This is a genomic window from Oceanidesulfovibrio marinus (assembly GCF_013085545.1).
Lineage (GTDB): Bacteria > Desulfobacterota > Desulfovibrionia > Desulfovibrionales > Desulfovibrionaceae > Oceanidesulfovibrio > Oceanidesulfovibrio marinus.
The window spans coordinates 457,643-688,328 of the sequence record NZ_CP039543.1 but is presented as its reverse complement, the minus strand read 5'-3'; the positions used below and the strand labels follow the sequence as shown (position 1 = coordinate 688,328).

At 62.6% G+C, this 230,686-nt stretch carries 205 protein-coding genes and 2 tRNA genes (2 of these 207 cut by a window edge); 117 read left to right on the top strand and 90 right to left on the bottom strand.

What is annotated here, in order from left to right:
- Both xrtA and E8L03_RS03095 read left to right on the top strand, forming a co-directional pair.
- Positions 1–721, top strand: partial view of an exosortase A gene (gene xrtA, locus E8L03_RS03100; protein WP_171266540.1) — the 3' portion only. 188 nt of this gene lie to the left of the window's left edge; the window shows 721 of its 909 coding nt (coding positions 189–909); its start codon lies beyond the left edge, outside the window; it ends in the stop codon at positions 719–721.
- On the top strand, positions 718–1,347 hold the full coding sequence (locus E8L03_RS03095) for an exosortase C-terminal domain/associated protein EpsI (protein WP_144307247.1): 630 nt from the start codon (positions 718–720) through the stop codon (positions 1,345–1,347). Before xrtA ends, E8L03_RS03095 begins: the two co-directional genes overlap by 4 nt.
- Before the next feature lie 9 nt (positions 1,348–1,356).
- On the opposite strand, the gene E8L03_RS03090 is transcribed toward E8L03_RS03095, so the two are convergent.
- On the bottom strand, positions 1,357–2,826 hold the full coding sequence (locus tag E8L03_RS03090; protein ID WP_171266539.1) for an ArnT family glycosyltransferase: 1,470 nt from the start codon (positions 2,824–2,826) through the stop codon (positions 1,357–1,359).
- A 105-nt stretch (positions 2,827–2,931) separates the two neighbouring features.
- Positions 2,932–3,630, bottom strand: coding sequence for a choice-of-anchor C family PEP-CTERM protein (locus E8L03_RS03085; RefSeq protein ID WP_171268423.1), 699 nt, complete (start codon positions 3,628–3,630; stop codon positions 2,932–2,934).
- A 225-nt stretch (positions 3,631–3,855) separates the two neighbouring features.
- Between E8L03_RS03085 and E8L03_RS03080 the strand changes: the two genes are divergently transcribed.
- Positions 3,856–5,421: an FAD-binding oxidoreductase gene (locus tag E8L03_RS03080; RefSeq protein WP_171266538.1), complete on the top strand. Its 1,566-nt coding sequence runs from the start codon at positions 3,856–3,858 to the stop codon at positions 5,419–5,421.
- Here E8L03_RS03080 and E8L03_RS03075 read toward each other — a convergent pair.
- Positions 5,418–6,281: an N-acyl amino acid synthase FeeM domain-containing protein gene (locus E8L03_RS03075; protein WP_171266537.1), complete on the bottom strand. Its 864-nt coding sequence runs from the start codon at positions 6,279–6,281 to the stop codon at positions 5,418–5,420. The genes E8L03_RS03080 and E8L03_RS03075 overlap by 4 nt on opposite strands.
- Before the next feature lie 131 nt (positions 6,282–6,412).
- On the opposite strand from E8L03_RS03075, the gene E8L03_RS03070 reads away from it, so the two are divergent.
- The 19 genes from E8L03_RS03070 to E8L03_RS02980 all read left to right on the top strand — a co-directional run bounded on the left by E8L03_RS03070 (position 6,413) and on the right by E8L03_RS02980 (position 29,976).
- Complete coding sequence (locus tag E8L03_RS03070) at positions 6,413–6,865, top strand: hypothetical protein (RefSeq protein WP_171266536.1); 453 nt, start codon at positions 6,413–6,415, stop codon at positions 6,863–6,865.
- Between the two features lie 85 nt (positions 6,866–6,950).
- Positions 6,951–7,715 (top strand): VPLPA-CTERM sorting domain-containing protein, encoded by a 765-nt coding sequence (locus E8L03_RS03065; protein ID WP_216367935.1) that lies wholly within the window; start codon positions 6,951–6,953, stop codon positions 7,713–7,715.
- A 291-nt stretch (positions 7,716–8,006) separates the two neighbouring features.
- The gene (prsT, locus tag E8L03_RS03060; protein WP_171266535.1) at positions 8,007–10,739 is read left to right on the top strand and encodes an XrtA/PEP-CTERM system TPR-repeat protein PrsT; all 2,733 of its coding nucleotides are present in this window, start codon (positions 8,007–8,009) and stop codon (positions 10,737–10,739) included.
- A 17-nt stretch (positions 10,740–10,756) separates the two neighbouring features.
- Positions 10,757–12,097, top strand: a complete 1,341-nt coding sequence (locus E8L03_RS03055; protein WP_171266534.1) for a TIGR03013 family XrtA/PEP-CTERM system glycosyltransferase — start codon at positions 10,757–10,759, stop codon at positions 12,095–12,097.
- A gap of 11 nt (positions 12,098–12,108) precedes the next feature.
- Positions 12,109–13,662, top strand: coding sequence for an XrtA system polysaccharide chain length determinant (locus tag E8L03_RS03050; protein WP_171266533.1), 1,554 nt, complete (start codon positions 12,109–12,111; stop codon positions 13,660–13,662).
- Between the two features lie 49 nt (positions 13,663–13,711).
- Positions 13,712–14,548 carry an XrtA-associated tyrosine autokinase gene (locus E8L03_RS03045; RefSeq protein WP_144305683.1) on the top strand — a complete coding sequence of 279 codons (837 nt, stop codon included), beginning with the start codon at positions 13,712–13,714 and terminating at the stop codon, positions 14,546–14,548.
- Entirely contained in the window at positions 14,545–15,678 is a 1,134-nt protein-coding gene (locus E8L03_RS03040) for an XrtA/PEP-CTERM system-associated ATPase (protein WP_171266532.1), read from the top strand. Before E8L03_RS03045 ends, E8L03_RS03040 begins: the two co-directional genes overlap by 4 nt.
- 15 nt (positions 15,679–15,693) lie before the next feature.
- A complete protein-coding gene (locus E8L03_RS03035; protein ID WP_144305681.1) occupies positions 15,694–16,560 on the top strand; it encodes an XrtA system polysaccharide deacetylase in 867 nt (288 codons plus the stop codon).
- 9 nt (positions 16,561–16,569) lie between these two features.
- Positions 16,570–17,949: a phenylacetate--CoA ligase family protein gene (locus E8L03_RS03030; RefSeq protein WP_171266531.1), complete on the top strand. Its 1,380-nt coding sequence runs from the start codon at positions 16,570–16,572 to the stop codon at positions 17,947–17,949.
- Positions 17,946–19,202 (top strand): glycosyltransferase family 4 protein, encoded by a 1,257-nt coding sequence (locus E8L03_RS03025; protein ID WP_171266530.1) that lies wholly within the window; start codon positions 17,946–17,948, stop codon positions 19,200–19,202. Before E8L03_RS03030 ends, E8L03_RS03025 begins: the two co-directional genes overlap by 4 nt.
- A complete protein-coding gene (locus E8L03_RS03020; RefSeq protein ID WP_171266529.1) occupies positions 19,189–20,331 on the top strand; it encodes a glycosyltransferase in 1,143 nt (380 codons plus the stop codon). The genes E8L03_RS03025 and E8L03_RS03020 overlap by 14 nt, the downstream gene beginning before the upstream one ends.
- Positions 20,332–20,357: 26 nt before the next feature.
- Positions 20,358–20,930, top strand: a complete 573-nt coding sequence (locus tag E8L03_RS03015) for an acyltransferase (protein WP_144305677.1) — start codon at positions 20,358–20,360, stop codon at positions 20,928–20,930.
- On the top strand, positions 20,927–21,988 hold the full coding sequence (locus E8L03_RS03010) for a glycosyltransferase family 2 protein (RefSeq protein WP_171266528.1): 1,062 nt from the start codon (positions 20,927–20,929) through the stop codon (positions 21,986–21,988). Before E8L03_RS03015 ends, E8L03_RS03010 begins: the two co-directional genes overlap by 4 nt.
- Positions 21,985–23,109, top strand: coding sequence for a glycosyltransferase (locus E8L03_RS03005; RefSeq protein WP_171266527.1), 1,125 nt, complete (start codon positions 21,985–21,987; stop codon positions 23,107–23,109). The genes E8L03_RS03010 and E8L03_RS03005 overlap by 4 nt, the downstream gene beginning before the upstream one ends.
- On the top strand, positions 23,106–24,668 hold the full coding sequence (locus E8L03_RS03000; RefSeq protein WP_171266526.1) for a lipopolysaccharide biosynthesis protein: 1,563 nt from the start codon (positions 23,106–23,108) through the stop codon (positions 24,666–24,668). The genes E8L03_RS03005 and E8L03_RS03000 overlap by 4 nt, the downstream gene beginning before the upstream one ends.
- Positions 24,665–25,984, top strand: a complete 1,320-nt coding sequence (locus tag E8L03_RS02995) for an O-antigen ligase family protein (RefSeq protein WP_171266525.1) — start codon at positions 24,665–24,667, stop codon at positions 25,982–25,984. The genes E8L03_RS03000 and E8L03_RS02995 overlap by 4 nt, the downstream gene beginning before the upstream one ends.
- Before the next feature lie 36 nt (positions 25,985–26,020).
- Complete coding sequence (locus E8L03_RS02990) at positions 26,021–27,175, top strand: glycosyltransferase family 4 protein (RefSeq protein ID WP_171266524.1); 1,155 nt, start codon at positions 26,021–26,023, stop codon at positions 27,173–27,175.
- A complete protein-coding gene (locus E8L03_RS02985) occupies positions 27,172–28,989 on the top strand; it encodes a right-handed parallel beta-helix repeat-containing protein (RefSeq protein WP_171266523.1) in 1,818 nt (605 codons plus the stop codon). Before E8L03_RS02990 ends, E8L03_RS02985 begins: the two co-directional genes overlap by 4 nt.
- A 42-nt stretch (positions 28,990–29,031) precedes the next feature.
- Positions 29,032–29,976, top strand: a complete 945-nt coding sequence (locus tag E8L03_RS02980) for a glycosyltransferase family 2 protein (protein ID WP_171266522.1) — start codon at positions 29,032–29,034, stop codon at positions 29,974–29,976.
- Positions 29,977–30,007: 31 nt separating this feature from the next.
- Here the strand turns inward: E8L03_RS02980 and E8L03_RS02975 are convergent, their stop codons facing one another.
- Positions 30,008–32,662, bottom strand: a complete 2,655-nt coding sequence (locus E8L03_RS02975; RefSeq protein ID WP_171266521.1) for a PAS domain S-box protein — start codon at positions 32,660–32,662, stop codon at positions 30,008–30,010.
- A 98-nt stretch (positions 32,663–32,760) separates the two neighbouring features.
- A complete protein-coding gene (locus tag E8L03_RS02970) occupies positions 32,761–34,188 on the bottom strand; it encodes a sigma-54-dependent transcriptional regulator (RefSeq protein WP_171266520.1) in 1,428 nt (475 codons plus the stop codon).
- Positions 34,189–35,202: 1,014 nt separating this feature from the next.
- Between E8L03_RS02970 and E8L03_RS02965 the strand changes: the two genes are divergently transcribed.
- On the top strand, positions 35,203–36,342 hold the full coding sequence (locus E8L03_RS02965; protein ID WP_171266519.1) for an alpha-D-ribose 1-methylphosphonate 5-triphosphate diphosphatase: 1,140 nt from the start codon (positions 35,203–35,205) through the stop codon (positions 36,340–36,342).
- A complete protein-coding gene (locus E8L03_RS02960; RefSeq protein ID WP_171266518.1) occupies positions 36,342–37,037 on the top strand; it encodes a DUF1045 domain-containing protein in 696 nt (231 codons plus the stop codon). Before E8L03_RS02965 ends, E8L03_RS02960 begins: the two co-directional genes overlap by 1 nt.
- Positions 37,038–37,118: 81 nt before the next feature.
- On the opposite strand, the gene E8L03_RS02955 is transcribed toward E8L03_RS02960, so the two are convergent.
- The 7 genes from E8L03_RS02955 to phnF all read right to left on the bottom strand — a co-directional run bounded on the left by E8L03_RS02955 (position 37,119) and on the right by phnF (position 43,983).
- Positions 37,119–37,727: a DapH/DapD/GlmU-related protein gene (locus tag E8L03_RS02955; RefSeq protein WP_171266517.1), complete on the bottom strand. Its 609-nt coding sequence runs from the start codon at positions 37,725–37,727 to the stop codon at positions 37,119–37,121.
- Between the two features lie 16 nt (positions 37,728–37,743).
- Complete coding sequence (gene phnE, locus E8L03_RS02950) at positions 37,744–38,568, bottom strand: phosphonate ABC transporter, permease protein PhnE (RefSeq protein WP_144305665.1); 825 nt, start codon at positions 38,566–38,568, stop codon at positions 37,744–37,746.
- A 4-nt stretch (positions 38,569–38,572) separates the two neighbouring features.
- Positions 38,573–39,439, bottom strand: a complete 867-nt coding sequence (phnE, locus tag E8L03_RS02945) for a phosphonate ABC transporter, permease protein PhnE (protein ID WP_171266516.1) — start codon at positions 39,437–39,439, stop codon at positions 38,573–38,575.
- Positions 39,440–39,531: 92 nt separating this feature from the next.
- Positions 39,532–40,392: a phosphonate ABC transporter substrate-binding protein gene (phnD, locus tag E8L03_RS02940; RefSeq protein WP_167512482.1), complete on the bottom strand. Its 861-nt coding sequence runs from the start codon at positions 40,390–40,392 to the stop codon at positions 39,532–39,534.
- A gap of 107 nt (positions 40,393–40,499) precedes the next feature.
- Positions 40,500–41,333 (bottom strand): phosphonate ABC transporter ATP-binding protein, encoded by an 834-nt coding sequence (phnC, locus tag E8L03_RS02935; protein ID WP_171266515.1) that lies wholly within the window; start codon positions 41,331–41,333, stop codon positions 40,500–40,502.
- A gap of 223 nt (positions 41,334–41,556) precedes the next feature.
- A complete protein-coding gene (locus tag E8L03_RS02930; protein WP_171266514.1) occupies positions 41,557–42,765 on the bottom strand; it encodes an alpha-D-ribose 1-methylphosphonate 5-triphosphate diphosphatase in 1,209 nt (402 codons plus the stop codon).
- Between the two features lie 495 nt (positions 42,766–43,260).
- On the bottom strand, positions 43,261–43,983 hold the full coding sequence (gene phnF / locus E8L03_RS02925; RefSeq protein ID WP_144305660.1) for a phosphonate metabolism transcriptional regulator PhnF: 723 nt from the start codon (positions 43,981–43,983) through the stop codon (positions 43,261–43,263).
- A gap of 246 nt (positions 43,984–44,229) precedes the next feature.
- Here phnF and phnG point away from each other — a divergent pair, with 246 nt between their 5' ends.
- The 7 genes from phnG (at position 44,230) to phnN (ending at position 49,780) form a co-directional block, all read left to right on the top strand.
- Positions 44,230–44,757, top strand: coding sequence for a phosphonate C-P lyase system protein PhnG (gene phnG / locus E8L03_RS02920; RefSeq protein ID WP_216367934.1), 528 nt, complete (start codon positions 44,230–44,232; stop codon positions 44,755–44,757).
- 2 nt (positions 44,758–44,759) lie between these two features.
- Entirely contained in the window at positions 44,760–45,362 is a 603-nt protein-coding gene (gene phnH / locus E8L03_RS02915) for a phosphonate C-P lyase system protein PhnH (RefSeq protein WP_216367933.1), read from the top strand.
- Positions 45,362–46,528 carry a carbon-phosphorus lyase complex subunit gene (locus tag E8L03_RS02910; protein WP_171266513.1) on the top strand — a complete coding sequence of 389 codons (1,167 nt, stop codon included), beginning with the start codon at positions 45,362–45,364 and terminating at the stop codon, positions 46,526–46,528. Before phnH ends, E8L03_RS02910 begins: the two co-directional genes overlap by 1 nt.
- On the top strand, positions 46,518–47,441 hold the full coding sequence (locus E8L03_RS02905; RefSeq protein ID WP_171266512.1) for an alpha-D-ribose 1-methylphosphonate 5-phosphate C-P-lyase PhnJ: 924 nt from the start codon (positions 46,518–46,520) through the stop codon (positions 47,439–47,441). Before E8L03_RS02910 ends, E8L03_RS02905 begins: the two co-directional genes overlap by 11 nt.
- A gap of 27 nt (positions 47,442–47,468) precedes the next feature.
- Positions 47,469–48,314: a phosphonate C-P lyase system protein PhnK gene (gene phnK / locus E8L03_RS02900; RefSeq protein ID WP_171266511.1), complete on the top strand. Its 846-nt coding sequence runs from the start codon at positions 47,469–47,471 to the stop codon at positions 48,312–48,314.
- Between the two features lie 189 nt (positions 48,315–48,503).
- Positions 48,504–49,232, top strand: coding sequence for a phosphonate C-P lyase system protein PhnL (gene phnL / locus E8L03_RS02895; RefSeq protein WP_171266510.1), 729 nt, complete (start codon positions 48,504–48,506; stop codon positions 49,230–49,232).
- Positions 49,229–49,780, top strand: a complete 552-nt coding sequence (gene phnN / locus E8L03_RS02890) for a phosphonate metabolism protein/1,5-bisphosphokinase (PRPP-forming) PhnN (protein ID WP_171266509.1) — start codon at positions 49,229–49,231, stop codon at positions 49,778–49,780. Before phnL ends, phnN begins: the two co-directional genes overlap by 4 nt.
- A gap of 150 nt (positions 49,781–49,930) precedes the next feature.
- Here the strand turns inward: phnN and E8L03_RS02885 are convergent, their stop codons facing one another.
- Both E8L03_RS02885 and E8L03_RS02880 read right to left on the bottom strand, forming a co-directional pair.
- Positions 49,931–50,548, bottom strand: coding sequence for a PEP-CTERM sorting domain-containing protein (locus E8L03_RS02885; RefSeq protein WP_167512481.1), 618 nt, complete (start codon positions 50,546–50,548; stop codon positions 49,931–49,933).
- Positions 50,549–51,082: 534 nt separating this feature from the next.
- The gene (locus E8L03_RS02880; RefSeq protein ID WP_171266508.1) at positions 51,083–52,504 is read right to left on the bottom strand and encodes a sigma-54-dependent transcriptional regulator; all 1,422 of its coding nucleotides are present in this window, start codon (positions 52,502–52,504) and stop codon (positions 51,083–51,085) included.
- Between the two features lie 621 nt (positions 52,505–53,125).
- Between E8L03_RS02880 and E8L03_RS02875 the strand changes: the two genes are divergently transcribed.
- The 11 genes from E8L03_RS02875 to mscL all read left to right on the top strand — a co-directional run bounded on the left by E8L03_RS02875 (position 53,126) and on the right by mscL (position 66,470).
- Positions 53,126–53,386 (top strand): transposase, encoded by a 261-nt coding sequence (locus E8L03_RS02875; protein ID WP_171266507.1) that lies wholly within the window; start codon positions 53,126–53,128, stop codon positions 53,384–53,386.
- A 27-nt stretch (positions 53,387–53,413) separates the two neighbouring features.
- Complete coding sequence (locus E8L03_RS02870; protein ID WP_171266506.1) at positions 53,414–55,498, top strand: CoB--CoM heterodisulfide reductase iron-sulfur subunit A family protein; 2,085 nt, start codon at positions 53,414–53,416, stop codon at positions 55,496–55,498.
- Positions 55,499–55,561: 63 nt separating this feature from the next.
- On the top strand, positions 55,562–56,029 hold the full coding sequence (locus E8L03_RS02865; protein ID WP_144305705.1) for a hydrogenase iron-sulfur subunit: 468 nt from the start codon (positions 55,562–55,564) through the stop codon (positions 56,027–56,029).
- Between the two features lie 27 nt (positions 56,030–56,056).
- A complete protein-coding gene (locus E8L03_RS02860) occupies positions 56,057–57,202 on the top strand; it encodes a Coenzyme F420 hydrogenase/dehydrogenase, beta subunit C-terminal domain (RefSeq protein ID WP_171266505.1) in 1,146 nt (381 codons plus the stop codon).
- Between the two features lie 32 nt (positions 57,203–57,234).
- Positions 57,235–60,660 carry an FAD-dependent oxidoreductase gene (locus E8L03_RS02855; protein ID WP_171266504.1) on the top strand — a complete coding sequence of 1,142 codons (3,426 nt, stop codon included), beginning with the start codon at positions 57,235–57,237 and terminating at the stop codon, positions 60,658–60,660.
- A gap of 19 nt (positions 60,661–60,679) precedes the next feature.
- A complete protein-coding gene (locus E8L03_RS02850) occupies positions 60,680–61,249 on the top strand; it encodes a 4Fe-4S dicluster domain-containing protein (protein ID WP_235896605.1) in 570 nt (189 codons plus the stop codon).
- Positions 61,246–62,169: a CoB--CoM heterodisulfide reductase iron-sulfur subunit B family protein gene (locus E8L03_RS02845; protein WP_171266503.1), complete on the top strand. Its 924-nt coding sequence runs from the start codon at positions 61,246–61,248 to the stop codon at positions 62,167–62,169. Before E8L03_RS02850 ends, E8L03_RS02845 begins: the two co-directional genes overlap by 4 nt.
- A 38-nt stretch (positions 62,170–62,207) precedes the next feature.
- Positions 62,208–63,158 carry a universal stress protein gene (locus E8L03_RS02840; RefSeq protein ID WP_144305646.1) on the top strand — a complete coding sequence of 317 codons (951 nt, stop codon included), beginning with the start codon at positions 62,208–62,210 and terminating at the stop codon, positions 63,156–63,158.
- A 64-nt stretch (positions 63,159–63,222) separates the two neighbouring features.
- A complete protein-coding gene (locus tag E8L03_RS02835) occupies positions 63,223–64,527 on the top strand; it encodes a (Fe-S)-binding protein (protein WP_216367932.1) in 1,305 nt (434 codons plus the stop codon).
- Positions 64,528–64,565: 38 nt separating this feature from the next.
- Positions 64,566–65,861, top strand: a complete 1,296-nt coding sequence (locus E8L03_RS02830) for a (Fe-S)-binding protein (protein ID WP_171266501.1) — start codon at positions 64,566–64,568, stop codon at positions 65,859–65,861.
- A gap of 201 nt (positions 65,862–66,062) precedes the next feature.
- Positions 66,063–66,470, top strand: a complete 408-nt coding sequence (mscL, locus tag E8L03_RS02825; protein WP_144305643.1) for a large-conductance mechanosensitive channel protein MscL — start codon at positions 66,063–66,065, stop codon at positions 66,468–66,470.
- Positions 66,471–66,566: 96 nt separating this feature from the next.
- Here mscL and E8L03_RS02820 read toward each other — a convergent pair whose 3' ends face one another.
- Both E8L03_RS02820 and E8L03_RS02815 read right to left on the bottom strand, forming a co-directional pair.
- Positions 66,567–67,964 carry a sigma-54-dependent transcriptional regulator gene (locus E8L03_RS02820; RefSeq protein WP_144305642.1) on the bottom strand — a complete coding sequence of 466 codons (1,398 nt, stop codon included), beginning with the start codon at positions 67,962–67,964 and terminating at the stop codon, positions 66,567–66,569.
- Between the two features lie 27 nt (positions 67,965–67,991).
- Positions 67,992–69,881: a hybrid sensor histidine kinase/response regulator gene (locus E8L03_RS02815; RefSeq protein ID WP_144305641.1), complete on the bottom strand. Its 1,890-nt coding sequence runs from the start codon at positions 69,879–69,881 to the stop codon at positions 67,992–67,994.
- Positions 69,882–70,260: 379 nt separating this feature from the next.
- Here E8L03_RS02815 and E8L03_RS02810 point away from each other — a divergent pair, with 379 nt between their 5' ends.
- From E8L03_RS02810 to E8L03_RS02770, 9 genes are all read left to right on the top strand, one after another.
- Positions 70,261–71,643, top strand: a complete 1,383-nt coding sequence (locus tag E8L03_RS02810; RefSeq protein WP_144305640.1) for a glutamine synthetase family protein — start codon at positions 70,261–70,263, stop codon at positions 71,641–71,643.
- Positions 71,644–71,665: 22 nt separating this feature from the next.
- Complete coding sequence (locus E8L03_RS02805; RefSeq protein WP_171266500.1) at positions 71,666–72,766, top strand: C45 family autoproteolytic acyltransferase/hydrolase; 1,101 nt, start codon at positions 71,666–71,668, stop codon at positions 72,764–72,766.
- 86 nt (positions 72,767–72,852) lie between these two features.
- Positions 72,853–74,418, top strand: coding sequence for an ABC transporter substrate-binding protein (locus E8L03_RS02800; RefSeq protein WP_171266499.1), 1,566 nt, complete (start codon positions 72,853–72,855; stop codon positions 74,416–74,418).
- 151 nt (positions 74,419–74,569) lie between these two features.
- On the top strand, positions 74,570–75,544 hold the full coding sequence (locus E8L03_RS02795; RefSeq protein WP_235896604.1) for a carbohydrate ABC transporter permease: 975 nt from the start codon (positions 74,570–74,572) through the stop codon (positions 75,542–75,544).
- Positions 75,544–76,404: a carbohydrate ABC transporter permease gene (locus E8L03_RS02790; RefSeq protein ID WP_171266498.1), complete on the top strand. Its 861-nt coding sequence runs from the start codon at positions 75,544–75,546 to the stop codon at positions 76,402–76,404. Before E8L03_RS02795 ends, E8L03_RS02790 begins: the two co-directional genes overlap by 1 nt.
- Positions 76,401–77,501 (top strand): ABC transporter ATP-binding protein, encoded by a 1,101-nt coding sequence (locus E8L03_RS02785; RefSeq protein ID WP_171266497.1) that lies wholly within the window; start codon positions 76,401–76,403, stop codon positions 77,499–77,501. The genes E8L03_RS02790 and E8L03_RS02785 overlap by 4 nt, the downstream gene beginning before the upstream one ends.
- Before the next feature lie 11 nt (positions 77,502–77,512).
- The gene (locus E8L03_RS02780) at positions 77,513–78,652 is read left to right on the top strand and encodes an ABC transporter ATP-binding protein (protein ID WP_171266496.1); all 1,140 of its coding nucleotides are present in this window, start codon (positions 77,513–77,515) and stop codon (positions 78,650–78,652) included.
- Positions 78,653–78,698: 46 nt separating this feature from the next.
- A complete protein-coding gene (locus tag E8L03_RS02775) occupies positions 78,699–79,673 on the top strand; it encodes a radical SAM protein (protein ID WP_171266495.1) in 975 nt (324 codons plus the stop codon).
- On the top strand, positions 79,670–82,375 hold the full coding sequence (locus E8L03_RS02770; RefSeq protein WP_171266494.1) for a molybdopterin-dependent oxidoreductase: 2,706 nt from the start codon (positions 79,670–79,672) through the stop codon (positions 82,373–82,375). The genes E8L03_RS02775 and E8L03_RS02770 overlap by 4 nt, the downstream gene beginning before the upstream one ends.
- A gap of 36 nt (positions 82,376–82,411) precedes the next feature.
- Here E8L03_RS02770 and hgcB read toward each other — a convergent pair whose 3' ends face one another.
- Together hgcB and hgcA are read right to left on the bottom strand one after the other, a co-directional pair.
- Entirely contained in the window at positions 82,412–82,696 is a 285-nt protein-coding gene (gene hgcB / locus E8L03_RS02765; protein WP_171266493.1) for a mercury methylation ferredoxin HgcB, read from the bottom strand.
- Positions 82,696–83,877: a mercury methylation corrinoid protein HgcA gene (hgcA, locus tag E8L03_RS02760; protein ID WP_252989034.1), complete on the bottom strand. Its 1,182-nt coding sequence runs from the start codon at positions 83,875–83,877 to the stop codon at positions 82,696–82,698. The genes hgcB and hgcA overlap by 1 nt, the downstream gene beginning before the upstream one ends.
- A gap of 142 nt (positions 83,878–84,019) precedes the next feature.
- Between hgcA and E8L03_RS02755 the strand changes: the two genes are divergently transcribed.
- The 5 genes from E8L03_RS02755 to E8L03_RS02735 all read left to right on the top strand — a co-directional run bounded on the left by E8L03_RS02755 (position 84,020) and on the right by E8L03_RS02735 (position 88,041).
- Entirely contained in the window at positions 84,020–84,337 is a 318-nt protein-coding gene (locus E8L03_RS02755; RefSeq protein WP_144305630.1) for an ArsR/SmtB family transcription factor, read from the top strand.
- A gap of 55 nt (positions 84,338–84,392) precedes the next feature.
- Positions 84,393–85,484, top strand: coding sequence for a permease (locus E8L03_RS02750; protein ID WP_171266492.1), 1,092 nt, complete (start codon positions 84,393–84,395; stop codon positions 85,482–85,484).
- 18 nt (positions 85,485–85,502) lie between these two features.
- Positions 85,503–85,826, top strand: coding sequence for a carboxymuconolactone decarboxylase family protein (locus E8L03_RS02745; protein WP_144305628.1), 324 nt, complete (start codon positions 85,503–85,505; stop codon positions 85,824–85,826).
- Positions 85,827–85,840: 14 nt separating this feature from the next.
- Positions 85,841–86,074: an MTH895/ArsE family thioredoxin-like protein gene (locus E8L03_RS02740; RefSeq protein WP_144305627.1), complete on the top strand. Its 234-nt coding sequence runs from the start codon at positions 85,841–85,843 to the stop codon at positions 86,072–86,074.
- A 599-nt stretch (positions 86,075–86,673) separates the two neighbouring features.
- The gene (locus E8L03_RS02735) at positions 86,674–88,041 is read left to right on the top strand and encodes a methyl-accepting chemotaxis protein (protein ID WP_208738243.1); all 1,368 of its coding nucleotides are present in this window, start codon (positions 86,674–86,676) and stop codon (positions 88,039–88,041) included.
- A gap of 169 nt (positions 88,042–88,210) precedes the next feature.
- Here the strand turns inward: E8L03_RS02735 and E8L03_RS02730 are convergent, their stop codons facing one another.
- Entirely contained in the window at positions 88,211–88,441 is a 231-nt protein-coding gene (locus tag E8L03_RS02730) for a hypothetical protein (protein WP_171266491.1), read from the bottom strand.
- A gap of 33 nt (positions 88,442–88,474) precedes the next feature.
- Entirely contained in the window at positions 88,475–89,932 is a 1,458-nt protein-coding gene (locus E8L03_RS02725; protein WP_171266490.1) for an outer membrane homotrimeric porin, read from the bottom strand.
- A 355-nt stretch (positions 89,933–90,287) separates the two neighbouring features.
- Between E8L03_RS02725 and E8L03_RS02720 the strand changes: the two genes are divergently transcribed.
- Positions 90,288–91,574: an HDOD domain-containing protein gene (locus tag E8L03_RS02720; RefSeq protein ID WP_144305623.1), complete on the top strand. Its 1,287-nt coding sequence runs from the start codon at positions 90,288–90,290 to the stop codon at positions 91,572–91,574.
- The gene (locus E8L03_RS02715; RefSeq protein ID WP_171266489.1) at positions 91,564–94,149 is read left to right on the top strand and encodes a response regulator; all 2,586 of its coding nucleotides are present in this window, start codon (positions 91,564–91,566) and stop codon (positions 94,147–94,149) included. The genes E8L03_RS02720 and E8L03_RS02715 overlap by 11 nt, the downstream gene beginning before the upstream one ends.
- A gap of 1 nt (position 94,150) precedes the next feature.
- On the opposite strand, the gene E8L03_RS02710 is transcribed toward E8L03_RS02715, so the two are convergent.
- Positions 94,151–94,960: a response regulator gene (locus E8L03_RS02710; RefSeq protein ID WP_144305621.1), complete on the bottom strand. Its 810-nt coding sequence runs from the start codon at positions 94,958–94,960 to the stop codon at positions 94,151–94,153.
- 367 nt (positions 94,961–95,327) lie between these two features.
- On the opposite strand from E8L03_RS02710, the gene E8L03_RS02705 reads away from it, so the two are divergent.
- The 6 genes from E8L03_RS02705 to E8L03_RS02680 all read left to right on the top strand — a co-directional run bounded on the left by E8L03_RS02705 (position 95,328) and on the right by E8L03_RS02680 (position 104,086).
- A complete protein-coding gene (locus tag E8L03_RS02705; protein ID WP_171266488.1) occupies positions 95,328–97,526 on the top strand; it encodes a methyl-accepting chemotaxis protein in 2,199 nt (732 codons plus the stop codon).
- A 177-nt stretch (positions 97,527–97,703) separates the two neighbouring features.
- Positions 97,704–99,389: a gamma-glutamyltransferase family protein gene (locus E8L03_RS02700; RefSeq protein WP_244963637.1), complete on the top strand. Its 1,686-nt coding sequence runs from the start codon at positions 97,704–97,706 to the stop codon at positions 99,387–99,389.
- Between the two features lie 526 nt (positions 99,390–99,915).
- Positions 99,916–100,905, top strand: coding sequence for a TAXI family TRAP transporter solute-binding subunit (locus tag E8L03_RS02695; protein ID WP_144305619.1), 990 nt, complete (start codon positions 99,916–99,918; stop codon positions 100,903–100,905).
- 108 nt (positions 100,906–101,013) lie between these two features.
- Positions 101,014–102,972 carry a TRAP transporter permease gene (locus E8L03_RS02690; RefSeq protein ID WP_171266487.1) on the top strand — a complete coding sequence of 653 codons (1,959 nt, stop codon included), beginning with the start codon at positions 101,014–101,016 and terminating at the stop codon, positions 102,970–102,972.
- 76 nt (positions 102,973–103,048) lie between these two features.
- Positions 103,049–103,651 (top strand): hypothetical protein, encoded by a 603-nt coding sequence (locus E8L03_RS02685; protein ID WP_144305617.1) that lies wholly within the window; start codon positions 103,049–103,051, stop codon positions 103,649–103,651.
- A gap of 18 nt (positions 103,652–103,669) precedes the next feature.
- Positions 103,670–104,086: an SH3 domain-containing protein gene (locus E8L03_RS02680; RefSeq protein ID WP_167512479.1), complete on the top strand. Its 417-nt coding sequence runs from the start codon at positions 103,670–103,672 to the stop codon at positions 104,084–104,086.
- Positions 104,087–104,232: 146 nt separating this feature from the next.
- Here E8L03_RS02680 and E8L03_RS02675 read toward each other — a convergent pair whose 3' ends face one another.
- The 12 genes from E8L03_RS02675 to E8L03_RS02620 form a co-directional block, all read right to left on the bottom strand.
- Positions 104,233–104,631, bottom strand: a complete 399-nt coding sequence (locus tag E8L03_RS02675; protein WP_171266486.1) for an FHA domain-containing protein — start codon at positions 104,629–104,631, stop codon at positions 104,233–104,235.
- Positions 104,632–104,735: 104 nt separating this feature from the next.
- Positions 104,736–105,170 carry a hypothetical protein gene (locus E8L03_RS02670; protein ID WP_144305614.1) on the bottom strand — a complete coding sequence of 145 codons (435 nt, stop codon included), beginning with the start codon at positions 105,168–105,170 and terminating at the stop codon, positions 104,736–104,738.
- Positions 105,171–105,283: 113 nt separating this feature from the next.
- Entirely contained in the window at positions 105,284–106,291 is a 1,008-nt protein-coding gene (locus E8L03_RS02665; protein ID WP_171266485.1) for a DUF3089 domain-containing protein, read from the bottom strand.
- A gap of 188 nt (positions 106,292–106,479) precedes the next feature.
- Entirely contained in the window at positions 106,480–107,466 is a 987-nt protein-coding gene (gene ilvC, locus E8L03_RS02660; RefSeq protein WP_144305612.1) for a ketol-acid reductoisomerase, read from the bottom strand.
- A gap of 120 nt (positions 107,467–107,586) precedes the next feature.
- On the bottom strand, positions 107,587–108,072 hold the full coding sequence (ilvN, locus tag E8L03_RS02655; protein ID WP_144305611.1) for an acetolactate synthase small subunit: 486 nt from the start codon (positions 108,070–108,072) through the stop codon (positions 107,587–107,589).
- A gap of 12 nt (positions 108,073–108,084) precedes the next feature.
- Positions 108,085–109,800, bottom strand: coding sequence for a biosynthetic-type acetolactate synthase large subunit (gene ilvB, locus E8L03_RS02650; RefSeq protein ID WP_144305610.1), 1,716 nt, complete (start codon positions 109,798–109,800; stop codon positions 108,085–108,087).
- Between the two features lies 1 nt (position 109,801).
- Positions 109,802–110,032, bottom strand: a complete 231-nt coding sequence (locus tag E8L03_RS02645) for a DUF465 domain-containing protein (protein WP_144305609.1) — start codon at positions 110,030–110,032, stop codon at positions 109,802–109,804.
- A 25-nt stretch (positions 110,033–110,057) separates the two neighbouring features.
- Positions 110,058–110,411, bottom strand: a complete 354-nt coding sequence (locus E8L03_RS02640) for a DUF167 domain-containing protein (protein WP_235896601.1) — start codon at positions 110,409–110,411, stop codon at positions 110,058–110,060.
- A gap of 20 nt (positions 110,412–110,431) precedes the next feature.
- The gene (locus E8L03_RS02635) at positions 110,432–110,731 is read right to left on the bottom strand and encodes a YggT family protein (RefSeq protein ID WP_144305608.1); all 300 of its coding nucleotides are present in this window, start codon (positions 110,729–110,731) and stop codon (positions 110,432–110,434) included.
- 103 nt (positions 110,732–110,834) lie between these two features.
- The gene (locus tag E8L03_RS02630) at positions 110,835–111,536 is read right to left on the bottom strand and encodes an HAD family hydrolase (protein WP_144305607.1); all 702 of its coding nucleotides are present in this window, start codon (positions 111,534–111,536) and stop codon (positions 110,835–110,837) included.
- A gap of 32 nt (positions 111,537–111,568) precedes the next feature.
- The gene (locus E8L03_RS02625) at positions 111,569–112,432 is read right to left on the bottom strand and encodes a hypothetical protein (RefSeq protein ID WP_171266484.1); all 864 of its coding nucleotides are present in this window, start codon (positions 112,430–112,432) and stop codon (positions 111,569–111,571) included.
- 11 nt (positions 112,433–112,443) lie between these two features.
- Entirely contained in the window at positions 112,444–112,884 is a 441-nt protein-coding gene (locus tag E8L03_RS02620; RefSeq protein WP_144305605.1) for a hypothetical protein, read from the bottom strand.
- Positions 112,885–113,071: 187 nt separating this feature from the next.
- Here E8L03_RS02620 and E8L03_RS02615 point away from each other — a divergent pair, with 187 nt between their 5' ends.
- The gene (locus tag E8L03_RS02615) at positions 113,072–113,293 is read left to right on the top strand and encodes a twin-arginine translocase TatA/TatE family subunit (RefSeq protein WP_144305604.1); all 222 of its coding nucleotides are present in this window, start codon (positions 113,072–113,074) and stop codon (positions 113,291–113,293) included.
- A gap of 228 nt (positions 113,294–113,521) precedes the next feature.
- On the opposite strand, the gene lepB is transcribed toward E8L03_RS02615, so the two are convergent.
- The 6 genes from lepB to E8L03_RS02585 all read right to left on the bottom strand — a co-directional run bounded on the left by lepB (position 113,522) and on the right by E8L03_RS02585 (position 120,335).
- Positions 113,522–114,367 carry a signal peptidase I gene (gene lepB / locus E8L03_RS02610; RefSeq protein WP_171266483.1) on the bottom strand — a complete coding sequence of 282 codons (846 nt, stop codon included), beginning with the start codon at positions 114,365–114,367 and terminating at the stop codon, positions 113,522–113,524.
- A 119-nt stretch (positions 114,368–114,486) separates the two neighbouring features.
- Positions 114,487–115,827 (bottom strand): hypothetical protein, encoded by a 1,341-nt coding sequence (locus tag E8L03_RS02605; protein WP_144305602.1) that lies wholly within the window; start codon positions 115,825–115,827, stop codon positions 114,487–114,489.
- Positions 115,828–115,848: 21 nt separating this feature from the next.
- Entirely contained in the window at positions 115,849–117,027 is a 1,179-nt protein-coding gene (locus E8L03_RS02600; protein ID WP_144305601.1) for an S-layer homology domain-containing protein, read from the bottom strand.
- A gap of 160 nt (positions 117,028–117,187) precedes the next feature.
- Positions 117,188–118,093, bottom strand: coding sequence for a hypothetical protein (locus tag E8L03_RS02595; protein WP_144305600.1), 906 nt, complete (start codon positions 118,091–118,093; stop codon positions 117,188–117,190).
- Positions 118,094–118,224: 131 nt separating this feature from the next.
- Positions 118,225–119,115 carry a tetratricopeptide repeat protein gene (locus E8L03_RS02590; RefSeq protein WP_171266482.1) on the bottom strand — a complete coding sequence of 297 codons (891 nt, stop codon included), beginning with the start codon at positions 119,113–119,115 and terminating at the stop codon, positions 118,225–118,227.
- Positions 119,112–120,335, bottom strand: a complete 1,224-nt coding sequence (locus tag E8L03_RS02585) for an N-acetylmuramoyl-L-alanine amidase (protein WP_171266481.1) — start codon at positions 120,333–120,335, stop codon at positions 119,112–119,114. The genes E8L03_RS02590 and E8L03_RS02585 overlap by 4 nt, the downstream gene beginning before the upstream one ends.
- A 239-nt stretch (positions 120,336–120,574) precedes the next feature.
- Here E8L03_RS02585 and E8L03_RS02580 point away from each other — a divergent pair, with 239 nt between their 5' ends.
- Positions 120,575–121,096, top strand: coding sequence for a SixA phosphatase family protein (locus tag E8L03_RS02580; RefSeq protein ID WP_167512473.1), 522 nt, complete (start codon positions 120,575–120,577; stop codon positions 121,094–121,096).
- 7 nt (positions 121,097–121,103) lie between these two features.
- Positions 121,104–121,847, top strand: a complete 744-nt coding sequence (locus E8L03_RS02575; RefSeq protein ID WP_171266480.1) for a DUF429 domain-containing protein — start codon at positions 121,104–121,106, stop codon at positions 121,845–121,847.
- A gap of 159 nt (positions 121,848–122,006) precedes the next feature.
- Here E8L03_RS02575 and E8L03_RS02570 read toward each other — a convergent pair whose 3' ends face one another.
- Genes E8L03_RS02570 through E8L03_RS02555 form a run of 4 tightly spaced genes read right to left on the bottom strand, consistent with a single transcriptional unit; the run spans position 122,007 to position 124,887 of the window.
- On the bottom strand, positions 122,007–122,249 hold the full coding sequence (locus E8L03_RS02570; RefSeq protein WP_144305595.1) for a hypothetical protein: 243 nt from the start codon (positions 122,247–122,249) through the stop codon (positions 122,007–122,009).
- Complete coding sequence (gene gpmI, locus E8L03_RS02565; RefSeq protein WP_171266479.1) at positions 122,246–123,814, bottom strand: 2,3-bisphosphoglycerate-independent phosphoglycerate mutase; 1,569 nt, start codon at positions 123,812–123,814, stop codon at positions 122,246–122,248. Before gpmI ends, E8L03_RS02570 begins: the two co-directional genes overlap by 4 nt.
- The gene (gene rsfS, locus E8L03_RS02560) at positions 123,814–124,245 is read right to left on the bottom strand and encodes a ribosome silencing factor (protein ID WP_235896600.1); all 432 of its coding nucleotides are present in this window, start codon (positions 124,243–124,245) and stop codon (positions 123,814–123,816) included. The genes gpmI and rsfS overlap by 1 nt, the downstream gene beginning before the upstream one ends.
- A 33-nt stretch (positions 124,246–124,278) precedes the next feature.
- Positions 124,279–124,887 carry a nitroreductase family protein gene (locus tag E8L03_RS02555; protein WP_144305593.1) on the bottom strand — a complete coding sequence of 203 codons (609 nt, stop codon included), beginning with the start codon at positions 124,885–124,887 and terminating at the stop codon, positions 124,279–124,281.
- 144 nt (positions 124,888–125,031) lie between these two features.
- Between E8L03_RS02555 and E8L03_RS02550 the strand changes: the two genes are divergently transcribed.
- Both E8L03_RS02550 and E8L03_RS02545 read left to right on the top strand, forming a co-directional pair.
- Entirely contained in the window at positions 125,032–126,783 is a 1,752-nt protein-coding gene (locus tag E8L03_RS02550; RefSeq protein WP_171266478.1) for a dynamin family protein, read from the top strand.
- Positions 126,784–126,899: 116 nt separating this feature from the next.
- A complete protein-coding gene (locus tag E8L03_RS02545) occupies positions 126,900–128,201 on the top strand; it encodes a phenylacetate--CoA ligase family protein (RefSeq protein ID WP_171266477.1) in 1,302 nt (433 codons plus the stop codon).
- 180 nt (positions 128,202–128,381) lie between these two features.
- On the opposite strand, the gene E8L03_RS02540 is transcribed toward E8L03_RS02545, so the two are convergent.
- Positions 128,382–129,095: a glycerophosphodiester phosphodiesterase family protein gene (locus tag E8L03_RS02540; protein WP_171266476.1), complete on the bottom strand. Its 714-nt coding sequence runs from the start codon at positions 129,093–129,095 to the stop codon at positions 128,382–128,384.
- A 95-nt stretch (positions 129,096–129,190) separates the two neighbouring features.
- On the opposite strand from E8L03_RS02540, the gene E8L03_RS02535 reads away from it, so the two are divergent.
- Positions 129,191–130,864 carry a long-chain-fatty-acid--CoA ligase gene (locus tag E8L03_RS02535; RefSeq protein WP_171266475.1) on the top strand — a complete coding sequence of 558 codons (1,674 nt, stop codon included), beginning with the start codon at positions 129,191–129,193 and terminating at the stop codon, positions 130,862–130,864.
- 83 nt (positions 130,865–130,947) lie between these two features.
- Here the strand turns inward: E8L03_RS02535 and dxs are convergent, their stop codons facing one another.
- From dxs to ispG, 7 genes are all read right to left on the bottom strand, one after another.
- The gene (dxs, locus tag E8L03_RS02530) at positions 130,948–132,849 is read right to left on the bottom strand and encodes a 1-deoxy-D-xylulose-5-phosphate synthase (protein ID WP_171268417.1); all 1,902 of its coding nucleotides are present in this window, start codon (positions 132,847–132,849) and stop codon (positions 130,948–130,950) included.
- 140 nt (positions 132,850–132,989) lie between these two features.
- Positions 132,990–133,916: a polyprenyl synthetase family protein gene (locus tag E8L03_RS02525; protein ID WP_144305586.1), complete on the bottom strand. Its 927-nt coding sequence runs from the start codon at positions 133,914–133,916 to the stop codon at positions 132,990–132,992.
- Positions 133,913–134,203, bottom strand: a complete 291-nt coding sequence (xseB, locus tag E8L03_RS02520; RefSeq protein WP_144305585.1) for an exodeoxyribonuclease VII small subunit — start codon at positions 134,201–134,203, stop codon at positions 133,913–133,915. The genes E8L03_RS02525 and xseB overlap by 4 nt, the downstream gene beginning before the upstream one ends.
- Positions 134,200–135,165: a M23 family metallopeptidase gene (locus E8L03_RS02515; protein WP_144305584.1), complete on the bottom strand. Its 966-nt coding sequence runs from the start codon at positions 135,163–135,165 to the stop codon at positions 134,200–134,202. Before E8L03_RS02515 ends, xseB begins: the two co-directional genes overlap by 4 nt.
- Positions 135,162–136,607 carry an exodeoxyribonuclease VII large subunit gene (gene xseA / locus E8L03_RS02510; RefSeq protein WP_171266474.1) on the bottom strand — a complete coding sequence of 482 codons (1,446 nt, stop codon included), beginning with the start codon at positions 136,605–136,607 and terminating at the stop codon, positions 135,162–135,164. The genes E8L03_RS02515 and xseA overlap by 4 nt, the downstream gene beginning before the upstream one ends.
- Before the next feature lie 276 nt (positions 136,608–136,883).
- Entirely contained in the window at positions 136,884–138,614 is a 1,731-nt protein-coding gene (locus tag E8L03_RS02505) for a proline--tRNA ligase (RefSeq protein ID WP_144305582.1), read from the bottom strand.
- Positions 138,614–139,738 (bottom strand): flavodoxin-dependent (E)-4-hydroxy-3-methylbut-2-enyl-diphosphate synthase, encoded by a 1,125-nt coding sequence (ispG, locus tag E8L03_RS02500; RefSeq protein WP_235896599.1) that lies wholly within the window; start codon positions 139,736–139,738, stop codon positions 138,614–138,616. The genes E8L03_RS02505 and ispG overlap by 1 nt, the downstream gene beginning before the upstream one ends.
- A gap of 210 nt (positions 139,739–139,948) precedes the next feature.
- On the opposite strand from ispG, the gene E8L03_RS02495 reads away from it, so the two are divergent.
- The 4 genes from E8L03_RS02495 (at position 139,949) to E8L03_RS02480 (ending at position 142,543) form a co-directional block, all read left to right on the top strand.
- Positions 139,949–140,887 (top strand): FlgO family outer membrane protein, encoded by a 939-nt coding sequence (locus tag E8L03_RS02495; protein ID WP_144305581.1) that lies wholly within the window; start codon positions 139,949–139,951, stop codon positions 140,885–140,887.
- Between the two features lie 8 nt (positions 140,888–140,895).
- Positions 140,896–141,192: a hypothetical protein gene (locus E8L03_RS02490; protein WP_144305580.1), complete on the top strand. Its 297-nt coding sequence runs from the start codon at positions 140,896–140,898 to the stop codon at positions 141,190–141,192.
- Positions 141,193–141,219: 27 nt separating this feature from the next.
- Complete coding sequence (locus E8L03_RS02485; RefSeq protein ID WP_167512469.1) at positions 141,220–141,834, top strand: FlgO family outer membrane protein; 615 nt, start codon at positions 141,220–141,222, stop codon at positions 141,832–141,834.
- 259 nt (positions 141,835–142,093) lie between these two features.
- Positions 142,094–142,543, top strand: coding sequence for a GNAT family acetyltransferase (locus E8L03_RS02480; protein ID WP_144305579.1), 450 nt, complete (start codon positions 142,094–142,096; stop codon positions 142,541–142,543).
- A gap of 27 nt (positions 142,544–142,570) precedes the next feature.
- On the opposite strand, the gene E8L03_RS02475 is transcribed toward E8L03_RS02480, so the two are convergent.
- A complete protein-coding gene (locus E8L03_RS02475) occupies positions 142,571–143,269 on the bottom strand; it encodes a hypothetical protein (RefSeq protein WP_171266473.1) in 699 nt (232 codons plus the stop codon).
- 480 nt (positions 143,270–143,749) lie between these two features.
- On the opposite strand from E8L03_RS02475, the gene E8L03_RS02470 reads away from it, so the two are divergent.
- Positions 143,750–144,298 (top strand): hypothetical protein, encoded by a 549-nt coding sequence (locus tag E8L03_RS02470; RefSeq protein WP_171266472.1) that lies wholly within the window; start codon positions 143,750–143,752, stop codon positions 144,296–144,298.
- Between the two features lie 436 nt (positions 144,299–144,734).
- On the opposite strand, the gene E8L03_RS02465 is transcribed toward E8L03_RS02470, so the two are convergent.
- The 6 genes from E8L03_RS02465 to E8L03_RS02440 form a co-directional block, all read right to left on the bottom strand.
- Positions 144,735–145,778: an IS481 family transposase gene (locus E8L03_RS02465; protein WP_171266471.1), complete on the bottom strand. Its 1,044-nt coding sequence runs from the start codon at positions 145,776–145,778 to the stop codon at positions 144,735–144,737.
- Positions 145,779–146,021: 243 nt separating this feature from the next.
- Positions 146,022–148,490 carry an endopeptidase La gene (gene lon / locus E8L03_RS02460; RefSeq protein WP_171266470.1) on the bottom strand — a complete coding sequence of 823 codons (2,469 nt, stop codon included), beginning with the start codon at positions 148,488–148,490 and terminating at the stop codon, positions 146,022–146,024.
- A 294-nt stretch (positions 148,491–148,784) separates the two neighbouring features.
- Complete coding sequence (clpX, locus tag E8L03_RS02455) at positions 148,785–150,050, bottom strand: ATP-dependent Clp protease ATP-binding subunit ClpX (protein WP_144305575.1); 1,266 nt, start codon at positions 150,048–150,050, stop codon at positions 148,785–148,787.
- Positions 150,051–150,089: 39 nt separating this feature from the next.
- The gene (gene clpP / locus E8L03_RS02450; protein ID WP_144305574.1) at positions 150,090–150,692 is read right to left on the bottom strand and encodes an ATP-dependent Clp endopeptidase proteolytic subunit ClpP; all 603 of its coding nucleotides are present in this window, start codon (positions 150,690–150,692) and stop codon (positions 150,090–150,092) included.
- 228 nt (positions 150,693–150,920) lie between these two features.
- Positions 150,921–152,276, bottom strand: coding sequence for a trigger factor (tig, locus tag E8L03_RS02445; protein ID WP_144305573.1), 1,356 nt, complete (start codon positions 152,274–152,276; stop codon positions 150,921–150,923).
- 139 nt (positions 152,277–152,415) lie between these two features.
- Positions 152,416–152,500 (bottom strand) — tRNA-Leu (locus tag E8L03_RS02440).
- 362 nt (positions 152,501–152,862) lie between these two features.
- On the opposite strand from E8L03_RS02440, the gene E8L03_RS02435 reads away from it, so the two are divergent.
- Positions 152,863–154,578, top strand: coding sequence for a carboxypeptidase regulatory-like domain-containing protein (locus E8L03_RS02435; protein ID WP_171266469.1), 1,716 nt, complete (start codon positions 152,863–152,865; stop codon positions 154,576–154,578).
- 109 nt (positions 154,579–154,687) lie between these two features.
- On the opposite strand, the gene E8L03_RS02430 is transcribed toward E8L03_RS02435, so the two are convergent.
- The 3 genes from E8L03_RS02430 to E8L03_RS02420 all read right to left on the bottom strand — a co-directional run bounded on the left by E8L03_RS02430 (position 154,688) and on the right by E8L03_RS02420 (position 158,486).
- Entirely contained in the window at positions 154,688–155,572 is an 885-nt protein-coding gene (locus tag E8L03_RS02430; protein WP_171266468.1) for a copper resistance protein B, read from the bottom strand.
- Positions 155,573–155,589: 17 nt separating this feature from the next.
- Positions 155,590–157,359 carry a copper resistance system multicopper oxidase gene (locus E8L03_RS02425; RefSeq protein WP_171266467.1) on the bottom strand — a complete coding sequence of 590 codons (1,770 nt, stop codon included), beginning with the start codon at positions 157,357–157,359 and terminating at the stop codon, positions 155,590–155,592.
- Between the two features lie 515 nt (positions 157,360–157,874).
- Positions 157,875–158,486: a C40 family peptidase gene (locus tag E8L03_RS02420; protein WP_144305571.1), complete on the bottom strand. Its 612-nt coding sequence runs from the start codon at positions 158,484–158,486 to the stop codon at positions 157,875–157,877.
- Positions 158,487–158,931: 445 nt separating this feature from the next.
- Between E8L03_RS02420 and E8L03_RS02415 the strand changes: the two genes are divergently transcribed.
- From E8L03_RS02415 to E8L03_RS02400, 4 genes are all read left to right on the top strand, one after another.
- Positions 158,932–160,209 carry a cation:proton antiporter gene (locus E8L03_RS02415; protein ID WP_144305570.1) on the top strand — a complete coding sequence of 426 codons (1,278 nt, stop codon included), beginning with the start codon at positions 158,932–158,934 and terminating at the stop codon, positions 160,207–160,209.
- 451 nt (positions 160,210–160,660) lie between these two features.
- Entirely contained in the window at positions 160,661–161,548 is an 888-nt protein-coding gene (locus E8L03_RS02410) for a flagellin N-terminal helical domain-containing protein (protein WP_144305569.1), read from the top strand.
- 127 nt (positions 161,549–161,675) lie between these two features.
- Entirely contained in the window at positions 161,676–162,410 is a 735-nt protein-coding gene (locus E8L03_RS02405) for a tetratricopeptide repeat protein (RefSeq protein ID WP_171266466.1), read from the top strand.
- 68 nt (positions 162,411–162,478) lie between these two features.
- Positions 162,479–163,039, top strand: a complete 561-nt coding sequence (locus E8L03_RS02400; RefSeq protein WP_171266465.1) for a tetratricopeptide repeat protein — start codon at positions 162,479–162,481, stop codon at positions 163,037–163,039.
- 150 nt (positions 163,040–163,189) lie between these two features.
- Here E8L03_RS02400 and greA read toward each other — a convergent pair whose 3' ends face one another.
- The gene (gene greA / locus E8L03_RS02395) at positions 163,190–163,675 is read right to left on the bottom strand and encodes a transcription elongation factor GreA (protein ID WP_144305566.1); all 486 of its coding nucleotides are present in this window, start codon (positions 163,673–163,675) and stop codon (positions 163,190–163,192) included.
- A gap of 287 nt (positions 163,676–163,962) precedes the next feature.
- Here greA and E8L03_RS02390 point away from each other — a divergent pair, with 287 nt between their 5' ends.
- The 4 genes from E8L03_RS02390 (at position 163,963) to E8L03_RS02375 (ending at position 167,264) form a co-directional block, all read left to right on the top strand.
- Positions 163,963–164,301 (top strand): TraR/DksA family transcriptional regulator, encoded by a 339-nt coding sequence (locus tag E8L03_RS02390; protein WP_144305565.1) that lies wholly within the window; start codon positions 163,963–163,965, stop codon positions 164,299–164,301.
- Positions 164,302–164,400: 99 nt separating this feature from the next.
- The gene (locus E8L03_RS02385) at positions 164,401–165,174 is read left to right on the top strand and encodes a cysteine hydrolase family protein (protein ID WP_244963634.1); all 774 of its coding nucleotides are present in this window, start codon (positions 164,401–164,403) and stop codon (positions 165,172–165,174) included.
- Positions 165,175–165,406: 232 nt separating this feature from the next.
- On the top strand, positions 165,407–166,339 hold the full coding sequence (gene rarD / locus E8L03_RS02380; protein ID WP_244963632.1) for an EamA family transporter RarD: 933 nt from the start codon (positions 165,407–165,409) through the stop codon (positions 166,337–166,339).
- Positions 166,340–166,397: 58 nt separating this feature from the next.
- Positions 166,398–167,264: an EamA family transporter gene (locus E8L03_RS02375; protein ID WP_171266464.1), complete on the top strand. Its 867-nt coding sequence runs from the start codon at positions 166,398–166,400 to the stop codon at positions 167,262–167,264.
- Positions 167,265–167,273: 9 nt separating this feature from the next.
- Here the strand turns inward: E8L03_RS02375 and E8L03_RS02370 are convergent, their stop codons facing one another.
- Both E8L03_RS02370 and E8L03_RS02365 read right to left on the bottom strand, forming a co-directional pair.
- Complete coding sequence (locus tag E8L03_RS02370) at positions 167,274–168,119, bottom strand: metallophosphoesterase (RefSeq protein WP_171266463.1); 846 nt, start codon at positions 168,117–168,119, stop codon at positions 167,274–167,276.
- Between the two features lie 141 nt (positions 168,120–168,260).
- The gene (locus E8L03_RS02365) at positions 168,261–169,097 is read right to left on the bottom strand and encodes a hypothetical protein (RefSeq protein WP_171266462.1); all 837 of its coding nucleotides are present in this window, start codon (positions 169,095–169,097) and stop codon (positions 168,261–168,263) included.
- A gap of 310 nt (positions 169,098–169,407) precedes the next feature.
- Between E8L03_RS02365 and E8L03_RS02360 the strand changes: the two genes are divergently transcribed.
- The 4 genes from E8L03_RS02360 (at position 169,408) to E8L03_RS02345 (ending at position 172,815) form a co-directional block, all read left to right on the top strand.
- A complete protein-coding gene (locus E8L03_RS02360; protein ID WP_144305561.1) occupies positions 169,408–170,166 on the top strand; it encodes an ABC transporter ATP-binding protein in 759 nt (252 codons plus the stop codon).
- 30 nt (positions 170,167–170,196) lie between these two features.
- Entirely contained in the window at positions 170,197–171,363 is a 1,167-nt protein-coding gene (locus tag E8L03_RS02355; RefSeq protein ID WP_144305560.1) for a SufB/SufD family protein, read from the top strand.
- Positions 171,364–171,501: 138 nt separating this feature from the next.
- Positions 171,502–172,203, top strand: coding sequence for a class I SAM-dependent methyltransferase (locus E8L03_RS02350; protein WP_171266461.1), 702 nt, complete (start codon positions 171,502–171,504; stop codon positions 172,201–172,203).
- Between the two features lie 162 nt (positions 172,204–172,365).
- On the top strand, positions 172,366–172,815 hold the full coding sequence (locus tag E8L03_RS02345; RefSeq protein ID WP_144305558.1) for a metal-dependent hydrolase: 450 nt from the start codon (positions 172,366–172,368) through the stop codon (positions 172,813–172,815).
- A 120-nt stretch (positions 172,816–172,935) separates the two neighbouring features.
- Here the strand turns inward: E8L03_RS02345 and E8L03_RS02340 are convergent, their stop codons facing one another.
- From E8L03_RS02340 to E8L03_RS02320, 5 genes are all read right to left on the bottom strand, one after another.
- The gene (locus E8L03_RS02340; RefSeq protein WP_171266460.1) at positions 172,936–174,132 is read right to left on the bottom strand and encodes a PQQ-dependent sugar dehydrogenase; all 1,197 of its coding nucleotides are present in this window, start codon (positions 174,130–174,132) and stop codon (positions 172,936–172,938) included.
- A gap of 240 nt (positions 174,133–174,372) precedes the next feature.
- On the bottom strand, positions 174,373–175,497 hold the full coding sequence (locus E8L03_RS02335; RefSeq protein ID WP_171266459.1) for a heterodisulfide reductase-related iron-sulfur binding cluster: 1,125 nt from the start codon (positions 175,495–175,497) through the stop codon (positions 174,373–174,375).
- Positions 175,498–175,503: 6 nt separating this feature from the next.
- Positions 175,504–176,328, bottom strand: coding sequence for a DnaJ domain-containing protein (locus E8L03_RS02330; RefSeq protein ID WP_144305555.1), 825 nt, complete (start codon positions 176,326–176,328; stop codon positions 175,504–175,506).
- Between the two features lie 3 nt (positions 176,329–176,331).
- Entirely contained in the window at positions 176,332–176,799 is a 468-nt protein-coding gene (locus tag E8L03_RS02325) for a YkgJ family cysteine cluster protein (protein ID WP_171266458.1), read from the bottom strand.
- Positions 176,796–177,206, bottom strand: coding sequence for a CoA-binding protein (locus E8L03_RS02320; RefSeq protein WP_171266457.1), 411 nt, complete (start codon positions 177,204–177,206; stop codon positions 176,796–176,798). The genes E8L03_RS02325 and E8L03_RS02320 overlap by 4 nt, the downstream gene beginning before the upstream one ends.
- A gap of 194 nt (positions 177,207–177,400) precedes the next feature.
- Here E8L03_RS02320 and E8L03_RS02315 point away from each other — a divergent pair, with 194 nt between their 5' ends.
- On the top strand, positions 177,401–178,621 hold the full coding sequence (locus tag E8L03_RS02315; protein WP_171266456.1) for a M24 family metallopeptidase: 1,221 nt from the start codon (positions 177,401–177,403) through the stop codon (positions 178,619–178,621).
- A gap of 124 nt (positions 178,622–178,745) precedes the next feature.
- Positions 178,746–179,765, top strand: coding sequence for a GGDEF domain-containing response regulator (locus E8L03_RS02310; RefSeq protein WP_144305551.1), 1,020 nt, complete (start codon positions 178,746–178,748; stop codon positions 179,763–179,765).
- A gap of 174 nt (positions 179,766–179,939) precedes the next feature.
- On the opposite strand, the gene E8L03_RS02305 is transcribed toward E8L03_RS02310, so the two are convergent.
- The gene (locus E8L03_RS02305) at positions 179,940–181,805 is read right to left on the bottom strand and encodes a protein-disulfide reductase DsbD family protein (RefSeq protein ID WP_171266455.1); all 1,866 of its coding nucleotides are present in this window, start codon (positions 181,803–181,805) and stop codon (positions 179,940–179,942) included.
- A gap of 53 nt (positions 181,806–181,858) precedes the next feature.
- On the opposite strand from E8L03_RS02305, the gene E8L03_RS02300 reads away from it, so the two are divergent.
- Positions 181,859–181,934: transfer RNA gene (locus E8L03_RS02300), tRNA-Lys, on the top strand.
- A 381-nt stretch (positions 181,935–182,315) separates the two neighbouring features.
- Positions 182,316–182,915, top strand: coding sequence for a short chain dehydrogenase (locus E8L03_RS02295; RefSeq protein ID WP_171266454.1), 600 nt, complete (start codon positions 182,316–182,318; stop codon positions 182,913–182,915).
- Between the two features lie 81 nt (positions 182,916–182,996).
- Here the strand turns inward: E8L03_RS02295 and E8L03_RS02290 are convergent, their stop codons facing one another.
- Positions 182,997–183,236 (bottom strand): hypothetical protein, encoded by a 240-nt coding sequence (locus E8L03_RS02290; protein WP_235896596.1) that lies wholly within the window; start codon positions 183,234–183,236, stop codon positions 182,997–182,999.
- A 471-nt stretch (positions 183,237–183,707) separates the two neighbouring features.
- Between E8L03_RS02290 and E8L03_RS02285 the strand changes: the two genes are divergently transcribed.
- From E8L03_RS02285 to E8L03_RS02275, 3 genes are all read left to right on the top strand, one after another.
- Complete coding sequence (locus E8L03_RS02285) at positions 183,708–185,054, top strand: FAD-dependent oxidoreductase (protein WP_171266453.1); 1,347 nt, start codon at positions 183,708–183,710, stop codon at positions 185,052–185,054.
- A 97-nt stretch (positions 185,055–185,151) separates the two neighbouring features.
- Positions 185,152–185,640 carry a rhodanese-like domain-containing protein gene (locus E8L03_RS02280; protein ID WP_171266452.1) on the top strand — a complete coding sequence of 163 codons (489 nt, stop codon included), beginning with the start codon at positions 185,152–185,154 and terminating at the stop codon, positions 185,638–185,640.
- A 17-nt stretch (positions 185,641–185,657) separates the two neighbouring features.
- On the top strand, positions 185,658–186,077 hold the full coding sequence (locus E8L03_RS02275) for a MauE/DoxX family redox-associated membrane protein (RefSeq protein ID WP_144305545.1): 420 nt from the start codon (positions 185,658–185,660) through the stop codon (positions 186,075–186,077).
- Between the two features lie 214 nt (positions 186,078–186,291).
- On the opposite strand, the gene E8L03_RS02270 is transcribed toward E8L03_RS02275, so the two are convergent.
- Both E8L03_RS02270 and E8L03_RS02265 read right to left on the bottom strand, forming a co-directional pair.
- Positions 186,292–186,681 (bottom strand): hypothetical protein, encoded by a 390-nt coding sequence (locus E8L03_RS02270; RefSeq protein ID WP_171266451.1) that lies wholly within the window; start codon positions 186,679–186,681, stop codon positions 186,292–186,294.
- A gap of 36 nt (positions 186,682–186,717) precedes the next feature.
- Entirely contained in the window at positions 186,718–187,158 is a 441-nt protein-coding gene (locus tag E8L03_RS02265; RefSeq protein WP_171266450.1) for a hypothetical protein, read from the bottom strand.
- A 169-nt stretch (positions 187,159–187,327) separates the two neighbouring features.
- Between E8L03_RS02265 and E8L03_RS02260 the strand changes: the two genes are divergently transcribed.
- The 5 genes from E8L03_RS02260 (at position 187,328) to E8L03_RS02240 (ending at position 193,627) form a co-directional block, all read left to right on the top strand.
- A complete protein-coding gene (locus tag E8L03_RS02260; RefSeq protein ID WP_171266449.1) occupies positions 187,328–188,479 on the top strand; it encodes a PAS domain-containing sensor histidine kinase in 1,152 nt (383 codons plus the stop codon).
- 229 nt (positions 188,480–188,708) lie between these two features.
- Positions 188,709–189,755: a metal-dependent hydrolase gene (locus E8L03_RS02255; protein WP_171266448.1), complete on the top strand. Its 1,047-nt coding sequence runs from the start codon at positions 188,709–188,711 to the stop codon at positions 189,753–189,755.
- Positions 189,756–189,947: 192 nt separating this feature from the next.
- Positions 189,948–190,625, top strand: coding sequence for a response regulator transcription factor (locus E8L03_RS02250; protein WP_144305540.1), 678 nt, complete (start codon positions 189,948–189,950; stop codon positions 190,623–190,625).
- On the top strand, positions 190,612–192,018 hold the full coding sequence (locus tag E8L03_RS02245; protein ID WP_171266447.1) for a sensor histidine kinase: 1,407 nt from the start codon (positions 190,612–190,614) through the stop codon (positions 192,016–192,018). The genes E8L03_RS02250 and E8L03_RS02245 overlap by 14 nt, the downstream gene beginning before the upstream one ends.
- A 187-nt stretch (positions 192,019–192,205) precedes the next feature.
- Positions 192,206–193,627, top strand: a complete 1,422-nt coding sequence (locus E8L03_RS02240) for a DegQ family serine endoprotease (RefSeq protein WP_412973806.1) — start codon at positions 192,206–192,208, stop codon at positions 193,625–193,627.
- Between the two features lie 101 nt (positions 193,628–193,728).
- On the opposite strand, the gene E8L03_RS02235 is transcribed toward E8L03_RS02240, so the two are convergent.
- From E8L03_RS02235 to E8L03_RS02225, 3 genes are all read right to left on the bottom strand, one after another.
- Positions 193,729–194,487 carry a class I SAM-dependent methyltransferase gene (locus E8L03_RS02235; RefSeq protein ID WP_171266446.1) on the bottom strand — a complete coding sequence of 253 codons (759 nt, stop codon included), beginning with the start codon at positions 194,485–194,487 and terminating at the stop codon, positions 193,729–193,731.
- Positions 194,488–194,610: 123 nt separating this feature from the next.
- Positions 194,611–195,012 (bottom strand): cytochrome c3 family protein, encoded by a 402-nt coding sequence (locus tag E8L03_RS02230; RefSeq protein ID WP_144305536.1) that lies wholly within the window; start codon positions 195,010–195,012, stop codon positions 194,611–194,613.
- A 23-nt stretch (positions 195,013–195,035) separates the two neighbouring features.
- Entirely contained in the window at positions 195,036–195,434 is a 399-nt protein-coding gene (locus tag E8L03_RS02225; protein WP_144305535.1) for a cytochrome c3 family protein, read from the bottom strand.
- A gap of 132 nt (positions 195,435–195,566) precedes the next feature.
- Here E8L03_RS02225 and E8L03_RS02220 point away from each other — a divergent pair, with 132 nt between their 5' ends.
- A complete protein-coding gene (locus E8L03_RS02220; protein WP_144305534.1) occupies positions 195,567–196,844 on the top strand; it encodes a histidine phosphatase family protein in 1,278 nt (425 codons plus the stop codon).
- Positions 196,845–197,010: 166 nt separating this feature from the next.
- Here E8L03_RS02220 and E8L03_RS02215 read toward each other — a convergent pair whose 3' ends face one another.
- Positions 197,011–197,802 (bottom strand): nitroreductase family protein, encoded by a 792-nt coding sequence (locus E8L03_RS02215; protein ID WP_171266445.1) that lies wholly within the window; start codon positions 197,800–197,802, stop codon positions 197,011–197,013.
- Between the two features lie 320 nt (positions 197,803–198,122).
- Here E8L03_RS02215 and bioA point away from each other — a divergent pair, with 320 nt between their 5' ends.
- Positions 198,123–200,123: an adenosylmethionine--8-amino-7-oxononanoate transaminase gene (gene bioA, locus E8L03_RS02210; RefSeq protein ID WP_171266444.1), complete on the top strand. Its 2,001-nt coding sequence runs from the start codon at positions 198,123–198,125 to the stop codon at positions 200,121–200,123.
- 7 nt (positions 200,124–200,130) lie between these two features.
- Positions 200,131–201,477: a sodium:solute symporter family protein gene (locus tag E8L03_RS02205; protein WP_171266443.1), complete on the top strand. Its 1,347-nt coding sequence runs from the start codon at positions 200,131–200,133 to the stop codon at positions 201,475–201,477.
- Between the two features lie 194 nt (positions 201,478–201,671).
- Here the strand turns inward: E8L03_RS02205 and E8L03_RS02200 are convergent, their stop codons facing one another.
- From E8L03_RS02200 to cbiM, 5 genes are all read right to left on the bottom strand, one after another.
- Positions 201,672–202,172 (bottom strand): GNAT family N-acetyltransferase, encoded by a 501-nt coding sequence (locus E8L03_RS02200; RefSeq protein ID WP_216367931.1) that lies wholly within the window; start codon positions 202,170–202,172, stop codon positions 201,672–201,674.
- Positions 202,173–202,203: 31 nt separating this feature from the next.
- Entirely contained in the window at positions 202,204–203,997 is a 1,794-nt protein-coding gene (locus tag E8L03_RS02195; protein ID WP_216367930.1) for a chloride channel protein, read from the bottom strand.
- Between the two features lie 467 nt (positions 203,998–204,464).
- A complete protein-coding gene (locus tag E8L03_RS02190; protein ID WP_144305529.1) occupies positions 204,465–205,232 on the bottom strand; it encodes a DUF4198 domain-containing protein in 768 nt (255 codons plus the stop codon).
- Between the two features lie 105 nt (positions 205,233–205,337).
- Positions 205,338–206,000 carry a hypothetical protein gene (locus tag E8L03_RS02185; protein WP_171266441.1) on the bottom strand — a complete coding sequence of 221 codons (663 nt, stop codon included), beginning with the start codon at positions 205,998–206,000 and terminating at the stop codon, positions 205,338–205,340.
- 2 nt (positions 206,001–206,002) lie between these two features.
- Positions 206,003–206,617: a cobalt transporter CbiM gene (gene cbiM / locus E8L03_RS02180; RefSeq protein ID WP_171266440.1), complete on the bottom strand. Its 615-nt coding sequence runs from the start codon at positions 206,615–206,617 to the stop codon at positions 206,003–206,005.
- A gap of 307 nt (positions 206,618–206,924) precedes the next feature.
- Between cbiM and E8L03_RS02175 the strand changes: the two genes are divergently transcribed.
- The 6 genes from E8L03_RS02175 (at position 206,925) to E8L03_RS02150 (ending at position 212,608) form a co-directional block, all read left to right on the top strand.
- Positions 206,925–207,566 carry an OmpA family protein gene (locus E8L03_RS02175; protein ID WP_171266439.1) on the top strand — a complete coding sequence of 214 codons (642 nt, stop codon included), beginning with the start codon at positions 206,925–206,927 and terminating at the stop codon, positions 207,564–207,566.
- 96 nt (positions 207,567–207,662) lie between these two features.
- Positions 207,663–208,634, top strand: coding sequence for an ABC transporter ATP-binding protein (locus E8L03_RS02170; protein ID WP_171266438.1), 972 nt, complete (start codon positions 207,663–207,665; stop codon positions 208,632–208,634).
- Between the two features lie 2 nt (positions 208,635–208,636).
- The gene (locus tag E8L03_RS02165; protein ID WP_171266437.1) at positions 208,637–209,998 is read left to right on the top strand and encodes an ABC transporter substrate-binding protein; all 1,362 of its coding nucleotides are present in this window, start codon (positions 208,637–208,639) and stop codon (positions 209,996–209,998) included.
- 12 nt (positions 209,999–210,010) lie between these two features.
- On the top strand, positions 210,011–210,898 hold the full coding sequence (locus tag E8L03_RS02160) for an ABC transporter permease (RefSeq protein ID WP_144305523.1): 888 nt from the start codon (positions 210,011–210,013) through the stop codon (positions 210,896–210,898).
- A 94-nt stretch (positions 210,899–210,992) separates the two neighbouring features.
- A complete protein-coding gene (locus E8L03_RS02155; protein ID WP_171266436.1) occupies positions 210,993–211,778 on the top strand; it encodes an ABC transporter permease in 786 nt (261 codons plus the stop codon).
- 74 nt (positions 211,779–211,852) lie between these two features.
- Positions 211,853–212,608 (top strand): ion channel, encoded by a 756-nt coding sequence (locus E8L03_RS02150; RefSeq protein ID WP_144305521.1) that lies wholly within the window; start codon positions 211,853–211,855, stop codon positions 212,606–212,608.
- Positions 212,609–212,825: 217 nt separating this feature from the next.
- Here E8L03_RS02150 and E8L03_RS02145 read toward each other — a convergent pair whose 3' ends face one another.
- The gene (locus E8L03_RS02145) at positions 212,826–213,167 is read right to left on the bottom strand and encodes a hypothetical protein (protein ID WP_171266435.1); all 342 of its coding nucleotides are present in this window, start codon (positions 213,165–213,167) and stop codon (positions 212,826–212,828) included.
- Positions 213,168–213,499: 332 nt separating this feature from the next.
- Here E8L03_RS02145 and E8L03_RS02140 point away from each other — a divergent pair, with 332 nt between their 5' ends.
- Entirely contained in the window at positions 213,500–214,492 is a 993-nt protein-coding gene (locus E8L03_RS02140; RefSeq protein WP_171266434.1) for a methyltransferase, read from the top strand.
- Between the two features lie 141 nt (positions 214,493–214,633).
- Here E8L03_RS02140 and E8L03_RS02135 read toward each other — a convergent pair whose 3' ends face one another.
- The 5 genes from E8L03_RS02135 to E8L03_RS02115 form a co-directional block, all read right to left on the bottom strand.
- Positions 214,634–216,589: a methyl-accepting chemotaxis protein gene (locus E8L03_RS02135; RefSeq protein WP_171266433.1), complete on the bottom strand. Its 1,956-nt coding sequence runs from the start codon at positions 216,587–216,589 to the stop codon at positions 214,634–214,636.
- A 395-nt stretch (positions 216,590–216,984) separates the two neighbouring features.
- Entirely contained in the window at positions 216,985–217,404 is a 420-nt protein-coding gene (locus tag E8L03_RS02130) for a hypothetical protein (protein WP_171266432.1), read from the bottom strand.
- A gap of 296 nt (positions 217,405–217,700) precedes the next feature.
- Positions 217,701–219,242 carry a multiheme c-type cytochrome gene (locus E8L03_RS02125; protein ID WP_171266431.1) on the bottom strand — a complete coding sequence of 514 codons (1,542 nt, stop codon included), beginning with the start codon at positions 219,240–219,242 and terminating at the stop codon, positions 217,701–217,703.
- Positions 219,243–219,266: 24 nt separating this feature from the next.
- The gene (locus tag E8L03_RS02120; RefSeq protein ID WP_171266430.1) at positions 219,267–219,908 is read right to left on the bottom strand and encodes an NUDIX hydrolase; all 642 of its coding nucleotides are present in this window, start codon (positions 219,906–219,908) and stop codon (positions 219,267–219,269) included.
- A gap of 627 nt (positions 219,909–220,535) precedes the next feature.
- A complete protein-coding gene (locus tag E8L03_RS02115) occupies positions 220,536–221,519 on the bottom strand; it encodes a YbgA family protein (RefSeq protein WP_144305694.1) in 984 nt (327 codons plus the stop codon).
- A gap of 154 nt (positions 221,520–221,673) precedes the next feature.
- Between E8L03_RS02115 and E8L03_RS02110 the strand changes: the two genes are divergently transcribed.
- The 6 genes from E8L03_RS02110 to E8L03_RS02085 all read left to right on the top strand — a co-directional run bounded on the left by E8L03_RS02110 (position 221,674) and on the right by E8L03_RS02085 (position 227,393).
- Positions 221,674–222,228 (top strand): HD family phosphohydrolase, encoded by a 555-nt coding sequence (locus tag E8L03_RS02110; protein WP_144305514.1) that lies wholly within the window; start codon positions 221,674–221,676, stop codon positions 222,226–222,228.
- A gap of 63 nt (positions 222,229–222,291) precedes the next feature.
- Positions 222,292–224,127, top strand: coding sequence for a sugar transferase (locus E8L03_RS02105; protein WP_171266429.1), 1,836 nt, complete (start codon positions 222,292–222,294; stop codon positions 224,125–224,127).
- A gap of 189 nt (positions 224,128–224,316) precedes the next feature.
- Entirely contained in the window at positions 224,317–224,916 is a 600-nt protein-coding gene (locus tag E8L03_RS02100; protein WP_144305693.1) for an imidazoleglycerol-phosphate dehydratase, read from the top strand.
- Positions 224,916–225,587: a hypothetical protein gene (locus E8L03_RS02095; RefSeq protein WP_171266428.1), complete on the top strand. Its 672-nt coding sequence runs from the start codon at positions 224,916–224,918 to the stop codon at positions 225,585–225,587. The genes E8L03_RS02100 and E8L03_RS02095 overlap by 1 nt, the downstream gene beginning before the upstream one ends.
- Positions 225,584–226,327 (top strand): 1-(5-phosphoribosyl)-5-[(5-phosphoribosylamino)methylideneamino]imidazole-4-carboxamide isomerase, encoded by a 744-nt coding sequence (gene hisA, locus E8L03_RS02090; RefSeq protein WP_144305511.1) that lies wholly within the window; start codon positions 225,584–225,586, stop codon positions 226,325–226,327. Before E8L03_RS02095 ends, hisA begins: the two co-directional genes overlap by 4 nt.
- Positions 226,328–226,517: 190 nt before the next feature.
- The gene (locus E8L03_RS02085; RefSeq protein ID WP_171266427.1) at positions 226,518–227,393 is read left to right on the top strand and encodes a hypothetical protein; all 876 of its coding nucleotides are present in this window, start codon (positions 226,518–226,520) and stop codon (positions 227,391–227,393) included.
- Between the two features lie 154 nt (positions 227,394–227,547).
- On the opposite strand, the gene E8L03_RS02080 is transcribed toward E8L03_RS02085, so the two are convergent.
- Both E8L03_RS02080 and upp read right to left on the bottom strand, forming a co-directional pair.
- A complete protein-coding gene (locus E8L03_RS02080) occupies positions 227,548–228,804 on the bottom strand; it encodes a uracil-xanthine permease family protein (RefSeq protein ID WP_144305692.1) in 1,257 nt (418 codons plus the stop codon).
- Positions 228,805–228,843: 39 nt separating this feature from the next.
- Entirely contained in the window at positions 228,844–229,467 is a 624-nt protein-coding gene (gene upp, locus E8L03_RS02075; RefSeq protein ID WP_144305509.1) for a uracil phosphoribosyltransferase, read from the bottom strand.
- A 427-nt stretch (positions 229,468–229,894) separates the two neighbouring features.
- Between upp and coaE the strand changes: the two genes are divergently transcribed.
- Positions 229,895–230,686, top strand: the 5' end (the start) of a protein-coding gene (gene coaE, locus E8L03_RS02070; protein ID WP_171266426.1) for a dephospho-CoA kinase. The gene runs 888 nt beyond the window's last position; only the first 792 of its 1,680 coding nucleotides appear in the window; the start codon lies at positions 229,895–229,897; its stop codon lies beyond the right edge, outside the window.

Sequence of the window (230,686 nt, the reverse complement as noted above, 5' to 3'; positions counted from 1 at the left end):
CATTCCGCTGATCGCGGCCTACTTCCTGTGGCAACGGCGAGGCCGCCTGCTCGACGCCCCAGTGGCGCCCAACGCCGCCGGGCTGCTCGTTCTCGTCCTCGGCGGGCTGATGCTGAGCCTCGGCTACCTCGCCACCGAGTACTTCACCATGCGCGCCTCCCTTATCGTCATCCTGGCCGGGCTCACCCTGGCTCTGTTCGGTACGCAGACGTTCAGGGTGGTCGCGTTCCCTCTTTTCTTCCTCGTCTTCATGATCCCCATCCCCATGGTGATCTACAACGCCGTGGCGTTCCCGCTGAAGCTGCTGGTCTCCAACGTCTCTGTCTGGGTGCTCAAGGCCGTGGGCGTGGTGGTGTTGCGGGAGGGCAACATCATCATGCTGCCCGACATGGTGCTGGAGGTGGCCGACGCGTGCAGTGGAATCCGCTCCCTGGTATCGCTCCTGGCCCTGGGCGTGGCCTACGCCGCCGTGCTGCCGCTACGCGCCGGACACCGCATCGCTTTGGTGCTATCCGCCATCCCCATCGCCATTGTCGCCAACATCATCCGGGTCATCGTGACCGGACTGCTTGTGGAGTACGTCAGCCCGGATGCGGCGCGGGGGTTCTTCCACGAGTTCGCCGGCATGGCCGTGTTCGCCTTTGCCCTGGCTCTGCTGCTGGCCGCCGGCGCCCTGCTCTGCAAAACGCGCGGTCATTCGATACCGGAGGGGACGCAATGACAGCGTTTTCCAGAAGGCCCTATCTGCTCTCGGTTTTGGTGCTGCTGCCGGTAGTTCTGTTTATCCATCTGCATGAGAACGTGGCGGTGCCCCAGGTTCGATCCTTCGACGAGTTCCCGGCCAGCCTTGGGGATTGGCGCCAGGCCGGCAGCGAGACCTTTTCCGCGGAGACGCTGGATATCCTGCATCCCACCGCCTACCTCTCCCGTTTCTATGTAGGCCCCAACGGCGAACGCGTTCATCTGTACCTCGGTTATCATGGAAAAGGCGGCATCCACTCGCCCCGCAACTGCCTGCTGGGTAGCGGCTGGTTCCAGGAAAGCCGAACTGAAAAAACCGTGAACAACATCGACGGTTCGCCGATCCACCTCGTCGAGACGGTGCTCTCCAAAGGCAACGTGCGCATGCTGATGCTCTACTGGTTCCAGATGCGCGATAAAACCATGCAGAGCGAGTATGCCCTGAAGATCCAGGAAATCATCAACTCGGCGCTCTACAGCCGCCGTGACGAAAGCTTCGTGCGCATCAGCGTGGAATTCCTGGATGACGCGGAAGGCGCACAAAAAGCCGCCTATGGTTTCCTGAAGGCGTTTCAGCCTGTGACCAAGATGTTTGTTCCGAGGTAGAGCTTTCCCTCAATTGATGGAATACAAGTCCACATAGTCGCCATCAACCACGTGTACGGCTTCGCGCGGTACTTCGCAGTCTCGTTGCGAAGACCATTTCATGCTACTCAAGACCAAAGAATCTTCAGACGCAAAACAGAGCAACAATCCATGCTCGCTCGAACCATTCCCACTCAATAGTTGCTTATCTGGTCGAGCTCGTTTCCCAACCAGATAATATCCAGCCTGTATCTTATTCGTATACACAACGCCATTATCATTCAAAATGATATTTACTATTTTGGTATTTATATACTTCCTAGAAACATCACCGCGCCCATTATCATAAAAATAATACATAAATCCCGCATAATGTATGACAAAAACCAACACCAAAAACATGGCAATACTTTTGAATAATTTTTTACCAACATACTTTTTGCTCAGGTAAAACAGAACAACATATAATGAAATAATACTGACAGAAAGCAACCGCATATCGAGAACAAGCGTACTGTCCATGGTTGCCATCAGAATAATCAACAACAAAGGATAGACAAAAACGACAAGAAAATATGGAAGAAGTCCGCTTTCGGCCTGTCTAGAAAGAGTCAGTTCTTTTCTGCGACTGACGAATAGTGCGAGCAGCACCATGATGATTGCGAATAAAACTACGTATTCCTGTCCCGTAAACACACGAAAACGATCTGAGCCGGGTACGAATGAACCATCCAACGTATACACCAACTGCATCAACTTCTCCGCGCCTATGGCTTTGAAGTCGAACGGCCGAGTGCTTGCCGGATTCTTGCCGTGCACGTGCCAGATAAAATACATGGCCAACGGCAGGAACGACAACGCTAAAAATACAACAGCATTCTTAATTCTACGTCCAATGGTTGTTTTTCCTGCCAATAATATCGATGGCGTCACAGACAATGCGACTATCGCTCCGGCATATCGTGTCATAAGGGCAAGTCCCATGAAAGCACCTGACCATATCAAGTTACGATACTTCCCTTTAGAACAATATTTAGACAATCCATATATCGACAGAAATACAGCTGGCAGAAATACCACTTCACTCTGAATCCACGAAAACGCATCGAGAACTGGAGGTGAGATGCAAGCAGCAAATAATGCAATTACTAGATACGTATCTTTGCCATTAGAAAATTGCTTTATTGTAAAATACGAAGTAATAAAAAATATACAGAAAAATAATGAGTTTACGACTGCATACTTTAAATTTCCGAGATTTTCAAAAATGCTCAGAACATATGATGTAAGAGGAGGAAATGTGGTGATTGTCTTTGCGTGTTCGCCTGCAAATGACGCTGTATAACCTTTACCAGCTGAAATATTGTCTGCACCATTCATATAATAAATTGAATCGTAGTGTACACCAGGTCCCCATTGTAGCGAACAAACAAATAAAACAACTGACAGCACAATGCCACCGGCTACCAGTGCAGATATTTTTATTGCTCGTGTACTCATATCTTTCTATCCGGACGCCTGTGCTGGAGCTTTTCCCTACCAGACTGAATAATACAAAAAAAGGGGAGCCGTACGACTCCCCTGCTGAATCTATCCTTTTATCATCTACACACGGCGGCGGCGTCGGATGAGACCCAGGCCGAACAGCCCGCTGCCGAGCAGGAACAGGGTGGCCGGTTCCGGAGTCGCGGCGACGCTCACATTATCCAGGGCCGGTCCGTAGGCGCCACTCTCCAGAGACCTGAAGACAAGTGTGGTCGAATCCCCGGTTGCTGTGAAGAAGAAGTTGAACTCGGTCCACCCCATGTCGCCCAGGGTGTAGCCTGACGTATCGAAGCTGTAGAGCAATTGATTATACGGTGAGTACAACTCAACCGCGAGGTTCTTCAAACTGTCCCCGCCCGCAGGGTTCCCGGCGAGCCAGAAGTTCACTCCATAGGTAAAACCGGCCTCGGTCTGAAGATCCTGCAAAAGCGTGCCGCCGTTGCTGCCATTGATGTCGATGCTCTTGATCGGTTCCTGCGGCGTCCAGTAGCCTTCGATCCAATCGACGGAACCGCTGGTGATCGTCCAGTTGTCCAGATACGAGGTGCCGGCACCCAGCTCCATGAACCCTCTACCATTATCGATATAATCACCCGATTCGAAACCGCCGTTGAGCACGATGTTCTGGCCATATATCGGCGCTGCCATGGCGAGAGCCGGTGACAGGAGCATACAGACGAAAATGGAGAGGGCTATCCGTTTCTGGAACAGATATCTCAACGAGACCGCGACAATGGAACTGCTGAACTTCCTGATCATGTGCCCTCCTGAATTGGGGATTGATATCGATGGATGCCAGGAGTTAGCAAGGACAATGCCAGCTTGTTTTTACAACAATATCAATAAATTATAAGTTTAAAATTCTTAGAATCCGTGATTTTGTAAAGACTGCCGACAGGGTGATCGCCCATTCTTTACATCGCAGCTGCATCTACCGTCCCCATCCACTCGTGATCTGGCGGAGTTCCTGCTATTGGATATCTTATGCAGATCGAACCTTTCCTCTCGGAACTCCGCGACCGGATCAGACACCAGCACGTATCGCACGATGACGCCGTGCTCCGCGAGCTCTCCACCAACACGTTGGGACTGGAGCGCCGGATCCTCGCCCGCATCCGGCCCCAAAGCACGCAGGACGTGGTTCTCGCCGTGGCCGCCGCCGGAAGGCATGGTGTGCCGCTCTACCCCATCAGCCGCGGCTGGAACATTGGCTACGGCTCCAAAACGCCTGTGCTGGACGACTGCGCCGTGCTCGACCTCTCGGGCATGAACGCCATCCGAGAGTACGATCCTGTGCTCGGCGCGGTGGTGGTGGAGCCCGGCGTCTCCCAGCGCCAGCTCCATCAATTCCTGGTGGATCGCAACGCGCCCCACATGATGGACGCCACTGGCGCCGGCCTGGAAGCGAGCATCATAGGCAACGTCCTGGAGGGCGGGTTCGGTCACACCCCGTACGGCAACCACCGCGAGCACTTCAGCGACGCCGAGGTGGTCCTGGGCAACGGCACTGTCCTAAGAACCGGCCGCTTCCCGGATCTGGGCCCAGACCTCAAGGGCATCTTCGTACAGTCCAACTTCGGTGTGGTCACGGCGCTGCGCCTGCCGCTCCTGCCAAGGCCTGCGCACTACGAGTCCTTCATCATCAGGATAGACGCCGACGCCGGGCTGGAAGCGCTCACGGACCGCCTGCGCCAGCTGCGGCAGGAGGGCGTGGTCACAAGCTGCGTGCACATGGCCAACGCCACGCGCTACCTCGTCTCCTCCCGCCCCTGCCCGCCGGAGTTCGCAAACACGATCATCACCAGCCCGGACGCGGTGCGGATCATGAGCACCCGGCTGTTGAAGGTTGGCTTCTGGAACGCGGCCGGCGGTCTGTATGGGCTGAAAGGATCGGTCAGCGCGGCCAAACGGCGCATGCGCGAGGTGTTCAAAGGCATCGGCGAGGTCCGCTTCTTCTCAAACGCCAAGCTCCGCCGCCTGATGCAGGTGACAGGCAAGCTGGACGCCATGGGCTTTTCGACAGGAAGGCAGCTCCAGCAGAGCCTCGAATCATTCAAGCACATCCACGAGCTCATGCAGGGCGTGCCCACGGACGAGCCGTACCGAAACATCCGCTGGCGCGTGGCCGAGCACGGCGACCTGGGGTTGATCTGGTTCTCGCCAGTCCTGGACGCCACCGGCGAAATGGCGCGCGCCGCCGTGGAGCTGGCGCGGCCGCTGTTCCGCACGCACGGGTTCGAGATGCCGTTGACCATGACCCTGGTCACGCCGGACCGGATTGTCGGTATTTTTAACATCGCCTTCGACCTGCACGACGAGACCCAGCGCGGCCAGGCCCACGAACTGTATTACGCACTGAAAACGCGTTTCTCGGAGCAGGGAATCCGCACCTACCGCTCCGCACTCCTGGGAATGACGGACCTGGAGTATGATGAAGCAAAACGGCAGGTCCTCTCGGACATCAAGAGCGCGCTCGACCCGCACGGCGTCATCGCTCCCGGCCGGTACGCCATTGATGGCCGGAGGGGCCGGGGCCGGAACCAGGATTAATCGAAGAAGCACACTCCGGGATATAGGGACTCCAGAAGCGCGCCCTGCTCGTCGCTCAGCTGGCAGCGCAGGCTGTCCGAGTCGCCCAGCAGGCGGCGGACCATGCCCGTGGGCAGGGCGGCGTTCTTCCTGCCTGGAGCGCATCCTTTGACAATCGCATCCGAGGGCGCGTGCATCCGGCAGAAGAAGGTGTGCAGGTCGGTTTCAAACGCGAAGCCCGAGTATTTTTCCTCCAGCCTGGCATCGATGTCGTGCATGTCGATTCGCAAAGCCACTGCCGGCGCATTCACCTGCTCGTAGTGCCGCTCCGGTCCGAAATCATCGAACAGAAAAATTCGTTTGTAAAAGGGGACATGCCTGGGATTTACCATGATGCAGAGGTCGTCCACGCCCACCTGTTTCGAGTACACGAACATGGCCTTGCAGAGATACGTCATAAGGTTGCGCCAGCGCAGATCGCGCGATGTGACAAAGCAGGTGAGCTCCGAGACGCTTCGCCCGCGATTCCGCAACGCATCCAGCTCCTCGCCGTACAGCGAGTCCATGGGCAGCCCGAACTCCGGCGAATCGAACACCTGGGTCAGGCTGGCGATCACCGTGTCATAAGACTTGAAGACGTAAACGCATGTCTCGGGCAAAAGGTTGTATACACTGAAGTGGTACGTACCGTTGCCCTGGATGTAGCCCATTCTCCCATACTCCTGCCGCACCAGACGAAAAGCCTGCAACAGGTCCTCGCCCTTGGTAGCGATTGTGATGCTGGGGCGGTCGATGCCCTCCAGCCTGAGCGTGGTGAGTGTGGAACGACGAAGACGGATGGAACGACGGCGGTCTTCATCGGAAGGGGGAGGCAAAGGCATGTGATCACTCCTCCTGCGCTCGCGCAATACAAAAACGTCGAGTTACACCGTGAGGCTTGGACAACGTGAACGAACCGGGACGCCCTTGCCCGCGGAAGCGAACAGCGAGCCCTGCGCCGAGAGGCGACGGCGTGCGTCAGAGCGTAAGCGCCCGGGTTCGTTGCGGCAATGGCGATCCGAACGCGTCACTCCCGCGAGCCACACCGGCCTGCGTAAATGAAGTTGCCAAAAGCCCAGGAGCAACAGAACGCCGCGAAAAACCAGCAGCACACGAGCATGAATACGGACATGCCACCTCCTGTTTTGTTTCCTCGGGGGCAAGGAGGAACGGCAATGCATCCAGACACCCCATGCAAAAAACGTATTGGTTTCAACCAACAACCATCGGAAAAATGAACATTCCTTACCCATCGGGCAACAAAGGCACTCGGACGCACATGCCGCAACCCCGATGTCCTCTGACATATGTAAGGAAGTTCGACAACATTATTCGGATTTCGTTACACTCTAATGCCATGTTCTATCAACAGGCAGGGCTGATTTTAGAGGACGATTTTCAGGCGCGCATGCACATCATCCTGTAATATTGTGCAATCCTGCATCCACTCCTTTCGCGTGGCATGGTTCGTGCTGAAGGTTGGCAACCTAACCCGACCCGGAGTGAACCTGATGCGCAAGATACTCTCGACGACCCTGCTCCTGCTGCTGATGTGCGCCAACGTCTCCTATGCCGACACCATCGCCTTTTCCGATACCCGCACAGTCTGGGAAGGCTACGAGGGCACTGCCAGTGTTCCCAACCAGGACGTCTACGGCGTTCCCGACTTCACTGACGGCGCCCTGGAGCTCGTCAACCACGAGCTTCGGTCCATCACCCTCAACTACATGACCACCGAGACCTCCACGGCATATCAAAGGCTCTGGAACAACATGCTGCTGGGCGATTGGTTCATCGATACGGCCGACAGCGACAACGATTGGAACTATGTGATTCACAACACCAATCCATACGGCAACACCGCCGGCAACTGGGCACTTTACGAGTTCGCCGACGACGCGCAGATTCCGGTGTACACGACGGATTGGGAGGCCCTTTATACAACCTCGTTCGCCGTCGACGGCCTTCCCCGGGAAGACCACCCCGTGACGCTTCTGGAAACCATGCTCGCCTCGGGCACGCTGCTCGGCGATGTCGGCTTCGACGGCTGGGACCCCTACAACTCTTCCCACAGCGGCAGCTCCACCTGGACTCTGGACGAAGCTCTCAACATCGAGCTCATGGGCGACGTGACCATTGCATTCCAGGCCGCCTGCGCCAACGACGTCATCTTCGAAACGGTGACCGCGCCCACGCCCGAGCCTGCGACCCTGCTGCTCCTCGGGGCCGGGCTCGGGGTCCTCGGGCTGGTCCGGCGCCGGCGCCAGGCGATCTAGCTCCTCTTTTCGTCCCACCCCACCATGTGAGGGATCCGGTGCGATTGTGCATCCGGGTCCCTCCTTCTTTCTGTCTAGCGGCGCTAGACGGATCAGTTTTCTTTGACAAGCAATCACTGGAAAATGGCCTCTTATTCATACTCCATTTCAGGCCTTTCTATATCCATCTTGCCAATATTCCTCCTCTTCCTGGTCTTGGCACGACATGTGTTTTCCAGAGGTCGCAAAAGGGACGACTACGGTCCCTGCCGCACGCGACCAATGAACACGATGCCATGGGGGGCGCCGGTAGTGACTGCACCACACAAGTTCGCATCCGCCGAATCGTTTTTCGAGATCCGCACCATCCTCCTCATTCTGCTCTGCGCAATCGGGCTGACTTTTGCCGTTGCTCTGCCTGGTTGCTCATCCGAGTCGGCCCAGAGCCTGTACGATCAGGGCATGGAGCGCCTGGCCGCCGGAAACCCAAAAGGCGCCATCGTTTACCTCAAGAATGCGCTGGAAAAGAAGCCGTCCCTGGGCGCGGCGCACCTGGGCCTGGGCGACGCCTACATGCAGCTGGGCAAGCTGAACTCGGCCGAGTCGGAGTACAAAGCTGCGGTAGAGCAAAACGCGGCGGGCAAGGAAAAGGTTCTGCTCAACCTGGCGCGGATCGCCCTGATGCAGCAACAGCCGGACAAGGCGGCCGAGCATGCCCAGGCACTCATCGAAGCAAATCCGGACAGCAACGCCACGGCCGCCGCGTACGAAGTTCTCGGCTCCGTTGCCTTGTTCAACAAGGACTTCAACGCCTCGCAAGGCAACTACACCAGATCTCTGGAGCTGAAGCCGGAATCTGAGGCCGCCGCATACGGCCTCGCCGCCGTGGCATTCCAGCAGGGTGACGAAAGCAAGACCAGGACCCTGCTCGGTGAGGTTCTGGCCATGAAACCGAGCCATCGCAAGGCGTTGCAGCTTCAGGCCGCCCTGGCCACCCAGGAGCGGAACTCCGAGACAGCCCTTGCCGCCAACCAGGCGCTCTGCAACCTGAACCCGCCGGACACACGGGGCTGCTTCGTGGCCGGCCTGCTGCTCATGGACAATGGCGAGTTCGACGAGGCCAGACAAATCGCCGACTCCCTGCTGAAGAACAGCTCTGGCAAAGCCGAAGGCCAACGTCTCCAGGGCATTCTGCTGTACAGGAAAAAGGACTATGAGGCCGCCGCCGTTGCGCTGGAGCGCTCCTACAAGCTCGCGCCTACGCCCGAGACCTCGTTTTACCTGGGGCTGACCTACTTCGCGAACCAGAAGCTCGACACTTCAGTGAGCCATTTCCAGCGTGTGCTGGATGCGGCTCCCGCATTCGTCACCGCGCGCATCTACAAGGCCGTGGCTTTCCTGCGGCAGCTCAGGCTCGACGAGGCCCAGGCCGAAGCCGAGCGTGCCGTGCAGGAAGCGCCGGACAACGCCCACGCCCACCTCGTGCTGGGCAGCGCCTACATGGCCAACGGAAAGCTCGACAAGGGCATGGAGGAAATGGAGCACGCCCTGGAAATACAGCCCGGCATGGTGGACGCGCAGATCAAGCGCGGCATCATCCTCGCCAACCAGGGAATGCTCGACGAGGCCGAGCAATCCCTTGAAGAGGCCGTGCGCAACGACAAGGACAACCTGCCCACCCGGCTCATGCTCTTCTCCTTCCTCATCAAGCGCGGCGAGCACCAGCGCGCCTACGACCTCATGAGCGATGCCCTCACAGGCACGGAGGACGACGCCAAGGTCTACAATGCCCAGGCCATCGCCCGGCTTTCCCAGGAGCAGCGAGACGAAGCCATGGAGCTGCTGGCCCGAGCCAAAGAGGCCGCTCCCGGCGATACCTCGGCGTATATGACCCGCGCGCGCATCTTCCTGGCCGAGGGAAACAAGGAGGACGCCAAAAAGGAATATGAAGAGCTCCTGCAGAAAACCCCCGACCACTTGCCGGCCATCCTGCAGTACGCTTCCCTGCTTTCGCTGACCGGCGAGACCGACGCGGCCACCGGAATGCTCGAAAAGGCCAAAAGCTCGGGCGAACCGGCCGTATTCCGGATGCTGGCCGCGGCCCTGTACGAGCAGGGCTCCAAGGATGAGGCCCTGGCAGTGCTCGAAGAGGGATTGTCCCACCGGCCAAGCCACGAGGCCCTGCTCATTCAGGCCGGTCGCTATCGCCTGGCCCAGGGCGATCTGGACGGCGCCCTCACCAATTTCAGCCGTCTCGAAGCCGTGAACTATCTCCAGGGCATCTCCATGAAGGCGGCAGCCTATCTGGCCGCCGGCAACAGGGAAAAAGCCCTGGAGGAAGCGCGCCGTGCGCCCCTGCTCGATCCGGACTCGGCCGACGGCTACGCCGTGCTTGCCTCCACACAGGCGCGGCTGGGACAGGTGGACGAGGCGCTGCAGACCCTGCGCGAAGGATGGGCCAAGGACCCGGGCAAGCTCGGCATGCTCGTCAAGATTGGCGACCTGGAGCTGAGCGCTGGCCGGGCGGAGGAAGCCGCGGCGTCATACCAGAAGGCCATCACCATTGACGACGGGTTTGTGCCCGCGCTGGTCTCCATGGGCATGCTGCATGAGCAGAATCAGGAGTTCGAGCCCGCCATGGAGTTCTACCGCAAGGCGCTGCAAAAGGACCCCGGCAATGTGCCGGCTCTGAACAACCTCGCCTATATCTGCGCATCCGGGCACGGCGACGCCGCCGAGTCGCTGCAACTTGCCCTGCGCGCCTATCAGCAGGACCCCTCGGCGCCGCTCATACTCGACACCCTGGGCATCTCCCTGCTGGCCAACGACAGGACAGGCCAGGCCGTGACCGTGCTGGAAAAGGCTGCGGCGCAGCTCGGCGACAACCCGACCATCCAGTACCACCTGGCCCGGGCCTACCATGACAACGGGGATATCCAGGCGGCCAAGGACCGTATCACCAGGGCTCTGGAGCTCGGCGAGTTTCCGGAACAGGCCAAAGCAGAAGACCTTGCCGCGTCCATCGCGGCCAAGGACCGGGGGTAGCGATGTACAACCGGATCATGACGCTCTTCGCAGGCGACGTTCTCAGCCTCTTCGTGGCGCTCTACGTCACCTTCACCCTGGGCGTGAAGCTCATGTCGCTTCCGGAGGGCCTCCTCAGCACGGCCAACATCGCCGTCATCGCCTTCACCGTGTTCCTCTCGTCAACCATTTTCGAGATTTACAGCCAGCGGCGGATCATCTTTACCAAGGAGCTCCTGACCAAGTCGGTCTTCGCCGCCCTCTTGTCCATCGGGCTGCTCTCCTTCGCGTTCTATCTGCTCGAAACCCCGGCCTTCGAGCGCCCCTTCGTTGTCCCCGCCGCCCTGGTGGCCTTCTTCCTGCTGCAGTTCACCTGGCAGGCGATCTACCGCAGCATGGAGCTCCACCCGCGCATCAAGCAGCGCATCCTGGTATTCGGCAGCGGCGAGATCGCCCAGCGCATCCGCAACCTGCTGACCGACGGGCCGCAACGCTACGAGCTGCTGGGATTCGTGCCGTCCGAGGACTCGGGCATCAACGAGTGCGACCCGCTCTTCCGCGGCGTGGCCGCCGACCTGCCGCTCCTTGCCAGGGAGCTTCGGGCCCAGTCTATCGTCGTGGGCCTGGAGGACCGCCGGGGCAAGCTGCCGCTCAAGCAGCTCATGGCCTGCAAGTTCGCCGGCATCGACATCGTCGAGGCGCCCATATTTTTCGAAAGCTTCATGAACAAGGTCCTGGTGGAGAACATCTCGCCCAGCTGGTTCATTTACGGCAGCGGGTTCAGGGTCACCGCGCTCAAGCGCGCCTGCAAGCGCTGCTTCGACCTCCTGCTCGTGGCACCGTCGTTGCTGCTCATCCTGCCGGTCTTCCCGATCCTCGCCCTGCTCATCAAGCTCGATTCGGCCGGACCGGCGTTCTACACGCAGATCCGCGTGGGCGAGAACAACAAGGCCTTTCGTCTGATCAAGTTCCGCTCCATGCGCCAGGACGCCGAGGCCATGGGCGCCAAATGGTCCGAGGAAAACGACCCGCGCATCACCAGGATGGGCCGTTTCATGCGCAAGACGAGGCTGGACGAGGTGCCGCAGCTCTTCAATGTGCTGCTAGGCCACATGAGCCTGGTGGGCCCCAGGCCGGAGCGGCCGGTGTTTATCGATGAGCTGAAGGCCTCCATCCCCTTCTACGACGAACGCCACATCATCAAACCCGGCATCACTGGCTGGGCCCAGGTCTGCTACCCCTACGGCAGCTCGGTGGAGGACGCCCTGGAAAAGCTCCGCTACGACCTCTTCTACATCAAGCATCTCTCCCTGCTCTTCGACATCAGGATCATCCTCAAGACCATCAACGTCGTTATCATGGGCAAGGGCGCGCGCTGAGGTCGCCTTCCATGTCCCAAAACCATCAGGAACCAGACCGCACCATGCTCGACAGCTATCAGGAATCGAACATCGACATCCAGCGCTATCTGGGATTGATCCGCGCGAAGCTGCCGCTGTTCTGCGGCATTGCCCTGTGCGTGATGACCTGCGCGGTCGTCGCCAGCTACGTGCTGCCCAAGAAGTACGAGGCCAAGAGCACCGTCTTCATCGAGCAGAACGTGATCAACGACTTGGTCAAGGGTATCGCCGTAACGCCGTCCATGGAGGCGAAGATCAAGGTACTCAAGGTGGCCATGCTCAGCCGGACCATGCTCCTGGAGGTCATCAGAGAGCTGGACATGGACCTCTCCGTGAAGACCGACTCCGAGCTGGAGGAGTTGATCGACACTCTGCAGAAGCAGACGCGCATCTCGCTGGACGAGGAGCGCGGCGTGTTCACCATCTCCTACACCAACACGGACCCCAGGCTGGCCAGCAACTTCGTAAACACGCTGGTGCGCCGCTACATCGAGGAAAACACTTCCTCCAAGCGCGAAGAATCCCTGGAGGCGACGCGCTTCCTGGCCGAGCAGATCGACACCTTCAAGCAGCGCATCGACAAGGCCGACGCCAACATCAACGCCTTCAAGCAGGAAAAGGGCATGGTCCTGGCCCTGGACGAAGCCATTGTCCGCAAGGAAATCGACGATGTCCAGAACGAGCTGGAAGCCCTGAACATTCGCGAACATGAGCTGCAGGCTACACGAAACCTGCTCTCCGCGAAAACGCATGTGGTGGTCCAGACCGATACGGAACGGCTCCAGCTGGAGAAGCAGCTCGCCGAGCTCCGGACCCAGTACTCGGAAAGCCATCCGGACGTCCGGCGCGCGGTCAAGGCGCTGGAGGCCCTTCCTTCCGGGTCTGCAAAGCGTGTAACGCGCAGCTCCCTCTCGGATAAGGACCAGCGCGAGCTGGAACTGGCCGGCATCGAGCTCTCAGCCGTGAAGAAGAACAAGGACCTGCTGCACAATTCGCTCGAAGAAAAAAAGCAGATCCTGCGCGAGATTCCCGTGGTCCAGACCGAGCTCGCCGAGCTCAAGCGCACCAAGGAAAACGAAACCCTCATCTACCAGCAGCTCGTGGCTCGCTATGGCCAGTCCGAGGTTTCCAAGCAGATGGAGCTCCAGGACAAGGCCGTGAGCTTCCGAGTCATCGACCCGGCCGTCATGCCGACCAGCCATGTCAGTCCCAAGCGCCCGCTGATCATCGGGGGCGGCATCGCGGCCGGGTTCGGGCTCGCCCTGGGCGTGCTCATACTCCTGGACATGTTCAACCAGTCGATCCACTCGCAGGACCAGCTCCGGTCGATACACATCCCGGTGCTGGCCTCCATACCGCGCATCGGCCGTCCCGACCATGTTTCCGCCCGCACCATAGGGCTGTTCGCCGTATGCGGCGTCTACTTCCTGTGTATTCTCACCGTCCTGTCCATCGAGGTCCTTGGCCTGCCCTACATTGAAAATGCCATCCCGCACATTGGAATCGAAGCGCTGAAGACAAAGCTCATGACCATGATCCTCTAGACGGGAACCAACCCCTGAACGCTACGCCACGAGATACCGGAAACAGCCCATGAGCAGAATCGAAGAGTCCATCGCCAAAGCGCTCAAGATGCGCAACGGGACAACGCCGCCTCCTGCCCGGCCCGAGGTCGAACCAGCCGAGGACCGCCGCCGGAAGACGTTCGCTCCGCAGACGACGCCGCTCCAGGTGCGTAGCGAGCTGATCGTGATGGCGCAGCAGCCCCATTCCCCCATTGCGGAAGAGTACCGCAAGCTCAAGGAAGCGATCATCAAGCAGACGCGCCGCGACAACGAGTTCCGCAACACCATCATGGTGACCAGCGCCCTGGCCGGCGAGGGCAAGACCCTCACGGCCATCAACCTCGCCATGAGCCTGGCGCAGGAGTACGACAACACGGTGCTCCTGGTGGACGGCGATCTGCGCCGGCCCTCCATCGGCGGCCACTTCGACCTCGACGTGAAGACCGGGCTCGCCCAGTGCCTTACCGGCGAGGCCGACATTGGAGACGTCCTGGTCCGCACCGGCCACGGCAAGCTGGCTGTCCTGCCGTCGGGTCCGCCGTCCTACAACGCCCTGGAACTCTTCTCCTCCAGGTGGATGGCCGACCTCGTCCTGGAGCTGAAGCACCGCTACGACGACCGCTACATCATTTTCGACACGCCGCCGGTGCTGCCTTTTGCCGAGGCGCGGCTCCTGAGCAAGCTGGTGGACAGCGTGCTCCTGGTGGTCCGCGAAGGCGTGCCCACGCCCGACCATATCGCGGACACGCTGCAGGCCCTTGGTGGGGCGACCATTCTGGGGGCCGTCTACAACGACTCCAAAACAGCGCCTGCCGAAAGCTACGGCTACGCCTACGGCAAAAGCGCGAAGGAATCGAGGGTATGACGGCCATGTACAACGAATACTTCGGCTTTTCGGTCAAGCCTTTCGACCTGCTGCCCAACCCGGACTTCCTGTTCCGAAGCCGGTCGCACCGCAAGGCCATCACCTACCTGGAGTACGGCATCCAGTCCCACGCCGGCTTCATCTGCCTGACAGGCGAGATCGGCTCCGGCAAGACCACGCTGATCCGCAACCTGGTGCGCGAGCACGGCAACTCCCTCGCGCTGTCCAAAATTTTCAACACAAGCCTCGACGGCCACCAGCTTTTGTCCATGATCAACAGCGACTTCGAGCTCCCGGTTGCCGACAAATCCAAGACCGAGCTCCTGAGCGATCTGTACGCCTACCTCATCCGGCAGTTCTCGCGGAAAAAACCCTGCGTGCTGATCATCGACGAGGCCCAGAACCTTTCCGGCGAGGCGCTGGAGGAAGTTCGCCAGCTCTCCAACCTGGAAACCGACCACTACAAGCTGCTGCAGATCATCCTGGTGGGCCAGCCCGAGCTCCGGCGGACGCTCAGCGCGCCCCAGCTCCAACAGGTGCGCCAGCGCATCAGCGTACAGTGCCACCTCTCCCCGCTGAGCGACGACGAGACAAAAGCGTACATCCTGCACAGGCTCCGCGTGGCCGGCAACCCGGACGCCATCAAACTGCACGACGATGTGGTCCAGACCATACACCGCTTCTCCGGCGGCACGCCGCGACTCATCAACATCCTCATGGATTACGTGCTCCTCACTGCCTACACGAACGACGAACGGAGCATCGACATGCAGACACTGGAAGAAATCATCGCCGATCTCGACATCCACACGCCTGCGCCTCCAACACCCAGGCAGTCCGGCCCGAGTCAGACTGTCGAACCAAGCCGCGCGGAGTTCTCGCGCAACTCGCTCAAATCGTTCCTGGCCAAGATCCAGGCGCATATCGAATGCATGGAGCAGGAGGAGCAGCAGAAGTCATCGCGCCAGATGCAGAAGCTCCAGGAAACCCTGGACGATCTCGGCGGCAGACTCCGGGCCGTGGAGCAGAAGCTCGACACCATGCTGCCCTCCCGGCCGGATGAGCCGGCGGAAACACGAAGCAAGTTCGACCGCAGACCCACTGTGGTCCGCATGGCAAAGGACTCTTAAGAAGGCGGTATGGTGATGAACGGCAGCCTTCTCAACGCCATGACGATCGACGTCGAGGATTACTACCACGTCACGGCCTTTTCGCAGTGCATCGACCGCTGCGAGTGGGACTCGTACACGCCTCGCGTGGCGGACAACACCCTGCGGTTGCTGGACCTGCTCGACCAGAACGAGGTGTCGGCCACCTTCTTCGTGCTCGGCTGGGTTGCGGAGAGGAACCCGGAGCTGGTGCGGGAGATCGTGCAGCGCGGCCACGAGCTGGCCTGCCACGGTTACAGCCACGAGCTGATCTACAAGCAGACGGCAGGCGAGTTCCGCGAAGACCTCCACCGGGCGAAGTCCCTGCTGGAGGACATGGCCGGCGCCGCCGTGCACGGCTACCGCGCCCCGAGCTACTCGATCACGGCGCGCTCGCTCTGGGCCCTGGACATCCTGATCGAGGAAGGCTTCGAGTACGACTCCAGTATCTTCCCGGTTCATCACGACACCTACGGCATTCCGGACGCGAAACGCTTCCCGCATGTGATCGAACGCAGGTGCGGCACCATCCTTGAGTTCCCGCCCACCACGTTCAGGTTGTCCCTACCCGGCAAATGCCTACACGTGCCCATCTCCGGCGGCGGGTACCTCCGGCTTTTCCCGCTCCAGCTCATACGCAAGGCCCTGCGCCACGTGAACGGCAAGGAAGGCCAGCCTGTCTCGGTCTACGTCCACCCCTGGGAAATCGACCCGGAGCAGCCACGGGTCAAGGGTGCGCCGGCCAAGTCCCGTTTCCGGCATTACGTCAACCTGGACACCACGGAATCCAAAGTCTGCCGCCTGCTCTCGGAGTTCCGCTTCGCACGAATGTGCGACGTCCTGGCGGCCATGGACGCCAACTGAGATATGCCAATGCAATCAGCGCAAAATCGCCCCGACCTGTACTCCTACGTGGCCCGGAACATCGTCGCACCAGCCTGGGCGCTCTGGGAGCGCAGCCCGTATCTGAACCATCTGAGATACCTGGAAGAGTCGCAGTACCGCAGCCTGAACGAGGTGCAGGCCGACCAGTGGACGCGGCTGAAGGCCGTTCTCAAGCATGCGTACGAGACAACCGCCTTTTATAGAGAACGGTTCGACAGCATCGGCATCCGACCGGATGACATCCGGACCTGGCAAGACTTCAACGCCCTGCCCGTCCTCAGCAAGGATGATATCCGCAACAACATCGACACCATGCTCTCCAGCGCCGTCCCTCGCGAGCAGCTCATCCAACGCAAGACCTCCGGTTCCACAGGCGTTTCCCTGGCCGTTTATGTGGACGATGCGAGCCGCCAGCTGAAGCGCGCCTGCACCATCCGCCACGACCGCTGGGCCGACTGGAACCTCGGCGAGGTCGTCGCCTGCATCTGGGGAAACCCGGAGTACAAGAAGAGCTGGCGCGGCCACCTGCGCAACGCGTTTCTGGAACGGGCCGTCTACCTGGACACCCTGCGCATGGACGAACAGGCCATGCTCGAATTCCATCGGACGGTGCTGCGCCGCAAGCCCACCCTCTTTTTCGGCCACGCCCATTCCCTTTACCTGTTCGCCAGGTTCGTGGAACGCAAAGGGCTCGAACCCCCGCGCCCGCGCGGCGTCATCAGCACGGCCATGGTGCTGCACGACTTCGAGCGTGCGATGATCGAATCAGTCTTCGGCTGCCCCGTAACCAACCGCTACGGCTGCGAGGAAGCCAGCCTGCTGGCCTGCGAGTGCGAGGTCCACGACGGCCTGCACATCAACTGCGACACCATCGTGCTCGAATGCCTGAACGGTGGCGGTCCGGTCGCGCCCGGCGAGGTCGGCGCCCTGGTAGTAACGGATCTCACCAACTACGGCATGCCGCTCATCCGCTACAAGGTCGGCGACACCGGCCGCATGGCCATGGGCCCCTGCTCCTGCGGGCGGAGCTATCCGCGCCTAGCCTCGCTGGAAGGACGCATCGCGGATTATGTCCGCACGCCGGAGGGCGAGTACATCTCCGGCATCTCCCTCACAGAGAACTTCGCCATGGATCTCGCCGGCATCCGGCAGCTCCAGATCGTGCAGCGCAAGATAGACTACCTCCTGTTTCGCGTCGTGCCCGGCCAGGGCTGGTCGGAAACAGACAGAAAGGCGCTGGCCCGGCTCGTGGAGAAGCGTTTCGGAACCGCCATGCGCCACGACGTCGAATATGTGGATGGCATTCAGAACGAAAGCTCCGGCAAGTACAGATTCTGCATTTCCGAGCTTGGAGGAGACCAGCTGTGACGCGCGACTCCGCAGCATTGCCCCTGGCGCTGGACGTTCTGCTCGTCGACGAGGAGCTGCCATGGCCCGCCAACACCGGCAAGCGGTTGCGGACATGGAACCTGGTGCGCCGCCTTCAGGCCCGGCATAGCATCGTATTCCTCTGCCATGGCGAGGATGGCCAGAAGCAGCCCGAGGGATGGGACAACGTGGAGATCGTACACGTGCCCAGCCCACTGACTCCGTTATCCGGACCATCCCTGTACTTTTCGCTCTTCAGGAACCTGCGTTCCAGCCAGCCTTTCGTCGTCGATCGCCACGACTCCATCGCCATGCGCACAGCCATTGACCGACTCCTCGCCGATCGCACATTCGACATCGTGCATTGTGAGTGGACGCCCTACGCTGCGAATATCGCCCACGCCATGGGCGCAATCCCCTGCGTGCTCGCCGCGCACAATGTGGAGCATCAGATCTGGCGCCGATATAGCGAAGCAACCCGCAACCCTTTGAAGAAGGCGTTTCTCCGCACCCAGTGGAAGCGGATGGCCGCATTTGAAAGCACCATGTGCCCGGCTTTCGACGTCGCAACCTGCGTTTCCCCGGAAGATGCGCTCCAGCTCGAAGCGATGGGCTGCGCAAACGCCGTGGTCGTGCCCAACGGCGTGGACCTGGACTACTTCCATCCTGGCCATTCGCTCCTGCCGGAGCAGGATGCATCGTCCATCGTCTTCACCGGATCCATGGATTGGCGACCCAACCAGGACGCAGTGCAGTTCTTCGTGGACCAAATTTTCCCACGCGTTCGCAAAACGCTTCCCCATGCGGTGTTCCGCGTTGTCGGACGCAAACCGCCCGAAGCCCTGGCGCGACAGTGGTCCGCATGCCCAGGTGTCGATGTGACGGGGACTGTGGACGATGTGCGCCCCTATCTGGCCGAGGCCGCCGTGGTGGTCGTGCCTCTTCGTATCGGCGGCGGCTCCCGCCTCAAGATTCTCGAAGCCCTGGCCATGCGCAAGGTCGTGCTCTCCACGACCCTCGGCGCCGAGGGGCTGGACCTGACCCACGGCCGCCATCTGCAGATAGAGGACGACCCTGGCGCGTTTGCTGCGGCGTGCATCGACATCCTCCGTTACCCGGACCACTACACGGCAATGGCCGCTGCTGGCCGCGACGCCGTGATGAACCGCTACGGCTGGGACGGGATAGCCGCCATTCAGGATGAAGCATGGCGACACGCCGCGGCCAAAGGAGTGCCCGTTGCAGCAGCCTAGCATCCTGCATCTGCGCGCCTCCAACTTCATCGGAGGCCCGGAGCGCCAGATACTGGAGCATTTCCGCCATGCCTCCGGCAATGGCTTCCGCCTGATCCTGGGAACGTTTCCCGGCAATGGCGGGCCTTGCCCCCTGGCTTCGCGGGCTGCGGACTCCGGCTATGCCATGCAGACGATCCATTCGAAATTCGCTTTTGATCCCTCCGTGTTGCCCAGGATTCGAACAATCATTCGACAGGAAAACGTCAAGCTGCTGGTAACGCACGGCTACAAGCCGAACGTGCTGGGCCGGATTGCCGGCTGGCTGACCGGCACTCCCACGATAGCCGTCTCGCGGGGCTGGACCTGGGAGTCGCGGCGCATCCGCCTCTATGAGTCCGTCGACAAGCTCTTCCTGCGGTTCGCGGACCACGTGGTGGCGGTATCGGACGGCCAGCGCAGCAAGCTCCTCGACCTGGGCGTCAGGAAGGACAAGATCACCACCATCCGCAACGGCATCGCTCTGGACACTATCCCGGCGCCGTCGACGGAATCGTTGCATACGCTGCTGGAGCTGCCGGAAGAGGCGGTCATCATTGCCAGCGCTGGGCGTCTGTCGCCGGAAAAGAACCACATCGGGCTGATGGAGGCGGCCAGACATGTGTGCAGCGCCAACCCCGACGCCTACTTCGTGGTGTTCGGCGAAGGAGCGCTGCGGCCGGCCCTCGAAAAACGAATCCAAGACGTGGGGTTGCAAGACCGCTTCCTTCTGCCGGGGTTCAGACCGGACCTACTGGCCATGCTGCATCACATCGACATCTTCGCCCTACCCTCGCACACGGAAGGGCTGCCCAACGTGGTGCTGGAGGCGTTTGCCTGCCGCAAACCTGCTGTGGTGACGCGTGTGGGCGGCTGCCCCGAGGTCGTCTGCCACAAAGAAAACGGCTTCGTTGTGGAACCGAACGACATGGAGGGGCTGGCCAAGCATATTCTCGAGCTGGCGAACGATCCTGAGCTCCGCGAGCGAATGGGCGCTCACGGCTATGCCCGCGTGCAACGCGACTTCAGCTTCGACGGGCAGACGAGACAGTGGATGAACCTGCTGCATGCGCTGTTTTCCTCGCGGACAGCAGAAAAAGCTCGACCATAACACCTGTTCTCCATGAAGGACCTCACATGAAAAGAGCTTTGAAAATATTCGCCCGCATCATCTCATCAATTGCGACTTTCCCATTAGTTATAGCGTATACTACAACAAGGAAAGAGTCTGTATTCATCACGTTCGCTCAATTATTATCGTTTATTCCAAGCACTATTGGGAGCTATCTTCGATCTGCATATTACAAGAGAACGTTATCTAGCTATGGAGATATGATACACATTGATTTCGGAAGTTACTTTTCTCATCCAGAAGCTTCAGTTGGTGATCATGTTTACATCGGAGCATACACGATTATCGGGATGTCAAAAATCGGAAGGCTCACAACTATTGGAAGTCAAGTTTCCATTCTTAGTGGAAAAAACCAACATCATATAGAGCTTGGCATGCCCATCCAGAATATCAAGGGGCAATTTACCGAAACTATTATCGGAGAAAACTGCTGGCTTGGTAATCATTCAATCGTCATGGCCGATCTTGGGCAGCAATGTATAGTAGGAGCTGGAGCAGTCATCACCAAGCCCTTTGGGGATTATGATGTCATTGCGGGGAACCCTGCACGAACCATTAGAAATCTTCAGTCGACATGATGTTTCCACTTCCATTCATCACCATAGTCATGCCAGTGCGCAATGAAGCAACATTCATTGCGTTCACCCTGCGCAGCCTCCTGAGCCAGGACTATCCGCATGAACAGTTCGAGATCCTCGTGGTCGATGGCGGCAGTGATGACGGCACGCAGACGATCGTCCAGCGCATCGCCTCGGCGGATGGCCGTGTACAGCTTCTCAACAATCCGCGCGGGCTCTCCGCAGCCGGACGAAATATCGGGTTCAGACAGGGCAAGGGCGACGTCTTCCTGGTTATCGATGGCCACTGCCACATCCCAAGTGCGGACCTTCTCTCGGAAACCGCCCGCTGCTTTTCCGAAAGCGGCGCCCACTGCCTGGGCCGGCCGCAACCGCTCGATCCTCCCGGCCTCACACCATTTCAGCACGCTGTGGCCCTGGCGCGAGCCTCCCGCATTGGCCACGCCGGCAACTCTCTCATCTACGGCCAGCATGAAGGCTTTGCCAGCCCACAAAGCAACGGCGCCGCCTATCGCCGCGAAGTATTCGACCACGTCGGATTCGTGGATGAATCCTTTGATGCCTGTGAGGATGTGGAGTTCAATTACCGGGTCGAGCGCGCCGGGCTCACCTGCTACACCAGCCCGCGACTCACTGTTCGCTACTACCCTCGCGAGTCTCTTCTCGACCTGCTGCGCCAGATGCGACGCTACGGCTACGGACGCTGGCGGCTTTTCTGCAAGCATCCCCGGACGCTGGGCGTACAGACTCTCGTGCCGCCGGCGTTTTTCCTGGAAGTATGCCTGCTGCTCGCTTCCCTGCTGGTCTCAATTGCCGGCGGACCGATCGCTCCGGCCGTTCTCCTCGCCATGCTCATGGCGGCCTACATAGCACTGGTGCTGGGGCAGTCCACAGCCATCGCTTGTGTGCATGGTTGGCGACACCTGCTGTGGTTGCCCACCATCCTGTTCACCATCCATTTCGGGCTCGGCATGGGATTCGTCACGGGCATGGTCCGCACGGCCCTGGCCCGGCTCCGCGCGTTATACCCGGTGCACCCGGCGGAGGCAAACCAGTGATCCACATCGCCTTTGTCATCGACACCATCGAGTCGGCCACTGCCGGCACGGAGCGCCAGCTTCTGCACCTGCTGGAGCGACTCGACCGCACCCGTTTTGCGCCGGTGCTCTGCGTGCTTCGCCCATCTGACTGGATCGAGCAGAGCGTGTTGCCCTGCCCTGTCTACAACGTGAGCATACGAGGTTTCAAACACCCTGCCAGTATCGCCGGCATTGGCAAGTTCTCCGGGTTTCTGCGCGGTAGAAGAATAGACGTGGTTCAAACCCACTTCCGCGACTCCACCATCGCCAGTGTGTGCGCTTCTCGCCTGGCCGGCAAAGTGCCTGTCATCGCAACGCGCCGAAACCAAGGGTATTGGCAAACCGGCTTGGATAAACGGCTTCAGCCCATCCTCAACCGCTTGACCACGGCATTCATCGCCAACTCGCGGAGCACCATGGACAAGATGGTGCGCGACGAGGGGATTGCCCCGGAACGCATTCGGATCATCCCCAACGGTCTCGACCTCTCGAAGTTTCCCTGGCCAATGAATGGCGACAGGGAGAGCACGCGACAGGCCCTGGGCATGTCACGCGACGAAATCAGCGTCGGAATCGTCGCCAATCTAAGACCGATAAAACGCCACGACCTGCTGATCGAGGCAGCGGCCATCGTCCGGGGCCGCCACCCTAATGCCCGCTTCCATCTGTTCGGCGACGGCGACGAGCGGGAGAAGCTGGAAGCTCTGGTGCGGGAACGCGCGCTGGATGGCGTGATCCGGTTCCACGGACGGTGCGAGAACGTCCCGGCAATGCTGCCGGGCCTCGATATTGGCGTGCTCTGCTCCGACTCGGAGAGCATGTCCAACGCCGTGATCGAGTACATGGCGGCCGGCCTGCCCGTGGTGGCCACCAATGTAGGCGGCGTGGGGGAGACCATTGTCGACGGCGTTACCGGCAGCCTTGTTCCGGCCGGGGATTACAGCGGATTGGCAAATGCCATTGCGCGGTTTGCGGCCGATGCGTCCCTGCGCAACACCACTGGCCAATCCGGCAGGAGAAAGGCGGAAGGCTACTCACTCGATCAGTGCGTGGCCGCACATGAATCACTCTACGCGGCGATTGCCGGGAGCGCACAATGACGCCTACATCCCTGCACTCGCTGATCGGGCGCAACACGATCTGGAACCTGCTGCGCTTCCTGGTGAACTTCGGCGTGGTCTTCATTCTGACGCCGATGATCATCAGGGTTGTCGGTGATTCACAGTACGGTTTGTGGGCCATCGTTCTATCGGTTTTCGGCTATGCCGGAATACTGGACATGGGCGTACAACAGGCGACCATGAAGCTGGTCGCGCACTACAAGGGCAGAGAAGACACCGACAGGCTCAACTCCATTGCATCAACCGCTGTTGTGTTCTTCGTTCTTCTCGGTATCGGGACCTTCATGTGCTGCTGGTTCGTTCTGCCACACTTCATGCATTACATCGTGAGTAAACCAGAGGAGATGAACGTCGCGATTCCATTGCTCCGGCTGATCGGGGTCAATGCAATCTTCGTATTCTGCAGCAATGTCTTCATCGGCATTACGCTCGGTCTGCAACAATACCACCTGCGGGGCAAGCTCGATATCTGCATTGGGCTGACGAGGCTTGTCGCCACGTGGGTACTGCTCAAGGCCGGGTTCGGGCTTCTTGGCCTGGCCTGGCTCAAACTCGGGCTCGATGCATCAGTAGCATTGGCCCTCGCTTTAACCTGCCATGCAGTCCACTCCGGATTTCGAGTCTCACCGATGCTCATTGGACGAGAAAGCATCCATGAAATCAGCAGATTCGGCTTTGGAATATTCACGGCCTCGACCGCCACTCGCCTCAATGAAACAGCCATGCCACTGGCTGTCTCCATGCTGCTTACGACAACCTGGACAGCATATTTCACCGTGGCAAAAAGACTGTCTGCCTATGCGCAAGAGCTGATCTACGCTTTGAGCTCAAGCTTCATGCCCCTGTTTAGCGAGCTGGCCGCGCGCGGCGAAAAGGACGCCATCAAGGAAGTGTATCTTCAGTACTCTCGCTACCTTCTTTTGGTGACTGGTCCAATATACATTATGCTTCTCTTTCTTGGGCCAATGTTTTTGAAGCTATGGATCGATCCAACGTATGCCGAGCTCGCAGGCCCGGTGGTGATGATTCTGGCGCTTCAAATGGCTGTAAACGGCGTGCAACCACTCTTTGGCAGAATCATTCTCGGCAGCGGCTCACTCGCCTTTTTTGTTCGCACCAACGCATGCACCTCCATCGCTGCGCTCATGCTTGGAGTCGCGCTGATCCCCGCGCTCGGCATTGTCGGCCCTGCGTTGGCCGGCTTGGTGTCGGCCATCTGCCAGCAGGGCTTGTACCTCTACCGGCTCGAATCGCAAGTCGATATCCCACTGCGCAGACTGATAACAAGCTGCCACCTCCGGGTGCTTTTCCCCCTGACCGTGTTCGCGGCAGTATTGTGGTGGCTGTCCCAAGTACCCTCCGTTCCAAGCTATACCACTCTATTCGCAGCAACGGCCGGCGCTTTTGCCCTGTATGCCCCTCTTGCTTGGGCGCTTTCGCTGAATCGGCATGAGCGCGCGTTTGCATCCCAACTGATTCGAAAACGGCTCAGATTAAAACCCGCTGCTCCGGAGCCAGCCATGGAGGTGCGCCGATGAGCCCCATGGCAATGGCCAACATAGTTTCCGGCTATCTGTTCCTCTACATCTTCAGACCATACGAATTCTGGTCGGCCCTGGGAAGCTTTCATCTTGAGCGCATCTACATGATTATCCTTGTCCTTTGCGCTCTAGTATACAATCGCAAACGGTTTACAATGACCGCCGCTCACATGTGGCTTCTCTTCTTTTTCCTGGTGCTCATCTTTTCCAGCGCTCTCTCTTCCCACTCGCAAGTCGCCTTTGAATCAACATGGAAGTACAGCAAGTCACTCATATTCTATGTCGTGTTGGTATCCACTATTCACGAGCCGCGGCAGATACGGCGGATCGCCTTGGCCTTTTTGGGAACCATGCTGTTATACGTGGGCAAATCGGCCAATGAATACTTTTTCCATGGCCGATACATGTACCGCATGGGCATTGCACGAATGTATGGCATCGACTCAACCAACGGGGACCCCAATTCCTTTGCTGCTTCAATCTGCTACTCGCTGCCATTTGTCTGGGCTTTTGCAGGCAGGCAACGGCTCGCTTTTCGTTGGCAGCGCCTCGCACTACTGGGTTATGCCCTGCTCGCGCCCATCGCCATTCTTTTTACAGGCTCGCGCAGCGGCCTCGTCACCGGCTTATTGTTTCTGGTCATGATTTCCCTCAAGGCCAAGCGCAAGTTCGCCATGGTCCTGCTGGCCGTGATTGTAGTCATCGGCGGTTGGCAGTTCACTCCTCACAAGCACCGGCTCCGTTTTCTCTCCATCATAGATCCTTCCGTGGCGCCGGCTGCCGAGTCCGCCGAAAGTTCGGCAGAAGGACGCATCAAAGGCCTCTTGCATGGCATCGACCTCTTTACATCCCACCCACTTTTCGGAGTCGGACCAAACAACACTACGTTCACCTTGAACGGTTTTCAGGCGCACAACTTATATGGGCAGATCCTCGGCGAGCTGGGCGGGTTGGGCGCTTTCGCATATTTCGCCTTTGTAACCTGCACATGGCTGACCTTACGCCGCAACACCAGAAAGCTCCGCGCGCTTCAAACGTACAACACAGCATCAGGAACAAGCCCTCCGGATTTCGACATGCTCTCGCGGCTCTGCAAGGCATCAAGCATGGCGCTTATCATGCTCCTTTTCAACGGGAACTTTGGCCACAACATGTTTCGCTTCAACTGGCTGTTCTCGTCATTTTTCGCCGTGAGCATTGCACAACTGCTGGTCTATGCCAAAGCATCATTGCGGAGACATATCATCAATGAAGAACAGAAACGACTCCCATCAACTGTTGCGTCTCTTGGCATGTCCATCCACCAGTTCTGACATCGTGCACTGTAGTAACGGACCATGACACGAGACATGAACATATTGATCGTTGCCCGCTGGCCCCTCGGCGGAATTCGTACCTACATCCGGTACACATATGGCCACGTCTCAGAAACGTGCCGGATTACGATCGTCGCACCGGAAACACACGAACTTCAAGCCCTGCGCCAGGATGCCGCCAGGCTCGGCGCCAGACTCGTCACATGCGGCGATGGTTGCGCGCGGATCGCCAAAGCTGTCCATACAGAGCTGCGCCGAACATCGTACAGTATCGTGCACAGCCAGGGATTCATTTCCGCCGCCACGTCTTACCCGGCGTGCCGACTGGCCGGCGTGCCGAATGTGCTCACCCTGCATGGCATTCTTGAAGAACGGCTCCTTTCGGGATGGAAAGGCAGTATGAAGAGAGCTGCGCTTTCCTCAATCGTTCGACGCCTGGACGGCATACACGCTGTCAGCAACGACATTTTGAAAAATGTGGAAAATGATATCCCGGGCCTGAGACAAAACCACCCCCCGAGAACCGTCATCGAAAACGGCATCGATACCGCATGGTTTGCCGGATGCCGTCTTACGCATGCCGGTTTGCGCCATGAGCTCGGCATTGCGGACCACGAATTTGTCTTCGGATTTCTGGGCAGGATGATGCCGCAGAAGGGTTTTGACATACTGGTGGACGCGGCCGGCATGCTTGCTGCCGAAAACCGCCGGTTCCGAATACTTGCGGCGGCTTCCGGGGATTATGTGCGTGAGTCCTGCGAGGAAATCCGTTGCCGAGAACTGTACGACCTGTTCACCATAATACCGTTTCAGGCCGATCCGCGACGCGTATACGCCGCCGTGGATACACTCGTCATGCCGTCGCGCTGGGAAGCATGGGGGCTTGTCGCCGTAGAGGCGCTGTGCAGCGGCACGCCGCTGATCGCCTCCAGTTGCCTGGGCCTGCGTGAGAGCCTGGCAAATACCCCGGCAATGATGGTGCCGCCAGAAAATCCACAGGCCCTGGCCGACGCCATGCGCGCGGCTATGGACACACGGCGGGACACGTCTGCGCGGTCTCAGGCATTCGCAGCTGAGGCATGTGCTCGATTTGATTCAAGAAAAAGCACCAACCGACTCCTGGAGTTCATGAACACAGTCATCGCCAACCAGCGCAACGCATCGCGCCCAAAGAGGACTGCTGCATGAAATACCACACTGTACGAACCATCACTTTCCTTCGTGGCCACATCCCCAGTTGTGATAGATGCTGGTTGATTCTTGCCCTCGTCTTCATCCTTCTCCTGGCGACTCCGCCCGCCCGTGCCGCCACGCTGGAGGAGGTACTGGCCATGACGCCTCCGGATGCGCCCGGCCCCATTGCACGCAGGGACATGGACATCGGCGCAGGCCGCCAGGATATGGACATTATTCCGCGCAAACACACCGTAATGCTGCAAGGCCCTTCCCTGCTGGACCAGCCGGACACTCATTACATCCTGCAGAATGACATCGTTGCGCCGGCTACCGCTTTCCGGATAGCCGCTTCGCGTGTGACGCTCGACCTCAACGGCCACTCGGTGGTCTACAATGAATCGGAGGAAGGCTGCGGCGTCCACCTGGAGAAGTGGTGGCTCGAAGATGTACAGGTCGCCAACGGCTTCATCCGCCAAGGCAGCAACCAGTGCGCCGGCGAAGTGCACGGCATGGGCTGCAACCCGGTTTTCAGCCTTTCCGCAAAGAAGCTGCGCCTGGGGGGGCTGTCACTGACCTACTCAGGCCGCGATGTTGCGGGGATTTTCGTCCGCGGCAGCCTGGGCGCGGATATCGGTCATTGCGAGCTGATAGACAACGGCCGCGAGGTGACCAACCGCCATCAGGGCATAGACGCCATCAGAGTCACTGCGGTGGATGATATCGGCCTGGACACCGTTCGCATCCACCATAACGTGATCAACAATGCGCGTCAGATGGGCATTCGTGTTCACGGAAAGACTGCCGACATCAACAACAACGAGATTCACATCAACAGCGTCGTCACGAACTCGTTCGGGGTCAGTATTTCCGACGGCGTCATCCACCAGAACAAGATCTTCGGCGCGGGAGCGCATCCCATCGGCATCTGGCCGGGACCTGGAGTCAAGGTTCACACCAACTATGTGGAGACGCAAAACACGGCGGCGAGCGGGGAGTACGGATCGGCCGGGTCAGCGGGCCTGCGCATGACCTGGGGCAAGAACGACGGGGTGGAGGCATGGTGCAACACCTTTCTGGTTCTGGGGAAGGAGGACGGCCTGCCCAACGGCATGGACAGCTGGGGCCGCGCGCTCTTCGTAGGGTTGCCCGATGCAAAGCAATCCGCACTCTTTCACCACAACATCATCGCCGCCACGGCTCAGGGCACGGACGCCAAGACCGTCGCCGTGGGCGTGGTCTGCCTCAACACCAGCCCGGACCTGGTTTTCAGGGAAAATATCATCGCCAGCGACTGGTGTCCCATCCTGCTGGGGGACGACTACGGGCACAGCGGCGGCTATCCGTTGTTCGAGAACAACGACATCATACGCATCGGCGACAATTCGGACTTCCACACAATCAAGAACCTGTATCGTTATCGGCCGGCCACCGGGCGATTTTTGAATAATAGATATGTCGACGCAGAACAGGACGATATTGCTTTCCCCTCGCGCGCTGAAGATGTCCAGGACGTAATCATGGAAAAGACCATTACACTACATCTGTTGAACCCTGATGGTTCTCCCGTGCGGGAGACCCATGTCGCCATGACTCTAAGCAATGAAGCCACCACCCAGGAAAGAGCCACAGATGGCCATGGGGAAGTTATTCTTCATGTTCCAGTGCAAGCGTACACAAACAGGAACAACAATGGCGGTCATTTTTTTAGACCACGCTGGGTCAAATATACGAAAGTCCCTATCCAGATTCATGCCGGTGGATATGTTTCTGGTGCTGTTTTGAATCCACAACGAATTGACGACGTGTTCACAATACAAATGCGCTGATGGTGACTGCATGTCTCGACTGTGAACAGAGGGGAAGCGAAAGTGACCAGAAAACCAGCACCAGCAATCACCAAGCAAGGCATGCGCCAGGAGACACCTGCCGTATCCATTATCATAACCTGTTACAACTACGGACAATACGTTGGCGAAGCCTTGGATTCTGTCCTTAACCAGACCTTCACGGACTGGGAGGCCTTCGTTGTCGACGACGGCTCGACCGACAACACGGCGGATGTGGTCTCTCGATATCTTGATGATCCGCGGGTGCGGTACGTGTACCAACAGAACGCCGGGCAGGCGTCCGCAAAAAACACGGGAATACGAGAAGCAAAAGGCGAGTTTGTTGCATTTCTGGATGCGGACGACATTTGGCAGTCAGAAAAGCTGGCAATGCAACTTCCATTATTTTCCAACCCCAACGTAGGCGTCGTGTATTCCAAGCGCAGAATACTAGACACTAATGGTGTCATACGGACATTCTATCACCCACCGCTGCACAGAGGTAATGTTCTCGACCATATGTTCATCGACAACTTTGTGTGCTTCTCTTCATCAATCGCACGAAGATCAATCCTGAACGATGCTCGCGGCTTCGATGAATCATTGGATATGGGTATCGACTACGACCTGTGGATACGGCTTGCGGCAAGATATGAATTTGACTTTGTCGATGCTCCACTCGTCACATATCGCGTTGGCCACACAGGACAAATGTCCAACAAGCTTTTATGCAGGCTGGATCACGCGTGGGAGATCATGCACAAGAATCTTCTTAATGAAAAAATTGCAACACAGATTAGCAAAAAAGCAAAGAAGCGCGCCTTTGCAATGACTCATTGCACAACTGGGCGTGCCCAATTAAGCAGTGGAAACCGATACAATGCTTATCGTCATTTTTTCTTGTCAGCATGTAATGACCTAACATACATGACACTCTGGAAGGAATTGGTAAAAATTATTATTCGGCGAGAAAGAAATATGTACTAATCTGAATGGTATGTTTTGTTCTTCACAAACGTTACTCCCAAGCCATCTTCCCAATCTCCTCACACATCTTCTGTATCACACCATTTGTCTTATGAATCTTGTTTTCCGCAGCACTCCAGTCACAGCTCTTGGCCGCCTTCATCACATCGTGGCAAACCTCCACCGCGGTTGCACTGCCAAAAACCTTGGCCACGGAAGAAAACGAATGCGACACGCGGTACAGCCGTTCGCCGTCCCATTCCGCCAAGGCTTCTTCCATCTCCTCTATGTATCGGGGAGCGTTCTGCACAAAGCTGTTACAGACGGATCGTATGCGTTGCTCCTTGCCATCGAACTGCTCCTGCAGTCGAGAAAAGTCCACGATGCGTTCACCCGTCACACACTCGTCTTTCGCCGCCTCGCCGACTGATTCCCCGGACGAGTGCGCATCGATCGTCTGCAGCAAATCCTGCATTGTCACAGGCTTGGGAATGTAGCCGTCGATGCCGTGCACGGCGCATTCGCCCACGATCCGGTGCTCGGGCAATGCCGACATGACCAGGATCGGCGTGCGCTTCTGCCGGATCGGCTCCAGTGAACGGATGCGCTTGGCCGCACCATAGCCATCGCACACGGGCATGTTCACATCGAGCAGGATGAGATCGTAATCCGCGCGCATAAACGATTCAACGGCCTGCTGACCGTCCAGCACGCAATCCACTGTATGCCCGCCCTCCTCCAGTATTTCGGAGTACATCTTGAGGTTGATGCAGTCGTCCTCGGCCAGAAGGATGCGCAACGGCCGCCTGGAGACGAACGGGACGGAACCTGTCGCCGCCGCCGGCATCTCTTCCACCCGTCGCACCGGCACCATCACAGAGAACGTGGAGCCCACGCCCAGCTCGCTACGCACGGAGATGCTGCCGCCCATGAGATCCACCAGCCGCTTGCACACGGCCAGGCCGATGCCGCTGCCTCGTATTCGCTTGGCCCCCTCCTGGGACAGCCGCCTGAACCGCTCGAAGACGAACTCAATCTGATCCGCCGCGATGCCAATGCCGGTATCGCTCACCTCCACGACGATAGGCACAAGGCCTTCGCCCTGCGCCAGCGCAGAGGAACGCGCAGGCCTGACGCTGACGGCGACCTGACCTTCGTTCGTGTACTTCAAGGCGTTTGCAGTCAGGTTGAGCAGCACCTGCCGCAGCCTGGGCGCATCGCCCTGGTAGAAGCCCACGAGATCCGGGTCCACTTCGGCCGACAACTGGATGCCCGCCTGATCCGCCTGGTACTGCAGGGTATCGATAACCGTCCCGACGATTTCGTCGAAATGGAAGGTCTCGTCTTCCAGCGCGAGCTTGCCGGCCTCAAGCACCGAAAGGTCGAGGATGCTGTTCACCAGCTGCAGCAGCTGATCCGAGACGGCGTGAATTTTTTTCAGATACGTCTTGGGGTCGCTGGCCTCGTTTTTGAGCAGCCCCAACTCCGACAGACCCAGGATCGAGGACATGGGCGTGCGCAGTTCGTGGGTCACGTTTGCCAGAAACTCATCCTTCAGGCGGAGGTTCTCCTCGGCCGCCCGCTTGGCCTCGTACAGCTTGCGCTCCACGTCTTTGCGCCTGGACACATCCCGGCCAACGCACAGAATGCACCGCCGGCCGTGATAATCCACCGGCCGCGCCGTCAGCTCCAGGCAGACCCGCCGCTTGCTGCTGGTGACACACACCACCTCGAACGCCTGTTGCAGTGGCGCACGACTGTAGTCCTCGTTCAAGTGAGACTGGATGGACGTGCCCTTTTCCAGAAATGTTGAAAGATTTTCATTAATAAGGGTTTCGCGCGACGATTCCAAAAGCAACGCCGCCGCTGGGTTCACATCCAGAATCCGGCCCTGGTAGTCGTGGATGAAGATGGCGTCTCCGGCCTGGGAAAACAGTGAGTTGTAGCGCGTTTCACTCTCTTGCAGCGCCTCGCGCAGGGCGCGGTGCTTGCTCAGGTCGTAGCGTTTGACTACCAGGTGCCTGAGCATGCCGTCACCGTTGAACACCGGGCGGATGTCCGTGGAAAAGGCCTCGCCGCCCGAGGTTTCCAGCACGTTCGCTTCCATGCCGCTGCACAGAACGTTCTCGATGCCTTCGAGAAGCTCCGATCCAAGTCGGACAACGGTATCCGTGTGAAAAATGTTGGCACCGACCACCTGATGAAAGGAAAGGTTCAGCCAGGAGGCAAAGGCCTTGTTGACCGCGAGGACCGTGCCCCCCTCGTGCAGCATTATGGAGTGGCTCTCCATGGAATCGAGCAGGTTGCGAACCGTGTCGCGGCTCGATTGTATGACTTCCTGCATGGAGTGCTTGGCCGTGATGTCCAGCAGGAATCCTTCCACCACGGCGTCGCCGTCGTGCGCTCCGGAAACCGCCGAGGCGTGGACAGCGGCCCAGAAAACGCTGCCGTTCTTGCGGCGCATGGGGATCTCGAAGCCGTCCACCTGCCCATGGCTGCGAAGCTTCTGGAACAGCAGATCGCGCAGCCCGGGCCTTGGGTAGCACTGCTCCAGGTACCCGTTGCTCATGGCGAGATACAGCTCCTCGGGTGCGTCGTATCCCAGGAGCCGTACGAGGTTTGTATTGGCGCAGACGATGCGACCGTCGAAAGTCGCGCGGAAGGCCTGTACCGGAAAGCGTACCGAGAAATCATTGGTGCTCAGCATGGCGCGCCCCACATTCGCGCACACACTGTTACCTCAGTTCCATGCATTGTTCGTCCCCCCCAATGGAACAACGGCGCATGAAAAACGTCTCTTAGCCGCTATAGTTTCATGTCATGCTGCTTGAGCAACTGATACAAACGCGCACGTGAAAAGTCCGCGTAGCTGCACACAGTCCTTGCATCGCCGTTTGCCTTGACGATGACGTGCTTCAGATAATGCCGCTCCGCTTTTCTCAATGCATTATCCCTGTACTCCTTGAAGCTTGGAAAAGAACCATTTTCACCGATGGCGAGCGCTGTCTCCTCCTGCATCAGAGGGCACACACATGCATTGTCCGCCATGTTGTCGTGCAGATTGTTCCTGGCTGAGGCTATCCGTATTTCAGTCGGTAGATGATGTGGATACAAGGAAGCTTCATCATTGGCCGCAGATATGGACGCATACATCGTGTTCACCAGCTCGCGCACATTGCCTGGCCAATGGTACGCCTCCACGTCCTTCAAGAACGATCGCGATATGTCCTTCTTGGGAACGCCCAGCTCCCGGCATATCTTTTCCACATAGTGGCGCATGAGCAGAATGATGTCGTCATCGCGCTCCCGCAGAGGCGGCAGCTCGATGGTCAGGCCCGAGAGTCGGTAGTACAGGTCCTCGCGGAATACGTCTTCCTGGACCTTTTGCTTCAGGTTCACGTTGGTGGCCGCGATCAGACGGAAGTCCGACGACTCCTCCACCTGCGAGCCGATGGGCCGGAAGCGGCGCTCCTGGAGCACGCGCAGCAGGGAACGCTGCACAGTCAGGCTGAGATCGCCTATCTCATCGAGAAAAATGGTGCCTTTATCGGCCTGCTTGAACAGACCGGTATGACTCTCCCGCGCATCCGTGAAAGACCCTTTCCGGTGGCCGAAAAGGAGCGATTCGGCGAGGTTCGACGGAATATTGGTGCAGTCCATGACGATAAACGGGCCATCCCTGCGCGAAGACTGCCGGTGGATGGCCTGGGCAAAGAGCTCCTTGCCCGTGCCCGTCTCGCCGCATATCAGCACGTTGGCGTTCGACTGACCTGCCTTGACAACATTACTGAAACATTCCTGAACCTTGAAGCTCGTTCCGATGATCGGGTGCTCCGCAGCGAATCCGTCGCTGGCATACTGCTTCTTGTTGCGGCGGTACTCCAGCACCCGCCGGACAACGGAACGGATGCTATCGCCGCTCGAAGGCTTTTCAAGATAGTACAGTGCGCCGTGCTTGAGCGCGTGCTCGGCGCCAATCGGGTCGCCCTGCCCGGTGAGAACGATTATTTCGGGAAAGGAGGAAGCGTTTTTGAAGACATGGAGCCGATCGAGACTGTTGCCTTCCGGCATGTGCACGTCCAGCAACACCAGATCGTACGGCGCATGATCGAGCGCCTTGAACGCGGCGTTCAAAGTGCAGACGACGTCGAGTTGCGCTTCTTCGTCGGCCAGCAGCTCTTTGAGGATGTCGCAAAAAATCGGATCGTCATCGACGACCAGAATTGTCTCCATGCCCCACCTGCACTACGTAATGTGGGGGGGATTGATCAGCCAAGTATTCGTCCCGCCCCCCGGATGAACGAACCAAACCAACCTCTATTTTTTGTATATATGCTTTGCTACATCACAGAAAGCGCAAAGGCAAGAGACTATCGTCATACGCATACACATATGGCCCTCCCCGCCCTTGAATCCGGCTCGTTTGTTTTCCAGAGTGCTGCTCGATGATGCTGATTGTCAAAGAATAGTAGACAGAACATTCGTCTTTATTGCACCCGGACTCCATGGTTATATGAATTTGGTCTTGCTGCCGTATAATTTTATTTGACAAATCACGACCATTCCATTCGGGAACAGTATTTTTCCCATCTATCATGCTTCCAGTGATTGAAAATGCACTAATTTATTTTATCTATCATGACGCATCAGAACTCCTTTTTCCGATGGTCATAAACGACGTTTCATTCCTGTTTCTGGTGACTTACGTCCGATTGCCCGAAAACCTACAAAAAACAGAGCTACAGACAAACATCAATATTGCAGCACATTACACTACTCACTGTCGCGCCGCGCGGGTGGCAAATTCTATTCGAACCAAAGGTGAAGGCCGTCCCACAGAGTTGTCGTCAGGCGCCCGGAACTTCCTCCAGCAACGCCTCGAACTCCTGCTCGTCATGACACTGCTGCCGTAGAGGGTGCGTAGCCAGGGGTGCTGCGGGCGTCGAAGAGCCCCATTGCCGCATGGGATCTCATACAGGGCCCTCGCCGGTGGACAGGCTGTGTCTTTTGAATCGCCCACGAAACGCGTGTCTGCACGCCAACCTCTGCATGTTTGATGTAGACGAATCCGTTATTTGTGCAGCAGTGCATCCATATAATGTTTCATTACAGTGAAAATAGCGTGACACCGCTTTGCAACCGCCCCTTTTGTGCTATATGCCTGTGACTGATTGGCGGCCACGGCATCGCGTCTCAACGTCCGATGCACACCAGGCGCCGCCTGCACGGAACCAAACGAGGAATTCAATGAACACGTCGATAATTTTCAATAATGCCAAGATGGTACTACGCGATGGGGTGCTTGACGGCTCCCTGGCCGTCCAGGACGGCATGATCGCGGACATTTCAAGCACAGCTACGGCGCAGCCGGCCGTGGACATGGAAGGGGACTACCTGCTGCCAGGCCTTATCGAGATGCACACGGACAACCTGGAGAAGCATCTCATCCCCAGGCCCGGAGTGGAGTGGCCGTCGGCCCTTTCCGCGCTCATTGCACACGATGTGCAGATGATGGGCTCGGGCATAACCACGGTCTACGACTCCATCTTTGTCGGCGAGTACATGCGCGGCAACGGCCGCAAGGCCCTGCTCAAACGCTCTATCCAGGCAAACCACGAAGGCCGGGATCAGGGCTTTCTGCGCGCCGAGCACTTTCTGCACCTGCGCTGCGAGCTGGCCGACGAGCACACCCTGTCGCTGTTCTCGGAACATGCGGACGACCCGCTGCTCAAGCTCGTCTCCGTCATGGACCACACGCCGGGCCAGCGCCAGTGGTCCGACCTCTCCAAGTGGCGGCTCTACCACTCGGACAAGAAGTGGACCGACGAGGACGCAGCGCGGGTCATCGCCGAACGGACAGAAGCGCAGCGGCTCTATGCCGAGCCCAACCGCCAGGCCATCGTCGCCATGGCCCACGAGCGGAACATCCCTCTGGCCAGCCACGACGACACCACCCTGGAGCACGTGGAGGAGTCCATCGAGTCCGGCGTGTCCATCTGCGAGTTTCCCACGACAATGGAGGCTGCACGGGCCATCAAGGAGCGCGGGCTGACCGTGGCCATGGGCGCGCCCAACGTGGTTCGCGGCGGCTCGCACTCTGGCAATGTCTCGGCCCTGGACCTGGCGGCCGAGGGGCTGCTGGACGCCTTGTCCTCGGACTACGCGCCCAAAAGCCTCATCCACGGGGCGTTTCTGCTGCATCAGAAGGTTGGCCTGCCGCTGCCTGAAGCCATTGCCACCGTTTCCACGAACCTGGCCGATGTCCTCGGGCTCGACGACAGGGGCGAGCTCTCTGTGGGCAAGCGCGCCGATCTGGTGCAGGTCCGGATCTTCCAGGACGTGCCGGTGGTCCGGGGCGTCTGGCGTGAAGGCCGCAGGGTGATCTGATGACCGCACGCTACGGTTTGTACTTCGCGCCGGAGCCCGGCAGCGCACTCGCCGTGCTGGCCGCCACCTGGCTTGGCAGGGACGCAGCCACGGGAGACACGTGCGCACAGCCTCAGCTCCCCGGCATTCCGGCTGATATTCTAATGGAGCGGACGGCGTCGCCGCGGCACTACGGCTTCCACGCCACGCTCAAACCGCCCTTTGCCCTGGCACCCTCGCGGACTGAGGACGAGCTGCGCGCCTCTGTCGCCGAGTTCGCACAACAGCAACAGCCCTTTGGCTTGCATCTAGCGCCCGGTGTGCTGGGAGGGTTCGTGGCCCTGCAGGAAACCACACCCAGCGAGGAGCTGCGCGCCCTGGCCGCCGCCTGCGTGATCGAGTTCGACGGCTTCCGCGCCCCGCCTGCCGCAAAGGAGCTGGAAAAGCGCAGAGCCGCGGGTCTGACGCCGCGGCAGGACGCCCTGTTGATCCGCTGGGGCTACCCGTACGTGCTGGACGAGTTCCGGTTCCACATGACCCTGACCTCCCGTGTGCAGGAAAACGAGCTGCGCCGCGCCATGCTCGACGCCGCCGGGCTCTACTTCGCCGATGCGCTGGCCGAGCCAATCACGGTGGACGCCGTCACACTCTTCCATCAGCCCTCGCGGGAAGAGCCTTTCACCATCATCGATCGCTTTCCCTTCTGTTCTTCCTGATCTCACCCCCAACTCGTGCCAGAAAAACGAAAGGCCGCCGGGCAATTGCCGGGCGGCCTTGAAGCATGAATCCAGAATTCATCAGCCGTACTTTTCCACAAAGCCGGCTGCGTCCAGAGTGCGGAAGTCGTGCAGCCGCTCCCGCAGGGTTTCGTGATCCCAATCCCACCAGGCCATTTCAAGCAACGCGTCCTGCAGCGCCTTCGGGTGCCGCTCCCGGATCGGTTTGGCCGGCACCCCGCCCACGATCGTATACGGCGGAACATCCTTGCTGACCACAGCGCCGGCGCCGATCACCGCGCCTGTACCGATGGTCACGCCGGGAAGGATGGTTACGCCGTGGCCGATCCAGACATCGTGACCGATATGCACGGGATGTCCGCGACGCCAGTCGAAAAACGAATCGTCGTCCTGGCCCAGATCATACTGCGCGCTGCGGTACATGAAGTGGTGCTGGCTGGCGCGCCACATGGGGTGGTTGCCCGGATTAATGCGCACGAAGGCCGCAATGGAGCAGAACTTGCCGACGGTGGTGTAGATCACGCTGCCGTCATTGACGATGTAGCTGTAGTCCCCCATGGAGGACTCCACCACCTTGGTGCGTTCGCCCACTTCCACAAACGCGCCGAATGTCGAGTCTGTGACCGTGGCCGTGGAGGCTATCAAGGGATGCGTACCGAGCTGTTTCATGTGTTCCGATGCCCTGTCAGGGTCGATAGTCGGGGTTGTTGATGATGCGCATGCGGATGGTCCTGGACAGCATGTCGATGAGCGAGACGGTGACAAGAATCATGAGGATGATGAAGCAGGCCTCGTCCCAGTTGTTCACGCGGATGCGGTCCGAGAGCTGCAGGCCGATGCCGCCCGCGCCCACAATGCCCAGGATGGTGGCGGATCTGGTGTTGGACTCGAAGTAGTACAGGGAGTTGGAGAGCATCACAGGCAGCACCTGGGGCAGGATGCCGAAACGCATGACCTGCACCCGGTTCGCTCCGCTGGCGCGTACGCCCTCCACTTGCTTGCGGTCCACATTCTCGATGGCCTCGGCAAAGAGCTTGGCCAGCACGCCAGTGTCGGACACGGCAATGGCCAGGATGCCTGCGAACGGCCCCAACCCGACCACGTTGATGAAGATCAGCGCCCAGATCAGCACATCCACGCCGCGCACAGTGTCGAACCCCCGGCGCAGCCCGAAGTGGAAGGCCCACTGCGGTATCACGTTCTTCGCGCCGAGAAAGCCGAGCGGCACCGCGGCAAGGCTGGCCAGCAGCGTGCCCAGAAAGGCCATACCGAGTGTCTGGGCGATTGCCAGTGCGAACTCGCCAAAGTATCCGTGCGCCGCAGGCGGGAGCATGAAGGCGAGCACGTTGCCCAGCTTGCCGAGCCCTGTGGCAATCATCGAGAAATCAAAAAATCCAGTGCGCCAGAGCCCCAGGATGAAGGCAAGCCCCAATGCGCCCCACGCGCCGTACGACAGGGCCCGCTGCCGGAGATCAGGCCCGTTGACCAGGCGTTCGCGTACTGCGTCCATGGATCTACTGCCCTCCTGTCATATGAATGATTCGGTGGCGCAGATGCTCGCAGGAGATGTCGATGAGCGAGACCATGAAGATGATAAGCAGCACGATGGCGCTGATGTCGGTGTAGACGAACTGGCGGATGACGAACATCAGCTCCTGGCCGATGCCGCCGGCACCCACGAACCCGATGACCGACGCAGCGCGGACGTTCACCTCGAAGCGCAGCAGCGTGTAGGAAAGAAAGTTCGGCAATACCTGAGGGACCACGGCGTAGCGGATCATCTGATACCAGTTGCCGCCCGAGGCCTTGACTCCTTCGAGGCTCTTCATGTCCACATTCTCGTTGACCTCGGAAAAGAGCTTGCCCAGGGCGCCGGCCGTATGGATGGCCAACGCGAGCACACCCGCGAATGGCCCGATGCCGAAGGAGAAGACGAAGAGCATGGCCCAGACCAGCTCGGGCACGCTGCGGCAGAACTCGGTCAGACGGCGGAATCCGAAGTAGAGCCAGTGGGTGTTCATCAGGTTGCGCGATGCCGGAAAGCAGAACACGAACGCGCCGATGGCGCCCAGGGCTGTGCCCGTGAAGGCGATGACCACGGTGTCCAGGAGCATCATGAGCCACTTGTCCAGGGCCCAGTACCACTCCTGGAGGTCGCTCCCCAGCGAGCGGGCATGCATGACCGGCGCGATGTCGTTGATGTAGTTGAAAAATCCGGGGATGCCTTCGATGAAGGAGCCTATCCGCACTTCGCCAACCCAGGCGGATGCAAAGAGCACGGCGATGAAGACGCCCGCGAAAAGCATGGTCCTGCCGCGTTTGGCCTGCGCATGCTCGATGCGTGCGCGTTCCACAACCTCGGGCCAACTCTGACCGGGCATGGGAGAAAGAAGCGTATCCTGCATGGCGTCCCATGGAAGCCGCGCCGCCCCTGCGGAGGCAATGGCAGAGACGGCGCGGGCGGAGGCTCGGGTTAGCTTTTGCGATTCTTCAGGTTGGCCTGAATCATGCGAACGATGGGCTCGTAATCCTCGTGGGTAACCTCGGCAAAGCCGGAGATCTTCTCACCTTTGATGAAGCTGGCCCAGGCTTCGGGGTCCTTGGTGGGCAACTCAAGGAGCGCCTTCTGGATGTCCTTGCGCATGTCCTCCGGCAGGTCGGTGGGCACGGCCCAGGGGCTGGAGGGCAGCAGCGGCGACTTCCAGATGATGCGCCACTGGCCGGGCTCGATCATGCCCTTGCTTTCCATGCGCTTGGGGTTGTTGCTGGAATCGGAGCGCCACCAGGTGGCCACGGCGTCGTAGGTGCCGGAGACCAGCCCCATCACGCTGTTCTCGTGGCTGCCGGAAAAGGTGGCCGAGCTGAAAAACTCGTCGACCTTGATGCCTTCCTCGTCCAGAAAGTATCGGGGAGCCTGGTGGCCGGAGGTGGAGTTTGGATCGGCAAAGGCGAACTTCGTGCCCTTGAGGTCCTGGACCGTCTTGTACGGGCTGTCGGTCTTGACGATGATCACGGAGTGGTAGCCGAGGTTGCCGTCCTTATCCAATGCGCCGACCAGAGGCTCCACTTTGCCGTTGGTGACGATGTAGCACTTGGCATAGGACGCGGGGCCGAAGCGCGCGACCTGGATCTTGCCGGCCTTCACGCCCTCGATGACGCCGGCGTAGTCCGTGGCCGTGCGCCATTTGATTTTCACGCCCAGGGTCTCCTCCAGGTACTTCTGGACCAGCTCGTACCGGATCAGGCGGTCCTTCTCGTTCTCGGAGGTGATGACACCGAGGGTGATCTCCGGGTACTGCTTCTGCCACTGTTCGGCGCGCGCGACTTGGGACATGCACATCACCCCAAGCAACGCGACGGCCACGATTCTACCAAACCACTTCATTCCAGACTCCTTGTGCTTGCTGTTGGTTGTTCGGGCAGGAAAGCCCGGGTGCCGGCTCAGACCTGAGCCGTGGCGGGCTGTCCGGCGGAGCGTATCCGCGAGGGGTTGCCTGCAGGGACGCATCCATTGAGCGCGCACTCGAGCTCTTCGCTGCCCTCCTCCAGGCCGTAGATCTCCTGTACCTTCTGCTCGTCGAGGCTCTCCGGCGCGCCGTCGAACACGACGCGGCCGTGGGCCATGCCCACGAGCCTGTCGCAGTACTCCTGCGCCGTCGGGACCTGATGCAGGTTGCAGATGACCGTGATGCCGTCGTCCTTGTTGATGGTGCGCAGCGCGTCCATGACCATGGCGGCGTTGCGGGGATCGAGAGAGGCTATGGGCTCGTCGGCTAGGACCAGCTTGGGCTCCTGCACCAGGGCCCGCGCTATGGCCACGCGCTGCTGCTGGCCGCCGGAAAGGGTGTCCGCCCGTTTGAGGGCGTGCGGCGCCATGCCCAGGCGCTCCAGAGCGCCGACCGCCATGTCGCGCTCCCGCCTGGAGAACTGCTTGATCAGCGTGGGCAGAGTCGCGTTGTAGCCCAGACGGCCCAGCAACACGTTGCCCAGCACGTCCAGCCGCTCCACCAGATTGAACTGCTGAAAGATCATCGCGCAGGTGGCGCGCCACTCCCGGAGCTTTTTGCCCTGCAGCTCGCATACGGCCGTGTTGTCAAACCGCATCGAGCCCCCGCTCGGGTCCAGCAGGCGGTTGATGAGCCGCAAAAGAGTCGATTTGCCTGCGCCGGAGCTGCCGATAATGCCGATGAACTGCCCCTTGGGAATGCTCAGGCTGACATCATTCACGGCAACAACGTCGCCAAACCGTTTGCTCAGGCCCTGAATCTCAAGCATCTCATTCTCCCCTTGCGGCTAGGCCAACCTGGGCCATACACATACATCGCTTGATACTGATGATAACGTGACACATGTCACCAAATTACATGCGCAACACCGAGACTCACGCATCGCACGACATGGAAATTACAATCCGTTATGGATTAAATTCTGCATCAATACTTCATTATGGATATCGATGCCGTATAGATACAATGTTTCGCCTGCTTCCATGTTCGCGTCACGCCGCGACGCGACCGCCGACATTTCCCTGTCCGGAGAATGCCTGTGCGGCCAGGGTTCCGCCCATGTACGCCATGGTCCCAGACGTCCAGGTGCAGGCCGCCTGCAACAATCCGTTGGGACCGACCTCCGCGGCGATGAGGTCGGCGCGCAGGCCGGGCTCGATACGCCCCCGGTCCGTCAGCCCCAGGGCTCGCGCCGGGTTTGCAGACACGAGGTCCCAGGCTCTGCCGAGCTCCAGGCCGCGCCGGGAATGGATGTCCCACGCCGCGGCAAGCAGGGACGGATAGTAGTAGTCGGAGGCGAGGACCGTGCAGAGGCCTTCCACCGCGCAACGACGGGCCGAAAGGCGCTTGTAGAGGCTCGATCCGCGCAGGGCGTTGGGAGCGCCGAGCACCACGTCGTCCCCCAGCTCAAGAGCGTGACAGGCCGTGGCCTCGTTGACCGGGAACTCGCAGATGCGGCAGCCCAGCTCGTGATACCAGCGCCGGACATCGGGACTTTCCTCATCATGGGAGGCCATGGGGATAGCCGCGAGCCGCCCTGCCTCGGCCAGGCGCTCCACACCCGCCAGGGAGTGGGGGTAGCGTTCGCGCATGGCCCTGTGGGCGGCCAGATACTCTTCCGGGGTCTGGCCGTTCCGTGCGGCGAGGATGCCGATACGATCGGAATCCTCAATTTTCTCTTCGATGTAGTTGAGATGATCGTTGAAGGCCAAAAGATCGATCCGCGCCTCGTGCACCCACTGCAGCACGGTCTCCAGCGCATCCAGGTGATGGATTTCGTAACGGAGGTGCAGCTGGGAGTCGCAGCGCAGGTTTGGCCGCAGCTCTTCGAACTGGTCGAGGAATCGTGCAGGCTCGCTGCCGCTGCGCAGGCCCCGGTTGCTCTCCCAGCTCCAGGAAAGACCGTAGAACGCCGTGGTTACGCCGTTGGCCACCAGCTGGCGGTCGGTCTCCTCCAGGGCCAGAGTCAGATCAATCATGGTCTCGGGACGCGGCTGCACCACGGACTCGAAGGCGTCGCCGTGAATATCCACAATGCCGGGCAGCAACAGCCGGCCGCCCAGATCCATTTGCGCCAGCGCAGCCCCCGGCCCCAAACCGACAATGTAGCCGCCTCGAATACGAACATCGATGGGTTCGATATCACCACCAGGGAGCAGCACATTGCCGCCGCTCAAGAGCATATCCGCGCGTTCCTTCATCCTTCCACCTCGGGCGTATCCTGTTTGACGGCGCCGGCGTGGCGATCCGGGGATAAGCCCCAGGCACCGCACCACGATCCGCTCGGATGGTAATAGCCCGTGAAGGTTGCGGGGCAGAGAAGAGTCTATGACACTTTCCCGCAAGCAGAGATGCTCGTGATACAGAACAAGGATGGATGAATTCGGAATTCATCCACACAACAGTCAGTGGTGTCTAGCGCTCAAGACCTGGAGATACAATACAAAGCAGCTGTGTGAGATGATTTTCTGATGCACTATGGATTTTAAACTCGATCTATTTATGATTTGTATACACTGCAATGTTTCGTTCTGGTGAAGAAACACCAGTTTTTCCTTGCCAATGTATTGAAAACGTAACTTGACTATCTTATGAGCTTTGAAGATATGATGCCGCAATACATGTACGAATCAAAGCACCATATGAACACGCATTCCTGGCAACATCCGGGCGGAATGCCATCCTGTGGCGGCGGGTCAGGACTCGAAGACGATCTGCACCCAGTCGCTGGCAAAGCGGGTAACGCAGTACTCCACGGGCTCGCCGTCGCGGGTGGTGTTCACGCCTTCGGCCATCAGAATCGGCCGGTTACGCGGCTGTTCGAGGATCCGAGCGTCCCGCGCAGTGGGCATGCGCGCCGTCACGCGGGTGACCTTGCGCACGTAGTCGCCCACGCCGAAGTGCTCGAGCGTGCTGGTGATGGACTTTGTCCGGGCGTAAACTTCCGTCGCGCCAGGGAAACGGTCTTCGGACATGTAGTGGGTGCTCACGCTGATGCGATGGCCGTCCGCCTCGCCGGCGCGGTCGAGCACGGCCACGGGACGCCCCGGCGCAATGCCCAGCGCTTCAGCCGGAACCTCGTCGGCCGGCAGGGTCTGCGCACTGAGCAGGACACCGCCGGGTGTGCGCTTGAGCTTGGACAGGTTTTCGCTGAACCTGGTGCGTTTGCCGACACTGTAGTCCACGACCTGCTCGCGCACGAACATGCCGCGGCCGTGCTCGATGCGGATCAGGTCCATCTGCTCAAGCTCGGACAACGCCCGGCGCAACGTATGCCGGTTCACGCCGAACCGTTCGCTCAAGGCCGTCTCGGTGGGCAACCGCTCACCGGGCTTCAGAATTCCCGTAACGATCTCTCCGGCCAGCGTTTGCTGAATCTGCTTCCAGACAGAGACTCCCTTTTTTCTTTCAATAGGCATGGCGGCCTCATTTGAAGAGGGTTGCGTTGATGATGGCAAGTAGGATACCCTCGACTAACATCGATACATCTAGATGTCTACCAATTTTAGATTCATCTATCTCGGTTTGACGGTCGGGCTCGTGATCCACAGCAGGATTCTTCATAACCGCAGGTAGTTAGGCAAGACGCCACGACTAAAAAGAATCGACACAGGACTCCAAGCAATGAACCAGCGCATACGCGTTTCAGCACAAGGCGCGAACGTATGACAGATCGTAAACTTACCACGACTCAACCGCCGGAGGCCGGCGGAAATCCCGCAGCCCGCAACCACGGCGACGCCCCTGACGGCCCCGAAGCCAACCCGCGGCGCCGCTGGATGGGCATTCTGGCCAGAGCGGATATCAACGACCTTGAATCTGCCTGGGACGCCCTGGAGCACAAGCCGAACTACGAGTTCCTGCGCGGGCCGGAAACCGGGCTCGTCATGGTGCGCGGCCGCGCCGGCAATGTGGGCAAACGCTTCAACCTTGGGGAAATGGCCGTGACCCGCTGCGCCGTGCGTCTGGAAGACGAAACCGTGGGCCTCTCCTGGGTCATGGGCCGCAGCAAACGAAAGGCGGAGCTGACAGCCGCTTTTGACGGCCTGCTGCAGAACGAGGCGCTGCGTCCTCTCCTGGAAGCGCGCGTGCTCGCCCCCCTGGACGAACGCCGCCAGCTCCGCCTGGCGCAGCAGCGCACGCTGGCGGAGGAAACCACCGTGGACTTTTTCACCCTGGTCCGAGGAAGCTGACCATGACGAATACGAGCATGACCGGGCTCAAAGCCGGTTTTTCAAACCCTGTATTGTCCTCGCAGGCCGTGTTCCGCCAGGTGCTTACGGCCATGTCGCGGCCGGGCACCTTGCAGCGCATCCAAAGCCTGCCCCCGGCGGAACCGCCCCTGCTCCCGGCCACAGCCGCCGTCTGCCTGACCCTGGTGGATTTCGAAACGCCGCTGTGGCTGGACGCGCCCCTGGCCGCCAGCAACGCGGCCGGATACCTGCGCTTCCATTGCGGATGCCCCCTTGCCGCCGAGCCGGTGGCGGCCTCGTTCGCGCTGATATCAGACCCAGCCGCCATGCCGGCCCTGTGCGCCTTCAACCCGGGCCGACAGGATTACCCCGACCGCTCGGCCACGCTGATTATTCAGGTTTCCGCGTTGGCTGAAGGCGAAGGCGTCCGGCTTTCCGGGCCCGGCATACAGGAAAGCGCCCGGCTGCGCGTGGACGGCCTGCCCGATCGCTTCTGGGCCGAGCAGGAAGCCAACCGGAGCCTCTTCCCCAGGGGTGTTGATCTGGTCTTTACAACTTCCGACGCGGTGGCAGCCATGCCCCGCACAACACAAGTGGAGAGCTGATGTACGTTGCAGTCAAAGGCGGTGAGAAAGCCATCCTGCGCTCCCACGACCTGCTGGCGCTCAAGCGCCGGGGGGATGAGCGCCTGCCGGAACTGGACGTGGCCCAGATACGAGAGCAGCTGCCCCTGGCCGTGGACAGAGTCATGGCGGAAGGCTCCCTGTACGATCCGGACTTGGCCGCCCTGGCCATCAAGCAGGCCATGGGCGATACCCAGGAGGCCATCTTCCTGCTGCGGGCCTACCGCACCACCCTGCCGCGCCTGGGCTACAGCGAGCCTCTGGACACCTCGCGCATGGTCATCCAGCGCCGCATCTCCGCAACATACAAGGATCTGCCCGGCGGCCAGGTGTTGGGGCCGACCTTCGATTACACCCACCGGCTGCTCGATTTCAGCCTGTCCCGCAGTGCAGGCAATGAAAGCCATGATTCCGCTCCAACCGCGACTCCGAACCCGGACACCCCTGCGGAGCGCGTGCCGCGAGTGGCCGAGATTCTGGGCGACGAAGGGTTGCTGGAAGACGAGGTTGGCGGCGAGGACGGCCCGGTGGGGGATATCACCCGCGAGCCCCTGACCTTTCCGGCGGACCGGGACGTGCGGTTGCAGTCCTTGTCCAGGGCCGACGAAGGCTTCCTTCTGGGGCTGGCCTACTCCACCCAGCGCGGCTTCGGCTCGACCCATCCCTTTGCCGGAGAGATCCGCATGGGCGAGGCAGCCGTGGAGCTCGCGCCAGAGGAGCTGGGCTTCGCCATTGAGATCGGCGACATCCTTGTCACCGAATGCGAGATGATCACCCAGTTCAAGGGGACCAAGGACATCCCGCCCCAGTTCACCCGCGGCTACGGCCTCGTGTTCGGCCACTCGGAACGCAAGGCCATGAGCATGGCCTTGGTGGACCGCTCCCTGCGCTGCGAGGAGTACGGCCAGGAGCCCTCCGCGCCGGCCGAGGACCACGAGTTCGTGCTCTACCACGGGGATAATGTGGAGGCGCAGGGCTTTGTCTCGCACCTCAAGCTGCCGCACTACGTAGACTTCCAGGGCGAGCTCACCATGCTCCGCGCCATGCGCAAGGCCATGGACGAGAACGCCGCAACGGCGGATACGCAGGACCAGGATTCCGCAGACACGGCCGTCCAGCCCGAGGAGGCGTCCGACCATGACATTTGAACCCTCCCAGCACCGCCAGCCCCAGGATGTCGCGACGCCCGACGTCAATGACGGCGGCTACAACTTCGCCTACCTGGACGAGCAGACCAAGCGCATGATCCGCCGCAGCATCCTCAAGGCCGTGGCTATTCCCGGCTACCAGGTGCCCTTTGCAGGCAGGGAAATGCCCCTTGCCTACGGCTGGGGCACCGGCGGCATCCAGGTTACGGCCAGCGTGATCGGCCCGGATGACGTGCTCAAGGTCATCGACCAGGGCGCGGACGACACCACCAATGCGGTGTCCATCCGCCGCTTTTTTGCCACCACGGCCGGCGTGCGCACCACGGAAAAAACCGCTGAGGCGTCCATCATCCAGACCAGGCACCGCATCCCGGAAAAGCCCCTGACCGAGGACCAGATTCTCGTCTACCAGGTGCCCATCCCCGAGCCCCTGCGCAAGATGGAGCCACGGGAGACCGAGACGCGCACCATGCACGCCCTGACCGAGTACAGCGTGATGCACGTGAAGCTGTATGAGGACATCGCCCGCCTGGGGCGCATCGCCACCAACTACGACTACCCAGTGCAGGTGAACGGCCGCTACGTCATGGCGCCCTCACCCATTCCCAAGTTCGACAACCCCAAGATGGACGGCATGCCCGCCCTGCAGCTGTTCGGCGCCGGCCGGGAGAAACGCATCTACGCCGTTCCGCCGTACACCGAGGTCAAAAGCCTGGACTTCGAGGATCACCCCTTCGAGATCCAGCACTGGGACGAGTGCTGCGGGTTGTGCGACGCCACGGACAGCTACCTCGATGAAGTGATTCTGGACGACAAGGGATCGAAGATGTTCGTCTGCTCCGATTCCGACTACTGCGGCGAGCGCCGGGCGGCCGGTCACGAAGGCCCCATGGCCAAGGCCGGCATATTTTAGGGAAACCATCCCCAAAGGTTCGACACCATGGATACATCCATATGCGCACAGGCGCACCTGGCCCAATGCGGAACAGGAGCCGCCGAGGCTGCCTCCAAAGCGGACATCCCCCTCCTGCAGGTCAAGGGATTGAGCAAATACTACGACCGCCATCTCGGCTGCCGGGACGTGAGCTTCGACCTCTGGTCCGGCGAGGTCATCGGCGTTGTGGGCGAGTCAGGCTCCGGCAAATCCACCCTGCTCTCCTGCCTCTCGGCCATGCTGCCGGCAAGCAGCGGCTCTGTCGTCTACCACGACAGGAACGGCCGGGCCGTGGATATACACGCCGCGGAAGACGTGGAGAAGCGTATGCTCATGCGGAGCGAATGGGGCATTGTGCACCAGAACCCGCGCGACGGGCTGCGCATGAATGTCAGCGCCGGGGCCAACATCGGTGAACGCCTCATGGCCCTTGGCGAACGGCATTACGGCAACATCCGCGCCAAGGCGCTGCGCTGGCTGGAACGGGTGGAAATCGACGCCGAGCGCATCGATGATCTGCCCGCGACATTTTCCGGCGGCATGCAGCAGCGGTTGCAGATCGCCCGCAACCTGGTCACCGACCCCAGGCTCGTGTTCATGGACGAGCCCACGAGCGGGCTGGACGTCTCGGTGCAGGCCCGGTTTCTGGACCTCCTGCGCGGGCTGGTGGGCGAGCTGGGACTCGCCGTGGTCATCGTGACCCACGACCTGGCCGTGACCCGGCTGCTGGCCCACCGGCTCATGGTCATGCGCCGCGGCGAGGTGGTCGAGTCCGGTTTGACCGACCAGGTCCTGGACGACCCGCAGCACCCCTACACCCAACTGCTGGTGTCGTCCGTACTCCATGCATAACATGGTATAATACCATTGTTTTTACCTGAACGACCATAGCCTCCGGCGGCCAGGGGAACTATGTCCCCCTGGACCCCAGCAATGGGTCCAGGGAGCACTGCTCCCTGGCAGGGGGCGGGGGACAGCGTCCCCCGGAAATACTAGTTCAAGAATTCGTTTCTATCGATTTAACCGGTTCCGGAGGATGCCATGGACGCCGTCATCGAAGTCGAAGATTTGACCAAACATTTTGTGCTGCACACCCAGGGCGGGGCGGAGATCCCTGTTTTTGAAGGCCTTGGCCTGAGCGTCATGGCGGGCGAGTGCGTAGCGCTCCATGGTCCTTCCGGCGCGGGCAAATCCACGTTGCTGCGTTCGCTGTACGCCAATTACAAACCCCTGAGCGGCAGCATCCGCATTCGCGTGGAGGAAGGAGACGGCCCGTGCGTGGTGGACCTGGCTTCGGCCGGACCGCGCGAGGTGCTGCAGCTCCGGAAGCGCACGCTGGGCTACGTGAGCCAGTTCCTGCGCGTCATTCCGCGTGTTCCGGCCCGGGAGATCGTTGCCGAGCCGTTGCGCGACCGCGGCGTGGATGCGCAGGAAGCGCTGGAGCGCGCAGAGACCATGCTGCGCCGGCTCAACATCCCGGAGCGGCTCATGGGCCTTGCTCCGGCCACGTTCTCTGGCGGCGAGCAGCAGCGGATCAACATTGCCCGCGGGTTTGTGGCCCACTACCCTGTTCTGCTGCTGGACGAGCCCACGGCGTCCCTGGATGCGGACAACCGCGACGTGGTGATCCAGCTGATCCGGGAGGCCAAAGCGCGTGGCGCGGCCATCGTAGGAATCTTCCACGACGCCGAAGTGCGACACGCCATTGCGGACAGGATTTACCCTGTAGCGCCACACGACGCCGCGGCCGGCGACGGAGAAAACGAATGAGCTCGGGCAGGCTGGTCTACGTGATGGGACCGTCCGGCGCAGGAAAGGACAGTGTGCTGAACGAGGCGCGGCGCCAGCTCGGCGGCTCTCCCACAGCCTTTGCCCATCGCTACATCACCCGGCCTGCCGATGCGGGGGGCGAGAACCACGTGACCTTGAGCGAGGAGGAGTTCGCCTGCCGGCGGGACCGGAGCCTCTTCCTGTTTCATTGGCACAGTCATGGGTTTTTCTACGGCGCGGGCATCGAGCTGCTGGACTGGATGTACCGCGGCTTCACGGTGGTGCTCAATGGCTCGCGGGAGTACTGGCCCCAGGCGCGGGAACGGATACCGAACATCGAGGGCGTCCTGATAACCGCGCGCTCCGAGGTTCTGCGCCAACGGCTCCAGGATCGCGGTCGCGAGAGCGACGCCGCCATCAAGGAACGCATCCGCCGCAACACCGCTCTGGAATCGGACATGCCCGGCGTACGGGTTATTGACAACAGCGGCGATCTCTCGCACGCGACATCCGAGCTTGTGGACTTCCTTCGGAAACCTGCTCCGTAGAATCAGCCAAACCGTCCCCGTGGCCTACACGTCGCGTCGTTTCCTTCTGCGCATTGGGAGCAAGGTTCATCTGCGCCATAAACAAGCCGACAGGGCTATAAGACCCCGCCGGCTTGGCTGTAGCGTATGCAAAACCTTACACGCGGTTGATCAGGCGTCGCGCCTTCTGCGGCGGGCAAAGCACAGTGCGCCCAGACCGGCGCCCAGCAGAAGCAGCGTGCCCGGCTCGGGCGTGGGAGCGGTCGAGTAGGTGATGATGCCGTCGATGTCCACGTACGTGGGGAAGCCGTTGTCCGGATCAAAGAGACCGAAATGGCTGAGGTCCGCAAGCTCGATGGTGACCATGCCGGAGTCGTGCGGGCCGAAGTAGAGCGTGGCCGGGTTGTTCCACTCCAGGCTCCACCCTTGCACCGCACCCCAGAAGTACGACATGCCCTGGACAGATCCGCTCAGAGTGCCGCCCAGCTCGTCCGGCAGGATGAACTCGAAGTATGCAGTGACAGCCAGCGCCGTCAAATCGTCTTGGTTGATCGATTCTTCGGTGGTCGCGATGCTGCCAAAGACGAAGTTGTAGGAATCGCCGACTTCGAGGTCGAATTCCTCGGTTGAGAACGGGATGTTTCGCCAGTCCATCACCAGCCCGGGGTCCGTGGTCTCCGAGACATAGGATGCGGACGAATCAAACTGGAACGACATGGCAATGGCTTGTGAGGCTCCCACGACCACGAAGACCAGAGTGGCCAGAACCATGGAAAGAGTCTTTCTCATAATATCCTCCTTGGGTGTTCCTCCCAAGTGTTTCAGGGGGCATCGAAGCCCTAGCAAGCCCTGGACCAAATTTAGACTAAATATTTCAGAGAGATATGCGTAGTTGGCGAGGTATGCAAAAAGGAACGACGAAGAACCGAGCCAATAAGAAAACATTAATTATTCTATCGTATTAAGCGCACACGCTCAAAAGTGAATGCGAAACGGGTGTAAGACAACCCGACAACGCGGCTGGCCCCTCGGCCGCGCGATCCGACCTGCACGCATTCGGATGCGCATGAGCAAACGCCGCAGCCAAAGAACGCAGAGCCATGCGCCATGCAGAAAAAACAGCGTCAGCCCGCGCTGCATGGCCTATTTCGTCTGCCAGAACAGGGAACAGGGTACGTTCAAAAGGAGCTGCCGACGGCTGGGATCACGCCGGCGCATTCATTGTAAGGAATCCCGACGTGCATTCGTCGGAAAGGCTGACAACAGAACGCCTTTTCTGCGCTTCACTGTGTGTAGGTTGCACAAACTGCCGAAGCATTGGCGTCACGAGACCTGCTCGCGCTCCTTGGACAGGCCATACTTCTTGAGCAGGGCGTAGAGTCTGGCGCGGGAAAGGCCGGAGACCTCACACGCCCTGGGGATATCGCCCTGGGTCAGCTCCATGAGGTCGCCCAGGTACATGACCTCCAGGTCGGCCATGGCCTTGTCGCGGAACTCGCGGATATCCGGAAAGTTCTCAGGGTCCAGGCTCTGCTTGTGCGGGGCGGGCTCCTCGGGCCGCACCTGCTCCATCACCGAGTGGCGGGCGAGCCTGGCGCGGATGTGCGTGGGCAGGTGCCGGGGAAAGAGCGCCGGCGCGTCCCCTGCCGCGGCAATGGCGTACTCGATGGTGTTGATGAGCTCGCGCACGTTGCCGGGCCACTCGTACTTCTCCAGCGCCTCCAGGAAGTCGGTTGAAAAGCCCTTTCTGGATATGCCCATGCGGTCGCAGACGCGGCCGATGAAGTTGCAGGTGAGCTCGTTGATGTCGTCCACCGAGTTCCGCAGCGGCGGCAGCTCGATGTTGATGGCGCGCAACCGGAAGAGCAGATCCTTGCGGAACGTCCCATTGAGCACCATGGCTTCCAGATCCCTGTTGGTGGCCGAGACCAGCCGGAAGTCGCTTATACGCTCTATGGCGCCGCCCACGGGCCGGTAGGTGTGGCCTTCCAGCACGCGGAGGAAGGACTTCTGGATGGCCAGGGGCAGCTCGCCCACCTCGTCCAGAAAGAGCGTGCCCTTGTGTGCCTGGGTGACCAGGCCCTCGGCACGGCTGTCCGCACTGGTGTAGGCGCCCTTCTCGTGGCCGAAGAGCATGCTCTCCACCAGGGCCTCGGGCATGGCCGCGCAGTCCACCACCACGAAGGCACCACTGCTGCGCGGGCTGTTCTCGTGGATGGCCGTGGCGAAGAGCTCCTTGCCGGTGCCGGTCTCGCCGCTGATGAGCACGCTGGAGTCGCTGACCGCGGCCTGGGCAAGCTGGTCCAGGCAGCGACGCAGGGCCTCACTGTCGCCAAAGATGCCGTTGCGCTTGAGAGCCACGGGCTTGCGCCGGGTGCGGCGCTCCTCGCGATGGTCCAGGGCGCGCAGTACAGCCTTGACCAGATCGCCGGTGACGGGCGGCTTGATCATGTAGCTCCAGGCGCCGGAGCGGATGGCTATCTCGGCGAACTCGGGATCGCCATGGTCGGTGAGCAGGAGGACTTCGGGACGGCCCGGTGTTCTGCGGATCTCATTGAGGCATTCGAGACCGGCCGGACCAGGGGGGATGCAACCGAGGATGACCACGTCCTGCGGCTCGTCGTAGAGCGCTTCCCTGGCCGCGGCAAGGCTTTGCACGATCCGCATTTCGACGTCAGAGTGCCCCATCGCGGTCTCCAGGGACCGGCACAGGACAGTGTCGTCTATGCAAAGCGCCTTGGCCATGACGCCCCCTTCCTAAGTTGGCCCGGGTTGGGTGGCTGGATGGCTTCTACGGTGATTGTGAATAGCAATAGCATAATGCACTCATTACTATCAAGATGTTATTGAAAAAATATTCCAGGCACTTATGATAATTGACCCCATATTTTTGAGGTATTTCCCATGCGCCGTGTCTTACAGCACAAGACAAACCGTGGACAACGTCCTGGAACCTGCTTGGAGACATATGCAACCGTGGAATGATGGATATCCGTCAATCGCCGTGCACAATTAGTCTCCTTGCCGTCCCTTCTCGTCTTGCGGCGCAAGACGCATCCCGCCGGACAATACACATTTCCCCTCGATCTACCCTATTCCACCGCAGGCCGGAGTCTCTTTTTCTGGACTAACGGCACAGCTTCATTGCGCATATTTCCCGCCGGAATGGTTCTTGTTTTTCAAGGAGACCAAGAACTGCTCCGACGCAGGCGCGGTCATTGCCGCTGTCCGTCAATGCTGAGCAAAGTCGCCCTGTTGGAGCAGCGCGCCAAAGGCGCTGCGGCGGCCGGCATCCGTCTCCAGCTCTCTTAGTCAAGCCGGCGTTCCCGAAGAAAAAACGGAACAGCGGAACTGTGGGGGGACGGCATGAAACGCAGAAAATGGGATGCCCAGACCAAGACGAGGATCGTGCTCGCCGGGCTGGAGGGCGAATCCGTAACCGATCTCTGCCGCCGGTACGAGATTCGGCCCAGCCAGTACTACAAGTGGCGGGACCACTTCCTTTCCAACTGCGTGCGGGCCTTTGACGGACCGCCCCGATGCCGCAGCCAGGGCAACCTTGAAACGGAGAACACCCGGCTCAAAAAGCTCGTGGGCGAGCTGACCCTAGAGCTGGCCGGAAAGTAGAGCAGCCAGCACACGAGGAGGACGCGCATGGCAAACCGAATAGGCGTCTACGTCTGTCATTGCGGAACGAACATCGCGGGAAAGGTGGATTGCTCCGAGGTGGCGCGGTACGCCGGCGGCCTCCGCGACGTGGTGGTCTCCCGCGACTACCAGTTCATGTGCTCGGACCCCGGCCAGGACCTCATCGTGGAGGACATCCGCAGCCTGGGCCTGAACCGCGTGGTGGTGGCCTCCTGCTCGCCGCGTCTGCACGAGAAAACCTTCCAGAAGGCGTGCGCCCGCGCCGGGCTGAATCCCTACATGATGCAGCACACCTGCATCCGCGAGCACTGTTCCTGGGTGACCAAGGACCCGGAGGAGGCCACGCGCAAGGCTGAGCACATCGTGGCCGCGGCCGTGCGCCGCGTGGCCCGGCACCAGGAGCTCTTCTCCCGCGAGGTGGGCGTGCTGCCGGACGTCATGGTGGTGGGCGCAGGCATCGCCGGCATCCAGGCCGCGCTGGACATCGCCAAGTCCGGCCACATGGTTCACCTCATCGAGAAAGGCCCCAGCATCGGCGGCCACATGGCCCAGTTCGACAAGACCTTCCCCACCCTGGACTGCGCCGCGTGCATCTCCACGCCAAAGATGGTGGCCGTGTCCCAGGAGCCCAACATCCACCTGATGACCTACAGCGAGGTCACCGAGGTGGACGGCTTTGTGGGCAACTACAAGGTCACGGTCCGACGCAAGCCCCGCTACGTGCGCGAGGATATCTGCACCGGCTGCGGCACCTGCCTGGAGAAGTGCCCCACCAAGGTAATCAGCGAGTTCGAGGAAGGCATCGGCATGCGCAAGGCCATCTACCGCAACTCGCCCCAGAGCGTGCCCAACACGCCGGTCATCGACGCCGAGCACTGCCTCAAGCTGACCAAGGACAAGTGCGGCGCCTGCGAGAAGTTCTGCCCCACCGGAGCCATCGACTACACCCAGACCGAGAGCTCCGTGACCCTGGAGGTGGGCAGCATCGTCCTGGCCACGGGCTACGACACCATGGACCCCAGCCCCATCCGCGAGTACGGCTACGGCCGCTTCGACAACGTCTACACTGCCCTGCAGTTCGAGCGGCTGAACAACGCCGTGGGCCCCACGGGCGGCAAGATCCTGCTCAAGGACGGCACGCCACCAGAGAGCGTGGCCATCATCCACTGCGTGGGCAGCCGCGACGCCAACTACCACCAGTACTGCTCGCGCGTGTGCTGCATGTACGCCCTCAAGTACGACCACCTGATCAAGGACAAGGTCGGCCACAGCGTCCCGATCTACAACTTTTACATGGATATGCGCTGCTTCGGCAAAGGGTACGAGGAGTTCTACGAGCGCGTGCAGGGCGAGGGCGTGACCTTTATCCGCGGCCGCCCGGCCGAGGTTCTGGAGGAAGACGGCAAGCTGGTGGTCGTGGCCGAGGACACCCTGCTCGGCGAGATCGTGCGCGTGCCCGTGGACATGGTCATCCTCTGCACAGCCATGGAGCCGCGCAAGGACACGGCCGAGGTTGCCCGCGTCTTCGGCGTCAGCCGCAGCCAGGACGGCTTCCTTCTGGAGGAGCACCCAAAGCTCGGCCCGGTCTCCACAGCCACGGACGGCGTGTTCCTGGCCGGCACCTGCCAGGGGCCCAAGGACATCCCGGACGCCGTGGCCCATGCCTCGGGCGGCGCGGCGCAGGCTCTGGCCCTGGCCGCCAAGGGCACGGTCTCCATCTCGCCCACCACCTCGTACATCAACCCGGACATCTGCGTGGGCTGCAAGGTCTGCATCGACCTCTGCGCCTACTCGGCCATCGAGTTCGACGAGCGCCGCCAGGTCTCCGTGGTCAACGAGGCCATGTGCAAGGGCTGCGGCAGCTGCGCCGGCTACTGCCCCAGCGGCGCTGCCCAGATCAAGCACTTCAACGAAACGCAGGTGTTCAACGAGCTCGAAGGCCTGCTGATGCCAGTGAAGCCGCCGGCTCCCGCACCTGAAAAAATCGAGCCGCAGACGGCAAGGCGACCGGCCGCCGAGGTCGTACCCGAGGAAGCTGCACCCGAGGAGGCCATGCCCGAAAGCGCCGAACCGGCCGAGGCCGAGGTCTGATCCCATTCACCAGCGAACAACACGCCAGAGAATAACATGGAGGACGATATGCGCGAGGAACTCATGGACACCGCAGTCGCCGAAGAAGAGACCCCGCAGGCCCCGGCAACCGAGGCCTTCGAGCCCACCATCGTGGCCTTTGTCTGCAACTGGTGCACCTATACCGCGGCCGACCTGGCCGGCACCTCCCGGCTGGTGCAGCGGCCCAATGTGCGCCTGGTGCGCATGATGTGCACCGGCATGGTGGACCCCAAGTACGTGATCAAGGCGCTTCTGGGCGGCGCAGACGCCGTGCTCATCAGCGGCTGCCACCCCGGTGACTGCCACTACATCAACGGCAACTACAAGGCCCGCCGCCGGGTCAAGCTGCTCAACGACATCCTCGACCAGTTCGGCATAGACCGCCGCCGCCTGAAGCTCACCTGGGTGGGCGCCAGCGAAGGCAACGAGTTCGCCGAGACGGTCAACGACCTCATCGAGGAGATACGCGAGCTCGGCCCCATCGAGACACGGGACATGATGGTCCTGTAGGCCGCGTTCCACAAAGGGGGAAGCACTATGGCCACTACCGCGAAAGTCGACGTGCCCGGGTCCGACCCGGTCCTGGGCGTGCAGGAGTTCCTGAAGCTGCTGCTACGGCAGGGCGAGATCGGAGGCGTTTTTGTCCAGACGCACCTCAACCCGCACGGCATGCCCATGCCCACGCTGATTACCGATCCCGAGCGGCTGGACAGGGCCGATCCCCTGGCGCCCGCATTCCCCATGAACGCGGCACGCATGGCCGCCCGGCTGACCCACGGACGCTCCGGCGACCGCGTGGCCGCGGTGCTCCGGCCGTGCGAGATCCGCGCCTTTGTGGAGCTGGTCAAGCTCAACCAGGGCAGCATGGACGAGATCCTGCTCATCGGGTTCGACTGCCTGGGCGCGTACAGCAACAGGAACTACCCGCGCTACATCGGCGGCGATGACCCCATGTCCCTTACCTCCGGGTTCCTGGGCAAGACCGGCGGTTCCGAGGACACGGCCCAGAGCGACTACGACATCGCCGAGGCGTGCCAGTCCTGCGAGAACCTGGAGCCTCTGGGTGCGGACATCGGCATCGGCCTGGTGGGCATGGACCTTGGGGACCACTTCGTGGTCACGGCCCACACGCCCCAGGGCGAGGCCGTGCTCAGCCGGCTGGGCCTAGCCGATGTGGAGGACCCGTCCGCGCGGCGCGCCGCCATGGACGCCCTGGTCGAGAAGCGCACCGCCTACCGCAACGCCATGTTCGAGCGCACCCACGAAGCCACCTCCACCCTGGCCGGGCTCTCGGAGTTCTTTGCCCGTTGCGTGAACTGCTACAACTGCCGCGCAGCCTGCCCGGTGTGCTACTGCAAGGAGTGCGTCTTCCTCACCGACGTCTTCGACCACAAGCCGTGGCAGTACCTGGGCTGGGCCAGGCACAAGGGCATGCTCAAGATGCCTACGGACACCCTCTTCTTCCACCTCACGCGGCTCGCGCACATGTCCACCTCCTGCGTGGGCTGCGGCCAGTGCTCCAACGCCTGCCCCAACGATATCCCGGTGATGGAGCTGTTCCGCACCGTGGGCGCGCGCACCCAGGCAGGGTTTGACTACGTGCCCGGACGCAGCTTCGACGAGCCGCCGCCCTTGTCCGTGTTCAAGGCGGACGAGTTCCCGGAGGTGGCGGGCGCCGACTAGCGGCGTGAACAGGAAGCCAGCGGAGAGAAGCCATGAAGAAGAATTACGCGGCGCTAGTGGTCGGAGCCGGCATCGGCGGCATCCGCGCAGCCCTGGACCTGGCGGTCACGGGCCACAGGGTGGCGCTCATCGACCAGCGGCCCCACCACGGCGGCATCCTGGCCCAGCTCGACCACCAGTTCCCCAACGACCACTGCGGCATGTGCAAGATGCTGCCGCTGATGGCGCGGGACTCGGCCAGCCAATACTGCCTGCGCAAGGGGCTGTTCCACGACAACATCGATCTCTACCTCTCCACGGAGCTCACTGCCCTGGATGGAGAGCCGGGCCGCTTCACGGCAGAGCTCGTGCAGCGCTCCACCCTGGTCGATCCGCACAAGTGCGTGTCCTGCGGCCAATGCTCCGAAGTCTGCCCGGTGCGTGTGCCCAACGAGTTCAATGCCGGGCTCACCCAGCGGCCGGCCGTATACCTGCCGGTGCCGCACAACATCCCCAACCGCTACGTGGTGGACCTGGATAACTGCTTGCGCTGCTGGCAGTGCTACGAAGCCTGTCCCACCGGAGCCATCGACTTCAAGTTCGAGGAACGCAAGGACTTCCACATCCTCATCGCCGACCCGGACCCCAACACCGGCGAGTTCCTCTCCGACTGGCTCCAGGCGCAGAACTTCCCGCTGCACGGCGTCACCACAGGTGCCGAGGCCGTGGACTTGCTGGCAGAGGACGACCGCTTCCGCCTCATGCTCCTGGACGTGGACATGAAGGACATGGACGCCGAGCGCATCCTGCTGCGCGCCAAGGAGCTGCGGCCCGACCTCACGGTGGTGCTGATGGCCTCCGAGGAGTCCAAAGAACGCGCGAACGAGCTGCTCAAGCTGGGGGCCCGCGAGGTGCTGGCCAAGCCGTTGGAACCGCGGACCCTGGTCCCGTGGATGGACAAGCTCTACATGCGCATCCTCTCGGACAAGCGCATCGTGCTGGACGTGGGCGCAGTGGTCCTGGCCGGCGGGTTCGAGTGCTTCGACCCGCGCAAGTTCTCGGACACCCTGGGCTACGGCGTCATCCCCGGCGTGGTCACAGCCGTGGAGTTCGAGCGTATCCTCTCCAAGACCGGCCCCAGCGAGGGCAAGCTGTTCCGCCCAGGTGACGGAAAGCCCGCAAAACGCATCGCCTGGATACAGTGCGTAGGCTCCCGCGATCTGAAGACCGGCGCGGACTACTGCTCCTCCATCTGCTGCATGTTCTCGCTCAAGGAGGCCGTGCTGGCCCGCAAGGCCATTGGCGACGGGGCCGAGACCACCATCTTCTACATGGACCTGCGCACCTTCGGAAAGAACTTCGAGAGCTACAAGAACAAGGCGTTGCAGGACGGCGTCCGCCTGGTGCGCTCCCGTCCGCACACCATCATCCCCTCGCCCGAAACCGGCAACCCGGTCATCGGCTACATCGACGACGCCGGCGAGCGGATCGAGGAGGAGTTCGACATGGTGGTGCTGGCCACGGGCGCGGTGCCACCCAAGAACATGGCCAAGCTGGCCGAGGTGGCCGACATCGACGTGAACGCCTACGGCTTCTGCGAGAGCCCGGAGTTCACGCCCGAGCGCACCAGCCGGCTCGGCGTGTTCGCGGCCGGGGCATTCGGTAGGCCCAAGGACATCGCCGAGTCGGTCATCCAGTCCGGCGCGGCGGCCCAGGGTGCCTCGCGGCTCATCAAGATCTACGACGCGCTCACCGGCCTGGAGCCCCAGCCCGAAACCGAGTACCCGGACGTCTCTCGCGAGCCGGCGCGCTCCCTGGTGGCCCTGTGCAGCTCCTGCCCCACCCTGGAACAGAACGTGGATGTGGAGGACGTGGAGCGCAAGGTGCGCTCCCTGCCCGCTGTGCACACCGTGGCCTGCGTGGACGGAGCCTGCACCGAGAAGGGCTGGCAGCAGATCCAGGACATGGCCGCGGAGACCAGGGCCAACCGCATCCTCATCGGCGCGTGCCTGCCCTACGCCTACGTGCCCAGGCTGCGGGAGCTGGGCCGGGCCATCGGCCTCAACCCGGCGCTGATGGACGTGGTGGACATCTACACCCCGGTGATGGGCGGCAACGGCGAACGCACGGCCTCGCGCAACAAGCAGGTCTACTCCGCCCTGGCCCAGGCCCATGCCCGGCTGCTGGGGGCAGACCCCGTGCCCCCGCCCGTCACGGTCAACGTGGCGCGCCGGGCCCTGATCGTAGGCGGCGGTCTCTCCGGCATGACGTCGGCCATGGCCATCGCCGACCAGGGCTATGAGGTCGTGCTCGTGGAGCAGGAGGAAGAGCTCGGCGGCCAGGCCATGAAGCTGCACTACACCCTGGACGGCGGCGAGCCCCGCCGGCACATGGAGGACCTCATCGAGCAGGTGCGCAAGCATCCCAAGATCAAGGTCCTCACGGACGCGCGGGTGGTCTTCTCCCGCGGCACGGCCGGCCACTTCCAAAGCGCCGTCACCTCTGACGAGGGCACCCTGGTGGTGGACCACGGCGTGACCATCCTGGCCACGGGCGGGCACGAGTCCCGCGTCTACGAGTACGGGTTCCGCGTGCATAAGTCCGTGCTCTCCCAGCTCGAACTCGAAGAGCAGCTCGCCACCGGAACCCTGGATGTGAAGGGGCTGAACAGCGTGGCCATGATCCAATGCTGGCGCTCCCGCGACGAAGACCGCAACTACTGCAGCCGGGTCTGCTGCGGCGAGGCGCTCAAGAACATTCTGGCCCTCAAGCGCAAGAACCCGGACCTCGATATCTACGTCTTCTACCGCGACATCATGAGCTACGGCTTCCGCGAGCACTACTACACCGAGGCGCGCAAGGCCGGGGCCATTTTCATTCCCTACACCCTGGCGCACAAGCCCGAGGTGGGCTTCGAAGACGACGCGCCGGTGATCACGGCCAAAGACCCCATCCTGGGCGAGACCATCCAGATCCGGCCCGACAGGCTGGTGCTCTCCAGCGGGGTGGAGCCCAACGAGGTGGATGACCTGCTGGAGATCTTCGGCGTGGCCATCGATGAAAACGGCTTCTACCAGGAGGCCGACTCCAAGTGGCGGCCCGTGGACTTCCTCAAGCAGGGGATCTTCATGTGCGGGCTGGGACGGGCCCCGGCTTCCATGAGCGAGGCCATAGTCTCGGCCCAGGCCGCGGCGCAGCGCGCCATACGCATCCTCAGCGCCGAGAAGATCGCGCGGGAGACCGTGGTGGCCACGGTGCGCCACAGCCTCTGCTCCCTGTGCCAGCGCTGCATCACAGCCTGCCCGTACGGCGCGCGCAGCGTGAATCTCGACCTGGAGCGGATCGAGGTGGACGAAATCCTCTGCCAGGGCTGCGGCTCGTGCGCCGCCGTGTGTCCCAACAGCGCCACGGTGCTCACGGGATTCCACGACGGCCCCGTGCTCTCCATGATCGACGCCGCCCTGGAGGAACCGGCCTGACAGGCCTGAGGAGAACGGTATGCGCCAGATGACGAAACACCAGGCCCTCACCATCACGCCGCTGCCGCAAGACAGCGAGCTGTGTGAGCTCCAGGCAATGCTCTCGCGCTGCATGCAGTGCGGCACGTGCACGGCCTCCTGCCCCAACGCCCAGGCCATGGACCTCACGCCGCGGCAGCTCTGGCGGCTGGTGCAGTTGGGCCAGCTGGACCGCATTTTCGAGTCCAGGACCTTCTGGATGTGCTCCTCCTGCTACACGTGCTGGCTGCGCTGCCCGCGCGATGTGGAGCCCACGCGCGCCATGGCCGCGCTCAAGCGCCTGGCCGGGGAGCACGACCGCGCATCGCGCAGGAAATCCGCCTTCTACCGCGCCTTTGCCGGCAATATCCGCCGCTACGGCCGGGTGCAGGAGACTGCGCTGATGTCGAGCTATCTCACATCCCTGGCCAGCCCGAGGCGCGCCCTGGAGTTCACCCCCATCGGCATGAAGATGCTCGGCAAGGGCAAGCTCCACCCGCCCAGCCGCGCCTTTGCCGGCAGGCTGGAGCTGCTCTTCCGCAAGGTGGACGAAATGGAGGAACGGACATGACGCACCACTACGCCTACTACCCCGGCTGCTCGCTCCTGGAGAGCGCGGTGGAGTACGACCGCAGCGTCCGCCAGGTGATGGACGTCCTGGACGCGGAGCTCACCGAGATTCCGGACTGGACCTGTTGCGGGGCCAGCGCCGTGGAGTCCGTGAGCCGGCTGCTGACCTACGTGCTGCCGGCGCGGAACCTCGCCCTGGTGGAGCAGCTTATGGATGTGGACGACATCCTCGTGCCGTGCAGCGCCTGCTACCTCAACCTGCTCCGCGTTGTGGAGGACACACGCCACGACAAGAAGCTGCTGGCCCAGATCAACGAGGCGCTTTCCGTGGAGGACCTGCGCTACACCGGCCGGGCCAAACCGCGCCACCTGCTGGACATCCTGATCAACGACGTGGGCACCGGAGCCATCGCGGCCAGGACGGAGCGTGACATGAGCGGTTTTTCCGCGGCGGCCTACTACGGCTGCCAGATTCTGCGGCCCTACCCGGTGTTCGACGATCCCAGGCAGCCGCGCTCCATGCACCTGGTGCTCGAAGCACTGGGCGTCAAACCCATGGCCTGGGACGACGAGGCGCGTTGCTGCGGCGCGTCCCTGATGGTGACCAAGCCGGAGGCGGCCCTTGCCTCGGTAGCGCGGATACTGGACAGCGCGTCCCAGGCAGATGCAGTCGTCACGGTCTGCCCCATGTGCCAGATCAACCTGGAGGCCTACCAGAGCAAGGCTGCAGGCTACGGCGGCCCCCGCGAGACAGTGAGCGTGGTCTACCTGCCGCAGCTCATGGGGCTGGCCTTCGGCTGTACGGAAGATGAGCTGATGCTGAACAAGAACATGAGCCTGGCCCCACGCTTCCGCGCCGGAATGCGCCAGGGCTGGGCCACGCAAGGTTCCCTCGAGGAAACGGTCGTCGAGGAGGCCTGAGACCCGATGTCGAAACCCTTTCAGCAAGGGGGTGTACCATGTTTAAGGACATCGTTGTCGGTGTGACGCCTTCCGGAGTGGACGAGTGCGCCGTGAACGCGGCCGTCGGGTTCGCCAAGCGCTTCGACGCCAAGCTCTACCTGGTCCATGTGGCCGGCGCGGCCCAGGGCTGGGGCGAGATTCGCTACCTCGAAGGCAGCGGCGAGACCGGCCGTCTCCGTGAGCAGATCCAGGAGTACTACGGACCGCGGCTGCAGGACCTGGAGCACTTTGAGATCATGGTGGTGCCCGGCATGCCGCACGCAGAGCTTCTGCGTACGGCGCGCAAGGTGAACTCCGATCTCATCGTGCTGGGACCGCACACCAAGGAGCACGCCGAGCGCCGCTCCCGCATGTGGGGCATGACTGGCAGCACCCTGGAACGCGTCAGCCAGCGGGCCCGCTGCCCGGTGATGATCGTGTCCCGGCCGCTGTGCGACGTCGAAACCAACTTCCTGCGCGTGGTGGTAGCCACGGACTTCTCCGACCAGGCCGACTGCGCCGTGAACTACGGCGGCCAGATGGCCCGGCAATACAAGTCCGCCCTCACCATGTTCCACGCCCTGGATATCGAAGGGATCAGCGGGCAGCTCGACCAGCAGGAGGTCGAACTGCGCATCACCGATATCAAGAAGCGGCTCAAGGAGGAGTATGAGCATCGCCTGCGCGGCATCGCGGAGTGCGAGTACGAGTGCTGGGAGGGCAAGCCCTCCATGGAGATCCTCAAGCTCGCGCGGATGAAGGAGGCCGATATCATCATCATGGCCCACCACTCCAAGGAGACGGACCCCGAGAAGGCCTTCCTCGGTTCCACGGTCACGCAGGTCTCCCTGAACTCGGCCTGCCCGACCATGAGCGTGAACAAGCACTTCGATATGCGTTGCGGCCTGATGTACGACCAGACCGGCGCCGTGACCTCCGAAGAGCATGAAGCGCCTGCCGACGCATAGGTGATGAAGCGCTCCGGAGTTCCTGCCCCGGAGCGCAACAATCATAGCATCCATGGAGGACGCCATGGTGGAACACGCCCGAACGTTGACGCCGGCGCACCGCTCCGAGGTCATGGAGCTGGCCGCCGCGGCCTTGCCCCAGGGCGGCAATCTGTCCATGTGTATGACCTGCGGCGCCTGCGTGAACGGCTGCCCGGCCTCCGGCCTGGAAGGCATGGACCCGCGCAGGTTCCTGCGGCTGGCCGCCTTTGGTCAGGACGAGGAGGTCTTGTCCACGCCGTGGGTCTGGATGTGCACCATGTGCTTCCGCTGCATGCAGGCCTGCCCCATGCAGGTGAACATCCCCATGCTCGTGTACGAGATACGCGCGCGCTGGCCGCGGGAAAAGAAGCCCAAGGGCATCATCGGCTCCTGCGATCAGGGCCTGCGCACGGAAGGCGCCAGCGCCGTGGGCATCTCCAGCGAGGACTTCCGCTTTACCGTGGAGGACGTGCTGGAGGAGGTGCGCGAGACCCAGCCGGCCTTTGCGGACCTGGAAGCCCCCATCGACAAGCACGGCGCGTACTTCTACGTGAACCAGAACTCCCGCGAGCCTGTGAAGGAGCCCGAGGAGATGGTGCCGCTGTGGAAGATTCTGCACCTGGCCGGTGCGGACTGGACCTACGGCACCCACGGCTGGGGCGCTGAGAACTACTGCATGTTCGCGGCCGAGGACGACCACTGGAAAGCGATCCTCGAAAAGCAGCTCCAGGGCGTGCAGGAGCTGGGCTGCTCCTCCTGGATCAACATCGAGTGCGGCCACTCCTTCTACTCCATCTGGGCCGGCATGCAGCGCTTCGGCCTGGATACGGACATCGAGTTCGACCACATCGTGCGCTGGTACGCGCGCTGGATTCGCGAGGGCACGCTCCAGCCCAGCTCGGCCTGGAACGATGACCTCGGCCTGCGCTTCACCGTGCAGGACCCGTGCATGGCCGTGCGCAAGTCCATGGGCAACCCGTTCGCCGAGGATCTGCGCTTCGTGACCAAGGCCTGCGTGGGTGAGCAGAACTTCGTGGAGATGTTCCCCAACCGCTCCAACAACTACTGCTGTGGCGGTGGCGGCGGGTTCCTGCAGTCCGGCTACAAGGACGCGCGGCTGGCCTACGGCAAGGTCAAGGCCGGGCAGATACTGGCCACGCACGCGGACTATGTGATTACCCCGTGCCACAACTGCCACGCGCAGATCGAGGAGCTGTCCGAGCACTACGAGGGCGGATGGCACACCGTGAACCTGTGGACCATCCTCTGCCTGAGCCTCGGCGTGCTGGGCGAAAACGAGCGGACCTACCTGGGGCCGGAGCTGGCCGAGGTGGGCCTGCCCGAATGACTGTGCAGCGGGATGCGTTCATCCCGGGGGAGGAAACAATGAGTGACCAAGCCGTGCTGACGCCGGACACGAGCTCCGAGCTGATGGACAAGGTGGCCGAGCTGCTGCCGGAAGGCGGCAACCTCTCCATGTGCATGACCTGCGGCACATGCGTGGACGGCTGCCCGGCCTCCGGCCTGGAGGGCATGGACCCGCGCAGGTTCCTGCGGCTCTGCGCCTACGGGCTGGACGACATCGCGCTGAAGACGCCGTGGGTCTGGATGTGCTCCATGTGCCAGCGCTGCGTGCACGCCTGCCCCATGGGCGTGAACATCCCGCAGCTCATCTACTGGTGCCGCTCCCAGTGGCCACGCGAGGAGCGCCCCAAGGGCATCATCGGCTCCTGCGACCAGGCCCTACGCACCGACGGCAACAGCGCCATGGGTGCATCCAGCGAGGACTTCAAGTTCGTGGTCGAGGACATCCTGGAAGAGGTCCGGGAGTCGCAACCCGGCTTCGAAGAGCTGCAGGCCCCTGTGGACAAGAAAGGCGCCTACTACTTCCTGAATCAGAACTCGCGTGAGCCCGTGACCGAACCGGACGAGATGGTGCCGCTGTGGAAGATCCTGCACCTGGTGGGCGCGGACTGGACATACTCCACCAGAGGCTGGGCCGCGGAGAACTACTGCATGTTCGCGGCGGACGACGCGGCCTGGGAGCAGGTGGTGCGCAACAAGGCGCAGGCCGTGGAGGACCTGGGGTGCAAGGTCTGGCTCAACACGGAGTGAGGGCACGAGTTCTACGCAGTCCGGGCCGGACTGCAAAAGTTCAACATCGAGCATTCATTCGAGATGGAATCCATCATCCGCCTCTACGCCAGGTGGATTCGCGAGGGCAAGCTGCCCGTGAGCTCCGACTGGAACAAAGAGCTGGGGGTGACCTTCACGGTGCAGGACCCCTGCCAGCTCGTCCGGAAATCCCTGGGCGATCCCGTGGCCGAGGACCTGCGCTTCGTGGTCACGTCCGTGGTGGGCGAGGAGAACTTCATCGACATGTGGCCCAACCGCTCCAACAACTACTGCTGCGGCGGCGGGGGCGGCTACCTCCAGTCCGGCTTCTCGGAACAGCGCCGCAAGTATGGAGACGCCAAGCTCAAGCAGATCCTGGCCACCAAGGCCGATTACTGCATAGCGCCGTGCCACAACTGCCACTCGCAGATCCACGACCTGAGCGAGTTCTCCGGCGCGCACTTCCCGGTGGTGCACCTCTGGACGCTCATCTGCCTCTCCCTGGGCATTCTGGGCGAGAACGAGCGCGGCTACCTGGGCGAGGACCTGGCCGAGGTGGGACTGTAGCACCGCAGAAAACGCGCCCTGCCGTCCTGCTTTCTGACGGCATTGCAAGGAGCCGTGGCGATTGTCCGCGGCTCCTTTTTCTGCATCACCGCCTCTCCAAGCAGCCGGCAAAATAGTATTCTCCTCTATATGACAACGAGGGGTTTTCGGTTATGAGATTCTCTGGAACGCTTCTATCGCCATTCTCCAGGGAGGTATGTCATGGGATTCTTTTCGGAGTTCAAGCAGTTCGCCATGCGCGGCAACGTGGTCGATCTCGCCGTGGGTATCGTCGTCGGCGCCGCCTTCGGCAAGATCGTCTCATCCTTTGTAGACCAGGTGCTCATGCCACCCATCGGCCTGCTGATTGGCGGCGTGGATTTCTCCGAGTTCGAGATCGTGCTCAAGAAAGGCTCCGAGGGCGTGGACCCCGTGATCCTGGGCTACGGCGCGTTCATCCAGACCATCGTCAGCTTCACAATCATCGCCTTTGCCGTCTTCCTGCTGGTCAAGGCAATCAACAGCCTGCGCCGTAAGGAGGAGGCTGCGCCTGCTGAGCCGCCGGCTCCTTCGGCCGAGGAAAAACTGCTCACGGAAATTCGCGACCTGCTGAAGCAGCAGGCGGAGTAACAGCCGGCAGAAGCCAGGTTCCGGGCCGGACCGCGCCCCTCTCCGGCCCGATTGCGCGGTGGTGATTGTGGGATAACGGGCCGTCCCGCCCAGCCCTCACCGCCGACGGCGGCTCGGCGTGGGAATGCCCGCCATGCCCAGATGACGATAGATGCTGGGCACGCTGAGGCCGGAGAGGCGGCTGGCCTCGGACACGTCGTTGCTGCACGCCTCCATGAGCCGCATGAAGTACGCCCGGTCGCGCTGCACCTTGTACTCCATGTACGGCATCAGCTCGCCCAGGGGCATCTCCTGCGCCGGATTCTGCTGGCGCTTCTTTTTGGGTTTGTCCAGAAACGACAGTCGGATGTGGCTGGGCAGGTGCTTGGGGTAGACCACGTTGGCCGCGCCGGACTCGATAACCGCGGCCTCCATGACATTGGCCAGCTCCCGGACGTTGCCGGGCCAGGCGTAGCCGGTGAGCACCTTGAGCAGCTGCCGGGACAGCGTTTTTGGCGGCACGGCGTAACGGTTGCATGACTCGCTCAGGAAATGCCGGGCCAGCACCTCGATGTCGGCCACGCGCTCCCGCAGGGGCGGCATGTTCAGCTCGATGGTCCGCAGCCGGAACAGAAGATCGCTGCGGAAGGTGCCGTGCTCCGTCATCTTTTCCAGGTCGCGGTTGGTGGCGGCCACCAGCCGGAAATCGCTCGTCTCCTCCGTGGCCGATCCCACGGGCCGGAAGCGCTGCTCTTGCAGCACGCGGAGGAAGGACTTCTGCAGGCTCATGGGCAGCTCGCCCACTTCGTCCAGAAAGAGGGTGCCGCCGTTGGCCTGGGCCACCAACCCCCGGCGGTCGGCGTGCGCGCCGGTGAACGATCCCTTCCTGTGGCCATACAGAATGCTTTCAACCAATGACTCAGACAGGTTGGAGCAATCCACCACCATGAAGGGCTTGTCGCGCCGGCGGCTCATGGAGTGCACGGCGTGGGCGGCCAGCTCCTTGCCTACGCCTGTCTCGCCCAGGATAAGCACGCTCGCCTCGCTCTGGGCAGCGCGCAGGATGTGCTGCTTGGTACGCTGGGTGGCCGGGGCCTCGCCGATGATGCCGCAGGCATCCAGCCGCGCCTGCGGATCGTGTCGGCCGGAGCTTTCCTGCCGGTACTTGAGGGCGCTCTTGAGCGAGGTGGACACGGTCTTGGGCGAAGCCGGCTTGCGGATGTAGTCCCACACGCCGTTGGCCAGCGTCTCCTGGGCGCCGTAGTTGTCGCCCACGCCGGTGATGACGATGATCTCCGGCTTTCCGTTGGTGGCGCAGAGGTTGTCGATGGCGTCCTGGCCCGGACCGTCCGGCAGGTCGAGGTCCAGGAAGATGACGTCCACGCCCTGCTCGGCGCAGCTCATGCCGTGCTCCAGACTCTCGGCCAGCATGGTGTCGTGGCCCATGTCCGAAATAAGCCGATACAGGCTTTTGCGGATGAACTCGTCGTCGTCGATGACCAGAACCTTGGACATGTCCGTTCCCTGCCAAAAGTGTCGTCGCTACTGCGCCGCGTGGCTGCAGTACTTCTTCACGGTTTCCACCAGCGCCCGCGGCGTCATGGGCTTCATGATAAACTCCCGGATGCCTGCCGCCAGGGCCTGCTCCTCCAGCTCCGGCTCCACGTGCCCGGTGCAGATGATCACGTTGGCGTCCTGGTCGTGCGCCAGGATGCGGCTGGCCATGTCGACGCCGGTCATGCCGGGCATGGTGTGGTCCGCCAGCACCAGGGAAAAGCGGTGCCTGGCGTTGATGAACCGCTCCAGCCCTTCCTCGCCGCTCTCGGCCGTGAAAACCTCGAGCCCGGCGTTGCCCAGGGTGCGCGCCATGGCCTGCAGCGCCCTGCTGTCGTCATCCACGATGAGCAGCCGGCCGCGCGTTGCGCCGGAGTCATTGGGCTCGGCCACCACCGGCGGTTTCCGCTCCTGCGCCACCGGGATGTACACGGTGAACTCGGTACCTTCCCCAGGCGTACTGTTCACATGGATGACGCCGCGGCTGGAGGTGACGATGGCGTGGACCACGGCCAGCCCCATGCCCGTGCCGCCGGTGCCCTTCTTGCTCGTATAGAACGGCTCGAAAATCCGCTCGATCCTGTCCGCCTCCATGCCGTGGCCCGTGTCCCGGACGGTGAGCACCACGTACTCGCCCAGGGAGAGGCCCGGATGCGGCGTGTGTTTGAGCGAGTCCACACGCAGATTGCGAATGCAGATATCGAGATCGCCGCCCTCCGGCATGGCCTGCACGGCGTTGCGGCAGAGGTTGAGCAAAAGCTGCTGCACCTGGGAGGGGTTGCCCACAATGCAGTCCTGCCTGGCGGAGAAGTCCATGAAGAGCCGTACGCTGGACGGCAGGGAGGGCTGGAAGAGCTCCAGGTACTCCGTGGCCAGGGGGATGAGCTGCAAGGGCGAGCGGGAGAAGTTCTGCTGGCGGCTGTAGTCCAGCACCTGTTCCACCAGGTCGGCGGCGCGGTAGGCGGCTTTCAGGGCTTCGGTCAGCGCCTCGGAGGCCTGGCCCTCCGGCGCCTTGGAGAGCTCGTAGTCGATATTGAAGATGATGGGCAGGAGATTGTTGTTGAGATCGTGGGCAATGCCGCCGGCAAGCACGCCGATGGCGCGCATCTTCTGCGCCTGGACCAGCTCCTGCTCCACGCGCTTGAGCTCGGTGATGTCCATGCCGAGCTCCATGACCAGGGGCTCGCCGTCCTCATCCTCGAATGGGTAATCGTAAATATGGAATGAACGGCCCTCCAGGTCGGTGAACTGCCACTCCTCGGGCTTGTTGGTCTCGAAGACCTTGAAGGTGGGGCAGAACGGGCACGGAGAGTCCCGGCCGCTGAACATCTCGTAGCAGAGCCGGCCGTTGGGCTCGCCGTACAGGTTGCGCGTCTTCCGATTGGCGTAGGCCACGTTGTAGTCCCGCCGCTGCATATACACGAAGACCGGCAGCTCCTCGATGATGTCCAGGATGAGCCGGCGCCCACGCTCCTTCTGCGCCTCGATGTGCTCCATGGCGGTGCGTTCGGCAGCCAGTATTTGCCGGGCGCGCTCCTCGTCCGGAAGCTCGGTGATCTCGATAATGGCGTGCCCGTCTCCGTTCGGCGGCGGCAGGATGCGGCAGAGGCAGGAGCGGCTGTCGCCGCTTGCGCCATGCTCCCAAACGAACTCCGCGCCGTCCTCGCCAATGGTGTTCAGCCCGGCGGCCAGACCGTCCAGCAGCGCATGGTCCAGGGCCTGCTCGGAAAGGGGCCGGCCTTCGCGCACACCATCGGACTGCAAGGCATAGGAGCAGAAGGCCGGGTTGGCGAAAACGAGACGACGTTGCGCGTCCACGGCGGCCAGGCCGTTGCGGCACTGCCGCGCATAATGATTCCAGGTAGCTGCGTCGCCCATGGCGGCCTTCTTTGTTTTACAATTTTCTACATTTGCTCTTGAAGCCACCAATACGCCATGCGCAAAGAAGAATCAACGGCTACAGCACTTAATATAAATACCTTGATTTATAGTATTTTCACCAAAAAATCGGTACAACATTGTATTATCATTCTTAAGAATGAAATTCTCACATCCTAGAATTAGCGTATTTTCCATCTATATCCTTCTGCCCTACTCGCTTCCCGACTGTTCGATCAACATACTGTATATTCATAGAAAAACTCCTTGGCCCTCCAGCGTGGCATGCAATTTGATCTATACGACTTGACGAAATCAGCAAACCACCATCGAAAGGTCCTTGTTTTTTCGAACGTGAATAACAAAAAAGGAAGCCCGGATGACCGAGAACCCGACTGCACCCTGCTCTATCGACCGCATCAAAAAGACAATCGAAGAGAACGACATCCAGTTCGTCCGCTTCGAGCAAGCCGACCTCTACGGCGTCTCCAGGAGCAAGACCGTGCCCGTGGACTGCTTCGCCGACTACGTGAACTGCGGGCTCAACTTCTACGGCGGGCTCCTCGGCCTCGACATCCAGTCCATGGTGCCCTCCGGCACCGGCTACGCCGAAGAGGTGGCCTTTGCCGACCACTGCACCCGGCCGGACCTCTCCACCTTCACGGTGCTGCCCTGGGTGCCCAACACGGCCAACGTCACCGTCGACCCCTACTGGTACGACGGCACCCCGGCCATGGCCTCGCCCCGCCTGATGCTCAAGAAGATCATCGACGAGTTCTACGAGATGGGCTTCATCTGCCGGCTCGGCTACGAGTTCGAGTTCTACGTCCTGAACAAGGAGACGCGCGAGCCCGTGTACAACGGCCAGCCCATCTTCGTAACGCTGAAAAACAACTTCGACATGGACTTCACCTACGACCTGATGCGCAAGATGAAAGAGGCCGGCATCCGCATCATTACCCAGAACTCCGAGCACGGACCCGGCCAGCAGGAGCTCAACCTCTACTACAAAGACGGCCTGCCGGCGGCCGACACCGCTTTCCTGTTCAAGATGGGGGCCAAGGAAATCGCCCTGCAGCACGGCTACATCGCCACCTGGATGACCAAGCCGTTCATCGACTCCAGCGCCTCGGGCTCCCACTTCCACGTCAGCCTCATCGACCGCGAAACCGGCAAGAACGTGTTCAACGATCCAAGCGCCGAGTACGGCCTTTCCCCCATGGCGCGCGACTTCCTGGCCGGCATACTCAAGCACGCCGCGGCCAACTCCGTTTTCACCGCGCCCACCATCAACTGCTACAAGCGCTACCGCATCAACTCCTTTGCGCCGCACAGCGCCACCTGGGGCATGGAGAACCGCACCGTGGGCATCCGGCTCAAGGGCACCCGCGGCGAGTCCACACACTTTGAAAACCGCCTGGCCTGCGGCGGCACCAACCCGTATCTGCTGGCCCTCAGCACCCTGGCCGCCGGCCTGGAAGGCATCAAGTCCAAACCGGAGCTGCCTGCGCCCGTCACAGACATCGCCTACACCCGCGATGACGTGCCCGCCCTGCCCAAGAGCCTGGAGGAAGCCATCGACGAGTTCGAGAAGGACACCGATCTGCACGCCATCCTGGAGCCGGAGTTCATCAAGCTCGTGCTGGCGGTGAAGAAGTTCGAGGTGGAGACGGCCAAGGCGCAGTTCAAGGACTACGGCACCATCGCCTTCAACCAGCGTGTCGATCCCTGGGAGTGGGACTACTACATGGAGCTCATCTGAGCCCTGTCCCACGGAGACGACCATGCCCAACGCCATTCCCGTCATCACCCTGGCCGGCACGCCCTACGAGCGCGGCTGCATCCTCGGCACGAAGATGAGGCAGAGCATCCGCGAGTTCGCGGACACCGTGACCGCCGTGCACAGGGAGAACAACGCCTGGCTCAAGGCCAGCCGCGATCCGCTCATCGCTTTCTGCAAGCGCAACCTGGGCTTTCTGGAAAAGCACAGCCCGGACCTGCTGGAAGAGATGCGCGGTATTGCCGACGGCGCCATGCTCACCTTTGACGATATCCTCTACCTCAACACCTTCCTGGAGCTGGAGGACCTGCGCGCTCCCGGTCTGGGCGGCTCCATCCTGCCGGATGCGCTGTGGGGCTGCACCACGTTCAACGTGACCTCGGAGGCCACGGCCGACGGCCGCGCCTACATCGGCCAGACCTACGACATGGAGAAGTACTACGAGAAGTATCTCTGCGTGCTGCGCATCCGGGAAGACAACGGCCCGGACCAGCTCATCCTCACCTTTGCCGGCATCCTGGGCCTGTGCGGCATCAACGCCGCCGGCATCGGCGCTGTCATCAACAAGGTTGTGGCCACGGACGCCCGGCCCGGCGTGATCTATCCGTTCATAATGCGCAAGGCCCTGGCGGCTCAGCGTATTGGCGATGCCCTGGGCGCAATCATCTACGCCCCCCGCGCCTCGGGCCTCAACTACCAGCTTGCCGGCTCGGACGTGGCCTTCTGCGCCGAGACATCCGCCGCCTGGTACGAGCTCCTGGAGATCGACGGCTCCATAGCCCACACCAACCACTACCTGGGCCGGACCATGCGCCGGTTCGAAACGGCCAACTGGCTGAGCCACGGCGGCACCATGGTCCGCCTGCAGGTGGCCACGAACTTCCTCAAGAAACACCGCGGGGCCATCACCCCGGAGATGCTCAAGGAGCTCACCCGGAACCACACCAACCATCCGCGATGCATCTGCGCGCACGGGTTCCCCGGCGAGTCCGAGAACACGGCCTTCCACACCTCCTTCGGGGTGGTCATGGACCCCGAGGCCGGCTGGTTCGAGGCGTGCCCCGGCAACCCCTGCGAGAACGAATACCAACGCTACACGCTGTAACGGAGCATCAATCGGCACCTATCCGGAACTCACGATGGTCAAAGGACATTTCGAATAACTGCAGCAACATCAAGAAGGGGTACGCTATGCAGTCCAAAGAGACGCAGATCAAAAAGGTTTTGCAGAAGTTTGAGAAAGGCGGCATGGACCGCCGCGGCTTCCTCGAGAAGATGACCGCTCTGGGCGTGACGGCCATGGTGGCCAACGCCGTGAGCCTCTCCCCGCTGGGCGCGACCAAGGCGTTCGCCGCCATCCAGGGCTCCGAGGAGCGCGCCTGGGAGCTGGCCAAGAAAGCCGCAGCCAAGGCCGAGAAGAAAACCCTCACCCTGCTCATCCCCACCGGCTCCATCGGCAACATGACGCCGTACGTGGACAAGTGGAAGAACGAGCTCGGCATCGACCTGGAGTTCATCGAGGAGCCGGACGAGGTCGTGCACACCAAGGGCATGCAGGAAGCCGTGGCCAAGACCGGCCGCTACGACGTGATGATGCCCACGGCCATGTCCTACCCGGACTGGATCGACTCCGGCGTGATCTACGACCTGACCGACTGGACCGAAGAGCACCAGCCCGACATCTTCAACGAGGAGTGGGGCGTTGTCTTCCCGGCCAGCCACCACGCGCAGCTCTACAACGGACGCGTGGCCGGCCTGCTCAACGACGGCGACCAGATCACCCTGCTCTGCCGCAAGGACTACCTGGAGAACCCGGACAAGGTGAAGGCCTTCGAGGACAAGCACGGCTACCCGCTGGCCGTGCCCAACACCTGGAAGGAGTACTACAACCTCGCCAAGTTCATGCACGATCCGGACAACGGCTTCTACGGCAGCCTGGAGTACCGCTCGCCCTACTACGTAAAGTGGATGTTCATGCAGCGCCTCGTGTCCAAGGGCAGGCTGTACTTCGACCAGGACGTGAACCCCACTTTCAACTCCGACGAGGGCGTGGCCGCGCTGGAAGACATGCTGGCCATGAACGAGTTCCTGCACCCGGACGCCTTCAGCTTCACCTGGTCCTCCAACTACAACGCATTCGGCCGCGGCGAAGGCTTCATGAACATCGTCTGGCCTTCCGGCTTCAAGTACTCCAAGGCCCCGTCCACCGGCCCGGCCACCACAGGCAAGATCGCCGCCACGGTCATGCCAGCCGACACCCTGCCCAACGGCGAGTTGCTGTACGCGGGCCTGTTCTGCTGGGGTTACGGCTACGCCGTGTCCAAGTACTCGGCCAACCCGGAACTCTCGTACGCCTACGCCCAGTGGATGACCTCGCCGACCATCTCGGCCGACGCCATTCCCTACCTGGGCGGCTACTCCGACCCATACCGCATCAACCACATGCTGGCGCCTACGCAGCGGCTCATCGACACCTACTCGCCCGAGTACCTGCAGACCCTGTACGACAACATGGTCAACACCGTGCCGGACTTCTGCCTGCCCGGCGGATTCGAGTATCAGGACGCTCTGGACAAACAGGTGCACGCCTGCATGACCGGCGCCAAGAAGCCCAAGGAAGCGCTGGACGACGCGGCCCACTCCTTCGAGCGCATCACCCGCCGCATCGGTCGCGACAAGGTCAAGGAGTCCTGGCTGGCCCTGGCCAAGAACCTGGCCGAGCCCATCAAGAAGGCCAGCGGCGCCGACCAATGGTAATCCAGGGGTAGGCCGCTTCTGCCAGGATTGAAACACGGGGATATGTCCGCCGGCCGGGAGAGCGATCCTTTCCCGGCCGCCCCCCGTTTATCGTAAAACCGCTGCCGCCCGGAATGCCGCAGCGTGACGCCGAACACCACGAGGTACTGTTTTGCACAACACCGCCGCCATAGAACACCGGGAAGTCTCGCCCCCCGCACCTGGCGCGCTGACCATCACACCGCCGGCCAGGCGCGGCCTGACCAGGAAGGGCATCGCCCGCGTGCTGACCATGCCCGGACAGATCGTTTCCGTGCTCGTGCTCGTGGTGCCGTTGCTGGTCGCCTTCTACATGAGCTTCACGGACTGGTCGCCCACCCGCGGCTCACTCTTTGACGCCGGGTTCACGGGCCTGTTCAACTATGAAGAACTGCTCATATATGACACGCGTTTCATCTACGCCGTCATCAGAACCCTGCTCATCTCCATCGCCTGCCTCTCCCTGGAGTTCACCTTCGGGTTGGGTCTGGCCGTGCTGTTCATGCGCAAGTTCCGGGGCAAGTCCGTGCTCTTCTCGGCCTTTCTCACGCCCATGATGATCCTGCCCGTGGTGGTGGGCTACACCTTCTGGATGCTCTTCCAGTCCAACGGCCCCATCAACCAGATCGTGACCTACCTGTTCGGCGCGGAGGCCATGCTGGAGTGGTTCAAGAGCTCGCACCTGGCCGTGCTCGCGGTGATCATCACCGAGGTCTGGCACTGGACCCCGCTCTTCTTCCTCATTCTTCTCTCCGGGCTCAACGCCGTTCCGGAGAACCCGGTGCGCGCCGCGGTCATTCTGGGGGCCAACCCCAGGCAGGTGTTCTGGCGCGTCATCCTGCCCATGCTCAAGCCGGTCATCATCGTGGCCTTCGTCATCCGCTCCATGGAGATCATCAAGCTCTTCGACGAGGTCTTCATGCTCACCCGCGGCGGGCCCGGCTCGTCCACAGAGACCATCAGCCTGTACATCTACAAGCTCGCGTTCAGCGACTTCCAGCTGGCCTACGGCGCTGCCGCCGCGTTCATCGTGCTGGTCGGCTCCCTGCTGCTCGTGCATCTGTTGCTCACGCCGGTGCGCGACGAACTCCTGGAGGGCTCGCACTGATGGAACCGAAACCGCTTTCCCTGCCGCTCAAGCTGGTCATGTTCGCGGCCCTGATCATCGTGCTCTTCCCGGTGTTCTGGATCACCATGACGGCCATCAAGCCGCCCACGGACTGGAACGCCTCCCCGGCCATCTGGGTGCCGTCCGAGCCCACGTTCATCAACTTCAAGACCCTGTTCGACCCGGACGCCATCCGCGAGTACGGCGTGGGCGGCGTGAGCCAGTCCGCCACCAAGGCCGTCTTCGGCTCGCTCACCGCCTCCATCACCGCCACGCTGCTCTCGGTGGCCATCGGCCTGTTCTCGGCCATCGGCATCTCCCGCTACAGCGGCAGCAGCAAGGCCACGCCGTTGATCATTCTCTCGGGACGAATGTTCCCGCCGGCGGCCATCGCCGTGCCCTTCGTCATCATCTTCTCCAACATCGGGCTCATCGACAGCTATACGGGCCTTATCGGCATCTACGTGGCAGTCACGCTGCCGTTCTCCACCTGGATGCTCAAGAGCTTTGTGGACGATCTGCCCAGAGAGGTGGAGGAAGCGGCCATGATCGACGGCCGCTCCCGGCTCATGGCCCACTTCACGGTAACGATACCGCTGATCAAGGGCGGGCTTTTCGCCACCACCATGTTCATCTTCATTCTCAACTGGTCGGAGTTCATGTTCGCCCTGGTGCTCTCATACTCCAACATTTCCACCATCCCGGTGCAGCTGGCCAAGTACGTCACGGCCACGGCCGGCACCCTGTACGGCGTGCAGGCGGCCCTTGCCGTGCTGGCCATGGCGCCGCTCATCTACGTCGGCTATCTCATCCAGGGCCACCTTGCCCGGGGCATGACTTTCGGAGCGATCAAGCAATGAGGCACCCCAAGCTGGAACTCATCAACCTCGTCAAGGAGTACGAGGACGGCGCCGTGGTGGCCGTGGACAAGATCGACCTGGAAATCCAGGCCGGAGAAACCCTGGCCCTGCTCGGTCCGTCCGGCTGCGGCAAGTCCACCACTCTGAACATGGTCGTGGGCCTGGAAGAGCCCACCTCCGGCGACATCCTCATCGACGGCCAGTCCGTGGTCCGGATGCCGGCCGGCAAGCGCAACGTGGGACTCGTGTTCCAGGACTACGCCGTGTTCACCACCATGTCCGTGCGCAAGAACCTGGCCTTTGGCCTGGAGGTGCGCGGCACGCCCAAGAGCGAGATCAAACGCGCGGTCGAGGAAGTGGCCGAGCTTCTGGACATGCGCGAGCAGCTGGACGCCCGCATCCGCGACCTTGGCGGCTCCGAGCTGCAGCGCGTGGCCATCGGCCGCACCCTGGTGACCAAGCCGGCCATCCTGCTGCTGGACGAGCCCCTCTCCAACCTGGAGTACGCGGCCCGGCTCTCCATGCGGCGGGAGCTTCGGCGCTTGCAGAGCGAGATCGGCCTGACCATCATCTACGTGACCCATGACCAGATAGAAGCCCTGTCCCTGGCCGACCGCATCGCCGTGATGAACGCGGGCAAGATCCTGCAGGTGGAGGACTCCGCCGTGATCTGCCAGAAGCCGGACCACATCTTCGTGGCAGGCTTCCTAGGCTCGCCGCCCATGAACCTGGTGCGCGGCAAGTTCGAGGCCGACCCCTCTGGCGTGCGCTTCGAGAAGACGCAGTTCTCCTTACCGGTCAAGGACTCGGCCCCTCGCGGCGACGTGCCCAAGGGCTGGTACACTCTGGGCATCCGGCCGGACACCCTGCGCCTGGTTCCGGAGAACGAGGGCCAGATGACCGGCCGCGTAAGCCTGGTGGAGCCGCGAGGCCCGGAGGTGGTGCTCACTGTGGAGGTGGGCATGGAAGAGCTCAAGGTCGTCACGCCTTCGGGTGGACGCTTCCTGGAAGGTGAAACAACCGGCCTGCGCGTGGAGCCCGGCGAGCTGACATTCTTTGACGGCGACTACAACCGCAGAATCGAAGTGAATCTATAAGAAGGACCGACATGTCAGAAACCGCCGCCATAGACGCGACAACGGCCCTGGACCTCCAACACGTGACCAAGCGCTTCGGCCGCAGCGCCGTGGCTCTGGATGACGTGAGCCTCAGCGTGCCGCCCGGATCGTTCACGGTCATCCTGGGCGCGGCAGGCGCCGGCAAGACCACCACCCTGCGCACCATCGCCGGGCTGGAGTCGCCGGAAAAGGGCCGGGTTATCCTGGCCGGGCACGACGTGGGCTCCTGGGAACCCAAGGACCGCAACGTCTCCATGATTTTCGACAACCTGGCCCTCTACCCCAACAAGACAGGCTTCCAGAACATCGCCAGCCCCCTGCGCATCCGCGGCGAGAGCCCGGACGTTATCAAGGAGCGTGTCGAAAAGCTGGCCGCCACCCTGCAGGTGGCCCACGTGCTGGGACGACTGCCCAAGACCATGAGCGGCGGCGAACGCCAGCGCATCGCCCTGGGCCGGGCGCTCATCCGCACCCCCATCATCTTCCTGCTGGACGAGCCCCTCTCCAGCCTGGATGCCAAGCTGCGCATCGAGCTGCGCGCCGAGCTGCGGCGGTTGCAGCGCGATCTCGGCTATACCTTCCTCATGGCCACGCCGGACTACAACGAGGCCCTGGCAATCGCCGACAGCGTGGTGCTGCTGCGCAAGGGCCGCGTGGTGCAGGTGGCTCCGCCCCAGGAGCTGTACGACCTGCCCGTGGACCGCGAGGCTGCAAGCTTTGTGGGAGCGCCGCAGATCAACCTGATGCCGGCCTCCGCCATGGCCGAGGGCTCATCTTCGCTTCTGGCCGCGGCTGGAGCCAGATTGCCCCTGCCCGCACATTTTCTCCGCCTTCTGGGCAACGCGCCCTACGAGTTCGAGCTGGGCATCCGGCCGGAGAACCTGGCCCTTGCACCTCTGGACAAAGCCGGTATAACCGGCGCTGTCATTGATTTCGAGCCGTTGGGTCTCAAGTCCGTGCTTACCGTGCGCAACGACGCGGCCGAGCTGCGCATGCTGGTGGACAGCGCCGCGGCGCAGAGCGTGTCCATGGGTCAGGAGGTGGGCGTGGAGCCACTCAACCCGCACCTGATGCTGGCCTTTGACAAGGAAACCGGCCTGCGCATCGGCGCGGACGATCTTGTGAATTAATAGCAAATTGCCCTCTTACCATGCGTCTCGCATCAATCTTTCCGGCATGCTGAACATCTTCGTCACCTACCGCTGCAACCTCGCCTGCCCGTACTGCTTTGCTGCGGACATGAAGGCTGAGTTTCCGCAGGACATGAGCCCGGAGGCGTATGGCCGGCTGCTGCGCTGGATGTCCCACGAGCCGCCCCCGGCTGTGGCCTTCATCGGCGGCGAGCCCACGCTGCATCCACACCTCCTGGAGATGATCGAAGACGCGGTGGACTCCGGCATCGCGGCCATCCTGTTCACCAACGGGCTGTTCCGCGAGACGGTTACCGACGACCTGGCCGCCCTGGTGTCCAACTTCGTGGTCAACTACAACGACCCGGCCCTGTACACAAAGGCGCAGTCCAGGCTGCTGCACGCCAATCTCGACAGGCTGCACAAGCTCGGCGCGCGGATTACGTTCTCCAAGAACTTCTCCGGCACGTACTCGGACTATGGCTACCTGCTCGAAGGCATCGACCGCTACGACGTGCAGAATGTGCGCTACGACATCTCCCGACCCGCGCCCGGCGGCTTGAACGACCACTTCACCCTGGACGAAGGCCGACGCATCCTGGCCCACGCCGTGGGTTTCGTGCGTGCCTGCGAAGAGCGCGGCGTGCGCACCGGCCTGGATTGCAGCGTGCGCCTCTGCGATCTGAAGGACGAAGACCGCCGCTACCTGGAACGTGTGTCCATGAAGTTCGGCGGCGTCTGCCACCCGTCCATGGATGTGCATCCGGACCTGTCCGCCTCCTACTGTCTGCCCATGCGCCACCTGGCCGTGCCGGACATCACCCGGCTGGCCGGCGTTAGCGCTCTGCGCACCCGTCTTGCAGAGCTGGCGCGGCCCATACGGTACGCAAACGCCCAGAGTGAATGCGCCGACTGCGCCGAGTTCATGCGGCGCTGCCAGGGTGGCTGCATGGCTCTTACTTCTCGCGAAACCCCTTTGTGCGACGGCGCTGCCACCGCCATCGGAGCCGATATCTCATGAGCAACACCAAGACTGTAGTCACGACGTGCACCAGGGATTGCCCCAACACGTGCGGCCTCCTCGCCACCGTGGAGAACGGCCGCCTCGTCTCGCTGAAAGGGGATCCAAACCACCCGTACACCCTGGGCACGACCTGCGTGAAAGCCGCTCGCTACATCAACCGCGTGTACAGCAAGGAGCGCGTGACCCATCCCATGATCCGCAAGAACGGGGAGTGGCGGCGGGCTACGTGGGACGAGGCCTTCGACCTGATTGCGGAGAGGATGAAGACCATCCGCGACGAGTCCGGCCCGGAGGCGATACTCTACTACCAGGGGTACGGCGAGCGCACCGCGCTGAAGCTGCTGAACCGCTACTTCTTCAACCTCTTCGGCGGTGTCACCACCCTGCGCGGCTCTTTGTGCGGCGGCACGGGACAGGCATCCCAGAACCTCGACTTCGGCGAACGCATCAGCCACGATCCCCTGGACCACTACAACAGCGCCTCCATGGTGCTGTGGGCGCGCAACCCGGTCTCCACCAACATCAGCCTGGTGCCAGTCATCCGCGACATCAAGAAGCGCGGCGGCCGCATCGTGCTGATCGATCCGGTCAAAACCCGCAGCGCGGCCCTGGCCGATCTGCACATCACGCCCAAGCCCGGCCGCGACGTCTACCTGGCCATGGCCACGGCCAAGCTCATCCTGGCCCTGGGCGCGCAGGACGCCGAGTTCGTTGAAAAGCACGCCGTGGGCTTTGACAAGTACGCGGAGATCCTGACCCGCTACTCCGTGATGGAACTCTGCGCCCTGGCCGACGTGCCCATGGACCAGGTCGTCTCCCTGGCCGACGTCTTCATGAGCCAGCGCCCCACCTCCATCCTGCTGGGCTGGGGCCTGCACCGCCACAAGTCGGCCCATCTCTCCATCCGCGCCATAGACGCCCTGGGCGCCATCGCCGGCATCATCGGCGTTCCCGGCGGCGGCGTGAGCCAGGGCTTCGAGGAGTACGGACCCTACGACCAAAGCTACTGGGGCGACGAGCTCAACCCGCCGCGGCGCACCCTGCTCATGCCCGTCATCGGCGACGAGCTGCTCGGCACGGACGATCCGCCCATCCGCATGATCTACGTGACGGCCTCCAATCCGGTGTGCATGGCCCCCAACTCGGACAAGGTGGCCGAAGGCTTCCGCAAGGCAGAGTTCGTGGTCTACTCCGGCCACTTCATGGACGACACCTCCGACTACGCCGACGTGTTCCTGCCGGCCACCACGTTCCTGGAAGAGGAAGACGTGATGGCCACTTATGGCCACAACTGGGTGGGTCCGGTGAACCGCGCCATCCCGCCCGTGGGCGAGTGCCGCTCCGAGTTCGACATGTTCCAGGGTCTTGCCGAGCGCCTTGACTTTGCCGACCGCTTCCGCCGCGAGGCAAAGGCCTGGATCAAGGACGTCTGCGCCCCCATCTGGAAGCAGGGCTGCACGCCGGAGCAGCTCCGGACCGGCGCCTTCCGCCTGGACGCGCCCATGGCCCCATACGAGGACAAGACATTCCCCACGCCGTCCGGCAAGTTCCAGTTCATGACCGAGTTCGACCCTGCCGAGGTGAACGGCGCAGACGACATGTTCCCGTACAAACTCATCACCTGTGCGCCCCACGGCTACATCTGCTCCGAACGGACCATTGCCGACCACGAGCCCCTGCCCGTGATTCGGCTGCACCCGGACGAGGCGGCGCGGCGCGGCCTGGAGAACGGCTCCGTGGTCCTGGTCAGCAGCAAGCAGGGCCAAGTGCGCGCCACACTGCAGACCGTGGAGGGCATGCGCCGGGACGTGGCCGCAGCGGACCGCGGCGGCTGGCTCAAGGCCGGGCACGGCCTGAACCTCCTGACCAAGGATCTGGCCAGCACCGTGGGCATGGGCACGCCGTACTACGAAACTACCGTATCCGTGGAGCGCTGCCCGGAGGACGAGTTCCTGGGCCTGCGCATCCTTGTGGTCCAGAACCAGGAGCGCACCGTCCCGGCGTTCCTGGGCAAAGAGCTGACGCGCCTGGGAGCAGTTCTGGACATTTGCATGCCCTTTGCCGGCGATCCCTTGCCCGAAACGCCGGAAGACTTCGACGGCCTGGTGGTACTGGGTGGAGCGCAAAACGCGTTTGACGACGAGAACTACGCCTACTTTACGCCGCTGATGCGCCTGATGCGCGCCTTCGATGCGCACGGCAAACCCGTGGCCGGCATCTGCCTGGGCTGCCAGCTCCTTTCCCGCGCCTGGGGGGGCGAGCCCTTCAGTTGCGGCGGCCTGGAGTACGGCTTCACGGAGCTCAGCCTGACCGAGGCGGGCAAGGCCGATCCTGTGCTTGTCGGACCATTACCCAGACTCATGGAGTTCCACGAGGACAGCTTCATCCCCCCGGCAAATGCCGTGCCTCTGGTGGAGGGCGAGTTCTGCAAGAACCAATGCTTCCGCATCGGCAAGGCGTCCTACGGCTTCCAGTTCCATTTCGAGATCGATTCGAAGATCATCGAATTGTGGATCCAACGCTTCCGCAGCCAGCAGATGGGCAACTACAACAAGTATTCGGAGCTGTACGACGACGCGTTCTTCGAGACCATGGAAGCGGAGCTGCCGCTGCTGCTCACCGGCTCGCAGGCATTCTGCAGCCGCGTGGCCGCCAACTGGCTGCGGCTGTGCGCAAAGCGGCGCTCCGAAGCGCAGTAACTCGCCCTGACCGAAATGTACTGCGCCCGCGCGGAATCAGCAGCAGTTCTTGGCTTGGGCAGCCTTGGAGCCGCGCAGCCACTTGTTGATGATGTACGAGGCGCAGCCAACGCCCGGCGAGACCGAAAGCGCGCCGCTGGGGCAGTTTTTGGCGCAGGCGCCGCACTCCATGCAACCGTCCGGGTCCACGATCCGCGCCCGTTTCCCATCCATGGCCAGCACACCATGGGGGCACAGCTGCGGACACAGCCCGCATCCCACGCAGGCGTCGCGGTCCAGCTTCAGAGTGGCCACGCCGCTGTAGTGTCTGAAATTCTTCATCATCCCTCCAGGAATGCGGCCGCTATCCAGAGCGCGCACGCCAGCGCCGCCGCCCCGATCTGCCACGGCAGGTAGCGGCGCATCTCCTTTTCCACACCGGACGGCGAGGTGAACGGCGTGGAGCCGGTGAAGTTCATGCACAGATACGAGCCCACAGCCGCGGACCAGAGCACGAGGGCCGCGCCGCTCAGGAATCCGCCGGCCCAGAGCAAAGCCGAGACCAGGCCGGTGATCGCGCCGGTCTGCGCACCTTTGAGGCTGAAGGCCCGGCCCGGTAGCCATGGCAACAAGACAGGTGCGGCAACGCCACCGGCCAGGCACGCCAGCACCGTAGCGCCGCAGGCGGCAAGCCCTCGCGCCCACGCCGCATGTAGGGAGAATAAACCAGGGGCAACGCCCGAAAGCACAAACAGCGCCAGAAACACGAAGACAAGCGGCCTGGCCAGCAGCAGAAACTCCACCGGCGTGAGCACGGCGCGCTCCCGCAACGTGAAGGTCACGCGGCGCATGGCCTCGTCCGCCTGAAAGTCGTTTTCCAGATAACGGGGGACGTCCCCGGCGCGCAGCGGTCCGAACAGGACCTTGCGGCCGGTCCGCTTGGCGACCTCGCGGCCGACCACGCCGGTGGCGCCCATCTGCGGGAAGATCAGCGGCGCATGGGGCGCGGCCTGGTCCAGGCCGCATCCACGCACCCGGGCCACAGCCTCCTCCGTGCCGAAAAGCCCTTTGCCCGCAGCGCACCAGACGTTCACGCCGTGTGTATCCAGGACCACCACCCAGGCGTCCACGCCGCCCAGCCGGGCGCGCAGGTGATCCACAGTAAGCTTGTAGTTGCTGGTGACCAGCACCGGTGCGTCCGGACCGGGCGAGCCCACGCAGTACAGGCCGGGCGTGATCTTATAGTTGCTGCGCAGCCCGCAACGGGCCTTGATCGCACCGCACACGGCAGAGAGCTCCAGCCGGGTGCTGAGCCGCGGCACAGGGCCTGCGGCCGTGTCGTGAAAGCCGTCTACGAACGGCTCGATGCGATAGCCCGGTCTGTCGTGGAGCCCGAAGCCGGACTCGGTTTTGGGGCCTCAGCAGGGCGCGTCGTCCACGGTGCAGGAGACAGGGGCGCAGCCAACCGGAGCAGACGCCGGGACGATCTCTTGCCGATCCTTGAATTCGTGCAGCTCGTACATAATAATTTCCGCTGTAAACGCAGTATGTTCAAGTAATAACCATACCAATACAATCTGTAAACCGCCTACACCACTCTTGACTCGCCTCAATACTTGGCCTATTTGGAAAATGTTTGCAACACATAACCCTGCAAGGACACCCATGGAAACACTCGACCCGATCACCCCGCCGCCGCTCACGCTTTTTGAAAAGCGAGCCCGTGTCATGAAAGCGCTGGCGCATCCCTCGCGCCTGATCATCGTGGACGAGCTCTCCCGCGGGGAACAGTGCGTCTGTCGCCTGACCGAGGCTGTGGGCGCAGACATATCCACCGTGTCCAAGCATCTCGCGCTGCTCAAGGAAGCCGGCATTGTGGAGGACGAACGTCGCGGCAAATGGTCGTGGTATCGTCTCAAGGTTCCGTGTGTGTTGAATTTTTTCCACTGCGTCGACAACGTCCTGCAAGCCGGGCAGTCATAATTTTTTTTTGGCCAAACGCTTGGCGAAAAGGCCAACCGATATCTCGGAGTACATCATGCCTGATTCACCCACACCGCCGTGCTCCTGCAGCACGGGCAGCGCCGCGCCTGCCCCCGATTCCGCGCCGCACACGCCATGGCGTCGCATCGCCCTGGGCATCGTGTTGCTTGGGGCGTGGTTCGCGCTCTACAAAACACTGCTGCCTTTTTCGCAGTGGTTTACGTACTCGCTGCTGGGTTTCAGCGAGCAGAGCCATCTGGGCAGCGCCATCCAGTTCTTCATTTATGATACGCCCAAGGTGCTCATGCTCCTGGTGCTCGTGGTCTTCGGCGTGGGAGTGCTGCGCTCCTTCGTCACCGTGGAGTGGACGCGTTCGTTCCTGGCCGGGCGGCGGGAGTCCGCCGGCAATGTGCTCGCCGCGCTGCTCGGCGTGGTCACGCCCTTCTGCTCCTGCTCGGCCGTGCCGTTGTTCATAGGCTTCATGACCGCCGGCATTCCGCTGGGCGTCACCTTCAGCTTTCTCATCAGCGCCCCCATGGTCAATGAGATCGCCCTGGTGATGCTCTACGGCCTGTTGGGCTGGAAGGTGGCTGCGCTCTACTTTGTCACGGGCATCAGCGTGGCCGTCGCGGCCGGCTGGGTGATGGGCCGCATGAAGCTGGACAACCACGTGGAGGACTGGGTCCGCGAGATACGCGCCGGCGAGGCCGTGCACGCCGACCAGTCCATGACCTGGAACGATCGCATCCGGTTCGGCGTAGACGCGGTCAAGGACATCGTAGGCCGGGTCTGGCTCTACGTTGTCATCGGCATCGCCGTGGGCGCGGCCATCCACGGCTACGTGCCGGAGGGCGCCATGGCCGGCATCATGGGCAAGTCCGCGTGGTGGTCGGTGCCCGTCTCGGTGCTTATCGGCATCCCCATGTACACCAACGCCGCCGGGATCATCCCTGTGGTGGACGCCCTGCTGGGCAAGGGCGCGGCCCTGGGCACGGTGCTCGCGTTCATGATGAGCGTCATCGCGCTCTCGTTCCCGGAGATGGTCATCCTGCGCAAGGTGCTCAAGCCGCGGCTCATCGCCTGCTTCATCGGCGTGGTCGGCGCGGGCATCCTGCTGGTGGGTTATCTCTTCAACGCCATCATATAACAAGTTCGGAGGCTTCCAATGCGCTTTCTGGCCCAACTGTTCCCGGAGTTTGCACAGGCCCTGGACGACATGGACGCGCTCTATGCCGAAAAGCGACTCATCGACGAAAAGACCTACCAGTTCATCTGCCTGGCCGTGTCCATCAAGGCGCGGTCCAAGCCCTGCGTGCTCAAGCACTTCAAGGGCGCGCTGGACGCCGGCGCCAGCCTGCAGGAAATCGCCTACATCATCGCCCTGGTGATGCGCGAGGCCGCCGGAGCCGATGACTGCTGGACACATGACGTGCTTGGCGACGTATCCGACATCGTAGCGGGCAAGATCGATTGCGGTTGCAACAAGTAAAGGAATAAAAAACCATGGCAAAGCTTATTCAAATTCTGGGGCCTGGCTGCCCCAAGTGTGCAGAAACATACGACGTTGTAACCCAGGCCGCGGCAGAGGCCGGCGCAGACGTCAGCATCGAGAAAGTCACCGACTTCAAGAAGATCGCCAGCATGGGCGTGTTCACCACTCCGGCCGTGGTCGTGGACGGCGTGGTGAAGGTGGCGGGCCGGGCGCCTAAAAAATCGGAGGTTGCCGGCTGGCTATAGATCAGCGCAATTTCAAAACAGAGCCCTGTTGCGCCGCATACCGCAGTGTTCTCTATTAGGCGCACCTATAGCTTTTTCGATACGTTTAGTCGACATTTAATCGCGTAAAGCTTTTTGCAGTACGCCTCTGCTGAAATATTGTCATTGCAGCAACATCCCTCTTCTGGTGCTGCATTGCATACCGTTTCGCTCTTCAACAGTAGCATTGCATTAACGCGTTTCCTTCTGCTTGCGATCTGATTTCCCACCATTGGCCGTCTCACACCGTTTTTTCATCGCCGTCCCAACATTTATCCTGGCAGCTGGCCTGGGCGATCATGCCTTGTCATTATTCTGCTTGGTTATATCGAACAACTGTGTAGACATATGCATTCCACAAAAATCATACACCCAATAAATGCTTTAACTGAAATTGATTTCAAGATATGCATTGCATTCAATTGGAGCGGGCATCGAGGCGCTACGCGTGCATATTCATGTCTTGTTATTAAAGAAACCTGACTGATGGGGGGCGCAACATGATTTTTGGCGCGAAAAAAACTTTCGGGGATTTTGCACAACTTGCCAGTGAAGGACATTTTGAAAAGGCTGTCAGTACATTGCATGCGAAGGGCGGGGAATGCGAGCTTGTAGCCCAGGGGACCAAGGCCATCCTGAATGAGCTCGACTTCGCCCGCTCCATCATCGGCAGCATCACCACGCCGTTTGTGGTGGTAGATACCGAAGAGACGCTCTGCATCACAAACCAGGGCCTGCTCGGCATACTTGGCCAATCCGGCAAGCCGGAAGACTACTACGGCTGGAACGTTGCTGAGTTCTTTTATGGAGATCGCAATAGAAAGACCGTACTTTCCACGGCCATGCAGGACAAAAGAGGCATCCGCAAGGAGGTGGACTTCTCCTCCCGCGATGGCCGCACCCTGAACATCCAGATCGACGCCATGCCCCTGTTCCGGGAAAAGGACAAGGCCGTGCTCGGTGCGATCTGCATCTATCTGGACGTCTCCGAGCTGCGCAAGAAGGAAGCGGAGATCTGCGATCAGAACGAGCTCATCAGCCGCGCGGCGGAGCGCGCCACGGCCGTGGCGGACAATCTGGCCAACGAGGCAGATCAGCTCGCCGCCCAGGTGGAGCAGACACGCGCCTCAACAGACGAGCAGCGCAACCGCACCAGCGAGGTGGCCGGCGCGACCCAGCAAATGAGCGCGTCCATCATGGAAAACGCCGACAACGCGCGCTCCGTGACAGAGCTGGCCGAAAACTCCCGCACCAAGGCCGGCGAAGGTGCGGCCGAGGTGGAACGCACCCGCAAGGTGATTCTGGAGGTGCGCGACGAGGCCAGCGCCCTGCGCGACGACATGACCCAGCTCAGCGAGCACGCCGTGCGTATCGGCGACGTTATGAACGTGATCAACGACATCGCCGACCAGACCAACCTCCTCGCCCTCAACGCAGCCATCGAGGCGGCGCGCGCCGGAGAAGCAGGCCGCGGCTTTGCCGTGGTGGCGGACGAGGTGCGCAAGCTGGCCGAGAAGACCATGCAGGCCACCAAGGAGGTGGGCGAGGTGGTCCGGGCCATTCAGACCAGCGCGGAGAAGAGCCAGACCTCCACCGAATCCGCCGTGGCCTCGGTCATGCGCGGGGTGGAGTCCTCCACGACCGCCGGCGAGAAGATTCAGGAAATTCTCGCCATCATCGAGCAGACCACGGACCGCGTGCACGGCATTGCCGAGGCCGTGGCGCAGCAGTCCATGGCCAGCGACCAGGTTTCCGAGGCCACCAACCACATACTGAGCTCCGCCGAGGAGACAGCCGCCGCAATGGACGAGTCGGCCCGCGCCGTGAGCGAGCTGGCGCGCATGGCCAGCGAGCTGAAGAGCATCATCAAGGACATGAAGACGCAGTCCCACCTGGAGGAGTGCGAGCCCGAGGCCGTCCTGGCGGCAGCTGCGGCCAGAAGAAACTAGACGATTCGCATCGGGACGAGGCGTGCCCCCACGCCAATGCCATCATCGAGACCACTGAGGCGCAGCCGGAAGACTGCGCCTCTTCTTTTACGCGTTGCACCTGGCCGTGGGTATGGCCCAGAGCGCTATTCCGCGGCCGGCTCATACGCGTCAGGGCTGGTGTTCGAACCTACCCTCTGTACAGATTTCTGGACACACGCGCCGCAAAGAGCTGATCCTGAAGCAGGCTGTCCACAGGCGCGTTGTCGATGACGCTCTGCTTCTTGACCCGTCTGCCGGAGCCGGACCGCTCCTCCTGGTACGAGCACGATGCGAGCAGGAAGAGCATGCAGAGCGCTGCCGCGAGCACGATGCAGCAGGCCCGCCGTGCGCGTGTGTGATATCGTAATGAACCAAGCATACGCCTACCTCCCTATTTGATTTCGTAAGTCGTCTAGAACAGATACCGCAGCCCCAGCGCAGCCTTCCATGGCGTGCCTATATCCTGGTTGAGCCAGACATCGGTGCCGTAGTGCAGCCCGATGACGCCGGTCTCCAGGATGAGCTCCAGGTTATCATAGAGCCGGTAGCTCGTATCGAAATCAATCTCGACCATGCTGTCCTGCGTGGTCAGCGGGATGCCTGAAACGGTCGTGGTCTGCGGCGGGGTGACGTAACCGGGCGGCACGGGCATGGGCGCGCCCTTGTAGCCCAGAATGAGGTTGGGGCTGGTCAGTCCGATGATGCGCCGGCTGTCCGGATCGTTGGTGCCCTGAGCGTAGAGAAAGCGGACCGTGTGGTGCAGGTCCGGAATAAAGGTGATGTCCCGCAGGGCAAAGACTGCGCCCCACATGCCGGCCGGAGAGGAGCTGACGAGCCCCAGCGTGGGAATCAGCCGTGTGCCCACAAAGCCGAAGCTTGTAGGGCCGAAGCCACGCGTGGTGCTCAGCGTAGGCATCTGCTCGGAGCCGTTGCGCCAGGAGCCGTCCTCGCCGCTGCCGTACCAGCCGAACAGCGAAAGGGTCATGGAGTCGAGCTGGTAGTCCAGCTCCGCCCCGGCGTAGAAGCCCCGGCGGGTCAGCGCCGCGTTTTCCGCTTCCACGGAGCCGTACACCGCCTCCAGGGAGAGCCTGAACGGACTCAGATCGGTGAGCTCGGCCGTGGCTCCTGCCCACCACGTATACAGGTAGCTCTGATCGTTGGCGTACTGCTCGATGAACGGCGTGCCCAGATAGCTCAGCCCGGCTGCAAAGGCCGGGGAAAGCATGCCGGGAAAGCCCGCCAGCGCCTGGCTGGTGAACACGTTGCGGCCTGAGGTGATGAACATGCCGTACGGCGTCAGCCGCCACCCGTCTCCGGTGATGGGCAGCATGAGGCCGAACATGTCCATGGCGTCCAGGCCCGTGGAGTCCTTGACCGCGACGTTGTTCACCCCGAGATCGTAGAGCCGCGCCCAGAACACCGCGGCGCTGAGGGAGTCGCTGAAGGCGTATCTGGCGGAGACGCCGGCCACGTCCGCATCCAGCACCACATAGCCCACGCCGATGGAGGGGTTTTCGAGCCCCTGGATGCCCACGCGGAACGTGAGTCTGGTATCCGGGATATCGAAATCGATGTAGGCGCGCTTTGTCTCCACGCACACGCCGTCCGAGCCCAGGGCCCCGCCCGTGCCGTGGCCGGCAACCGGCCCCAGCCGTCCCCACTGGGTCTCGCCCATCTCGATGAAGTACACGCCGCGCAGGTGCTCGCTCATGGCGAAGTCCACCTGGACGCGGACGCGCTGCCTGGCGTGGAAGTCGTCCCGGGACTGGTCAATGGGCCCGGTGCCCTGGATGTTGCCGTTCTCCAGGTAGCGGAAGGCGAAGAGGAACTCGCCTTTGGGGCTTACTTCCAGGGCTTGCGCCGGCCGCACAGCCAGCGCGCATAGTAGGAGACAGCATCCCAGAACAAGCCATATCGAGCCGCGTCGCCTCACCACATACACCTCAATATTCAGAGTTCATTCCAAAGTAGCCGAATGCATCATACCAATCGACTGCACAATACATTTACTGATATACACGGGCAACAGAAGTCTGAAAAATGTAAAGACACAGTACTCTTGCATGGTCATACTCTTGTGGATGCCGGCTCGTGGCCGTCCATGCTCCATTAAGTTTTCCCTCTTTCCGGCCGAAAGCTTTATTCGACGAGCCACAACGCTCCATGATACAGGGGCTTGAACTTCTGGTTCAACTGCAACGACTGCGATACTGCACGATATATCCATGGGCCTCATCAACGTCAGCGATCTCAAGGAAGGCATGGTCCTCGATGCCGACCTGGTCACCCCTAAGGGGCGCTTCCTGCTTGGCAAAGGGGTCCCGATCACCAACAAGCATATTACCATCATGAAGAGCTGGGGCGTGACCGAGGCCGACATCGCCGGCGCCAGCCGCGAGGACGCCGCCGCGGAGACCATCGCCTCCCTCGGTCCCGAGTGCATGAGCCAGGCCGCCAACGAGGTGGATACGATCTTTGCCAAGGCCAACTCCGACCACCCGGCCGTGGCCGAGCTCAAGCGGCTGTGCACCATCCGTACGGCCCAGGCCATCAACCGCGGCGAGGAGATACGCTCCCCCAAGCCGCTCTCCCCGTTGGAAAAGGACGATTTCCGGCGGCTGCGCCGGATGCAGATGGAGACGCCCACCCTGGCCGATCTCGTGACCCGCCACGTGTCGCTGGTCTCCTTTCCGGACATTTACGTGCGCATCGCCGAGGTGCTGAACGACCCGTTGAGCTCGGCCTCGCACCTGGCCGACGTGGTGGCCAAGGACCCCAGCCTCTCCACCAAGCTCCTGCGGCTGGTGAACAGCCCCTTCTACGGCTTCCCGGCCAAGATCGAATCCATCAGCCGGGCCATCAGCCTCATCGGCTCGCGCGACGTGACCAACCTGGCCCTGGGCATCTCCGTGCTCAGCTACTTCGAGATGATCCCGCCGGACTCCCTGGACGTGCACTCCTTCTGGCTGCACTCCATCACCACCGGCATTGTGGCGCGCACCCTGGCCTCGCAAAAGGTCGGGCTCACCGAGGAACGCTTCTTCGTGGCCGGGCTCATCCACGACATCGGCCGGCTTACGCTCATCAAGGAGATGCCGGAGCAGTTCCGGCTCGCCCTGCTCCTTTCCCGCGTGGAGAGTATGCCCCTGCACGAGGCGGAGCGGGAGGTATTCGGCTACAACCACGCCCAGGTGGGCGGCATGGTCTTCAAGAAGTGGCGCTTCCCGACCTCGCTGGAGCGACCGGTCCGCTTCCACCACAAGCCGGAGAGCGCGCTGAACCTCCTGGAGCCGGCGATCATCCACATTGCGGACATCATCGCCGTTGCCATGCACAACGGCATGGGCGGTTCGTACTACGTGCCCGAGCTGTACGAAGAGGCGTGGGACATCCTGGGTTTGACCACAGGCGTGCTGCAGCTTGCCCTGACCCAGTCGGACCGCCACATCGGCGAGATCGAACGCACCTTCTTCAACTCGGATATCGGCAGGAGGGCGCGCCATGGGCGATGAGGAACGAAGCCTCATAATAACGCAGCTCCAGGAGCAGGTCGCACGGCTGGCCGACGAGAAGTCCATAGCCCTGGACGCCCTGGAGATGGCCACCACCCTGGGCACCTTCGAGACCCCGGTGGACGCGGCCGACGGCTTCCAGATCCTTGTCCGCGAGACAGCCACCCGCGTCTCCTCCCTGTTCCGGCTCAAGTCCATGGCCGTGTACCTGGCCAACGAGGAAGACGCCTCCTTCGACCTGGCCTACTGCGATCCGGAGTCCGACGGCTCCTGGTTCGAGAGCGAGCTGGAGGTGCTCATCGAGGACGGTACCTTTGCCTGGGCGCTGTACCGCAACCGGCACGTCATTGTCTCCACCCGTGACGAAAAAGGCCGCCTGCTGCTCCACGCCATCGCCACGGCATCCCGCGGCTGGGGCATGTTCATCGGTCTGCTGGACCAGCCGGAGCGCGAGATCTACGACATCTCCTACGCCCTGCTCACCAACATCCTGCTCTCCGCGGCCCACGCCCTGGAAAACGTCTCGCTCTTCGAGGCCATCAAGAAGGTCAAAAACTCCCTGGCCGCCCAGGTAGCCGACCGCACCCGGGATATCCGGCGCTCCAACCGTGAGCTGGAAAAAGCCCTGGCCCACTCCAAGGAGCTGGCGCGGGAAGCCGAGATAGCCAACACGGCCAAGACCGAGTTCCTGGCGCGCATGAGCCACGAGATCCGCACGCCCATCAACTCCATACTCGGCATGGCAGAGCTGCTGTGGGACACGGAGCTGACCCCTACGCAGAAGGACTATGTGCAGACCTCGCGCTCCTCCGGCGAGATGCTTCTGGACGTCATCAACGACATCCTGGACTTCGCGCGCATCGAGGCCGGCGAGGTGCTGCTGGAGAACGTGCCCTTCGACATCCTGGACGAGATGGAGAACGTCTGCCGGGTGCTGGCCTTCCGCGCCCACGAGAAGGACCTGGAGCTGCTCTGGCGCGTGCACCCCAGCACCGTCACCCAGGTCGGCGGCGACCCCAAACGGCTCTCCCAGGTGCTGCTCAACCTGGTGGGCAACGCCGTCAAGTTCACCCGCCAAGGCGAAGTTTCGCTGGACGTCAAACCGCTGGAGCCGGCCGACCTGCCCGAGGACGCCCCTCGCGCCATTGCCAGCGCGACCCGATCCTTCCTGCTCTTCAACGTTTCCGACACCGGTGTGGGCATACCGGCCGACAAGCAGAGCCTCGTCTTCGAGCACTTCTCCCAGGCCGACACCTCCACCACCCGCCAGTTCGGCGGCAGCGGCCTGGGCCTCGCCATCTGCAAGAAGCTCGTAGAGCTCATGGGCGGACATATCTGGGTGCGCAGCGAACCCGGCGCCGGCTCCACGTTCTCCTTCTGCGTACGGCTGGACGCGCTGACGGACTCGGCCCCCATGTACGCCCGCACGGACACAGCCCTTTCCGGCACCAGCATTCTGGTGGTGGACGCCAAGCCCAAGACAGCGAAGCATAACGCCCTGCTCCTGGAGCTGCACGGTGCGCGGACGCGCGTATGCCACGATCTGGAAACAGCTGTGCGCATGATCTGCGAGAGCGAGGCGAACGATCCCTTCGACTGCGTGCTCGCGGCCTTCGACCTGGGTCCGGACAACGGCTTTGCCCTACTCCAGGCCATCGCCGCAGCCATGACGCGGCAGCTCCCCGTGGTCATGCTTTTCTCAGCCCTGAACGGCGGCCGCGTGAAGAACCGGGCCGTCCGGGAAGGCGTCGCGGCCCATGTGGTCAAGCCGTGCCGGCGGGGGGAACTGCTGGAATCCGTGGAGCTGGCCCTGGGCCGGCGCAAGGAGTCCGAGGCCGTTGCCATAAAGGCGCAGGCCGTCGTGCTGCCGCCCATGCGGATTCTGCTGGCCGAGGATCATGTTCCCAACCAGCGCATTGTGGAGCTTTTTCTGAAGGATCAGCCCGTGACCCTGGACGTGGTGGCCGACGGCGAAGGCGCCATGGAAATGGTGCGCGAACGCGAGTACGACGCCGTGCTCATGGACATGCAGATGCCCGTGCTGGACGGGCTGTCCGCCACCAGGGCCATCCGGGAGGAGGAACGCCAGACCGGCCGCCGGGCCGTGCCAATCATCGCACTCACCGCCCATGCCCTGGCCAGCGAGCGGACACGCTGCCTGGAGGCCGGATGCGACGAGTTCGTGCCCAAGCCGGTGCGCAGGGCCGAGCTGCTGGCGGCCATCGCCAGCATTGCACCGGATGGAGCCGGCGCCGGCGACTCCGCCTGCGATGTGGTGGTACCGGACGAGGTCGCCGACCTCATCCCCATGTATCTCGAATCGCTCCACGCGGACATCGCCGCCATGCACGAGGCGCTGGCCTCGGACGATCTGGACGCCGTGCGTCGCCTGGGCCACAGCCAGAAAGGCAGCGCGCCGTCCTACGGCTTCGACCACGTGGCCGAGCTGGGCGCGGACATACAAAAGGCCGCCGAATCAGGAGACAGGGACGCGACGGCTGCTCTGGTGGCAGAGCTGGACAACTATGTGCGCAATGCGCGGATAGTTCAGGAAAAGGACGGCGGACCAGCGTGAGTCATGTGAGCTCGGGATCCCAGCCAATGTCTTTCAGATCTTCCATGTGCCTGTTCCGGAAGCGCAGCACCCGCAGGGTAAGCTGCTTCACGTTGAACGGCTTCACCAGGAATCCCTGCACGTTGTAGCGCAGGCACTCCTTCACGATTTCCTCTTTGCTATGACTGGATGCGATAACGATGGTGGTCGCCATATCGACGCGATTGTCCCGCAGCTCCTTGAGCAGATCGATGCCGCTCATGCCGGGCAGCTCGAGGTCCAGAATGATGATCTGCGGCCGGTGGTCCGCCATGTACGCCAGGGCCTCGGTGCCGCTGCCGGCGATGTGCACGCGAAACGCTTCTGGATCGAGAAAGCGATGGTACAGCGCCGCAATCTTCGGGTCGTCCTCCACGATGAGCACGCCGAGGATTTCCGGACCGGCTTCGCTGGAGGCGTCTCCGGCATGGGCCTCGATGATCGCCTCATTGAGGCTGGTCAGGTCGAACGGCTTGGTGAGGTAGCCCTGGATGCCCAGCTCGTTGCACTGCTCGCAGACGGCCTCCTTGCTGCTGGCCGAGGCGATAATGACGCAGGTGGAGGTGTCGCCGCGCTCGGTGCGGATGCTCCGCAGCACGTCCAGACCGGACATGTCCGGGAGGTTGAGATCCAGAATGATGATGTCGGGTCTGAGAATATCGTACGCATCCAGGGCGCGCCGGCCCTGGTTGGCGAACGTGATGTCGAAGAGCTCCTCGGAAAGGAACTTGCCGTAGAGGGCAGAGACTTTGCGGTCATCCTCCACGATGAGCAGGACTTGCTTACCAGGCACTCGTAATCGCTTATTTTAATTAAAGACTATAACCCAATGCGGGCACCCTTTGCACGGCTGAATGAACCTAGCAGAGACCGCCCTGAAAAGAAAGATGGTCAATTGGCCAATAAACCGCCGGGAATTGCCCCGGCAAACCGGGGAGAACACCGCCACCTGTATTGCACTCTGTTTATTCTTGTAAGCTTCATGCATGCAACATGGATAATTACGTACTTATTGCCCTAGAAGATAAGAAGTTGTATCGTCATCAGCGTAGGACTGCGTATACTCATAATTCAAGCAGCATGCGCTGAGTTTACCAAGCTTTCCACGGGGCAGGAAAGCTGATGAACCTCTTTGCAGTCAACATCTCTCGGAGTCAGATATGTCTATGAGTATCCGCGTCCGCCTCATCCTGCTCGGGATTGGCGTCGTCCTTGCCCTCTCGATTCTGGCAGGCATCAACTTCATCAATGGCCGGTCCGTATCCGGGACCATGAAGGCGAACGCGCTCAGCCTTGAAAAAAGCAACCTCGCACAGCACATGCGCGAGAATTTGATCCACCTCAACCTCATCGCCATGGACGCCATTGTGGACAGGGACAACGGCATGAGTGACGAACGCATCGCCGTTATCCAGAGCACCGCCGCCGAGCTGCGCGACGACCTGGCCAAGTTGCGCAAGCTGGAGAAGGACAAGCAGTTGCAGCAGAATATCCAGGCTCTCGATGCCGAGCAGAACAAGCTCATCGAGATGGTCTCTGTGGACCTCGTGCAGTTCATCAACAAAAGCGCTGGCGTCCTCCACCGGCGGGAAGAGCAGCTCCAGGCGCTCGACAACAGATTGGACGGCCAGAATATGCGGATCAGCGCATTCCTCGACATTCTGGAGGACACCTTCACCGAGCAACGCGACTCTTCCGCCCTTGCCGGCATTTGGGAGCGCTACGACACGGCTGTCACTGAAACCCGCGCGGTCAATCTGGCCAACGTCAAGACAGCGCTCGTCGGCATGCAGATACTCAACGACCGGAACACCGGCAAAGACAACCAGGCACAGCTCGCAGAGATACGGCACTACGGAGAGTTCCTGACGACGAGCCTGGACACCCTTGCCGGCTACGCCAGGTCCGAGGAGGCCAAGGATTCCATCGCCACTCTGCAAGAGTCCATACCGGCCTTTCTGAAAGTCCTCACCACCGAGCTGCCCGACATGATTCAAAAGGCATACAAGGACCGCCTGGAAATACTGGCCGCTTTCGACGCGACGGTGGACAAAGTCCATGACCACACCAATGCGGCCCGGGAAGCGCTCGACACCATTCTCGACGCCGAGAACCTGAAGCTCGTGGACTCCAGCCAATCCCTGGAGGACAGGATATCCCGATCCAACAGCCTTGGCGTGATGATCTACGGTATTGTCGTCCTTGCCATCATCGTGGTCATGATCTTCATCATCCGGTCCATCGTGGTGCCCCTGGGCAAGACCGTGGAGTTCGCCGACGGCGTGGCCGCGGGCGATCTGGACCGTGACCTCGCCGTGCGCGGCAAGGACGAGACGGGCCGCCTTGCCGACGCCCTGCGCCGCATGGTGGACGAGCTCAGGGATAAGATCCGCATGGCCGATGCGCAGACGCAGGAGGCCGAGGAGCAATCCCAACGGGCGCAAGCAGCCATGGAGCAGGCCCAGGAGGCCCAGAAGGAGGCCGAGAAGGCCAAACAACAGGGCATGCTGGAGGCGGCCGATCGTCTGGACGCCATGGTCGGGAGCCTGACCTCCTCCTCGGAGCAGCTTACCGCGCAGATCGAGCAGACCAGCCATGGCTCCGCCAGGCAGAGCGAGCGCGCCTCCGAAACGGCCACGGCCATGGAGGAGATGAACGCCACTGTCCTGGAGGTCGCCCGCAACGCCTCGGAGGCGGCCGAAAGCGCCGATTCCGCGCGGAGCAAGGCCATGGGCGGCAGCAGTGTGGTGACGGACGTGGTCACCTCCATCAACGACGTCTCCACCCGGACATCGCAGATGAAGAGCAGCCTCGATTCGCTGGGCCGCAGGGCCGAAGATATCGGCGCCATCATGACCGTCATCACCGACATCGCTGACCAGACCAACCTGCTGGCCCTGAACGCGGCCATCGAGGCGGCGCGCGCCGGAGAGGCGGGCCGCGGCTTCGCCGTGGTAGCCGACGAGGTGCGCAAGCTGGCGGAAAAGACCATGTCCGCCACCAGCGAGGTGGGCCGGGCCATCGATGCGATTCAGCAGGAGACCCGCGGAACTGTCGAGTCTATGGACGAAGCCTCCGGCGCTGTGCAGCTCTCCACCGAGTACGCCGAGCAGGCCGGAGCCGCACTGCAGGAGATCGTGCGTATCGTGGAGACCACCTCCGACCAGGTGCGATCCATCGCCACGGCTTCGGAGCAACAATCCGCCGCCAGCGAGGAGATCAATCGCGCCATAGAAGAGGTCAACAGCATCTCCGCGGAAAACACCCAGGGCATGTACGAGGCGGAGCAGGCCGTTGCCGGCCTGGCCGATCTTGCCTCGCGTCTGGCCAGGCTCATTGACGAGCTGCGTCAAGGGTAACAGCTTGCTGAAAAGGATTTCTTCCGACAGGCTGTTCGCAGACCACGGCGGCAGGGGTGCAAAAAAAAGCCAAGACCGTTACGTATAGACAATACGTGGGGACTTGTTCTTTTCGGAGCCGCAGCCAGCGTGAGAGCTGGGGTAACAGTTAACACTCCATAACGAGGAGCACACACCGTGTCCGATCCGCTCAACATTCCGGCTCGCGATCCAGACCTCATCTTCCGCTCTCGGCGTTCGCCTGTTTGTGGAACCCGGCATGCTGCGGCGTCCAGCCAACCGCTGGCCACCTGGATCGGCATGCGCATCCTCGAAAACGGCGGCTCGGCCGCCGATGCCGCAGTGGCCATGGCCGCCGTGCTGGCCGTGGTGGAGCCCTGCTCCACCGGCCTCGGCGGCGACGCCTTTGCCCTGTACTACGACGCGGAGCACGGAGCGGTCCATGCGCTCAACGGCTCGGGCCGCTCCCCCTCCGCGCTTACGCCAGCGGTTATGGCCTCGCACAACATTGCCGGGGCCATACCGCCGCTGTCGCCACTGGCCGTCACCGTGCCCGGCGCATGCGGCGCCTGGGCCGACCTCTCCCGGCGGTTCGGCCGCCTGGGACTAGGCCCCTGCCTGGAACCGGCCGTGGAGCTTGCCGAGTCCGGCTTCGCCATCGGCCCGGTAACCGCATCCCTCTGGCGCGACGGCATGGAGCACCAGCTCATACCGGCCGGCGATCCCGGCGACCTGATGCCCGCCGGCCGCGCTCCGGCGGCTGGCGAACGCATCACCAACAAGGCGCTGGCCGGCGTGCTCAAGCGCATTGCCGCGGATGGTCCGGCGGCCTTCTACCAGGGCGAGATTGCCGCGACCATTGCCCGCGCCGTGCAGGACAAGGGCGGCGTGCTGGCTCCGGACGATCTGGCCCGGCACCTGGAGGCCAACGAGGCCGAAGGCGTGTGGAGCGAGTCCATGTCCACGACTTTGGGCAAGAAGGTGCGCATCCACGAGTGCCCGCCCAACAGCCAGGGCATTGTGGCGCTCATCGCTCTGGCCATTCTCGAAGCCGTTGACGCGAACCTCTCCAGCCCGTCTCCCTCAGCCTACGACTGCCACCTGATGGTGGAGGCGTTGCGGCTGGCCTTTGCCGAGGCGCATCGCCACGTGTCCGATCCCCGGAGCATGGACACGCCTGCCGAGGCCCTGCTCGACCCCGAGCGCATCACCGAGCTCGCCTGCCTTGTGGACCCGGAAAAATGTCTGAGTCTCCCGGAAGGCTCGCCTCCAGGAACCTCGGATACCGTCTACTTCTGCGTGGTGGACGGCCAGGGCAACGCCTGCTCCATGGTCAACTCCAACTACCTGGGCTTCGGCTCGGGCATCGTGCCCCCCGGACTAGGCTTCTCTTTGCAGAACAGGGGCGCGAACTTCTCGCTGCAAGCCGGCCATCCCAACGAGGTCGGCCCGAACAAACGGCCCTACCACACCATCATTCCCTCCATGGCCACACGCGCCGAGGACGGCGCTCTGCTCGGCCCCTTCGGCGTAATGGGCGGCTTCATGCAGCCGCAGGGCCACGTGCAGGTGGCGGTGAACCTCTTCTGCCGCGGCGGCGATGGGCTCGACCCCCAGACCGCGCTGGACCTGCCGCGCTTCTGCATCCCGGACGGCGACCCCACGTCGGGCGTGGCTCTGGAAGACGGCATGGACATCAAGATCACGCTGGGCCTGGCCGGCACCGGCCATATGCTGGGCACGGTCACAGGCATGGAGCGCTCCCTGTTCGGTCGCGGACAGATAATCCTGCGCAATCCGGAGAGCGGCTGCCTGGCAGCAGGCAGCGACCCCCGCGCCGACGGCCTGGCCCTGGCGCGATAGTCCCGGCAAGGCGCACGCCAACGTGCGCTCCCATTTCCGCAGGACGCGCTGGCCTCATCGATACCGCGTTCCTGCCCCTTTCTGGCGGCTTTTGTTCCTCCATCTGCCGTCCAGAGCGATCGCGAGGCAGTCTCTGGGCGGCGATGGAACGCCGCGTCCCTTTGGTTGCGGGCAATATCCTTGTCCTGTGTCCGTTGACCGCCCCTTCCCTTCTGCTACGTAGCGTCCAGGCATGATTGAGATCCGCGGCCCCGGCAACCGGGTCGGCGCCGGATTCCAACCACTCCTTCCAATAGCGCCAAAGCCTTTATCCATAATGGCGAGCACTATACTCAGACGGGATTGCCCAATTTCCAGGCTGGAAAAACACCGCCTTTTCGTATACCAATAACAAATCACGACATTTTATTTTACAAATATGACAGGATAGGGCCCCCGGCTTCTTGTCCACCCATATCTTTCCACGCTCTTTTTCATGGACCAGCCGTACATCCACAACCCTTCAGACTGACAGGAGAAGTGGCCCATGTACCAACGCGTTCTTTCGATTTTCATCGCTCTCGCCATTGTCTTTACCGTGGCCGGTCCCCAGTCCGCACAGGCTGACGACAACAACCTGATCATCGCCACAGCCACCACAGGCGGCACCTACTACCCTGTGGGCGTTGCCATCGGCACGCTGCTCTCCATCAAGCTGGCCAAGGACAACGGCATCACCGCCACGGCCATCAACTCGGCCGGCTCGGGCGAAAACGTCCAGATGCTCAAAAACAAGGAGGCCGACCTCGCCATCCTGCAGGCGCTCTTCGGTCTGAACGCGTACCAGGGCAAGGGGCCGTACGAAGGCAATGCATATAAGGACTTCCGCGCCATCACCATGCTCTGGGAGAACGTGGAGCACTTCGCCCTGCTCAACGACCACGTCAAGACCGGCACCATCGAGGACCTCAAAGGCCTGGACGGCAAGTTCTCCATCGGCAAGCGCGGCAGCGGCACCGAAGGCTCCGGCCGCACCATCCTTACAGCCCTGGGCATCGACCCCGACTCCCTAAGCCTGGAGTACCTTGGCTACAATCCCTCGGCCCAGGCCATGATGGACGGCCGTATCGTGGGCGCGAACATTCCGGCCGGCCCGCCTGCCGCCGCCATCACGCAGCTCTATGCGCAGCTCGGCGCCGACGAGGTGACCGTGCTCGACTTCACGGACGAGCAGCTCGCCACCATCGACAAGGAGTACCCCATCTGGGGCCGCTATGTGATCAAGGCGGGCACCTATCCCAGCCAGGAGAAGGACATCAACACCATCTCCCAGCCCAACTTCCTGGCCTGCCGCGCCGATCTGCCTGACGAGACGGTCTACCAGATCACCAAGACCATCTACGAGAACCTGCCGTTCCTGCACAACATCCACAAGGCGACCATGGCCATGAGCCTGGATCGAGCCACCAAGGGCCTGCCGGCGCCGCTGCACCCCGGCGCGGAGAAGTACTACCGCGAGGTCGGCATCATCAAATAACGCATCCCACGGCTGATACACGCGGGGGGCGCAATGCTCCCCGCGTTCATTCCACGTGCGGTACGCCTGCCCCCCACGGCGTTTGCACATGCATAAGGATGCAGCTTCATGACGGATTCGCAGACTGTCCCTGCTGGTGCGCACGGGGGCACGGAACAGGACATCGACAGCGAAACTCTGGCCATCAAGCGCGTGCTTGCCGGACGCACGGCCAGGATCGTCTACGTGGTGGGCATCCTCTGCTCGCTGTTCCATCTCTGGGTCAACACCGTGGGCATCATGCCGGAGATCCAGCGCAACGCGGTGCACTACGCGTTCATCCTGTTCCTCGGTTTTCTGCAGTACCCCCTGCTCAAGCGCAAGGCGGACAAGTCCATCGCCATCGACTACGGCCTGGCAATCCTGGCGTTCGCCGTGGGCTTCTACCTCGTGTTCTTCGAGGACGCGCTGCACGCGCGCAACGAGGTTCCCAATATGGTGGATCTCATTGCGGCCGGGCTGGCCATCATCCTCATGCTGGAGGTGACGCGCCGCACCACCGGCCTGCTCATCCCGGCGCTGTGCGTCATCGCCCTGTCCTACTCGCTCTTTCTGGGACGGGCCTTCGGCGGGCTCTGGCACTTCCCAGGCGTGACCATAGAACGCATCCTCTACCGCATGTACTTCGCGCCGGACGGGCTCTTCGGCACCATCGCCACCATCTCGTCCACCTTTGTCTTCCTCTTCGTGCTCTTCGCCGCGTTTCTCATCAAGTCCGGGGCCGGCGAGTTCATCATCGACCTGGCCATGGCCGTGATGGGCCGGCTCACCGGCGGTCCGGCCAAGATGGCCGTGTTCGCCAGCGGCATCATGGGCTCCATCTCGGGCAGCGCCGTGGCCAACACCGTGGGCACGGGCTCCATCACCATCCCCATGATGAAACGCATGGGCTTCAAGCCGCAGTTTGCCGGCGGCATCGAGGCCGCGGCATCCACAGGCGGCCAGCTCATGCCGCCGATCATGGGCGCCGGCGCGTTCATCATGAGCCAGTGGACGCAGATACCGTACCTGACCATTGTGGGCGTGGCCTTCATTCCGGCCATCATGTACTTTGTCTCTGTGGCGTTCTTCATCCACCTGCGCGCCAAACGCCGCGGGCTGGAGCCCCTGTCCAGCGACGAAATTCCCAAGGTGCGCGAGGTGCTGAAGCGGGGCTGGAACTTCTTCATCCCCATCGGCGTGCTCATCGGCCTGTTGATGCTGCGCTACACCCCCACCTTCGCAGCCTGCGGCGGCATCGCCTCCATCGTTGTCGCAAGCTGGCTGAACCCGCGCACCCGCATGAGCTTCAGGGACATCATGGACGCCCTGTCCATGGGCGCGCAGAACATGGTGACCACGGGCATCATCCTTCTGTGCTCGGGCATCATCATCGGCGTGGTGCTCATGGTAGGCATGGGCATCAAGTTCTCCATGCTCATCCAGAGCATCTCCCAAGGCAGCCTGATGCTCACCATCATCCTGGTGGCGCTGGCCTCGCTCATCCTGGGCATGGGCCTGCCGGTCACGGCCTCGTACATCGTGCTGGCCGTGCTGGCCGCGCCGGCCATGACCATGCTCGGCACTTCCACCATCGCCGCGCACATGCTCATCTTCTGGTACTCGCAGGACGCCAACGTCACCCCGCCGGTCTGCCTGGCAGCGTACAGCGCGGCCGGCATTGCCGGAGCCAAGCCCTTAGCCACCGGGTTCGAATCGTGGAAGCTGGCCAAAGCGCTGTACATCATCCCCCTGCTCTTCTGCTACTCGCCGCTCCTGTTCGAGGGGCCCACGTGGCAGGTTGTGGAGACGGCCGTTCTCGGCCTGGGCGGCCTGTTCTGCTTCGCCGTGTTCTTCGAGGGCTACAACCAGCGCATGCTCAGCTGGCCGGCGCGGGTGTTCTACCTGGGCTGCGCCGCAGCCATGCTCTGGCCCGATCTCAGGCTCCATGCCCTGGGCGCCGCGGCCTTCATCGCCGGGTCGGTGATGGAGGTCACCGTGTTCAGGCCCGGCCGGTCCGCCGCTGTGGTCGCCGTCCAAAAGGAGTAGACGGCAATCCCGCTGCTGGTTTAGGATGGGAGGATAAACACCATCCGATCACCCCATATCATCAAGGCGAGATTTCATGCGCAAACCGACCATGTTCCTGATTGTTCTCAGCCTGCTCGTGCTGTGTTCCGCTCCGGCCTTTGCCGCCGGCAACACCACGGTCATCAAGGACAACTTCGACCTCCGACTGGGCTTCCAGGGCTACCCATGGGGCGTCAGCCCCGAGAACCTGGAAGGCTTCAGGAAAATCGGCACCAAGAACAACGCCGACTTCTACATCTGCCCCTGCGTCACCTATCTGCTGGAGGACGTTACCGTGCCCCGCGTGGTGTACGGCTTCGTCAACGACCAGCTCTACGGCGTGTTCATCGACATCGACAAGGATGATGTCTTTGACAAAGTACTGAAATACATCACAAAGAAGTTCGGCAAACCCGAGGTCAAAGAGGAAGCGAACGAGCACGTGCACCGCTGGAACGTGGGCGAAGTGAAAATCAAGCTCAAGGACGATCTGGCCACGGGCAAGCGCAAGCTCTCGCTCTACTACAGCCCGCTCTCCAGGACCGTGAAGCTTTCGCCCTTCCGCAAGTCCGGCCCGGAGGACGAGCCCCAGCCCATGAACTGGACGCCGCCCATGAAGCCGCAGAAGCCGGTGGCCATCCCGCTGCTCAGCTTCTAGGACGCCATGAGGCCTCCCATGCGACACGCATTCCGTTCCGTCCTGCTGCTCGTGGCGCTTGTCAGCGTCATCTGCCTGGCGCTTCCGGCCGCGGCGCAGTGCCCGCCCGGGCAGGCGTGGTTCAAAGGCAAATGCCGCCCCGTCTTTCCGGAGGGCAGCGCCCCCACACCCCAGGGCCGGATGATGGTGGTCACGGCCACGGCGTTGAACATGCGCTCCTGCCCCAGCCTGCGCTGCGGCGTGGTGGGCGTGCTCCACAACGGCCAGGTGGTGGAGGTCTTCGGCAGCGACAACGGCTTCAGCCGCGTGACCGTGCCGGATACCGGCGCCACCGGCTGGACCTCGGACCGCTATCTGGCGCCCACACGCCAGTCCCCTGCGCCGGGCCCCGGACGGGGACGGCCGCCGCTGACCGAGCCGCGCTACGATTATTAGCTAAAACCGGCCAGTAAAACGATTCGCCACGACGCGGAGGACGCGGGAAGCACCCGCCCTTCGCGTCGTTTTCTTTTTCCACAAAAAAGCGGAGCCTCATCACGAGACTCCGCTTGAAGCGTTGTTTTGCTAGCTACCGGTGCGTCCTATGAGCCCTTGATGACCTGGTAATGGACCACGTGCTTCATCTCGTCGATCTGGCTCTGACCCAGGCTCATGTAGCCGGAGCCTTCCAGGAACATCTTACCGCCGTGGACGAGCAGGGACTCGCCCCCCTCCGGGTGGATGTAGGTGCCGTTGGCGCTGTGGTCTGTGAAGACATAGCGGTCGCGGACGAGCTCCACCGAGGCGTGGCGCCGGGAAACGTAGTTGTAGGGGATGACGAGCTGGCTGCTGCTGTCGCGTCCCAGGGAAGCCTTACGCGGCATGTCCTTGCCCGGACCGATCTCAATCCGGTTGTCGTCGTAGGCCAGGACCAGCTTGCCGCCGCCTGGAGCCGCAGCCTGCGCCTTCTCCCGGGGTTTCTCTTTTCCGATGTCTGCCATGGTGGGGGATTCCTGGTAGAACGTTGTATATGCATGCCTTGGAGCTCGACAGCCTCAAAATTCATACTATGACACAAGGCTGTTGGAAGCAAGTGGGCGGAGTATCAGGGAGAATCCTCCGCTTCGCGGACCTTGGCGTAGACCGCGTCCATCTGCTCGCGGGTGACGTTGATGTAGGTGACGCCCATGACTTCGAGGTCCATCCGTTGGACCTCTGCGCGCACGCCTTTGAGAATGATCCTGTACCCCTGGATGAGATCGAAGGTGATGTACTGGCCCTTGTCGAACTTCCAACCCAGGTGCTCTATCCCCAGGCCGTAGTGGGACATGTCGCGCACCGGCAGCTCGCGCAGGTTCTCATCCAGCAGAATGCGGACCGCCAGCGGCTGGACCCGCGCATCTATGCGGCGGTTGCTCTGCCCCTTTCCGGAAAGCGCGGCGCGCGAGGCTTCGGCAAGGCCAAGCTGGACAGTGAAGATATCGCCGCAGGTCGGACAACGCACGTTCCTGGTGTCCCGTTCATGTATTTTCTCCGCCATGCCATTTCCTCTCTGGTTCCGGTGGAACTACTATGATGGGTACATGCTATCCGAGATTACCGAATACTTCCATACGGCAGAGGACTCGTCCACAAGTTCCGTCCTCTCACTCCCTACTGCGACTTCGACTCGAAAGCGCGCAACCGCTCCATGGCGTTGGCCTTCAGGTTCTCGTAGAACAGGGAGTAGTCGTAGACGTGGTAAACCCCTTCCGGAAACGACGAGCCCTTGCACTGCACCCGAGATGTATCCGCGGGAATCACGGCCAGACCGCCGTTCTGCACCTGGGCCGAAGCGAAGTGCGGATAGACCGCGGCCTCGCCGTTGTCGGAGAAGAACACAGCCCCAAGATTGCGCGTGGCCGGAGCACGTTCAGTATCCGTGGTCCAGGAAAGCGGGTTCACGACCACGGCTCCGGGCAGGATGGTGGGCGCAACGTCCTGCTTTCCGGGCGCGATGCTGTTGTAGGTGATGAAGCAGCCGGTCTGGTCGGCGCTTTTGCAGATACGCATCCTGGGGTTGTGCTCCAGATCCTCGCCCGTGATGGACCAGCCGATGAGATAGGCCGCAACCATGTTCTTCTCGCCGTCCAGGGAGCCCCAGCTGTCCACCATGATGTCGGTGAGGATGTTGGAGCCCTGGCTGTGGCCGGCAATGATGAAGGGGCGGCCGTTGTTGTAATGCGAGATGTAATACAGCAGCGCGTTTTTCACGTCCTTGTGGGCGTAGCTCAAGCGTTCCTCACGCTCTTCGTCCGAGAGACTCAGCCCGGCCAGGTTCATCTGCCGATACAACGGTGCGTAGAGATTGGCGTTTTCCGTAAATACGCTGGCCTGCTGGTCAATGGTGCGCTGCGCGCCCTTGCGGCTTGCGGCGTCGTCCAGCTCCATGAGCCAGTGGTCGTCGTCCATGAGCACCGTAGGGTAGACCCAGAAGACGTCCATGGCCTTGTCCGGCGCGCCGTCCGGGATGGCGAGCCAGCTTGAGCGTTGGGAGTAGTCCGGCGCAGGAGGCGCGTCCGCCGGGTCGAACGACGGCAGGGCCTGCGCCGGCAGCACACAGCAGGCAAGGATGAGCAGCGACTGGACAAGCAGTGATAACGACGCAATAACCTTATGCATTTCCCCCCCGAGGAAAAGATCGTGGCGACGAACAGGACCGCGCGTGATGGGCCGAGCACAGCGATCCAGAATGCTCCTATTCCCCAAAAAAGCAACGGCGCGGGAGAGACAGGTTGTCCCCCGCGCCGCTGCAATTCTAGCACATGCAAAACGCACCGCAACAGGGCGGCGGCGTTTCATCACGAGTGTTACTTCTTGAGCCAGCTCATCATGGAGCGCAGCTTGGCGCCCACCTGCTCGATCTGGGTCTCGGACTGACGGCGGCGCGTGGTGAGGAACTGCGCCCGGCCGCCCATGTTCTCCAGGATGAACTCCTTGGCGAATGCGCCGCTCTGGATCTCGCCGAGGATCTTCTTCATCTCCTCGCGGGTCTCCTGGGTGATGACGCGCGGGCCGCGGCTGTAGTCGCCGTACTCGGCCGTGTCGCTGATGGAGTAGCGCATGTTGGCCAAACCGCCCTCGTAGATCAGATCCACGATCAGCTTCACCTCGTGCAGGCATTCAAAGTAGGCGATCTCGGGCTGGTAGCCGGCGTTGACCAGGGTCTCGAAGCCGGCCTGGATCAGCTCGGAAAGACCGCCGCAGAGCACGGCCTGCTCACCGAACAGGTCGGTCTCGGTCTCTTCGGTGAAGGAGGTCTGGAGCACGCCGGAGCGGGTGCCGCCGATGCCCTTGGCGTATGCCAGCGCGGTGTCCATCGCCTTGCCGGAGGCGTCCTGATGCACGGCCACGAGGCAGGGCACGCCGCCGCCCTGCTCGTACACGCGGCGCACGAGATGGCCCGGGCCCTTGGGCGCGACCATGACCACGTCCACGTCGGCCGGGGGCATGATCTGGGAGAAGTGGATGTTGAAGCCGTGGGCGAAGAACAGGGTCTTGCCGGACACGGTGGGTGCGATGGCCTCGTTGTAGATGGCGGCCTGGTGCTGGTCGGGCACGAGGATCATGATGCAGTCGGCCTTGGCGGCCGCCTCGGCGGCGTCCATGGGTGCGAAGCCGTGCTCCTTGGCCAGCTCGTAGTTGCGTCCGCCGGGGCGCTGGCCCACGATGACGTTGACGCCGGAATCGCGCAGGTTCTGCGCGTGGGCGTGCCCCTGGCTGCCGTAGCCGATGACGGCGACGGTTTTGTCAGCGAGAAAACCAAGATCAGCATCTTGTTCGTAAAAGACTTTCATAACTGCTCCTTAGAAAAAAACGTTAGGCGTATGTATGCGAAAAAGGAGAGAAGCGCCAGGGTTTATATAGCGCCTCCCCCCTCCCCTGAATAAGGGCCGGGACCCCAAACGGGCCCCAGCCTAATCTAGCTGCATGGACCGCTTGAGGGCGACGGTGCCCGTGCGAGCGATCTCCTTGATGCCGAAACGGGACAGCAGGTTCACAAGGGCGCAAAGCTTGCCCTGGTTGCCCGTTACCTCGATGGTCATCTCGGTCGTGGCCACATCCACCACCTTGCAGCGGAAGATGTCCACGGTGCGCAGAATCTCCGCGCGGTTTCCATTCTCGGCGTTGACCTTGATCAGCATCATCTCGCGTTCCACGGCCTGCATTTCGGTCAGGTCCACCACCTTGATGACGGTGATGAGCTTGCGCAGCTGCTTGATGATCTGCTCGATGATCTGGTTATCGCCGGTTGTGGTTATGGTCATCAGCGAGACCCCTTCCTCAAGGGTGGGTCCCACGTTCAACGTTTCGATATTGAATCCCCGTCCGCTGAACAGCCCGGATATGCGGGAGAGGACTCCGGGCTCGTTCTCCACGAGGACTGAGAGCACGTGTCGCATCTGCATCTTCCTTTAGACGAGGAGCATTTCGGTGAGCGACGCGCCAGCAGGCACCATGGGGTAGACATTCTCCTCCTTGGTGACGCGGACGTCGATGATACAGGCCTTGGGCAGGGCAAAGGCTTCCTGGAGCACGGGTTTTACATCCTCGGGCTCGGTGATACGGTAGCCTTCGGCGCCGTAGGCCTTTGCCAGAGCCACGAAGTCGGGCTGCGCATCCATGCAGGTTGCGCAGTAGTTCCTGGCGTAGAACAGCTCCTGCCACTGACGCACCATGCCCAGATAGGTGTTGTTCAGGATGACGATCTTTACGGGCAGATCGTTGCACACCGCGGTGATGAGTTCCTGGATGTTCATCTGGATGGAGCCGTCGCCGGCGATGTCCACCACGAGCTTGTCCGGGAAGGCGAGCTGCGCGCCGATGGCCGCCGGGAAGCCGTAGCCCATGGTTCCCAGACCGCCGGAGGTAAGCAGCGTGCGCGGCTTGTTGTAGTGGTAGAACTGGGCAGCCCACATCTGGTTCTGACCCACCTCGGTGGCGATGATGGCGTCGCCCTTGGAGAGCTCGTAGATGGTCTCGACCACGAACTGCGGCTTGATCTTGCCGTCCCCGGAATCCTTGTTGCACTCCGGATCGATCTTGTAGGTCAGGGGATGCTCGACCTTCCAGCCCTGCACCTGGTCCACCCAGGGCTGATGGACCTTTTTCCAGTCTTTCTCATCCAGTCGGGCCTGCGCCAGCTCCTTGAAACCCTTGAGCGCTTCCAGGCAGTCCGAGACCACGGGCACGTCCACGCGCACGTTCTTGCGGATGGAGGTGGGGTCGATGTCCACGTGCACGATCTTGGCTTCCGGAGCAAAGGCGTCGAGCTTGCCGGTCACCCGGTCGTCAAAGCGCGCGCCCACGGCGATCATCACGTCGCAGTTGTTGATGCCCATGTTGGCGGCGTAGGTGCCGTGCATGCCGAGCATGCCCAGGAACAACGGATCGTCGCCGGGAAACGCGCCGAGCCCCATGAGGGTGGCCGTGACCGGGATGTTCAGGTTCCTGGCCAGCCAGGAGAGCTCCTCGCTGCCGTTGGAGGAGATGACCCCGCCGCCCACGTAGAACAGAGGCCGCTTGGCGTCGAGGAACATGTCCACGGCCTTTTTCAGCTGCAGCTTGTTGGGCTTGATGGTGGGGTTGTAGCTGCGCATCTTCACCGACTTGGGGTAGACAAATTTGGTCTTGGCCTGCACCACGTCCTTGGGCAGATCCACAAGGACAGGACCAGGCCGGCCCGAGCGCGCGAGATAGAATGCCTGACGGATGACCGTCGCGAGCTGGTCGACGTCCTTCACCAGGTAGTTGTGCTTGGTGCACGGCCGCGTAATGCCGACGATATCCACTTCCTGGAACGCGTCGTTGCCGATCAGCGGGGTCGGCACCTGGCCAGTAATCACGACCATGGGGATGGAATCGCAGTACGCATTGGCAATGCCCGTCACGGTATTCGTGGCGCCCGGGCCGGATGTGACCAGAGCCACGCCTACTTTGCCGGAAGCGCGCGCATACCCGTCAGCTGCGTGTACGGCGCCTTGTTCGTGGCGTACCAGTACGTGGCGTAGGGAGTAGCGGGGAATAGCGTCATAGATGTCGATGACAGCGCCGCCGGGAAACCCGAACACGACGTCGACGCCTTCGCGCTTCAAACATTCGAGGAGTATATCGGCTCCGGTAAGTTCCATGTTAGTTCTCCGTAGAGCGGTACCTGTCCAATATGGCTTGTATCTTGGTTTTCCCGCTGAGTTTCTTTTTCTTTATCTCTCTGATGGTGCTCTGTTCGCCGGGGGAGAGGCTGTTTTTGCCTTCGAGCTTCTGTAGCTGTTGCTCGTAGAATACGTGCTCTTCCCAAAGCGCTTTGAGTTCCGCATCATGCTCCCTGTGCTTCTCCAGCAGGTCTAGATCACGCTGTTCCATGGAGCTTCTCCTTATTATAAGGGGTTTATCCGTTATCACCCGGGGCAAGTCTGTCCCAGGCGGGTTCTAATTGAGACGCGATAGCAAGAGTCTTGGCTCGGCTGGTATGGCCTTTGACAAGCTCCACATCGCGCTGCTTGAGCCCGAGCGTTTTGGCCACGTAGCGAACCAGGGCCTTGTTGGCCTTGTTCTCCACGGCCGGAGCACTGAGCTTGAGCTTGAGCCGACCCTGGAAGAGTCCCACAGCTTCGTTGCGGGACGCACCGGGCTGAACCCATACGTCAAGCAGCCAGTCGCCGCTCTTGGCACAATGCGCGTATTCGGGCCGCATTTCGGCGACCCGCGAGGAGTGGTTGAGGGATGTCTCGCTTGCTGTCAAACGTTTCTCCGCATGACTTTCTACATCGTATGCGCCAACTGGACCAGCGAACGCACGAGGAAAACCTGCAGGAACTGGATGGCGAGCAGGACAATGATAGGAGACAGGTCGAAACCACCGACCATGACAAACGGCAGCCATCGCCGGATGCGGTAGAAGACAGGCTCCGTCAGAGTTCGCAGCGCCCGCACAATGGGGTTGTACGGGTCCGGGTTCACCCACGAAAGAAGCGCCGAAATAATGACGATCCAAAAATATGCCGTCAGAACGATACTGAGGACTGTCGCCAAGCCCTCAAGAAAATTACCAAAAAGGAACATCGCACCTTCCTTGTACGTGACGAATCCGGGCGACTCCCGACTATAATCCTGGGAGTCATTCTTTCATCGGTTGCCAATTCAAATCAAGAAAAAAAACACACAATCATTTCCCGTAGCGGCATCCGCACGCAGGCAGGACTCGGGAAAGCTGGTCCATGAAATGACGATAATCGCGTATGTGCGCATCCGCAAGCAATGACTCGTCACCAAAGGCCCAGAATAATACACCGGCTCGCCGCGCCGTCAACTGGTCCACGTCCGTGTCGCCCACAAAGGCGACCTCCTGCGGTTTCACGTTCCACTGGTGCAGGATGTGCGTGATCGGGTCAGGGTTGGGCTTGGCGCGGGTATTCCGTGCGGTCATCACATGTGAGAAGTACTGCTCCAGATTGAACATCTGCACGACGCGGTCCATGGTGTTGAAACGATTGGTGGCCACGGCCATCTTCAGTCCTGCGGCCTTGCAGAAGTCCATGGCCTCGCGCAGGAGGGGCATGGGTTTCTGATACGGCAGGATGTCGCGCGCGTAGACCACCTGCTTCAGCGCCTCGGGAATGCGATGGCGCATATCCTCAGGCACGATGTGCTCCAGAGACTCCTTGGCCGTATGGCTGTGCACGTAGGCAAGTTGCTCCGGCGCCATGGAGCCCAGGCCCAGCTTCTCCAGGATTGCATTATAGTAGATGCGGTTGGACTCCAGCGTGTCCAGAAGCACGCCGTCGCAGTCGAAGATGAGTCCTTTGAGCGCCCCGGGCGGATGGAACGTGTTGCCGTGCCCGGGCCGGTTGCGCAATGTCAGATGCATGAATACTCCAAGTACGCTTCTTCTTTGTCAATCTAAGCGGTCCACAGCACCAGGCGGCGCTCCTCGGCCAGCCAGGGTGCGTCTTCGGGCAGCCGGGACCGTCCGGTCAGTTTCCAGCACGGCGCGGCGTACTCCACCAGCCCCTTGACCGCACCATTCTCGATGGGCTTCGGCTCCAGGCCACGCTCGGCCAGCTCCCCGGCCACATGCGCATCCCACGAGAAAAACGCCGTGGTCGTGGGCAGGAAGTAGGCCATCTTCTCCACGGCCAGCCTCCAGTCCAGCGTCTCCACGTCCAGCCCAGGGGCCATGCCGGCCATGGCCAGCGACTCGAAGGCCTCCTCCTCGTCGTCGTCCTCGCCGGTCTTGTCCAGCGCGGCGTCCAGTCGTTGCTGCAGCAGGTTCACGTTGCTCGTGGCCTCGGAGATCTCCAGAAACCGCTCCTCCGCGGCCCAGGCCAGCAGCAGCGTGAGCTGGCAGCCCTGCGCCGCGGCGCGCTCCGCGGCCTCCGCATCGTCGGGCGCGGCCGCCGGATCGGGAATGACGCCCTGCCCGCGCACGAACTCGGCGAGCTGTGCCATCTCCGAGACGCCCTGGGACGGGTCGGCGTGGTACGCGTCCCCGGCATGGGCGGCATAGGCCGTCAGCAGGCCCGGCTTGCCGAAGCGCTCCCCAAACTCCTGCATGGAGCGGAGCGCGCCACGGGCGGCGCGGGTATCCAACGGCAGGGACTCCGGCCGGTAGTATGCCTTGGTCTGCTCCATGGGAGCAAGGCCGGGATCGAAAAAGCGCACCGGCACGGGCAGCTCGGCAAGGGCGGCAGGAGCCGCGGCCGGATGCATGTACGGAACGGCGATAAAGGTCGGTGTCGCGTCGTCTTGTGGCTTGGAACTCATGACTTGCACTCCTATTCCGGGTCTTTGCCGCCGGCCACGCCGACGCGGTCCACGGTGTCTCTGCGGGAAATATAGTACTCGCAAACGCCCTCGCAACGCGGCAGTGTCAGCAGGCACAGGTCGCCGAGCACGTGGGCGCAGGCGATGGCCGGCGCTTCTTCGGCGTCCATGTCCTCGACCGGGAGTATCTCGAAGTCATGGCACTGCGCGCCGCGGCGGATCATCATCTCCAGCCGGCGCTCCCAGATGTGGCTGGCCTGCTCGTCGTCCAGGCCGAAGACGTCCACCCTGTCGATGAGCGCGTCAAAGGCATGCTCCCACCGCTTGAGCACGGTGCAACGGAAATCCTGGTTGAGGCCTGGATTGAGCCGTTCCTCGCGCATGCAGCGGCCCTTGGTCCAGAAGACGCACCCTCGTCCTGGAAATGCGGATATTTTTGATCGAGGGCTCATAGATAGGTTCCCGTTCGATATACCTTTTCCGGTCGGATGCCACCCGAAGATCACCCGATGCGGCGCGACACGAAAGAGGTGATGTGTAGCCCGAGAATCCCCATGAGGCAAGAGGCGCGCGCATCGCCTTGACCTGCCTTGAGGCGCGGTGTATTACCTCGCCAACACCCCTGCGGAGGAATGAAATATGATCGGTGGATTTGGTATTTGGGAGTTGCTCGTCATCCTGCTCATCGTGCTCGTCATCTTTGGCGCCAACAAGCTGCCGGAGATCGGCGGCGGCATGGGCAAGGCCATCCGCAACTTCAAGAAAGCGACCACGGAACCGGAGGAAATCGACGTAACCCCTTCCGACAAAAAGGAAAAGGAAGTGGACGCCGAGAAAAAGGATAATTCATCCTCCGAGTAGCATCTCGTATTTCGAGAAATTGTTCGACAAGCTTAATCCCGGAGCGGCCCAGGCAACCGTTCCGGGATTTTTTTATGGAATTTCGAGTGCGCTGACCAAAGTTTCCGCCCTGCCCTGCTGTTCGGCGGTGGATAAAGCTCATGCGGCCAATCTTCGGGTGCCGTCCCGGCGTCGCTCTTTTCAGTCTGTAGCTCGGGCTTCCATCCGCCCCTCACTTCCCAAGACCGGTTAGCGCACGCGCGTCCCGATTCTGTCCCAACACACCTCGTCGCTGGCCGGGTCCTCCGACCAGTAGATGAACGTGACCGTGCCCCTGACGGCCGGCTGATCGACAAACCCCAAGAATCGACTGTCGTGGCTCTCGTCCCTGTTATCGCCCAACACGAAGTACTGATCAGCCGGCACGGTGACAGGCCCGAAGTTGTCACGCGGCCCGGCCAGCCTCCTTTTATCCGTATGGATCACATACGACTCCTCGACCGGCTCGCCATTACGCCACAGAACCTTGTCGCGGATCTCTACGGTATCGCCGCCCACAGCCACGACGCGTTTCACCAGGTCTTGTGCCGAATTCTTCGGATTCTTAAAAGCAATAAAGTCGCCGGCCCGAGGATGCCGCGAGGTCATATCAACCAGAATGCAGTCGCCGATGTTCAGTGTCGGTATATTGCTTCCAGAAGGTATTGTATACGCTTGGGCAATGTAGAGATGGGTCAAATGAGAGCCGAGAGCGCCGACAGAAAATCCACCCAGCAGGAAGACCACATAGAGCACTGCGCTGTTATACTTCTTCAGTACATAGCCGAACCTGTAACGAGACGCCACGGCAATAGCATCAATAACCACTCCAAAACGATACGCAGCACCAACAGCGAGCACTGACGCCATCAGCACAAATGTGAAATGGTTATTGAGCAGAATGAATGCAATTGGAGTTAGGACACGAGACAGAACAAAAAGAACTATGCCTTTGACCAACTGTCCATTGTATACTTGCCCTACTCCAGGCACCAACAGGCTGAGCAACCCCGCAAGCCACCATTTTCGTGGTTTGTTGCTGTCCATGGGCATCATCTATCCTCTCCAATGCGTTAGGCATGAGGACGTCCATGCAGGGGGCTCCCACTTTGGGATGTGGAATGCGCCTTGATTAGGGGCGAGAAAGGTTTGCTCTGGTCCGGGAGGTAAAGGGCCTAATGCAGTGGTTCTTCGGTATCGTTGCCGCCTGGCTCGCGCCACTTGGGCTGGGTGGAGGAAGAGCCGTCGCCGGACACGGCGCCGGACTGTGCGCCGCCGTTGCCAGCCTCACCGCCTGCGCCGCCGGTGATGGACTTGGCCAGGGAGTCCACCAGGGCGTCCACGCCGCCATTGGAACCGCTGCTCTCTTCCGCAGCCCCTTCGGCTGTCTCGTCCTGCATGGTCTGGCCGGAGACTGTCTGCTCCTCGCTCTGCACGGCGTCGTCCAGCTGCTGCGACACATCCTCAGACGCGCCCTCGATCACAATGGGCTCGCCGCCCGTGGCGTTGGACATGGCCGTCTCGTCCTCTTCCGAGGCCGGCGGCGGCAGCGTGACCAGCGAAAGCGTGTAGGTGAGGTCCTTGCCGGCGATGTACTCGTCGATGCGCTGCTTGAGCGCCGCGGGCTGCTTGGCGGTCAGGTTCCAGGTGGCGGTCATGGAGCTGGACCCGAAGCTCACGTCGCCAAAGGAGACGGCCATGGCCTCGGCAGGCCAGCTCTTCAGATGCACGTCAAAGGAGTCCACTTCGTCCAGGGACTTCCAGCCGCGAACCGTCAGCGTGCCGCGCGCATCGGTCATATTCTGCGCCCCGGTAGCCAGCACGGACGTTCCGGCCAGCAACGGGTCCTGCACGTAGCGGCCGGCAAAGTACTCGCCCCACAGCGCCAGCCACACGGACTGCAGGTTGTTGCCGCTGCGGCTCAGGGGGCCGGAGTCCGACTGCAGGGTGCCCTGCCACGTGTCGCCCTGGCGCGTGATGGTCACAGAAGGCATGACTCCGGGGCGTTGATCGATGCCCATGAGCATGGCCAGCTGGTCGATGTCCTTGAGTTGCTCCGGCGTTGCGCCGGAGATCTGCCGCGAGTAGCCCAGATTGAAATGCGCTGTGGCGAACAGGCCGAGCTGCCGGAGCCACTGCTTGAGCCCGCGCTTGTTCACCTGCACGTCGAACACGCGGACCTTGGTCCCGTTCTCTTCCGTCCGCGGGTCCTGCTCCGCATAGCTGATGACGAAGCCCTGGGCGCGTTCGGCCAGCATGGAGTCGAGCATCACGCGCCGCGCGTCCTCGATGGGAGCCGGCAGGATCTCGTGCGCCGCATCGATCACGGCGTTGCGCAAGGCGCGGTCCACTGCCGAGCCCTGCTCGGCCGGCGTCGTGGCGTTGTCGCCCGGAGCGCCGGAGACCACGATTTCCACCACAGCCGCCGACGCGGTGCGGCTGAATCCTATGAACGATGCGGAAACGACAACGGCCGCCATGACCAGACAGGCGACCGCCCGGATGATTTGTCTCATTGTGTTGTCAAAGCGCCAGGCTCACCAAGCGTTGAGTTCCGTCTTCAGCGCGCTCACGGCGAGCGCAGCTTCCGCCCCGGAAAGGGGGGCCAGGGGATCGAAGCGGCCCTGCCTGGCGTTTGTGGCGAGCAGGCCCCTGGTGGTCACAAGCATCACCGCGTTAAAATACGGCTGGTCCGGGCGGACGTCCACAAATGGGCTCTCCCGGCCGATGTATCGGGTCGCCAAAGAGTCGTCGCCCGATGCCCGCACGATGATATCCTCCAGTATCATAGCCCCTTCTGCTTTGGAAAGAGGGACATCCGGTTTGAACAAGCCGCCGTGGAACGGCTGCAGCCCGCGCACACCGTAGCTCGTCACGGCCTCGATATCCGCGCGCAAAGGATGGTTGGCGATATCGGTGATCTCCAGCGTGGCGGTCGGATCGGCGGTGCGGGCGTCCATGTACTCGCTGCCGGCCGGGGCCGTCTTCTCGTAAAACCGGCCGATGTCCAGCTCCTCCACCAGCAGCGCGGCCATGTCGGCGCGGGTGATCTGCTCGGTCAGGGCGATGCGCACTCCCACGCTCGTCTTCAGCGCGGCGCGGCGGATCATCTGCACGGCACGCCAGCGCGCCTCGGCCCGCTCCGCATACTGCGGGTTGGCCGGCGTGGCGGAAATGACCCGCGAGAACATGGCTTCGGAGCAGTCCAGGTTCAACGCCTGCAAGCACGCCTCGCCGCGGTAGTAGTTCAGGGCGGCCGGGTCCAGCTCGCGGTTGTCTTCCACCAGCTCCATGCCCTCGTTCCAGGCGTCCTCGGAGTCATCCAGTAGATCCTCGCCGGAGAGTTCGCCGTTGCGCGCGGCCCACGTAGCAGCACGAATCGCAGCAACGTTCGCGAAAAGCTCCTGGCCGTCGCCCTCGGCCTCGCCCAGACCATCATCCACATAGTCCCGGGCGGAGTCCCAGTCGCCAATGGCGGCCAGGGCGATGCCCTTGCCGGCCAGGGCCGGCCCGTACTCGGGGTCGAGCTCCAGGGCCGTATCAAAAGACGCCTGGGCCTGGTGTGGCGCGCCCTTGTCCAGCTTGGCCAGCCCCACTTCCACATGGTGCTGCGGCGTATCCAGCATGGCCTGCGGCTTTCTGGGCTGCTTGCCGCATCCGGCCAGAACAAACGCCGCCAGTATCAGACATATCAACAACCGCGCGAACTTCATCATATACCTCAGATATTCAGGGTGTGTGTCGTAGAATTCAATTTCCAGGCAATCATTCTGAGGCCAAGTGCACAATTAAAATGTTTGGGAAGGGAGAGCGCAAGAGGGAGAAACCTTTTTAAAGGGTTTCCCTCTCGCTGCTTTTTTCAAAGTATAACACATCTTAATCCAGCACGATCATGACCCGGCATTTTTCCAGGAAATCGTCGCCGGCCGCCATGGTGCGTATCATGTCGGCGTCCTTGTTGGAAATAACCAGATCGGTCTTGGCCTTGCCGGCCACGCGCAGGGCCTTGATGCGTTGCGGATGCGCGCCCACGCGCGGGTTGTTGGTGGCGGACTGCACGTCCTTGGCGTACCCGGCCATGCCCTGCTGAATGGCGTACTCCCGGCTGACGAACTTGGCGCCATAGACCTCCTGGCCGTCCTCATCAAAGAGCTTGGGGCTCATGGCCGGCTTGGCGCCCAGGCCGGAGGCATCCACGATCAAGCCGGTAATCTCCGCCGGCGCCTGAACCGGCACAGGTGCCGGGGCCGGGGCAATGGAGGCTACCTGCGGTCCGGGCAAGGGCTCGGGCTCGATGACCACTCCTTCAGGCTCCGGAGCAGCGGCGGGCTGCATGTCCACGCTGCCGGGCTCGTCCAGCGGCATGAGCAGCTTGGCCAGATCGCCGTGCAGGTTCATGCCCACGGTCACCTCCACGGAGCCGTCGCTCAAGACGCGCGAGCCGAGGATCTGCGAGTGGCTGAGCATTCCGTTGATGCGCGACTCCACGTGGTCGCTGGAGACCATGTAGTCCTCGACGCGCGTCACCGAGTCGATCTGCACGCCCTTCACGGTTTCCAGCAGCTTGCGGCGCGCGTCGATAACGCCGCAGCGAAGCGCCATGGCCCGGCGTTGCGCGGAGCTCATGGCGTTCATGGGCGAGGTGCCAATGCCAACTGCCGTGATGCGGCCCTTGCTCCAGTCCACCTGTGCGGCAGCCGGGCCGGGCGAGATCAGCGACAGGAGCAGCGCCAGGCTGAACGCGGCCAGCGCCGTGATTGTGATGCGATGCGAGTAAACCATGTCCCACTCCTTGGGTTCGATAACCGCCTGCGCCACGGCCGTGCGGCAGCGCGAAACGGCGAGGCGCCTATGCGGCGCCTGGTTTGCGTCAGATATTGCGTCTAAAAAAGTGTACATCAGTCGTCCTCCCCTCAACGACCCAGCGACGCCTGCTGCCGTTTCAGCCGGCGCAGGTAGAACGCTGCGGCGCGGTTGTTCGGCTCGAACCGCTGGGCCTTGCGCCAGTAGAGTATAGCGCGGCCAGCCTCCCCGGATTCCTGCAGCTCCAGGGCCTGGCGGCAGAACACCGTGGCCAGGTTGGCGCGCAGCTGCGCGTCGCGCGGGCTCACGTCCAGCCCGCGGTGCCACGTCTCGATGGCCTCTTCCACATAGCCTTCGTTGAGGTAGAGCCAGCCCAGCGCGTCCAGAGCGTCCAGATGACCAGGCGCGATGGCCAGGCAACGCTCGAACTCCAACCGCGCGCTGGCTGCCATGTCCTCGGCCATAAAGGCCCGGCCAAGGCGGAAATGGATTTCCGGATCGTCCACATGCTCGCCGGCGGCCTGCGCGGCGCGGAAATGCGAAAGCGCCTCGGCACGATCGCCTGTGGCGGCGGCCATCACTCCCAAAAAATAGTGTGCATTGGCGTCGCCGGGCTCGGCCTCCAGAGCACGGACAAAACAGTCGTGCGCGGCGTCATCCTCTCCGGCGTCCAGGTGCAGCACGCCGCTCCAGACCAGGGCGAACCCGTTGGATGGATCGTGCTCAAGGACTTTTTCGAACAGCCGCGCCGCAGACTGCCGGCGGTTCTGCTTGAGGCGGATGAGCCCAAGCTGGCAGGCGGCGTAGCTGCTGTCCGGCGCGTCATCCAGGACGCAGGCGAAGATCCCGGCCGCTTCGTCCAGCTTGCCGGCCTCGTGCAGTCCGGCGGCCTCCACCAGACGATCCGCCACATTGTCCGCAGCGAAGGCCGGAGCCGGCGCGAGCAAGACGAAGCTCGCCGCGAGGGCTATGAAAATAAGGTATGGACGCCGCCGGATCATGCCGCGCCCTCCCTGCCGTTCCTGGCCAGGGCCGCCACGCCATGGGCCACTGCCGCAGCCACCTGGTCGCGCGTTTCCGGCCTGGAGAGCCGGCTCTCCTCGGCCGGGTTGGAGACGAAGCCGGTCTCCAGCAGCACGGCCGGCATCCGCGCATTGCGCAGCACAAAGAAGTTGGCCGCGTGCACGCCACGGTCGCGCATGTCTAAATTTCTGGACAACACGTCCTGCATCACCACGCTTGCGCGGGCACCCTCCTCCCAATGATGCGCGCTCTGCCAGCGCGCGAGAATGCTCTCCACGTCCACGGCGCAGACCGGTCGCCAATCCGCCTTCCTGTCCGCACTCTTCTGCGCCTCGTCCAGGGCCAGGGCCGCGTTCTCCATGGCGGCCACGCGCGCCGCCTCACGGCTGCTGGCGCGGGATGCACAGTGGTACGTCTCCACGCCGTGGGCCGAGCGCGTACGGCTGGCGTTGGCGTGGCAGGAGATGAAGATGTCCGCGGCGTAGCGATTGGCCAGGGCCGTGCGCGCCGACAAGGGCAGGTAATAGTCGTCGCTGCGCGTGAGGAAGACGCGCGTTCCGGGCGCTTCGGCCTCGATGGCCCGCGCTGTGCGCCGCGCCACGTCCAGCACCACGTCCTTTTCCTGCAGGCCGTTCGGCCCCACGGCGCCGGGATCGAACCCGCCGTGGCCGGGGTCCAGCACCACGCGCATGGCGCTGGTCCGCGTATCGCTCAGCGCGGCCTTCTCCTTCTGCGCCTCGCGCTCCAGCGGCGTCATGTCCGTGTCGGCCGCTTTGGGCTCGGATGATTCTTCTGGTATGGCGGACCCTTCCGCTTCCTGTGCTGCTGTTTCTTCCCGAGGCTGCGTCTCATCCAGCCAGGAGCGCACGAGCTTGCCGTACTCGTCCTCCGGCGCGCAGGAGGCCGCGGCGTGCAGGGCCTCGCCGGCCTTCACGTGATCGCCGGCCGCCAGATAGGCGCGGCCAAGCAAGCTGGTGAGCCAGGGATCGTCCGGCACCATGGACAGGGCCCGGCCAAGCACGGCCATGGCCTGCTGCGGCTCTCCGGCGGCCAGCAGATTTTGCCCCTCGATGCCGAGCGCGACAGGGTCCTGCCCTCCGGCGGCAAGACTCGACAGGACTCCCGGCCCTGGCGCGAGCACGCCGGCAAGGCCGAACATCCCGGCGATAAGGAATGATCTCCTGGAGATAGGCGTCATCGTTCGGTGCAGCTCCCTTGCGCGTACCGGCATGGAGTGCCGGACGCGACGATTGCTACCCGGATCCTTGCAAAATCCGTCCCAGCGGTATGCGCTGTCGGCGCGCGGCGTCAGCCCCTTTGCTCCGCATGACAGTTGCGTGCCGCCCCTTGCCAGTGCGCCCGTCTTGCCGCCCTCCCCCGAGCAGTGCTAGGTGCACAAATGATCCGTCTCGCGTATACTTCGGATCTTTAAGCCCGATGCTCACCAATGCTCCCAAGGAGGAAGCAATGCTCATCTACCTCATGCAGCACGGCACGGCGTTTCCCAAGGAGGTCAACCCGGAACAGCCGCTCAGCCCGGTGGGCGCCGAGCAGGTCGAGTCCTCGGCCAGAGCCATGCGAGCCCTGGGCTGCAAGCCCGAGCTGATCATCGCCAGCCCCAAGCTGCGCTCCCGGCAGACGGCCGTGCGTGTGGCCGCCGCCATGGGTATTGCGGAAAACGAGATTATGGTCAGCGAGGCGGTGAAGGCCACGGCCAACAGCTATGTGACCCTGGAGTTCCTCGCCGGATTGCCGCACGCGGAGTCGGTCTTCATCGCCGGCCACCTGCCCAATCTGGAACGGCTCGCCGCGCTCCTCATTGCGCCGGACGCCAAGGCGAACGTGACCTTCCAGAACGGTGGGTTGACCTGCATCGACGCAGCCCGCCTGGAGAACGGTCAGGGCACGCTCCTCTTTCATATCACGCCCAAACAGTTGCGCGCAATTGCAGGCGCCTGACGGACCGGTGCTGCTCGTCGGCATCGACTGCGCCGCCGACCCGCGCAATGTGGGCGTTTCTTTTGGAACCCTTGCCGGAAACGGCGTGCGGGTGACCGGGGTTTTTTCGGGCCAGAGCCGGGAAACCATTGTTGACCGCGTCGGTCAGGCCATACGCACCAGCGCCGGCCCCTGTCTGCTCTGCCTGGACGCGCCGCTGGGCTGGCCGCAGGCGCTTGGGGTGGAGCTCGCCGCCCATACCGCCGGCGGACCGCTGGCATCCCCGGCCGATCAGCTCTTTGCGCGGGAAACGGACCGCTTCGTCCGGCAGGTGCTTGGCAAACGGCCGCTGGAGGTAGGCGCGAACTTCATCGCCCGCACGGCGCGCGCCGCTCTGGGTCTGCTGGAGTCCCTGCGCGAAGCCACCAATCAGCCCATCCCCCTGGGTTGGGAGCCGCTCGGCGAGCATGATGGCTGCGCCGCCCTGGAGACTTACCCGGCCGCCGTGCTTACCTGTCGCGGCCTGCTCCAACCCGGTTACAAGAAGGACCGCGCCAAACGCGAGCAGGTGCTGGACGGCCTGGCCGACGAGCTTCACATCCCCGACACCTTACGCGACACAGCCCTGACTACCGAGCACGCCCTGGACTCGACGCTCTGCCTCGTGGCCGGCATGGATTTTCAGCGTGGCCTGACATTGGCGCCGCCTGAGGAACTGATGGAGGCGGCGAAGAAGGAGGGCTGGATTTGGATCAGGCCAAACAGCATATGACATTACTCTGAAGGGAGCATTGCTCCCTGGACCCAGAATCGGGGGCCGGGGACTACTGGTCCCCGGCAGGGGGCGCGGGGGACAGCGTCCCCCATACCATAATGACAAAGCCCTGCCGGTTTTCGACAGGGCTTCTCTACGCTGAAGGAATTATAAACATCAAAGAAAATCAGGATCAACGCCGGCGCGGCCGTTGGCGAGCATGATCTTGACAAACTGGATGGACTTGTCGTCCACGGGCACGATGGGAAAGTGGCCTTTGCAGGCGTCGCACTGGGCCATGGTGGGTTGCGTGGGGCCGATGAGCGGCACCTGGCGTTGGCAGAACGGGCAGGGGTAGAAGAAGACGAGCTCCATGGAGCTCGGTTTGACCGGCGTCAGCGGCTTATCGTTCTTTTTCATATGGTTGTACCCTTCACGAGGAGGGTTTCTCCTGTCATTGGTTGGGGCTTGTCCGCGCCCCAGAGGTCGAGGATGGTCGGCGCGATGTCGCCCAGCTTGCCCTCGCGCAGCGTCACGCCGTCGAGGCCGGGCGACACGAGCACGCACGGCACGGTGTTGGTGGAGTGCGCGGTCTGCACCTCGCCGTGGATGTCGAGCATTTCCTCGGCATTGCCGTGGTCGGCGGTGACGATGGCCTGGCCGCCGGAGTCGATGACGGCCTTGAGGAGCGTGTCCACGCAGCCGTCTACGGCCTCGCACGCCTGGATGGCCGCCGGGATAATGCCGGTGTGGCCCACCATATCGAGGTTGGCCAGGTTGCAGACCACGAGGCTGTACTGCCCGCTGTTCCAGGCATCCACGCACTTGGTGGTAACCTCGGCGCAGCTCATCTCGGGCTTCTGGTCGTAGGTGTCCACGTCGCGCGGCGACGGCACCAGGATGCGGTCCTCGCCCGCGAAGGGCTCTTCGCGGCCGCAGTTGAAAAAGTAGGTGACGTGGGCGTATTTCTCGGTCTCGGCGATGCGCAGCTGCTTGAGGCCCATGCCGGAAACGATCTCGCCCATGACTTCGTTGTAGGACTCCGGCGGAAAGGCGGCCGGTACGCCCAGGCCGGCAAGCTCGGCCGAGTACTCGGTCATGGTGGCGTAGCCGACGAGGCTCGGGACGACGCCGCGCTCGAAACCTGTGAAGTCCGGATCGTTGAAGGCCAGGGAGAGCTCGCGGGCGCGGTCGGCGCGGAAGTTGAAGAAGAACACACCGTCGCCGTCCTTGACGATGCCTTGCGGAGTGCCGTCAGCGTCCACCATGATGCGCGGCTTGATGAACTCGTCGGTCTCGCCGGCGGCGTAGGCGTCTTTGACCGCTTGTACAGGATTCTGAACAGCTTCGCCCTGCCCTTGCGTCAGCGCCTTGTAGGCCAGGGCCACGCGGTCCCAGCGTTTGTCGCGGTCCATGGCGTAGTAGCGGCCGGAGATAACGCCCACGCGGCCAACGCCCAGGCGTTCGAAAATTCCCTGGAGCTGCTCCATATAGCCGGCGCCGGACCTGGGCGGCGTGTCGCGGCCGTCCATCCAGGTGTGCACCACCACGTCCACGTGCGCGTCGGCGCAGAGCTCCAGCAGGGCTTCCAGATGGCGGAGGTGGCTGTGCACGCCGCCGTCGGAGAGCAGGCCCATGAGGTGGAGCGTGCCGCCGGATTCTTTTGTTTTGGCGATGATATCGGCCAGGGCCTGGCGCTCTGCCAGGGTGTTTTCCTCGATGGCCACGTCGATGCGGAGCATGTCCTGCATGATCACGCGGCCGGCGCCGATGTTCATGTGGCCGACCTCGGAGTTGCCCATGAAGCCGTCCGGCAGGCCCACAGCGCGGCCGGAGCACGTGAGCGAGGTGGAGGGCCACTGGGCCAGCAGGCGATCCAGCGCCGGTGTGTCGGCGCGGGTGCAGGCATTGCCTTGGGTGTCCGGGGCCTCGCCCCAGCCGTCGAGTATGAGGAGCAGAGTTGGGCGGGGACCGTCGGCGGGCATCACTCCTCCTCGTCCTCGAAGTCGTCATCCGATGCGGGCACCTCCTCGGCGGCAACGCCCGTATCCAGGCGTCCGGCGCCGGCCCACAAACCTTCGAGGTTGAAGAGGGAGCGTCCCTCACCCTGGAAGATATGGACAAGGATGTCGTTGAGATCCATGAGGATCCACAACCCACCCTTGTACCCTTCCATGCCGAGGTACTCGATATTCTGCTCGCGGCACATGTCCAGCACGGCGTCGGCCAGGGCCTTGGCGTGGCGTGCGGAGGTGCCGGTCACCAGCACGGCGGCTTCGGTGGGTGTGGGCTGGCGGGAGAGATCCAGCGCCACGATCTCGCGACCCTGTTTCTCGTGCAGCTTGGCCGCCACCAGGCGGACCTTCTCTGCCGTGGGAATCTGGGAAAACTTTTTGTCGGGTAGAATCAAAGCCATAATTGTATCGATTGCATCCTTTATAGGTGCGGTCTAGCGGTGTTCAGTGGGTTGGTAGCGCGCGTATACGAGCTCGTCGAGGGGACGTTTCGGCACGTGGTGCACGCCCTCGCCGTCGCGGTAGTACTTGATGGAGCGATCCGCGGCAAGGCCCTCGACAACGACGTCCTCGGCCGGCTCACCCAGGGCGACGACCAGAAGGATGGAGAGATGTTCCGGCAGGGCCAGGACCGTGGCGAGCTTTTTGCGCTGCACCGACGCCAGGATACATGCGCCGAGCCCCTGCTCGGCCGCGCCCAGCTGCAGGGCCAGGGCGGCGATGCCGTGGTCCCACTCCACCTTTTTGGCAATCTCCGCATCGCCCAGAACAACGACGTACGCGGCCGGGCGCTCGCCTTCGGCCGGTCCGGGCCAATCCTTCAGATAGGCGGCCCAGCCCAGGCAGTCGAAGATCCGCGCATTGGTCAGCGGATCGTTGGACAGCACGTACTTGAGCGGCTGGAAGTTACCGGCAGAGGGCGTGAGCCGGGCGATGGACACGAGGTCCTCCAGAATCTGCATGGAGACCGGGGCGGACTCGCGGAACCGGCGCACCGTGCGGGCGTGCGCCACCAAGCTGTGCAAATCTGTGAAGTTGCTCATCCACACCTTTTACGAGATTCATGGAATACTGGCAACGCTTGGCCGTGACGGCCCGTCTTCGGGAGACGGACTGCTATTCGTTTTTGCTCTTTGCCCGCGCCTCGTGCTATGACGTCGCATTCATACTTTCTGGGGAGCCATTGCATGCAGCCGAAAATCATGGAGGAACGCTACGGCCGGTTCAAGGAATCGGCGCTCATCCTCTTTTCCACGCTCCACGAGCTGGCCGCCGAGGTCGGCGAGGTCAACGCCAAGGAAGCGGCGCGCGACCTGGTCACCTCCATCAACGAACCATTCCTCTTCGTCGTGGTGGGCGAGGTCAAGGCGGGCAAATCCAGCTTTATCAACGCCCTGTTGCAGGACGATGTCTGCGCCGTGGCGCCGGACCCATGCACCGACGCCATCCAGAAGATCGTCTACAGTGACGAGCCATACGAGCGGAGCATCTCCCAGGCCCTGCGCGAGATCGGCCGGCCGGCTGCCATCCTGCGCGACATCGCCATTGTGGACACGCCCGGCACCAACACCCTGCTCGCCCATCACCAGGAGGTCACGGAAGGATTCATCCCCCGCGCCGACCTGGTGATCTTCGTCTTTCCGGCCATCAACCCCTACACCAAGACGGCGTGGGAGTTCTTCAACTTCGTGCACCGCGACTGGCACAAGAAGATCGTGTTCGTGCTCCAGCAGTCGGACCGCGCCACGGAGCGCGAGCTGGAGATCAACACCAGGCGCGTGCAGGAGCTGGCTGCCGAGCGCGGGGTGGACTCGCCGCGCATCTTTGCCGTGTCGGCGCAGGAATCGCGCGACAACCCCGAGGCCGGCGGCATGGATGCGATCTGGCGGACCATCCGCGAGACCGTCACCGGCGGCCGCCACTATCTGTTGAAGATGCGTTCCCTGCTGGACACGGCCAACCACGCGCACGAGCTGCTGGGGGCGGAGCTTGCCCGCCAGCGCGAGGCGCTGGAGCAGGACCGCAAGGAGCAGGCCCTGGTGCTGGAGTATCTGGCCCTGGGCGAGAAAGGCTCCCTGGCGGACCTGGACGCCATCGTGGACAAGAGCCTGGCCGCGTACGACCGCGAGGCGGCCGAGTCCATTGGCGAGTTCGAGGAAGGGCTCGGCCTGGGCAGCCTGATCGCCAACTCCTTCAAGGCCATCACCGGCCGCAAGAACAGCCTGCAACGCTGGCTGGAGGACATCAACCGCCGCTTCGAGGAACGCTTCGGCAAGGAGATGGAGATCATCACCAACCGCGCGGCCAACGACCTGGCCTCGGGCATGGGCACGGTGGTGGACGGCCTCCTGGGCCAGCTGGAACGCTCGGCCCACCGCGTGCCGTCCGGGGTGAAGTCCCATGACGTGACCGCCAGCCGGCTGGCCGTGGTGCGCCAGGTGACGGACAACGTCTTCCGGCTGCGGGAAAAGCCGGCGGCCACCAGGGCGCTCTCCCCGGACGAGCTGCGCAAGCTGGGCGACCGCACTGTGGTGGGCGGCTTCATCACCGCTGTGGGCGCCATCGTGGCCGGCTCGGCCCACGCCGTGGTCTTCGACGTGACCGGCGGACTGGTGACCACGGCCGGCGCGATCATCGCCCTCAACGCCATCGCCTTCAAACGCCGCGGCGCGATCCGCGCCTTCCGGGAGTCCTTTGAAAAAGGCCGGGGGCGTCTGGAGGAGGAGCTGCGCGAACGCCTGACCGCCGAAGTGGAGACGGTCTACCAGGACCTCGAACGTGCCTTCGAGCCGCTCTTTGCCCACGTGGCCGGGCAGGAGGAACGCCTCGCAGAGCTGAACGACCGCCACGAGGACATCGGCAAGAACCTCTCCGGCGAGCTCACCCGACTGAACGACCTGGAGCAGACAACCGGAGCGGAGCGGGCGGACGCATCCTGATCCATGAAAACAGCCCCGCCGCCTCCCCGCTCTTGACCGCGGGCCGCGCCGTGGGGCATCCAGACAGAAATCTTTTTACGTTGGCCGATTTCCACATTACGCCAAGGAGCCCTCACATGATCTACAACGTGGACAAGGAGACCCTCCCCCGCGAAGACATGGAGGCCTTGCAGCTTCGCCGGCTCAAGGACCTCTGCGAACGCGTGTATGCTCGCGTCCCCTTTTACAAGAAAAAGTTCGACGAGGCGGGCATCACCCCGGCGGACATCCGCAGCCTGAACGATCTGCAGTACCTCCCCTTTACCGAGAAGCAGGACCTGCGCAACCACTACCCTTACGGCATGTTCGCCGTGCCCAAGGAAAACATCGTGCGGCTGCACGCCTCCAGCGGCACCACCGGCCGCGCCACCGTGGTGGGCTACACGCAGCGCGACCTGGACATCTGGGCCGAGTGCATCGCCCGCTCCCTGATGATGGCCGGCGCCACCCGCAGGGACATCATCCACAACGCCTACGGCTACGGCCTGTTCACCGGCGGCCTGGGTGTGCACTTCGGCGCGGAGAAGCTGGGCGCCACCGTGGTGCCCGTGTCCGGCGGCGCCACCCGCCGGCAGATCTCCCTGCTCAAGGACTTCGGCCCCACGGTCATCTGCTGCACGCCGTCGTACATGATCTTTCTGCACGAGACCGCGCGCGAAATGGGAATCGACTTCAGGGAGCTGCCGCTCAAGATCGGCGTTTTTGGGGCCGAGCCCTGGACTGACGAGATGCGCCGCGACATCGAAGCCAAGACGGGCATCACGGCCGTGAACATCTACGGCCTCTCCGAGGTCATGGGCCCCGGCGTCTCCATGGAATGCCACGAGGCACAGTGCGGCATGCACATCTACGAAGACCACTTCCTGCCGGAGATCATCGATCCTTCCAACGGCAAGGCCATGGGCCCCGGCGAGACAGGCGAGCTGGTCTTCACCACGCTGACCAAGGAAGGCATCCCGCTCATCCGCTACCGCACCAAGGATCTTTCCAGCCTGAACTACACCCCGTGCGTCTGCGGCCGCTCCACCGTGCGCATGGACCGGATCAAGGGCCGCTCCGACGACATGCTCATCATCCGCGGGGTCAACGTCTTCCCCTCGCAGATCGAAAGCCTGCTGCTGGAAACCGCCGGCCTCACCCCGCACTACCAGATCATCGTGCGCCGCGAAGGCCCGTTGGACACCATGGAAGTGCAGGTGGAAGTGGACGAGAAGATGTTCTCGGACGCGATCAAGAATCTGCAGCACCGCGAACGCGAGCTCCAGAAAAACATCAAGGAGTTCCTGGGCGTGACCGCCTCCGTCAAGTTGGTGGAGCCGCAGTCCATCGAGCGCAGCGTGGGCAAGGCCAAACGCGTGATCGACCAGCGGGGCGAGTAGGCAATTACTTGTGGGTTCCGAGGGCTCTGCCCTCGGGCACCCGCCAGGGAGCTAAGCTCCCTGGCCGCATGGCAACCGCCATCTACGATCAAGAAAATCAAAACCCCATTTTTGGGGTCCAGGGGAACAATGTTCCCCTGGCAGAGGGTTCTAGGGACAGCGTCCCCCAGAGAACCTGCGCTACGGCAAAAAGCCTTCGAACACGTAGGCGTTGGCCCAGGTGCGGGCGGCGGCCAGGGCGGCTGGCGTCTTCAGGGTCCAGGTAATGAGGGGGACATCCTGGAGCCCGAGCCGCGCAACCCAGGCGTCCGGCTGGCATTCGCAATCCACGGACACGGCGTGCGGGGCGCTCAACTTGTAGTGCCAGCGTTCGCGACGGTGCTGCGCTTCGCCCAATGGTCCGGGCGGACAGGTGCCGATGATCAGACAGCGCGGCAGTTGCGGCGCGTGCTCGGCCATCCAGTTGAGGGACAGGCCCTGGAACGAGGCGATCAGCACCGGACCCTTGTAGCGCGAGAGCATCGCGGCCACGGCGGCTTCCAGCGCGCCGACCGGCCCGGCGGGTTTGAGCTCCAGATAGAGCGGCACCCTGCCGCGCACCATGGCGAGCACGGCGTTGAGGAGAGGGATGGACTGCTGGCCCAGCCCGCGGAGCTGCGTCTGCTGGAGCTCGGCAGCTGTGTAATCCCCGATGCTTCCGGGCTTGCCGGTCATGCGGTTGAGGGTGTCGTCGTGAAACACGGCGACGCGGCCGTCGGCCGTCAGCTGCAGATCGAGCTCAATGCCGTAGCCCTTGGACACGGCGGCGTCCACGGCGGCTATAGAGTTTTCGGGTTTGTTGGGGCCATGCAGTCCGCGGTGGGCGAAGAGCACACCGTCAAGCCAGTCGAGCATTCCTGCGTCATCCTTCATATTTCAGCGCATCGTCCCGGCGAAAGCAAAGATTTCCCCAGGCAGAACGGCACGCATTTATGATACAAGTCTCAGCAATGGACAACACCGACAACAACAGCTCCAAGCCCTGGTTCGCCAGCTATGACGCCAAGGTCCCGAAGCACCTCGATTTCGAGACCACCCCTCTGTACTCGTATCTGGACCGGGCCGCCAGTAAAAATCCGCGTCATACAGCGCTTATTTTTCAGAATTATCGCCTGACTTACGCGGCATTGCGAGACAAGGCGGAACGGCTGGCCGCAGGCCTTGTGGACGCCGGGCTCCGACCGGGCGACCGCGTTGCCGTGATGCTGCCCAACCTGCCCCAGACCATCATCGCGTTCTGGGGCGTGCTCAAGGCCGGCGGCGTGCTCGTCATGGTCAACCCGCTGGCCATGGAGCACGAGCTCCTGCACCAGGTAGGAGACTCCGGGGCGCGGTTCATGGTCACCCTGCAACGGCTCTGGAGCAAGGTGAAGCCCCTGACGGGCCGGCTCGGGCTGGAACGCATCTACCTGACTACCATCGCCGATGGCCTGGCCTTTCCCAAGAGCTGGCTCTACACCCTCTCGCGCCGGCGCGAGGGCTTCCGCAGGCCGGAGTACGACGGCCGCTTCCTCATCCCCTGGAAAAACCTGGTGCGCACCAGCCGCCGGGAAAGCGGCCGCGTCGGCAATCCCGAAGAATCCCTGGCCTGCATCCAGTACACCGGCGGCACCACCGGCCGGCCCAAGGGCGCCATGCTCAGCCACGCGAACCTGGCCTGCAATGTGGAGCAATGCGTGGCCGTAATCCACGGGCTGGAGCCGGAAAAAGAGACCTTCCTCGGCCTGCTGCCCTACTTCCACGTGTACGGGCTCACGGTGTGCATCGCCCTGCCCACGGCCGTGTGCGCAGCCATGCTGCCCTTTCCGCGATTCGCGCCCATCGACGTGCTGGAAGCCATCCGCCGGCACAACCCCACGGTCTTTCCCGGCGCGCCGGCCGTGTACATCGCGCTGATGCGCCAGAAGAACCTGGCGGAGTACGACCTGACCTCGCTCAAGTACTGCATCTCCGGCTCGGCCCCCATGCCTGTGGAGGCGCTTCAGCGGTTCGAGGAGCTCACCGGCGCCGGCATCCTGGAGGGTTTCGGCCTTACCGAAACCTCGCCCGTCACGCACCTCAACCCACTGCAGGGCGTACGCAAGGTGGGCTCCATCGGTCTGCCCCTGCCGGGCACGGACTGCCGCATCGTGGACCTGCAGACCGGCGAGGACCTGCCGGCCGGCGAACCCGGCGAGCTACTCATCAAAGGACCGCAGGTGATGCGCGGCTACTGGAACCGGCCCGAGGAGACGGCCGAGGTGCTGGAGGACGGCTGGTTCGCCACCGGCGATATCGCGACAATGGACGAGGACGGCTACTTCCGCATCGTGGACCGCAAGAAGGACATGATCATCACGGCCGGGTACAACGTGTACCCGCGCGAAGTGGAGGAGACGCTGATGGAGCACCCGGCCGTGAAGGACGCGGCCGTGGTGGGCAAACGCCACCCGGCGCGCGGGGAGATGGTCCAGGCCTATGTGGTGCTGGAGGAAGATGCGGCAGTGAGCACGGTAGAGCTCATCGCCTGGTGTCGGGAAAAGATCGCCCCGTACAAGGTGCCGCGCGAGATCGAGGTGCGGGACGCGCTGCCGAAGACGGTGATCGGCAAGCTGCTGCGGAAGGAGTTGCGGGAGGGCACGTAATCACGAAGAGGGCCCGAAGGCCCCTCATCAAAAACAAAAACCGCCCGAAGGCGGCGTATCGAAAAAACGTAACCCGGAAGAGATCAGTCCGGCCGGCCGCACGCATCGCGCACGGCGTCCATAATCCCGGCCTTGTCGATGCCCACGGCGGCGCGCAGCTCCTTCTGTTTGCCATGCTCCACAAAGGAGTCCGGCAGAGTCACGCGGCGGATGGTCAGACCGTTCAGGGCGTCGGCGTCGGCCAGCCCTTCGAGCACAGCGGAGCAGAAACCGCCCATGCGGGTGTGCTCTTCGGCCAGAATGAGCCGCGGGCACGCCGCAGCGATCTCCACGATCTGCGCTATCGGCAAAGGCTTGACGAAGCGCGCATTAAACACACCAACATCCAGCCCCTCCTTGTCCAGCGCGGCGGCGGCCTCCAATGCCGGATAGACCCGGCTGCCCAGGGCCAGGATCATGGCGTCCTTGCCCTCGCGAAGAATTTCGCCTTCGCCCAGGGGAAGCGGCTCCGGTGCGTTCGAGAGCTTCGCGCCCACGCCCAGCCCGCGCGGATAGCGCAGGGCCACGGGCCGGCCCAGACTCAATGCGGTGGCCAGCATGTGCTGCAGCTCGGCCTCATCCTTGGGCGCCATCAGTACCATTTCCGGGATGTGCCGGAGATAGGCGATGTCGAATGCGCCGTGGTGCGTGGGGCCGTCCTCGCCCACCAGGCCGGCGCGGTCCAGGCAGAAGACCACCGGCAGCTTCTGCAGACAGACGTCGTGCACGATCTGGTCGTAGGAGCGCTGCAAAAAGGTGGAGTAGATGGCGACCACAGGCTTGTAGCCCTGCGTGGCCAGTCCGGCGGCAAAGGTCACGGCGTGCTGCTCGCAAATGCCCACGTCCACGAACCGCTCCGGATAGGCGTCGGCAAAGCGATTCAGCCCGGTGCCCTCGGGCATGGCCGCGGTGATGGCGATGATCGAGGGGTCCTTGCCGGCAAGGCTGGTGAGCGTATTGCCAAATATCTCGGTATAGCTGGGAATTTCCGGGCAGCCGTTGGCGGTGAACTTCTTCACCTGGCCGGTCTCGGGCTCGAAGCAGCCTACTCCATGGAAGTACGTGGGGTTGGACTCGGCCGGCTCATAGCCCTTGCCTTTCCGCGTCAGCACGTGGACGAGGTTGGGCCCATCCAGGCGCTTCACATGGTCGAAGACGTCCACCAGATCGCCCAGGTCGTGGCCATCGATGGGACCGATATAGTTGAAGCGGAACGCCTCGAAGAGCATACCAGGGGTGAAGAACCCCTTGAACGAGCTCTCGCTCTTGCGCATGTAGTCGGCAATATCGTTGCCTATACCAGGCAATTGCTTGAAGAAATTCTCCGTCTCCCGCTTGAACTTCTTGAGCCAGCGGGCGGACAGGTTGCGCGACAGGAAGCTGGAAAGCGCGCCCACGTTGCGCGAGATGGACATCTCGTTGTCATTGAGCACCACTATGAGGTCGCGGCCCATGTCCCCTGCCTGGTTCAACCCTTCGAAAGCCAGGCCGGCAGTCATGGAGCCATCGCCGATGACGGCGATGATCTTTGAGTCGTCGGCGTTGAGATCCCGGCCCATGGCCATGCCCAGCGCGGCAGAGATGGAGGTGGAGGAGTGGCCCACCCCGAAATGGTCGTAGGGGCTCTCGCTCATCTTGGGGAAGCCGGAGAGCCCGCCCATGGTGCGCAGGGTGTGGAACAGCTTGCGGCGGCTCGTGAGGATCTTATAGGCGTAGGCCTGGTGGCCCACATCCCAGATGATGCGATCCTTGGCCGGATTGAACACGTTGAGCATGGCCACCGTGAGCTCGACCACGCCTAGGGAAGGAGCAAGATGCCCGCCGTTCTGGGACACGACATCAATTATTTCGCGGCGCAGGCCTTCTGCTACGGCCGCCATCTCGTCCGTGTTCATGTCGGCGAGATCGCGATATGTTAACTCCGCAGGAAGGCTTTCCGACGGCATGAGGATGGCGGGCACTTTGTGAACCTTGGTCATGTGATTCTATGTATGCTGAAAAAAACGGCACTCCGGTACAGCGAAGCGGAAGTACACTGACACGTCCGGCCGCTGGCGGCAACCCTGTACACGGCCCTTTTCCTACGTCAGACCGCCCGGATAAGCACATACTGTGCGAGATCGCGCAGAAAATCGACCCAGTCCGGTTCCACGCCGGTCAGACGCTCCAACGCATGCAACGCCTGCTGCGTGGCCTCTTCGGCCAGCTCGCGGCTCCGCTCCAGACCCACCAGGCTCACGTATGTGGTCTTGCCCTTGTCGCGGTCGCTGCCCACTGGCTTGCCCAGGGATTTTTCATCCCCCACCTCGTCCAGAATATCATCCACAATCTGGAACGCGCGGCCCAGATGCGCGCCGTACTCCTTGGCAAGGCGCCGCTGCACCCCGCCGCTGCAGGCCAGCACGGCCCCGGCCTCGCACGAGGCGCGGATGAGCGCGCCGGTCTTCATGGAGTGCATGGTCCTGAGCTGATCGAGCGTGACCGGATCACCCTCCTCGGCCAGCACGCGGCCGGTGTACTCCATATCCAGCACCTGGCCGCCCACCATGCCCTCGGCTCCGGCGGCGCGCGCCATTACGGCCACAGCCTCCAGCACCTGGGCCGGCTCGGACTGGGCGCGCGTCATGAACAAAAACGCCTCGGTCAGCAGCCCGTCCCCGGCCAGAATCGCCGTGGCCTCGCCGAACTGCTTGTGGTTGGAGGGCTTGCCCCGGCGCATGTCGTCGTCATCCATGGCCGGCAGGTCGTCGTGGATCAAAGAGTAGGTATGGATGCACTCGATGGCCGCGGCAAAGGGCAGCGCCCTGGCCCGTTCCAGACCGCAGAGCTCGGCCCAGGCCAGACAGAGGCACGGCCGCAGACGCTTGCCTCCGGCCATGAGGCTGTACGCCATGGACTCGCGCAGCGCGTCCGGAATATCCCGGTCCGCCATGCACGAGGCCAGAAACGCTTCGACATGTATGGACAGATCGCGCAGCGCATCTTTAACGCGGGCGGCGATATCGTCACTCATTCCTTCATCTCCCTGCCGAGCAGCGATTGCTGCTCCGGCTCGTCGTCACCCAGCGGCTTGGGGTCCGGCCCAGCCATGTCGGCGACGTCCTCCCTGGAAAGCGTCTCGATCTCGTGCCGGGCCTCGGCCAGACGCTTGCGGCACGACTTTGCCAGCCCCATGCCCTCGCGGAACAGAGACACGCTCTCCTCCAGCGGCAGCTCGCCGGTCTCCAGCTTGCCCACCACTTCCTTGAGCCGTTCCAGCTCGCTCTCAAAATTCGCTTCGCCTGCGCGTTGCTCGCTCATGGCGTATCTCCTTCAAAGTTCTTGGGCAGCACCACGCCGCACGCTGGCTGCATCAGCGGCATGGGGTCCACGGCCGCGCCCAGAATGCTGAGCCCGAAGTGCAGATGCGGCCCTGTGACCCGGCCGGAGCTGCCCACGCGGCCGATGACCTCGCCCGGCATCACCCGCTGTCCCTCGCGGATCATGATGTCCGACAGATGAAAGTACATGCTGATCACGCCCTGGCCATGATCCACAAAAACAGAACGGCCTGCAAAGAAATGTTCGCCGGTCAGGATGACGCGGCCTTCCCAGCAGGCGTGCACCGACGTGCCATACTTGCCGCGCATATCCACCCCGCCATGCTGCTGCCTGGGCTCGCCGTTGATGAACCGCTTCATGCCGAAGACGCCGGACACCTCGCCCGGCACGGGCCGGCGCATGGGGCATTCCCAGTAGCGTTCGTTGGTGAAAGTGGCCAGCGCAGCCTGGATATCGGCCCTCTCGCTGATGGTCCGCGCCAGGTCATCGGCCGAAAGGTGGCTGTACTTGCGCGGCAGGGAGAGCTTCTGCACCGGAAAATCGCCGGGAATGCGGAGTATGGTGGGCGTGAACGTGTAGACTTCCTCGTACCCGCGCACGCGTATCGTGAGCGGAAAGAGCTCCGAGTGCGGCGGGTCGTCGCGGGAGACAAGCCCCACGCCCAGCAGCACCTGGGCCATGAACCCATGCGCCCCACTGCCTGTTTCGCGCACGGCCTGGGTGCGGATGGTCCGGCCCTCCCACAGGCACTCGATGTCCGGCATGGGGTACGGCGAACGGATGGTCACCATGAACGCCTCGCCTTCGGTCACGTGGTCCTGCACATAGAGGGACACTGGTCCGAGGCTCTGCTGCAACGCCGCGGCGTTGCGCACGGTGCCGGCCATACAAAGCGCCGCGCAGGCCAGGACCAGAATGACGATGGGGCGGTTGCGGCTCATGCCTCGTCCTCCGGCTCTGTGCCGTATGCTGCGGGCAGTCCCTCGCCGGGCCGCACCTGTTGCGCCGTGGCGTCCACGGCGCCGTCGCGGAAAATGATCTCCAGACAGTTCCCGGCCTGCACATCCCCGGCCGCGCGGATAAAGCGCCCGCCATCCTGTTCCGTAGCCCGCACCAGGGCGAAACCCCGATTCAGCGGCGCCGTGGGGTCGGCCCCGGCCAGCCGGGCTTCCAGACTGTTGATAACGGCGGCGCAGTGCCCCAGGGCATAGGTCCCGCCACGCGAAAGGCGGTCGGCCAAGCCGTCTACCAAGTACTCCAGCCGCTCCACGCGCTCCTGGCCGTTGGCGCGGAACAGGCGGTCCTCGATGCGGCAAAGCTGCGCGTCGATGCGCTGCGGGATCAGCGCCCCGGCGGTCTGCAGCCTGTTGAGGAGGCTGGAAAGCCTCTGCTCCCGCTCAGCCAGACGCGAGGCCGGCGAGAGCCAGGCCAGACCGCGCTCCTGCTGCGCCAGCGTGGTTTCCAGGCTGTCCATGCGGCGGGTGATCGCACCCAGCAGCCGGAACTCCAGCTCGTCCGTCTCCTGCATGAGCTGCGCGCGCTCCGGCCAGAGCAGCTGCGCCGCATGAGACGGCGTTGCTGCGCGTACGTCGGCAATCATGTCCGCAATGGAGTGGTCCACCTCGTGTCCTACGCCGGCCAGCACCGGAATGGGCGATTCGTACACGGCGCGGGCGACTTCTTCCGTATTAAAGGCCCAGAGGTCCTCCAGGGAGCCGCCGCCACGGATGAGCACCACGACCTGGGCGAAGCGCTGGCGTCCGGCCGCGCGGATGGCGCGGGCCAGGGCTTTCGGCGCTTCCTCGCCCTGCACAGGGCTGGCGTACACGCGGATACGCGCCGGCAGGCCGCGCTTGGCTGCCAGAGTGGTGAAGTCTGCGTAGGCCGCGCTGTCCGGCGCGGTGATCAAGGCAATGCGGGTGGGACGGGCCGGCAGCGGCCGCTTGCGATCCTGGTCGAACCAGCCGCGCGCGGCAAACTTCTTCTTGAGCGCCTCGAAGCGGAGATGCAGTTCCCCCAGGCCCACGGGCTGCACGAGCTCGGCCCGCAGCTGATACACTCCCCGCGGCGGGTAGACATTGATCATGCCACCCACGAGAATTTCCTGGCCGTTCTCCAGGCCGTCGGCCAGCTCGGCGGCGGAGACGCCTTCCTCTACGATCTCGCCGGTAAGCTGGTCCACCCCGTCATCGGCCCCGCGCTGGGAGCCGCGGAACCAGACCACATTGATCAGCGCGTCGTTGTCCTTGAGCGCGAAGTAGAGATGGCCGGAGGACGGCCGCGAGAGGTTCGAGACCTGCCCCCGCACCCAGAGGAACGGGAACTCGGTCTCCAGCAGGTTCTTGACCCGGTCGGTTATCTCGCGGACCGTGAATATGTGCATGGGAAACCAGCTCCCCAAGAAATCCGGTGCATTATGCGACTCTGAACAGCGGCCATCCGCCTCGCCCTTAAAACGGCATACACCATAACAGGCGGACAGCGTAGAAGAAAGGGCGCGCCGAAAGTCTGTTCACAAAGGCCATTGCGCCGGGCTCTTCAACAAACACGCCGGCAAGCGCACGGGGAAGCTCCGGGAGGATGCGCGCTGTGACTACCCACAGCTCGGGCACACTCCGGAACCACCAGCGAGCGCCGCCGGCGTCAATAAAACAGCCTGCTACAGGGCCCAGCCGTCCAGCACGCGGCTGCGGAACTCGTCAAAGGCCTGCTCGAAGTTGTCCACGGCAAGCTCGGTTTTCTCGCCGGTGCGGCGGTCCTTGGCCTCCACCACGCCGCGGGCCAGGGCCTTGCCGCCCACCACGAGCTGGATGGGGAAGCCTACGAGGTCCGCGTCCTTGAACTTCACGCCGGGCCTTTCATTACGGTCATCCAGCAGCACCTCCACACCCTTGGCCGAGAGCAGCTGGTACAGCTCCTCGGACTTGGCCACAACAGCCTCGTCCTTGGCGCCCAGGGTGAGCAGCGCGACCTCGTACGGCGCGATGGACGGCGGGAACACGATGCCGAACTCGTCATTGTTCTGCTCGATGGCCGCGGCCAGGATGCGCGAGACGCCGATGCCGTAACAGCCCATGATCATGAGCTGTTCCTTGCCGCCCTCGTCCAGGAAGGTGGCGCCCATGGCCTCGCTGTACTTGGTGCCCAGCTTGAAGACGTGGCCCACCTCGATGCCGCGGGGCATCTCGATGGGGCCGCCGCACGCCGGGCAGGGATCGGTCAGGGTCACGGTGCGCAGGTCCGCGCTGCCGGTCAGCTTCACGTCGCGGTCGATGTCCAGATGGCGCACGTGGGCGTCGTCCTTGTTGGCTCCGGCCACCCAGTTGGTGCTGCGCAGCACCTCCTCGTCGGCGTAGATGCGCTCCACGCCCAGAAGGCCCACGGGACCGGCAAAACCGACTGCCGCGCCCGTCCACTTCGTGACCTGCTCGGGACTTGCCAGCTCCAGGCTGGTCGCGCCGATGAGGTTCTTCAGCTTGATCTCGTTGAGCTCGCGATCGCCGCGCAGGAGCACTGCCACCGCCTCGCCGTCGGCATCGTAAAGCAGCGTCTTGAGGATCTGCTCCTCGTGCACGCCCAGGAAGTTCGCCACCGCAGCCACGGTGTGCGTGCCCGGAGTCGAGACCTCTTCCAGCGGCGGGCACTCGCCCTTCTCGCATATCTCGCCAGCGTAGCGGACCTCGGCCTTCTCCAGGTTGGCCGCATACTCGCAGCGGGTGCAGGTCACGATAGTGTCCTCGCCGGTCAGGGCCAGGACCATGAACTCGTGCGAGAAGGAGCCGCCGATGGCGCCGGAGTCCGCCTGCACGGCGCGGAAGCGCAGGCCCAGGCGGGTGAAAGCGCGGTTGTACGCCTCGTACATGGAGGCATAGCTGGCGTCGGCGCCGGGCATGTCCTTATCAAAGGAGTAGGCATCCTTCATAATGAACTCGCGGCCGCGCATCAGGCCGAAGCGGGGGCGAATCTCGTCGCGGAACTTGGTCTGCACCTGGTAGAGGTTCAGCGGCAGCTGGCGGTAGGAGCGCACCTCGCCGCGCACCAGGTCGGTAACGACCTCCTCATGCGTGGGTCCCAGGCAGTAGTCGCGGCCGTGGCGGTCGTTGATGCGCATAAGCTCCGGCCCATAGGCCTCCCACCGGCCGCTCTCCTTCCAGAGGTCGCCGGGCTGGACCATGGGCATGACGATTTCCTGGGCGCCGGCGGCGTTCATCTCATCGCGGATGATCTGGGCGATCTTGTCCAGGCTGCGCCTTCCCAGGGGGAGATAGGTGTAAATGCCGGACGTGAGCTTGCGGATCATGCCGGCGCGTACCAGGAGCTTGTGGCTGATGACCTCGGCGTCGGCCGGGGCCTCTTTGAGAGTCGGCATGTAAAGAGCGGAAAGACGCATCAGGATTCTCCCCTGCGGTGTGCGAGAAAGGCGTCCAGCTCCTCCATGAACGCGGGCAGGAGATTCTCCCGGCCACGGACTGTGCGGACCACTTCGCCTTTCTTGAAAATTATTCCCTTGTTCCGGCCGCCGGCGATGCCGATGTCGGCTTCTTTCGCCTCGCCGGGTCCGTTGACCACGCAACCCATGACCGCCACGGTGAACACCTCGTCCACGGTCCTGAGTCTCGCCTCAACCTCTTCTGCCAGAGGTATGAGATCTATTTCCGTCCGCCCGCATGTGGGGCAGGATATAATCTCGGGTCCGCGCTCGCCCAGGCCCAGGCTGCGCAGAATCTGCCAGGCCACGCCCACCTCGGCCACCGGGTCGTGCGTCAGGGAGACACGCAGGGTATCGCCCACGCCCTCGTACAGCAGCACGCCCAGGCCCACGGCGGACTTCACCGAACCGGACAGCAGCGTGCCGGCCTCGGTCACGCCAATGTGCAGCGGGTAGTCCACCCGCTCGGCCAGAATGCGGTAGGCGGCCACGGTATGTGTGACCGACGACGACTTGAGCGAGATCTTGGTCTCATAAAAACCGCGCTTCTCCAGCATGGCCACGTGCTTCAGCGCGGACTCCACCATGGCCTCGGGCGTGGGGCCGCCAAACTTCGCCAGCAGCTCCTTTTCCACGGAGCCGGAGTTGACGCCGATGCGGATGGCCGCATCTGCCGCCTTGGCCGCGCTGACCACGGCGTCCACCTTGGCCTCGTTGCCGATGTTGCCGGGGTTGATGCGCAGGCCTTGCACGCCGGCTTCCAGCGCCGCCAGGGCCAGCTTGTGGTCGAAGTGGATATCCGCGATGATCGGCACAGGCGATGCCTCGCGGATGGATCGCAATGCTTCCGAAGCCTTCATGTCCGGCACGGCGCAGCGCACCAGAGCCGCGCCTGCGTCGGCCAGGGCCGCTATCTGGGCAATGGTCGTTTCCGCATCGCGCGTGTCCGTGTTGGTCATGGACTGCACGACCACGGGATGATCCCCGCCCAGGGGCACGTCGCCCACGTGGATGGTGCGCGTCTGCCGCCGTTGCGGGCGGTAGGGATCAACCATACTCGGCTGATGCTCTGAATGCTGTGTCATGGATGTCGTTCGCCTCGGTGGACCTCGCCTTACGTTATTTCATCGCCCAAGAAAAGGGTCTGGTGCAAGGCCCGCCGCACGGGCTGTTCATGTTTTTTATGTGCAGGACCTTAAGGAAGCCGCCGGAGTGTCGATACAAAAGAACAAGCACGGTGGAAAAGCGCGCCCGACATGGATGTCTGGCGCATATTCGGCAAGGAGCGCACACCAATGCAAATCGTCTTTCGCATCATTCTCATATTTATCTGCGCCATGGGCCTGGCCCTGACGGCTGTGGCCTCTTTCGCACAGTCCGGCGCCCAGCCCGTGCCGGCGGACGGCCCCTATGTAGAGGGTCCCCTGCCTGTAGAATCGGTAGGCGGCACGCCCGCGCCGCCGGCGGCCGACTCCGAGACAGCCGTCCCGGTGCGCCACCAGTTTCTGGACCAGGGCGCGACCATGAGCGTGGGCAAGGCGGAGAAAGGCGTGGTGGATGGCCAGGACACGCACATCCTGCCCATGGAGGACATGTACTCCGGCATGCTGGTGCCGGACGGCCGCGGCGGCTATGTATGGATGGGACCACGGCAGCCCATGGTGCCGCAGGACCCGAACAACGTGGCCGCGCGGGAGCTCAAGCTGATCGTCAAGGAGCTGGCCGACCAGCTGGCCGAGGGGCCCATCGCCCCGGGCGTGACAGCCACCATGGCCCTGCCCACCTCCTTTGTCAGCCAGGACAACTTTGACGAGACATCGTCCTTTGGCCGCTATCTGTCCGAGCAGATGATGTACGAGTTTGCCCGGCGCGGTTACCAGGTGAACGAGTACCGCCTCGACTCGGCCATCAACTCCCGCCCCGGCCAGGGCGACTTCCTGCTTTCCCGCCGGGTACCCGGCCCCACGCGCCAGCGCCGCGGCGTTGCCATCCTGGTGGGCACCTACTACTCCGACCACTACAACGTCTTTGTCAACGCTAGGCTGGTGGAAGCTACCACGGGCCGCGTCCTGCGCGCCGGCAACGTGGTCTTCCCGCAGACAATGATCTCCAAGCAGATGCTGGCCAACACCACGCGCACGCTGGAGCAGGCGTTCGTCAGCGTGAAGGACTACGACACCATGGTGGGCCAATCCCGGCTCACCGACATCGACAAAGGTTTCGACGTACGCTGAGGCCCGACATGCGCATACCCACCAGCATACTCATCACGGTGCTCATGATCCTGTGGGCCCTGTCCATAGCCGGCTGCGATGGCGTCTACCGGCAACCGGCCAACGCCGAGGTGGCGTCCGTACCCTACAACGAGCAGAGCCTGTGGAACCTCTACCGCGCCCGGGATTACATGGCCCAGGGCCGGTACGAGATCGCCCGCGAACATCTGGCCCTTGCCCGCTCCTCGGCGCGGACCCAGGAAATGCAACAACTGCTTGACCGCGAGATGGCCTCTGTAAACGCCGCCATCCGCAGCCGCCGCTAGCCCGCGGCGCAGATAAGGAGACGCGCCATGCGCCGCACCACAACCCCGGCCATCGTTCTTTCCCTGCTACTTCTGCTGATCTTTGCCGGCCCGGCCATGGGCGCCCGGCTGCCACGCATGGCCCAGGCCCTGGCCGAGGACCTCAACCAGCAGATGGCCGAGAAGCTGGGCCAGTCCGCCCTGGGCAACAACGGCCCCACCCTTGTCGTGACCACGCCCGTGAACCTGAACGACCTGGAGACGGCGTCGCCGCTTTCCCGGCTGCTGGCCGAGGAGCTGGCCATGCAGTTCACCAAGACCGGCTACCGCGTGCAGGAGATTCGCAAGGGCGTGTCCGTGCTGTTCAAACCGCAGACCGGCGAGCTGATGCTGACGCGGCGGGTGTTCCTGCTGGGCGAACGCGCCGTGCAGTCCGCCCTGGTGCTCATCGGCACGTACACGACCACCACGCAGAACGTGCGCTTCAACATCCGGCTGGTGCACGCCGCCAGCAACGAGGTGCTGGCCATGTCGAGCATGAGCCTGCCGCTGGACAGCGAGGCCCGGCAGCTCATGGGTGACGCCGAAATGAGCAGCAACGCCGGCATTGCTCCCACGGTGTACACGCAGTTCACCAGGGACGCGATGATGGCCGCCCACTGAGGCGCCAGACTACGCTCCATTCTGACAGAAGACGCCAATCCAAAGCGCCGCCGGCATGTCCGACGGCGCTTTTTTTCGTTGCGGCGTGCGCTATCGCACAGAATGGGGGTGATTTTTCGATGAGCCATCGACAGCGCGATTGAATTCAACTTGCAGAACGATTGAACTCCATTTATACAATAAACTTATGTTCAGAGCTGCCCTGGCCGGCCGGCAGCAGACAGGAGTCCCTCACCCTCTAACCTGCCCGGGAGCCGCCATGATTCAAAACGCAGTCAATGAACTCATCATCCGGCCCTGCACCCTGAATGACGCCGAGGGCATTATCGAGGTCTGGCGCGCGTGCGGCCTGCTTGCGCCGCAAAACGATCCCTGGAAGGACATCCGGACAAAGCTGCGTTTGAACGACGGGCTCTTTCTCGTGGCGCTTTCGGAGAACGAGGGCGTGTACAAGGTGGTGGGGACGATCATGGGCGGCTACGACGGTCACCGCGGCTGGATATACTACCTGGCCGTGCTGCCGGAACGCCAGCGCACCGGCCTGGGCAGAAAGCTGCTGGGCTGCATCAAGGAGAAGCTCCAGGCCATGGGCTGCCCCAAAATCAACCTCCAGATCCGCGAGACCAATATCCAATGCCGCGGCTTCTACGAGTCCCTGGGGTTCACGAGGGATGCGGTCGTGAGCTACGGGAAAAGGTTGGATGGGTGATGCCCGCCGGGGCCAGCCGTCCCTTCCTTACTCTTTTTCCGCCACAAGGTCGGTGCTCAGATCCTTGCGCGCCGGCCAGCTCTCACACTCTCCGAAATCCATGGGCGCAACACCGGACCGCTGAAACAGATACGCGGCTGTGACTTCCGATACCTGCTCGTCCTTTTGTATGCGGATCTGCTCGGCCAGGCATGTCGCATTGCCCCTGGCGTGAAATCGCCACGTCGTGTCGATGCACTCGTGGGTCAAGCCGACGGCCTCCCACGCCGCATCAGTTTCAAAATACTCTGCCTGATGCAGTATCACGGGCTCCCAGCCGTCAAACTGGATGATGGACCACGTTCCGCCGTCCCATCCACCCCAGCGGGCATGGGTGTCGGCCAGGACCTCGGAGACGCCGTCCCCATTGAAGTCTTCGACGTGGAACTTCCTGATTATTCTCTGGACCTCTCGGGCTTCCTGCGTATCCGGGCGCACAAGCAGCGTGCTCGCCTTTGCGTTCCTGCCGCGATCCTCGAACACCGCTCCCACGAGGTAGGCTGTTTCACCGCTCCTGAGATGGACCATCTGGAAGGCATCGTCATCCAGGCGCACGGTCTCGTTCGAAGCAGCGGCAAACCACTGGTGTGCATTGTTCAGCACCGTATCCTTGACCGAAGCCGGATCATTGGCGCACGCAGCAGCGAAAAGCAGGCAGGACACAGCCAGCAAGGCACGCGTCTTCATAAGAATACCCTTTTGGCACGATGATTATGCCCCCCCATGAGAAGGGCGCCGATTCTTAAGAAATCTGAACACCTTTCTCATGCCTCGTGGAACTGCCGCCGGCAACACATGGCAGGCCGATTTCACAGAACTCATACACGGGGCCGGCAAATGAAACGTCAACGTAAAAAGCGGGACCCCCATCTCGGGAGCCCCGCTTTGTTGCGTTGTGTATGCGGATCAATCAGTCCGTGGTCGAATTCGTGGCTCGCGTAACCCTTAGTGCTGGTGGTTGTTGGCCGCCGGCTGCTCCTCGGGCCCCTATACTGCTGTCGGCAAGACGGCCATGTTTCCGGGTGTTTTCTCACCGGCTCCTCGCCCTACTGTTTTCGCATCGAGAACAACGAGCATGAGGGGCTAAAGGATGACCGTAAAAAGTTCGTATGAACCGTTATTGACTGCTACGGATAAACAGATTTATGAAGTAAATCCACTGGCCCAATGGGTCTGGCGAGCCAGCCCGGGCGCGTGCATCGACTGCGTGGCCCGCGACGGCAGAAAGTACTTCATCCTGATGCCATAAAGCTGAAACGGCCGCATCCCAACTGCAAGTGCACTCTGCAACCTGTGAAAGCAACAGCCTCAAACACAAGGAAGGTCAACAACGGCAGGGAGCAAAACCATCTGCACTCAGTTTCGATGGGCTCGGATACTGTCGGCATAAAAGATGCCGGAAAACTGTTACACGAATTGTACGGCCCAAAGGAGAAGGATTACTGGCATTCAACACCTATGGAAACATGGCTTGGCTATGAATCACCATTTTTGGTTAAGGGCTTGCAGAAGAAGGTGCGGCGCACGTTAAAACAGAAAGCAATAGATTATGAGGATTGCTCAAATTGGTCAACTCAATTCAAAGCAATGGCAGAGTCATATTCCTATTGGGATGCGTTTATTGATGGCTATCGATATGGATCTAATGCTCACAGCAAGGTAATTCAACGAATTGAAAATAACATTACTGCTAGTGATTGCGACTCCAATAACTAAACATTCTAGGCATAGGTTTAAGATGATGCACAAAAATTTATTTATAAAAAATACATTTATCCCAATATACCTGTCAATATACGCGTTAAAAATAGTGCTACAAGTAATTTACATTCCTCATAGGGTGCTCACAACAAGTACCGCTTTCATTGCCGTGTCTATACTCGGATTTTTGTCTATCAAAAATTTCCGATTGGCAACAATTCTGCTGTCAATCCTCATCACCCTGAGCAGCGTATACAACGTCATAGGCATAATCATCCTGGCACAGCATGGTATCACGACCAGAATGTTTGGCTACACGTTTGGAACAACGTTCATGCTTATTTCAACAATATTCATGAACATGTTCTTCCTCATCGGCACTATACGCTTGTGGAAGCAGTATGTACAGAGATAGTAGTCACCTGACACTCCGCCCCTGGCGGGGTGATGGCTACGCTGCTTCTTCTTTTTCTACCTCTGCTTCGTCGATTACGATGCCGTCCAGGAACGCTTGGTAGGGCACTCGGCCGTCCATGCCGCGGCCCTGATGGGTGCGTTCCCGGTTGTAGTGGTTCAGGTAACTGTCCAGATCCTCTTGCATTTCCTCCACCGATTCGTACCACTTCTCGCGGCCCTTGATGCGGAAATGCTCGTCGAGCAATGTCCGATGCAACCGCTCCACAAAGCCGTTGCTCTGCGGCCGGCGAACCTGCGTTGTCCGGTGCTCAATCCCTTCTAATTGCAAGAACAATTCGTACGGATGCTTGTCCGGGCGACCGCAGAACTCGCGACCGTTGTCCGAGAGAATCGTCGAAATGCGCGCGCCGTGCTCCTCGAAAAACGGCAGCACGTCCTCGTTGAGCACGTGGACCGCGGTCACTGGCAGCTTGGTGGTGTAGAGCCGGCCCCAGGCGTAGCGGCTATGACAATCGATAACCGACTGCAAATACACGCGTCCGACCCCCTTGAGCGTGCCCACGAAGAAGGTGTCCACGGCCACGAGGTCGCCGGTGTGGCGCGTCTCGATGTGTCGGTCGCGGAACTCGGGGCTGAAGCGCTCCAGAACGCGAATCTGCTCGTCCGAGAGTTCGAGGCGCTGCGCCCGCACGCTCTTCTCCAGCCGTAGCAGTCGCTCGTGTCGGGTGAGCAAGCCGTGCCGGCTCCAGACGCCGCGGACACCGCCGGAGCTGACCTGGACGCCTTGCAGGACAAGCTGTTGGGCGACGCGGAGCGGCCCGTGCGTGGGGTGAGCCAAGCAGTAGTCGAGGATGGCCTGCTCGACAGCCTCGTCGACGCGGTTGGGGTGCGGGCCTCGCGGCCCGGGCAGGCGGTCCAATAGACCTTCGGCGCCGAAGGTCTGGTAGTTGCGCCGGATCTCGTAGAACTGCTGCCTGGAATAGCCCATGATTTTGCACGCTTTGCTGACGTTGCCCAATTCAGTGGCCAGCTCTAGCAGACTCATCTTCCTTCGTGCTACTTTGCGTTTCGTGGTCATGGCGTTCTCCTCGAAAGGGTTCGTGAAGCTTCGCAACTCCATCGATACCCAGCCAGGGACGGCATGACCACAACCTTTTGGTGGCCCAGGTGTCAGGTTATATCCATCTCAGTTCAAGCAGTAGACACCTCCCTTGCTCCCCCTCCCAATCCCATACAAAAAGCGGGACCCCCTTCCTGGGAGTCCCGCTTTGTTGCGTTGTGTGAGTCACCCGGACCGTACGGCCCAGATCAATCTCGATGCTTAGTGCTGGTGGTTGTTGGCCGCCGGTTGCTCCTCGGGCTTGTAGCCCTTGAGCAGGGTCTTGGCCACGGGCTCGCACTCGTCCTCGCTGAACAGGCCGTCGTGGCCGCCGATGAGCGCGTGCTCCAGCACCTGGTCCATGTGCTCCACCTCCACGATCTCCAGGCCCTTGAGGATATCGTCGGGCACTTCCTTGAGATCCTTGGCGTTGTCCGCCGGAATGAGCACCTTGGTTATCAGCCCGCGGTGGGCCGCCAGGAGCTTCTCGCGCAGGCCGCCGATGGGCAGCACCCGGCCGCGCAGGGTAATCTCGCCGGTCATGGCCAGATCGTTGCGCACCGGCACGTTCATCAGCGCGGACACCAGCGTGGTGGCCAGGGTGATGCCGGCCGAGGGGCCGTCCTTGGGCACGGCGCCTTCCGGAACGTGGATGTGGATGTCCACGGACTTGTGGAAGTTGGGCCGCAGGCCAAAGAGGTGCGAGCGGGAACGCACGTAGGAGAGCGCCGCGCGGGCCGACTCCTGCATCACGTCGCCGAGCTTGCCGGTGATCTCCACCTTGCCCTCGCCGGGCATGAGGGTGGTTTCCACAACCAGCAGCTCGCCGCCCAGCTCGGTGTAGGCCAGGCCGGTGGTCACGCCCACTGCCGGCTCGTCTTCCTTCTCGCCGTGGCGGTGCTGCGGCACGCCCAGGTAGGTGGGGATGGACTGGGTGGAGACGTGCACGGTCTTCTCCATGTCATCCTCTTCCACCAGCTTCATGGCCACCTTGCGGCAGACCGCGGCGATCTCGCGTTCCAGGTTACGCACGCCGGCCTCCCGGGTGTAGCGCCGGATCATCTCCAGCACCGCGTTGTCCGAGAGCTGCAGGTTCTGCTCCTTCAGGCCGTTGGCCTCAAGCTGCTTGGGCACCAGGAACTGCTTGGCGATGTGCTTCTTCTCCACCTCCAGGTAGCCGGGCAGCCGGATGATCTCCATGCGGTCCTGCAGCGGCAGGGGGATGGAGTGCAGCGTGTTGGCCGTGGTGATGAAGAATATCTTGGACAGGTCGTAGTCCATGTCCAGATAGTGGTCGTTGAAGGTATAGTTCTGCTCGGGGTCCAGCACCTCCAGCAGCGCCGCCGAGGGATCGCCGCGGAAGTCCATGGACATCTTGTCGATCTCGTCCAGGCAGAAGAGCGGGTTGTTGTACTGCACGCGCTTGAGCGACTGGATGATCTTGCCCGGCAGAGCGCCCACGTAGGTGCGTCGGTGGCCGCGGATCTCGGCCTCGTCGCGCACGCCGCCCAGGGAGAGCCGCACGAAGTCGCGGCCCGTGGCGCGGGCGATGGACTTGGCCAGCGAGGTCTTGCCCACGCCGGGAGGACCCACCAGGCAGAGGATGGGGCCCTTCATGGAGTCCACCAGCTTCTGCACGGCCAGGAACTCCAGAATGCGCTCCTTGGGCTTGTCCAGGGCGTAGTGGTCGTCGTCCAGGATCTTGCGCGCCTCGTCCAGGTCGATGTTGGTCGCCTTGAGCTCGTCCCACGGCAGGTCCAGAATCCAGTCCACGTAGTTGCGGACCACGGTGTACTCGGCCGAGGACGGCGGCATGGTCTTGAGCTTCTTGACCTCTTTGAGCGCCTTTTCCCGGGCGTCCTCCGGCATGTTCTTGGACTTGAGCTTCTCTTCGAGCTCGGCCATCTCCACGGCCGGGTCGTCCTCGCGGCCCATCTCCTTGGAGATCGCCTTCATCTGCTCGTTGAGGTAGTAGTCGCGCTGGTTGCGCTCCATCTGGTTCTTCACGCGCGACTTGATCTTCTTCTCCAGCGAAGTGATCTCGATCTCGCCCTGCAGCAGGCCGAAAGCCTCTTCGAGCCGGGTCAGCGGGTCGAAAATCTCCAGGACCTCCTGCTTCTTGGGGTACTCCACCTTGAGGTGGGGCATGACCGCGTCGGCGAGCTTGCCGGGATGGGTCAGCGCAGACATGGCCGAGATGGTCTCGGGCGCGACCTTCTTGTTGATCTTGCCGTACTCTTCCAGGGACTCGTTGACCGCGCGGATGATGGCGCGGGACTCGGTCTCGTTGAAGTCGGGCTCGAAGACCTCGCGCACGCGGGCCATGGGGAACTCCGGCTCCAGAACCGCATTGTCGAACACGGGGTTCCAGCGGGCGCGGTGCAGACCCTCGAAAAGAACCTTGATGGTGCCGTCGGGCAGCCGCAGAAGCTGCAGGATCTTGGAGACCGTGCCGATCTCGAAGAGATCCTTGGCCTCGGGCTTTTCGATCTCGGGCTCACGCTGAGCCACAAGGAATATCTTCTTGTCGTAGTTGGCGAGCGCGTTCTCGATCGCCTTGATGGAAGCCTCCCGACCCACGAACAGAGGGACGATGGAGCGAGGGAACATGACGACCTCGCGCAGGGACATGAGCGGAAGGCGCAGCTCGTCACCGCCGATGTCGTCATAAATGCTTTCGAATTCAGCCATGTAAAAAACTCCTCGAGAGGTTGTTCGTTGCGTCGACTCCCGCGCGGATGCGCGAGAATCACGTCAGTATCCTCTAGAGTAAAACGCTGTGCGGTGTTGTCAACGCGGCCGGGAGGGATTGTGCCGGTGCGGCGCGCGTCGCCGGATCGCAGATCGCGCTTTCAAAGAGCTGACGTACCGGCGGACTCGCCACCGGGGAGACAGGCGGAGCGGACCTTCCTGCGAATGGTCCGGCAGGCGCGGCGCCGGAAACTGCCCCGGCGCCGGCCCTTCCGCCGAATATCACAGCCGGTTCTAGGAACCGGTCTTCTTGGCTTCCTGCTCCTGCTGCTTGTAGATCAGCAGGGGCTCCATGCCCTTCTCCACCACGCCCTTGTTGATGACGCACTCCTTGACCCCGGAGAGCGACGGCAGGGAGTACATGATGTCGAGCATGATGTTTTCCATGACGTTGCGCAGGCCGCGGGCGCCGGTCTTGCGCTCGATGGCCTTGTGCGCAATGGCGCGCATGGCGTTCTGGGTGAAGCGCAGCTTGATCTTATCGAGCTCGAACAGCTTCTGGTACTGCTTGGTCAGCGCGTTCTTGGGCTCGGTCAGGATGCGCACCAGGTCGTCCTCGCCCAGCTCCTCCACGTGGGTGACCACGGGAATGCGGCCCACGAACTCGGGAATCAGCCCGAACTTGTTGAGGTCCACGGGGTGGATCTCGGAGTAGATGGCTGAGAGGTCGTCCTCGGCCTTGCGCTTGAGCTGCGCGGAGAAGCCGAGGGAGCTGCCCGAAAGCCGCTGCTCGATGATCTTCTCCAGGCCGATGAAGGCGCCGCCCATAATGAACAGGATGTTCGAGGTATCGAGGCGGATGAACTCCTGCTGGGGGTGCTTGCGGCCGCCCTTGGGCGGGATGTTGGCCTCGGTGCCCTCGATGATCTTGAGCAGTGCCTGCTGCACGCCTTCGCCCGAAACGTCGCGAGTGATGGAGGGGCTGTCGCCCTTGCGCGCCACCTTGTCGATCTCGTCGATGTAGATGATGCCGCGCGAGGCGGACTCGATGTCGTAGTCCGCGTTCTGCAACAGCTGCACGAGGATGTTCTCCACGTCCTCGCCCACGTAGCCGGCCTCGGTCAGCGTGGTGGCGTCCACAATGGCGAAGGGCACGTTGAGCACGCGCGCCAGGGTCTTGGCCAGCAGCGTCTTGCCGCAGCCCGTAGGGCCGACGAGGAGGATGTTGGACTTTTCCAGCTCCACATCGTCCGCCGCGGCCTGGGAGGAGAAGAAGACCCGCTTGTAGTGGTTGTGCACCGCCACGGCGAGTATCTTCTTGGCCTGGGTCTGGCCGATAACGTACTCTTCCAGCTTGTTCTTGATCTCCTCCGGCGAGAGGAGACGGCCTTCTTCGAGGTCCTCGTTGATGTTCTCCTGCGCAATGATCTCGTTGCACAAGGAGACGCACTCGTCGCAGATATAGACGTCCGGCCCTGCGATGAGGCGCTGCACCTCGTCCTGGCCCTTGCCGCAGAATGAGCACTGAAGCTCGGAAGGCATGGTGCCTTTATTCGACATAACGCAATGATCCTTGTTCTACACGGGTCATGTGTAACTTTAGCTCTTCATATCCTGACGGGACTCCAGGATCTCGTCCACCAGGCCGTACTCCACGGCCTCCTTGGCGCCCATAAAGTTGTCGCGATCCGTGTCCTTGGACACCTTTTCGATATCCTGCCCCGTGTGCTTGGACATGATATGATTCAGAGAGTCCTTGAGGCGCAGAATTTCGCGCGCCTGGATGTCCACGTCCGTGGCCTGGCCGGAGAAGCCGCCCATGGGCTGGTGGATCATGATCCGGCTGTGGGGCAGGGTGTAGCGCATGCCCTTCTCACCGGCGCAGAGCAGCAGCGCAGCCATGGACGCGGCCTGACCCAGACAGAGCGTGGCCACCGGCGCAGAGATGTACTGCATGGTGTCGTAGATGGCCATGCCGGCCGTCACCACGCCGCCCGGGGAGTTGATATACAGATTGATCTCTTTCTCCGGGTTCTCGGACTCCAGAAAGAGAAGCTGTGCACAGATAAGGCTCGCGATCTGATCGTCAATGGGCGTGCCCAGCAGAATGATCCGATCCTTGAGCAGACGGGAGTAGATATCGTAGGCACGCTCGGTGCGGCCCGTCGTCTCGATGACGATAGGCACGGAAGCCCAGCTCATATTTTTGCTCCTTGGTTACGGAATTGTTTCGGCAATTGTATACGATACATTAGGTCTCCCGCAAACCATACGCAAGAGGCATTTCAGGCGTCCATAGAAAAATTCTAAACATTACGCCATTGCCTCCTGCGCTCCAGAAAACGCAGAAAGGGGAACAGCCTGCTTCAAGGCCGCTCCCCTTCGATAAATCCGGAATGGGCTCAGGAGCGAGTGCGGCTCCGGCCGGTCCTACTCTTCTTCAGACTCGGCAGAACCCTCGGCCTCGGGAGCTTCGCCCCCCTCCTCGTCCTTCTTCGGAGGCACTTTGGTGACGGCGGCCTTGGAATACAGGAGCTCCATGGCCTTGTCGGCGAGCAGCTTGTCGCGAACAACCCAGATGAGGTTGTTTTCCATGTAGAGCTGCTTGAGCTGGTTGTAGTCCTCGCCGCTGCGGGAGGCCATCTGGCGGAAGTAGAAGTCGATCTCCTGCTCGGAGACCTGCATCTCTTCCTTGTGGGCCAGGGTCAGCAGGAAGATCTCGCTGCGGGAGAGCTCCTCGGCGTGGGGCTTCACCTCTTCGCGAAGCTCCTCAACGGTCTTGCCCTGAGACTCCAGGCTCTTGCCCTGCTGCTCCATGCGGTGGCGCTGCTCGTCCACCATGGCGTTGACGTGGCGATCCAGCATGGCGTCCGGAATCTCGAAGTCCACCATCTTCAGCAGCTTGTCCAGGAGCTCCTTCTGCGCCTGGGAGCGGGCGAGCTGGGAGCGGCTCTGCATGTAGGACTTCTCCACGGTCTCCTTCATCTGGTCCACGCTTTCGAAGCCACCGGCCTTCTTGGCGAAGTCGGCGTCCACCTCGGGAAGCTTGCGCTCCTTCACGGCGTGCAGCTTCACCTTCATGGTCACCTTCTTGCCGGCCAGCTCCTCGTTCAGGAAGTCCTCGGGGAAGACCACTTCGCCCTCGCCTTCCTGGTCGGCCTTCAGGCCCTTGACCACGGACTCGAAGTCCACCAGGGCCTGGCCCTCGCCCAGGGGCAGCTCGAAGTTGTCGGCCTTGATGCCCTCGATGGGCTCGCCGTTCTCGTCGTAGGCCTGGAAGTCGATGACGGCGATTTCGCCGTCCTTGGGCGCGCGGTCCTCGCCGATGGGCTGGAGCTCGGCCATCTGGTTGCGGATGCGGTCGATGACGGCCTGCACTTCGTCCGGATCAACCACGGGCTCCTCTTCCTCGACCTCGATGCCCTCGTAGGCGGGCATGGGAAACTCGGGCATGACCTCGAAGTTCAGCGTGTAGGTGTACTCCTCGCCGCGCTTGAGCAGGTCGCCGTCGAAATCGATGCGCGAGACCGGGTTCACCTTCAGCTCGCCCACAATCTCGTTGATGTGCACGTTGACGAGCTCGGTGGTGGCTTCGCTGTAAATCTGCTTGTGGAAGCGGCCCTCCACCACGGATGCAGGCACCTTGCCCTTGCGGAAGCCGTCGATTTTGACGTCACGGCCGTACATGGCGATCGTTGCAGACAACGACGCATCCACTTCCTCGGCCGGCACGGTCACATGGATCAAGCGCTTGACCGGCGAAACTTCCTCGACTTTGTATTCCATCAGAATTCCTCCTCACTCGCCCGGGTCGCTGCCTGCGGGCATTCTCTACAAATCTCGACACGGTCCCGGGCTCTGCCTCGCGGGGAGGTCCACAGCCGCTTGGCGTCGAACAAAATTGGACCGGACGGAAAATATGGCCTGGTGCGAGAGGGGAGACTCGAACTCCCACGGACTAAGCCGCTGGAACCTAAATCCAGTGCGTCTACCAATTCCGCCACTCTCGCGCTCAATAAAACGCATGGTTGCGCATCCCGCTCGCCAAAAGCGCTCGGGAAACGAGGTTCGTTACACGAATATTGCCAAGAAATAAAGCCCGGAGTGCGGGTGTAAAGGTGACGGATTAACCGCTGCCAAACAGGCGACCCCGCCGTGATGTGGCAAAGAGGCGCGTCGCCCCCGGCCCCACAGCCGGATGCCCGACCCGAGGTAGGGAAAATATTCGCGCCCATGGCCGCCATTATCACCACGCCCATGCCCTTAATAGCACAGGCCGACACGCGCTGTTCACATTTTTGCGCCGCCCTTGAACTCGCCTCCGAAAGGCTCTATGAATCGAACTCCATCAAATTCCACCCAAGAATACCCTATGCAACGTCGGCTCTCCATACTGGTTCTGGTCCTGCTGCTTCTGTTCCCGGCTCTCGCCCATGCCCAGCGCAAGGTTTCCGGACCGCGCACCGCCACGCTTTTTGTGGATACGGAGCCGGCCGACGCCCAGGTGCGGTTGCTGGAGATCAAGCCCAAGTTCAAGCAGGGCATCGCCCTGCCCGCCGGCAACTACGTCATTGACGTACGCCGCAAGGGCTACCTCACCCAGTACAAGCAGTTCCGTCTGGCGGACGGCCAGACCCTGCGCGTCAAGGTGACGCTCCAGCGCGACCCGGCCGTGCCCCTGCCCAAGGACGATCCGGCCAACCCGGACGTCCCCGGCAAACTCTTTGTGGACATCGACCCGCAGGACGCCGTCATCCGCATCCTGGACGTCAGCACCAAGTTCAAGCAAGGGGTGGAGCTGCCGGCCAGGACCTACAGTCTGGACGCCAACAAGGACGGTTACGAGACCGCCGTGTTCTCGGCCACAATCAAGCCCGGCGAGGAGACCCGCGTCACGGTCACCATGACCAGGACAGGCGAGGACCCGGCAGCCGACGCTTCGGAGCAGCCGGGCACGCTGGTCGTGGAGGCCTCGCCGCCCGACGCCACCATCGCCGTGGAAGGCGTTGACGCGCCCTACGACTCGGGCATGCAGCTTCCCCCGGGTGAGTACACCGTGGCTGTGGAACGCGAGGGCTACACGCCGGTGAAAAAACGCGTCGCCATACGCCCCGGCAAGGAGACCGACACCCGCGTGGTGCTGGTGGCCGATGTAGAAACCGGTGAGCCTCCGGACAACCTCACCCTGCCCGACAACGCCGGCATCCTGACCGTCAACGTGGAGCCGTCCGACGCCACCCTCACCCTGCACGGCACGGAGCTGCCCTTCACCCAGGGCATGTTCCTGGATCAGGGCGAGTACACCCTGGAAGCCCGGAGGCCCGGCTACACCGCGCAGAACGCCACGGTCGCCATCACTGCCGGCCAGCAGACCACGCTGAACATGGTCCTGGAGGGGGACTCGTCCCTGCCCACGCCTTCGTCCTCGCTGCTGGGCGCGCCCCCGGTAAAGCTCGTTGCCGACGAGGAGGCCGAGGGGCTGGGCGGCAACGGTACGTTGACCCTGGAGACCGACCCCGCGACGAGCGACATCCTTATCCTGAACATCAAGCCCAAGTTCGAGCAGGGCATGGAGCTGTCGCCCGGCAAGTACCGCATCGAAGTCCGCGCCGAGGGCTATGTGAGCCGCCGCGTCCGCGTGGAGGTGCTCAAGGGCCGGGCCACGACCTACCGCGTTGCTCTGGAGCCCGCTGCTCCGCAGGCGACATCCATGAGCAAGGCGCCGCCGGAAAAGGCTGCCCAGGCCAAAGCGCTGCTGGACGAGGCGCAGGAGTATGCCCGCAACGAGCAGAAGCAGACCGCCCTGGAGAAGGCCAGCGAGGCCGTAGCTCTGGACCCCGGCAACCCGGAGGCATTCCGCACCCGCGGCTCCATCCTGCGGACCCTCAAGCGGTTCGACCTTGCCATGGCCGACTACAACCGCGCCATTCAGCTCAACTCGGACGAACCGGTATACTATGTGGAACGCGCCGTGACCCTGGTGGAGATCGGCGACGTGGACTCGGCCTGCTACGACTTCTGGAAGGCGTGCGCCCTGGGCCAGTGCAAGCCCATCACCATGGCCCGCACCGAGGGGGTCTGCCCGTAACACGCCCCCCTGTGGCGGGATGGATCAAAAAAACAGGGCTGTAGCTCATGGCCTGGCCCATTCCAGCTGAAGACGGGGCCTCCGCCCTGTCGCCGCGCACTGCGCGCCCCTAGAAGAACCACAACCGCAGGCCGAGCACGACGGAAAGCTGGCTGATGTCCTCGCCGTCGAAGTTCGCCAGCTTCGCGGTCTCCCCGAGCTTTCTGTTCCAGGACAGGCCGATGTAGGGCGCGTACTGCCGCGCTTCCTCGAACCGCAGCCGCACGCCGAGTTCGAAGTCGTTGAAGCCGGCGCCGATGTTGTATTTCCGCACATCCTGGAACGCCACGTTGGTCTCGAAACGGGGCTGCAATATCCACCGCTGGGTAATCTGGATGTCGTATTCCACTTCCAGCCTAGCGGTTACGTTGCCCTGGTCGCTCAGGTACGCATTGGCTTCCACCTCGAACCAGTACGGCGCCAGTCCCAGAATGCCGAGCGCCGCATACACCCGCTCCGGCTTGGGCTCCACGTCCCAGCGCACGCCCGCACGAATATCCCAGAACTTGGTCACGGCGCGGCCGTAGTACAGCTCCAACATGGCTTCATCCACATGGAGCTGGTTGGGCAATATTGTGCCCTCGCTTTCCAGGTAGAGTTTGTTGTAATCCGTGCCCACCCAGCCCGTGGCGTCCCAGACAAAGGCGCCGGTCCACTCGCGGGACTGGAACTCCAGCCGGTCCACCAGAAGCGTGGCGAAAATCTCGTTGTCATGGATGGGCTGCACGCCAAAATTCGCCTGCGCGCCGCTTTGCGCGTCCTCGGCGTATTTCTGGATACCCTCTCCCGGTTTGGGGTGCGTTTCTATCGGCTTGTAGTCTTCCGGCAGCGCATACGCCTGGGGAAGGGGCGTCTGCTCATCTGTCTTGTCCGGCGTCTCGCCGGCATGGGCGGCCGCGACTATGGCGACCGAACACACGACAAGCAGCACCACGCTGTGCCACAGTTTGTGCATCGTGTCTCTCCTTGTCGTCATGCCACCCGAACCACCTGAAACATGCCCGCCTCCATGTGGTAAAGCAGATGGCAGTGGAAGGCCCAGTCTCCGCGCTCGATCGGTGTTATCAGTGCGGACACCACCCCGCCGGGCTTTGTGAGAATGGTGTGCTTGAACGGCAGCTTGTCCGCGCCGTTCTCCATTTGCATCCACATGCCGTGCAGATGGATGGGGTGCTCCATCATAGTGTGATTGACCAGGAACAGCCGCAGTCGCTCGTTGTGCCGGAAGAAGTACGGCCCGGGTTGTTCGGTGAACTTCCGGCCGTCGAACGAGAACATATAGCGTTCCATGTTCGCGGTGATGTTGATGGTCATCTCGCGGTCCACCGTGGTGGAGTATGGCTGCGGTTCGGCCGAGACCAGATCGTCGTAGACGAGGACGCGCCAGCCGTCCTCCCCCAGGCCGATGCCCGGCTCGTCCAGGCGGTAGCGCGGATTGTTGACCACCATGATGACGTTGACGCCGATGTCGTCCGGCTTGAAAGGCTCGGGGCCGTTCGGTCCGGGAATGCGCGGGTCCGGCTGCTTGGGCTGCTTGCCCTGGCCGTCCATCTGCATGTCCCCGTGTTTCATATCGCCCATCATCACGCCAAAAATGTTGTCGTCCATGCCGCCCATGCCGATCTTTTCCAGCTGGCGCACGGGCCGCGGCCGCAATGCGGGAGGAGGCACGTGCATGCCGGCGCGGGGCGCCAGAGTGCCGCGGGTGTAGCCGCTACGGTCCAGCGATTCGGCGAAGATGTTGAATGCCTGGTCTTTGCTGGGCCGGACGAGCACGTCGTACGTCTCGGCCACGCCGATGCGGAATTCGTGCACGGAGACCGGCTTCACGGCCTTGCCGTCGGCCATGACGACCTCCATGTCCAGGCCCGGAATCCGCACGTCGAAATTGGTCATGGTGGAGGAGTTGATGAAGCGCAGCCGTATGGTTTCGCCCGGGTTGAACAGTGCGGTCCAGTTCATGCCCGCCGAGTGGCCGTTCATCAGGAAGGTATAGGTGTGGCCTGTCACATCGGCCAGATCCACGGGACTCATGCGCATGTTGCCCCAGGCGTTGCGCTCGGCGATCGTGTCCAGCAGGCCCATCTCCCGGACGTCCTTGAAAAAATCCGCCACCGTCCGGCGCTGGTAGTTGTAGTAGTCACCCAGAATGTTGATGTGCCGGAAGATGGCTTCCGGGTCCTCGAACGACCAGTCGGAGAGCACCACGGGGTAGTCCCGATCGTAGGTGAAGGGCTCGCCGTCCTTGGGCAGGATGACCAGCGGCCCGTACGTGCCTGTCTGCTCCTGGAAGCGCGAGTGGCTGTGATACCAGTACGTCCCGGCCTGCTTGACCCGGTAGCGGTACACATAGGTCTCGCCCGGCGGGATGCCGCGGTAGCTCACGCCGGGCACGCCGTCCATGTTGGCCGGCACCAGTATGCCGTGCCAGTGGATGGAGGCGTGCTTCGTGTCCATGAGCTCGTTGGTCACGCGCAATGTCACGTCATCGCCCTCGCGCAGATACACGAGCGGCCCGGGCACGGAGCCGTTCACCCCGGTGGAGACGCCCTCGCGGCCGTCGATCGTGATGGGCGAGTAGCCGATGGTCAGGTCGTAACTGGACTTGGGGCTGCGCTGCTCGATGCCGGGCGAGGTGGACAGCGCCCAAGCCGGCAACGGCCAAACGCACTGCATTCCGGCCAAAAAGATGCCGGTTTTCTTGATGAAGCTTCTTCGAGAAAGGTCTTTGCAACCACTCATATATATTCCTCATGAAAGATAGTTTATTTTTCATCATGCCATAGACGGATAGATTAAACCACCCGCCGCCGAATATAACCCGATCAGCGATGCCCCTGGCGCGCATGAGGCAGGTTTGTGCGCCCTCGCGTCACGGACAGGCGTCGCAACCCTGGTGGAGTGTCGTGCCCCGGCCTGCAAGCCATCCTGCGGGCGTGCTCCCTGGGCTAACGCCTGTCCATCACCATGGCCCGTACTGAAAGCCTCAGCATGTTGGATACATTGGGCGGACATGCTCCTGATGCACGACAAGGAGGCCCCCGAGGAAGTCGGTTGCCTTGCTGCGCGATGCTGCACTCCGGACACCCTCGACCACGACGGAAGGCCGCACGGTAGCTATGCCATCATCCGCCGCGCTGTGCGCGCGGATCGCGGTTCGCAGAATCGTTCGGCCGACGCAACGAATTGGCGCGTCACCGCGAACGGGCGCGCCATCCGACATCAGAGGGTTGATGAAAACGGAAGGTGGGGTACTGCTAGTTCTGCTCGTTCGCAGCCTGCTGCTCCAGCAGAGCCAGCACCTCTTCGGTAAGCTGCGGAAAGCGGCGCGCCGTGTAGTAGTGGCGCGCGTAGTACGGATCGTTCAGGGAATCGACCACAACGCCCAGGTGGGTGGAGGCGTGGATCATCCGGGAGTCGCCCAGGTAGATGCCCACATGGCTGACCCGGCCCCGGCGGCGGATGTCGAAAAACACGAGATCGCCGGGACGCAGCTCCTCGCGCTTCACGGGTTTGCCCAGCACCACCTGGCTGCGGCTGCCGTGGGGCAGCTCCACGCCGAACTGGCCGAACATGAAGCGGGTGAAGCCGGAGCAGTCGAAGCCCTTGGGCGTGGTGCCGCCGTAGCGGTAGCGCGTGCCGATGTAGGGCTTGGCCACATCAAGGATACGCGTTTCCACGACCGAGGCGGCCAGCTTTTTGTCTTGGGATTCAGTACAGTTGGAGGCAACAGCCGGGCCACTGGGGCGGCAGGCGCGAGCAGTGACATCCGGTTGCCTGGCGGCGCAGGCGGAGACCAGAAGAAGAGCGGCGGCCAATACGAACAGGCGCAGCGGCATGGGTCGGGACGTGGTCGAACGTCGTCTCATGACATGAAGTGTTCCGCTGTGTCAGGCGCCGGAGTTATCAGAATGTACGGTCCGGATAGTTGCATACCCTTGTGACGCCATCCGCGACGGTGTATACTAAATGTTTAGACTCCGGTAAAGTTTTTTTTGGGTATAACTGGCCGCCATCGCTGTTGATTTTTGCAACATTCTGAAATTGTCATTAAATCATTCTCTGTATTTTATTTCAGGATGTTGCTAGATGAAAAAGGCTTGTTTCGTTCACCTTTTCCGCAACACGGACCGGGTAAGTTTCGGGAAGCCGTGTGAAGGGAAAAATCCGCCTGAATGGCCTCCATCCGCGGGCGCGCCGAAGGCAGGTACTTTCTTCAAGCCGGCGCACAAAGCCACACGAGCACCGCAGCTCTGACAGACCGACCCGGAACATCCGTTCAAATACACAGGAAGCCGCACCGGAGCCTTTTGCATGGACACGACCATCGCACTCTCCCCCACCACCCTCGTCGCCGTGCTCATGAGCCTCGCCGCCGGCTTCGCCTACGTCAATATCCGCGTCACCCGGCTGCCCATGACCATCGGGCTCATGCTCATCTCGCTGCTCTTTGCCGGCGGGCTGCTGCTTGCGGAGGCGCTGGGCGTTCCGGCCGGGGCCACGGCCGAGTCCATCGTCAGCTCCATCGACTTCAGCGACCTGCTCCTGGAAGGCGCCCTGGGCCTGCTGCTCTTTGCCGGCTCGATCCACGTCAACTTCAACGACCTGGCCGAGCAATGGGCCGAGATCGGCCTTTTCGCCACCCTGGGCGTAGTCCTTTCCACCATGCTCGTAGGCGTGGCCACCTGGGCTGTCAGCGATATCCTCCATCTGGGCCTCGCACCGCTGGAGTGCTTCCTCTTCGGCGCGCTCATCTCGCCCACAGACCCCATCGCCGTACTCGGCATACTCAAACGCGCCGGCGCGCCCCAGAACCTGGAAACCAAGATCACCGGCGAGTCCCTGTTCAACGATGGCATCGGCGTGGTCGTCTTCCTGGTGCTCTACAAAATGGCCTACAGCGGCGAGCTCATCGGCCTCTCCGAGGTGAGCTTCATCTTTGTGGAAGAGGTTCTGGGCGGGCTGGGCCTCGGGCTGGTGGGCGGCTTCATCTGCTACCGGCTGCTTAAAAGCGTGAACCACCCGCAAGTGGAGATCATGGTTACGCTGGCCCTGGTTATGGGGCTCTACGCCTCGGCCCAGGCGCTGCATTTCTCCGGCCCCCTGGCCTCGGTGGTGGCCGGTCTGCTCATCGGCAACCGCGGTCGCGCCTTTGCCATGAGCGAGGCCACCCGCCAGCATCTGGACACCTTCTGGGAGCTGGTGGACGACATCCTCAACGCCCTGCTCTTCACGCTCATCGGGCTGGAGGCCCTGGTAGTCAGTCTGGAGATGAACCACATCATCGCCGGCCTCGCCGCCGTGGTGGTGGCCCTGGCGGCGCGTACCATCTCCATCTCGGTGCCTGTGGCACTGCTCGTACATTGGCGCAACTTCGGCAAGGGCACCATCCGGGTCATGGCCTGGGGCGGATTGCGCGGCGGCATCTCCGTGGCCCTGGCGCTGTCTCTGCCGGCCACGCCCGGGCGCGAAGTGCTGCTGACCATGACCTACGTGGTGGTGGCCTTCTCCATCCTGGTGCAGGGGCTGACCATCAAGCCGCTGGTGGAGAAGCTCGCGGTCACGCGCCAGCCCGTTCCGGACGCCCACTAATCAATCGTCCGGGAACCGCCGGGCACTCCTTTTCGCCACCTTTCCCTGCACACTCCGGCATCTTTTGCTCACGCCGGGGCGGATGTCCGATCTACTGGACATCGGGCCGGATCACAGGGCCATTCCTCACTCCCAGGGACGGTATCCCGTCTCAATCAGTATGGTTGCGAAGCCCGCTTCGGACCGTTTCAACAATTTCTCTGCGCGTGGCCCTCTGCGCATCCTCCCGTCTTTATAGAAACCTTCTGCCACAAGGGCTGCAATTGAAATTGGTCGCATGAATCACCATAAAGTTCGGCTCCTCCGCGGACGATAGGGAAGATGTCACTGGCATAATCTGAAAACCCGAATGCAAAGGAGGGATGCGCACCCAAGGATGCACACAACGTGATGCCTGTGAGCTAAGCAAGGAAGCATTTGCTCAACATGAATCCATTCAAGGAGGAACGGAATGTCTCTGGTTATCAATCACAACTTGATGGCAACCAACGCAGCGCGCAACCTGCGCACTTCGTATGGTGACCTTGGCACCTCTGTCCGTCGACTCTCCTCCGGCCTTCGGGTCGGCACGGCGGCTGATGATGCTGCGGGTCTCGCCATTCGCGAGCTCATGCGGTCGGATATATCTGCCCTGAACCAGGGTGTGCGCAACGCCAACGATGCCATCAGCCTGATTCAGACGGCCGACGGCGCCCTGGGCGTTATCGACGAAAAGCTGATCCGCATGAAGGAACTGGCCGAGCAGGCCTCCACCGGTACCTACAGCTCCGACCAGCGTCTGATCATCGACTCCGAGTATCAGGCCATGGCTTCGGAAATCACCCGTATCGCCAACGCCACGGACTTCAACGGCGTCTACCTGCTCAACGGCAACCTGTCTTCGAGCAGCCACGACGGCTCCGGTCTGCAGTCCACCGGCAAGATGAAGGTCCACTTCGGCACGGCCAACGACTCCGCCGAGGACTACTACTACATCCAGATCAACAGCGCGACCGCGTCGAGCCTGGGTGTGGGCAACCAGTCCGCAAGCGGCGACGGCTTCTCCATTTCCACGCAGGAAGGTGCGCAGAAGGCTCTCGTGGCCCTGGAAGACGCCATTGTCTCCAAGGACAAAATCCGCGCGAACCTGGGCGCTCTGCAGAACCGCCTGCAGAACACCATCACCAACCTGGAGATCCAGTCCGAGAACCTGCAGGCCGCCGAGTCCCGCATCTCCGACGTGGACGTCTCCTCGGAGATGACGAACTTCGTGCGCAACCAGATCCTCACCCAGTCCGCGGTGGCCATGCTCTCGCAGGCCAACTCCCTGCCGCGGATGGCGATGCAGCTGCTCGGCTAGTTCCGCGCAACGCATCACTCATCGAGGCTACCAGGCCGGGCCGCTTCGGCGGTCCGGCTTTTTGTTTGGCGGGTCCGGCCTTCGTTGACTGGCCATGGGGCAGAGCGTATCGTGCCGAACGGAGGACATGGCTTTGGCCAACGACGAACACAAGACCAAACTGTCGAGACGCGAGCTGTTCACGAAGTTCCGGCCTGGCGGTCTGAGCGACTGGGCCGATCGCGTGCGCTCCCGGCTGGACGAGAGCCTGCCGGACGAGGACGAGCGCCCCAAAAGCCGTGGCAGGAAAAGCGCCGGGGCATCGCCGGAGAATCGTGCGGAGTCTCTACCCGGCCGAGCCCTGGAGGCCATCAGCCTGGGGCAGCCGGACGAGGCCATCGCGGCCATGCGGCCGTACGTGAAGGAGCATCCCAAGAACAGGGAGGCGCGGCTGCTGCTGGGCCGCATCCTGTACCGGGACGGCGCCATCGTGCAGAGCCGCGTGGAGTTCGAGCGCGTCGTGCGCGATTCGATCGGGGACAGCCTCTACCGCTGGCCCGCCTCCTGCGCCTCGCTGTGCCTGGCCTGCGCCCTGGCGCGTTGCGGCAAGCTGGACAAGGCGGCCGCCAGGCTGCGCATATCCCTGGACGAAGACAGGCCCGAGGCAGCGCCCACCCTGGAGGGGCTGGCCACGGCCCTGGAGAGGTTCGCCAAACAGGAAGACACGGATGACGCCTCCCTGGACGCGGCCGTGGACGGCCTGGTGGCGACCCTGGAAAACTATATCGAGGCGGCCTACTCCACCACCATGGAGATGGCGGCGGATCTCGCCACAGGCGACGCTCCGCAGAAGGTCGACACCACGGAGACGGCCGCAGGCTGATTCCGTTTTTACACCAACCCGCACCACCCCAGAACCTGCCCCCTACGCAGTAACACGGAGGCCCGTACATGGCTCATCGACACCACCGCCCGGCACATCGCCACGCATACCGCGGTCTGCTCGCAGTCCTCATGCTGTGCTCGTTCCTGATTATCACGGCAAAGCCGGCAACGGCCGGACTGGACATCGTCAAAACAGCCAACAGCGCTATCCGCGCGCACCAGGCAGGCGACCGCCACGAGGCCCTCGCCCTCTACACCCTGGTCATCGACTCCAACGAGCTCAACCACGGCGAGCACCTGCTCACCTACGTCTACAATAACCGCGGCGCCCTGTGGCGCGACTTCGGCCAGTACGACAAGGCCATCGACGACTTCACCCACGCCATCGACAACCGGCCCGATCCGGTGAGCTACATGTCGCGAGGCAACACCTGGGTGGACCTCGGCGACGACCGCCGGGCCATCGAGGACTACACCGCCTCAATCCGCATGCGGCCAGACTACGCCCGCGCCTACAACAACCGCGCCTTTGCCTGGCTCAACCTGGGTCAGGTCGACAATGCCAAGGCGGACTTCGCCCGGGCCAGGCAACTCGATCCGTCCATAGAAAACCTGACCATGGACTAACGCAGGCTGTTGAAGACCTCCCGCTGGCTGCTGTGAGAAGACGTTCCAGCAGCTTCTTGAGAGCCAACGAACGAAATCATAGCAAAAGGCCGGCCGGTGTACGCACCGGCCGGCCTTGCATATTGCGTAGCCGAAAGGCTGGATTGCAAGCTAGAGGCAGGCGGACCCGTTGAACTTGACGGAGAGGATCTCGTACTCCACGCGGCCGCGGGGCACCTCCACCACCACCTCGTCACCTACCTCCTTGCCCAGCAGGGCACGGCCCACAGGCGACAGGACGGAGATGGAGCCCTTGTTGGGCTCGGACTCGTCCGGACCGAGCAGGGTGTAGGTCTTGGACTCGCCGCTCTCCACGTCTTCGATCTCCACAGTGGCGCCGAAGATAACGGTCTCGCCGCCAAGGGTCTTCAAATCGATGACGTTGAACTGCGGTAAGCGGGACTCGATGTAGTTGATCCGCGCTTCGAGCATGCCCTGGCGCTCACGCGCCGCGTCATATCCGGCATTCTCTTTCAGGTCGCCCTCTTCGCGGGCTTCCTTGATGGCCTGGATAACGCCCGGCCGCTCGCTCTTGAGCCGTTCGAGCTCATCCTTGAGTCGCTTCAATCCTTCCTGGGAAATGGGAATACTGCTCATGTCAAATCCTTGGGAAAAACCTTCGGTTGTGGAATAGAAAAAGGACGTCGAATACCGCCGCGACGCACATGCGCGCGCCGGCGTATCGACAGATTCGGCATCCGAGGGAAAGTGGTTGGTAAGGCAAAAGGGGCTCGTGGTCAAGTCCTTCAGGACCATTTCCCGCTGCCGCAGACCAGTTTTTCAGCAGCCCTGCCCCCATGACCAACCTGCTGCTGTTTGAAAAGTATTCCTTTTTCTGTTTTCATGCAAATACGGTAAACTTGACGACGCAACAGGACCAGACCATGACCCTCACTACCCAACAGAGAAACGAGCTGCGCGAGCGCATGCAACGCGAGATAGACGGCCTGGAGGAATCCATTGCACGGCTGGAGCAGGGCCTGAACCCCGTGGCTCCCGACGCGGCCATCGGCCGGCTCTCCCGACTGGACACCATGCTCAACCAGGGCATCAACCAGTCCTCGCTCTCCCAGTCGCGCACGCGCCTCGTCCGTCTGCAGCACGCGCTCAAGCGCATCGACGACCCGGATTTCGGCACCTGCGCCGAGTGCGGCGAGGCCATCCCCATAGCCCGGCTCCTGGCCCTGCCGGAGTGCGACTGCTGCGTGGAGTGCGCCGAGTAGGTCGCCGCCTCTGGCCCGCTTGTCCTACCTGCGTTATACAGGATTCACCCCCCGCGCTTCCTGGCGCGATTTCGCGCATCCTGCTGAAGGAGGTTCGACATGCCGCTCATGTTCCGCCGGACACACTCGCTGCTGTGCCGCCGTTCGCTCCTCGCCGCTTTCTTCCTCGGACTCGCCCTCCTTGCATCTCCCGCGGCCGTGCACGCCCAGACTGCGGACCAGGATGCCGACCAGACAGCCGACCAGGCCAACCAGACCGTGGTCCAGACTGAAGCCCAGCCCAGCTCGCAACCCGATACACGGGCCGGCTCCATCGACGAGGACTGGGACATGGTCGAGAGGCCGCCCGCGCCGACAATCGAGGACGTCACCGTCAAACCCGACACCGCCCTGCTCATCCTGGACATCGAGGAGCGCACCTGCAACGCCGAGCGCCGGCCCCGCTGCCTGGACACCGTGCCGCGCATCGCGAAGCTTATGGACAAGGCGCGCGAGACCGGCATCACCGTGGTCTACAGCGTCACCACCAAGGGCTCCATCCGCACCATCCTCGACCCGGTGAAGCCGCATCCCGGTGAGATCGTCGTGGGCTCCAGTGTGGACAAATTCTGGAACACCAACCTGGAATCATACCTGAACAGGCGCCGCATCAAAAACGTCATCATTACCGGCACCGCAGCGCATGGCGCCGTGCTCCACACGGCCACCGCCGCCGGCTTCCGCGGCATGCACATCATCCTGCCGGTGGACTGCATCTCGGCCGAGGACCTTTATGCCGAGCAGGCCACGGTGGAGCTGCTGCTCACCGGCCCGGCCACGCGCGGCAAGATCACCATCACGCGCAGCGACCGCATGACCTTCCCGGCGGAATAGGCCGGAGCGGTCAGCCGTCCGCTTGATGACCGGGAATCGACGCGCCGGACTCCGGCGTTGCTTCCGACGGAGAAACAACGCCTTACAATAAACCGCCATTGGTCGCAGGAGCGGTCCACCTCTCTGTGTGCCGTTGCGCTGAATTGTTGCGCCCCACTGCGCCAGTTCCCCTCCTCAAGAACATCACTTTTCCCTTGCAGGGCGGGCGCTTCGGGCATAGCGTGATCGGCCCATGTCCATGCAACAGCCCACATCGCACACGCCGCCTGCAGCCTCGCCGTCCGGCATTATCGCGGCGCTGGGCTCCTTTCTGCTCTGGGGCGTGCTGCCCCTCTACTGGAAGCAGCTGGATACCATCCCCTCCTTCGAGATCCTCTGCCACCGCATTGTCTGGTCCGCCGTGTTCACGGCCCTGGTGCTTGTCCTGGCCGGCCGCTTCCACGAGGTCCGCGAGGCCCTGGCCTCCAGGCGCACCATAGCGCTGCTCCTGATCAGCAGCGTGCTCGTCTCGGCCAACTGGGGGCTGTACATCTGGTCCGTGAACCACGCCCACGTGGTGGAAGCGTCCATGGGCTACTACATCAACCCACTGGTCAACGTGCTGCTGGGGATGGTGTTCTTCAAGGACAAGCTGCGGCGGCTGCAATGGGTGGCTGTGGGCTTTGCCATAACCGGCGTGCTGGTGATGGTTGTTGATTTCGGCAGGCTGCCGTGGATCGCCCTGGGCCTGGCCTTCTCCTTCGGCTTCTACGGCCTGGTGCGCAAGGTGGTGGCCGTGCTGCCCGTGCCCGGCCTCTTTCTGGAGACCCTGCTCCTTTCCCTTCCGGCCGGCGGCTACATCCTCTGGCAGGAGATGCACGGCGTGGGCGGCCTGGTCACCGGCGGCGGGTTGCAGATCACGCTGCTCGTCTGCGCCGGAGTCGTCACCTCCATCCCGCTCCTGCTGTTCACCTTCGGAGCGCGGCGGCTGCCTCTGCCCACCCTGGGCATCGCGCAGTACCTCTCGCCCACGTGCATGTTCCTGCTGGGCGTCTTTGTCTTCCACGAGCCATTTGGCGCAACCAAGCTCGTAACCTTCGCCTGCATCTGGACGGGTGTGGCCGTGTACGTGACAGACGGCCTGATCGAGCATCGGAAGATCACGCAGGTGCGGAGCGCCGAATAACGTTCAAGCCTTTGCCCCGGCCCTTCAACGCTGTCCCGGCCGGGTCCACCAGTCTGTCATGCAAGGACTTCCTTTCCTACTCGTCATTCTTTCGGCCGCGGCGCACGGCTACTGGAACTTCCTGTTCAAACGCGCCTACGACAAAGACGCCTTTCTGGGCCTGAGCAAGCTGGCCGAGCCGGTCATCTACGCCATCCCCTTCGCCTTTGCCGTGGCGCGGTGGGGGCTGCCCCTTGATGCGCTGTGGTTCGCCGCCGTGGGCACGCTGCTGGCCGTGGCCAACTATGTCTGCCTGGCCAACAGCTACAAGCGGCTCGACCTGACCATAGCCTACCCGGTCTCCCGAGCCAGCACGATCTTCCTGCCGTTTCTCGCCTTTCTTTTCTTTGGGGAACGCATCGACGGCGTGGGCTGGGCCTCGGTCATCTGCGTCACGGCCGGGGTGCTGGTCATCCAGCTGCGGAACTTTCGGCCGTCGCGGCCAACGCTGCGCATGGACGGGGCCGGCTGGGGATTCGCCCTGGCCGTGCTGGCCGCCTTTACCGTGGCGCTGTACACGCTGTGGGGCAAGGAGGCCGTCCGCCACATCCACCCCTTCATCTACATGTACTGCTACACCCTGGCGTCCAATGCGTACTTCATCCCGTCCCTGCGACGGCTGGAGCGCGGTGCCGTGCGCCGGGAGTGGAGCCTGAACAAGTGGCGCATCCTGGCCGTGGCCACGCTGAACACTCTGTCCTTCGTGCTCATGCTCTTTGCCCTGAACCTGGGCAAGGTGACGTACGTGGGTGCGCTGCGGCAGATCAGCCTGGTGGTGGGCGTGGGTCTGGGCTGGTTCATGCTGCGGGAGCAAGTCACCCTGCCCCGCGCCGTGGGCGTGGCCCTGATCATCGTGGGCGCGTGCCTGACCTATGTGGCGCGGTAGACGCCCCAGTTACGTCCCTTCCGGACCGATCTCGATGACCGCCAACTCCGGACGGCAGAGGAAGCGGAAGGGAATGCCGTCGGTTTCACCGAGCCCTCTGCTCACGTAGAGGTCCATGTTCTGCAGCCGGTACAGGCCGGACTGGTAGCGGGTGCCGGTATAGGTGCCGGTGATGATTGCGCCGGGCCAGGGGAACGAGCCGTGGCCGTCCTGGAGCAGCCGCAGAAAAGGGAGCCGCACCTGGCCGCCGTGGGTATGGCCGGCAAGCATGAGATCGTAGTAGCCAGTGGGCTCGGCAAAGACCACCATATCCGGCGAGTGGTAGAGTACGCAGCTCAGATCGGCGCCATTGACTGCTGTTTGCAGCAACTGCATGTCTGGATGGTAGTAGTCCATCCCGGTAATCGATACGGTGTTGCCGTCGATCACCACGGATTCTCTGCGATTGCGGACCGAGCGCACCAGTGTCCGCTTGAACAGCCGTCCTTCGTAGCCGCGATCCCAGTTGCCGAATATGGCGAACATGGGCGTCGTTGAGTCAAACTCGTGGATGAAGCTGCGAAATCGCTGCATGTCGGGCGGCGTTCCAGTGCCGTGATCGACATAGTCCCCAGTAAAGAGAACTAAATCCGGCTCCAGACTGTTCACAAGGCCAGGAATGCTATCGTCATTGCCCCGGTACGTCAGGTGCATGTCGGTCACCTGGACGATTCTCAGAGTCCGGCTCAGCTTGTTGTTGACGAGCCGCGTACGCGTCACTTCAAAGCGGTTGGGTTCCGCGAGACCTTCTGCAGCAAGGAGGGGCACGCCTGCAACGCCCAGCAGGGTGCTTCGGATAAAGGTGCGGCGTTTCATTCGTGCATCGTATAATGTTTCCGGAAGCGGCGGAATAGCCGCTTCAAAAAAACCGGCGCCGCCACATCGGGCCGGCGCCGGTCGAATCAGGCAAATCGGCTGAACACTCGCGCATCTTCGTCTTGAGACAAGACGTATACCCTAGTTCTGCGCGCTCGTCTGCAGCACCTGCTTGTACGCTTCCTCGCAGATCTTCGGGCAGGCGTCGGAGCTGAACATGTTCGGCGTGTCCGAGCAGTACTGCTTGCAGCTTTCCAGGTCCTCGGACAGAAGCTGCTGCGACACGGGCCGGAACTGCTCCACACACTGGGCATACTCGGGCACGAACCTCTTCAGGTTCGGGCTGTACATCTTGGTGTGCCAGCAGTAGGAGCCGCGAACCCGGGAAATGATCTCTTGGCGCATGGCCTCGTCGTACAGGTAGAGATCGTTGTGGTTGTTGGTGAAGCCGTACATCGAGGGCGTCTTCAGCAGAAAGATGCGCTGCTGCCGGTCGTAGTGCGGGAACTTGTGGAAGCGGTAGCGGCCCTGGGGATAGGCGTTCTTCAGCGCGGTGAACTCGCTGAGTCGGGTGATGGGCCGTTTCACGCCAAAGAGGCGGTCCTTGTAGAAAAACAGCGGGTAGTAGCCGTAGGTGTTGGCCATGATCACGCCCGTATCCACCGTGAAGATGGGCGCGCCGTGCATGAACTCCAGGCCCAGGGTGATGTTCGCAATGGTCTTGGTGAAGTCGGCGTTCGGATCGTGCTTGGCCTTGCGCAGCGCCTTGACCGCGTCTTTGTAGGGCATGCCGAACTGCGCGCCGGGAAGCATCTGGGCAGACGCCGTGGAGGCGGAGCAGACGAAGAACGCCGCGGCCAGAAGCAGGGCCAGCAGCAAAGCGGCCAGGCGGGTGTCGGCGATGGAAGCGACTCGGGATTCCGGAGCGAACCGCAGGGATTTGGACAGCGGAGACATCGGGTAGATCGTGAAGGACATGGGGGATTCTTTTTTTGTGCTTGGGCGCGAGGCGCCTGTGGATACGGATTGTTGGCTGCCTGGGACGAAAAATCGCGCCGCGCGAGGCCCTGAATCACCGTGCCGACAAAGCCGCTTTCGCCGCCTGTCCAGCCGGACCCACCGCGCGCCCTTCGTATTTATCACCAGCCCTTTTGACTGTCCAGATACCGAACCCGACATCAGAGCGCATTGACGCAGCACGAGTTATGTCGCATATAATGGATGTTGCGGTCATTACATACCATGCCGGAATGATACCCGGCGTCAAAAACCCCGGAGGGTTGATAACATGCTGTCAATCAAGAACCTGCACGTCAACATTGGCGAGCGGGAAGTTCTTAAGGGGATCAACCTCGATATCGAAGAAGGATCCACCTTTATTTTGTTTGGGCCCAACGGCTCCGGCAAGACGACCCTGCTCATGACACTGATGGGTTTTGGCAACTACGAGATCACCGAAGGCTCCATCATGTTCAAGGGCGTGGACATCACCCACGCGCCCATCTATGAACGCGCCCGCCTGGGCATCGGCATGTCCTTCCAGCGGCCGCCCACCATCCACGGCCTCAAGACCAGCCACCTGGTCGAGATGTGCGGCCAGGGCCGCAAGGTGGACGTGGAGGGCCTGGCCAAGCAGGTCAACTTCGACCAGTTCCTGGATCGCGACATCAACGCCGGCTTCTCCGGCGGCGAGATCAAGCGCTCCGAGCTGCTGCAGCTCATGGCGCAGGAGCCGTCCCTGGTGCTCTTCGACGAGCCCGAGTCCGGCGTGGACCTGGAGAACATGCACCTCATCGGCAAGACCGTGAAGCAGCTCCTGGAGAACGACATCCAGCCCATTCCGGACAAGTCCATGAAGGAGCTCAAGAGCAAGCGCACCACGTCGGGCCTCATCATCACCCACACAGGCTACATCCTGGACTATATCAATGCAGACAGGGGCCAGGTGCTCTACAACGGCTACCTCTGCTGCCAGGCCAACCCGCGCGACATTCTGGAGCACGTCGGCAAATACGGCTATCAGGAATGCGTGCGCTGCCTGCAGTAACCGCCCCACCCCGCATATACGGAGAACACCATGGCTGAACACGATATCGATCTGTCGCAATTCGACTTTACCAGTGCGCAGTGGGACACCCCCATCGAGGACCTCACCACCCTGAGCGAAGAGGACAAGAAAGAGCTGCTCATGGCCGGTGTGGACGTGCTTGAACGCGAGCGCAGCGGCTCCTTCCTGCACATGAACCACGGCAACGCCCACTGCAAGTCCAAGGTTCCCGGCGTCGAAATCCTCGACATCAAGCAGGCGCTGGAAAAGTACGATGGCCTGCCCGAGTACTACTGGCAGAAGGTCGACAAAAACAAGGACGAGTACACCCGCGCCACCGCGGAAACCCTGCACGGCGGCTACTTCATCAGGTCTGAGAAAGGCGCCAAGATCAAGGAGCCGGTGCAGTCCTGCCTCTTCATCAAGGGCGAGAAGGTGGGCCAGAACGTCCACAACATCATCATCGCCGAAGAGGACTCCGAGCTGCACATCCTCACCGGTTGCTCCGTGGCCCACGGCGTGAAGGAAGCGGCCCACCTCGGCATCTCCGAGATCTACGTGAAGAAGAACGCCACGCTCACCTTCACCATGATCCACAACTGGGGCGAGGAAACCTCCGTGCGGCCGCGCACCGCCGCCGTGGTGGAGGAAGGCGGCTCCTTCGTCAACAACTACGTGCTGCTCAAGAGGGTGAAGGACCTCCAGTCCTATCCCATGATCCACCTCAACGGAACGGGCGCCGTGGCGCGGCTCAACTCCATCATCGTTGCGCCGGACGGCTCCTACGTGGACATCGGCGGCGGCGTGCACATGAACGCGCCGGACACCCGCTGCGAGATCATCGCCCGCACCCTGACCACCGGTGGCACCATCGTGAACCGCGGCTTCATCGGCGGTAACGATGTTCCGGCCCGCGGCCACCTGGAGTGCAAGGGCCTCATTCTCGGCGGCGGCGTGATCCACGCCATCCCGGAGCTGAAGGCCACTGTGGACGGCGTGGAGCTCTCCCACGAGGCCGCCGTCGGCAAGATCGCCCAGGAAGAAATCGAGTACCTCATGGCCCGCGGTCTGGACGAGGACGAAGCCACCTCCACCATTGTCCGCGGCTTCCTGAACGTGGACATCATGGGCCTGCCGCCGGAGCTGCGGGAAATCGTGGAAAAGACCGTGGCCAACACGGATACGGACTCCATGTAGCCCGACGCATCAGGCAAAAAGGTCCATAGACGCACCGCGGCCATTACACATCGAGACCACCGGGCCGGCGTTTCAGCAAGGAGCGCCGGCCCGTTTTGCATGCAGAGCCCCCTGAACAGCCAACCGGAGCGAGCAACCGTGGCCCAACGATTCTTCGACCACTACCCAGTGTTCTATGAGACCGCCCAGGCCGGACCCCACCCCAACCGCATGAACAGCCGGCACGAGGTGATCATCGAGCCGCACCGGGAGCTTTTGCAGGGGGCAACGGTGTTGGACCTGGCCAGCCACGACGGCCGCTGGTCCTTCGCCGCTCTGGAGGCAGGTGCGGAAAAGGTTATCGGCGTGGAGGCGCGGGGCGAACTGGTCCAGCGCGCACGCGACTCCTTCGAGGAGCTCGGCGTGGACAAGGACCGCTACGAGTTCATCGCGGGCGGCATCTTCGAGACCCTGCCCCGATTGTCCAAGAAAATAGACACCATCTTCTGCCTCGGCTTCTTCTATCACGTGCACAACCACGTGGCCCTGCTCACCGAGCTCCAGCGTTTCGAGGCCCGGCGGCTCTTCCTGGACACGAACATATCCATGCTGGACGCCAACGTGGTCGAGCTGCGCTACGACAACGCGGCCAAGCCCGGCGACGCCTTTTGGGACGCCTCGACCAAGGACAACAAGATCATCGTGGGCTGGCCGTCGCGCAAGGCCCTGGCCATGATGCTCGGCCACTTCGGCTACGCCTGGAAGGAGCTGGACTGGTCCGGCCACGTGCAGCGCGACCGCTCCGGCATCGAGGAGTACGACGAAGGCTGGCGCATCTCCCTGCTGGCGGAAAAAAGCTGATAACAGGCCGCGGGTACCCCCTCACGCCTGCGAGTGGCGTCGAACCATGACGTTTTAAAGAAATTTCATTCTTTCAATAGATTAGATACTTTCAAATCAAACCCTAGACTTTCTCTCCATATTCCGTAACACTCTGGAAAAAATACGGTTCAAGGATTCTCAATGCCTGGATACAAAGTGCATCTCACCGGCGGGGCCGTCCTCGCCGCCGGCGCCTTCACCGGCGCTTTTTTTCTCGGCCTCTACAAGCCGGACCTGTTCTCCGGCGCCGCTCTGCTCGCCACGGCGTGTCTTGCCGCACTCTTTCCGGATGTAGACACGAGCTCCAAGGGCCGCGGCCTCTTCTACGGCATCCTCGCCGTGGTGGACATCGGGCTCATGATCATGGGTCAGTGGCAGTGGGCCGCCGTGGTCGGCCTGGTGGCCATGCTTCCGGCCCTGGACAACCACCGCGGCTGGACGCACACGTGGTGGGCCATGCTGCTGGTGCCCGCGGTCATCCTCGGCGCAGCGCACTTCGCGCTCCATCCGTCCGTGCGCGTCCTGCTGCCCTTCTACGGCGCGGCTGTTGTGGGCTACTTCTCCCACCTCGCGCTGGATCGTGAGTTCTAAGCCCGTCACTCCGCGCGTTCGCCTCTCCCGGAGCGTCGGAAACGCCCGAAATGACTCGCCCGATCTCTTTGTCGGGAGCGTCCTGACTGCGCGACTGCGGATCGAACCCGTGGCGTATTACTACTTGCCCTGATAGCTGATGCGGTAGACAACGCCGTTGGAGTCGTCGGCCACGAGCAGCGCGCCGTCCTTTGCCACGGCGATGCCTGCCAGCCGTGCAAACTGCGTACGCCCGTCATCCATCAGGAATCCCGTGACAAAATCCTCGAATCCGGTGGGCTGCCCATTGGAATCGAACTGCACAAAGGCGACCTTGTACCCCGTGGGCGGACAGCGGTTCCAGGAGCCGCGGAACGGCACAAAGGCTCCTGTGCGATACTTCTCCGGGAACATGTCCCCGTTGTAGAACACGAAACCCAGGGGCGAGCTGTGCGCTTGGTATGTCAGCGTCGCCGGTGTCGTCTCGTCCAGAAATCTGGACACAGTTTCGGGCTGTTCCCGCTCCCACACCGGATCCGGCTGGTTCTTGCCATAGACCCACGGCCAGCCATAGTGGTTGCCCTGCGCCAGCAGGTTCAGCTCCTCGGGCGGGATGTTGTCGCCGCGGCCGTCCGAGCCGTGGTCCATGCCCCAGAGCTTTTGCGTATCCGGATGCCAGTCAAAGCCGATGGTGTTGCGCAAGCCCTCGGTAAAAATGGCTCGATCGCTGCCGTCGAGCTCGGCGCGCAGGACTGTGGCGTGCTCGCTGTTCTGCTCCTCGCAGGCATTGCACGAGCTGCCCACGGAGATGTAGAGCTTGCCGTCCGGGCCGACGCCGAGGGTACGGTTGGGGTGGCGGCCGCCACGCGGCAGGTCGTCGATAATGACCTTGGGGTCCGCAAAGGTATCCCCCTGCCGCCGGGCCAGCCAGACCGTGGTCGGCGAGGCCAGGTACATGCGGTCCTCGTGAATAGTGATGCCGTGGACCCTGGGCAGATTGCGGAACAGAGGCCGCACGTCGTCGGCCGCACCATCCCCGTTGGTGTCGCGCAGCACGAGGACGCGATTCTGGTCCGGCGTGGTCAGGTAGACGGCGCCGTCCGAATCCACGGCCATCATCCTGGCGTGGCCCAGATCACGCGCGAAAATGTCAATGCGGAAGCCATCCGGCAGCCGAAGCTGCTGTATCCGTTCGGCCGTGGGCTGGCGCGGCGAGGGCACGAACGCCTCCATGCCGGTGTCCTGCGGACAGTCCCAGGCGTATGTCTGACTGTCCCCGCACGAAACAGCCAGGATAATGCCCATGCAGATAATACCCAACGCGATGAATCGCTTCACGGTTCCCCTCCATTGTAGACGGCCCGGCGTGGGCCGTTGAGTTCCCATTTTGCAACAATAGCGGCGCGCCGTGCCTGGTATCAAGAAGGAGAGTGGGAATATGTCGGGGAGTTGACCCGGCCCCAGGCCAAATCCTGGAACGGATGCACCACATGTGGCGTGCAGGGTGACGCGTGAGACACGGCCACAAAGCGCCATACCGCCGCATCGCATTGTCCAAAAATATGGACGGAGGAAACGCTATCGGATGGTCTTCTTGAGCTTCTTTTTGTAGCGCAGGCGGTTGAGGTATCCGGCCAGGAAACCGGACGGCTTGATGGTGCCGGAGAGCGTCTCGACCGGATGGAAGTAAAGATCGAGCACATGGTGCGCGTCTGCCCCGGCGCGGCGCAGCATGGCCGCGCACCCGGCGCAGGAGGCCGCGATGGGCAGCCCCTCGGACTGCTCCAGCCGGCTGCTCGTCCAGTTGTCGGCCAGGGCCGCGTCCACGCAGCCGACCGAGCCGCCCTCTCCGCAGCACTGCGTGCGCCTGCCGGTCCGTTTGGGCTCGTGCACACCCAGCCGCCTGACCTCCAGCAGCTTGCGCGAGGCCGCGCGCACGGGCTCGTCATGCCGGAAGGGGCAGGGATCGTGGACCATGACCTCCACGGCCGATCGCTCCGGCGCCGGACCCTCGGCATCGGCCAGGAGCTCGTACACCGTGCGGATTTCCAGCCCGTCGCCATAGGCGCGGAACGTCTTGGTGCAGTTCGGGCAGGCCGTCAGGATGGTGGAGACGCCGGCCTTGAGCAGCCGCTCGCGAATAGCGCCGAAACGCATCGCAAAGAACTCCTGCCGGCCCAGGTCGTGCGAGGGCTTGTGGCAGCAGTCCAGCACCACGCCGAGGTTCGGCACAAGCTCGTGCAGGCGAGCGGTCAGCGCTGCCGTGGCCGCCGGACGCGTGCCGGGCAGCGTACAGCCGGGGAAGAGCACGGTGTCGCAGCCTTGCGGGATGGCGTAGTGCGCGAACAGCCGGGAGTGACCCCGCGCCTCGTACGAGAGCAGCCGGCGGTACGGCTTCATTTCCGCAACGCCTTTATCCACGGCGCTGCGCCGCATGGCCAGGAACATCCGCGCGGGCTGCACGCCCTGGGGGCATATGGCCTCGCACAGGCCGCACAGGCTGCACTCAAAGGCCACGGCCTCGGTGATGGAGCCGGAGCGCAGACGGCCGGCGATGGTAAAGGGATCGCCGTACTTGTTGAGGAACGCACAGTGCTTGACGCAGGCGCCGCAGGACGTGCACGTCTCGCGCACGGTGTCCAGTTCTTTGGACAGCTCGTCGGCCAGGGCCGGGTTCTGACGAATGGGATCGATGGATGACACGACCGATCACCCCGCAAGTATTTTCAGATAGAGGTCGCCCTTCAGGCCACCGACCTTGCGCCCCAGGCCCCGCAGGCGGATGGGACGGCCCACGGCAAAGTCCGGCGGCAGCGTGACCTCCACGGTGGATGGTTTGCCCGAAAGGCCGTGATGGATCTGCAGGCGCAAACGCGCTCCGGGCCGGAGGTTCTGCGGCGGCAGGTGCACGGTCTGGGTCTCGTCCAGCCAGCCGCGGAACCACTTCTTCACGGCCGTGCCCATGCCGTTGCTCATGTCCACGGAGTGTCTGGAGTCGCCCCACTCCACGTCGATGCGCTTGACCGGTTTGGGCCGGCGCGTCTTGCGGACCGGTTGCTTTCCGGCCATGGGCGAGGCTTGTCCGGGCTCCCTGCCGTGGGTCTCGCGCACCTGGCGGTAGATGTCCTCGAACACCTGCCTGGCAAAGGGGTCTTTGAGGATGGTGTGCAGCACCTCCTCGCGATTCACGGTGTGTTCCTTGGAGGCGGTCTGTCGGGCCTGTTTGGCGCGGGCCTTGGCTGCCTGCTCCTCGGCGCGGCGCCGGGCCTCGGCGTCGGCGGTCTGCTGCGCTTTGGCCTTGGCCTCGGCCTGCTCCCTGGCTTTGCGCTCGGCATCGCCGCCGGCGCCTTCCAGGTGCTCCTTGAGGATGACGTACGCCTCGTTGACACGCTGAAAATCGCGCGACGCCGAAGAGTTCTCGGGATGCAGGTCGGGATGCAGCTCAAAGGCCATGCGCCGGAATGCGCTTTTGACCTCCACGAGGCTTGCTTCGGGTTTGACCCGCAGCAGGGAGTAGGCTTGCTTGAGCGTCACCCGCTAACCCTTGTCTGCGCCGTCTGCTTCTGAAAAATCGAGATTCAGGGCGTTGCCGGCGTCGGGGTCCGAGCTCACCAGCCCCTTTTCCCGGAGATAGGCCACGCCGCTGCTGCGAAACTCCGCGAACGTCACATCCCTGCGGATTCCTTTGCAGTCTTCCTTGGCCATGGCCAGGCTCCCGGCATCCACAAGATTGCCGCGGAAGAAGGGCCAGGCGCGGCACACATCCGGCCGGGCAGGATGCACGGCGCAGCCGCGGTCCTTTTCATAGAACACGCACGCCCCCTGGCCGTTGCTCGCTAGGTGGTGCTTGCCCCCCTGGACCATGGCGTACTGCGCAAGAAACTCCTCCACTGCCATGCCGAAGTGCTCAGCCAGGCGCGCGGCGTCCTTTCTGGAAAGCACGATGCCGCCTTCACCCTCGCAGCACTGTCCGCACATGGCGCAGGCAAAAACCTCCAGACTCATCGAAAAAGTCTCCTGTGCACGACCATGAGACACTCGTCGGAGACCACTTGAGTGGGCGTGCCGGCAAGGAGCTCTTCGGCTTCCGGGCTGCGTATGCCGCTCTGCATCCAGAACAGCTTGGGCGGTTGTGCAAGCTGCAGCACCTCCCGCGCGTGGTCCGGACAGAACTGTGAGGCACGAAAGAGATCAACAATATCCACGGGTTCCTCGACATCTTTGATGCTGGGATATGTCTTGAGCCCCCAGACATTCTGCCGTTTGGGGTGCACGGGTATGACGTTGAAGCCCGCGGAGATGAGGTAGCGCCCCACCATGTCCACGGGTTGCGATGTCTTGTCCTTGGCGCCGATGACCGCGATGGTCTTTGACTGCGCCAGAATGTCCTTGATGCTATTGAAATCCAACATGGCCGCCCCTGCACGGTATATGTTTCGTCGGTCGATCTTTTTTTCTAGTACACTGGCCGCCTTCGGTGCGCAACCTGCCGGGCTCACAGGTGAATGCGCTCCGCATTGCCTTCCTTGCGCGGATATCCTACAAGGTTTTTGTTAAACAATTTATTAATCCTACTACATTTAATCCCTAATCGACCGGATTCCTTATGACTTTCAAGCCTGCTGAACGCATAGACGCGGAAGAGCTCGCCCTGCGGCAACACCGGGTACGCACGGCGCTAGCCGATATCTGCCCCAAAGCCGAGGGCCTGCTCGTCTTCTCCCGCCTGAACCTATACTACCTGGCCGGTACCCTGGGAGCAGGCGTGCTGTGGCTGCCGCAGGACGGCGAGCCGGTGCTGCTGCTGCGGCGCGGCGTGGAGCGCGCCCGGCTGGAGTCTTCGCTTCAGAACATCCTGGAGTACCGCTCCTTTTCCCAGCTCGCGGACCTGTGCAGGGAGGCCGGCAGCCCCCTCGGCAAAGTATGCGGGGCCGAGATGTCCGGCCTGACGTGGAGCCTGGCGCAGCTGCTCACCTCCCGCCTCCCCGACGTGGAGTTCTGCAATGGGGACCTGGCCCTGAACCGCGCCCGCTCCGTGAAGACCGAGTGGGAGCTCACCAAGCTGCGCCTGGCCGGCGCGCGCCATTACCAATCGCTCTACCAGATGCTCCCGGGCAGGATTCACGCCGGCATGAGCGAGCGGGAGATCTCCCACAAGGCATGGGAGGTGTTCTTCGAGCTCGGCCACTCCGGCAACCTGCGCATGTCCGACCAGGACATCTTCCTGGGCCACGTGGCCGCTGGTGAAAGCGCCAACTATCCCAGCCACTTCAATGGTCCCGTGGGTCTCATTGGCGAGCATCCGGCCGTGCCGTACATGGGCTATGCCGGGGCTGTGTGGAAGCAGAACGAACCCCTGGCGTGCGACATCGGTTTCTGTCTGGAAGGCTACCAGACCGACAAGACACAGGTGTACTGGTCCGGAACGCGGGCGAGCATTCCCGACACGGTGGCGCGGGCGCACGACCTGTGCGTGCAGGTGCAGCAGTACGCGGCCGAGAACCTGCGTCCGGGCGGAATACCTTCCGAGATTTACGCCACAAGCCTGCAGATGGCCGAGAAGGCCGGCTTTGCCGAAGGGTTCATGGCCCTGGGCTCGAACAAGGTGCCCTTCCTCGGCCACTCCATCGGACTGCTTGTCGACGAGTGGCCGGTCATCGCCAAGGGCTTTGACGCGCCCTTCGAGGAAGGCATGGTCTTCGCCCTGGAGCCGAAGATAGGCATCGAAGGCCTCGGCATGGTCGGCGTGGAAAACACCTTCGAGATCACGGCCAATGGCGGCGTCTGCATCACGGGCGATCGTTACGAGATCATCTGTCTGGAATAGCATGACAGAGTTACATTCTCATTGACATTGCATACGATGGGAGCCAATGATTTTCCAAGGATACGTCATTGCGCCGTGTTCTTTACACTTTTTACCATGACAGCGGTTCAATAAACGAAACACCGTGCGAATACTCATCATCGACGATTCCGAGGGCTCGCGCCTCATCCTTACGACCATTCTTCGCAGCGCCGGCCACTACGACATCACCGAGGCCTCCAACGCCCAGGAAGCCTTCGACATCCTCCAGTGCAGAGACCTCGAAGCCGTGGAGTCCGATGTTGATCTCGTGCTCATGGATCTGCACCTGCCTGGCGTGGACGGCATCGAGGCCACGCGTATCATCCGCGGCGCCACGCACCTGAATGACATCCCCGTTGTCATCGTCACCGCAGACGACAACACCGCCGCCCTGGAGCGGGCCTTCCGCGCCGGCGCAACGGACTTTCTGCGCAAGCCTGTGGACCCTGTGGAGCTGCGCGCACGCGTGCGCTCCAGCCTCCGTCTGAAAGAGGAAACCGAGAACCGCAAGGCGCGGGAGCGCGAGCTGCTGGACATGGCCGGACGGCTGCGCCAGGCCAACAACCGACTCAAGGAGCTGGCCATCCGCGACGAGCTCACCGGCATCTACAACCGCCGGCACTTCATGGAGGTCGCGGCCAGGGAGCTGAGCCGCGCCACCCGCTACGAGCGGCCCATCGCCATGCTCTTTCTGGACGCCGACCACTTCAAGGACATCAACGACACCTACGGCCACTTCGTGGGCGACAGAGCCCTGTGCACCCTGGCCGAGGCCTGCCAGAAGCAGCTCCGCGACGTGGACATCTTTGGCCGCATCGGCGGCGAGGAGTTCGCCCTGGTTCTGCCCGAGACCACGGAGGAAGAGGCCATGGCCGTGGCGGAGCGCCTGCGGGAGTCCATTGATGAGGCGACGTTCACGCTGGACGAAGTGTCCAGGAAAAATCCTGTACTTGACGACGAGCCGGACGCCGCGCCGCGCACCTACCACATTCATCTGACCATCTCCATCGGCGTGGCCGTTACGGAAGCCTCGCTCATCTCGCTGGAAGAGTTCATGCTCCGCGCAGACCGGGCGCTTTACCGCGCCAAGGAGCTGGGCCGGAACAAGGTCGTCCTGGGCTGATCCTGCCCACTACGACGCGGGCCGCACAGACCCACCGCCGCCCTCTTCCGCCCTGGGCGTCTGCTACGCGCCCCTGGCGCGCCATCCATCATATCTATCTGGGAGTTTGCGAGATTCCACACATTGCAGCGGACCGGACGTTCCAGCCCGGCCCGCCGCTCCGTGGTGCGGTTGTTATTGCAGATGCGTCTTCAGCGCATCTTCCATCTGCGCCTTGGTGAAAAGGTCGCGCAGCACGATCGGACTGCCGGACTTGTCGCCCTTGGGGAACACGGCCACCACCGGTATGGACTTGCTGCCCAGCGCGGCCAGCAGATCCATCTCGCCCGGATCGCGCAGGGTCAGGTCCACCTTGTAGAAACGCAGGCCGTAGCGGCGCTCCCAGCGCTGCACGGTGGAGTCCGTCAGCACCGTGGCCTCCAGCGCCTTGCAGTTGGGGCACCAGTCCGCCGTGAAGTCCAGCATCATGGTCTGCTCGCCCAAGTTCGCGTTGAACTCGGCCAGATCGATCTCGGGCCAGCGGATGTTCTGCCGCGGGTAGATTGTCCAGGCCACGCCGCACGCCACCACGAGAATGGCCACCGTACGGACGAAGAGCCGCCGCCTGGGGGAGTCGGAGAGCGAGGTCCACTGCCCCCATATCCACGCACCGGCGCCGGTGATCAGCACGGCGACCAGCGCCCGCGTCTGCAGCTCCTCGGAGAGAATGCCAAGCAGGTAGACCGTGGTGGCCATGAGAAAGAAGCCCACGATGCGCTCCAGCTGGATGTTCCAGTGGCCGGGCTTGGGGAAGTAGCGCACCAGCCGCGGCCAGACAGCCATCAGCAGATACGGCAGCGACATGCCCACGCCGATGGACAGGAAGACCAGCACGATGTGCGTCGCGCCCTGGGAAAGCACCCAGCCCAGCACGCCGCCCAGAAACGGCCCGCTGCACGGCGTGGCCAGCAGCGTGGCCATGAGCCCGGTGAAAAACGCTTGGCTCCTGGGGTTCTGATCCATGCCGCGGGTGGCTTTCAGGTCCACTATGGGCAGGTCGTACACGCCGAACAAGCTGAGGCCCATGGCAAAGACAAAGAGCGCGAGAAAGAGCACGAGCTTCTGGCTCTGGAACAGCTCGCCCCAGGCCATGCCCAGAGAGCCCAGCACAAGGCCCAGGAAGAGGAAGTAGACCAGAATGCCGGCCGCGAAAAAGATGTTGTGCTCACGGAAAAAGCGCCGCCGCTCGCCGTGGGAGTCCATGGACGAGACCGCCACGACAGCCGAGAGCTTCAGGCTCACCACCGGCAGAACGCACGGCATGACGTTGAGCAGTAGCCCGGCGAGCAGGGCCAGGATCATTGCCTTGGCCAGCGAGGTCACTTCGAGCTGCGGCTCCATGTAGCGCGGGGTGAAGTCCCAGGCCACGACCGGCGCAGCGGCAACGGTTTCGGCCGCCGTCTCAGCCTGGGGATGGTCCGGGGCCGGCGCCGGCGTGGGCGCTCCCGCTTCCAGCGGCTTTGCTCCGGCCGCCTGCAGCAGCGGTTCGGCCTTGGCCCACCACGGTTGCTCCGAGGCCGCGGCCATGGCGGACGTCTCCGGGAATGTCGCATTCACCGTTTTCTTCAGCGGAAAGCACGCCTTGTCCGTGCAGGCCAGTCCTTCCAGCTGGCCGGAGAGGGCAAGCTCGCCGCCGTCCTTCGGCGCGCGCAAAGACACGAAGAGCCGCGTTTCCTCGTGGTACACCGGCACAATGAGGTCGGGATTGAAGGCGTCTGGCTTCTTGATACCCGGAGGGTAGACCACATCGCCGGCCAGCCCCTGGGGCTGGGTGGTGACGCTGAGCTTGGTGGGCAGGCCTGTGGGACCCTTTTTGTGGCCGTATATGTAGGAGCCGTCCTCGGGCGTGACCACGAGCACGCCGAGAAGGTCGCCGCCGGAGCGTGAAAACAGCTCCCAACGCGCCTCCACAGGCGCCCGCATCAGAGCGCTGGAACTGCCCGCAAGCGGCGCCAGCAGCGCCCAGAACACGACTATCGACAAAATAAAAATTTTTTTCATGACTTTTCCTTGACAGATCGGCGATGACTCTCTAAAAGTCTCTTCCTCAGCACGGGCCATTAGCTCAATTGGCAGAGCAGCGGACTCTTAATCCGTTGGTTCAAGGTTCGACTCCTTGATGGCCCACCAGAGATATTCCAGGGACTTGCGAGAAATCGCAGGTCCCTTTTTCTTTGGCGTCTGCAGCCCTCGCGTGGGCGAAATAAGTATCGTTCCGCATTGCCATTCGTTTCTTGTTGTCCGTTTTCGCTCAACCCGCCCTGGCGTATGACGCCAGGAGCGATCATCCCGAAAAACTACCACGCCCCTGCAGGCTAGGCAACGGAACCTGTGGAAGAGTGGATTGTTCCGGGGCCTTGCTTCTGCCGCATCGGATGCGGCTCCAGAATTCTTTGCAGAAGCCCCCGCTGAAGACCTTTACGAAATCTTCCGCCGCAGGGTTGGACCGGCCCGGGGATTGCGGTATTATCCCGCACTGATCCCAAAACCTTCCCCGCAAGGAGACGACACATGGCACAACGAGTCATCGTCATCGGCGGCACGGGCCTCATCGGCTCGAACATCGTGGCCGCCATGCAAGATCGCTACGACGTTGTCCCGGTCTCGCGCAAATCCACTCCGCCCATGGACATGACGGACCTGGCTTCCATCGAGAGCTTCTTCGACAACACCGACCCCTTTGATCACGTGGTCATCGCGGCTGGCGACGCCGCTTTTGCGCCGCTGAACAAGCTCGGCCACGAGCAGCTCATGGTGGGCGTGCGCAGCAAGCTGCTCGGACAGCTGGACGCGGCCCTGACTGCTCTGCGCCGACTGTCGGACAAGGGCTCCATCACCCTGACCAGCGGCGTGCTGGCCGACAAGCCCATCCCCGGCACGGCGGCCGTCGCATTCGTCAACGGCGCCGTCAACTCATTCGCCCGCGCCGCGGCCCTGGAGATGACCGGCGGCCGCCGCATCAACGCGGTCAGTCCTGGATGGATCAAGGAGACCATGGAACGCATGGGCATGGACTCCTCCAGCGGCATGACGGCCAAGGACGTGGCCCAGATGTACCTGCAATCCGTGGAGGGCGACGCCAACGGCGCAGTGATCCAGCCCACGGATTAAGGTGCCTCCGCCCCCCTGCACGCCAAAAAGCCCACGATCCGCAGAAAGGACCGTGGGCTTTTGCGTATGGCGATTCACGCTTCAGATTTGTTCGACCAGCAGCGCGTCCTCGAACTTGGCGGTCAGCCTGTACTTCTTGCCGCTGTTGCTGAACTCCCAGGTGTTGCCGGGAAAGATTTCCGTGTCGGCCTCGAACCCTGACCCTAGGAAGACGTTCTTGGCCTCCCCGTTGGATTCCCAGCGCAGATAGGCGCCGTCGCCAAGAATCAAATACTCTCCATGCTTGATCTCAACCGGGATGTCGGATTCCGTGTACTCCATGAGCCCCTCCTTTCTTTGGAGTTCACCGCCGCGTAAGGCGTTCCACATTCCTTGCGAGACAAACAACATATGAGTGGGTATTCCCCGCCTCTTTGGCATCCACTATATTGCACTCAATTATTACCAGGCAAGCATTTTTGCAGGTTCATCGCGTACCCGACCGCCAACTCCGCGTGACGAACAAGTGACTCCTGTAACAGAGAATCAACTTGACCCATCCGCTTGCCAAACGGACGCCCCCAGACTCTCTGGGTGTGGAAGCCGCTTCCGTGGTCAAATCCGCCGCGCCAGGCTTGATACCGCGGCACCCGGACAAAGAAACGCTCGCATAAACTTGCGTAATCCGCGACACTATCAGACGGCTCGCACAGGACGTCGCGGTCTGGTGCGGGCCTCGGTACAGACAGGACTCCGGAGGCGTGGATAGCGCCGCCCGGTTATTTCCCCCTAACGTTTGGCAAGGCAACGCCCATGCGATTCCTCATCATCGGCGGCAGCGATGCCGGCATCAGCGCCGCGCTCCGCGCCCGGCAACTGGACGACGCGGCGGACGTGACCCTGCTGCTCAAGGACGATTACCCCAACTACTCCATCTGCGGCCTGCCCTTCCTGGTCAGCGGCGAGACGCCCGAGCCGTCCATGCTCGCACACCGCACGCGGGCAGAGCTTCTTGCCGCCGGCATCCGCATCCGCACCGGCACGACGGCCACGCGTATCGATCCGCAGGCCAGAACCGTTACGACCGTGAATCCAGCCGGCCACGAAGATATCCTGGAATACGACGCCTGCCTGGTCGCCACGGGCGCCGAATCGCTCAGGCCGCCCATCGAAGGGCTCCACCTGCCAGGCGTGTTCACCATGCGCTGGATGGAAGACGGTCTGGCGATTCGCGAGTTCATCGAGAAACGGGAGCCGCGATCCGCCGTCATCGTGGGCAGCGGGTACATCGGCCTGGAGATGGCCGACGCGCTGACCCGGCGGGGAATCAAGGTTTTCCTGGCCGGCCGTTCCCCCAGCGTGCTCAAGACCGTGGACGAGGACATGGGCTCGCTCATCGCGCAGGAGCTTGTGCGCCACGGCGTCTCCATATTCAGCGGCGTGGCCGTGGAGTCCATCCAGCAGGAAGGCTCGGGCCTGCTCGTTCTGGGCCGCGGTGTGGAGGCGTACGGCGACATGGTCCTGGTGGCCACCGGCGCAACACCGAGCACCGACCTTGCCCAGGGCGCGGGCGCATCCCTTGGCGCAGGCAAGGCCATCGCCGTGAACCAGCGCATGGAAACCGGCGTGCCCGGCCTGTACGCCGCCGGCGACTGCGTGGAGACATACCACCGGCTGCTGGGCAAAACTGTCTATCTGCCCCTCGGCACCACAGCGCACAAGCAGGGCCGCATTGCCGGAGAAAACGCCGTGGGCGGCGACGCGCACTATGCCGGCACCCTGGGCACCCAGGCCGTGAAAGTCTTCGACCTGGTCATCGCCCGCACCGGGCTCAACGACCATGACGCAACCTTACACAGCGTCCCGGCCCGCAGCGTGGACGTGGAGTGCACGGACCACAAGGCGTACTACCCCGGAGCCACGCCCATGCACGTACGCATCACCGGCAATCCACAGACCGGCGCGCTCCTCGGCGCGCAGATCGTGGGCAGCCGCCGGGCCGAGGTCGCCAAGCGCGTGGACATCTGCGCCGCCGCTATCCATGCCGGACAGCGCGTGGACGAGCTCACAGCCATGGACCTCAGCTACACGCCGCCCCTGTCCAGCCCGTGGGATCCGGTCCAGGTCGCAGCCCAGGCCTGGTGCGACAAACTTTCGTAAATCCTGCCCCGCACATCCAGGCAAAGGCTTGACGGCTGCCGTACATGGGGTACACCAGCCCCTATTCCACTCCATAACCCCATGAGGCTATTGCCCTATGCATAGATTCCGCACCGCCCTGCGTCAGGCCGTTTTCATCCTTGTCCTCTCCGCCGCCGTCGCGTTCACCGTCAACGTCCTGCGGCCGGGCGGTCTGCCCGTTCTCCAGGCCAAGGAGAGCGTGGTCCAGGTCTCCGACGCCAACGGCACCATCGCGCTCAAGGACGCCCTCGTGCTTTCCATGTCCGGCCGCGCCCTGTTCCTGGACGCCCGCTCCGACTGGGAGTACGAGAACGGCCACATCCAGAACGCCCTGCCCTTTTCGCCGGACGAGTTCGACTACGCCCTGGAGCTATACCGCCCCCGGCTGGACAAGGCGCAGAATCTCATCGCCTACTGCGACGGCGCGCTGTGCGAGCTGAGCACAAAGCTGGCGGACAAGCTGCGCAGCGCCGGCTACGCCAACGTCTACGTGCTGGAGAACGGCTGGACCCTGTGGAACAACGAGGGCCTGCCCACCGAGCAAGGCCCGGCCCCCACGGAATAATCCGGCCCGCTCCGACCATGTACGCCGTCTACCGCGTCCTTACCGTCATCCTGGCCGGCATCTTCCTTGCCGCCTGCTGGGACAAGATCCTCCATCCGGACCAGTTCGCCCAGATTATCCGCGCCTACCGGCTTGTGCCCGACGTCCTGGTCAACCCGGCCGCGGTCTGGCTGCCGTGGCTGGAGCTTACCCTCGGCATCCTCCTGCTGCTCAACCGCTGGGCCAGCGGCGCCCTGCTCCTGGCCAACCTCCTCTTCCTCGTCTTCCTCGCCGCCCTGGCCGTCAACGCCGTCCGCGGCATCGACGTCAACTGCGGCTGCTTCGTCACCACTCCCGAGGCCGGAGCCGAGTCCATGGCCTGGTACCTCACGCGGGATACCGGCTTCCTCGTCCTCGGCCTCGCCGCCGTCTGGACCGGCCGGCGGTCGCAGAAATAAAGAGAAATACACGGATGAATGTGGGGGCAAACCTTTCTGGTAGAAAGGTTCTTCCCCCACGCCCCCTTTCCAAAGACTTTCCACTGGGCTTTTTAAAATCCATGGCGTTCATTCATGCCAAAGAACTTGCAAAAGCGCCCTAATTGAAAAGTTTAGGAAGGGAGAGCGCGAGAGGGAAAACCCTTTGCAAAGGGGTTCCCTCTCGCATCTTTTTCTATCCCACGACCACGAGCGAGATACGCACGTTGCGGAAGGGGGCGTCGGGGCCTGCGGCCGAGGCCGGTTCAACAGGCGTAGCCGAGAGAGCCGGGGGATCTTCGTTACGAAAGCGCACGGACAGCGCACGGCCGTCGATGGTCAGGGGGTAGACGCCGCCTGGAGCGGCGGCCATGGCGGCCAGCCGGTCCAGGGTGGTTCGGGTGATCCAGCCGTGGGCGTCGCCGCCGGCCAGGGTGATTCGCTCCAGGCCTGCCGGGCCTTCCCAGACAATTTCCGAGCCGTCCAGGGAGGTCTCGGCAATGGTGGGCGGGGCGGCTGTTTCGCCGTCCCAGGTGGATGCGACGCGCAGGCCGGACAGGTCCAGACCGTCCAGAAGTATGGACATGGGTCAGCTCCTTTGTGGTGTGGATGAATGCCGCGGCTACTGGCCGGCAGCGTCGTGGACAAAGCCCACGGCAAAGGCCATAGAGAAGCCGAAGTACGGCGGCAGCATGTCGGCGCGTTGCCGTTCCAGGGGATTGGTCCAGAGGGACAGGCCGCCCTGGGTGGGGTCTGCGGTCATGATTCGGCGCACGGCTGCGGCGTACTCGGAAAGCACGCTGTCCGGTCGGTCGCGCTCCATGCCGTAGACATGCACGGCGATCTCCATCTCGCTGACGCTGAGGGCCTGGTTGCCGGCCAGGGAGCCTTGAAACATAGGCAGCGAGCCCGTCACCGCCGCCAGGGGCAGCTGCGACCCGCCCGCGATGTCGCCAGCCTCGCGCGGCGTCTCCAGGGTGCGGCGCAGGACGCTGCGCACCCAGCCCAGCCGCTCCAGCTCCGCCGTGACGCGGGCGAGAATCCGTTCCCGTTTCGTATCCACATTTCCTCCTCGATCAGGTTGCCGGTTTGTGGTTTTTCTGGAATTGTCACCGGCCCCGGCCGTCGGAGCGAGGAGGAAACGTTGCCGCCTATTTTTTATTCATCCTTGCAACAACCGCGTAAGGCACGTATTCTAGACCATACAACTCACCTTGTTGCCCTGACACTCCATGCCAGAACACACGCCGCCACCATCAGCCGTCGAAGGCTTCTGCTCGATCTGTCCAGTAAGCATGGAGCAGGAGGGCGACGCGCCTTCCTGCCAGGAGTGCATCCGCTACCGCGACCTGTACGTCAACGCGCCGCTGGGCATCTTCCAGTGCGATGGCGAGCGCCGCTTCCTCAATGTAAACCCGCAGCTCGCGTTCCTGTATGGCTTCGAGTCGCCGGAGCAGTTCCTGGCCAACGTCACCTATGTGACGGAGCGGCTCCAGCTGCGCGAGGAGGAGCTGCAGGACGCCCTGGGCACGCTGCAGCGCGAGGGCGTAATCCACAACTACGAGGTCCAGCTCCAGCGCAAGGACGGCTCCCTGCTCTGGACGACCCACTCCATCCGCACCGTGACCGCCACGGACGGCTCCATCATCTTCTACGACGGGTTTGTGACCGACATCTCGGAGAAGAAGGAGCTGGAGAAGCTGCGCGACGATGTCGCCCGCATGACGCGGCACGACATGAAGAGCCCGCTGCTCTCCATCGTTGCGGCCGCCCGGCTCCTGAACAAGCGCCTGACGCTGGAGGGCGAGGAGGCCGAGATGCTCCAGGACATCCATGACAAGGGCGCGCAGGTGCTGGAGATGATCAACACGTCCCTGGACCTCTTCAAGATGGAGCAGAGGGACTACCAGCCGCGGTTCGAGCCCTTTGACATGGCCGCTTTGGCCCGGAGCGTGGGCCGCTCCATGCTGCCCGCATACGAGGAGAAGCGGCTGCGCTTCGAGGTCGTGGTGGACGGCCCGGAAAAGGACGCCGAGCGCTGCGAGTTCGAGGGCGAGGAGCGCCACATCGAGACCATGCTGATGAATTTGGTGAAGAACGCGCTGGAGGCCGCTCCGGAAGGCTCCACCATTACGGTGCGGCTGAACCGGAACGAGACCTTCTGCGAGCTGGACGTGCACAACCTGGGCGCCATCCCACAGGACATCCGGCCGCGCTTCTTCCAGCGGTACTCTACCAGCGGAAAGCCCGAGGGGCTGGGCCTCGGCGCATACAGCGCCAGGCTCATCACCGAGGCGCACGGCGGCTCCATCTCATACAAGACCTCCGAGGAGGACGGCACGCACATCCAGGTGAAGCTTCCCTGCCGTCAGCCGAAGAAGTGATCTCCAGGCCATAACCCGCAATCCCCCTGTTTTCCGCAACGTCGGATTCCCGGCGCCCCTTCACCTTCCGGGCTCTCGGAAAGGCCGCCTTGTCGTTCCTGTGAAATCTCCTTCATGTACGGCGCGGGCTGTGGACACCCCCAGAGGGTCTTGTTACATACAGATTCGCCAGACGGGCCGGGCTGCTCCGCACGAACCACCGCTCGGACTGCGCAAGGAAATCTCCTCAATGGACCCGGTAACCCATCTCGTCGGCGGCCTGCTCATAGGCCGCGCTTTCAGACGCCCTCTTATTGCCGGCGTTTGGCTCACTATTCTTTGCGGGATGGCCGCCGTGGCCCTGGACGCCACGTATCTGCTGACTCTCGCCGGTCCGGGCAGCGTTCTGGCCCAGTACCGCGGCCTGGGCAACACGGGCATCGCCACGCTGTCCGTCACCGTGGTCTTCTTCCTTCTTGCCCTGCCGTTCCGGGGAGTGGCTCCCCGCTGGGGCATCCTGCTCGCCGTGTTCCTGGCCGCGCTCTCGCACCTCTATCTGAACGCCTTCACGTCCACCGGCATACAGCCGCTGGCTCCATTCACGGACTACCGCATCGCCCTGGGCTCGCTGTGGTTCTTCGACCCGATACTGCTCGGCGCTTTACTGCTGCTCTTTCTCGGGCCGATCATCTTCCGCACCCGCGGGCTCATTACCGGCTGGATAGCGCTCTTCCTGCTCATCGCCTATCCGCTGGGCTCCGTGGGCGTGAAGCAGTGGGCCAACCGGGCGCTTTTCGCCGTGCCCGAAATGGAAACCACTGCCGGACCGAGCGCCGAGGTGCAGCCGGACCTGCTCTCCCCGCTCTTCTGGAAAGTGGTCCGCAAGAGCGAGAGCGCCTACGACGTGCGCTCGTTCAGCGCGGTGGACCGCAGCCTCGACCAGCTTCCTGTGCTGTACGAGGTGGCGCCGGAGTCGCTCATGGACCGGCTTTCCTCGGAATCACCGCTGGTAAAGTCGTTCCTGGAACGGACGCATACGCCGATCATCTTCCGCCGCGAAGGCGGAGACACCACGCGCCTGGTGCTGGCCGACCTCTGCTGGGTCAGCATGACTCCCATCATCCGGAACCACCAGCCCGACGGCGCGCCGCCCATGTCCCTTCGCGTGGAGCTGGACGTGGACGGCAAGCTCATCGATGTCCGCAAGCGCCGCCTGGGCCGCTACCTGTCGTTCGAGGAGCTGCCCGTCTCCCCACAGGCGCAGGCCAACGCCTCCCAGCCCGCCGCCAGCCCGTAGGACAACACCCGCCGCCAGGGCCCCAGCGTTTTCCGCGGTCTAATCGCCCGGCCGGAGAAATCGCCTTGCAGACACATGCAATGTGATAAGGGGCTTTCCAGAAACAGCCAGTCTGCGCTACAAGGAATAGACACGCCATTATCAACTGCGCCGGGGACGGCGCCCGAACCAAACCACGGGCAAGGTACGACAATGCGACTGCTCATCATCGAAGACGACCTGGAAGCTGCGGCCTATATGGTCAAGGGGCTCAAGGAAAGCGGCTACAACGTGGACCACGTGGCCGACGGCAAGGAAGGTCTCTACAAGGTAGCCGGCGAGGAGTACGACGCCATCATCGTGGACCGCATGCTGCCCGGAGTGGACGGCCTGACCATCGTGACCACCATGCGCTCTGCCGGAAACAAGACGCCTGTGCTCATCCTGAGCGCCCTGGGCGAGGTGGACGACCGCGTCCGCGGCCTGCGCGCCGGTGGCGACGACTATCTGACCAAACCATACGCCTTTGCCGAGCTTCTGGCCCGGCTGGAGTCCCTGCTGCGCCGCGGCAAGGAGACCGCGCCGGTCACCAAGCTGCGCGTGGCCGATCTGGAGATGGACCTCATCTCCCGCAAGGTGACCCGCGCCGACCAGACCGTGGATCTGCAGCCCAAGGAGTTCGCCCTGCTGGAGTACCTCATGCGCCACGCAGGCCACGTGGTCACGCGGACCATGCTCCTGGAGAACGTCTGGGACTACGCCTTTGACCCGCAGACCAACGTCATCGACGTGCACATCTCCCGGCTGCGCCAGAAGATCGACAAGGGCTTTGACAAACCGCTGCTGCAAACCGTGCGCGGGGTAGGCTACAGTCTCCGTGATTCCGAATAACCTGCTGCGATCTTCCACCTTCCGGCTGGGCGTCCTGTACATGGCCCTGTTCGGCTTTTCCGTGCTCCTGCTGCTCGGCTTCATCTACTGGACCACGGCCGGCTTCATGGAGCGCCAGACCCTGGCGACCATCAACGCCGAGATCCAGGGGCTACAGGAACGCTACGAGCTGCTCGGCCTGGCCGGCCTCATCCAGGTCATCAACGAGCGTGTGAACACCGCCTCGTCCGGCGACAGCCTCTATCTGCTCACCAACTCGCACTTCAAGCCGCTGGCCGGCAACCTGAAGGAGTGGCCCGAGGCCCGCGCCATCAACGAGGGCTGGATCCACTTCATCCTGGACAAGAACGGCCACCAGCAGATAACCGCCGCGGCCAAACACTTTCTGCTGCGCGGCAACTTCCACCTGCTCGTGGGCCGCAACGTCTCGGAAAAGGAACGCGTCCAGTCCATGATTATCGATTCCCTGGGCTGGGGTCTGGCCATCACCTTTGTGCTGGGCATGGTCGGCGCCGTGTTCATCACCAAGGGCGTGCAGCGACGACTGGACGTCATCAACCGCACCTGCCAGGACATCATCCGCGGCGATCTGACCCGGCGCATCCCGCTCTCCGGCACAGGCGACGAGTTCGACCGTCTGGTGCAGAACGTCAACGATATGCTCGACCAGATCGAGCGGCTCATGCGCGGCATCCGCGAGGTGAGCGACAACGTCGCCCACGACCTGCGCAGTCCGCTCAACCGCCTGCGCGGCCGGCTGGAGACCTCCCTGATGGGCAACCCCACCAAAGAGGAGCTGGAGCAGACCGTGATGCAGTCCATCGAGCAGACAGACGACCTCCTGCAGACTTTCAACGCCCTATTGCGCATTGCCCAGGCCGAGGCCGGGTCCAAGCGCGACAGCCAGTCCCTCTTCGACCTTGGCAAGACCGGGCGTGATCTGGTGGAGCTCTACCTGCCCTTGGCCGAGGAAAAGGGGCTGGAGCTCACCTCGGACCTGGAGGAAGGAGCTTTTGTCCTAGGCAGCCGGCACCTGCTCAGTCAGGCGCTCTCCAACCTGTTGGACAACGCCATCAAGTACACGCCCACGGGCGGCTCCGTTTTCATGGCTGTCACCTCCACGCCGGCCGGCCCCATCTGCCGCATCGAGGACTCCGGCCCGGGCGTTCCTCCCGAGTTCCGCGACAAGGTGCTGGAGCGCTTCTACCGGCTGGAGTCCAGCCGTTCCGCGCCGGGCAGCGGCCTGGGCCTCTCCCTGGTGGCGGCCGTGGCAAGGCAGCACAAGGCCGTGCTCACCCTGACCGACTCGGCCCTGGGCGGGCTGGCCATCGTACTCTCGTTCCCCAGGCCCCCGGCCAAAAGCTGGCATCCGCCGGAGCCCGAGGAGAGCTGAGCCGCACCGGCTCATTCAAAAAAGCGTCACCGAACGGCTCACTGTTTGTTGCCCCTTCCAACTACCGGATTAACTTAACGAAGATTCATCGCGTGGAAATATTGACGCAATATGGCTTGCCTATTTCTCACCCTTGCATCCTCGACAACTGTCCTGCAGTTTTTCAAGTACAAAGGAGATGAATCGTATGAATCGCTACAAGAATCGCATCAGCATCATGCTCGCGGTGCTCGTGTCGTGCGTCTGGCTCATGGCCGGCACCGCGCAGGCCCAACTGCCCTCGTTCACGGAGCTTGCGGAAAAGGCCGGCTCGGCAGTGGTCAACATCAACACCGTCAAAACCATCAAAGCCGACCAACGGCAGCAGCTTTTCGAACAGTTCCGGGAGAAAGGCGGTCCCTTTGAAGATTTCTTCAACAACTTCGACAAGTTCTTCCAGCAGCGCCCGCGCAAGCAGCGCTCGCTGGGCTCCGGCTTCATCATTTCCCCTGACGGCTTCATCGTCACCAACAATCACGTCATCGCCGGCGCGGACGAGGTGAACGTCACCCTGCAGGGCGAGAAAGACTACAATGCCACCATCGTGGGCCGCGATCCGGATACGGACCTCGCGCTGCTCAAGATCGATGCCGGCGACAACCTGCCCACACTCAAGTTCGGCGACTCCAACAAGATCAAGATCGGCGAGTGGGTCGTGGCCATCGGCAACCCCTTTGGCCTGGACCACTCCGTCACGGCCGGCATCATTTCCGCCAAGGGCCGCATCATCGGCGCCGGCCCCTATGACGACTTCCTGCAGACAGACGCCTCCATCAACCCCGGCAACTCCGGCGGTCCCCTGCTGAACATGGACGGCGACGTCATCGGCATCAACACCGCCATCGTGGCCGCCGGCCAGGGCATCGGCTTTGCCGTGCCCTCTTCCAGCGCCCAGCGCATCATCGCCCAGCTCAAGACCGGCGAGAAGATCCGCCGCGGCTGGCTCGGCGTTTCCATCCAGAACCTCGATGACGACATGGCCAAGGCCCTGGGCCTGGAGAACGCCAACGGCGCCCTGGTGGCCAACGCCATGCCCGGCGAGCCCGCAGCCAAGGCCGGCGTGAAGACCGGTGACGTGATCCTTGCCGTGAACGGCCAGAAGGTGGAGGACACCAACGAGCTGCTGCGCAAGATCGCCAACATCAAGCCCGACGAGAAGGCCCGCCTGACCATCTGGCGCAATCAGGACACCCAGTTCATCGACGTGACCCTGGGTGAGCGTGACAGCGAAGCCCTGGCGCAGGGCGAGTCCCCCTCCATGGAGTCCGAGCAGGGCGCCAAGAGCGAGCTCGGCCTGAGCATGCGTCAGGTGACCGACCGCGAGGCCGAGGCCCTGGGCCTGGATAAGCCGCAAGGCCTGCTCATCACGGACATCGCGCCCGACTCCCCTGCCGGCGACTCGGACGTGGTTCCCGGCGACGTGATCCTCGAGATCAACCAGCAGCCGGTCAACTCCGTGAAGCAGTTCGAAAGCATCGTGAAGGACGAAGGCGCCAAGAAGGGCGTGGTCATCCTGCTGCTCAAACGGCGCGGACAGAACCTCTTCCGCACCATCCCGCTGGAGAAGTAACAGCAGCAGACCCTGTGAAACCAGAACGGGGAGGCCGAAATTCCGGCTTCCCCGTTTTTTTTGCGTCATGCGCCCTGCGCTGTGCCCCGCTCAGGCGGGCCTCAGCCGGCGGTGTCCTTCTCGTCCAGCCGGCCGCTGTCGCACTGCGCTTCAGCAAAGGCCTCTTGCAGGCGCTGCTCCGCAGAGGGGTCCCACTCGGCGCTCGTGCGCCGCAGACACGCCACGTGCAGGTCCATGGGCTGCTCGCCCTCCTGCAGATGGTCCAGCGCTTCCAGCGCCAGACCGCCGCCGGCGCAGGCGCGTACCATCTCCCGGCTGTAAAACCGGATATGGAAGCCGTCCACGTCGTACATGGTGCCCCGCATATGGCGACCCAGACCACATGCGTGGTCCAGCGACGTGCGTACGGAAAACAGGAACACGCCGTCCAGGGCCAGCACCCGGCGGACCTCAGACAAAAGCGCCGTCACGTCGGCCGGGCCGAAGTCCATGCACAGCAGCATGTGCGCGTACACGGCGCCAAAGGAGCCGTCCTCGAATGGCAGGGGCTCCAGTACATTGTGCCGGACCGTGACCACCCGACCTGTCAGGCCCAGCCGGCCGGCCTCCACTGCCAGATGCTGCAGACCCGGCGCGGCGTAGTCCAGCGCAGTGACCTCGTAACCATGCTCGGCGAGTTCCAGGGCGTCACGGCCCTGGCCCGCGCCCAGCTCCAGCACCCCCGGCCTGGCGGCTTCCATGTGCTCCAGGGCCCAACTGCAGAACGGGCTCGCCTCCTGGCCGTAGAATCCCCGCTGCGCCAGGGCTTCTTCCCATCGCGCATGTTGTTTCCGGCGTCTCAGTGAATTGAGCTGTTCCATCATCCGTTCCCCCATATGAGGAAAGTGCCTAATGCGGAGCCATTGCGCAAGCGCTGAGAACAAAAAAGCCGGGAGTCCTGCTGAGGACCCCCGGCTTGTCAAAAACCGTATGCGAACGGAATGTTACTGGAGCGTATGGCAGCCCGAGTTGAAGCACTTGACCGGGCCGTGGGCCTCGCCCTTGTTCTTCCTGTCGTAGTGGCAGCCGAAACAGGAGTGATCGGAGCGGCCGTGCCAGGCAAAGTAGTAGGACGACGTCTCGGAGCGGAAGTCGAAGTCGCGGTCCATGTGGCACATACGACAGGAGTCGATGGAGCCGGAGCCCTCGAACATGTGATGGCACTTCGAGCACTGGATGTCGGCGTGCTTGTCGTGCGGGAAAACCACTTCGTTGAACAGAGGCTTGGCATCGCTGTCAGGAGCGATGTGCACTTCACACGGCACCTCGGCGGCCATCAGCCCGGGCAAAGAAGCCCCCAGAACAAGGGCCAGAGGGAGCAAAATGTAGAATAGCGTCTTGCGCATTGGTCGTATCTCCTAGCGATGGCTTACTTTTGCGGATGGCATTCCTTCATGCAGGTGACCGGTCCGGTCTCCTTACCCTCGGCCTTCATGCTGCGGTGGCAGCCAAGACAGCTGCTGTCCGTTTTGGAGTGCCACGCTGCGTAGTACGACGAGGGGTCCTTGCGGCTGTCACGGCTCACGTGGCAGTCGCGGCAGGGCATGATTTCGCCGCACCCTTCAAACATGTGGTGGCACTTCGAGCATTGAATGGATGCATGGCTCGAGTGGTTGAACTGCACTTCAGGGAACTTATCGAGCGGCTTCTCTCCTTCGGGCACGGTGATGGTTATCCCGTCCGGCACATCAAAGGCGAACAAACTCGGCAAGCTCATGGCCAGTACCGCGAGAGCGCTCACGATTGCGACAAGAACCGACTTCTTCATGGACCTTTGCTCCTTCCGATAGGCAGGTTTGTGAATTCAGGAACGAAAGGGTGGTACCATTTTTCGCCGCGTCTCGCAACGCTGCGACTTGATATTGCTTAATTTTACCTTTCCTGTTTCACTGTTGGAATGATGCCTCATCTCCAGTCACTTCCCTCGCCCAACAAACTCTACGTCGCCATGGTCGGCCTGCCGGCAATGGGCAAATCCGTCATCGCCTATAAGCTGCAGGACAACCTCTCCAACCTGGGGCTCTCCGCCCGCGTGTTCAACAACGGGGAGGTGCGGCGCCGGCTTTTCCCCGAAAATACATCCCACGCCGAGTTCTACGATCCCAACAACGCCAAGCTTGTGGCCCTGCGGGAGGACATCGCTCTCATCAACATGTATGAGGCAAAGGATTTCCTGAACAACGAAAGCGGCAACGTGGCCATCCTGGACGCCACCAACGTCAGCGCGCCGCGCCGTCACAAGATGATCGCCCATCTCTCGGATCACCCCATCCTCTTTGTGGAGTGCCGCAACCACGATGCCGACCTCTACGCCGCTTCGGTGGCGCGCAAAACCAAGCTTTCGGAGTTCGCCCACCTCTCTACGGAGGAGGCCCAGGCCAGCTTCGAGGCCCGCATCCGGCACTACCGTTCCATCTACTGCCCGCTGGACACGGACGGCTCCGGCACAGACGGCTGTCCGCCAGGGGCCAAGGGCCCGGAAAACTATGTTATCGTGGACTCGCTCAACCACCGCATCATCACCGAGCATCTGCTCAATGAGCCGCCCTACTACGGCCTGCTGCGCGACCTGCTCGTCTCCGACTGGGTCAAGGGCCTCAGCCTGATCCGCCACGGCGAAACCGAGTTCAACCGCGAGCACCGCATCGGCGGCGATCCCAGGCTCACGGACAAGGGACGCCAGCAAGCCCGGCTGCTGGCCGCCCACTTCCGCGACCGCCACATCTCCAGCGTAGTCACGTCCACCCTGCGCCGCACGCGCGAGATGGCCGACATCCTGCTGGAGGGCCGGCCCGAGGTGGAACGATACGCCCTCAAGGAGTTCGACGAGATCGACGCCGGCGTGTGCGACGCCATGACCTACGACGAGGTGCGGCAGCTCCGGCCCGGCATCTGGGAGTCGCGCAAGGCCGACAAGTACAACGCCTCCTATCCGGGAGGCGAAAGCTATGCCTCCATGAAGGAGCGCGTGGAACGCGGCGTCAAAAAGGCGCTCTACCTCTCCGGCAACGCGGAAAACCTCGTCATCATCGGCCACCAGGCCGTGAACCGCATGATCCTCTCCCACTTCCTGCTTCGGCGCGAAGAGGACGTGCCCTACGTCTACATCCCGCAGGACCGCTACTTCCACATCGTCTCCACCCAGAGCCGCAAGCTTGTGGAGCTGCTGCCCTTTTAAAGCCAAAAGCACGGTGGGCAGGGCAAGCCAAGGAGCTGTAAAAGGCTTTGCCTCCGGCGGCCCGGGGAACACGGTCCCCCGAGACCCCTGAAAAGGGTCCAGGGAGCAGTGCTCCCTGGTGGGGTGCCCGAGGGGCAAAGCCCCTCGGAGCCGATAGAGATTTATCTTAAACCCAGGTGATCCGCGCCGGGATGCGCTCCGGCCGCCAGTTGTACTGGAACTTGGGGTAGCCGAGCATCAGGGAGGCGTAGACGTTGTGGTCCTCGGGAAGCTGCAGCAGCTCGCGCACAGCTGCCGAGGCCTGGGCCGCTCCTGCAATGCTGCCGGCCCAGCATGCGCCCAGGCCGTTGGCCGCGGCCGCAAGCTCCAGGGTCGCGACGGCGACGGCGCAGTCGATCTGCGGGGTGAGGGCCGTGGTGGCGGCATGGGCCACGGCCAGGGCCGGAGCGTCGCGCAGGAGCAGGTCCACGCCATTGTCCCAGGCCTCCGCCACCATCGGCATAATATTGTTCTCGCGCATGAACGCCGCAACGAGGCCAGTCAGCCGCCGCAGCTCGTCCTTGGAGTCCACGATGGTCCAGTGCACGGACTGCCCGTTGACGGCTGTGGGTGCGTAGCGTGTGATCTCCACCAGCCTGGCCAGCAGCTCGCGCTCCACCGGCTTGGTCTTGTACGCCCGGATGGCCCGGCGGAAAGTGAAGAGCTGCTCCACCGACTCCGGCGAGGGATCGAGGGACGGAGCTCTCTCCTTCAGGCTCTCCTGGGCCACACCGTTCAGGCTGATGGCGCCCACCGGGCACACGGCCAGGCAGTGGCCGCACTCGATGCACAGCTCCCCGGCGTTCTCGTGCAGAATAGGCGACCCGTCGCCGCTGTCCAGAAACAGGCGGTAGGGGCAGGCGCGGATGCAGATACGGTCCTTGACACACTTGGCGTAATCGATTTCGATACGACTCATGGGAAACACTCCATGTTCTTTGTGATATTAAGGATACGGTCATCCCCACGGGTGTGGGAATACAGCTGCGCGCCGCTGATCGTGATGTGTACAGACGGATCATCCCCACTGGAGCAGGGACACTCTAACATTTAATACGCTAAGGCTATTCCCTTTTCAACAAACAGAACAAACATATAATCCCACTATAACTCTTCCTTTTTACTACACATCCCCTCTCGAAACCAGTCCAGCCAACGCCTATTGCCCCATGTTTGTCGTTCACTTTGTTTTCCGCTATAGAGCTGTGCTGTTCACCACCAGTCCATTTTTTCCATGATATGAAAGGTTACTACTTCATTACCGGCATTGATACAGGGGTTGGCAAAACATACGTAACTGCAGGGCTCCTACGTGTGCTTTCCGATGCAGGACTCAAGGCGCTTGCGGTCAAGCCAGTGCAGACCGGATGTAAAGAAAAATCCGGCTCTTTGATTCCGGACGATCCTGTCGAATACGCCAGGCTTAATGCCTCTCATTTCCCAAATGGCTATCCCGACGCCTGCTGCCGTCGCTTCGTGCCGGCCTGCTCTCCACACCTGGCAGCCCAGATGGCGGGTGAGCATATACATCTGGACGAACTGGTCCATGAGATTTCCGCCAAAGGAGAAGGATACGATATCGTCCTTGTTGAAGGCGCCGGTGGTGTCTCTGTTCCACTGAATGATAAGCACACCATGCTTGACCTCATGCAACGTCTTGACTGCCCTGTCATCATCGTTGCTGACAACAAGCTTGGCATGATCAACCATACATTGATGACCATTGAGTCGGTGCGGAATCGCGGCCTGGATGTTGCTGGTGTTATAATAAATTCCACGACTCCCTGCATCGAAGATGCCGCATTGAGAGACGATAATATTGCGGCCATCGCACACCATGGGGATGTCACAGTTCTGGCGGACATTCCTTTTCGTTCAAACCAACACGAGCGGGATGAGCAACTGATCCAGCGCTTGAGCCCGGTCATCGACACGCTGGTTCCAGAAGTCGACTCACATGAAGAAAACCTGATTTTTGACCGCGATCACCTTTGGCACCCATATACTTCCGCCGTAAACCCGTTGCCGGCAGTCAAGGTTCGATCGACCCGCGGAACACGTATCATCCTGGATGACGGCAGAGAGCTGATTGATGGCATGGCCTCGTGGTGGTGCGCCATTCATGGTTACGGACATCCGGTACTGGAGCGCGCCTTACACAGACAAGCTGGCCGCATGAGTCATGTCATGTTCGGTGGATTGACCCACAACCCTGCGGTGGAACTGGGCCGCAGGCTTGTCTCCATGACGCCTGACGGGCTCGATCACGTCTTTTTGGCGGACTCCGGATCCGTTAGTGTCGAGGTCGCAATCAAGATGGCCATGCAGTACATGCAGGCAGACGGGCAGCCCAACCGAACCAGGCTCCTGACAGTACGTGGCGGCTATCACGGTGACACATGCGGGGCCATGTCCGTGTGCGACCCTGAAAACGGGATGCACCACCTGTTTTCCGACCTGTTGCCCAGCCAACTCTTCGCCCCCAGGCCCTCTTGCCGTTTCGATGCCCCTTTCGACCCGGCCTCTCTGCAGGAAATCACTCGGATACTGGACGCGCACAGCCACGAAATGGCGGCCATCATCATCGAGCCCATCGTCCAGGGGGCGGGAGGCATGCGCTTTTACCATCCCGATTATTTGCGAGGGTTGAGGCAGCTGGCCGACGCGCATGGCGTTCTGCTCATTCTGGATGAGATAGCCACAGGCTTCGGAAGGACCGGCAAACTGTTCGGTTGCGATTGGGCGGGGGTTGCGCCGGATATAATGTGCGTCGGAAAGGCGTTGTCCGGCGGAATGATGACGCTTGCCGCAACCCTTGCTACCCGCCAGGTGGCAAGAACTGTCTCAAAAAATGGCGACGTCTTCATGCATGGCCCCACCTTCATGGGGAACCCCCTTGCCTGCGCCGTGTCGAATGCCAGCCTCGACCTGCTGGAGCAGTCGGACTGGCAACCCAAAGTTCACGCTATCGAGACGTGGCTCGAAGAAGCGTTTTCTCCCTGCCGTCATCTGCCCGGTGTCAATGATGTGCGCATTCTGGGGGCCATCGGCGTTGTGGAGATGTCCGACCCTGTATATGTTCCCCGCCTCCAAAAGTTCTTCATCGAAAACAACATTTGGCTCCGACCTTTTGGCAAGCTTATTTATGCAATGCCGCCGTACATAATATCGCGTGAAGAAGTGGCCCACATCGGCGAAGTCGTAGCCCAGGCCATCACGCAGAAACAATATACGAAGTAACAATTCAATGACTCTGCTTCTATTGTATTGCCTCGTGTTTATCGGCATGGGCGTATATGAATACGCCCGTCGCAAGAATTTCGAAGAGTTTGCCGTGGCAGGTCGCCGCTATGGAAGCGCCGTCATCAGCATCTCAATAGTCGCCTCCTGCATTGGGGCCTCGGCCACCATCGGCATGACAGGCCTGGCGTATTCCGTCGGCACTCCGGCATTCTGGTGGCTTGGTTCAGGGGGCGTGGGACTGCTGATACTCGGCGTATTCCTTGCCAAAAAGGTTCGCAGCAGTGGGGCATACACTCTGCCGGACATGGCTGAAAAGTACATTTCGCCATCAGCGCGGCGCCTCATGGCTCTCATCATTATTCCAGCCTGGTCCTCCATACTCGCGGCCCAGTTTATTGCGGCGGCAAAAACGTCCGCATCCCTTTCCGGCATGGAGTTTCAGACGGCGCTTTTTGTTTGCGCTCTTTTCATCATCGGATACACCGTCCTGGGTGGGCAGAACTCCATTCTCAAAAGCGATGCGGTTCAGTTCGCCATGGTTATCGTCGGACTTCTTTTGGCTTTATACTTCACCAAAAGCGCTTCGTCCGTCTCCCTGTCCTCCATTCCTCTTCAGTTTACGAATGCTGCGTTCCCGCTCTCAAAGTGGAGCTACTTCATGCTTGTCATAGGCGGCAGTTACGTGGTCTGCCCCATGCTGTTCGGTCGCCTGCTCTCTGCACGGAATGAAGTGCACGCCAGACGCGGAACCTTTCTCGCCGTCTTCGGAATCATTCTCTCCGCCGTTGTTATTGTCTGTATCGGGCTATACGCCCGCGGCCTTGCCCCAGCCGGAGCAGATGCAGATTCCATACTGACGCAGGTGGTGCCTTCGGTTATGCCGGAATGGGCCGGCACGCTGCTTTTGTTCGCGTTGCTCTCCGCCATTATCTCCTCGGCGGATTCCTGTCTCATTACAGCCGCGACAGTGTTTGAGCATGATCTCCTGGGTGGGGAAAACGTGACGCGTTGCCGTTTGCTTATGGCGGCCATCGGAATCATGGCTCTTGCCATCGCCTACTCTGGCAGCTCCATCCTCACGCTGTTGCTTGCGGCAAATGACATTTACGTGTGCGGCGTGGTGGCTCCCATGGCGGTGGCGATTCTCGCTCACGGCAAAAGATCCCTCAGCACGCGGACCATGCTGACCGCCATTTTCCTGGGCGGGCTTTGTGGCCTCCTGGCCGCCACAACCGGGCTCAAATTCTTCAGCTATCTCGGGGGAGCTCTCTCCCTGGCCATCTCTCTCCTGGCGCTCACGAAATCTCATAAGCAATACAATTCTGAAGCGCTCGGCACTGCCTGGCAGTAGCCGCACTCGATGCACGGCTCCCCGGCGTTCTCCTGCAGAACAGGCGGACCCGTCGTCGCTGTCCGGAAACAGGCGGCAGGGGCAGATACGGTCCTTGACGCACTTGGCGCAATCTATCCCGATACGGCTCCTGGCAATCATCCGCACATGCGTTTGTGTTGATATGCCAATCCCTTGCCTAAGTTCCATCTGTGCTACGGCTCCACATGGAAAGCGCTGTGGTGGGTCACGGCGCCGCGGGGCATCGTGTCGGCCATGGGCAGGTACAAAACAACCTCTGGCGGTACGCCCTCCATGGTCAGCGGTGCGGCCTGGACAAAGCCGAAGTGGCGGTAGAAGGCGGGATCGCCCACCAGCACGCAACCGGTAGCACCCATGGCGCGGATGGCCTCCAACCCGTCCCGCACCAGGCGCGAGCCCACGCCCCGGCGCTGGAACGGCGGCAGCACGCCCACTGGTCCCAGTATGTAGAGCCCGCACTCGGCGCCGCCCACCAGGGCCGGGGAAAAGGCGATGTGGCCGACGACCTGGCCCTCCATATCCGCCACCAGCGAGACGCTCAGCGCGCCGGCCTCGCGCAGGCCGTCCACGATGAGGTGCTCGGTCTGCCGGCTGTAGGGATGGCTGGCAAATGCCTCGACATGAACCGTACGGATAGCCTCGATGTCGCGCAGCTCTTCATTGCGGATTATCACTCCGTATTCCTTCTGAATTCCTGGCGATTGATTACATGCCGCTGAGAGTGCGGGTCCGCTTGCTCCGTTCGCGCAGCGCCATGAGCAGCGCATCCTTCTTGAGCAGGCCGACGACCTCGCCGGGCCTTTTGGGATCGATCACCGGCAGGCAGGAGACCGGCGTGAACTCGAACTTTATCAGCGCCTCGTTGAGGGTTTCGCCGTTGTCCACGGTGACCACCGTACGGGTCATCATGTCGCGCACGCGCCTGCTCGCCGGCTTCAGCAGACAGTCCTTGATGTGCGGCCTCAGATCGCTCATGGAGAGCATACCCACGAGCTTCCCCGCGTCGTCCAGCACCGGGTAGTGCGGGTACCGGGACGCCGCCGCCTTGTTCAGTACCTCCAGGAAGGTGGCGTCTTCGTGAAGCGTTTCGAAGCGCGTCTCCATGACCTCGGTCACGGCCAGCTCGGCCAGGAAGTCGGGGTCGAACCCGCGCACGATGTTCACGCCCTGGCGCAGCAGCTTCATCTCGTACGCCGAGTAGCCGAAGAGCAGCCGCACGGTCAGCGCGCTGGCTATGCACGCCGCCATCAGCGGCAGCACCCCGCCGTAGCTCATGGTCAGCTCCACGGCGGTGAACAGCGCGGTGATGGGGGCCAGGGTGGTGCCGGCCAGCACGGCGGCCATGCCGGCCACAGCGTAGTTCTGCGGATGCAGGGCCAGCGTGGGGTCGATGGCGTTGAGGCCCAGGCTGACGACCGTGCCCAGGGCCGCACCCAGAAAGAAGGACGGCCCCATGATGCCGCCGCTCATGCCGGAGCCGATGCAGACCGAGGTGGCGGCGATCTTGAGCACGATGAGCAACAGCGCAAGCCCCAGGGCTAGGTGCCCGGCCAGGGCGAGGTTTACCGTCTCATAGCCCACGCCCAATACATCCGGCGTAATCAGGGCGATGAGGCCGAGCAGCAGCCCGCCGATGGCCGGCTTCACCCAGCGCGGCAGCGGGATGCGCTCGAAGAACATGTCGGCGCCGAAGACCGAGCGGATGAAGGCGATGGCCACCAGCCCGGCCAGCACGCCCATGGGCGCATAGATGAGCAGCTCCCAGTACTTCTGCAGGCCGGTGGGTCCGGCGAGCTCGAAGGCGGCGAAATGGCCCCAGAAAAAGCGCGACAGCGCCGAGGCCGTGACGGCGGCTACGATGATGTGCGCCATGTAGGCCACCTCGATCTCCACGAGGATGACTTCCATGGCGAAGAGTGCGCCAGTGAGCGGCGCGTTGAACGTGGCAGCAATGCCCGCGGCCGCGCCGGAGGCCAGCAGCACCGGCAGCATCTCCGGGGTCAGCCTGAATAATCCGCCGATTGTGGAGCCCACGGATGCGCCGATCTGTACGATGGGCCCCTCGCGGCCCACCGAAGCGCCCGCGCCCAGCAGCAGGCTTGTGACCAGGGCCTTGAACACGGCCACCCGCCGCCGCATGACGCCCTTGCCCACGGTGATGGCGCGGATGACCTCTGGCACGCCGGGCCCGCGCGCCTCGGGTGCGAAAAAGGTGATGACCGGCCCCACGGCCAGACCGGCAGCCGTGGGCACGAGCAGCACCAGCCACCACGGCGCCTGGCGCACGGTTTCCAGGAAGTTGCCGCCCTCCCCGCCCCAGAAGAGCTCCTGGAACAGCAGGATGAGCTCGCGGAACAGATACGCGCCGCCCGCAGCCAGCACGCCCACCAGCACGGCCAGAAACAGCAGGCCGATGTACCGCAGCCTGGCCTGGTGCCAGCGCCTGGGCGATCTCTGCCGCGCCAGGGAGACGAGCCGCCGGCTCATCCCCGTAATCATGCAACCCACCTCATGCGCATCGTATCAATATACATGGCGGCGGGATGTGTTGCAAAGAACCGTTGGCCGAGCTGGCTATCGAGTCTGTGCCAAAGGCGCGGCGCCGTGCTGCGTCCGCCCGTCCTGCTTACGGTTATGGAGCGGGACGAACCGAACTCTTTGTGCGCAGGCCCATGAACGCAAGAACGGCGCCGGATCGGGAAAATCCGGCGCCGTCGTGAGCTCCGTCCCCGGACCAGGAATGCAGGAGGCATCTTCCCGGAGGGTTGGAGCTGGTCTCGGACGCGTAGCCCTTCCTCTGCTCTTTCGCAGTGGGATGCTGACGAGGAACACACCCCTGCGGAGAGACGGCCGCCCTTGCGAGGCATGTCGCCGGCGTACCAGGGTTGCCGGCTGAAACCATTCAGCAAGGGTGTAGCGCCGGCGCCGCTCTGTGACGACGCCGGCCATGCGTCCGGGAGACTCAGTTACTTGGAGTACTCGTCCATGTAGATCCAGAGCACGCCGCCGAGCTCCACCGGCTTCTGGTTGCCGTCGGGATCGGGCAGCGTGAAGTCCGCAGTGTTCAGCGCGGCAAAGCCCCACCAGCCCGGCTGCGGGCAGGCAAAGGTGAAGATGCCCGCGCCGTCGGCCTTGACCACCTGCGTCTCATGGTAATCACTGGGCAGGGAGAAACCGGCCTGGTTGTAGAGCTCCACCTCGACCTCGGCGTTGGGCACGGGCTTGCCGTCCAGCAGCACCTGGCCCACAAAAGCGTTGCCGGCGTAGTTGCCGAAGGGCCGCAGCAGGGGCACGATCTCGGTCTTCAGGCCCAGAGGCTCGTCCCAGCCGTCCTCACCGCCGAAAGCCGGCACCACGGCCTTGGTGTAGTGGATGATGGAGCAGTCCTCGGCAGGCTCCCAGTACGGCACGGGCTCCATGTAAAAGGTGTACACGCCGGGGCGCTTCACGTCGTAATGCACGGTCCAGGCCGGATGCTCCATCACCGTGGCTTCCTTGAGGGAGCCCAGCAGGTCGGTCTTTTCGCCCTCGAACACCACGCCGAACTCCTTGGGCTTGACCAGGTTCATGCCCTCGCCGCCAAAGGGGTGCGAGAAGGACAGGGTCACGTCCACGGAGCGGTTGTCCGGCGTAACCACGGGCTGGCTGGGGATGACCATGCCGAAGTGGGCAAAGGCCGGTGCGGACATGATCAGCAAAAAGAACGCGGCAAGTACGAGTCGATTGAAACGCATACGATTCCCTCCCAGGATTGCAGTATGGTTATACTATACTAAAAATAGTAACACGAGATGCTACAAAAGAAGCCGCGGGCAACTCCCCCCACGGCTCCCTGTTTGCTATTGCTTCTTGCGGCTTTTGGCGTAGGCCAGCAGACCAGCCAGACCGAAAAGGTAGCCGATGCCGCCGAAGATGTCGGACATCTTGGGGCCGGCGTCCATCTCCATACGGTTCACAGCGCGCACCAGGGGCGAGATTTTCTCGTCCAGCTTCTTGTCCAGCGCAGCCTCCAGCTTGGCTTCCAGCGCGACCTCCAGGGCTTCCACCGCCGCCGGGGCCTGCGCGGCTCCGGTGCTTCCGGATGCGGCGGCCGGTGCGGCGCTTTCCGCCTGCCCGGCTTCTGCAGCGGTCTCAGCAGTGGACTCTGTTGCCGGAGCAGCCACGCCGGCGTATTCCTTGGCGCGCACGGTCCAGCTGCTGCGGTGTCCTTCCCCGGCGTTGACCACGATCTCCAGGTCGATCGGGTTCTTCAGGGCGGACTCCGGAATCGCGAAGACGAACTCGCCGGTTTCGTTGGTCGTGCCGGTCAGCAGCACGTCGCCGGTGGACGCGTCGTGCACTTCCACGCCGCCTTCCCGCACGGGATTACCACGGCTGAACTCCGATTCCATATGCACGTCGGTCCCCTCCACCCAGGCGAACACGTTGACCCGGTGGGCCCACGCCGTAGTGGCGAGCAGGACGAGACACAGCGCTGCGAGTGCGGAGTAGAGATAACGCATGGTTACGCTCCCGCTACGCGTTGCAGATTGAGAATTTCCGGCTGGACCTTGGCCAGGAACGAGATGATGAACACGGTAACCACCCCCTCTATGCCCATGACCGGCAGATGCGCCAGCAGCAGCGTGCCGGCCGCGGCCAGGAATCCCTCGTCCGTGAACACCAGACATAGGGAGACGAGCACGGCGGACAGCGCGATGGGCAACGCCCCGGCAAAGAACGCCGCCACAGGGCGCACGCCGCCGCCCTTGACGATGAGCCTGTGGAAGACGAGGTAGCAGAGCACAGCGGGCGCGGCCATGTTGAAGGTATTGATGCCCAGGGTGGTGAGCCCGCCGAACTGGAAGAACACGGCCTGCAGCAACAGCCCGACCATGATGGCCGGGAACGCGGCCCATCCCAGGATGATGCCTAAGAGACCGTTGAGCACCAGATGGACGCTGGTGGGTCCGACAGGAAAGTGGATGAGGCTGGCGACGAAGAACGCCGCGGAGAGCATGGCCACGGTCATGATGCGCTCGTGATCCAACCGCTTGATACCGAGCCATGTTCCCCCGACGGCCAGCGCCCAACCAGCGGCCAGCACCGGTGTGGATAGAACGCCTTCGGAGATGTGCATGATTCTTTCGATCCTTGAAAATATCCAGTAGGCAGTCTGGTCGGATGCGGCCTGGCTGCGAGCTTCGGGTTGATTGCCCGCGCGAGCGACACGACATTACAAAAAGTGTTACGCATTGGCAACACGATTTTTTCCATTTGCACATATCGATTATTATTCTCAAAGACCTCGTCCATTATCCTCTGTCCGTCAAACACACCAATGGCCAGACCATACGTTTCTTTGCTGGTCTGCGGTGAATATATTTTGCTAGAGTGGGTCGAGCTTGCTCACAACACATCCATTGATCTTCAAGGAGGTTCGCCATATGAAACGCGCCATCGTCATCCTGCTCTCCCTCGCCGCTGTCTGCATCCTGGCCCTGAGTGGTTGCGAGAAAAAGCCCCAGGTCATCATCGCCCCGATCTCGCCGGAGATATTCCGCTTCCCCAACGGCGCCACCCTGCCCGCCAACACCGCGGACCGCGCCGGGGCCCTTGGCGAGATCGCCGTGCAGGCCCACAGACGCCATCTGCTGGGCGGTCCGGACATGGGCGCGAACCGCGAGACCGTGGAGATCGCCATGGACATGTTCTACGACCTCTCCCAGGCCCAGGGCGCCGGCGAGGTGACACTGTTCTTCGATACGGGCAGCGCCGTGATCAAGCCCGGAGAGCGTGACAAGCTGGAGCAGTTCCTGAGCCGCATCGCCCTGGATGGCTACGGCCGCACGGTGCATCTGCTGCTCATCGGCAGCGCCTCGGCCACCGGCCCCCGCGAGCTGAACACCAGGCTCTCCACACAGCGGACCGAAGCCCCGCTGCCCATCGTCCAGCGCATGCTCAGTGGTGGACCATACGCCATCCACCCCATCAACGCCCTGGGCGACATGTACAGCCCGCGGAACGTGCCGAACCAGGTGAACCGGCTGTACCAGTACGTGCAGATCATCGTGGCGTACGGACCGTAGTGGCGCCGGCCTGCGCCCCCGGAGGCCGCCTCGCCTTGCTGCGTCCGGCATGATGTGCGTATATAGCGTCTGACAATACGTATCATTGATAACATCATGTATCTACGCGCCGAACGCATATCCAAAGCCTACGATGGTCAGGCTGTACTCAAGGACGTCTCATTCGAGGTCGAGACCGGCGAGATGGTCTCCATCATCGGCCCGTCCGGCGTGGGCAAGACCACGCTGCTGCGCATCCTGGCCGGGCTGGAAAAGGCCGACGTCGGCGAGATCGACTTTGCGGTCAAACCATCGCGCAAGCACCCGGTTATCCTGGTGTTTCAAGACTACCTGCTCTTCCCCAGCCTGACCGTGTTCGAGAACGCGGCCTTTGGCCTGCGGGTGCGGAAAATGAAGCGCCGAGAGATAACCGAGGCCGTGGACAGGGTGCTGTCCCACTTCGGCCTGTCGGACAAGGCGGACGCCTACCCGAGCCAGCTCTCGGCCGGGCAGAAGCAGCGCGTGGCCATAGCCCGCGCCGTGGTGGTGAACCCTGCCCTGCTGCTGCTCGACGAGCCCTTTGCCAACCTGGACCCCACGCTCAAGATGCAGACGGCCGAGTTTCTGCGCGAGACGCAACGCGCCTTTGGCGTGACCACGGTGAGCGTGACCCACGACCTGGCCGAGGCCCTGGCCATGTCCGACCGCGTGGGCCTGATGCTGGGCGGAGAGCTGGTGCAGTACGCCGGGGCCGAGGAGGTCTACCAGCGGCCGGTCAGCCTGGAGGCGGCCGAGTTCCTGGGGCCCATCAACCAGCTCGACTCCGACATCGCCGCCAGCCTGGGCGTTCCCTGCAACGGCGGCCCGGTCATGATCCGGCCGGAGTCCCTGACCATGATCCGCGACGATGGCGGACCCGCCACAGTGGAAAGCAGCCGCTTTGCCGGCGCGCTGACCAAGTACACGGTGCATCTCGACGGCCGCCGCATCGAGGTCCTCTCGTCCAGCAACGGCTTCGCCGCCGGGGACCGCGTGGCCCTGCGCATCGCCGACGACAATCACCCAACCAGTACCGAAGGAGCAGCATAACCATGCGATCCCATCGTTCCCTGCTACTTGTCCTCGTCCTGCTTGCGCTGTGCCTGTGCATATCCGCTTGCTCGGAGGAGCCGGCGTCCGAGACGCAGTCCAACCAAACCGAGGCTACTGCGGCTCCGCAGGCCGAAGAGCCCCCGGCGGCCAAGCTGCCCCCAGCCGAAGGCGGCACGCCCACGGGCGAGTTTGTGGAGGCGGGCAAGATTCCCTTGGGGGACGACCTGCTGGTCACGCCGTGGGAGGAGATCGTTGCCGCGGCCAACGGCACCACCGTGCGCTTCTACATGTACGGCGGCTTTGCCCACACCAACAAGTGGGTGGACGGCTGGGTGGCCGACCAGGTGAAGCAACGCTACGGCATCACCCTGGAGCGCGTGCCCATGGACGCCAGCGTGTTCATCAACAAGCTTTTGGGCGAAAAATCCGCCGGCCAGGAAGAAGGCTCCATCGACCTCTTGTGGATCAACGGCGAGAACTTCAAGAACGCACGGGAGGCGGACCTGCTCTTCGGCCCGTTTGCCGAACTCTGCCCCAACTACGTGCAGCACGTGGACAAGACAATGGCGGCCACGGACTTCGGCTTCCCCACGGACGGCTATGAAACGCCGTATGGCAAGGCGCAGTTCGTGTTCGAGTACGACACCGCCAAGCTCACCGACCCGCCCTCCTCCTTTGCCGAGCTGCCCACGTGGGTTGCCGACAACCCCGGCATGTTCACCTACCCCCGGCCGCCGGACTTCACCGGCTCGGCCTTCATCCGCCAGGCGCTTTACGCCGTTACCGGCGGGTACGCCCAATACATGGACGGCTTCGAACAGGAGCTGTTCCAGGAAAAGGCGCCCGTCCTTTGGGACTATCTGAACGGCATGGAGGAGCAGCTTTGGGAAAAGGGCGACGCCTACCCCAAGGACAGCGCCATCCTCGATACGCTTTTTGCGCGTGGCGAGGTGCTGCTGAACATGAGCTACCACCCCATGCACGCGCAGTCCAAAATTCTGGACGGCACCTACCCGGACACGGTGCGCACCTTTGTCATGGATGAAGGCTCCATCTACAACCTGCACTTCACGGCCATTCCCTACAATGCGCCGAACAAGACCGGTGCCGTGGTGGTGGCCAACTTCCTGATGTCTCTGGAGGCCCAGCTTTCCAAGTTCGATCCGCAGAACTGGGGCGACTTCCCGGCCATCGACCTGTCCACGCTCTCCCAGGAGTGGCGGGACAAGTTCGCGGCTGTGGACGTGGGCGCGCCCACCCTGAGCCCGGAGGTTCTGGACAAGCACGCCGTGCCGGAGATTCCGGCCAAGTATTTAGAAGCGTTGGAAAACGGTTGGGAAGACAACGTCCTGCACCAGTAGCGGGATGCGCTCATGACCAAGGATTCCACAGGCCGGCTCTCTCTGGGCCAGGCGCTGCTGCGGCTCTCGCCGCTGGCGCTGCCGTGCGTGGCGCTGTTCGGCGGCGGGTTGGCCCTGGCTATAGCCCAATCATTCGGCGTGGCGCTGCCCTTTCCGTACGAGGGCGGCGCCTTTGCCGCCTATCAGGAGCTCACGAGGCCGCATCTGGCCGGCTCCATCCTGCTGTCCCTGTGGGTGGCCCTGGCGTCCGCGGGGTTGTCGGTGATCTGCGGTTCCATCCTGGCCTACGCCATCTGGCGGCTGCCCAACGCCTTGCAGCGCTGGACCATCATCTACAAGACGCCGCTCATCCTGCCGCCCATCGCCGTGGGCTTTCTGGCCATCATCTTTCTCAGCCGCAGTGGCGTGCTCAGCTCCCTGGCCTTCCACATCGGGCTGGTGGACACGCCGGCCGACTTCCCCTCCATCCTCTACGGCGGCTGGGGCGGCGGCATCATCCTGGCCTATCTCTACAAGGAAACGCCCTTTGTGGTGCTGCTGAGCCTGGCCGCGCTGCGCCGACTGGACCCCGGCCTAGTGCAGACGGCGCACATGTTCCACGCGAGCCGCGCGACCATCTTCCGCACCATCATCCTGCCGCATCTCGCGCCGGTGCTGCATACGGTGTTCATCATCCTCTTCCTCTACAGCTTCGGCGCGTTCGATATCCCCTACCTGGTGGGCGAGAGCTCGCCGGGCATGCTCAGCGTAGAGGCGTTCAACCTCTACTTCAAGCGGACCCTGGCGGACCGGCCCACGGCCATGGCCCTGCTCACGCTCATGTTCCTCTTCTCCGTGGGGTTCATCGTGATCTACACGCGCACGGCCTCGCGCCTGGGCCAGAAGGAGCGCAAGCTGTGAAGAACGCGCTCCGCGCATCCGCCGGATGGACAAATCAAGTGCCGCAACGCGGATGCATGCGGGGTTCTGCCGGAGCCGCGGCCATGAGGTTGCCATGAAACGGCCTCTGCTGTTGGCCATGCTGGCCGTGCTCTTTCTCGCGCCGCTCGCCGTGCTCGCGGTCTACTCCCTGGGCTCGGGCTGGGCGTTTCCCGATCTTCTGCCGCGGCGGTTCGACCTGCGCGCCGTCCGGTACATCGCCGGGGAGTGGCAATCCGTGGCCAAGCACCTGGCCTCCTCGACGGCGTACTCCCTGGCCACAGCCGCGCTCACCCTGGTGCTGACCATCGCGCCGGCCCACCTCTTTGCCAGGCGGCGCTTTCCCGGCAAGGTCCTGCTGGAGGGCATCCTGCTGGCGCCGGCCCTGGTGCCGGCCATGACCTTCTCCATGGGCGTGCACTACATGTTCATCCGCGCGGGCCTGAACGACACGATGCTCGGCGTGGTGCTGGTGCTGGCCACGTTCAGCTACCCGTACATGCTGCGGGCGCTGGTAGCCGGGTACCAGTCCTTTGGCGAGGAGTACGCCCTGTGCGCGCAGAACCTGGGGGCCGGTCCATTGAGCCGGCTCTGGCGGGTGGAGCTGCCTCTGCTCATGCCGGCCATTGTTGCCGGGGGCTCCGTGGTTTTTCTGGTGGCCTTTTCCGAGTACTTCCTGGTCTTCCTCATCGGCGGCGGCCGGGTGCCTTCCTTCACGGGCTACCTCTTTCCCTTCCTGGCTTCGTCGGATCTGGGCCTGGCCTCGGCCCTCACCCTGGTCTTCTTCATCGCGCCGCTCATACTCTTCGTCCTGGTGGAGCTCACCGTCTCGCGGGCCTACCGCCGCCGCGGGCTGTACTGAAGACGCCATCTCTGCACATCCACGTTGACATCGCGGGCAAAGCGGGCGAACTGTGCTACAACAATGGATAAACCATGACACATTCGCCACGGCACAACTCGCCGGTCTACCGGCTCATGCACTCGCGGTCGTTCGACCTCACGGTGACGCACTTTGCTCCCCTGCTGTGTCTCGGGCTCGGCTTCATGAGCCTGGCGCAGGCCTGGTGGGATCTTGAGGCCATGTACCACACCTCGCAGCTCCAGGTGTATCTCATCCTCGTCGTGTGCGGCATCGTCCTGGGCGGGGCGGCCTACCTGATCCAAAGAAGGCTCTCCCCGCGGGACCGCCACGGCGCGCTGATTCTGGCCGTGGTCGGCTTTGTCTGCGGCGTGCTGCCTGTGCTCATGATCCTCTCCGCCACGGTGCTCATGGCCGTCACGCTATTCACCGTGCTCGCAGTGGTTCTGCGCGTGGCCAGCTTCCTGCGCACGGTGGCTTCGCTCTTGGCGCCCAACCGCAACCCGACCTGGCCGCAGGTGGGTTCGCTGCTTTACACCTACCTGTCGCTGCTCACCGCCTTTACCCTCATCAACGTAGCGCTGGACCTCTTTCCCGAGCTGTTCACCGGCGCGCAACCGGCCTTCAACTTCGGGGGCCAGGGCTCCATGCTGGTCAACTCGTTCTACTTCAGCGTGGTGGTCATGACCACGCTGGGCTTCGGCGACATCACGCCGCACACTTCCCTGGCCAAGGTGTCCGTGGCCCTGCAATGCCTGACGAGCTACGTGATGTTCGCCCTGCTCGTGGGCGTAGCCACCCGCGGCGTGCTGGGCAAGGACGACAAGTAGCAGTAATTGGGAAATGGAGGCCGCTCTGCGGCTCCGGCCTGACCCGGCGGCGAACCACCAGATACGAGCATCTCCTGAAATCGCACAAAAGAAGGCCCGGAGAGATCATCCCCGGGCCTGTGCTATGTCATGCGCCTGCCGGTTTGCGGCGATCATGGCCAAGGGCCCGTTGCGGGCCGTGCCGGCAGCGCCAAGTATCCAGAATTGTGGACTTATGTCAGGCAGGCTTGCCGCAGAGGAGCTTGCGCTCGCCGTCTTCGAAGAGCACGAGCATCTTTCCTTCCGAGCCGAAAACTTCCTCGATGCGGCCAAAACCGAACTTCTTGTGGTCCAGGATATCGCCAACCTCAAAGATACCGTCCATGGCGTAAGGGCGCGCCTCGCCCACGGGCAGCGTGGAGACGTCGAGGAACTTCTTGGGCGCCTTCTTTTTGGAGCTGCGGGAGGTCGTCTTCTTCGCGGTCTTGGTGCCCACCGGCTTGGGAGGCCGGTACTTGCGGTTGGCGCCGCAGGTCAGGCATTGCACGCGAAGGGGGACGCCATTTTCTGCGGCCACCACGACGTGTTTTCGTTCATCCTTGCAGGTCCGACATGCCGTCACAATATTTTCGCCAGGTTCCAAAGCTTCTATCCTTCATGTCTTGGTTGGTTGGGTCGTTGCCGTCTGTGAATCATGCAGGTTGCCACACATCGCCGCTCTTGGGAAATCATTCTTTGCCGATAATATTCAGAGCCGAATCTGTAGCAATTTACCGCTTTTCCCGTCCAACGTGCGGGCATGGCTGGAGTAATACGCGCCCAGCCGGCTGGGGGCGACGAAGCCGGCTCGCTGTGATACCATCCAAACTGTAACAATCACGCAACCCGCTATTCACTTTTGGAGAAAGCGACATGCAGGAATGGAATGCCGGCGCATTGCTCAAAGTCTCCGGAGGCTACTGGCAATCGTGCGCGCTGCATGCCGGGATCAAGCTGGACGTGTTCACGGCCATAGACACCCGCTCCATGCAGCCGGAGGACGTGGCCGCGCGCATACACGCCGACCCGGACGCCACATCGCGGCTGCTGGACGCCCTGGCTGCCATGGGGCTGCTCACCAAGGAATCGGGCAGGTTCTCCAACACGGACGTCTCCCTGCGCCATCTGTGCAAGAGCTCCAAGAACTACCTGGGCTACATCATGCTGCACCACCACTACCTCATGGACTCCTGGAGCAGGCTGGACGCCGCCGTGCTGGAAGGCAAGCCGGTGGGCGAGCAGACCCAGGCCCGAGAGGACACGCGCGAGGCTTTTCTCATGGGCATGTACAACAACGCCATGCTCCAGGCCCCGGAGCTGGTGGAGCGTATCGACCTGACCGGCCGGCGCACCTTGCTGGACATGGGCGGCGGCCCCGGCACCTACGCCATCCAGTTCTGCCTGCGCAATCCCAAGCTCACCGCCACGGTCTTCGACCTGCCCACCACCAGGCCATTCGCCGAGGAGACCATTGCCCGCTTCGGCCTATCCGGCCGCATCGAGTTCGAGCCCGGCAACTATCTGGAGACCACGCTGCCCAGGCATTTCGACGTGGTCTGGATGTCGCACGTCCTGCACAGCCAGGGGTACGGCGTCTGCCGCGAGATGATCCGCAAGGCCGTGGCCGCGCTCGACCCCGGCGGCCTGCTGCTCATCCACGACTTCTACCTGAACGAGCACAAGGACGGCCCGCCCTTGCCGGCGCTCTTCTCGCTGAACATGCTCGTGCGCACCCAGGAGGGCCGCAGCTACTCGGACCGCGAGGTGCGGGATATGATGGAGGAAGCCGGCCTGCAGAAGGTGCGCCGCCTGAGCTATGAAAGCCCGTCCCAGTCAGGCGTGCTCATGGCGGTGAAGCCGGAGTAGCAACACGGCCGCCGTGAATACGGTCCGGCATCCTGAATGGATATCCGGACAACAGCCTAAAACAACAGTCCACACAACAGCAATGGCCCGCGGCTCCGTGGCTGTGGCCGGAGCCGCGGACCATGCCCTACCTAGCCGGCGCTACACGCTGCCGTTAGTGCTCAGTTCGGTGATGATCCGGGTGAGGGAGGCGGACATGTCCGCCAGCCCTCGGGATGACACCAGCGCCTTGTCCATGCCGAGCGCCGATTCAGCCGCTATCTCCGTGACCTCCTCCACGGCGCTGTTTATCTGCGTCGATGCGGAGGACTGCTCTTCCGAGGCCGCGGCAATGGACTGCACCTGCCCGGCCGTGTCGCTGGCCAGATCCAGAATACACTGCAACGCCGCTCCGGAAGACTCGGCGTGCTGGCTGGCTTCGCCCACCACCGTGGCCACCTCGTCCATGCCTCCCAGGGCCTGGTTTGTTGCGTCCTGGATGGCGCTGATGCGCTGGCGCACCTCGTGCGTCGCAGTCATGGTCTTTTCCGCGAGCTTGCGAACCTCGTCGGCCACCACGGCGAAGCCCCTGCCGGCTTCACCTGCGCGGGCCGCCTCGATGGCCGCGTTGAGCGCCAGCAGGTTGGTCTGATCGGCGATATCGTTGATCACGGTGATGACGTCGCCGACGCCCCTGGCGTCGTGTCCCAGCAATCCCATGGAGTCCTTGAGCTTGTTCGTGATCCGGCTGACCGCCTGCATGGAGTCGCCGGTCTTGCGGACAACGTCGGCGCCCTGCAGGGCGTTCTCGCGCGCGGCCTGGGCCGCCTCCGCCGCCAGGCTGGCGCTGCGGGCTATCTCCAGAACCGTCGCATTCATCTGCTCCATGGCCGTGGACGTCTCGTACATCCGGTCCTTCTGGACCACGGCGCCGTTGGCAACCTGCTCGGACATGGCCGAAAGCGACACGGCCGCTCCGGAAAGCTCCTCGGCAATATGTCTGGCGCGCTCCGCCACTTCGAGATTGCCCGAGTACAGACTCTGGGCCCGCCGCTGCAGCTCCAGGGCTTCGGCCTCGGCCCTGGTGGCTTTCTCGGCATGGCTCGCTGCTTCGGCCTGTTGCTCCTCGGCAACCGCGATGGTCTCGTTGAGCCGTCCCACCATGCCGGTAACGTCATCGCGGAGCGCGGCGAACTCGCCCTGGAAAACGCCTGTTGGCATGGTGTTCCTGTCACCGCCGGCCACCGCCTGGGTGTAGTTCTGGAGCGACCCCAGTGAAAAGCCGATGCCGCGGATTATCCGCCAGAACAACAGGCAGATGACAACGGCCAGACCAAGCTCCATGGCGCCGGTGGTCATGGCGATGGAGGAGGAAAGATCGCGGCGTTTGTCCGTGTAGTATTGTCGAAGCTTGAGCATATGGGGCTCCATGCTGCGGCCCTGCTCTACCAGCGTCTGGGTGAGCTCTCGTTTGCGCGCCATGCCCTGGGCGTACTGCGTAAACGCCGCGATGTAGGCTTCCAGCTCGTCGCGCAGAGCTCCTGCACTGGCTCTCTGCACCTGATCCTGCAGCGTATCGAGCCTGGTGCGGAATGCCGGCACATACCCATCCCCGCGCTGGAGCACGTTCTTTTCCTGGCGCCGCAGCTCCAGCAGGGCGATTCGCGCTCCGGTGTCGCCGGAGGCCTCGATGTCGTCACCCATCCGGCGCGCCGCCGCCACAAAACGGCCGAGCAGGCCCTGCGTTTCGGAAAGCCCCATTGTCTGCATGGTGTCGCTCAGGGCCAACAGGTCGGTTTCGTAGGCGGATACGGCGGCTGCCGCCGTGCGGCACGCTTCGGCATTGTCCTGGTCATCCGTCGCAATGTTGTCCAGCGTGGCGCGTAGTGTGGCCAGGTATTCTTTGGCCTTGTCCGTGTAGGCCAGGTCGTCGCGCATGATGAGGTTCTTTTCGTGCCGGCGCACCTGAAGAACCTGCACCTCGCCTTCGAGCGCAAGGTTCTCCAACCGGGACAACCGTGCTATCAGGCGCTGGCCAATCAGATTGGCCGTGAAGAAACTGAGAAATCCAAGGAGGGTGAGCAGCAGCAGGAAGTACAGACGAGCCTTAATGGACATTGAGTTACCTCGCGTTGGAAGGGGGGAACGTGATTCCATCGATCCGTCACGAGGAGGCACGAGGCAAGGCTCATGCCAAGCATTCGAGAGATTGTGAATTTTATATCATGCACAAATCAGGTAGAAAATAGACACCCGCTTACCTGATAGAAACTTCGAAACGCCGAGCCAGATGTCGGATTTTTTTACAATTCGTAAAGCATTGCGCATCATTTCAGCCTTGATTGTCCCTGTATAAACGATTTGCGCAAGGTGTCTGGGAGGGCTGGAGGGAATGATGACGACGGCGGCCCGGCGATTCCTTCGGCGGCCTGGGGAACACTGTCTCTAGGGCCCCATGTGGGCGAGGTGGGGCATTCCGTGCCTCCCTGTCCCGGCTCGCTGAGTCGTGCAGCCTACTTCGGGGTTAATACATACATATGTTCCGCGATGCCTGGGCCCACTTCATATGTATATTTGATGGTGTACTTCTCATTCTCAAACGTAACATCGACGTCCCCAAAAAAGGCGTCTACGATCTCTTGCTTCTTGTCCGGCGCATAGAGATCAGCAAATGATTTCACAAATTGGCGCGCCTCTCGCTTGTCTGAATGGAGTCCCTCTCCGACATTACGAATCCAATCGTTCCAAAGGTACTTCACCTTTGTGACTACTTTGGCTTTCCTGTCGCTGTTTATAAAAAACTTCACCGTTTCTTTCGCACCGGTGACACACCCCCACATCCCCCAAGGGACTGACTGAGACGGCGGGAAAATCTTCTCATTTCGACACGTAAGAACAGCTTTCGCCCTCTGTACTTCCTTTTTATAGTCCATGGCATGCCCATCCGCAGGACGATATCCCAGGGCTGCAAATAAAATGATAATCGAGATACATAATTTGAGCATCACTTCCCCCTAGACCATGCTATATGTTTTTACAACCAGTATAGCTATATATAACAGACTGAACCGCTGCGCAATGCGTACTATGGCGTACGCGTGATCCGCCACTTATGATATGGATTTGAAGGCTAAGGCGAGTTTCTTCCTTTTCTCTGCTCCATACGAAAAACAGCCCGGCAATCGCGCAGGACTGCCGGGCTGTTTCATATTTTTGGTCTGTTGGGCTGCTACTTGCCTTTAGGCTGCTTCATAATCTTCTGGTTGGTCACCCAGTCGTTCAGTTCGATGAAGCGTTCCGAGACGTTGTAGCGGCCCCTCTCGAACACGCCGTAGTCGCCGCCGCCGGCCATGGCCGAGGCGTAGCGCACGTGGTTCGCGGCAAAGAACCAGACGCCGGTCCACAGGCGTTCGGGGTACTCATCAAAGGGGTTGCCGTCCTTGTCCAAGCCCGTGGCCAGTCCGTCCTTCCAGGCTTCGCTCATCACCTTGGTCGCTGCTCTGGTCCGCTCGTTGGTCACCTTGATGGTGTTCTCGAACCGTGCCCAGTGATGCTCCACCCAGCTCGCGCCGTGGCAGGAGCGGCAAACGGCCTGCATGTTCCCGGTGCGCGCGTCCTGTTCCTTTTCGCCGATGAGGAAGTCCATGGCGATATCGCCGTCAAAGGTAGTGGGCAGGTGGATGCCGTCCTGGTTGACGATGATGGACGTGTCCGCTTTGGCCGGCTGGGGATGCGCGTAGATCAGGCCAAAGATGCGCCACGGCAGCCGCGGCGTTACGGCGTGAGTGCGCTTGGCGATCACCGTGCCGTCCGGAGAGACCACCTCCGAGATGTGGCAGGTGGCGCAGGTGGGCGCGCGGAAGTCCTTGCCCACGGTCCACGGCACGGCGTCGAAGTCCCAGTCCCCGTGCTTGGAGTTGTAGATGGTGCCGTGCTTGGAAAGGTCATAGACCTTGTACGCCGGCACGTCCGGCCCGCTGTGGCACTCCCCGCACGTGGCAGGGGAGCGCGCCTCTGCGATGGAGAAGGTGTGCCGGGTGTGGCAGGGCGTGCAGGAGCCCTTGCTCCCGTCCAGGTTGATGCGGCCCGGCCCCTGGTTGGGCCAGCCCTCGATAACCGGGACGTCGAACGATCCATAGTCAGTGTCGTGGGTCTTGGTGCCGTTCACGGAAAGCTTGGTGCCGTGGCAGTAGAGGCAGCTCTCGGCGTAGGTTTCCGGGTCGCTCGGAGTGAACTCGGCTTTGCCTGTGTCGGTTCTGGCCATATGGCCGTTCACGCTGACCACGAACTGCTGGTAGAAGGGGTTGTTCACCAGGTTGCCGTACGCCTGGGACATGAGGTTGTCCTTGTACTCCTCCCGCTCCGTGGCGTGGCAGGTGGCGCAGTCGTCCGGGGAAACCACCACATGGACCTGGAAACCGGCGTGCTCAAAGGTGTCGGCGTGCTTGCCGGACCGCATGGTGTGGCACTCGGCGCAGCCCACCACTGTTTCCTGCAGCTCCTCGGGAATGTCCGTGCTGGAGACCCGCCGCGCCTGCTCGTCCTTCTTCAGGCCCTCGGCCGGGGTGATGCGCGCGTGCCGGCTCTTGCGCCAGCCAGCCACAATGCCGGGATGCAGGCCCTCATGACAGGCCAGACACTGGGAGGTGGCGTCGGAGACCGGAATGTCGTCCGCATCGTCCTTGTCCTGCGCAAGCCCCCGCTGCGCCGGCACAAGGCAGAACAACGCCGCCAGGGAGCACAGAGTGAGTATACGGAAATGTCGCAACATGGATATCCTCCTGGGAATCGTTGACTAGTCGAAAGCGGCCGGCCGGCCGGGATCGTCAAGGTGCTTGCGAACCTCGGCCAGATGGGCTGCGTTGGTGCGATTCTCGGACAGAGTCGGCAGGTCGTCGAAGTCAAAGAAGGCGGCGTCCAGGGTTTCGTCGCTGGAGTGCGGCTCTCCGCCCAGGTCCTTGCAGATGAACACGGCCTTGTACGCGTGGAAGAACTCCATGGGCCGGCCCTTGCGGTTGGCGTCGTACAGCCCCACCAGCCGCCTGGCCCGCGCACGCACGCCGCTCTCCTCGAAAATCTCGCGCTCCACCATGCACGAGGGATACTCGCCCACGTCGGCCCAGCCGCCGGGCAGGCACCACTTCTCGTCCATGCGCTCCTGCACCAGCAGCACCTTGCCCTCGCGGATCACGGCCCCGCGCACGTCCACCTTTACCGTGGCGTAACCGGGCTGCAGCAGGAAGACCTCTTCCACGGTCGCGCGGTCGAGCTGGCTGTTCATGGCCGTCATCTCGGCCGCTATCTCCATGAAACGCTTGAACAACGCCTCGTCGTAATGGCTCTTGGCGTAGGTCAGGCCGGTCTGGGCCATTGCCTGCATCTCGCGCGCCCACTCCAGCCACGGCGGCACAGGCGCATCATCTGGAATATTGGTCATATCTTGGCGTTTGATGTCGTCATTTAAGGGATATTCTCTGATACTATTCGGAGCACAGAATTGTTACCTTCGTGCTCCTGCGGCATTCGCCGCGAGGCCCCGCCCGAGGCGTGGCCGTTCGTATAACTGAAGAGCGAAAATACAAGTATTTTCTGCTCCCAGTAATATCATAAATATGGAGCGGCAAAAAGCGTCAAAATGGAAAACCCGGGAAGAGGCGCGCGGACAGCCTTGCCACAAAGACGTCACGTCCCGGTGCTCCCTACCCCCCTCCCGCATGCCACGACACAATGAACATTAAGGCGTACACCGATACGAGGGTGAATGTGAGTATGCCGTTCACCACTGTGTGCACACGCAGTTTCAGCCGCAGCAGACAGTACACCTCCAGCAGGGAGCCCACGGCGACAAGCAGGATAGATGCATACAGGGCGTATGATCCTATCAAAAACACCGTTGATTCGGGATCCGTATAAAAATTCGGATACGATGACACGCGGTAGTAGAGTGCGAACAGCATCCAGGCCACTAAACAGCATACGGTAGTGATCCAAAGCAATCTCGTTCCCGTCATGGTCGCCATCCTCGCTGGACAGTTGCAGAGCTGTCAGCCATTGTTAAGAATCATCACGCGTGGTTACGCAACGCCAGCTCCTGCGGATGCGGTCTGAGATACCACTGCCTGCTTAAGTACGGCTCCTGATACTTCCGCGTAAAGTGGTTGATGAGCGTGATGGGCACGATGAGCGGCACGTGCCCCTGGCGGAAGTGCTCGATGACCTCCAGAAGCTCCTGCTTCTCGTCCGCGGAAAGCTGCGTCTTGAAGTAGCCCATGGCGTGCTGCAGCACGTTCTGGTGCTTGGCCGGGGTCAGCTTGCGCTCCAGGCAGGCGTGCATTGTCCCCAGGTAGTCGCAGTAGACGTCCTCGATGGACCGCTCCTTGGCGTGGGCCGCGATGGCCCCAAGCTCCCGCGCGTGCTGCGGACTGTGCGCCATAAAGATGAGCTTGTGCGTGGCCTGGAACTCCATCAGCTCGCGCGGGGTCCTGCCCCTGGCAATGCTCTGGCGCAACCGCTGGAACAGGAAGATTTTTTCGATAAACATCTCGCGCAGCAGCGCATCGTTCAGCCGGCCGTCGTCCTCAACCGGCAGCAGGGGGAAGCGCTCCACAAAGGCCTGCGCAAAGATGCCGCGGCCCTTGTGCGATATGGGCTGGCCTGTCTCCTGGTTGTAGACCTTGATGTTGTGGAGCCCGCTGGAGGGCGAACGGCTCTTGAAAACGAAGCCGCAAAGGTTCTTCGCAGCCAACTCGTCCAGCACCGGGCCAGCCCACGCCTTCATGCGTTCGGTGTGGTCCTCGCCTGTCTTGCGCGTCACCAGCCTGGGGTTTTCCGGATCACCTACCAGCCGCAGGGAGTCTCGCGGAGTGGGCAGGCCGCACTCCACCTCCGGGCACACGCCCACGTACTCCACGAACTGGCCCAGCGTGTCGCGCAAAAAGCGGTCCAGCTGATGCCCGCCGTCGTAGCGGACGTTCTCTCCCAGCAGGCACCGGCTGATGCCGATGCGCGGCGGCCCGTGTACCAAATCCGGAGCCTCCGGGCCCTGCATGACAAGCGAGCTGCACGCCGTATCGGTCATGTGACCTCCCTGGAATGGATGATCCCTCCTGATACGACGGATTTTCGTTTGGCGTAAAGCCTCTTGCCATTTTTTCCCAGGAGGGCGAGAACTATCCACTTTCAAACGACCAAGGAGGTTACCAATGATGACGCGTGACGATGCTCTGGCGCTGGTCAAGGCGCAGGGTCCCGAACCGCATCTTGTGGAGCACGGCGAGCAGACCGAGGCCGTGATGGAGGCGCTGGCCGCCCGGCTGGCTCCCGGTGATGAAGCCCTGTGGGGCATTACCGGCCTGCTGCACGACGTGGACTTTCCCCAGACCAAGGACAATCCCGACCGCCACGGCCTCTCCGCCGCGGAGCTCATCGGCGAGGGCCTGCCGCCCGAGGCCATCCACGCCATTGCCGCGCACAACGGCGAGTGCACCGGCGTAGCGCCCGAGACGAACTTCGACTGGGCCCTGCGTTGCGCCGAGACCGTGACCGGGCTGATAAAGGCCGCAGCCCTGGTCCGACCCGACGGCTACACCGGTATGAAGGCCAAGAGTCTGAAAAAGAAAATGAAAGACAAGTCATTTGCCGCTAATGTGAATCGCGACAATATTCGCGAGTGCGAGAAAATAGGCCTGGAGCTGGGCGAGTTTCTGGACCTTGCCGTGGCGGCCATGGCGGCTCGCGAACAGGATCAAAATCATTAAACATTGCTCATGCTTCGCTATCCCCCCTGGTGAGCGTCCCGGCGCTTTGCTATAAAAAACAGCATGGATGCGGTCCTTTTCTGCAACGACGGCGCGCCGGTGCCCGCCCCTTTGGCCCGGCGCGGACCGCTGTGCTTCCTCCCTGTCGGGAACACCCCGCTTCTCGACCTCGTTCTCCAGAGCCTTGCCGCGGCCGGCGTGACTCGGACGTTCCTGGTGTTCGCACCGGACGCCACCATGAACGCCGAGAACCGACGGCACTGGCTTGAGGCGGAGCACTCCTCCGGCCTGGAGATCGAGGCCGTGCCCTATGCTGGCGGCCTGCTCGACACGGTTATGCGCGTGCGCGGCCACCTGGGCGAGGACTTCCTGCTCCTCCCCAAAATATCCCTGGCCGGGCCGGAGATCGCGCAGATTCTGACCATCCACCGCCGGGAGCGAAACGCCCTGACCTACTACGCCTCCCGCGGCAGCAACGGCGACCTCCACCCGTCCAACGTCATGTGCCTCAACCAGGCCGTGCTCGGCCTCTCCCCGGTCATGGGCGTGCACTCCGCGCCGGAGCTGGTGGAACGCATCCACCAGACGGCCGTGCGCGTGAATGTCTGCAAGGAGCCGCTGGACGCGCTGACCATCCGCGGCCTGGGCGAGCTCTTCTCCGCCAACATGCTGGCCCTGCGCGGCAAGCTCCCGCAGGTTCGGCTGGAGGGCAAGAAGATCGCCGACGGCGTGCGCGTGGGCGAGAACTGCCGCATCCACTCCTCGGCGCGGCTCAAGGGGCCGGTCTTCCTGGGCGACGGCTGCCGCATCGGCCGCAACGCCAGCGTGGGGCCCAACGTGGTTATGGGGCCGGGCTCCATTGTGGACCGCAACGCCCATGTGCGTGACGCCGTGGTTCTGGACAACGCCTATGTGGGGCCGGACTCGGAAATGGAAAAGTGCTGGATCGCCGGGGAGTTCCTGGTGCGCATGGCCGACAACGAGGTACTCTCCATCACCGACCCGCACGGCCTGGGCACGGCGCCCTCCGCCGCTTCGGCCGAGGAGGCCACGGCCTGCTGCTACCCCGGTCTCATCCATCGCCTCGTTGCCCTGGCCGGACTCATCATCAGCCTGCCGGCCCTGATCCCACACCTAGTCAATCACCTGCTGCACCCCTCGGCGCACCGCATCGTCACCCGCGTCTTTGCCCGGCACCCGCAGCCCAAGCCACAGCGCAAGCCCACGGCTGACGGAGAGTACGACGCGTTTAGTCAAGGCGGCCGCTCGACCACCCTGCCCGGCGCGCCCGTCTTTGGTTTTGCCGGCGGCGATGGAGGCAACGCCTACCTCCATGATAGTGATCCGGCCGACGGCCGCGGCATCGACACTGACCCGCGCGCCGGCATCGCCCACGCCGCTTCCGGCAACGTCTCGGGCAACGCCGCTGAAGACGAACCAGCCGTTACGGCAACGGTTCCGGATGACGAGGCCCTGACCGTCGATGATGAGCTTCAGGAGGAGCCGATCGCCGCCGCACCCCACACCGCCGCTCGGTCCCCCAGGAAGAAGCCCGCCGCTTCAATGGAGCTCGGACGCTACCACATGCTGGCTGGTGCTCCCGGCTCCGGCATCCTGCCGCGCTCCCTGCCCGCGCTGTGGGACGTGCTGCTGGGCCGCATCGCCCTGGTGGGCGTGGAGCCCCTGACCCCGGAAGAGGCCGCCATGTGCGTCGAGCCGTGGGAGCGCGTCCGCTTCGCCGCGCCACCCGGGCTGGTGCAGCCGCGCCACGCCTTCACCACCCGGCCCTTGCCGCAGTCCCAGAAGCGCGCCATGGAGCACTTCTACGCGCGCACCCGCACCATCCGCGGCGACATCCGCCTGCTGATCCGGGCCATCCTGCACCGCATTTTCGGCTGATCTCGACATCCCTTTTTCCTGTATTCACGCCGCCCCCATGGCCTGACCGGCTTAAGGGTGCGCGGGGGTTCGAGCTTTTCGCGCCAACAACCCGGCGGGAGTTCCGGGCGGCCTGCTAACAGTCCGGACTCGGTACTTTTTCCACGCAAGTTTTTGACCACAGCGGGAAAAAAGGGCATAGCCATGGCCATGAAACGACGCGCCGATATCATCCGCGAGACGTCGGAGACGCGCATCCGCCTCGCGCTCACGCTCGACCCCGATCCCAACCGGCCGCCCCAGGTCCGTGTCTCCACGGGCATGGGCTTTGCCGACCACATGATCACCCTCATGGCCTTCTGGGCGCACCTGGAGCTCGACCTCACCTGCGAGGGCGACCTGCACGTGGACGGCCATCACACCCTGGAGGATGTGGGGCTTTGCCTGGGACGCGCCATCGACGAAGCCCTGGGCGACAAGAAGGGCATCGCCCGCGTGGGCTGGGCCCGCGTGCCCATGGACGAGGCCATGTGCGACATCGCGCTGGACCTCTCCGGCCGGCCGTACCTCGTGTACATGGAAGAGGCGGCTCTGCCGCCCATCATCGCCGGTCAGGAAAAGGACCTCTGGCGCGAGTACTACAAGTCCCTGGCCACGGCCGCGCGGATGAATCTGCACATGCGTTTTCTCTACGGCCAGAACGGCCACCACCTGCTTGAATCGGCCGCCAAGGGCCTGGGTCTCGCGTTGCGCGCGGCCTGGTCGCCCCAACGCGCCGGCCTGCTGTCCACCAAAGGGAGTCTGGATTGATGCGACATTCCTCCAGCCGTCACTCTGTCGCGCTGTTGACCCTATGCGCCGTGTGCGCGCTGCTCATGCTCGCCTCGTGCAGCCCACGCGACCGCGTGAAAGCCGAACCCCTGGACGCGAATCTCAACCTCGCCGCCGCGCCGTTCACCCAGGCCGAAGACAACAGCGACCTCATCTACGGCGTGGTGCCGCCCAAGTCGGAGCTGATCTCCGACGAGACCCTGGGCTACCTGGACGGTGTGCTGGCCAGCCGACTGGCCCAAACTCCCAGCGGCGGCTCCTATCCCGGCTCTGAAGCCACGGAGTCGTGCGCTCTCTCCACCGTTCCCCAGCCCAGGGGCACGCGCGGCCGCGCCCTGGACTACTGGTCGCGGGTGGGCCAGTGCGCCGGCGTGAAGTACCTGCTGGTGCCGGTGGTCTCCTACTGGTCGGAGCGCGAGGGCGGCGAGCTCGGCTCGCCCAAGCCGGCCAGCATTGTCATTGATTTCTTTGTGGTGGACGTGAACGAGGTCAGCGTCATCGACACCTACCGCTATGAAGAGCAACAGGTCTCCCTGGCAGAAAACCTGCTCACCGTGGACAAGTTCGTGAAGCGCGGCGGCAAGTTCCTCACCGCGCGTCAGCTCGCCGCCGAAGGCATCACATACTCTCTCAACAAGCTTGGTCTATGATTCTCTTTCCCGCAGTCGACATCAAGGACGGCCGGTGCGTGCGCCTCAAGCAGGGCCTCGCCGACCAGGTAACTGTTTTTTCGGATGACCCCACAGCCATGGCCCGCCATTGGGTCGATCTCGGCAGCGACTGGCTGCACGTCATCGACCTGGACGGCGCCTTCAGCGGCAAGCCGGTCAACGAAGCGCTGATCCGCGCCATCTGCTCCGGCCAGGGCATGGAGAAGACGCCCTCGGTCCAACTCGGCGGCGGCATCCGCGATCTGGACACGGCCAAGAGCTATGTGGACGCCGGCGTCACCCGGCTGATCATCGGCACCATGGCCCTGGAGGACCCGGCCGGCTTCGAGAAGCTGTGCGCCGCCCTGCCCGGCCGCATCGGCGTGTCCCTGGACGCCGTGGACGGCAAGCTCAAGACCCGCGGCTGGGTGGAGGACTCCGGTCTCACCGCCACCGAGGCGCTGCCCCGGCTGGTGGATGCCGGCGCGGCCTTCATCATCTACACGGACATCAGCCGCGACGGCATGCACAGCGGTGTGAACCTGGAGGCCATGACCGCGCTGGTGGAGGCCTCGGCCGTACCGGTGCTGGCCGCCGGCGGCGTCTCCACCCTTGCGGACATCGAGACCCTCTACCCCCTGCAGGACAAGGGGCTCCAGGGCGTCATCACAGGCCGCGCCATCTACGAGGGCACGCTGGACTTCTCCGAGGCGCTGGCCTGGCTCCGCGCCAAGGGCTAGCCGCTCCAGGTGGAAACGCCGGCGCAGCGCCTGCTCCCGGCGCGTGTTTGCCACTCCCGCTCCCCCGCGTTTCCGGAACGCGGCGCGTTTTTGCGCCCGCCCGAGGCTGGCGATGCTGGCGATGCGCCGTGGAGTGTGCTATCCGTGGGTTGAGAAACCCTATTCACCATCCGTTTTAAGGAGACCTCCCGTGCATCGCCTGCGTTCCACCCTGCTCCCTGTTCTGCTCATCCTTCTGGCGATGGTCCTCGCGGCCTGCGGCGACAATGACGATACGTCCGCCGCCGGCAACGCCACCTCGTCCGCCCGGGAAACCGCCGCCCCAGAAAAACAACCGCAGCCCGAGGCCAGGACCGCGGCGACGCAAGGGCCCGCGACCAAAGCGGGCGAGGCCTGCCCGATCGACGTCTACCCGGACTCCCCCGGCGCGGAGAGCTACATCGTGCCCGGGTCGAGCGTCCCGCCGGAGCGCAGCGTCACCGAGCACACCCTGATCTCCACCAAGGAACCCAACGCTTCGTTCCAGGTTTCCGACGAGTTTGTCTACGTGGGCAGCCTGAACACCTTCCAACTTGCCGGCGCGCGGCCCATGCCCATTGCCGTGTCCAAGGACCAGGCCGAGACCTTCGTGTTCGTGGACCACGAGGGCGGGCTCATCACCCGTGCCCTGGTCTTCACCTTTGTCCAGGCCAAGAACCGCGAGTGCCTGACACCGGACACCCTGGACTGGGTCACGAACTCCCTCGACTCCGGCGTCTTCCGCACCCGCAGCACCTCCATGGCCTACGCCACGGCGGCGTTCACCCAGCCCTTCGAGGCTGCGGTGGCGGACTTCCTCAACGACCACGGCTTCGTCACCTCGGGTTGCTATCTGGTGAAGATCCTTACGCGTTTGTACTCCCGCGAGAACCTGGGCTACATCTTCTACATCGAGAACACGGGCCGCGAAGCCGGCATGGACTGCCCGGCGTGGCGCGTGGCTCCGGACAAGCTGACCCCGCAGCAACAGCAGTTCATCGCCGCGTTCTCCGCCAACATGGCCGACAACCTGCTTATCGAGGACTGATCGACCGCCGTACTACGCGTGCGCATCCCCATACAAAAAGGCCGCCTCCTGAATCAGGAAGCGGCCTTCTCTTTTTATTGATCGTGCTGTGGATTAGCGAGGTCGCGCCAGTGCGGCGCCGTTCGCTGTCAGGCTCTCGATGTAGCCGACGGCCCTACTCGCCCTCGCCGACCTTATCCACCGGATGCGGGCCCCAGGGCAGCACCAGGTTGAGCAGCACGCCCACGATGCCGGCCAGGCCGATGCCCTTGATGGCGAACTCGCCCGCCTCAAAGGACATGCCGCCGATGCCGAACACCAGGATGACCGCCACGATGGCCAGGTTGCGCGGATGCATGAGGTCCTCGCGCGCGCGGACCATGGAGTTCATGCCCACCACGGCGATGGCGCCGAAGAGCAGCACGAGGATGCCGCCCATGACCGGCACCGGGATGGTGGCCAGGATGGCACCCAGCTTGCCGATGAAGGCCAGCAGAATGGCAGCGATGGCGGCCCAGGTCATGATCGCCGGGTTGTAGGACTTGGTCAGCGCCACGGCGCCGGTCACCTCGGAATACGTGGTGTTGGGCGGTCCGCCCAGCAGCGTGGCCAGGATGGTGGCCAGACCGTCACCCAGCATGGTGCGGTGCACGCCGGGGTCTTCGATGTAATTCTTGTTCGCCACGGAGCTGATGGCCAGGATGTCGCCCACGTGCTCGATGGCCGGTGCGATGGCCACGGGCATGATGTAGATGATGGCCTCCCAGTTCCACTCCGGTGCCACGAAGGCCGGCATGGATACCCATGCCGCCTGGGCCACCGGGGAGAAATCCACAATGCCGAAGATCAGCGAGAGGACATAACCCACAACGATGCCGGAAAGGATGGGCACAAGGCGGAAGAGGCCCTTGCCCAGCAGGGAGACAAAGACCGTAGTGGCCAGGGATATCATGGAGATGACGATGGACGTGGCCTCGGGCACGAGCTGCGCCGATCCGTCGCCGGTCTTGCCAAGGGCCATGTACACTGCCGTGGATGCCAGGGAAAGGCCGATGACCATGATGACCGGGCCGGTGACCACCGGGGGCAGCAGGCGATTCACAATGCCGGTGCCGCGCCAGCGGATGAGCGAGGACAAGATGACGTAGACCACGCCGGCTGCGGCCAGGCCGCACATTGTGGAGGGGATGCCCCAGGTCTTTACGCCGTAGATGATGGGCGCGATAAAGGCAAAGGACGAGGCCAGGAAAACCGGGACACGGCCGCGGGTGATGACCTGGAACAGCAGGGTGCCGGCGCCGGCGGTGAAAAGCGCCACGTTGGGGTTGAGACCGGTGAGCAGCGGCACAAGCACCAACGCGCCGAAGGCCACGAACAGCATCTGCGCGCCCAGCAGAAAATCGCGCCCCCGGAAGACATAGTCCGTCCCCATGCTCGGATTCGCCACGGGATTCTCCTTGTGGTGTCGAGGTTACTTGGTGCCGAAGATCTTGTCGCCGGCGTCGCCCAAACCGGGCAAGATATATCCGTTTTCGTTGAGCCTCTCGTCAACGGCGGCGGTGTAGATATGCACGTCGGGGTGCTCCCGCTCGATGCGCTCTATGCCTTCCGGAGCCGCCACCAGGAAAAGGCCGCGGATGTTCGTGCAGCCGGCTTCCTTGAGCAGGTCGATGGTGGTGCTCAGGGTGCCGCCTGTGGCGAGCATGGGGTCCAGAATCAGGGCGAGGCGCTCTTCGATGTTGCCGGCCAGCTTCACGTAGTAGCGCACCGGCTCCAGCGTCTCCTCGTTGCGGAAGATGCCCACGACGCTCACCTTCACGCCGGGCACCATGTCCAGCACACCATCCAGCATGCCGATGCCCGCGCGGAGAATGGGCACCACCGTAATTTTCTTGCCCTTGATCTCCTCCACATCCACGGGGCCGGCCCAGCCCTGGACGCTGAGGGACTCCAGCTCCAGATCCTTGGTCGCCTCGTACGTCAGCAACCGGGCGATCTCGTTGGCGACCTCGCGGAAGTTTTTTGTGGAAACGTCATCACGCCGTAGAATACCAAGCTTGTGTCGCACCAAAGGGTGGTCCACTACATGCACCATGGGTCTTGCTCCTTCAAAGCTGATGAAAAATGATACGCGAAGAGATGTGCCCAGCCGATCCCGGACGCTGCCGGGATTATTCGCTCTATGCGATACGGCGCCATGCGCCGTCTTGCCGACACTATACTGACACGTTATACGATGAGTCACAGGCGTTCTAAATAGCAAATGAACATGGGGTCAAGGACCAAATTTCCACCCGCGCGAACAACAGCAACGACGGGTTTTCGGAGATCCGGCTCAGCCTCGCCGTGGCGGCGTTTTCCATACGCGGAAAATGTATGCCATATGGCGAACGAATGAAGGACGCGGCAGGACGCCGCGCTCCAACGGCCGATGCCGGAGCAAGGTCTGCCTTCCTGACAACGCCTCCTTGTCGCCAAGCCTTGTGCGGCGCGCCCTCCCCATCCTTATAAAGAATTGCACCATGGCTGAACATACGGAATCAGACGACGCGCCCTCGCAGCAGCTCCTGCGCTTCCAGGCCCAGGCCCGCCACAGCGGCGACCGGCTGGACGCCGTGCTCGCATCGTTTCTGGCGGACGCTCCCGATCAGGACGCCCTCTCGCGCGAGCATGTCAAACGGCTCATCAAGGACGGCCGCGTGGCGGTGGACGGCGCCGTCCTGACCAAGCCGTCCGCGCGGCTCCTGGGCGGCGAGACCCTGGAGGTCCACCTGCCGCGCGCGAGTGACCGGGAGCAGGCCGAGCCCGTGCCCGGAGCGCTGGACGTGCGCTACGAGGACGAGCACCTGCTGGTCATCGACAAGCCGGCCGGCCTCACCGTGCACCCGGCGCCGTCGTGCAGCGAGCCCACCCTGGTGAACCGGCTGGTAGCGCGCTGGCCGGAAATGGCCCTGCTGGACAGGGACCGGCCCGGCATTGTCCACCGCATCGACAAGGACACCAGCGGGCTCATTGTGGTGGCGCGCACCAACGCGGCGCGGCTCAAGCTTTCCGAGGCGTTTTCGTCCAGAAATGTAGACAAGGAGTACCTCGCCCTGGTGCACGGCGTGCCTGATCCGCCCCAGGGCGAAGTGGATGCGCCCATCGGCCGCCACCCCACGGTGAAGGTCCGCATGGCCGTGTGCGCCAAGGGCGGCCGGCACGCCCTTTCCGAGTACCGCACCCTGTACGCCGATCCCGAGGGCCGCTGGGCTTTGATGGCGGTTGTCATCCACACGGGCCGCACCCACCAGATCCGCGTGCACATGGACCAC

Excerpts from the sequence above, each read along its gene's own strand:
- E8L03_RS02750 (WP_171266492.1), top strand. The coding sequence starts at position 84,393 with ATGCCTGATTCACCCACACCGCCGTGCTCCTGCAGCACGGGCAGCGCC.
- E8L03_RS02805 (WP_171266500.1), top strand. The coding sequence starts at position 71,666 with ATGCCCAACGCCATTCCCGTCATCACCCTGGCCGGCACGCCCTACGAG.
- E8L03_RS02465 (WP_171266471.1), bottom strand. The coding sequence starts at position 145,778 with ATGACCACGAAACGCAAAGTAGCACGAAGGAAGATGAGTCTGCTAGAG.
- E8L03_RS02870 (WP_171266506.1), top strand. The coding sequence starts at position 53,414 with ATGGCAAACCGAATAGGCGTCTACGTCTGTCATTGCGGAACGAACATC.
- E8L03_RS02740 (WP_144305627.1), top strand. The coding sequence starts at position 85,841 with ATGGCAAAGCTTATTCAAATTCTGGGGCCTGGCTGCCCCAAGTGTGCA.
- E8L03_RS02720 (WP_144305623.1), top strand. The coding sequence starts at position 90,288 with ATGGGCCTCATCAACGTCAGCGATCTCAAGGAAGGCATGGTCCTCGAT.
- E8L03_RS02515 (WP_144305584.1), bottom strand. The coding sequence starts at position 135,165 with ATGAGCCGCAACCGCCCCATCGTCATTCTGGTCCTGGCCTGCGCGGCG.
- rsfS (WP_235896600.1), bottom strand. The coding sequence starts at position 124,245 with ATGGCTTTGATTCTACCCGACAAAAAGTTTTCCCAGATTCCCACGGCA.
- E8L03_RS02910 (WP_171266513.1), top strand. The coding sequence starts at position 45,362 with ATGTACGTTGCAGTCAAAGGCGGTGAGAAAGCCATCCTGCGCTCCCAC.
- E8L03_RS02105 (WP_171266429.1), top strand. The coding sequence starts at position 222,292 with ATGGATGCGGTCCTTTTCTGCAACGACGGCGCGCCGGTGCCCGCCCCT.
- E8L03_RS02800 (WP_171266499.1), top strand. The coding sequence starts at position 72,853 with ATGCAGTCCAAAGAGACGCAGATCAAAAAGGTTTTGCAGAAGTTTGAG.
- phnE (WP_144305665.1), bottom strand. The coding sequence starts at position 38,568 with ATGGACGCAGTACGCGAACGCCTGGTCAACGGGCCTGATCTCCGGCAG.
- E8L03_RS03050 (WP_171266533.1), top strand. The coding sequence starts at position 12,109 with ATGTCCCAAAACCATCAGGAACCAGACCGCACCATGCTCGACAGCTAT.
- E8L03_RS02555 (WP_144305593.1), bottom strand. The coding sequence starts at position 124,887 with ATGAGCAACTTCACAGATTTGCACAGCTTGGTGGCGCACGCCCGCACG.
- E8L03_RS02165 (WP_171266437.1), top strand. The coding sequence starts at position 208,637 with ATGCGATCCCATCGTTCCCTGCTACTTGTCCTCGTCCTGCTTGCGCTG.
- E8L03_RS02290 (WP_235896596.1), bottom strand. The coding sequence starts at position 183,236 with ATGGAGTACACGGAATCCGACATCCCGGTTGAGATCAAGCATGGAGAG.
- E8L03_RS02150 (WP_144305521.1), top strand. The coding sequence starts at position 211,853 with ATGACACATTCGCCACGGCACAACTCGCCGGTCTACCGGCTCATGCAC.
- E8L03_RS02185 (WP_171266441.1), bottom strand. The coding sequence starts at position 206,000 with ATGCGTTATCTCTACTCCGCACTCGCAGCGCTGTGTCTCGTCCTGCTC.
- E8L03_RS02275 (WP_144305545.1), top strand. The coding sequence starts at position 185,658 with ATGTACGCCGTCTACCGCGTCCTTACCGTCATCCTGGCCGGCATCTTC.
- E8L03_RS02190 (WP_144305529.1), bottom strand. The coding sequence starts at position 205,232 with ATGCGTTTCAATCGACTCGTACTTGCCGCGTTCTTTTTGCTGATCATG.
- E8L03_RS02775 (WP_171266495.1), top strand. The coding sequence starts at position 78,699 with ATGCTGAACATCTTCGTCACCTACCGCTGCAACCTCGCCTGCCCGTAC.
- E8L03_RS02415 (WP_144305570.1), top strand. The coding sequence starts at position 158,932 with ATGGACACGACCATCGCACTCTCCCCCACCACCCTCGTCGCCGTGCTC.
- clpP (WP_144305574.1), bottom strand. The coding sequence starts at position 150,692 with ATGAGCTGGGCTTCCGTGCCTATCGTCATCGAGACGACGGGCCGCACC.
- E8L03_RS02295 (WP_171266454.1), top strand. The coding sequence starts at position 182,316 with ATGGCACAACGAGTCATCGTCATCGGCGGCACGGGCCTCATCGGCTCG.
- E8L03_RS03055 (WP_171266534.1), top strand. The coding sequence starts at position 10,757 with ATGACGCTCTTCGCAGGCGACGTTCTCAGCCTCTTCGTGGCGCTCTAC.
- E8L03_RS02435 (WP_171266469.1), top strand. The coding sequence starts at position 152,863 with ATGCAACGTCGGCTCTCCATACTGGTTCTGGTCCTGCTGCTTCTGTTC.
- phnC (WP_171266515.1), bottom strand. The coding sequence starts at position 41,333 with ATGCTTGAGATTCAGGGCCTGAGCAAACGGTTTGGCGACGTTGTTGCC.
- E8L03_RS02730 (WP_171266491.1), bottom strand. The coding sequence starts at position 88,441 with ATGCTTGGTTCATTACGATATCACACACGCGCACGGCGGGCCTGCTGC.
- E8L03_RS02175 (WP_171266439.1), top strand. The coding sequence starts at position 206,925 with ATGAAACGCGCCATCGTCATCCTGCTCTCCCTCGCCGCTGTCTGCATC.
- rarD (WP_244963632.1), top strand. The coding sequence starts at position 165,407 with ATGTCCATGCAACAGCCCACATCGCACACGCCGCCTGCAGCCTCGCCG.
- E8L03_RS02990 (WP_171266524.1), top strand. The coding sequence starts at position 26,021 with ATGAACATATTGATCGTTGCCCGCTGGCCCCTCGGCGGAATTCGTACC.
- E8L03_RS02715 (WP_171266489.1), top strand. The coding sequence starts at position 91,564 with ATGGGCGATGAGGAACGAAGCCTCATAATAACGCAGCTCCAGGAGCAG.
- E8L03_RS02135 (WP_171266433.1), bottom strand. The coding sequence starts at position 216,589 with ATGTCCATTAAGGCTCGTCTGTACTTCCTGCTGCTGCTCACCCTCCTT.
- phnL (WP_171266510.1), top strand. The coding sequence starts at position 48,504 with ATGGACGCCGTCATCGAAGTCGAAGATTTGACCAAACATTTTGTGCTG.
- E8L03_RS02975 (WP_171266521.1), bottom strand. The coding sequence starts at position 32,662 with ATGCTGAGCACCAATGATTTCTCGGTACGCTTTCCGGTACAGGCCTTC.
- E8L03_RS02625 (WP_171266484.1), bottom strand. The coding sequence starts at position 112,432 with ATGAGTTCCAAGCCACAAGACGACGCGACACCGACCTTTATCGCCGTT.
- E8L03_RS02905 (WP_171266512.1), top strand. The coding sequence starts at position 46,518 with ATGACATTTGAACCCTCCCAGCACCGCCAGCCCCAGGATGTCGCGACG.
- E8L03_RS02130 (WP_171266432.1), bottom strand. The coding sequence starts at position 217,404 with ATGGACTATAAAAAGGAAGTACAGAGGGCGAAAGCTGTTCTTACGTGT.
- E8L03_RS02195 (WP_216367930.1), bottom strand. The coding sequence starts at position 203,997 with ATGATTACGGGGATGAGCCGGCGGCTCGTCTCCCTGGCGCGGCAGAGA.
- E8L03_RS02550 (WP_171266478.1), top strand. The coding sequence starts at position 125,032 with ATGCAGCCGAAAATCATGGAGGAACGCTACGGCCGGTTCAAGGAATCG.
- ilvN (WP_144305611.1), bottom strand. The coding sequence starts at position 108,072 with ATGCGACACGTGCTCTCAGTCCTCGTGGAGAACGAGCCCGGAGTCCTC.
- E8L03_RS02605 (WP_144305602.1), bottom strand. The coding sequence starts at position 115,827 with ATGAGACAAATCATCCGGGCGGTCGCCTGTCTGGTCATGGCGGCCGTT.
- xseA (WP_171266474.1), bottom strand. The coding sequence starts at position 136,607 with ATGCACATATTCACGGTCCGCGAGATAACCGACCGGGTCAAGAACCTG.
- E8L03_RS03000 (WP_171266526.1), top strand. The coding sequence starts at position 23,106 with ATGACGCCTACATCCCTGCACTCGCTGATCGGGCGCAACACGATCTGG.
- lon (WP_171266470.1), bottom strand. The coding sequence starts at position 148,490 with ATGGCTGAATTCGAAAGCATTTATGACGACATCGGCGGTGACGAGCTG.
- E8L03_RS03095 (WP_144307247.1), top strand. The coding sequence starts at position 718 with ATGACAGCGTTTTCCAGAAGGCCCTATCTGCTCTCGGTTTTGGTGCTG.
- E8L03_RS02260 (WP_171266449.1), top strand. The coding sequence starts at position 187,328 with ATGCCAGAACACACGCCGCCACCATCAGCCGTCGAAGGCTTCTGCTCG.
- phnE (WP_171266516.1), bottom strand. The coding sequence starts at position 39,439 with ATGCCCGGTCAGAGTTGGCCCGAGGTTGTGGAACGCGCACGCATCGAG.
- E8L03_RS02705 (WP_171266488.1), top strand. The coding sequence starts at position 95,328 with ATGTCTATGAGTATCCGCGTCCGCCTCATCCTGCTCGGGATTGGCGTC.
- E8L03_RS02880 (WP_171266508.1), bottom strand. The coding sequence starts at position 52,504 with ATGGCCAAGGCGCTTTGCATAGACGACACTGTCCTGTGCCGGTCCCTG.
- E8L03_RS02270 (WP_171266451.1), bottom strand. The coding sequence starts at position 186,681 with ATGTCCATACTTCTGGACGGTCTGGACCTGTCCGGCCTGCGCGTCGCA.
- E8L03_RS02595 (WP_144305600.1), bottom strand. The coding sequence starts at position 118,093 with ATGGTTTACTCGCATCGCATCACAATCACGGCGCTGGCCGCGTTCAGC.
- hgcB (WP_171266493.1), bottom strand. The coding sequence starts at position 82,696 with ATGAAGAATTTCAGACACTACAGCGGCGTGGCCACTCTGAAGCTGGAC.
- ilvB (WP_144305610.1), bottom strand. The coding sequence starts at position 109,800 with ATGGAACTTACCGGAGCCGATATACTCCTCGAATGTTTGAAGCGCGAA.
- E8L03_RS02985 (WP_171266523.1), top strand. The coding sequence starts at position 27,172 with ATGAAATACCACACTGTACGAACCATCACTTTCCTTCGTGGCCACATC.
- E8L03_RS02410 (WP_144305569.1), top strand. The coding sequence starts at position 160,661 with ATGTCTCTGGTTATCAATCACAACTTGATGGCAACCAACGCAGCGCGC.
- E8L03_RS02790 (WP_171266498.1), top strand. The coding sequence starts at position 75,544 with ATGGAACCGAAACCGCTTTCCCTGCCGCTCAAGCTGGTCATGTTCGCG.
- E8L03_RS02420 (WP_144305571.1), bottom strand. The coding sequence starts at position 158,486 with ATGAGACGACGTTCGACCACGTCCCGACCCATGCCGCTGCGCCTGTTC.
- E8L03_RS02970 (WP_171266520.1), bottom strand. The coding sequence starts at position 34,188 with ATGGAGACAATTCTGGTCGTCGATGACGATCCGATTTTTTGCGACATC.
- E8L03_RS02250 (WP_144305540.1), top strand. The coding sequence starts at position 189,948 with ATGCGACTGCTCATCATCGAAGACGACCTGGAAGCTGCGGCCTATATG.
- E8L03_RS02855 (WP_171266504.1), top strand. The coding sequence starts at position 57,235 with ATGAAGAAGAATTACGCGGCGCTAGTGGTCGGAGCCGGCATCGGCGGC.
- E8L03_RS02325 (WP_171266458.1), bottom strand. The coding sequence starts at position 176,799 with ATGAGTCTGGAGGTTTTTGCCTGCGCCATGTGCGGACAGTGCTGCGAG.
- E8L03_RS02845 (WP_171266503.1), top strand. The coding sequence starts at position 61,246 with ATGACGCACCACTACGCCTACTACCCCGGCTGCTCGCTCCTGGAGAGC.
- mscL (WP_144305643.1), top strand. The coding sequence starts at position 66,063 with ATGGGATTCTTTTCGGAGTTCAAGCAGTTCGCCATGCGCGGCAACGTG.
- E8L03_RS02485 (WP_167512469.1), top strand. The coding sequence starts at position 141,220 with ATGCGCCGCACCACAACCCCGGCCATCGTTCTTTCCCTGCTACTTCTG.
- E8L03_RS02490 (WP_144305580.1), top strand. The coding sequence starts at position 140,896 with ATGCGCATACCCACCAGCATACTCATCACGGTGCTCATGATCCTGTGG.
- E8L03_RS02080 (WP_144305692.1), bottom strand. The coding sequence starts at position 228,804 with ATGGGGACGGACTATGTCTTCCGGGGGCGCGATTTTCTGCTGGGCGCG.
- phnK (WP_171266511.1), top strand. The coding sequence starts at position 47,469 with ATGGATACATCCATATGCGCACAGGCGCACCTGGCCCAATGCGGAACA.
- E8L03_RS02680 (WP_167512479.1), top strand. The coding sequence starts at position 103,670 with ATGCGACACGCATTCCGTTCCGTCCTGCTGCTCGTGGCGCTTGTCAGC.
- E8L03_RS03075 (WP_171266537.1), bottom strand. The coding sequence starts at position 6,281 with ATGCCTTTGCCTCCCCCTTCCGATGAAGACCGCCGTCGTTCCATCCGT.
- E8L03_RS02315 (WP_171266456.1), top strand. The coding sequence starts at position 177,401 with ATGACTTTCAAGCCTGCTGAACGCATAGACGCGGAAGAGCTCGCCCTG.
- E8L03_RS02140 (WP_171266434.1), top strand. The coding sequence starts at position 213,500 with ATGCAGGAATGGAATGCCGGCGCATTGCTCAAAGTCTCCGGAGGCTAC.
- E8L03_RS02400 (WP_171266465.1), top strand. The coding sequence starts at position 162,479 with ATGGCTCATCGACACCACCGCCCGGCACATCGCCACGCATACCGCGGT.
- E8L03_RS02810 (WP_144305640.1), top strand. The coding sequence starts at position 70,261 with ATGACCGAGAACCCGACTGCACCCTGCTCTATCGACCGCATCAAAAAG.
- E8L03_RS02965 (WP_171266519.1), top strand. The coding sequence starts at position 35,203 with ATGAACACGTCGATAATTTTCAATAATGCCAAGATGGTACTACGCGAT.
- E8L03_RS02225 (WP_144305535.1), bottom strand. The coding sequence starts at position 195,434 with ATGAAGAAGTCGGTTCTTGTCGCAATCGTGAGCGCTCTCGCGGTACTG.
- phnH (WP_216367933.1), top strand. The coding sequence starts at position 44,760 with ATGACGAATACGAGCATGACCGGGCTCAAAGCCGGTTTTTCAAACCCT.
- E8L03_RS03040 (WP_171266532.1), top strand. The coding sequence starts at position 14,545 with ATGACGGCCATGTACAACGAATACTTCGGCTTTTCGGTCAAGCCTTTC.
- E8L03_RS02425 (WP_171266467.1), bottom strand. The coding sequence starts at position 157,359 with ATGAGTGGTTGCAAAGACCTTTCTCGAAGAAGCTTCATCAAGAAAACC.
- E8L03_RS02360 (WP_144305561.1), top strand. The coding sequence starts at position 169,408 with ATGCTGTCAATCAAGAACCTGCACGTCAACATTGGCGAGCGGGAAGTT.
- E8L03_RS02690 (WP_171266487.1), top strand. The coding sequence starts at position 101,014 with ATGACGGATTCGCAGACTGTCCCTGCTGGTGCGCACGGGGGCACGGAA.
- E8L03_RS02840 (WP_144305646.1), top strand. The coding sequence starts at position 62,208 with ATGTTTAAGGACATCGTTGTCGGTGTGACGCCTTCCGGAGTGGACGAG.
- E8L03_RS02820 (WP_144305642.1), bottom strand. The coding sequence starts at position 67,964 with ATGTCCAAGGTTCTGGTCATCGACGACGACGAGTTCATCCGCAAAAGC.
- E8L03_RS02365 (WP_171266462.1), bottom strand. The coding sequence starts at position 169,097 with ATGTCCTTCACGATCTACCCGATGTCTCCGCTGTCCAAATCCCTGCGG.
- E8L03_RS02865 (WP_144305705.1), top strand. The coding sequence starts at position 55,562 with ATGGACACCGCAGTCGCCGAAGAAGAGACCCCGCAGGCCCCGGCAACC.
- E8L03_RS02960 (WP_171266518.1), top strand. The coding sequence starts at position 36,342 with ATGACCGCACGCTACGGTTTGTACTTCGCGCCGGAGCCCGGCAGCGCA.
- E8L03_RS02785 (WP_171266497.1), top strand. The coding sequence starts at position 76,401 with ATGAGGCACCCCAAGCTGGAACTCATCAACCTCGTCAAGGAGTACGAG.
- phnG (WP_216367934.1), top strand. The coding sequence starts at position 44,230 with ATGACAGATCGTAAACTTACCACGACTCAACCGCCGGAGGCCGGCGGA.
- E8L03_RS03045 (WP_144305683.1), top strand. The coding sequence starts at position 13,712 with ATGAGCAGAATCGAAGAGTCCATCGCCAAAGCGCTCAAGATGCGCAAC.
- E8L03_RS02475 (WP_171266473.1), bottom strand. The coding sequence starts at position 143,269 with ATGAAGACGCGTGCCTTGCTGGCTGTGTCCTGCCTGCTTTTCGCTGCT.
- E8L03_RS02535 (WP_171266475.1), top strand. The coding sequence starts at position 129,191 with ATGGACAACACCGACAACAACAGCTCCAAGCCCTGGTTCGCCAGCTAT.
- E8L03_RS02160 (WP_144305523.1), top strand. The coding sequence starts at position 210,011 with ATGACCAAGGATTCCACAGGCCGGCTCTCTCTGGGCCAGGCGCTGCTG.
- E8L03_RS03010 (WP_171266528.1), top strand. The coding sequence starts at position 20,927 with ATGATGTTTCCACTTCCATTCATCACCATAGTCATGCCAGTGCGCAAT.
- hisA (WP_144305511.1), top strand. The coding sequence starts at position 225,584 with ATGATTCTCTTTCCCGCAGTCGACATCAAGGACGGCCGGTGCGTGCGC.
- tig (WP_144305573.1), bottom strand. The coding sequence starts at position 152,276 with ATGGAATACAAAGTCGAGGAAGTTTCGCCGGTCAAGCGCTTGATCCAT.
- E8L03_RS02645 (WP_144305609.1), bottom strand. The coding sequence starts at position 110,032 with ATGGAACAGCGTGATCTAGACCTGCTGGAGAAGCACAGGGAGCATGAT.
- E8L03_RS02835 (WP_216367932.1), top strand. The coding sequence starts at position 63,223 with ATGGTGGAACACGCCCGAACGTTGACGCCGGCGCACCGCTCCGAGGTC.
- phnN (WP_171266509.1), top strand. The coding sequence starts at position 49,229 with ATGAGCTCGGGCAGGCTGGTCTACGTGATGGGACCGTCCGGCGCAGGA.
- E8L03_RS02780 (WP_171266496.1), top strand. The coding sequence starts at position 77,513 with ATGTCAGAAACCGCCGCCATAGACGCGACAACGGCCCTGGACCTCCAA.
- lepB (WP_171266483.1), bottom strand. The coding sequence starts at position 114,367 with ATGATGCCCATGGACAGCAACAAACCACGAAAATGGTGGCTTGCGGGG.
- greA (WP_144305566.1), bottom strand. The coding sequence starts at position 163,675 with ATGAGCAGTATTCCCATTTCCCAGGAAGGATTGAAGCGACTCAAGGAT.
- E8L03_RS02155 (WP_171266436.1), top strand. The coding sequence starts at position 210,993 with ATGAAACGGCCTCTGCTGTTGGCCATGCTGGCCGTGCTCTTTCTCGCG.
- E8L03_RS03015 (WP_144305677.1), top strand. The coding sequence starts at position 20,358 with ATGAAAAGAGCTTTGAAAATATTCGCCCGCATCATCTCATCAATTGCG.
- E8L03_RS02995 (WP_171266525.1), top strand. The coding sequence starts at position 24,665 with ATGAGCCCCATGGCAATGGCCAACATAGTTTCCGGCTATCTGTTCCTC.
- E8L03_RS02385 (WP_244963634.1), top strand. The coding sequence starts at position 164,401 with ATGCCGCTCATGTTCCGCCGGACACACTCGCTGCTGTGCCGCCGTTCG.
- E8L03_RS02280 (WP_171266452.1), top strand. The coding sequence starts at position 185,152 with ATGCATAGATTCCGCACCGCCCTGCGTCAGGCCGTTTTCATCCTTGTC.
- E8L03_RS02125 (WP_171266431.1), bottom strand. The coding sequence starts at position 219,242 with ATGTTGCGACATTTCCGTATACTCACTCTGTGCTCCCTGGCGGCGTTG.
- E8L03_RS02215 (WP_171266445.1), bottom strand. The coding sequence starts at position 197,802 with ATGAGTCGTATCGAAATCGATTACGCCAAGTGTGTCAAGGACCGTATC.
- E8L03_RS02695 (WP_144305619.1), top strand. The coding sequence starts at position 99,916 with ATGTACCAACGCGTTCTTTCGATTTTCATCGCTCTCGCCATTGTCTTT.
- E8L03_RS02375 (WP_171266464.1), top strand. The coding sequence starts at position 166,398 with ATGCAAGGACTTCCTTTCCTACTCGTCATTCTTTCGGCCGCGGCGCAC.
- E8L03_RS02930 (WP_171266514.1), bottom strand. The coding sequence starts at position 42,765 with ATGAAGGAACGCGCGGATATGCTCTTGAGCGGCGGCAATGTGCTGCTC.
- E8L03_RS02590 (WP_171266482.1), bottom strand. The coding sequence starts at position 119,115 with ATGATCCGGCGGCGTCCATACCTTATTTTCATAGCCCTCGCGGCGAGC.
- phnD (WP_167512482.1), bottom strand. The coding sequence starts at position 40,392 with ATGTCCCAAGTCGCGCGCGCCGAACAGTGGCAGAAGCAGTACCCGGAG.
- E8L03_RS02665 (WP_171266485.1), bottom strand. The coding sequence starts at position 106,291 with ATGCATAAGGTTATTGCGTCGTTATCACTGCTTGTCCAGTCGCTGCTC.
- upp (WP_144305509.1), bottom strand. The coding sequence starts at position 229,467 with ATGGTGCATGTAGTGGACCACCCTTTGGTGCGACACAAGCTTGGTATT.
- E8L03_RS02205 (WP_171266443.1), top strand. The coding sequence starts at position 200,131 with ATGACTCTGCTTCTATTGTATTGCCTCGTGTTTATCGGCATGGGCGTA.
- E8L03_RS02480 (WP_144305579.1), top strand. The coding sequence starts at position 142,094 with ATGATTCAAAACGCAGTCAATGAACTCATCATCCGGCCCTGCACCCTG.
- E8L03_RS02285 (WP_171266453.1), top strand. The coding sequence starts at position 183,708 with ATGCGATTCCTCATCATCGGCGGCAGCGATGCCGGCATCAGCGCCGCG.
- E8L03_RS02170 (WP_171266438.1), top strand. The coding sequence starts at position 207,663 with ATGTATCTACGCGCCGAACGCATATCCAAAGCCTACGATGGTCAGGCT.
- E8L03_RS02230 (WP_144305536.1), bottom strand. The coding sequence starts at position 195,012 with ATGCGCAAGACGCTATTCTACATTTTGCTCCCTCTGGCCCTTGTTCTG.
- E8L03_RS03090 (WP_171266539.1), bottom strand. The coding sequence starts at position 2,826 with ATGAGTACACGAGCAATAAAAATATCTGCACTGGTAGCCGGTGGCATT.
- E8L03_RS03080 (WP_171266538.1), top strand. The coding sequence starts at position 3,856 with ATGCAGATCGAACCTTTCCTCTCGGAACTCCGCGACCGGATCAGACAC.
- E8L03_RS02675 (WP_171266486.1), bottom strand. The coding sequence starts at position 104,631 with ATGGCAGACATCGGAAAAGAGAAACCCCGGGAGAAGGCGCAGGCTGCG.
- E8L03_RS02095 (WP_171266428.1), top strand. The coding sequence starts at position 224,916 with ATGCGACATTCCTCCAGCCGTCACTCTGTCGCGCTGTTGACCCTATGC.
- E8L03_RS03065 (WP_216367935.1), top strand. The coding sequence starts at position 6,951 with ATGCGCAAGATACTCTCGACGACCCTGCTCCTGCTGCTGATGTGCGCC.
- E8L03_RS02860 (WP_171266505.1), top strand. The coding sequence starts at position 56,057 with ATGGCCACTACCGCGAAAGTCGACGTGCCCGGGTCCGACCCGGTCCTG.
- E8L03_RS02815 (WP_144305641.1), bottom strand. The coding sequence starts at position 69,881 with ATGGGCGACGCAGCTACCTGGAATCATTATGCGCGGCAGTGCCGCAAC.
- E8L03_RS02240 (WP_412973806.1), top strand. The coding sequence starts at position 192,206 with ATGAATCGCTACAAGAATCGCATCAGCATCATGCTCGCGGTGCTCGTG.
- E8L03_RS02355 (WP_144305560.1), top strand. The coding sequence starts at position 170,197 with ATGGCTGAACACGATATCGATCTGTCGCAATTCGACTTTACCAGTGCG.
- E8L03_RS02570 (WP_144305595.1), bottom strand. The coding sequence starts at position 122,249 with ATGAAAAAGAACGATAAGCCGCTGACGCCGGTCAAACCGAGCTCCATG.
- E8L03_RS02370 (WP_171266463.1), bottom strand. The coding sequence starts at position 168,119 with ATGAAACGCCGCACCTTTATCCGAAGCACCCTGCTGGGCGTTGCAGGC.
- E8L03_RS02115 (WP_144305694.1), bottom strand. The coding sequence starts at position 221,519 with ATGCAGGGCCCGGAGGCTCCGGATTTGGTACACGGGCCGCCGCGCATC.
- E8L03_RS02495 (WP_144305581.1), top strand. The coding sequence starts at position 139,949 with ATGCAAATCGTCTTTCGCATCATTCTCATATTTATCTGCGCCATGGGC.
- E8L03_RS02745 (WP_144305628.1), top strand. The coding sequence starts at position 85,503 with ATGCGCTTTCTGGCCCAACTGTTCCCGGAGTTTGCACAGGCCCTGGAC.
- E8L03_RS02100 (WP_144305693.1), top strand. The coding sequence starts at position 224,317 with ATGAAACGACGCGCCGATATCATCCGCGAGACGTCGGAGACGCGCATC.
- E8L03_RS02470 (WP_171266472.1), top strand. The coding sequence starts at position 143,750 with ATGGGTCTGGCGAGCCAGCCCGGGCGCGTGCATCGACTGCGTGGCCCG.
- E8L03_RS02320 (WP_171266457.1), bottom strand. The coding sequence starts at position 177,206 with ATGTTGGATTTCAATAGCATCAAGGACATTCTGGCGCAGTCAAAGACC.
- E8L03_RS02525 (WP_144305586.1), bottom strand. The coding sequence starts at position 133,916 with ATGAGTGACGATATCGCCGCCCGCGTTAAAGATGCGCTGCGCGATCTG.
- gpmI (WP_171266479.1), bottom strand. The coding sequence starts at position 123,814 with ATGCCCGCCGACGGTCCCCGCCCAACTCTGCTCCTCATACTCGACGGC.
- E8L03_RS03030 (WP_171266531.1), top strand. The coding sequence starts at position 16,570 with ATGCAATCAGCGCAAAATCGCCCCGACCTGTACTCCTACGTGGCCCGG.
- E8L03_RS02305 (WP_171266455.1), bottom strand. The coding sequence starts at position 181,805 with ATGAAAAAAATTTTTATTTTGTCGATAGTCGTGTTCTGGGCGCTGCTG.
- clpX (WP_144305575.1), bottom strand. The coding sequence starts at position 150,050 with ATGTCGAATAAAGGCACCATGCCTTCCGAGCTTCAGTGCTCATTCTGC.
- E8L03_RS02875 (WP_171266507.1), top strand. The coding sequence starts at position 53,126 with ATGAAACGCAGAAAATGGGATGCCCAGACCAAGACGAGGATCGTGCTC.
- E8L03_RS03035 (WP_144305681.1), top strand. The coding sequence starts at position 15,694 with ATGAACGGCAGCCTTCTCAACGCCATGACGATCGACGTCGAGGATTAC.
- E8L03_RS02850 (WP_235896605.1), top strand. The coding sequence starts at position 60,680 with ATGCGCCAGATGACGAAACACCAGGCCCTCACCATCACGCCGCTGCCG.
- E8L03_RS03085 (WP_171268423.1), bottom strand. The coding sequence starts at position 3,630 with ATGATCAGGAAGTTCAGCAGTTCCATTGTCGCGGTCTCGTTGAGATAT.
- E8L03_RS02505 (WP_144305582.1), bottom strand. The coding sequence starts at position 138,614 with ATGCGTCTTTCCGCTCTTTACATGCCGACTCTCAAAGAGGCCCCGGCC.
- E8L03_RS02770 (WP_171266494.1), top strand. The coding sequence starts at position 79,670 with ATGAGCAACACCAAGACTGTAGTCACGACGTGCACCAGGGATTGCCCC.
- E8L03_RS02540 (WP_171266476.1), bottom strand. The coding sequence starts at position 129,095 with ATGCTCGACTGGCTTGACGGTGTGCTCTTCGCCCACCGCGGACTGCAT.
- E8L03_RS02580 (WP_167512473.1), top strand. The coding sequence starts at position 120,575 with ATGCTCACCAATGCTCCCAAGGAGGAAGCAATGCTCATCTACCTCATG.
- E8L03_RS02630 (WP_144305607.1), bottom strand. The coding sequence starts at position 111,536 with ATGCATCTGACATTGCGCAACCGGCCCGGGCACGGCAACACGTTCCAT.
- E8L03_RS02615 (WP_144305604.1), top strand. The coding sequence starts at position 113,072 with ATGATCGGTGGATTTGGTATTTGGGAGTTGCTCGTCATCCTGCTCATC.
- E8L03_RS02885 (WP_167512481.1), bottom strand. The coding sequence starts at position 50,548 with ATGAGAAAGACTCTTTCCATGGTTCTGGCCACTCTGGTCTTCGTGGTC.
- E8L03_RS02120 (WP_171266430.1), bottom strand. The coding sequence starts at position 219,908 with ATGACCAATATTCCAGATGATGCGCCTGTGCCGCCGTGGCTGGAGTGG.
- cbiM (WP_171266440.1), bottom strand. The coding sequence starts at position 206,617 with ATGCACATCTCCGAAGGCGTTCTATCCACACCGGTGCTGGCCGCTGGT.
- ilvC (WP_144305612.1), bottom strand. The coding sequence starts at position 107,466 with ATGAAAGTCTTTTACGAACAAGATGCTGATCTTGGTTTTCTCGCTGAC.
- E8L03_RS02685 (WP_144305617.1), top strand. The coding sequence starts at position 103,049 with ATGCGCAAACCGACCATGTTCCTGATTGTTCTCAGCCTGCTCGTGCTG.
- E8L03_RS02405 (WP_171266466.1), top strand. The coding sequence starts at position 161,676 with ATGGCTTTGGCCAACGACGAACACAAGACCAAACTGTCGAGACGCGAG.
- E8L03_RS02235 (WP_171266446.1), bottom strand. The coding sequence starts at position 194,487 with ATGGAACAGCTCAATTCACTGAGACGCCGGAAACAACATGCGCGATGG.
- E8L03_RS02220 (WP_144305534.1), top strand. The coding sequence starts at position 195,567 with ATGCCTCATCTCCAGTCACTTCCCTCGCCCAACAAACTCTACGTCGCC.
- E8L03_RS02110 (WP_144305514.1), top strand. The coding sequence starts at position 221,674 with ATGATGACGCGTGACGATGCTCTGGCGCTGGTCAAGGCGCAGGGTCCC.
- ispG (WP_235896599.1), bottom strand. The coding sequence starts at position 139,738 with ATGACACAGCATTCAGAGCATCAGCCGAGTATGGTTGATCCCTACCGC.
- E8L03_RS02620 (WP_144305605.1), bottom strand. The coding sequence starts at position 112,884 with ATGAGCCCTCGATCAAAAATATCCGCATTTCCAGGACGAGGGTGCGTC.
- bioA (WP_171266444.1), top strand. The coding sequence starts at position 198,123 with ATGAAAGGTTACTACTTCATTACCGGCATTGATACAGGGGTTGGCAAA.
- E8L03_RS02755 (WP_144305630.1), top strand. The coding sequence starts at position 84,020 with ATGGAAACACTCGACCCGATCACCCCGCCGCCGCTCACGCTTTTTGAA.
- E8L03_RS02390 (WP_144305565.1), top strand. The coding sequence starts at position 163,963 with ATGACCCTCACTACCCAACAGAGAAACGAGCTGCGCGAGCGCATGCAA.
- E8L03_RS02545 (WP_171266477.1), top strand. The coding sequence starts at position 126,900 with ATGATCTACAACGTGGACAAGGAGACCCTCCCCCGCGAAGACATGGAG.
- E8L03_RS02670 (WP_144305614.1), bottom strand. The coding sequence starts at position 105,170 with ATGGCGGAGAAAATACATGAACGGGACACCAGGAACGTGCGTTGTCCG.
- dxs (WP_171268417.1), bottom strand. The coding sequence starts at position 132,849 with ATGCCGTCGGAAAGCCTTCCTGCGGAGTTAACATATCGCGATCTCGCC.
- E8L03_RS02635 (WP_144305608.1), bottom strand. The coding sequence starts at position 110,731 with ATGTTCCTTTTTGGTAATTTTCTTGAGGGCTTGGCGACAGTCCTCAGT.
- xseB (WP_144305585.1), bottom strand. The coding sequence starts at position 134,203 with ATGAGCGAGCAACGCGCAGGCGAAGCGAATTTTGAGAGCGAGCTGGAA.
- phnF (WP_144305660.1), bottom strand. The coding sequence starts at position 43,983 with ATGCCTATTGAAAGAAAAAAGGGAGTCTCTGTCTGGAAGCAGATTCAG.
- E8L03_RS02585 (WP_171266481.1), bottom strand. The coding sequence starts at position 120,335 with ATGACGCCTATCTCCAGGAGATCATTCCTTATCGCCGGGATGTTCGGC.
- E8L03_RS02345 (WP_144305558.1), top strand. The coding sequence starts at position 172,366 with ATGCCTGGATACAAAGTGCATCTCACCGGCGGGGCCGTCCTCGCCGCC.
- E8L03_RS02955 (WP_171266517.1), bottom strand. The coding sequence starts at position 37,727 with ATGAAACAGCTCGGTACGCATCCCTTGATAGCCTCCACGGCCACGGTC.
- E8L03_RS02600 (WP_144305601.1), bottom strand. The coding sequence starts at position 117,027 with ATGATGAAGTTCGCGCGGTTGTTGATATGTCTGATACTGGCGGCGTTT.
- E8L03_RS02255 (WP_171266448.1), top strand. The coding sequence starts at position 188,709 with ATGGACCCGGTAACCCATCTCGTCGGCGGCCTGCTCATAGGCCGCGCT.
- E8L03_RS02430 (WP_171266468.1), bottom strand. The coding sequence starts at position 155,572 with ATGCACAAACTGTGGCACAGCGTGGTGCTGCTTGTCGTGTGTTCGGTC.